Below are 179,666 nucleotides of genomic sequence, written 5' to 3' on the forward strand. Positions count from 1 at the left end.
CGTTTTACCTGAGGTAGCAGCCACCGGGCCGGAGCTCTGGCGGCCCTGTTCCTCCAGGGTTACGTTCAGGCCACTTACGTTGCCTGCTCCGCGCCGCAAATACACCGAGAACGTATAGTCTGCGCCCTGCTTTACACCCATGCCCCGGAATCCTTCATTGATCAGGCCGGCATCGGGGTTAGCGCGGGCGGCCGTCAGGCGGGCAAAGTGGTTGTTGGTGGCGCTGATGGGTTTGTCGCTGACGACGGTGTAGGCCTGTAGGCCCGCGGCGCCTTTGATGGCATTCCAGCCGATAAAATGCTGCCCCTGGATTTCAAAGGACTTGTTCTTCACCAGCTCGGGGTACAGTCCGCCGTCGGCAGCGAAGTTGATGTCCTCGAAGAACAGCCCGTACATAACGGGCGAAACAGGTGCCCCCGGCTTGTTTACCTGCACGGTGAGGGTAGTGGGAGCGGTTTGGGCTAGGGCCGGAGCCAGGCCTAGGGTGCCGCACAGGGCCAGACCAGTAGTGAGCTGCGCGAATCGGGTGGGAGAAGATGTGGGCATAGAGCAGTGAAATGAGCAGATATGAAGATGCGGGAAGGCAAGAAATCCGACAAAAACCGATGGTTACCAAAGCACAGATGAGGCTGATTGGGTCTTTATGTCGGCACAATCGATTGTGTAAAGTAATAAGAAAAACTCAACAAGTTGGTGCTAAGTTCTAAAATGTGTTTCTTCAAAGTAGAGAGAAGTTGACCATCTGTAATGGTTATTTCTTATTTGTTTACCCCCGAATATGGCCTATAGCCAACATATTCAACGGTGCCCGCCTGAAAGAGTATAAATCATCTATCTTTACACAAAGCATTGTGTAGCGCCTTTAATTATGGCCCCTCGAAAAAAACAAGCCCCGGACTTAAATACTACTACCCCCGTTTCCATGGCCGACCTAGCCCGGGAGCTGGGCGTGTCCATGACCACCATTTCGCGGGCCCTGAGTGACCACCACAGCATTGGGCCCGCCATGAAGCAAAAGGTGCTCAAGCTGGCCAAGAAATATAATTACCAACCTAACCGTCTGGCTTCGGCCCTGCGCAAAGGCAAAAGCCAACTGCTGGGCATTGTAGTGCCGTATATCGAGGGCCGTTTCTTTCCTTCGGTGGTGCATGGCATTGAAACAGCAGCCAGTAAGGCGGGCTACAACGTTATCATCTGCCAATCGAACGAGGATGTGGCCCAGGAACGTCGCAACCTTGATATTCTGTTAAGCGCTCAGGTAGCTGGCATCTTGGTGTCGTTGTCGCGCACCACTCACGATTTCCGGCACTTCGAGAAAGTGCGGAGCCGGGGCCTGCCGCTGGTATTTTTTGACCGTATTGTGGAGGGCGACAACGTGAATGCCGTAGTACTCGACGACCAGGAAGGGGGCTACGTATCTACCCGCCATTTGCTGCAGCAGGGCTGCCGCCGAATTGCGCACCTGGCCGGCCCGCAACACCTGAATATCTACAAAAACCGCCGGCAGGGCTACCTCGATGCCTTGCGCGAAGCCGGTTTGCCCGAAGATGAAAGCTTAATTCACTACTCCGACATGGCCCAGGGCCAGGCCGCTGAAGGGTTGCGTCAGATGCTGACTTCGGCCAACCCGCCTGATGGGGTATTCGCAGCTGGCGACTATGCCGCCCTGGGGGCTTTGCAGGAAGCCCACCGGCAGGGACTGCGTGTGCCCGAAGACATTGCCATTTCCGGCTTCAGCAACGAAACCTTTACTACCGTTACCCAGCCGCCCATTACCACCATTGACCAGCGATGCGAAGAAATGGGCCAGGCCGCCGTGCGCTTGCTCCTGGAACTGATTGATGCTGATGGCCGGCCATTTGCGCCCCGGCAGGTAGCTTTGCGCCCCGAGCTGCTGGTGCGCAACTCATCGGCCCGCACGGAAACTGCCCCAACCAGCCCCGTGCGCGACCCTGCCGCTAAGTTTATGGAAGCTTCCGCGCAGTAAGCGCGCGTTTGCCACCGGCTGCTTTTTCGCGGCGGGCGCTCCTGTTCTTCCACCCAAGGCCCCTTCATAGTGCCGGAGTACTTTCTTTTTCTGGACACGGAAACGACCGGCCTACCCCGGCGCTGGGACCGACCCTACTCCGAGGAGCAGCAGTGGCCCTGCATTGCCCAGCTGGGCTGGGCAGTGTACACCGCCGAGGGCGAGCTGGTAAAAACCGATCAGGCCTACCTCCAGGTTCCGGCCCAACGCATGTCGGCTACGGCCGTAGCTATTCATGGCCTTACGCCAGCGTTTCTGCAGGAGCAAGGGCAGGCGCCGGAAACGGTGCTGGGCCGCTTGCTGCAAGATCTGGAAAGCTACCAGCCACGGGTTATCGGGCATTTCTTGCGGCTCGATTTTCACGTATTGGGAGCGGCGTTCAGCCGGGCTGGCTTGGCAAATCCGTTGCCTGCGCTACCCCAGTTCTGTACCATGGCTGCCACCTGGCCACCGCTGCCCGGCTCGCATCACCGCCGCCACCTGCGCCTTAATGAACTGCACGAGCTACTGTTCGGCGAGCCTATGGTGCGGCTCCACGATGCCTATATTGATGCCCTGGCCACTGCTCGCTGCTTTTTCGAGCTGCGCCGGCGAGGGCTGATTTCTTCTGAAAAGCTTGTCGGCCAACCCCCGCTGGTGGTGCCTGAGGCCGGCCATTTCCCGAAAGTGTGGCCTTGGGTAGCCCTGGTAGTGGCGGGCCTGCTGTTGTATCTTCTATTCTGGCTTGTATATGGATAATCGTTTGGCTTTTCTGCGTACTGTTGCCCCGTTTGACCGCCTGCCTGAAGAAGTGCTGGAAGGGGTAGTAACCTTACTGCAGGAAGTAGAGCACCCCCGCGAAACGATGCTCTACCAGCAGGATACCTCCAAGGTGCGCAGCCTCGATATTATTGTGGAGGGCGCGTACGAAACGTTCTTCTTCGACAGCGAGCAGCACAAACGCCTCCCTGAGGTGTATGGGCCCGGCACCTGCTACGGAGGTATGTCTATTCTGCTCAATAAGAAACGCTCCTTGCGCACGGTAATGGTGCGCAAAGGCACCCGCGTTCTGCAGCTGCCCCGCCGCGACTTTCGGGCCTTGTGCCAAGCCTACGAGTCGTTTTTTCACTACTTCACGGCCCGCTATGGAGAGCGGATGCTCAACGAGGAGTTTGCGCACTTCGTGAAGCCCGTAAACCCACCGGAGCAGAACTTTCTGGTGGCCGATCAGCTGTTTTCGCGCCGCATTAGCACTCTGGAGGTGCGCGAGCTGGTAACCTGCCCCGCCAGCCTGCCCATTTTTGAAGCCGCCCGCCGCATGGCTGCCGCCAAAGTCAGCTGCCTTTTCGTGACGGATACAGCTACCCAAGCCATTGTGGGCTACTGCACCGATATTACCCTGCGCGACTCAGTGGTGGCGCAGTGCCGGGATGCCCGGCAGCCAGTAGGGGAGGTAGCGGCCACTCCGCTGGTGTCCATCTCCAGTGAGGCCTTTGTGTATGAGGCTATCTTGCTGATGTTCCAAACCAAAACGCGCTACCTGCTGGTGGAGCGGGAGGGGGAGTATGCGGGGTTTTTGAGTCGCAACAAGCTACTCAGCGACCTGGCCCAGTCGCCGTTTATGTTTATTCAGGCTGTGAAGCTGGCCCAGGGCAGCCGGGAGTTGAAGCGCCGCTGGGAAATGGTGCCCGATATCGTGAACCAGCTGCTCAGCCGCGGGGTAAAGGCCGACATCGTCAACCAGGTGATCAGCACCGTGGCCGATACCATTGCCCTGAAAGTTATTGAGAACGTGCTGGCTGAGTTGGGCCCGGCCCCGGCCAAGTTCGTGTTTATGGTGCTGGGCAGTGAGGGCCGCAAAGAGCAAACCCTGCTCACTGACCAGGACAACGCCATCATCTACGAAGACAAGGCCAATGAGCAACGCGAACTGGTGCGGGAATACTTTCTGCGCTTCGCCACGGCTGTGTCCGATCAGCTCAACCACATCGGGCTGCACTTCTGCACCGGCGGCTTCATGGCCAAAAACCCGAAGTGGACCCATTCCCTTTCGCACTGGAAGCGCAACTACCACCAGTGGATGAGCGAGTCGAACCCGGAAACGGTAATGCAGTTCGCTACCTTCTTCGACTGCCGTTACCTCTACGGCGAGGCCAGCCTGATGCACGAGCTGCAGGACTTCCTGAGCCAGGAGCTGGCCCAACCCCTGGACCGTTTCCTGTTCTTCATGGCCAAAAATGCCCTGCAGTATGAGGCCCCACTCACGTTCTTCCGCAATATCCGCACCTTCGCGCAGGGCGACCAGCAGGTATTCGACCTGAAAAAAACCATGGCGCCTATTGTGGATCTGGTGCGGGTGTTTGCTCTTAAAAACCAGATTTTCAAGACCAATACCGGCGAGCGGCTGGCCCAGCTGCGCGAGCGGGGCGTGTTCAAGGAAAAGGAATACCAGGAGCTGCTGCAGGCCTACTACTACCTCATGGGCATGCGCCTGCAAAAGCAGGCCCGCCAGCTCATTAACGACCGCACTACCCCCACCAACTACGTGGACCCTACCACCCTCACGCAGGTAGAGCAAGTTACGCTCAAGGAAATCTTCAAGGTAATCAGCGACTTCCAGCTGAAGATCAGGGTCAGCTTCACGAAGTCGTTGTAGCGCCCGAAGAAGACGAGCGGTTGCGTTGGCAGCCGTGAATCTTCTTGCACCGGGTTGTTGTTCGGAGGACTGCCATTAGGCTTCTTCCGTATCGTTTACTTATGAAACTGCTCTTATTCGATTCCCCTCTGTTTACCCTCTACCACAACCCCAGGCACGAATGGCTGCACATAGAATGGCGCGGCATTCATACGCAGCAATCGGTGGAGGAATATTGCGGCATGATGCTGGAAGCGGTACGCACCACAAAAAGCCGCAAGATGCTGAATGACGCCAGCGAGATTCTGGACGGGTGGGCCAACGTCAGCCAGTGGCTTGGGGAGAAGTTCCTACCCCAACTGGCTATGGCAGGTATTGAGTCGATGGCGCTGCTGAATGCTATGGATTGGCCCGCCCGCCTGTGCGTACAGACCATGATGCTACACGTAACCGAGCCTAATGTGCGCCTCTTTGAGTTCGATGAAGCCATAGCGGCCCGGCAATGGCTGGATGCCGCCTGATGTAGCCCCGCCACTCTGGGCCGGCCTACCCCATTCCGGTCGTCCTACCCCTCGTTGTCAGGATAAACACGTAGAAATATGTGCAGAAAGAAGATAAAAAATCCGGGTTTCGACGGAAAGGATTGACTTTGCAGATATTTATTTTTGCACTATTCTTCTGCAAATCAGCAGATGAGCATGATCCGGCAGTGCAAATGCAGAGCTTGTGTATTGAGGTGATAGGTCCGCCTGCGAATCAGGGAGTGCATGTACGGGGCGCGTGTAATACTATTGAGGAAGCGCATTATCTGCGGCAGGTGCTGGGAAAGGCTGTTGTTCATGGCAGCGATACTCTCTGGATTGATTGCCAACAGCTGACAGATATTTCGTATGCGGGCCAGCAGGCTATTTTTCACGTAGAGCAACAGGCCCGAGCCGCTCATTTGGTGACGTACTGGTGCGGGCTAACAGCGGAACTGCAGCAGCGGCTTGTAGCTACCGGCCTCGCGCTGCTACTGCGGAGCCTGCCGGCCACCAGCTACCAAGGACCAGGGTACCGGCCAACACCTTCCTGCCGCTAGCCCCAACAGGGTATGGTGCTTTTGGCGGCAGCTGTAAGCTCAACACTATCAGATAGTAAGATTCTTATACTGATGGTAGCTGGAAATCTGACCAGCGCCCGCCCAACGTAGGTAGTCGTGTACCATCTCTGATTGCCTATGCATTTTGAAGCACCTCCTGGTTCTATGTCGGTGCCCGATCAGCACGCTTGGGCCAAGCGACTGATTCAGGCCGAATACATTTCCGGCATTAGTCAGGAAGGCGTACCGTTGGTCACTGCTGCTACCATGCAGCTGTTGCAGCGCTACGTTATGGGCGAGCTTTCACTGCCTGAGTTTTTGGCGCTGCAGACCCAGCGCCTCCGAGGCTGGTAGGTTTTAGCTGCTCTGAGTTTGGCATTGGTGCCGGGGTAGGAGGTAGCTACGCTATCTGTTGAAGGCTTTTTGCGCGACTTATAATTTGAGGTAGGAGGCATAATAGGCCGGGCAACAAAACCCGCAGAGGCTGAGCAGCCTACCCTGCGGAGGCGCTTGAAGCTTGTGCTAAGGCGGGCGTACCCATCGGAAAAGCCTATACCTTTCGGTGCCCCTACCTCAGGGTATATCCTCGTTCGTAGCCTTAACACTGCTATGCCCTCAACTCACCTCACCATGCGTCGTTCTTATCCTTCGTACCCGGCTGCGCGCGGCAACGTGCTGCTGCTGAGCTGCATGGATTTGCGCCTCCTCGCCGACATCGTGCGCTTCATGGAGCACGACAACCTTACCAACCGCTACGACCAATTTATTTTGGCCGGGGCGGCACTGGGTGCCGTAGTAAATGAGCACTGGAACACCGCCTTTTTTGAGCACCTCGACGTGGCCTGCCAGCTGCACAACGTTCGTGACGTGTACATTCTGGAGCACCGCAACTGCGGGGCTTACCGGGTGTTTCTCGGCGATGAAGGCTCTTTCGACGACACGCATCAGCACCACGAAGACGAGATGCACCTGCACAACCACTACGCCCAGCAACTGGCCGAGCGCATCCGCAATTGGAGCCAAACCAGTGGCAATCCGCTGCGGGTGCAGTGTTTCCTTATGGATTTGCGCGGTAACGTAGAGTTGCTAACCGACATCCCGGCCCTGGATGACGGTAGCGCGGCCGTGTAGTCGGCTCACGTAAGCTTGCCTAACAAGGGCTCCATCTCAGGTCAGATGGAGCCTTTGTTTTATCCCGAGAGTTCAGGGCTCTGAGGCGGGTACAAGGGGTAGTAAATGACACGTATGCAGCCCCTCGTCGCCTACCCCTTCAATTCAGCCCAACCTTGCCTTGCATGGAGTCAAACAATTTAGGTGAGTCAAACCCTACCCCTTGCTTGAAGACAAGCTCCATGCGGCGCACCTGTTGAATATCCTTTTCCGGGTCGCCGTCAATCAAAACTAAATCGGCCTGCTTACCGGCCTCAATCGTGCCAATTTCCTTGTCGCGGCCTAGGTAGATGGCTCCGTTCAGAGTGCTGATCTTGATGGCCTGCACGGGCGTGAAGCCCGCTTCTACCAGAAGTTCTATTTGGCGGCGGTTGGCGTAGCCAGCAATGGTACGGCCCGCACCGGTGGGGTCAGTGCCGGCTACCAGCAGGCCACCGGCATCATAGAACTGCTTTTCCCAGGCCATTTCTTTCTTGAACAGACGCACGCTGGCCGAGTCTTTCTGCTGGTTCTGCTGCCAAGTAGCATTTTCACGCTCCTGAAGCTGCGGAATCAGGGCGCTCAGGCCGCCACCTAGTACCACCTCCCGGCCAGTATAGGGCTCGAACACGGGTAGGGTAGAGGTAAGGGCTACCTTCTTGCTGATCAGAAAGCGCATCAGGTCTTTCATTTCCGGGCTGTTGACCGGTAACTGCAGCAACGACCGACGCCCGGCGGGGTAGTCGGCTACGTCGGGTGCTTTGTTGGGCACAAAGTCGGAGCTGGCCATAAAGCCGTGCTCCAGGTTATCAATGCCAATTTCGGCCGCCTCACGGTAGGTAATGGAGCAGAGGTGGCCGGTTACTTTAAGCTGACGGGCGTGAGCTTCCCGCACCACGGCGGCCAAGTCGGCGCGGGTGGCGTGCATGTACATCTTAAAGGAAGTGCAGCCCTTGTTGGCCCAGAAGGTGGTAGTCGCGGCCGCATCCTCAGGGCCTTTGATGGTGTTCAGGGCCGGAATATCGAGGGCGGGCTCCTCCATGTAAGGAGCCGTTACATCCATTTCCGGACCAATGAGCTTGCCCTCCCGCACCATGCGCTGAATGGCCAAGTCCGTTTGGGGCTCGATGCTGCCAGCCGTGCGGATGGTGGTGGCCCCCCCGGCTAGGTACAGGCGTGGGAAGGAGTAGGGCATCTGGGCGATGTTGAAATAGCTGCCTGTGGGCATGGTATAGTACAGGTGCTCGTGCAGCATCACCAGGCCCGGAATCAGGGTTTTGCCGGCGCAGTTAATCACCTGCGCGTCGGAGGGTACCTTCACCTTCTTCATGGGGCCTACCTGCACAATGCGCCCCTGCCGGAGCACCACCGTCTGGTGCAGCTGGGCTGGCCGGCCCGTGCCGTCAATCACCTTGGCGTCGGTGAGGGCCACAGTAGGGCTATTCACCTTAATAAACTCCTGCACCTGTGGGGTGAACTTCTGCGCCTGAGCTGGCAGCACAGCCGTGAGCAGAAGAAAGGCGCCCGAAAGCAGCCGTCGGTGGGTAAAAGCAGTCATGGAGCAGGGAGAAGAAGGAAGTGAAGACCGTCCGGAAGATAAGCAGTTGGCTTCAGTTGTCTCCGGACTGTTTGCCCACCCAGAGGGGGTAGGCGCCCGGAGCACTTAGCTTATCCAGCCGCTCAAACCTCGCGGCTTATTTCTCTTCGGGCTCGATAATGTCCACCAGCCGGTAGCGTACTGCCGATTTCTTGGGCCGAATATCCATGCCCACAAAGTGCGCGTAGGCTTTGGTAAAGCAGGCCCCGAAATAGAAGATCATCGCCGAGTAGAACACGAATAGCAGCACCAGTACAATGCTGGAGGCGGGCCCATAAATGGGACCCAGATTGCGCGGTACCAGCAGGTAACCCAATAGGTTTTCACCCAAATCAATCAGGATGGCCGTTAGAATTGCCCCCCGCAGCACCGCCCGCGGCGGCACCTTGGCGCTGCTCAGGTTGCGGAACGTAATGGCAAACCACGCCACCAGAATCAGGAGGGAGGCTAGTTGATTCCCCAGTTGAAACAGTACGTAGCCGAATGTCGCGTCGAAGTCGCGGATGTAGGAAGCCACGAAGGCCAGGGCCGCATCGGAGAGAAACGCCAGCATCGAGAGTAGCCCTGTAGCCAGCAGCAGTCCCAGGGAGCGGGCCCGCTCCTTTAGTACTTTGTGAAAACGGTCGGTGTGACGGCTAGGCCGTATTTGCCAGAGCTGGTTGAGGGAGCTTTGGATAACGCCGAACAGGGTAGTAGCTATAAAGAGCAGGAAGCCAAAGCCCAGCCACGTTACCAGTCGGCTGCGCTCTATATTGCTCACGTTCTGCAGAATCTGCTCTACCAGGCCGGCGGCCGAGTACCCTAGCAGGTGCGAGAGTTTGGTGAGCAGCAGCGTCCGGACCTGGGAGGTAGAATACAGAGAGCCCAGCAGCTGAATCAGGATAATAAGGATGGGCGGTAGGGCAAACGTGGTGAAAAAGGCAGTGGCCGCGCCCAGGCGTAGGGGGTCATTCGCTCCGAATTCCCGGGCCGCCCGACGCAGTATGAGAAGGAAATCTGCCAGGAAGTTGCGCCGGGCTGGGCCGGGTGGGTGTACTTTTGTCATCTCAGATGCGTAGGTACCGGAAACAGATAGCCGGACCCGGTGCCGCACACGAAGGTAACGCCCCACCCGCGCATCACCCAGCCTCTGTGGCTTTAACTTCTCCGCTCGTGACCGAACGCCCCGAACCAACTCTGCCCGTTACACCGCCTGCTGTGCCACCCCAGGGCTGGGTGCGGCGGCGCATGGTGCAGCCGCTGCTCGGGCTGCTCAGCCAGGGCCTGACGCCGCATCAGTTGGCCCTCACGGTAGCGCTGGGCACCTCGTTCGGGCTGGTGCCCGTGCTGGGTATTACCACGCTGCTATCCACGGTTACGGCCATGCGCCTGCGCCTGAATGTGGCGGCTACCCTGCTCATTGCCCACCTCTGGAGTCCGGTGCAACTGCTGCTCATCATCCCTTTCATGAGCCAGGGAGCCAAACTGTGGGGCAGCCACGCCCCGGCCCTGACCCTGGAAAAGCTGAAATACTTGTTTGCCAACGACTGGGTAGGGGCCCTGCAACTGCTGTGGTATGCTTTACTCGGTGGGCTGGCCCTATGGGCAGGAGCTTGCCTGCTGTTGGGGCCACTAATCTATTTCATCTTGCGGCCTGTATTGCGCCGATTTGTGAAGGAGTAAAGCCACTCAGCATACCGCATAAAAAGAGCTTCCGCCAGGAAAACGAACGTTGTAACACGTCTGATTTCTTGGCGGAAGCTCTTGTATAAGGCTAACGGCTGGTGAGCAGTACGGCGCTTTTAAGCGCGCTGGTACACCGGAGGCGTCTGGAGCAGATACTGGATCAGAGGCTCTTCCGAAGTCGGGTCAATCAGCATGAGGTCTACAAACTGCGCCTCTCCAATTTTTCCCTGAATTACAGGGCCCAGATCCTGGAGGAAAGCGGGGTCCTGCTCCTCCGTGTCAATGGCCACCAGCAGGCGGGCTTCCTGCGGGTTGTGCTGCATGCGCATTTCGGCCAGATACACATTGCGGATGTGCGACTGGGTAGCGCTGTACTCGCGTAGCGACTCTTTCAGCTCCGTAGGCTCGGGCTCCGGCTGGTGCAACGATACCTGCATATCCTGCGGATTAGGCGCTTCGAAAAGCTGACCACTCAGCAGGGCCTGAATTTCATCAGCAGCCAGCAGCTTGCCTACGGCCGAGAAGGGGTTCAGGGCGCACTCGGCGCCTTGCACCATGGTAAAGAAATCATGGCCGCGCAGGCGCATATACGTCACGCTGCCTTCGGGTACGGCACCATTGTCGAAAATGCGCTCAACGGCCGTGAAAACGGCGATTTTGCCGTCGTGCAGAGCCTGTAGCTGCACTTCCATGCCTTCGGAAGGGGTAATCTCGCCGGGCTCTTGATCTTCGCGGGCAGCCAGCACTACTACCACCTCTTCGCCCAGCAAGGCCTGATAGAAAGGGCTGCGGAACTGAGGCTCCACGGCTGCTTGCATCAGCAACTGCTCCAGAATGTTGAGGGGCTGAAAATCGGGCACCTCGGGAGCTTCGCCGCCGAAGTTGCCAGGCATTGGAATGGGTGGCGCCGGCGGAATTTGCGGCATAACCGGAGCTGGTGGGGGCGCCGGCATCTGGTAGTTAGAGCCTTTGTAGCGCGGGCCAGCAGGCTTTGTTTCTTCGGAAGGGGTAGGCGCGGCAGCATTACCGGCGGCCGGAGCAGCAGGAGAAGGAGTAGGAGCAGACGCCGGAGCGTCTTCGGGTTTCTTTTTCAGGAAGTCAAACAGACCCATAACAAAACAGACAGATGAAGCTGCAAGCTAAGCAGGTTTACGAGAAGATGCACGACCTGAAACGGCCCCATCGGTGCCCCACCCGAAAATATTTTGGGTATTTAAATGGCCAGCTCTTCCCTGGAAAAGAGAAGCCAGATATCATGGCGCCCATCTATACCAGCTTCCAGCTCAGTGGACTGATGGCTTGCTAAGAATTTGATTAACAGGGTTGAGCCCGTAAAAAAGCAGCGGCTCCTTACCGTAGCACAGGAGCCGCTGCCGCGTTCAGGAAGGGTAGGGCCTACTGGCCGTCGGAGCCGTTGCAGCGTCCCAGCAGTTCGGAGGCTTCCCGGATGGTATAGGGCTGATTCTGGTTGCCCCAGTTGGTTTGCAGGAAGTTGAGCAGGTTGGTAATCTGGGAGTCCGTTAGGTCTTCGTGGCCGGGCATCACCTGATTGTACGTCACTCCGTTAACCGTCAGTGGGCCCTTCATGCCCTTGCGGATAATGCAGGGCAAATCGGCCCGGTGGCGGGCAATGTAGTCGGTGGCGGCTACGGGCGGAATCAGACGCTGCAGACCCTGGCCCTGGTCGCCGTGGCAGCTGGCGCAGTGCGCGGCGTACAGCTTGGCTCCTTCGTTCTGGCGCTCGGTAAAGCAGCCGCCCAGGCTCAGCAGCAGCACTACCCCGGCCGAAAGGGGTAGCAACGCTTTACCAGCTAGATGGAGCGCTTTCGGGGTCATTTGGCAGCGGTCTGCTTGTTTTCGGCTTCTTCCTTAAGCAGGAGGGGCAGGTCGTGAATCAGCTGATCAACCTGCTCTTTCACCATGCCATCGTACACCCCGCGCACGCGGCGCTGCGAGTCAACCAGGGCAAAGGCTCCATCGTGGGCGTAGCCGCCGGGCGTGCCCTTATCTACTTCTGCTCCCGTCATATAGGCCTTGGCCAGAGAGAAAATGGTGTCCTGGGGGGCGGTGGCAAAGTGCCAGCGCGAAGCATCCTTCACGCCCAGCCGCTCGGCGTAGTCCCGCAGCACCGGAATGGAGTCGTGAGCCGGATCAATGGTGTGGCTCAGGAACAGGACGTTGGGGTTACCATCGAATTGCTTGTACACCCGCAGCAGCTCGCTTTGCATTTTTGGGCAGATGCTGGGACAGGTAGCAAAGAAGAAATCCGTAACGTACACCTTGCCGGCAAACGTCTGATTGGTAATCGTTTTGCCTTCCTGGTTGGTGAGGCGGAAGGAGGGAACTGGGTCCGGTAAGGTGTCGGCTGGGGAGGTAGGGGCCGCGTGCTTAATGCCCAGGATGGGCAGACGTTCAGATTCAGCGGGTTTTTCGGTGCAGGCAAACGGCAGCAGGCTACCCCCCGCAAGCAGAGCAGTAATCAGGGCCGTGCGTATGGCAGACAAACGCATCATAGAAAAGGGAATCATTAGTGGGCCGAAGAAGCCCGGGTGAGTAGGAGCTGAGCCGAATCCTGACTGGCACGAAACAGACGGCCCACCGAATCCATGCGCTGCTGCTGAGCAGCGTAATAGGCAAGCCGGCGCTCTATGGCCACGGTGTCCTGAGGGCGGCGGTATTTGTGCATCCAGGCCATCATCCCGGCTTCGGCAGCCAGCAGGGCCCGGCGGTTCCGGCCCACAGCAGCCGTATCGGGCAGGGTGGCTTTCTGCAACTGCTGGCGCAGTTCATACAGATGACCCATTTGAGCCATCAACTCATCGTGGCGGGCCAACACAGCTTTTTCAGCAGCCTCGGCTTTCTGCTCATCACTTTGCAGCGAGAGACAAGCCGACAGGAGTAGCAGCAGGGGGGCAAATCGGAGCGTTTTCACCGGGCAAAGGTACAACCAGAATGGGAGTGTGCCGCGCCGCTACTGCCGGGGTGGGGCTTCGCGTCTGCATCTGGCTCACGGCCGTTGTAACAAGCCAATTCTACCGCAATAAGTTCGGGCTATTGGAGGCCCTACCCCCTGGAAAGCAGCAAGCCCCGAAGCTGCCAATGAGCGTCGGGGCTTTTCCTCAAGAGAATTGCAGGGGCATTGCTACCCAGGCCAGAATCAGGCCTGCTCGTGCTCCCGCAAATAGGCCAGCATGTGGCCCAACGTCATTTCTTGTTGGGCTACCATGTTCAGCAAACTGCGCTCATAGGCGGGCAGTGCCCGGCTTGTATCTTGAGTAAGAGCCAGTGCAGCCGCTACGACCTGCTGGTTACCTTCTTCCGTGTCAACCAGCGAAGGATTCTGGCTTAGCCATAAAAGAAATAGGAAGTGCATGCATAAAAGTCGCTGATTAGACTTGCATTACAAATACAACCAATTGGGGTTCAAGCTGAACGGAACCTGCCAGCCAGCGAATGGCTCCAAACCACCGATGAACGAAAGCAAGGAAAGCAGACAATAACCTTAGTTAGCTGCAACGGAGGCTGACCAGCGTGTGGCAACCCAGCTAGAAAGCTTGCTGGAAGTAATGGTACAGGGCCTCGGCCAGCTTCCAGGTGCCCCACACCAGCAAGCCCCCTATCACCAACAAGAGCAGCGCTACCCCCAGCACCAGGCCCGTACCGCGGCCCTGATACTTGCCCTCGGCGTAGTGGGCGCGCAGCAGGCGCACGTTCCGGTCGTTGGCTTTATAGGCGAAGTCGAAGATGTTGCCAAGCACCGGAATAGCCCCGATGAGGGTGTCGAGCAGCACGTTCAGGGCCATGCGCACTACCAAGTTTCCGCTGGCGCCGTGGCGGAGCATGGTCAGAATCAGGACGCCGGAAATGGCCAGGGAAGGCAGGCCGCCAACAACCGGAATCAGGCTCATCAACGGGTCGAGGCCGAAGCGCCAGGTAGTACCCGGAACCCGGAACTGGCTGTCGAGCAGATGGGAAATGCGCGCCACCCAGCGCAGACGTTCGTCCTGATCGAAGGGGGTAGGGGTAGCCATAAGTAGGGAGGAGAAGAAGAAAGGAGAGGAAATAAGTACAGCTAGTACGCAGAGGGCCAGGTTGGGGTAATAAAAAGGCTCAACATCGGGCAGCAATAAGGGGTAGGGCTACGTACACGCTGACTGGCCCGGCCGGGCCTTGTTCTGTTTATTGATGTTTTTCTTGCTATGAAAACCCGCACTCTGGGCCCTACTGGCCCGCAAGTTTCTATTCTGGGCCTGGGCTGCATGGGCATTTCTGATTTCTACGGACAGCCCAATGACACCGAAAGCCAACGCACCATTCATCGGGCGCTGGACCTGGGCATAACCTTCTTTGATACAGCCGATATGTACGGGCCCTTCACCAACGAAGAGCTGGTAGGCCGCGCCTTGCAGGGGCGGCGGGCCGGGGTGGTGCTGGCCACCAAATTCGGGATTCAGCGCGACCCGAACGACCCCAGCAAGCGGGGCATTAATGGCCGCCCCGAGTACGTGCGGGCCGCCTGCGAAGCCAGCCTGCGCCGCCTTGGCACCGACTACATTGACTTGTACTATCAGCACCGGGTAGACCCGAACGTGCCCATTGAGGAAACCGTAGGCGCTATGAGCCGGCTGGTGGAAGAAGGTAAAGTGCGCTTCCTGGGCCTTTCGGAGGCCGCTCCTGATACGCTGCGCCGGGCCCACGCCGTGCACCCTATCACGGCCCTGCAAACCGAGTATTCGTTGTGGAGCCGGGAGCCCGAGGATGAAATTCTGCCTACTTGCCGGGAGCTGGGCGTGGGCTTCGTGCCGTACTCGCCGCTGGGCCGGGGCTTTCTGACCGGGCAGATCCAGCGCTTCGAAGATTTGGCGGCCGATGACTACCGCCGCTTCACGCCGCGCTTTCAGGGCGAAAACTTCCAGAAAAACCTCGATCTGGTGGCCCGAATCAAGGAAATGGCAGCTGAAAAAGAGTGCACGCCCGGGCAGCTGGCCCTGGCTTGGGTGCTGGCCCAGGGCGAAAACATTGTGCCGATTCCGGGCACCAAGCGCATTTCCTACCTCGAAGAAAACGTGCAGGCCGCCGATATTCTGCTTTCGCTCGAAGACCTGGCCCGCATTGACCAACTTGCGCCCCCGCACGCCGCCGCTGGGCAACGCTACCCCGACCAGATGATGAAAACCGTGAATGGGTAGCCCCATACTAACGTCGGGCTTTTACCCTGTTCAGCTAACGCACGTATACGGCATATATACAGGCTCCGGGCCCTCTTGGGTTCGGGCCTTGTGCGTTTCTACCTGCCCAAAGTCTACGAAAACAACACAATGATTCGCATAGCGCTGGCAGATGATCATGCCATTATCCGGGACGGAATCCGGGCCCTGCTTCAGGGAGAAACCGATATAGAAGTGGTAGGCGAAGCTAGCAACGGTCAGCTACTGCTGGAGCTGCTGGCAACGCAGCCCGTGGACGTGGTATTACTAGATATCAACATGCCCGAAATGAACGGGCACCAAACCATTCAGCAGTTGCAGCTGCGGTATCCGGCAGTGCGGGTGCTCATCCTGTCCATGCTCAGTCATGAGGAGTACATCAACCAAATGCTGGAGGCCGGGGCCCTGGGCTATGTGTTGAAAAGCATAGGCAAGGCCGAAATTCTATTTGCTATTCGCTCGGTGGCGGCTGGTCGCCGGTTTCTGTGCACAGAGCTGGCCCTGGAGCTGTTGCACAAGCTGCGCGGGCGCGGCGAGAAGCCCAGCGCGGCCGACGACCGGAAGTCGCCGGTACTTTCGAGGCGGGAAACTGAGGTGCTCAAGCTTATCGGGGAAGGCTTCACGACTGGCGAAATAGCCGAAAAGCTGTTTACCAGCAAGCGCACCATCGAAACTCACCGCCAGAACATCATTGAGAAGACTCAGGTGCGCAACACCGCCGCCCTGATTCGGTACGCGGTTACGCAGGGCCTGCTGTAGGAGGGTTTAGCGGCGCATAGGGGGTAGCAAATCAATCCAGCCGTCTTCGCTAACCACAACCACCAGCACGGCGTAGCGGCTGCTTTCCACGTAGCGCAGGGCAGAGTTATAGCGCGAGCCCCGCGAAGAGTCGCCTTTTTCCGTGGCCAGCCCATCGAGAATAACGCCAATGGCGTAGCAGGTGCCGGCTGGGTCAATGAGCACAGCTCCATCAATGTTGGTCACGAGGCGCAGCACGGAGGGCGTCATCAGGCGCGGCGACACCCGGAAGCACTGCCGGGTAAGGCGGGCTGCTTCCTGAGCCGCTCCCTCTGAAATAACCAGTATAGTGCCGTTGGTTTTTGCGCTGGCTTTCAGGGTGAGCTCCCAGAGGTAGGCTACACCGGCCGCATCTACGCCCGGAAACACCCGCCGGATGGCGTCAGCAAAATTCAGCTCATCCACGGTGCCCTGGGGCAGACGGGGCGTGTTAGACACTACCTTCATCATCACCTGCCCGTTGTGGCTCAGCTCCCAGCTGTAGTGCTTGGTGAAGTGCACCGTGAACAGGGGCTCGTACTGCGGGTCGGTAGGCTCTACGAGGTAGCCGAGCCCGAATACATCCGTAGCGTCAGTGATTAGGGCGTTGCGGTCTTCGCTGAGTTCCAGAAGCTTGCGGATACGGCGGTAGTCGCGTAATGGAATCGGCGACTCCAGGGTCATGATGGGTACCACGGCCGGGTGGTTGCGCCGGGCAATGAGCATGGTGCCTACCCCCTCGTCGCCTTCGTGGCGGAGGGCAGCAACGCCGTTGCAGGCATCGTAGAGGCCGTGGGAGCCCGCAGCGGCGCGCAGCATAAACCGCCGACCAGCGGCACGGAGCACCTCATTATAGTCGCGGTCCAGCACGGGCCGGTCGTCATCAGTATCTGACTCCCGCAGGGCCCGCGAGGCATCCTGCAAAAACTCCTGCACGGTGGAGGCCAGCAAAGAAGCCGGACGGCTAGGGCCTGCCGGGCCGGGTATGGCGTAGTAGCTGTTGTATATCTCGGCCGAAAGCTGCAGCACCACTATCACGAGGTAGCCACCCACGCACACCGGCAGAGAGCAGAAATTCACGCGGTCCTCCTGGCGCAGCGTTACCAGGTCATTGAGGGAGTGCTCAGTGGCGCGGCGCAGCAACTCGTACCAGCGGTGCTTCTCAAACCGGTCGTGGTCTAGGGGGTGAAGATGGTATACAACCTCCCGGGGCCCGTCGGGCTCCAGCGAAGCAGCACGGGCCTTCACGTTGCGGAAGTCGTAGGGACGGTAGCGGTGAGAGGCGGGCTCCACCACAATAGCTTCGGGCTCAGAGGTTTCGCGCGCCGAGGCTACCCCCAGCAGGAACACTTCCGGTTTCAGGCTTCGGTCGAGAAGATTAAACGTGCCATCGGCCGAGAGTTGGGCCGAAACGCGGAACAGACTTTGATTTTCCCACATAGGGAGGATAAGGGGGTAGGCCTAAAGCTGAAAGTACGGGAAAACTGGCCGAAGGATAAGCAGCCCGAAGAAATACCCGGATTTTTCCGGAACATCCTGCCCTGGTTATGGTTACCTACTCGCTCATGTCGTTGGCCGGGCTTGTCTGCTACCGGAAAGCGAAGTATCTTCCTTAAAAGTCCCACGCCTTCGACCCCCGTTGTGCCATGTTTGTAGATTTACTGATAGGCGGCATCTTCGCCATGTCGCTGCTACCCATCACCACGGGGTATTGCGCCTACAGCTACGGACGCTCGTTCTGGCTCTGGTTTGCTTTGGGTATTTTCCTGCCCATCATCTCCTACTTTATCCTGTTCGCCCTGATTCTGCGCCAGCAGCTCGACCACGGCCAACGCCTCCTGGCTGAAGCCAAGGCCATTCTGGCCGAAGCCGAAGAAGCCGAGCGGGTACACCGAGATTAAGCGCCAAAATAGGGGGAGAATAGTTAGCTACCCCTGTGTAAACCAACAAGCCCTTGATTCCAATGTGGTTATCAAGGGCTTGCTGGCTTACACAGGAGTAGGGTTTTAGAAAGAATAGATAGTGGTTATTTTCCTATCCAAGGGGATAAGTCGAGAACGTCATAGCAAGCTGGTTAAGACTATTGGTATGCTGACGATAGGATTGCCGTCGTAACATCAGCACGCGAGGTTTCTGGCCTGATGTGCCACAGGCTCGGAATGATGCCCCAACAATTAGCGAGAGAACTACGAGACAATTACGCTTGCACCCGGCTTGGGCGAGCCTCTGACGCCCTGGCAATAAGCCAAAGAGTCACCTCACCTGTACTCAAGCACCAAATTGCTGCTACTTCAGCCAGTGTAGGATGCCCTGTGCGGCCCAGGCGCCGGTGCTGAAGCAGCCTTGCAGCAGGTAGCCGCCGGTAGGCGCTTCCCAGTCGAGCATTTCACCGGCCACGAAGGTGCCGGGCCGCCGATGCAGCATCAGGTTTTCAGATACTTCGGGCCAGGCAATGCCGCCAGCCGTGCTGATGGCCTCATCCAAGGGGCGCAAGCCCGTAACGGGTATAGGCAGGCGGGTGAGCAAGTGGGCTAAGTCATGGGCCGAAGCAGGCAACTGAGGTGGTCCCACCTCGCGCAGCAGGGTTGGGATGGGCGGCTTCAGGCGCAGGACTTCGCTCAAAAAGGAGGGTAGGGACTTGCCCGGCCGGCGGCGCTGCAGCTTATCCAGCAGTTGCGCTTCCGATAGGTCGGGTTTGAGGTTGAGCAGGAGGGTAGCCGGCTGACTGGTAGCCAGGGCCTCGCGCAGGGTCGGCGTCAGGGCATACACGGGCGTGCCTTCTACACCGTATTCCGTAAGCATCAATTCGCCGCGCACTACTTGAGAGCCACACTGCAGGGCTATGTTCTTGAGGGGCTGCCGCCCCACCTTCTCCCGAAAGAAATTCGACCACTCTACTTCCGCGCCGCAGTTGCTGGGCGCGAACGGCACGGTTGCCACGCCGATAGTCTGCAACGCCGACGTCCAGCTACCATCGGAGCCAGTTTTGGCCCAGCTGGCCCCGCCCAGCGCCAGCAGGGTAGCAGCCGGATACACGGTTGTTTCCTGCTGGGTGCTTTCTTCGTGGATTCGCAGACCAGATTTCCCCAGGAAGCCCAACCAGCGGTGGCGGTTTTTCAGCTCTACCCCCAAGCTGCGCAGGTGCTCCAACCAGGCCCGCAGCAATTGAGCGGGTTTGTACTCGTCGAGCGGAAATACGCGGCCGCTGGTGCCTACGTAGGTGTCAATGCCCAATTGCCGGGCCCAAGTGCGCAGCTCGGCCGGCGGAAAGTGCTGCAGGTACCGCTCGAACTCCGGCTGGCGGGCCGCATAGCGCGTGGCAAACGCATCGGTAGGCTCGCTGTTGGTAAGGTTGAAGCCGCCATGGCCCGCTACCAGAAACTTGCGCCCCATGGTAGCCTGAGCCTCGTACACTGTTACGCGGCAGCCGGCCTCGGCCAGGCGCTGGGCGGCCAGCAGTCCGGCGGGTCCGCCACCTACCACGGCTACCCAAGGTGCACCAGAATCAGGGGGTGTTTGCATGCCGCAAAGGTAGAGGACTGGCACCAGAGCAGGGGTAGGCAGCAGCCCGGCTAAGGGCAGTTTACGCTGAGCCTACCTATCTTCGGTATCCGAAAGCCCGGGCTGCTGCGTTGATTTAGGACGCCTAACAGGGTCAAATTTGGGCTTATAACTTCCGTATGGGTTCGTATTCCATTTTGATTGGCCTCAGTTTAGCGGTCATCCTTTCCTACCTCTTCGATCTGGCTGCACGGGCCACCAAAGTGCCTTCCGTGCTGATGCTGCTGCTCACCGGCATTGCCCTGCGCCAGGCCGCCGACTACACCGATTTTGTGCTGCAGATTCCGAAGGTGGTGCTGGAAATATTCGGCATCATCGGGTTGATTATGATTGTGCTGGAAGGGGCGCTCGACCTGAAAATCAGCCGCGACAAGGCCCCCCTGATTCGGCGGTCCTTTCTGGCGGCTGCCCTGATTCTGGTGGTGCAGGCGGTAGTCATTGCCCTGATTCTGCACTTCTGGCTGCGCGTGAACTTCCAGAGCTGCCTCGTGAATGCCATTCCGCTGGCCGTTATCAGCTCGGCCATTGCTATTCCGAGCGTGGCCGGTTTGTGGGGTGAAAAACAAGAGTTTATTATCTACGAAAGCACTTTCTCCGACATTCTGGGCATTATGTTCTTCAACTTTGCCCTGCAGGACAACTTTGCCCAGGGTATGTCCGTCGTCACCTTCGGGCGCGACGTAGTGGCGGTGGTTATCGTGGCTGTGCTGAGTACTATAGCCCTGGTTTTTCTGCTCGACCGGATTCGGCTGCACGTCAAGTTTTTCCTGATTCTAGCCTTCCTGATTCTGTTGTACAGCGTGGCGAAGAAGCTGCACCTTTCCTCCCTGGTGCTGGTGCTCGTGTTCGGGTTGGCCGTGAACAACGCTGAGCACTTCCTGAAAGGGCGTCTGCGCCGCTGGTTCCGGCCCGAGCGCCTGCAGGAAGAAGTGCACCAGTTGCGCAGCATCACCGCCGAATCGGCATTTCTGATCCGGACGTTCTTCTTTCTGCTGTTTGGTTTCAGCATCACCCTCAGCGGCCTACTCAGCGCCCAGTTAATGCTGCAGGGCGTGCTGATTGTGGCAGCGCTGACAGCCATCCGCTACTTCTATCTGCGCTACATTGCCCGCACCGACCTGATTCCGGAGCTGTTCATTGCGCCCAAAGGACTTATTACAGTGCTTCTGTTCTACAGCATCCCGGAGAAGCACCTGATTGGCGAGGTCAGCGAAAACATTCTCTTCGTGGTGATTCTGCTAACTGGTGTCTTGATGATGGTGGGCCTGTTGCTGGCCCGCCAAGAGCCGGAAATAGGAGAGTACTAGCTAGTGAGGAGACGTTAAAGTGAATAGTGACAGGTAACAAGGGATAAAAGATAAAGTAAACAGGCCGCCCTGTCGAGCTGGTCGAGACATGACGGCCTTGCTATTCACCCGTTACTTGTCACCTCTAACTTAAATCTCGCTTTCCTTAATCAGCTGGCGGCGGTAGTTGGCCAGGATGGTAGACTTAAGCAGGAAACCGAGGTAGCGGTCATCGAGGCTGAGGACGGGTAGGGCCCAGGCATCGAGCTGCTCCATGCAGCGCAAAGTGTCCAGCAGGGTATCGTCGGGGCGGACGATGGCGGGCGGTGGGCTCATCAGGTCCTGCACGCGGGTAGTGTTATAGTGCTCGTCGTCAAAGAGGGCGTCGCGCACCGTATCCAGGCTCACGATGCCATGTAGGTGTCCATCGGCATCCACCACCGGAAACAAATTGCGGGTGGCGTGGCGGAAGGTTTGCACCAACTCCCCCAGCGTATCATCGGGGCGGACGGGTAGGAAATCGGTTTGAGTAAGGGAGGCTACATCTAGCTGGGCCAGCAGGCCTCGGTCCCGGTCTTGGTTCACGTACACGCCTTTCTGCACCAGCTTGCGGGTATACACAGAGTACGGCTCGAAGTAGCGCGTGATGAGGTAGGAGCCCGACGTAACCACCATCAGAGGCACAAACAGGGCGTAGCCACCCGTAATTTCGGCGATAAGGAAGATGCCGGTCAGGGGCGCGTGCACGACGCCGGCCAGGGTGCCGGCCATGCCCAGCACGATGAAGTGGACTTCCGAAATAGGGTAGAGGCCGCTCATATTGATCAGGCGGGCAAACACGAAGCCACACAGCGCTCCGGCAAACAGCGAAGAGCCGAACATGCCCCCGTTGCCGCCCGAGCCGATGGTAATGGTAGTGGCTACCACTTTCAGCAGCATACTACCGGCTGCTACCAGCAGTACCAGCCACACACTCTGCTCCTGGAAGACATCGAACAAGGACCCGTTTACGAGCTGCTCGGCCCGGCCGCCCAGCAACAACTGCACAATGTTGTAGCCTTCGCCATAAAGCGGCGGAAACAAAAACACCAACCCACCCAGGGCCAAACCGCCCAGCAATACTTTCCGGAACGTGCCCGGCAACTGTTCGAAATACTTATCGGCCCAGAAATACACCCGAATCATGTATACCGACAGCAGGGCCGTGAATACGGCCAGCATCAGGTACAACGGAACGGCATCAACGGGCCAGGAGGTAGTAATCAGCACGAAAGGCTGGCCCGCGTACAGGGCTTTCGACACCACTGTGGCGGTAGCGGAGGAAATAAGCAGAGGCACGAAATAAGCCGCCGACAGCTCGGAGAGAATCACCTCCACGGCAAACAGCACCCCGGCAATGGGCGAGTTAAAGATGGCCGCTACCCCTGCCGCCGCCCCGCAACCCGTGAGCAGGCGCCGCTCGCGCCGGCCAATGCGCAGGACGCGGGACGTATTGGAGCCAATAGCCGAACCCGTGACGGAAATAGGTGCCTCCAGACCAGCGGACCCCCCAAACGTCACCGTCAGGAACGAGGAAACCAGCTGGGAATACAGCTTACTGCGCGGCACCACGCTGCCCTGGCGGGCAATGTTGTAAATAATTGGCCCAATGCCTCGGCCCAGGTTGCCATCGAGGAAATACCGGGTGAACAGCACCGTGAGGGCAATGCCAATGATGGGGTAGAAGGAGCTGGTAAACACCTGATACTGCCCGGGAACCCAGGCATTAAGCATCTTCTGAGTGTCGTGCACCAGGGTTTTAAGCAGCACCGCCGCCAGCCCAGCCAGCAGCCCTACCACCATACTCACCAGAATAAGGTACACCCGGTCGCTGATATGGCGAAGCCGCCACAGCAGCAAAGGGCGTAACAGCCGGTGAATGGTGTTTTGGGCCATAGGCAAAGATGGTAAAAATGTGAGATGGTGAGGTGGTGAAACAGTAAGTTTGATGTTCTGCTAGCTTGGTTGTGCAACCTAAACGGCAAACCCACTAGTTCATTACCTCATTGTTTCACCGTTACTGACCCAGCGCGGGTACACCCAGGCCCGCCCCAACCAACTCCTGCTTCACCTCCTGCATCACGCGGCTCTTGAGTTGCAGCACCCCGCGGCGGTAGTCATCGGAGTCGGCCCAGAAATACACCCGCAGGTCGGCGGTGGTGTCGCCAGCTTTCTCCAGGTTGATGTAGGGCTCGCGGGGTGTCTGCTGAATGTCAGGGATGGTGCGCAGGTAGTTGAGAATGATGTTGATAGCCTGATCGGGGGTAGCATCGGTGCCCAGCTCTACCGTCACCATGAACTCCTGGCGGAGGTTGCCGTCGCGGGTATAGTTGATGAGGGGCTCCTTAAGCACCAGAGAATTAGGTAGAAAGATGTGCTTGCCATCGAAAGTGCGCATGAGGGTAGTACGCAGGTTAAGAGCCTCAACGTGTCCGATCAGGCCCTTGATTTCAACCGTGTCATTGATATGAAAGGGGCGGTTGAAGGCCAGAATGACGCCAGCCAGAAAGTTCTCGGCAATATCCTTGAAGGCAAAGCCCACGATAAACGCCGAAACGCCCGCGGCACCTACTAAGCTGCCTACCACCCCTGAAAAGCCCAGCACGTTTAGGGCTATCATCAGGCCCATCAGCACCATGGCCCATTTACTGAGTCGGGCCAGGAAATCGGGAAGGAGGGGGTCGTGGGAGCGACGCCGGAGCCGTCCGCCCAGCAAAGCACTCACACGGTTCGCAATAAAAATGGCCACCACCAGCAAGATAATGGCAATCAAAAGTTTGGGCAACACATACAGAAACTGTTGCCAGTAAGAAGAAAGTACGCGGTTCAAATCCTGAAACATAGGCACGAAAAGCTAGGCCCAGCGGGCTAAAACAGAAGCCCCGCGACCAGGAGGCCTCGGGGCTATGTAGGCGTTATACGCGCGGAGTGGGGGGTAGGGTTAGCCTCAGGAAAGGGCGGGGCGGTTCATCCAGCGCCAAAACACCAGCCCACCCAAGGTGTAAGCTACCACGTCCAGCGGGTCGGCGGTCATGCGCGGGTTGAAGTGCGGCATAATCAGCTCAAACCACACCGCAATAACCACCCAACTGGCTACTACCCAAGAAGTGGGCAGCACAAAAGAGGGCTGCCGAAAGTAGAAGCGGCGCATCAGCCACAGTACCATCGTCAGCTGCAGCGGCAGGTCCACCAAATCGGCCAGGTGCGAGTTGATGAAAGTGGGTAGGCGCCAGATGGGCCAGTAGCGGTTGATACACGCAAAAATATAAAGCCCTACCCCTGCCACAAACAGCGGGTGCCGCAACTCGGCGGGCCACCTCATCCGGCCAGGGCCGTTACCAACCACACCATAAAGGCCATAAGAGCGGCAAAGGCCAACTGCCCACCCCGAATGATGTACTTAAAAAAGCGCACCACTGGCCCGTCATCGGGCTTAATTTCGATAAGCATAACAGACGACAAAGGCTGCTCCGACAGCCGCTGCCGGGCCTCGTCGCTGGCCACGCGGTAGGGCTCCAGCACCTGCCCGCAGTGCTGGCACAGGTCGGTGGGCTGCTGGTTCCACTCGGTCCAGCGGCCGCAGTGCGGACATTTTTTGGTGGCCGTCGTCATGGCGAGGGGCTACAGCTCCATGATGTCCTCGTTCCAGAGGGTAGGCTCGTCGCGAATAAAGTCTTCCATCATCTGCACGCATTCAGGCAGGTCCAGAATTACCACTTCCACGCCGTGCGACTCCAGAAACTCCTTGGACTCGCCGAAAGTGCGGGCCTCGCCTACTACCACCTTCGGAATCTTGAACTGCACGATGGTGCCGGCGCACATGTAGCAGGGCATCAGGGTAGTGTAGAGGACAGTGTCGCGGTAGGTGCGCTGGCGGCCGGCTTTGCGCAGGGCGTCCATTTCGCCGTGGGCAATGGGGTCCAACTCCTGCACGCGCTTGTTGTGGCCACGGCTCACAATTTCCTCGCCCCGGCGCAGCACCGAGCCAATCGGAATGCCGCCTTCTTTGCGTCCTTGAAGCGCCTCCTCAATGGCGGCCTGCATGAATTTGTCCATAGTCTGGGGTGGAAATAAGTAAGAAAAGAAGCAAAGGTATTTTTACCAATCTATAAAGCAGGCCAATTATGAAAAATCAGTTTGAGTTAAAACTGCTTGCCATCCAATGGTTGGAAAACGCAGACGAGAAAGAAGACCTCTGCGCGCATGGTAACGTGCTGGTACGCATAGGTTCTACTGTGCTGTCAGATGCTACCAGTGGACGCTGGACGGTAAGCGCCACCGCGTTGTTTTTGCTGCGTACCCTTACCCAAAATCACACGGTTGCTGCTCCTGTTGGTGACCAACTGCTGCCCTGCTGCGGCTTTACCATGTGGCCCCTTGCTAATTCGGACGACGTACTGGTGTTTGGCTGCCCTAACGGAATTGATTGGGCAGTAGAGCATGTACCGTAAGGCGTGCAGTTAACCGTCCCTGAGGGAGAGAGTGTAGTAGTATCTAATGTAGACTATCAGAAAGCTGTACTACAGTTTGCTGACGACGTGCAGGCCTTTTATCAACGCGGTGAACCTAAGCTAACACCCACAGATGCAGATGATGCAGCAGGCTACGCCTTATTCTGGCGAGAGTGGCAGCGACGGTACCAGCAATTCAGTTCATAGCTACCTAGCGCAGATACCCTTATAGGGGCAATACTGACATTTATCCTGGTCGTCGGTTTTGCGGATGGGCTCTTCGGGGTCGAGGATGCGGTTGACGAGCTGGCTCAGCAACTGCTCGCTGTGCTGCACGAAATCCTGGCCATCGGCAGTCAGGAAGCTCATATCGGCCGACATGGCGCCGGCGCTGAGGTTGCGCAGGGAAATAATGGCGGCGTCGGCGGCGGGGCGGCCCTGCTGGGCCAGCAGGAAGCGGTAGAGCCAAAGCTGACGCACCTTGTCGGCGGCGGGGGTAGCATCGGTGAGTAGGCGCTGCACAGCCTCGGCGGGGCCTTCGCCGCGCTTGAGCAGCTGCAGGTGGTACTTCTCCACCATACCGGTTTTATAGTCCACTACCCGCAGGCGGCCATCCGGGTACTGATCCACCCGGTCAGCTTTGCCTAGTAGGCGCACTGGCAGCTTTTCGCCGTTGGGCAACGGCACAAATACGGTGGCATGCAGTTCCTCTTCCAGCCCCTGTATCTGCAGCGGCAGAGTATCGGGCTGTTCCAGCAGGCTTTCCAGGTAGCGGCGCACCAGCTGCCCGGCCACTTGGCCCAGTACGTGGTTCAGGCCCTCGTCGGCGCGAGCGTGGCGGCCATCTTCCTCCTTGCGCAGGGCCTTGGCTATCATTACCGGAGCCAGCTTCACGAGCCCTGGGATGTCGGCGGCGGTGAGGGGCGGGGCCTGCGCATTCACCGTCTGGCGACGAATGGTTTGCGCGAAAGGCGTCAGCAGCTCCTCCAGAGCCTCGTGCACTACCGTCCCAAAACCATCGGGGCCGAGAGCTTCCTCTACCTCATCGTTTTCGCGGAAGCGTGCCACCCGCTGGAAGTAGAACTGCAGGTTGCAGTTCAGGTACTGGTTTAGGGCGGTGGGCGAGAGGCCTTTATCCAGCACTTCCCGAAGGGCCAGCAGCATGCCGGCATCCTTTTCCAATACCAGGTCAGTCGTCTCGTCGGAGGCTTCCAGGGCAGAGGCTCCGGCGTGCTGAGGGGGTAGGATTTCTTCCGCTTCGGGCGCCGTAACGGTTAGGTCATGCAGTACAAGGCCAGGATTCTGCACGGCCAGATCGTTTTCAATCTGGAGCAGAAAGCGGCTCCGTTCCCCGGTGCGGGTGCCCTCGGCGCCGGGCAAAATATGGAGCAGATCCACCTGGCGGGCGCGCTGCAGCAGGCGCCAGAACTGATGGGCCGTGGCGGCTTCGTGGTCGGCGTAGGTGGGAAGCTGAAACGTGGTGAGCACGTCGTAGGGAAACAGGGAGCTGTGGCGCTTGGGGGCCGGTAGCACGTTCTCGTTGCAGCTCAGAATGATGATGTGGTCAAAGTCGAGGGCGCGGGTTTCCAGCAAACCCATCACCTGCACATCAGCAATGGGCTCCCCGCTGAAGGGTAGGCGGGTAGCTTTCATCTGTTCATACAGGAACCGCCGGAACGAGCGCACCGACAGCCGCTGCTCCCGGCAGTCAAACACCGAATCAAGGCGCTTGACCAGAGTGAAAAACAGGTAGAGATACTCCGCCTCAATAGCCGAGTGCTGATCTTGGTAAGCCTGTTTGAGCAGGTTGATGAGCGTGTAGCACGCCGCAATAATGTCGTCGCAGTTATTCCAGGTGGCAAACAGGGCCTGCAGCAACTCGTGGCCGCGGCCCAGCTCTACTAGTTCCTCGGCGGGCAGCAGCACGGCGTGTCGCTTCACTATAGTGCGGCACACCTTGTCGAGCAAGCCGTGGTATTTGGCGTCCTCTTGCTTGTCGAGCCAGTGCTGGTAGCGGCGCAGAAATGGGTGCTGCAGGAGCTTGCTCACAGCCAAGTGGTGGTAGCGCGGAATGCCGTAGCCGGTTTCCGGCGAGCCTTCTCGCACTCCGGTCAGGTGCACCTCAAACAGCAGATCCACCAAGTTGAACAGGGGCGTACTCTGGAAGTTCAGGCCCATGGTGACGTTGTACTCCGGCACGGCGTCGAGGGGTAGGCCGTGGAGTACTGGCAGCAGCAGGGTTTCGTCGGGCAGCACCACGGCCACTTTGGCGTTGGGGTTCAACCTCCGCGACTCGGCCAGCAACTGCCCGGCCACTTTGCCCTGCATGGAGGCGTTGGCTACGCCCACAAACCGCACCTCGCGCGGCAGCCCGCGCAGCAGTTCAGCAGGCCCTCCGAAATTCTCCCAAGGCAAATCAAACAGATCCTGATACTCGCGCAGATGCTGACCGGCGCGGTTAGGCGAGCCGCGCTCCAGATAAAACGCGTCGGCATCGAAAAACACCTCCGCCCGGTGGGCCTTGCGCAGCAGCCGAATCAGCTTTTCCTCGGCCTTCGAGAGCAGGCCCAGCCCGATGAATACGTGCTGGGGCAGGGGCTCGTCTTTTTCCAGTTTGTCCTGCACCCGGTTTACGGCCAGCCGATAGGCCAAGCCGGGGTAGGCCAAGTGGTTTTGCTCCATGCGGCGGCGCAGGCGGCGGTACACCTTTTCCAGGTCGTCCCAGAAGCGGAAGTAGGCGGCCGTGGTGCTTTGGGGGGCAGGCTCGGCGCCCAGTTCCCACCGCTCCAGCGCCTTGGCCTGACTTAGGTATTCGAATATTTTCTTGGGCGAAGCCAAGTTCTGATCGAGGCTGGAAAAGTCCTGCACCAGTAGGCCCGACCACCCCACAAACTGGTCAAAATCCAGCTTGGGGTCGATGTCGCGCAGAATCTCAAACAGTAAGAGCTGCAGGGCAATGGGCTCCTCTACCTGTACGCCGGCCAGCTCCACCATGTAGTCTTCCATGGCCGCAATGCGCGGGCTCCAGAGGGCTACCCCCGCTTCGGCCGCCAAGCTCAACTCGTTCTGCAGATACACCACCGCCCGCCGGGTAGGCACCACCACCACCAAATCCGACAAGTCGCCGCTAGGCCCATACTTTGCCACCAGTTCCCGAGCCATGCGCGTCAGGAAAGGAGTAGTATCCGGCCGGTTGGTGAGCGGGGCGAGGGTAGGGGAAGCGGGGGCGGTAATCATATAGTGTAAAGATAACGCCGGTTACGCTGGAAAGCGTTTCCGGGTGTGGCAGAGGTTTCTACCTTCGTGGGATAAAGCCACTTATATAAGACGCAAAAGCGTGATGAGTTTCACTATCCGTCGGATGCACATTCCGCCCAAGCCGGAGCATTGGTATGGAAGAACTGTCAACTGGCTGCTCCTACTTATCCTTTTGCCGGTTGTTCTGATTGCCCTGCCAATTGCGTTACTTTTTGTGCTGGGGTACTGGCTGATGGATATGTTGAAGAAGAAACTTGAGGATAAGGAACCTCTAGTTGCAATCCTCCAAGAGCCGGAACTACCCAAGGAGTTATTTCAGAACGAGCAGCTACGCCTTACGACTATTGAAATAGACTGGGATGCAGACGTTGAACAGGCGTTTGATGAGTGGATTCATGAACTAGGATGGAGAGATGAGTACGAAGAATTGAGTCTTAAACGGCTGCTAACCCAGCCGGAAATAGCAGGGCTGCACCGGCAGCTGATAGGGCCTTTATGCAAGGAGTGGAACGGAGGACTTTTCTTGCAAGTATTTGAGCCAACTATGACCTCTGGAAAACCAGCCGGAACCTCTTGGCTGGTTTATCTGAATTATAGTACCCTGACGTGGGAACGGGTAGAAGAGGTAGGCCCAGCTTATTTAGAGGTGTCTTCCAATGACCCCGGTATGCTACAGGCAGATTGCAACGACGGCAGTCAGCTCTGGCTGCGGATTGACGCGCTGGTATAATTGCCAACCGCCTAAACTCACGATTCGGCTTATTACTACATGCATTCTTCCGTCAGAGGCCTACTCATCCTGGCCGTTAGCGTATTTGCCGCCTGCCAACCCGCCACACCCACCGAACAGGTTGCTACCCCACCCACCGCGCCAAACCCGGTAGAAACGGTGGCCGCACCGGTGTCGCCTGCCCCCAATACCACTGACTGGCTAAGCCGGGCCCTACCCGAAAAGGCCACTACCGACACCACTTTCCTCATCGACGGGAAGCCGTACCGCCTGCGCCTGAGCGCCACCGCCGACTCAGCGCATATGCTGCGCATTGCCACCGATGGCATTGTGGGGCCGGCCCTGGCCGCCGACAGCAATTTTGCCCGCAACCAACTGGTAACGGGTCCCGCGGGCTATTACCGCATTGCGCTGACCACAGCGGCGGGCCAGCCAGTAATGCGCAAGGAGTTCCGGAAACCGGATTTCTACCAGGTGGCCGGGGCCGATATTGTGGTGGTGAGCGAGCCGACGCCGCCCCGGTTTCTGGGCTACTATCCGGAGCTGGGCGGACTGGCGTTCTGGCAGGAAGTCGGGATTCCGGGCAGCGACGTAGGAAGCTATATTTTCTACCTGCTGAATCGACAAGGCAAGGTGCTGGAGATGTCCTCTGGCAACCAGTTCGCGGAGGGCCGGGCCGATTGCGACCCGTTGCCCGCTCCGCGCGGCGCCTTCATTACCTGCGGCAAGCTCTTGCGCCCTGGTCGCCCGCCGCTGCCCCTGCAAAAACCACACGCCGACCTTGTGCTGGCCCGTTTTCTCTCCGACAGTACGCTGCTGACTATCTATCAGTACGGCGAATATGTTGTGACGAATGACAGCCTTGGCAACCCGGAGAGCATGGAGTGGCAAGTGCCACCCGGAATGCAGAGCCAGCCCAATGCCTTTGTGCTGAACCTAGGGGGTAGGAAACTGGCGCAGTTCCGGTACCAGGGCTTTGCCAGCAACCTGGGATATTTCGTGCCGCGCGCCTACGTAGTTGCCACTAACACCTACTATCTGTTGGACCTGGAGCGTGGGTTGCGCCTGCTGCCCGGGCAGAATCCGGCGGCCACGCAGGAAGTAAAATTTCGGCAAATGACCCGGTTTCAGCCCCCGGCCCGCCCTTCGGAAATCCGGTTCTTTATGGAGGCCGAAGATGCTCGCTTTGAGTTCTATGCTGAAAAAGACCATCCAGAACGGTTGCGCTACCGTCGGGTAAAGGCTGCGGGGTAACCTCCCCGTGCCAAGCTCCACCTTAACCCTACCCCCTCAGAAGCACGTAACCCGGTAGCACCAATCACCTGCTATTCTTTTCTGATGGATCCTTCCCAACTCAGCCTGGAGCTCCGCCACGGCAAAAGCACTGACCTCAAACGTCGCCGCTGGATTATTGGCCTCTCCTTGGTGGGCGTCGCGGCCGGCCAGATTGTGAGCCTGTACCAAACCGGCATCATCAAGCACCTTCCCGACCCACCCCTGGACGTATTTGATTCCGATAAAGTGGATGCCTCAGACTACGCTTACAAGCGCCTGGACACGCCCGATGCCCTCCCCATGATTATGACTTACGGCCTCACGGCTACGCTGGCCGGAGCCGGCGGCATGAACCGCGTGGCTCAACAGCCCCTGTTGCCCGTAGCCATGGGCCTGAAAACCCTGTTCGATACGGTTACCACCGTGAAGCTAGGGAGGGAAGAATGGCAGGAAAACAAGGCATTGTGCTTCTATTGCCAGGTAGCAACAGTCGTTTCCATTGCCTCCGTCGCTCTGGCTATGCCCGAAGCCCTAAAGGGCCTGAAGAAGCTGCTGGGCAAGCGCTAAGCCTGGGTTAATTGATACAACAGAAAGGCCTGTGCTACTGTAGCACAGGCCTTTCTGTTGTGGATTGATTCTATTGGTAATTAATGCCCAGCACCTACCAGCGGCTCCGTCTCGGCAGCGTCCTGTGGGGAAGGAGCCACGTACGAAGCCAGGGACCGAACCAAGAGCAGCAAACTCACCAGAATGAGCACCGCGCCCAGAATAAAGGGCGCTCCGGGAAAGTAGAGGGGCGCTTTGGGGCTGGTGTAGTAGGAAAACAAATTGGTCATCAGAGGTGGGCCGACGATAGAGGTCAGGCTCATGAGGCTGGTTAAGGCGCCTTGTAGCTCGCCTTGCTCATTGGCCGGCACCTGCACCGAAATAATGCCTTGCAGGGCCGGGCCCGCAATGCCACCCAGGCAGTAGGGCACCAAGAAGGCAAACATCATCCAGCCCTCGGAAGCAAAAGCAAACAGCACAAAACCCACTGCATACAGCAGCATTCCCAGAAATACTGAGCGTTTTGGGCCGAGCATAGGGTTAATGCGCCGAATCAGCAGGCCCTGCACCACGGCAACCAGCAGGCCCAGAGCCCCCAGGGAATAGCCTACCCAGGTTTCGGTCCATTTAAACTTCTCGATGACGTAATACGACCACGTCGACTGAGTGGCATGAGCTGCCACGTAGAGCAGCAGCAAGGAGGCCACCAGACCGGTAATAACGGGGTAGCGCTTCAGCATCTTCAGGGAGCCAATGGGGTTAGCCCGCGCCCACTCAAACGGCCGCCGCTTGTCTTCCGGCAACGATTCAGGCAGCACAAAATAGCCGTATACTACGTTGAGCAGCGTGATGCCCGCGGCGGCCAGAAACGGCACCTGGTGCCCATATTTGCCTAGTATCCCGCCCAGTGCCGGCCCGATAATAAAGCCCAGGCCAAAGGCAGCTCCAATCATGCCAAAGTTCTGGGCCCTGGTTTCCGGGGTGCTGATGTCGGCAATGTAGGCCGAGGCGGTAGTAAAACTGGCCCCCATAATGCCCGCAATCAGCCTACCCGCAAATAGCCACCCGATGCTCGGTGCGAAGGCCACCAGCAGATAATCGAGCCCGAAACCGAGCAGGGACAGCAGCAGCACGGGGCGCCGCCCGAACCGGTCGGAGAGGTTGCCCATCACCGGCGAAAACACGAACTGCATTACGGCAAAGGCAAACACCAGCCAGCCACCAATCCGGGCCGCGTCGCTGATAGTGCCGCCCGTCAGGTTGCGGATAAGGGCTGGAATTACAGGTACAATAATACCGATGCCGGTCACATCCAGCAGCAGCGTCAGGAAGATGAAGCCAAGCGCGGCCTTGCGGGGTGCTGCCATAGAAGATAGGGTTGGGCGAGCGGCAAAGGTAATCCTTCCGGAAACCTGACGCTAAACTCTACCTAAAACTCCACGACTTCCTGCGTATCAAAATAGTACAGCACGCAGCGTACCTGCTCGTAGCCAAGTTGCCGGAACAATTGGGCGTAGCGTTGCAGCGGCTGGCGGTGGTGCGGCTCGGGTGGGGGCGCCTTGAAATCAAGCAGTGTGACCAGGCGGCCGGTGGTTTCGAACACGATGCGGTCGGGCTTGTAGTCCTGCTTGCGCGTGCCGCCCACCAGAATTTCCCGCTCGGCTTCGGCCTCCACCTGGGCGCTAAAGTAGTGGGCCATTCGGGGGTGCTCCGTCACCTCGTGCAAGCGGCGCAGCAGTTCCGGCCGCTCGCGGGTGCTCACCAAGCCCTCGGCTACTAATTGCGCCGCTACCCGATCAACCTCCGAGGCGCGCTTCACCCGGCGCAAGGCGTAGTGCAGCTTGCGGTTCCACTCGCGCTGGGCCTGCTGGTCGTTGAAGTCGAACACCGTGTTGGCGTGGCGTTTCAGCCGCAGGCGCTCCTCCCAGGGCGTGCTACTGAGGTTGTGGAGGGGTAGAGAATTATCGGTAGGTGGTGGCTGGTTTTTGAGTGTGGGCACGAAGCCTTGGGCATCGGCCAGCACGTAGGCCATTTGCTCATCATCCCATTGCACGGTGCTGAGGAGGTAGCGGTGCAGCAACTCCGCCACCGTTTTGGCGGGCTCTGTTGTTTCTGATGCTTCGCTGTCCTTGCTGGCTTTGGCTGGTTTGGGCTTGCGACTGATGGCGTATAGGCGGTGGCGTGGCCTTGTGAAGGCTACGTATAGCATGTTTAGGCCTTCCAGGAACGTCTTTTCTACCTCCTCGGTGTATTGCGTAGCCAGGGGCGTGCGCAGCAGGGCCTGGGTTTGGGGCAGCACGGCCACGGCGGGCATATCGGCCAGGGGCTTGTCGGCGGCATCCGCCAGGCGGCCCCAGAGCAGCGTGCCCATGTAGGGCCTGAGCGACCAATCGGCGAACGGCACAATCACCACCCCGTAGGCTAGGCCCTTGGCTTTGTGCACGGTAGTAATGGTAATGGCGTCGCGGCCGGCGGGGGCGTTGATGCTGAGGCTGCTTTTGCGCTGGTCCCAGTAGGTCAGGAAGTTATTGAGGTTGTTGCCGAAGCGCAGGCTGTATTCCAGGGTCAGATCCAGAAACCGGAACAAGTACTCCTGCTCCGCTACCCGGTGCAGCAGCCCAAACAGCCCAATCAGGCGCTCCGTTAGCTCATAAAGGCCCAGGTTGCCGGTTTCCTGCTCCTGCACGTCGTAGCCTAGGGCACGCAGCTCGTCAAAAAATGGCTTTACCGATTCGTGGTTGGCGAGCTCCGACCACTTGCGGGCCCGCTCGGGGGTAGGGTCTTGGCCGCGTACTACCCTATCAACGAGCAGCAAAGCCTCGGCCCGGGCCAGCGTATCGGCGGGCTGATTGAGTACCCGAAACAGGGCCACCAGCAGGTTTACTACCTCCGCAAACTCCAGGGAAAGCGAATCGGCAGAGATGATGTCGTAGCCGCGCTCCTTCAGGAATTTCGCTACCCGGCGGCTCTGGTCGCGCCGGCGGCAGAGCACAGCTACCTCCTGAAGGCGAAACCCATCGGCTACCGCTTTTTCTACCAGCTGCAGAGTAAGGTAGAGGGTGCTTTCGTTGTAATCCAGGGTCTGGCCGGTGGTATAGCCCGGCAGCAGCTCCGGCGTATACGTGCCAATGGCCGCATCGTAACGGCAGGCAGGGGCATCATCTTCCGTGAAGAGCAGCTCTACATGACCGGGCGCGCCGGCAGTTGATTCGGGCGCCTGCTGGGTGAAGTGGTCGTCGTAAATGCCCTGTACCAGCGGCAGCGCCGTGTGCGTGGCGCTGATCTGGCTGAAGAAACGGTTGTTGAACTCAATAATAGCGGGCGCCGAACGGAAGTTGGTGTTCAGGTTGGCCGCTTCCAGGCTCTGGTCGAGGGTTTGGTAGCGGGTAGCCAGCAGGTCGCGCAATTCCTCATCGGCAGCCTTATTATAGAGGTGTTCCGTTTGGTTTTGATGCAGGCGCAGAATCTGCTCCATTTCGCCGCCCCGCCACCGGTAAATTGCCTGTTTGGCGTCGCCTACGGCCAGGCTCAGGTTGCCCCCAGCCACGGCGTTTTCCACCAGCGGCAGCAGGTTGTTCCACTGCAGCACCGAGGTGTCCTGAAACTCATCAATCAGTAGGTGCAGGTACCGCTCGCCCATGCGCTCATACAGAAACGGTACTGGCTCGCGCAGCACAATCTGGGCAATGCGGCGGTTAAATTCGGCAATCAACACTACCCCCCGGTCGCGGCTCAACTGGTCCACCGACTTGCTTAATTCGCTGAGCAGACTTACCTGAAAGAGGTAGGGTAGCATGCCCGTCACCAGCAAGTAGTCGGGCAGGAGGGAGGCGCGGAGCTTCTCTACTAGCTCATAAGCCGATAGCAAAGCGGGTTTTACGGCATCCACGCGGGCTTTATCGGCGGCGGTTTTCACCTTGCCGCTGTACCATTTGTCCTGCTCCACGGTGGCTCGCACGTAGGAATTAGCTTCCTTATCGGCCTGTAGGCGTTCTTCCCACTTGGTGAGGTAGCCCAGCAGCCCACTCCGGCCTTGGTAAAGGTCCGAGTCGGCCACGCCGGCCGTGTCCACGGCTTCCTGGGCCACCTGGGCCACCTGGCGGAAAGCATCCTCGATTTCGGCTTTGCGCTGACGTAGGGCTTCGTGCAGGCGCCGATAATCCTGCATGCTGAGTTTCTGCAGCTGATCCACGGCCTCGTGCACCGGCTCGCTGAGCAGGAACTGCCCAAAGTCCACCAACTCCTCGGGCAGGTTGTTCCAGCTGCGGCCTTCTTCCGCTTTGTTAAGGGCGAAATCGGAAATGGTACGGGACAGCAGCTTGGCGTTCGGGTCGCGGTTCACGCGGTCCAGCAGCAGCGCCACTGCACTTTGCAGCACCGTGGCGCTGTCCAGCTCTACCTCAAAAGTGGCCGGCAAACCTAGCTCCCGGGTAAACGCCGTAACAATGCGCTGCACGAAAGAGTCGATGGTGCTGACTGCGAAATCGGCGTAATGATAAAGCACCAGCCGAAACGTGCGCCCGGCCCGCTCCCGTAGCACTTGCTGGCGCTCCTGGGGGGTAGGGAGGTAGGCCAACTGCCCTTCCGAGGCCAGTTCTTCTGCTATGTCTGTCAGCAGCGGGTCGGTTTCGCCCTCCGGCAACTGCGCAAACCGCCGCAGCGCCCCAATGATACGCTCCTTCATTTCGCCGGCCGCGTCGTTGGTGAACGTAATGGCCAGAATCCGCTTGAAGTACGAGGCGTCATCCGAGCCCAGCGCCAGCTTCAGGTATTCCTTGGTGAGCTGGTAGGTTTTGCCGGAGCCGGCGGAAGAGGAGTAAATGCGGAAGGTGGAGGGCATTGGGGTAAATTGATTGATAAAGGTCGAGGTAATCGTGCTATTTGCGGTATGGATTACAGCACAGATTTATCAGTTGTTGATTGGTTGCAGATTAATGAAGAAAGAATTTATGGTAACCGATTCCTGCAAGTGACGGACTTGTTACCGAATCTGTTTGCTACCTACACGGCGCTACTACCGTCGGTTGGGATTATCGAAGGATTTCCATTTGAACAGGTAAATCTGAAAAATCCCAGCATTGCGCAACTCAATAAAAATGCTGCTATATGGGCTGAATACGGGATATATAATGCCCAATATACCCCCACCTACACGCCTACTTGCTTTAGTGATTTAGCCACTCAATTCAACTTGCCTTACAACAACACATTGCTGGCTCGTCTGGAATGGCAGAAGCGCGGATTCGCAATCCAGTGGGAGCAAACAGCCAGTAACCTAATGAATTTACTAAAAGCTGTTGCGCCTGATAGTCAGCTTCTGCTCTATGTAGTGGACTATTATCGGTGGGCAGCCATAGATGAATTGCCGTCCGCCGACCAAGTGGTGTATTCCATCACTATTGCGGAGTATATTGAATTCATCACAGCCGCTTCTTTTGACGCTACCTGTTATCTGTTTCCGGAAGACACAAGCTGGTGCCTCGTGAATGTGGAGGATAGAAGCTTCCCTATTCTTGGGGCTGATTGGGCGTCCAGTGAGGCTATTTCTTCGCAATCGTACATAGAAAAGCTGCCTTTGTCGCCAGAAACTCAGGTATAGATTTCCCTACACCGGCCCCCACAGCCGCTCTACTACGTCTGGCTCTATCCGCACCGGGCGTTTCGTGGCGGGGTTCAGCAATACCCACTGAGTTTCGGCTTCGCAGAGCAGCTTGCCATCGTGGGCCCGCTCAATGCGCACGAAGCGCTGGCACTGGGCCCCGTGTACCTCCCCAATCCAAGTAGTGCAGCGCAACTCTTCGCCCAGTAGGGCGGGGTGGCGGTACTGCACCCGGTGCTCTCGCACCACCCAGATATACTGTTCCCGCTCGCCGGGAGGATAGGCCGTCAGCCAATGTGCCCCGGCCGTGTCCTGCACCCAGCGCACGTACTGTACGTTGTTGACGTGGTCCAGCTCATCAATATCCTCGGGCTGAACCGTAAGTAGACGGGAGAAGCGAAAGGCAGGCTGTGCGGGTGTTTCCATAGCGCTAAAGGTACTGGCCCCGGCAGAAAAACAGGGGCAGGGTATAAGGTTCTGGCAATTTTGGGGGCTGCCTCTTCTATGTGTAATCGGTTTTAACTTGCTGATATATAGATTTATAAATGATTTGAGGAGGCTGGGGTAGCTAATAAATGCTTCTTGCATATTCTAGCATCAGGTATTCCACATCTAAAATATCAGTGTATATTTGAGCAGAATAAGAAAACGCGGTTTCACCGTCCTGTTGAGTACTTCCGCGAGGGAGGGAAAGCAGAGTTGAGTGCGCTTTCCGAAAAAAACATCCATCATCACCAGTACCATGCAGACAGGAACTGTAAAATTCTTCAACGAAACCAAAGGTTTCGGCTTTATCAAAGTTGACGAAACCGGCGAAGACGTATTCGTGCACGTAACCGAGTGCATCGACGAAATCCGCGACAAAGACAAAGTGGAATTTGAAATTGCTCAAGGCCGCAAAGGCCCGAACGCCGTGAAAGTGAAACTGGCTTAGTCCATTATCCTTCTCGGATATTCTTGAAAAGCAGGCTCCCGATGAGCCTGCTTTTTTTATGTATATATCTATATAAGTCAACTTATTGGACCTGCCGTGCGTTGTATAGAATCGGCTTTTATTAGCCGTAGATAGCCTCTGATATAACAGCGGACTATGCAGATTTGAATATTTCTTCATATCTTTGCACCCGCATTTGAGAACGGCCACGTTCCGCGCAGCTTAAGAGCTGCCTTTAAGAAACCTGTTGGGCCGGCTTTATCTTCCGTCCGTTGCTTCCGTCACTTGTCGTTGTTGTTGAGTGGGAGAAGAGCGTCGCTGAATCCGCTGTTTTCAGAGCTATTGTCTCCAATCCATCAACATCGAAATGGAAAACGAAAAGGAAAAAATGAAATTCAGTGAGCTGACCCTCTCTGAAGAAATGCAGCGCGCTATTTCTGAAGTGGGCTACGAGGAAGCCTCGCCCATTCAGGCCGGCGCAATTCCCGTACTACTCTCCGGCCGCGACGTAATCGGTCAGGCCCAGACCGGCACCGGTAAAACCGCGGCCTTCTCTATCCCCGCAATTGAGCTGATTAATACCGACTCGCGTGAGGTGCAGGCCCTGGTGCTGTGCCCTACCCGTGAGTTGGCCGTGCAGGTTTCCGGCGAAATCCAGAAGCTGGGCAAATACAAGCGTGGTCTGTCGGTAGTGCCGATTTATGGCGGTAGCTCTTACGACCGTCAGTTCCGGGCCCTGGAGCGTGGGGTGCAGATCGTAATTGGTACCCCCGGCCGCGTAATGGACCACATTGAGCGGGGTACGCTAAATCTGGACAGCTGCAAGATGATCATCCTCGATGAGGCTGACGAAATGCTGGACATGGGCTTCCGCGACGACATCGAAACGGTGCTCAAGAAAATGCCTGAGGAGCGCCAGACGGTGTTCTTCTCCGCTACCATGAGCAAGCCCATCATGGACCTGACGAAGCGCTACCAGACGGAGCCGCAGATCGTGAAGGTAAACCATCAGGAAATGACGGTTACCAACATTGAGCAGAGCTACTTCGAGGTGCGTGGCCCGCAGAAGAAGGACGTCCTGACCCGCCTTATTGATATGTACAACATCAAGTCGGGCATCGTCTTCGCTAACACGAAGCGCATGGTGGACGAGATTGTGGGCGACCTGCAAGCGAAAGGTTACTTTGCTGAAGGTCTGCACGGCGACATGGGCCAGCAGCAGCGTCAGAACACGCTCGACAAATTCCGCAAAGGCACGCTGGAAATTCTTGTTGCTACCGACGTTGCCGCCCGCGGCATCGACGTGGACAACGTGGAAGTAGTAGTAAACTACGACCTGCCGGCCGACGAGGAATACTATGTACACCGCATCGGCCGTACCGGCCGCGCTGGCAAGCAGGGCAAAGCCTTCACCTTCGTGAGCGGCCGCGACATCTACAAGCTGCGCGACATTATGCGCTTCACCAAAGCCACCATCAAGCAGGAGCGGGTGCCGTCCTTCGAAGATGTGTCGGAGGTGAAAACCACGCTCATGCTGGGCTCCATTAAGGAAGTAATTGAAAAGGGTAACCTCGACAAATACATTGCCCGCGTGCAGCGCCTGATCGATCAGGACCAGGAGGATGGCATTACGTCGCTGGACGTAGCAGCTGCTCTGCTGAAAATGACGATGAAAGAAGACAAGCGTGCTCAGGAAAGCCTCGACGCCAGCCGCACCCAAGGTGCTGCCCGCGCCGGCTTCACGCGCCTGTTCGTAACCATGGGCAAAAAGGACCGTCTGCACCCCCGCGACATTGTGGACCTGATTGCTGAAAACACCAGCCTCACTGCTGGTAAAGTAGGGGACATTGCTCTCTACGACAAGTTCAGCTTCGTGGAAGTACCGAATGAGTTCGTGGAGGAAGTAATCAGCCAACTGGGCCGTAGCACCATCCAAGGACGTCCGGTAGCCTTCAATATTGCTACCCCCCGTCAGGAGGGTGATGCACAGCAGGAAGGTGGCAACCGCGGCGGCTTCGGTGGCGACCGTCCTCGTCGGGGCCCGGGTGGCTTCGGTGGCGGCGAGCGTCGCGAAGGTGGCTTCGGCGGCAACCGTGGCGGCGGCTCTTATGGTGGCAACCGCGGCGGCGGAAGCTACGGCGAGCGTCGTGAAGGTGGCTTCGGTGGTAACCGCGGTGGTGGTTCCTACGGTGGCAACCGCGGCGGAAGCTTCGGTGGCGACCGTCGTGAAGGCGGCTCCTACGGTGGTAACCGCGGTGGCGGAAGCTACGGTGGCGGCTACAAAGGCAAGCGCGACAACGGCGGTTTCGACGAGTAGAACCGCTGAGCAATTATGATTTCGCTGGAGCTGATGATTTTTCTATCAGCTTCATCAAACAAAAAGGCCACTCATTTGAGTGGCCTTTTTGTTTGATGGCTAAAGCAGGCTTTGCGCTTCTACTAGGGGTAGTACAATGCTGCTAAGCGCAGAGGTTAAACTTATTTAGCAGAAGCGTCGCGCAGGTCACGGATTTCATCGTGGCCTTGCTTAACGCCGGCAGCTTGCTTAGCAATGAGGGCCTGAAGTTCACTGGGAACCCCCTCAATCTTTTGGGCAGTTTCGTAAGCTTTTTTGGCGTAGTCTTCGCCACGCTCACACTCAGCCAGAATGCTGTGACGGTCCTTGCCAGTTACCAAGCCTTTCAGGTTGATGAAAGCGCGGTGCACAGTGCCCGTGATGGACGACTCTTCTTCCGGATGCAGGTTTAGCTTGTGCATCTGGTCTTCCAACTCCGTGATGTATTCAGAGCGCTGGGCGGCGTATTTCTTGAAAATCTGCTTCAGATCCGGATCTTCTACGTCGGTCATAGCTTCAGCATAGCCGCGCTGACCATCTTTCAGGGTTTCGAGAAGTTCGTTAAGTCCGGCTTGGAGGGTTTTGGCGTCCATGAGGAGAGTAAATTTGGGTGTTAAGGAAAGGTAGTTGTGTCTTTCTTTACTGATAAAACCCAAATCGAGTTGCAATAAGTACCAAATGGCTACAGCAATACTATCCTGTGGTGTGCGAGCAGTAAGGGTTTTTAATGTAAAGTAAGTCGTTATGACGACCTATTTTCTACTTGGTAATACATTCCTAGCTGACCAACCAGATTTCATCACCTACGATTTTCCAGCCATAGCCCGGCCAGCTAAGTAACCCGTTGTCCAGGCGGCTTGAAAGTTGAATCCACCAGTAATGCCGTCGATATCAAGTACTTCACCGGCAAAATGCAGCCCGGGCACTTGACGGCTCTCCATGGTTTGCATGTTGATTTCGCTTAGGTTGATACCGCCGCAGGTCACAAACTCATCCTTGTAGGTTGTTTTGCCGCGCACGGGTAGGGCCGTACGGAGTAAGCCTTCAATAAGACGGTTCTGGAGTTTAGCTGGTAGCTCATTCCAGCGCGTTTCTGGCCCAATACCGGCTTGCTCCACGAGGGTTCGCCAAAGGCGCTGGGGTAGGCCGAACAGCGGGTTGCTGGCTACCACTTTTTTGCCATGCAACTCCCGAAACTCCAGCAGATGCTGGCGAAGCGTGTCTTCCGTATAGTCGGGAATCCAGTTAATGAGGGTTGTGCTCTGGTACTGAAGCTCGTGAAGGCGACGGGCACCCCAAGACGAGAGCTTGAGCACAGCGGGCCCACTTACGCCCCAGTGCGTCACCAGCACAGGGCCTTCGTACTCCAGCTTCTCCCCGCTTACCCGTACGCGGGCCCGGGGCACGCTTACACCCGGCAACTCCCGCAGTGGCGAATCAGGTACATTGAAAGTGAACAGGCTGGGTACGGGCTCCTGAATGGTGTGGCCCAGCTGCCGCAGCCACTCGTATTGCTCCGATTTAGGCGCCCCGCCTGTGGCCACCAGCAGTCGGGCTACGGGCAGCATTTGGGCCTGAGCACCCGTGAGCGTTAGCTGAAAGCCACCCGTTGGAAGTACTTCGATGTGCTCCGCAGTGGTTTGCAGCAGTATCTCAACTCCGGCCAGCCGGGCCGCATCGAGCAGGCAGCGGGCAATAGTTTCCGACGAATCAGTGGTGGGAAACATGCGGCCATCGGGTTCCGTTTTGAGCCGGACGCCCCGCTGCTCAAACCACCGGACGGTATCTAAGGCCCCAAATTGCTTGAAGGGCTCTTTGAGTTGCCGGGCCCCACGGGGGTAGTGCTGCACCAACTGGGCGGCCGTGTCGGCGGCATGCGTCACGTTGCAGCGCCCGCCCCCAGAAATCCGGACTTTGCTCAGCAGCTTGGAGGTTTTCTCAATCAGTACTACCCGCAGGCTGGGGTTGGCTTCGGCACAGGCAATGGCTCCGAAAAAGCCGGCTGCTCCACCCCCCAACACAGCCACAGTATTCTTCGCTTCGTTCACAGGAGCAAAGGTACGGCTTGCGCAGGTGGCAGAGAAGCAGTTAGATCAGCAATACTCCAGGGCGGCTACTACATCTTCGTGCCGGAACTGATAGCCCGTCAGCTCCCGGATCAAGGAAGAATCAATTTGCTTGCCGCCGGTCGTTTCTTCCGAGAAAGTAGGCGGCTGTAGTCCGAGGCGGGTAGCAGCGGCGGTATAGAAGGTGCGGCGGCTCGGATGGGTGGCGGCGCTGGCATTGAAGGTATAGCCCCAGAGTTCCTGCTCAATAATGCAGCTCAGCAGGCTAATGCAATCCTGCAGATGAATCAGGTTGACGGGGGCCTCGCCGTGGGGTACGCCGGCCCGGCCCGCCAGGAACCGGCCGGGAGAGCGGCCCGGCCCCATCAGCCCGGCCAGGCGCACCACCGTGTGCTGCGGCGACTGAAACAGTGCTTCGGCCTGCAATAAGGGCGCGGTGGCGGTGGCTGCGGCCTGAGCATCGGCTTCGCGCATTACGCGGGGTTCATCGGCATACACGCCGGTAGAGCTAACCAGTAGCACATGTTGTATGCCAGCCAGGGCAGCAGCTTCCGCTACTGGCTCGAGTAAAGCAGGGTAGGCGGCAGCAGATCCGGCCGCACGGGTGGGCGGCACATTCAACACCAAAACATCAACTCCTTGCAATAAGGCTTGCAGGGTATCGGCATCGGTGGCGGTCAGTTCAGGCGCGAGGCGTAGCAGAAACGGCCGGATGCCGGCGTCGCGCAGGTTTAGTAGCTGGCCGGGGGTAGTGGTGGTGCCGTGCACCCGGTACCCAGCGTCAACCAGTGTGCGGGCCAGCGGCAGCCCGAGCCAGCCACAGCCTAAAACGGCTACTGTAGGCTTAGAAGTCGGGAAAGTAGCGTCTTCAGTCATGCGGGGTAAAGGTGGCAAAAAATCTTTCCTGCACAAGGAAAGCCTCTATTTTGCGAGCTGTACCTTCGGCGTACTACCCCTTTCCGTTATGTCAACCTCCCGCTTGTACCCTGGTGTACCCGATGATTTTGAGGCCCGTATCCGAATTCTGCCTCCTGAAGAAGGCGGCCGAAAGCAACCACCCTACAACGGCATTCGCTGGGATTTTCGGTATGCGCTTGACAAACCAGCCTGTGATTACATGTATTCGGATTTCTACGACCCCCTGACCGGTAATTCGTGGCGTGAGTTGCCTTTGTCATTAGATGAATGGCTGCACGCTCGCCTGAGTATTTTCTTTGAAGAAGCTCGGGCTTTTCATCAGAAAAAGCTACGCCCAGGTACTTCTTTCTATTGTGTAGAGGGGAGTCATATTGTAGCCGAAGGCACGGTTACCCGAATAACTGGTTTATTTGAGCCCCGGGCCTAACTGCATCACGTGCAGAGGTTCGTTTTTCCTACCCCTTACTTCCCACCAAACCCTATGTCCGCTTCGCATCCTTATGCCCAACCCATGCTCCGCGATAATGCTCTGCAGGGCAAAACCATCGTCGTGACGGGCGGTGGCACCGGCCTTGGCCGCGCCATGACGACCTATTTTCTGCAGCTGGGCGCCAATGTGGTTATCAGCTCCCGTAAACTGGAGGTGCTGGAGAAAACCGCCGAAGAACTGCGCCAGCAAACTGGTAACCAGGGCGTGCTGGCCGTGCAGTGCGATGTGCGCAAATACGATGAAGTAGAGGCCCTGCTGCGGAAAACCGTTGAAACATTTGGCCGGGTAGATGTGCTGCTGAACAACGCCGCCGGCAACTTCATCAGCCCTACGGAGCGACTGAGCCACAAAGCCTTCGATGTAATTGTGGACATTGTGCTGAAGGGTTCTTATAACTGCACGTTGGCGTTTGGCAAGCACTGGATTGCCGAAAAGCAGCCCGGCACTATTCTCAATATCGTTACGACGTATGCCTCCGTAGGCTCGGCGTTTGTGGTGCCATCAGCGGCGGCGAAAGCCGGCGTGTTGGCCCTTACCCGCTCCCTGGCCGTGGAGTGGGCCAAGTACGGCATCCGCTCCAACGCTATTGCCCCCGGTCCGTTCCCCACGGAAGGCGCCTGGAGCCGCCTGTTTCCCGAGCCCTTGGCCTCTAAGCTCGATCCGGCAGCTTCCGTGCCCTTGAAGCGGGTAGGCAACCACCAGGAGCTGGCCAACCTGGCCGCCTACTTGGTTTCCGACTTCTCGGCCTACATGAACGGTGAAGTAGTAACCCTTGATGGCGGCGAGTGGCTCAACGGCGCCGGTGAGTTCAACAAGCTAGAGCTGCTAACCCCCGATATGTGGGACCACATCGAAAAAACCATGCGCCGCTAAATCATGGTTTTGGACGTGTGATGTTCTGCCCAGCAGCAGTATAAGTGCTAAATCAAAAGAGCTTGCCAGATGGCAAGCTCTTTTGGTTTACAGCAAATTAGTAGGTAGACCTATCTGAGTCCGTGATTATAGCTTGTAGCCTTTGAAATCTTTGGTGAACTCCTGAGCGGGAATTGGCTGGTTGGCCACGATGTCGCTGAACTCGAATTTCTCGAACAGGCCTTTATCGTCGTTCACCTGAATAACGAGGGGTAGGGTCAATTTCTGATCCACAGCAATGATAACCCGCCGACCGTAGGCGTTGGGCACCTGCAGCGTGCGGCCGGCGGGTACCGTGGCGCCAGGCGCAAGGTCATTGCGCTCTAAAATCCGGTATTCGCCGCAGCCAAACCGGTCGGCAATGGATGATACGGTTTCGGCTTTGTTGGTTTTGTAGGCTACGTAGCGAAACTGGGGGTAGTCGGCGCGCAAGATGTGGGCGGGGCGGCCCTGCACGGTGGTGTCGCCGGCGTAGCGGAAGCTTTTTTCGAAGTTGCGGTCGAGGCGCTGGCCGGAGCCGCGCAATAGCTCGGCAATGGTGCCGTACCCGGCATCTAGTACGCTGTGGTGCTGGGTCTTACGCATGAGGGCTCCCAGTGGGTCGAGGCTGACCGTGACGTAGGGAAAACTGTTTGGGTACACCCAGGCGTCACCATCGTTCTGGCCCGTTACATACAGCACTTCAATGCCCTTTTGGTTGCGCAAATACACCTTATAGGGCTTAAACGCCATTTTCATGCTGGTGCGCGCCTGTTGGTAGCTACCGCCAATCCGCTCCTGGGCCCGCACGTTGCAGCGCAGGGTCTTGAGGTTTTCAATGGCTGCGGTAAGGCGGGCAATAAGTTGTTCAGTAGTGGGCTTAGAGTCGGGGGGGGCAGCGGCCAGGCTACCGAAAACCAGCGTTAGCAGGCTGAAAAGGCGGAAATAACGAATCATGTAGAGCGTAAAGGTGAACCTGGGTCGAAGGTGAAGCTGGGGGTAGCAGAAACCGGGCCGGAAGAAAGATAAGCTGGTTATATGGGGAGTTGGCTAGATGCTCAAGATAAGAGAACCTAAACTCATTAGTGCACTGCTTACTAACTCACCTAATTAAGACTGATACGAGGAAAACGACTAGCCACACTGTCAAAGACGAATAGCTCATCGACTTCAATGGACCGGAGAAACCGATACAGCGGAAATTGCTCTATCACTGCCCGCACCGTCGCCTCGTTGAGCCCATTAATAGTAACCCAGCCACGGGTGCGGTCGGCACTAATGGCGTAAGAATCGATGACATTTTCCTCGATCAGCTGATTGATAAAGGCACGATGACGCGGGATGAGGGCAATAAAATCCTCATCAAAAGCATCGGGCAGAAGAAGCGTGACGACAAATTTAGGCATGAGCGCAGGGGCAGACAGGGCCATAACGCCACTTGCCGGCCGAAGGTTGATGCCGAGCCAGCGGACGTAACTTTTTTAGGGCAGAACCAGAATAGAGACCATGCATTTCTCCGTGATTACTCCGACCCACAACCGCCGCCAGTTTCTGCCGGAGGCGGTAGCCAGCGTGCGGGCCACCGTTTCGGCTCCCCTGGATTTTTCCTTTGAGCACCTCATCTGTGAAAACGCCTCCACCGATGATACGGCCAGTTGGTTGCGCGAAGCAAGCGCCCAAGAGGGCATTCCGGTACGGGTACGCAGCCAGGCCACCAAGCTACTACCCGGCCCCGCCCGCAACCTGCTAATTCGGGAGGATGTCCCCGCCAATGGCTGGATTGTACCGCTCGACGACGACGATATTCTACTGCAGCGCACCTTATTCCACTACGCCCAGCAGATTCAGCAACACCAGGGCCGGCCCTGGCTGGTAGCCGATTTCCTGCGCGTGGATCAGGACCGGCGCTACCTGCCCAATGAGGACTATTACGCCTGGAAGTTCGATTCGCCAACGGACATGCTGCGGGCTATCTTCCGGGCCGAGCACTTTATTCAGGGCAACGTCTGCTACAGTCGTGCCCTGTTCGAGGAGGTAGGCGGCTACGATGAGCAGATTGAAATGGCCGAAGACCTGGACCTGTACGTGCGGTTTTTGCTGGCGGGTCATCAGCCTGTTATCTGCCCCCACATCAGCCATTTGCACCGCTTCCACACCAGCAACGTCAGCATAGGCGTAGACGCCGGCAAGCACGGCCAGGACTTGCAGGTGATATATGATAAGTACGCCGAGCAACTACAGAAGCTTGGCATTGAGCGGCCAGGATAGGAGCTCATTACGTGCCATGCCGAGTGGGAGCAAGGAAGATGGATTGACCGCCTGCGGTGTTTCCTCGCTCCCGCCCGGCATGACACGTTTTTTACTCTTTCGCTACTACCCCTCCTTTTACTACCAACCGCACCTGCCGCAACGCCTTGATGTCCTTGGTCGGGTCGCCGGCTACGGCTACCAGGTCAGCGAGGAGGCCGGGCTGAATGCGGCCGCGGTCGGGGAGCTGGAAGATGCGGGCATTGCCAGCGGTGAAGCCGCGTAGGGTTTGAAGGGTAGTAAAGCCATATTCCTGCACCAGCAGCTCGGCTTCGCGCAGGTTGTCGCCGTGCGCGAAAACGCCTACGTCGCCGCCATAGGCCAGATCCAAGCCGCTTTGTAAGGCCGCTTTCACCGTCTGCTTTTTCTGCTGAATACGCTCCGGCTCAGGTTCCTGGCCTTTGCGCCAGCCCCGGTATTGGGAAGTAGCGTCGCCGGCTGCTACGGTGGGGCAAAGGGCTACCCCGCGCTGCTTCATGAGCTTGAAGATTTCGGGCGTGCCCGCGTCGCCGTGCTCAATGGTTTGCACCCCCGCCAGGGTAGCGCGGCGCATACCCTCGGGCGTACTGGCGTGGGCCACCACGGGGCGGCCGGCACTGCGGGCCGTTTGCACAATCAGGTTTAGCTCGTCCTGCGTGAAGGTCGGGCGGCTGGGCTCATTGGGGCCCCAGCGGTAGTCGGCATATACCTTAATCACATCGGCTCCTTTGCCAATCTGCTCGCGCACGGCCCGGATGATACCATCTACGCCATCGGCCTCCTGGGCGCCTTGGGGCACGTCGAAGCCCGAAAGCAGCTTGGGGCCATAGGAGCCAGTAGCTACCAAAGCCCGGGTAGCCACTACCATACGCGGACCCGGAATCAGGCCCCGGTCAATGGCTTGTTTGAGGCCCACATCGGCGTAGCCGGCGCCCTCACTGCCCAGGTCCCGGACGGTTGTGAAACCGGCTTCCAGCGTCCGGCGGGCATGGGCCGTAGCACGGGCCACCCGCAGCGCCTCCGATTCCTGCAGCACCTGGTCGTTCCAGCTGGTTTCGTTGTAGGGGTGAAGCAGTAGGTGCGAGTGGCCTTCAATGAGACCCGGCAGCAAGGTCAGACCCGGCAGTTCCACGGTACGCGCTCCGGCCGGGGCTTGAAGCTGAGCAGCAGGCCCCACGGCTTTTATTTTGTCGCCTTCCGTGAGCACAGCCCAGCCCTGGTGTAGGGTTTCACCGTCGAATACAGCGGCCGGTCGGAGCAGGAGGGCGGGGGTAGGCGGCCCGGCAGGTGAAGTGGTCTGGGTAGTAGAGGCCAGGCTACCTAATAAAAGGCCGGCGAGGGGAAGAAAGCGCACAGAGAGCAAAGTAAGAAATGGGAGCAGGAGCGGAAAACAAGAATGCTGCGCTAAAACTACGTTGGCTCTTTGCGCGCACAGAGGTAAACTATTTTCCGCTTCGGTACATCTTGTCGAATTCCTTCTGGGTTAGAAAAGTCAGCTGCTGTTTCTCAAGGTCAAACACGGAAACGTACTCCCTACCCATAACAATGTGCTGGGGAGCAGGAAAAGAGTCTTTGTAAAGAAGCAGAGAACAAATATCCGTGGGTGTAATGTATGGGTGAGCCGGCAAATGGCTGTGCATACCTGCGCGAATGGTTTGAGAGCCTTCGGGCAAGCGCATGGCTAAGTAGCTGTTGTGCAGTCGCTCTACCTTTTGGAGGGTGCCCGCGGCCGTGAAGCGTAGCAGAAAATCGTTGCCAATGGGCAGGACGCCTCCTTCCTGGGGGCCTACTAGCACGTACGCACGCGTACTTGGTCCCTGGTCGAGCAAGATGATGTTAGGACGTGTGTTTTCCGGAAACTGATACGGAGCATGCGCTACCCGCCCTGACTCCAGTTCCTCCTCTACTGCTTCCCGCATGGCGTATAGCTTTTGTTCCCGTGCCGAGGCTTTCCGAGGTCCTTGCTGCCGCGCAGTGGCTGGTTCAATAGCTAAACGAGGAAAGCTGAAACTATAGGCTACCGTGAGAGGACCAGGGGTAGTATTTCTTCCCACGAAGACGGTTCGGAGCGAATCGCCATCGGCATAAGAGAAGTAGCCCCCTAGCGTGCTCATGTCCGGCTTCCGAGCGAGCAGCAGATCCGATGCTACCCACGAGGCGCGCTCCGACTCGTACAAGGCCAAGCCTTCGCGCATGATTTCTTGGCCTAGTGCTTGTTGTTTAGGTGTCTGCGCGGCCGCTTGCTGCCCCACGCAGATGCTTAGCAGAGCTACGGCTAAAAGGGAATATTTCATAAAGGTGTATAGTAGAAGCACTATCAAATAGCGACGCCCGCCGGAAGGTATGAATTCCGGCGGGCGTCGTTTGTATGGGCTAAGAAAAAGATACTACGCTTTCTCCTTAGCCGGCTTGCGCTTCACTTTGACCTTCTCCAGTTTCTTGCCATTCTCGGGGGTAGTAGCCTCACTACCGGGGCCGCCTACCAGCGTCATTTCCTTGACCAAGTGACCGGCGCCGGCGTACTTATCGACCACGAATAGCATGTAGCGCACATCCAGCGTGATGTTGCGTACCCGATCGGGGTCGAACATGATGTCGGACATGGTGCCTTCCCAATTGCGGTCGAAGTTGGTGCCGATCAGCTCCCCGCGGCCGTTAATGACGGGTGAGCCGGAGTTGCCGCCGGTGGTGTGGTTGGTGGCAATAAAGGCAACGGGCACGGTGCCTTTGTAGGCGTATGGGCCGAAATCCTTGTTTTTGTACAGCTCAGCGAGGCGAGCGGGTACTTCAAACTCGGGATTGGTGGGGTCAGCCTTCTCCATAATGCCGTCGAGGGTAGTATAGAAATCGTACTGGGTGCCGTCGGCGGGCTGGTAGCCGGCTACCTGGCCGTAAGCCACGCGCAGGGTGGAGTTGGCATCGGGGTAGAACTTGCGCTCCGGCTGTTGCAGACGCAGGCCGGCTACGTAAGTGCGCTGCAGCAGAGCAATGTTGTCGGTGGCGGCGCTGTAGGTAGGTAGCACCTGCTGGCGGTAGGTCGTTACGATGGCTTGGGCCAGCTGCATGGCGGGGTCGTTGCGCAGATTAGTCACGTTGCCTTTTGCTACCTCATCCAGCACCGTGTAAGCCGATTCCTGCGTCGTCAGCCGCGACTTGCTGTAGAGCTGGGCTGCGTAGGCAGACCAGCCCGTGGTAGCATACTGTTTCTGCAGGTTCTTGACGTAGGCAGGCAGCAGTGCGGCCGGGGTTCCGTTGGCGTAGAGGGGAAGGAGAGCGGCGGCTACTTTCTGGTCGGTGGGGGCGCTGTAGTTGCGGAAGAAGCCCACCGAGCCTTTCCGGGTTTTTTCGGCGGCAGCGGCCAACTCTTCCAGCGGAGCTTTTTTATCGGCCAGCTCCAGTAGGGGCAGCAGGCTGTTGGCGTAGGTCATCAGTTCCACACCCAGGGCGGCTTCCGTCACGTAGTCGCGGGCCAGGGTGTAGTCGCGGACGGTGGCGTAATTTTTCTGTAGCTCGGGCAGCAGACCGGCAAAGGCAGCGCGGCGGGCGTCGTCACCACTTTCGGCCCACTTCTGGAATTGGGCTTCCTGCTGCTGCTTTACGCGCACGGCGTCTAGCTTCTTCAGGCCTCGGGTTTCGCCGATCCACTTTTTCCAGTAGTTGGCAATGCTGGCGTACTTGGCCGCATATTGAATGCGCACCTTGTCGGAAGCCTTCATGTCGGCGTCCAGCACCTTCAGCCTAGCGTCGCGAACCTTGATTTTTGCGGGGTTTGACAGCGAATAAGTTTCATCAACACCCCACGAGGTCAGATACTCATTGGTGCGGCCAGGGAAGCCGAACACCAGCGTGAAGTCGCCGGGCTGCACTCCGCTGAGGGAAATGGGTAGGTGGTGACGGGGCTTAAAAGGTTTGTTGTCGGGGGAGTAGGGTGCGGGCTTGTTGTCAGGGCCGGCGTAGATGCGGAAGATGCTGAAGTCGCCGGTGTGGCGGGGCCAGGCCCAGTTATCAGTGTCGCCGCCGAACTTGCCGATGCTGCTTGGTGGAGCACCTACCAGGCGGATGTCCTGGAACACCTCCGTTACGAACATATAGTATTCGTTGCCATTGAACATAGGGCGCACAAAGGCTTGGTAGTGCGTGCCCTGCACGGCGGCCTGCGCTACGCGCTGGCTGTTCACTTGCACCAGTTTCTCGCGCTCGGCCTCCACAATGCCTTTGGTAGGCACGCCCGTCAGCACTTGGCTGGTCACGTCTTCCATGCGCACGATGAAAGTAGCCGTCAGGCCGGGATTGGGCAGTTCTTGCTCCTGGTTCATGGCCCAATATCCCTTCGTGAGGTAGTCTTTCTCAACGGAAGAGTGACTCTGAATCTGGCTGTAGCCGCAGTGATGGTTGGTGAGGAGCAGTCCCTGGTCAGAAATAATTTCGCCGGTGCAGCCGCCGCCGAACTGTACCACGGCATCCTTCAGGCTACCCTGGTTAATGGAATAAATCTGCTCGGCCGTGAGCTTGAGGCCTTTTTTCTGCATGTCGGCCTCGTTGAGCTGCTTTAGTAGCAGCGGCAGCCACATGCCTTCATCGGCGCGGGCCTGGGGCAGGTAGGAAAGAAGGGTAAGGGCCAGCAGAGCCAGCCGGGAGCGTACGCGCATAGAGTAAGGAGTTGTGCTGCTGGGTGGTCAGCAAAAAGATGACGTAAAAATAGCAAACCGGCTGCTTGCAAGGCTCAGCAAGGGCTTCCATAAACAGCTCCCCACGAAAAAGCCCTGCCTCAACGTTAGGGTTGAGGCAGGGCCAGAGGGGTAGGGTTGTAACTACCGAAGTGCTTACGAATGGCCCATTTCGGCCACGGCAGGAGCATTCTCGGCGTTGGTATTCGACGCCGCGTAAGCGGGCTTGGCAGCAGCGGCCGGAATGTCGTCGGTTTTTTCGGAGGCGTGGGTTTGCTCCCACTCCCGGAAGCGGGTGATTTCGCTCTGGAAGCTATCCACAAACCAGCTCAACAAGGCCAAATCATCCAGGAAACCTACTACCGGAATAAAGTCCGGCACTAAATCGACGGGGGAGAGGGTGTAGAGCAGCACGCCCAGCGCCGATACAATGGTACCGGTTTCAATCTGGCGGTAGTTGCCACTTACGTAGTTGCGCACCAGTCGTACCACCGTATAGGCTACGTCGAACAACTGCTTGAACTTGTTGTCTTTGCTTTCCTTGCTGGCAAGCTTGTTGGCCACTTCATTCAGGACCATTACGACCTTGAACGGACGACCCAGCAATTTGCCGGCACGGTTCAGAAAAACACTGAAGAGGGCGTTTTTGGAAATTGAAATACCTTTTTCTACAAGAGAGGCCATAAGAACGGGGGTGATAAGAAGTGTGCTTCCTCTACGCTTGCCGCCGGCCCCATGTTGCCCAGCTCTGACGCTAGCGCAGGAGGTAGGCATAGTAGGCTAAGAATTCCCGGATCAGGGCGTAGGCGTCGCGCCACTCGTAGTAGGTTGCGTGAGCCGCATGCACCTCCGGCACGCCCTGCTTCCGTAGGAGCAGCTTGGTGCGGCTCAGATGAAAGAACTGCGACACTACCAGGGCTGAGCGCAAATGCTGCTGCTGCGCTATGCGGGCGTAATTGCGGGCGGTGGCTTGCGTGTTATTTCCTTTGTTATCAATGAAAATGGCCTGAGCGGGCACGCCCTGCGCTACTAAATAGCGCTGCATAACAGTGCCTTCATAGTGGCCTTCTTTGCCCAAGCCTCCGCTCACCAGAATCAGCGGGCTGACTCCCTGGCGGTACAATTCCAGGGACTTATCAAGCCGTGCCTGCAGGCGAGCGGATAGACTGCCATCCGGATTTACGGTGTTGCCCAAGACTATCAAACAGTCAACCGGCTGAATGTCATCGGTAAGCCCATCGATTGTCACTGCCGCACTGTGCAGTATAAACCAGCTTATCAATACAATCAGGGCTGAAATAATAAGGCGTTTAGCTGTGGGCATATCTAAGTAGTGTAACCTGTACTAAGAACGTCATTCCGAACTGGTCGAGGAATCTCGCGTGCTGACGTTGGCTTACTGTGGCAGCGTAGGCCGCGCCAAATTCCTCGACCAGCTCGGAATAACCTTTCTTTACTCTCTACTTAGCCTAGAAAGTAAGGGGAAGGCTTTCCTTCTTAGGAAGGAGGCGTAAAACACCAGAAGTTACTATCAGCTACCACGAAAATTACCGCTTTCCTGTAGCTTCGCTCCATGAGCTACCTCACCACCCGCCCGGCTACTAGCGAGTACGCACCCTACTACGAAACCTACATCCGCCTGATTCCGGTGGGCCACGACCCGTTGCAGCTGCTGCGGGAGCAACCTGCTACCCTAAAGCAACTGCTCCAAGGCCTCACCGACGAGCAAGCGCGCCTGCGCTACGCGCCGGGCAAGTGGAGTATAAAGGAAAGTTTGGTGCATGTGCTGGATACAGAGCGCATCTTCGCTTACCGTGCCCTGCGCATCGGTCGCGGCGACCAGCAGCCCCTGCCCGGCTTCGACCAGAATGATTATGTGCCCAACTCCGGCGCCGATGAACGACCGCTGGAAGATATTCTGCATGAGTATGATACAGTGCGTGCCGCTACGCTCAGCCTGTTTGAGTCGTTGCGGCCGGAGGCCTACGAGCGGCTGGGCACGGCCAGCACGTTTCCGGTGAGTGTGCGCGCTTTGGCCTACATGACGGCTGGCCACGAAGCCCATCACCTTACCCTGTTACAAGAGCGCTACCTGCCACTGCTGAAGTAATTCGTACTTTCACCTGCGTACAACACCGGCCCGACCAGGCGCGTTAGAGTACCAGGATATCACGCCCAACAAATCCATATAGTCATGGCCAAAGCCCAGGAACCCCGCAAAGAGAAGAAGAAAGAGCCTGCTAAAACCACCAAGGAGAAAAAGGCCGCCAAAGAAGAGAAAAAAGCCCTGAAGGCTCGCCAGCAGGAGTAGACGTTTCGTCAAGCAGGAAAAGGCCGGAGGAATTGATTCCTCCGGCCTTTTCTTATAATCGGAGATAGGCCTCCGGGCTTTTCTTACAGTGTGTAATACACTTCCTTCTGTTTGTCGTGGTGCTTGATGTAGCCGTGTAGAGTCAGCTTGATAAGCGTCCGGTAGGCCCGGCGCTGCCCAATGTTGAGCAGCTTCATGTACTGGGCCAGCGTGATGCGCGGGTTTTTCTGAAGGTAGTCCAGCACGGCCAACTCTTCCTTGTTCAGCGGGATGCGCTCAAACCGAGGGGTAGGGTCGGCGCGCTCCAGCGCTTTTTCGGTGAGCTGGCTGGTTTGCACGCTTTCGTCGCGCACGCGCACGTAGGCCCGCCAATCGCCGTCGGCTACCTGGGCGCGGTGGGGTTTGTGAGAGCTTTCCGGCACCGTAACCACCAGTACTACCCGGTCGTCGTGCTCCACCTCCCGGAACCGCAGCTCCAGCGGCGGATCGATGTAGTGCTGGGCGGCTTCGCGCAGCTGAAATATTTCCTCTTCCGCGTCGCGCACGCCCACAATCCGGCCGTCGTCATCTACCCCCACCAACACGCGGCCACCGTGCGTATTGGCCAGCGAGGCCAGCGTGCGGGCTATGCGGGTAGGATGGGTAGTACGTTTCTTGAACTCCAGCCGCTCGCCTTCACCTTGCCGAATCAGTTCCTGCAAATCAGTCATGTTGTGGAGGTTTAAACCGGCGTAGAGGGGTAGGGTACCGGCATTCCTTTAACATTATCGCGCGCCGAAAGGTACCCGGCAGGCGGCCAGATTCTTACTCAATACCCGTCTCCTCCGCCGATATGCGCCAGAGCCGACTGGCTTCGGTGCGGTTCTGGGCCCGTGCTGAGGTGCGGGCCGGTCGGCTATCGGCGAAGTAGCGGCCGCTTACCCGCGCTACCTCCGGCGAGGTGGCTAAGTATAACGTTGTTTGTGCGCCGCGCTCAGGTGAAACCATCAGGGGGCGGGCCGTCCACCACAGGGCTTTCATGACAGGGGAAGTGCCGGGGCGCATCAGGCCGGTGTCCACCAGCCCCGGATGCAGGCAGTTGGCCGTAATGCCCGTCAGGTCGAGGCGGTGAGCCAGCTCGTTGGTAAACAGAATGTTGGCCAGTTTAGAATCGGCGTAGGCCGTGAGCCAGCTGTACTTGTCGGGCGAGTTCCGAACCTCACGATCGGGCTCAATCTCGCCTACCCAGTGCGCCACCGATGATACCGTAACTACCCGCGCCTGCCCGGCGGCATCAAGCAGGGGTAGGAGCAGGTTGGTTAGGGCGTAGGGGGCCAGATGGTTGGTTGCCCAGCTCAGCTCGTGGCCTTCCTCAGTAAGGGAAAAGCGGCCGGGCATAATACCGGCGTTATTGATCAGAATATCCAACTGACTGATTTCCTGCTGAAGCTCTTCGGCTAACGCGCGCACGTTCTGTAGTAGAGAGAGGTCATAGCACTTGACGTGCACTGGTGCCTCGGGCCCCGCTGCCAGCTGAATAGACGCCAGCGCCCGGGCGGCCTTGTCAGCATCGCGCCCTACCACTATCACGCGGGCTCCCTGCCGGGCCAGTTCCCGGGCCGTTACCAACCCAATGCCACTGGTGGCACCCGTGACGAGGGCCGTTTTTCCGGAAAGCGGTAAAGAAGCAGTCATACAAAGGAAAATCGGGCGCAACCAGCCGCATAGCCTGTCTGGCTGGTTTGGCCGAAAATGTCAATCTGCAAAGACGTACGGAAAAAGCCAGGAAATGGTGCCTGGCTGCAGTGCCAGATAGCCTCACAAAATTCCCGCCAGACCACAGCAAAAAGCCGCTCCCGATATTTCGGGAGCGGCTTTACGCACTTGGCCAGGGTAGGCGGGGTGCTTAGAAAGGCAGGTCGTTGTCGTCGTCCGAAGCAATGGGAGCGGCCGAAGCACGCAGATTCGGGTTCTGGTTTTGGGCTGGAGCAGCAGCGCGGGGAGCCGCCTGCTGGTAGTTGCCGCCCTGGGGAGCTGAAGCGCTACCACCAGCACCTGACTCAATGCGCCAAGCTTCTAGGTTGGTGAAGTACAGCATCTGGCCGTTTTTGTTGAACCCACGGCCCCGCAGGTTAAAGGAGATTTTAACCTCGTCGCCTACTTTATATGAATCGATGAGGGCAGTCTTGTCCTGTACCAGTTGGAACTTGATGTGCTCCGGGTATTGGCCGTCTACGACCTCGAGCACGAATTCGCGCTTGCGGAATTTTTCGCTCACCTGCTGTTCGTCGAAAATCTCGTGCAGGCGGCCGGTAGCTTCGTAAGCCATAAGAAGAATATGTTTGGGGAGTTGAAAACAGTAAACCAAACCTACGAAAAAAAACGCGGTTCGTTTGGGTGAATCCCGGCCGGTTGAGCTCAGATGCCTGCCTACCTTTGTCTTGCGTTTTTACTTACTCGCTAATTTTTTTCGCTTTATGACAAATTCCTTCGCCTTGGCTTTGCACGGCGGTGCCGGTACTATTTCGCCCCAATCAATGACGGTGGAGAAAGAGCAAGAGTACCGGGCCGCTCTCGGCGAGGCCCTGGCTGTTGGCTATGCCGTGCTGCAGCAAGGCGGCTCAGCCCTCGATGCCGTGGAGCTGGCCGTGCGTAGTCTCGAAGACTGCCCATTGTTTAATGCTGGGCGTGGGGCCGTGTTCACCCACGAGGGCCACCACGAGATGGACGCCGCCATCATGGATGGGCGCAGCCGCGCGGCCGGCGCCGTAACCGGAGTCCGGGCGGTGCAGAACCCCATTCGGGCGGCTCGCCTTGTGATGGAGAAAACCGAGCACGTACTGCTAGGCTACCCCGGCGCCGATGCCCTGGCCCGCCAGCATGGCCTGCCTACCCAGCCTGTGGAATACTTCTTCACCCAGCAGCGCTACGACCAGCTGCAGGAGGCCCTAGCCGAAGGCCGCATGCGCCTTGACCACAGCCAAGCCCTGGAAACGGAAGCGCCGCTGATGGAGCCCGCCGCGTTTCCCAACGAAGACCCGAAAAAGAAGATGGGCACCGTGGGCGCCGTAGCCCTCGACGTGCACGGCAACCTGGCCGCCGCTACCAGCACCGGCGGCATGACTAACAAGCAGTACTCCCGCATCGGCGACTCGCCAATTATTGGGGCGGGTACCTTCGCCGATAACCGGACCTGTGCCATCAGCTGCACCGGGCACGGCGAGTTTTTCCTGCGCGCCGTGGTGGCTCATGACATCAGCTGCCTGATGGAGTACCGGGGCCTGAGCCTGGCCGAAGCCTGCCGCATTGTGGTGCACGATAAGCTAGCACCCGTTGGGGGAGAGGGCGGCCTGGTGGCGGTGGATGCGGCCGGCAACGTGGCCCTACCCTTCAACTCCGAAGGCATGTACCGCGCCAGCCAAACATCGGCCGATGCCACGCCTTTCGTCGCTATTTACCGGTAGGAAACCGAGACGCTTTTTTGCGCCTATATATATAAGGAGTAGCCGCGTAACCGGTATTTGGTGAAAAACGCGTGTAAAAGTTTTGACATCAGGTAGTTGTGACGCGTAGTGCCTCCGTCCACCTATTTTCATGTTTTCCGCCTCGCTTGACTTTGAAAGTGGATGGACAAACAAAAAAGGCTTCCTAGATAGGAAGCCTTTTTTGCGTAAGAAAGCAGTTAATACTTATGCGCTGGCCGCTGGCTCATTGGCGCTGTGCCCGGCCGTAATCAGTGCCGACTCGGCTGCTTGTAAGCGCAGCTTCAGTTCGGGGTAGAAGGTGCGCTGCCCAATGTCGTACACGTTGCCTTTCACTAGCACGTGCAGCAGCATTTTCTCAATGGAAATAGCTTCGCCCTTCTTTGCCGCCGCCGCGTTGTTGTGCTCCAGTTGGTGGCCGTCCATAATGATGACCAGGTTGGAGCCGATGGTTTCAATTTGGTTGCCTTCGGTAATCAGCACTCCTGTGTCTTCGCCCAGCCCAATGCCGATGAGCTTGGGATGAAGGGCCACTGCCTCGATCAGCCGACCAAAGCGGCCACGCTTCACAAAGTGCGAGTCGATGACTACGTTGTTGATAAAGCCCAGGCCTGGGCCCATCTTCACGGCGCCCTTCATCAGGGCATCGGGTACGCTGCCACCTTTGATCATGGTCTTCGACATGGCCATGGCCCCGGCCGAAGTACCGGCGATGATGAAATTGGACTGGCTTTGATACCGTTCCTGCAGGGTAGCCAAAAACTCGGTGCCACCAAAAATATCCGTGAGACGCGACTGATTGCCGCCCGAGAACATAACCACGTCTGCCTGTTTCAGGCGCTCCAGGTACTCGGGTTGCAGCGCATCCTCCGGCACCCGAATATCCATAATGCCCACATTGTTGCAGTTGAGCATGGTGAACGAGGCCACGTACACGCGGCCTACCTCCTCCGGAATCATGGAAGCGGTAGTGACTACTTCAATGCGCGGATCTTCTTTGCCCGATTCCAGAACAACCCGTTTTAAAATTCCTAGCTCGAAAAAGTTGAGGTAGTATTTCTTTTTCGTGCGCGGATTGGGATAGGTCCCTTTGTCTTCATTGCCTCCAATGGCAATTAGCTTACCGAGCGGTTTGGAATTTTTCAAAGTAAAAAGTCAGCTTAATCAACACAACTAGAAAGGAACCGGCTTCTGCAAGCAAGGTTCAGGCCACGTCCTTGCGGGGTGGGACAGGGGTAGCAACAACCTATCAGGAAAGGCTTGTTCCGCTACTTTTATAATTCGGTCCTGCCAAATAACAGCGCCCGGCTGTGAGGGAGAGGAGCTTCTGGATAAAACGCGCCCTCTACTCGGCCGGCTTGCCCAGCAGCGCGTCGAAGGTGCTGGTAGCTACGGCGTGGTAGTTGCCGCGCGCCTGTGCGTAAATGCGGCGGGCTCGCTCTTGGCCATCTGGAGTGGCCAGCAGGGCACGGTAAAGAGGAACCAAAAATTTGCGGCGCCCTACATGGGTCAGGAATTGGTGCAAAGCAGCTTCGGCGGGCTCGTAGGCGGCCGCTATGGTGTGCGGGAACCATGCCGCCAGAATTTCGGAGTTGCCGGAATGAGTAAATCCAAATGTGTTATCCAGCTCGGTCAGTTGCGCCGTGCTCAGCCGCTCAGGCAAGCCCTGCAAAAAGTGCACCCACTCATGGCTGCTCCAGTGGGTAGTGTTGAGGGCCACAGCGGGGGTAGCATGTTGCCACTGCTGCAGAGCTTCTTCAACGGCTGCAAACCGTTCGGCCGCAACGGGTGGCGCTACGGCCGGAATGCCGGGACCGTATACCCAGGACTCCAGCTGCAACTGCTCTTCCAGACCGGGGTGCTGATCTAGCAGCTCCTGGCGGAGGTAGCTCAGAAAGGAAGCCGTATCCATGCTGCGGAAGCTATGCCGGGCGAAGTAGTCTTTAATAAAAGTATCCAGTGCCTCGCGGCCTACCAGGTGTTCCAGGGTCAGCAGCAGGTAGTCGCCTTTCTCGTAGGCAATTTCATTAAGGCCTTCATCGGGGTCACGGCCGGCCAGGTTCAGGTGCAGATGCGTGTCCGGGCTGTCGGGGCCCAGCTCAGCTAGGGTGTGCAGCAGGGCCGTGTGGCCGAGCACCTGCAGCATATCGGCGTAGGGGCGACCATACAGTTTCTCCATGATGCGCCGCTCAAAGTAAACCGTGAAGCCTTCGTTCAGCCAGAAGTCATTCCAGGTGACATTGGTGACCAGGTTGCCGCTCCAGGAGTGGGCTAGCTCGTGGGCCACCAAGCTGGTCAGGCTCCGGTCGCCGGCCAAAATGGTAGGAGTCACAAACGTGAGCCGTGGGTTTTCCATGCCCCCAAACGGAAACGATGGTGGCAGCACCAGCAAATCGTACCGGTCCCACCGATAAGGTCCGTACAGGTCTTCAGCAGCCGTAACCATATTTTCCAACTCCTGAAACTCCTCGGCCGCTCCGGGCAATGTCACGGGCTCAGCATATACTCCGGTGCGGGCGCTCAGCGGTTGAAACTCCAGGTCGCCGACGGCCAGGGCCATGAGGTAAGCCGGAATGGGCTGGACCATCCGGAAGGTGTAGTTGCCGGTTGGGTTGCGGGCCTGCGGGTTTTCGGCGCTCATGAGGGGTAGGAGGTGAGCCGGAACCTGCACCCGGGCCTCATAGGTAAAGCGCACCCCCGGCGAATCTTGGCACGGAATCCAGGTGCGGGCCAAAATAGCCTGCGACTGAGTAAAGAGAAATGGCTGGGTCCGGCTGGCAGTTTGTTCCGGTGACAGCCACTGCAACGCAGCAGCGCCGGGCGTGGTGCGGTAGCGGATGGAAACGGCAGTTGTTTCGGGCTGAATCGTAACTCGTAGCGCCTGCCCCAGCACGGCATCATCGGGGCCCAACTCAAACGCAGCCGGTGTGCCCTCGGTACCATCCAGCGTTACTGCTTCAATGGTTAATGCCCGCGCATCCAGTAGCAGTTCCGTAGCGCCTGCGTGGTTGCTGAGCTGCCAGGTGGCCGTGCCTGCCAAGGTACGGGCCGTGAAATCCACGGTCAGGTCAAGGTCGAGGTGGTGTACACTAACGGCTGCCGGATTAGCGTAGCTGTGCGGATCTGAGATGAGGAAAGAGGAAGGAGCCGTGTTGTGAGGCATAAGAGGGGGTAGGGTGAAATACCGGGCAAAAGTAAAAAGCAGCGCGGCGCGGGGCAGCGCACGTAGGTTCTACGTGCGCTGCTGCTAAGGAGTGGAATGAAATCTGCTAACTTGCAACAGCAGAAGAACGGAGGCCTTTACCGACAACTCAAGGGTAGGGAATCCAGTAAAACGACCAGCATCACCCGTGGCCTTATTTGGCCCGATACGTGCTGCTAGGTTATTTCTTTTTCTTTTGCTTACACACATGAACGAAGCACATCGTCCTTTTTTTTATACGCTTTGCTGCTGGCTGCTGGGCCTGCTGCTGCTCACGTCAACCGTGTCATGCAGCCAGGATCAGAAAGCCAAGCTCAAAGAAGCTTTGCCCGCCGGGCTAACCAAGGCCGGAGGAGCACAGCCAACTCTCGACAGCGTGTACATTGTTCGGTACATGAATGCCGAGCCGCAATTCAAAGATCAGATTGAGTGGGCCAAGAAGTTCTACCGGGAGCGAAACTTCCGTTTGGGCTGGTTCCGCAATCATGAGATAGTACCCCAGGCCAAAACGCTGCTGGCTGTCATCAACAAAGCCGCCGACGAAGGTCTGAACCCTAAAGACTACAAAACCAAGGACTTCGATAAGCTCTTTGCTAGCCTGGAAGCGGCGCAATCCGATTCCACTAAGCGCAATGCGCTGGAAAAGGAAATTGATGTAGCCCTTTCGGGTACGTATTTCAACTATGCATCTGATTTCTACCGTGGTACGGTAGATCCGCGTGCGGTTAAAGCCATTGACTGGAAGGTAAAACGCAACAAAATCAAGCTACACAAGGCCCTGATGACGATCCTTAAAGAAAGGGAAAGCATCTATGGCTACTACGATTTTGAGCCCTTACACAAGGAGTACGACCGTCTGAGAAAGGCCCTGGCCGACTACCGCGAGATTCAGCGCAATGGTGGCTGGCCTACCATTCCGGCAGGTACGCGCCTGAAGCCAGGAGCTTCGTCTCCTGCTGTGGCCGCCCTTAGCGCCCGTTTGCTGGGCCATCAGGCTGCTCCCGCTACGGCCGGCACACCGGCCATGACCGTGTCAAACAAACCCGAAAATGCTGCTCCGGCTACGACCCCAGCGGCGCCTCAATACACGCCGGAACTGGTAGCCGCGGTAAAAGAATTTCAGCAGCAGAATGGCCTGAAGCCCGACGGCATTGTGGCCGGCGAAACGCTGCGGTTGCTCAACATTCCGGTGTCCCAGCGCATCGACCAGATCATGCTCAACATGGAGCGGTGGCGCTGGATTCCGAAGAAGTTTGAGCCCAACTACCTTCTGGTAAATATTCCGGAGTACATGCTGCATGTAGTGGAGGAGGGCAAAGAAGCACTCTCGATGCCTGTTATCGTGGGCAAGGCCCTGAACGCGACACCCATCTTCAGCGACAAAATGGAGTTTGTGGTACTGGCTCCCTATTGGAACGTGCCGTATAGCATCATCGATAAGGAGCTGCGCTACAAGCTGGCCGCCGACCCCCACGGTACCCTCGACCGCCTTGATATGGAAGTAGTGAAAGGCTGGGGCGCTAAGGCTACCCCCGTTGATCCAGGCAGCATCGACTGGGGCAATCTGACCCAGAAAACCTGGAAGTACACGCTGCGTCGTCGACCCGGCCCCAAGAATGACCTCGGGGATGTGAAGTTTATCTTTCCCAACTCCCAGGATATCTACCTGCACGACACTCCCCACGATGAGTTGTTCAGCCAGACCAAGCGGGGCTTTAGCCACGGGTGCGTGCGTGTAGCCGAGCCCATCAAGCTAGCCGAGTACCTGCTGCGCAACAAACCCGGTTGGGATAGAACTGCTATTATGGATACCATTGCTGGTCGCCGTGAGAAGTATATTACTCTTCCTGAGAAGCTCCCGGTATACCTTGTCTATTTCACTACCTGGGTTGATGATGCCGGCAAGTTGCACTTCCGCGACGACATCTACGGTCATGACAAGGCCTTGGCCAGAGAGTACTTTGACTAAGTACCGCAAGCAGTAAAGCTGACCTACAGAATAGGGGCTATCTTTCCCGTTTCATTCGAAGCCTGTAGCACTACCTGAAAGTGGTGTTACAGGCTTCCGGCGTTTAAGGGGAGAAGGAGTACAATATGACAAGCTTATCCAGACAGTCCACTGAGTAGCGTATCAAACAGGCTGAGAGGTAGGGAAAAGCGCAAAGCGCCTCTATCTAGGGCTACTAATTCAGAGGCTTCGCTGTGTAACTCAAAATTGAAAGCATAGAAGCCGAAAGGCTAGAAGAAATTCTGAATCTAGAAGCGGACTACTAGATTACTTATGTTATTACATTTGTAACGCGATATGGATGCAAGTGGCAGTGTTTACTTATGTGACAATAATAAATAGTGCTTTGATACAAAAGTAAACCTCGATTCATATAGTTGAGGCAAGCTAATGCTTAAGTACATTTGTAAATAAGCATTGCTTCCCTATGATTGAGCAGCGAATTCGTGAGCTGTTGGCAGCTCGCAACCTCAGCCCAACCCAATTTGCCGATACCATCGGTATTTCCAGGCCTATCGTGAGCCACATCCTGAGTGGACGTAATAAGCCCAGCCTAGAAGTAGTACAGAAGGTAATTGCGGCCTTTCCTGATCTTTCTATTAGCTGGTTATTGAACGGCACAGGGACTATGCAGGCCGCAGAGCTTCCAAAGAGCCTGGAAATGGCTCCAAAACGGCCCACTCGGCCTCACAACAGTAACGGGCTACCTTCTGATACTAATTCGCCCGTAGAGGCGCCTGCTACGCTATCTGCCGCTCCTTCCCCTATCAGCGAAGCTGCGCGCCCTGCTGCAGAGCCTGTCTCACCGCCTCCTACGGTACCCTTACCTAATTTATTGACGCCAAGCCCGGCTGTTGGTAACACTATGGCACCCAAGCAGTCAGTTGCAAGTTCAGAGAAGCGTATCAAACGCATTATCATCTTCTACCACGACGGTACCTTCTCTGACTTCCAGCCGGAATCATAGGAAGAGTTTGTCCAGGTAGAACACAGGAAGTAACAGGTCCACTGCTGAATGCAATTTGGCAGTATGATAAATTACTGCATTAGTGCACTAGACATCCGTATGGGTTGGTCTTATAACTGCTGTCTAATTACAGAGCGGCTATTATAAGCTATAGATAAAGCCTAGCTCTGCTAAATCCATTGATAGTAGCGTATTTTATGTTGATTTATATATCTTATAATCAGATATTTATGTGCTATTTAATAAATGCTTGGTTAATATAAAATATATTAGCTTGGTATGTTGTTTAGCTCGGTATATTTATAATTATCCAAAGCATATATGAAGCCCTATTGAGGTGAGTATTTGAGGTAGTGATATGCTAAATTTATTATCGGGAATTGGGCAACGAAAATTGCAAACTGCAGCATAGGTAAGCACGCTAATAATGTTAGTTGACATCTGAGCAAAGAGCCTAATGGTGTCACTACTCCAATACAGTTGGCCACAGAGGATAGAACCGGGGAAAATTGTCAATAGTCACTCTGTTGAGCTGAGAAGAAAGGCTTTTAGTTGCTTTATATTTGTTATAACAATTGTAACTAGAGAGTAGGATTGCAAAGAGCGTTGAAATCATTACTGCTCTTGTTACGAATGTTACGTGAGGCTTGTTAGCCATCAAATACCCGGGCACATCATATTATACGAGTAGGCAAGAGGTACAGCTTGCCCGGTTTCAAGTAGGTGCTTACCTTTGAGACATGAAAAAATTCCGTCTGCCTTTCCTGTTTGCCGCCTGCGCCTCGCTGTTCCTCTCGTCCTGCTCGCAAGCTCCCGACGCGGAGAAAGATCCCAACGCGGATGCTGCCTATAAGCGCAGCCACCGCACTCAGGAGTATCGCGAAGCCCAGCGTAGCGACGTAAACTACTAGCGTAGCGCGGCTGCCTTCTCAGATCAGGTTTTGAGGGTAGCCGTTTAGCACCATACAATAAAGCCCCGCCGATCTGGTCAGCGGGGCTTTCTGCGTTGTTCTAGTAGCGGATGGCTTAGCGCATAGTGACTATCTGGGGCGCGGCCGCTAAAGTAGGAAGCTCAATGTCTGCGAGCAGTTCATTTTCCAGTAGCGCTGCCCAGGTCCTGAGGTAAAGCACTACGTCGTCGCGCTGGTTGTGGCGCATAGCATTGCGGCGCTCAAACGGAATAGCTCCTAGAATGGCAGGGTCAGAAAGGCGCTCTAGGTGAGTAAAGTCCTGGCGGCTAAAGCCTAGGGCCAGCATTTCGTCAATGGTCGCATCAATAGGCAGGCCACTGGTAGGGCAGTAATCAATTAGTTGCCTCTCCCAGTCGCCATAGCGCTGCATGGCGCGGGCGTGAATTTCACCTTTGGTTAGCTTTGTGATGGTTTGGGCCAGGTGGCCGCAGTTGCAGCTGCCCATGTGCCCCCACTGGTAAGGAGCCTGAGCAGCGAGCCGTTGCGCCGTATCGCGCAAGGCCTGAATGACGGAAAGAGTGCGAAGAGCCATAGCGAAACAAGTGAATTGCTCTGGTATAAGGAGTCAGCAACCGGATAAGTTGCTGGCACGCTGATTTGTTTCGTCTGTACTCCAAAACAAAATTCTCCACCCTACTACCCCTTATAAAGGGTAGTAGGGTGGAGATGAATGCAGGGCTGACGCTTGATGGCAGAGGCCTAGGTCAGAAAAAAACAGCCTAGACTAGCGGTTGCGGCCACTGTTGTTGCCCCGCGACCGTCGTTGCCCGTTGCGGCCCGCACCTTCAGCGCCGCCTTCTGGGCGGGAGCTTGCCTGCGCATGGCTGGGACGAGGAGCGTGTGAGCCGGACCGTTCAGCACCCCGGTTTGGCTGCCGATTCCCACCTTCCGGGCGAGCTTGGCCACCGGCCTGCGGGCCTCGGCCCGGACGAGGTGGCCGGCCAGCCGGGCCTTTCGGGCGTTTGATGGGCGCGCCGCCGGAAAGTGGAACGGGCGCTACTAGCGAAGAGGTGTAGGGGTGACCCTGCACCACCGGAATTTGCCGACGAATCAGTTTCTGAATGTCCTGGAGGTAGGCGCGCTCTTCCTCGTCGCAGAAGGACAGAGCCGTGCCATTGGCGCCGGCGCGGCCGGTGCGGCCAATACGGTGCACGTAGGTTTCCGGCTCGTTCGGGATTTCGTAGTTAATAACGTGGGTCAGTTCATCTACGTCGATACCCCGGGCGGCAATGTCGGTGGCTACCAGCACGCGGGTAGTCCCGGCTTTGAAATTGCTTAGGGCCCGCTGGCGGTGGTTCTGCGACTTGTTGCCGTGGATGGCCTCTGCCGAAATTTCAGCTTTGGCTAGGGTCCGCACTACTTTATCGGCACCGTGCTTAGTGCGCGTAAAGACCAGTACGCGGCGGATGTTCTGATCCTGCAGCACATGCTCCAGCAGGGCCGGCTTGTCGGTTTTTTCCACCATGTACACGGCCTGAGTTACCGTATCAGCCGTGCTCGATACAGGCGTAACCGTCACTTTCACCGGGTTGGGACGCAGAATACTGTTGGCCAACTCCTGAATCTGGCCCGGCATGGTGGCCGAGAAGAACAGGGTTTGCCGGCGGGCAGGCAGTTTGGGCAGAATCCGCTTGATGTCATGGATGAAACCCATGTCGAGCATGCGGTCAGCCTCATCAAGCACAAAAATATCAATGTTGCGCAGGTCAATGAAGCCCTGGTTCATCAGGTCAAGCAGACGGCCGGGGGTAGCAATCAGCACTTCTACGCCCCGCTTAAGAGCCTGCACCTGCGGATGCTGGCCCACTCCGCCAAAGATGACGGTAGAGCGAAGCTTGGGCAGATGGCGGCCGTAGGCGGCGAAGCTTTCCCCAATCTGGATGGCTAGCTCCCGGGTAGGAGTAAGCACAAGGCAGCGGATACGGCCGGGCGCGTGGCGCTCTACCTGGGCTGTCTGGTGCAGAATCTGTAGAATAGGAACCGTAAAGGCAGCTGTTTTACCGGTACCGGTTTGAGCAATGCCCAGCAGATCGTGGCCTTCCAGCACCTGCGGAATAGCCTGCTGCTGAATAGGAGTGGGGGTAGTGTACCCTTCCTCGCGCAGAGCGCTCAGGATGGGGTCAATCAGGTTTAGTTCGTCGAACGACATCAAGGGGAAAAAGCGGCTGCGCATTGGCAGCGAGAATGGCACGGGATATAATGAGCCCGCAAAGGTCGCAGATTTTATACGGATGCGCGCGCTCAGCGTGAAACTGGGGCGTAGTGTGCCTCAGATAGGGGCGCCAGGGCTCAGAAAGGCGCTATAATTTTTCTATAACACTAATGCCCGCTAAATCCGTTTACTTTTCAGCCCAACATCTGATATTTCTTTCTGCTTTATGCGCATCACCGACCAGAAACTTGCCTACGACGGCCATTATAAGCTTAGCATTCTGCAGGTACAGGATGGCGACACCCAGTTAGTCCGGGAACGGTTTGAGCCGGGTACGGCCGTAGCAGCCTTGGTATATAATACCCAAACGCGTCAATACATCTTCACCCGTCAGTACCGCATTGGCCCTGAAGGCGATTTGGTGGAAATTGCCGCGGGCATGGTAGATGGCAATGAGGAGCCAGAAGAAGCTATTCGGCGCGAAATTCAAGAAGAGCTTGGCTTCGACGTGGATTATCTAGAGCAGATTGCCCGCTTGTACCCCTCGCCCGGAACCAGCGCGGAAGTTATTACCGTGTTCTATGCCGAAGTAAGCCTACAGTCGGGCCAAGGTGGCGGCCTGGCCGAGGAAAATGAGAAAATTGAAGCAGTATTCTACCGGCCAGAAGAGCTTGGTCAGGTAAAGTTTATGGATGCTAAAACGTTGGTGGCCGTGCAATGGGCTCAGCTCCGGCGGAAATAGCCTAGCTTCTCTCTAGCAGTAAGGCCCGCTACTCCTGAAGTAGCGGGCCTTACTGCTAATAGAGGAAAATCAACAGCGGCTACTGAGCCTTGATGATGTACTCGAAGTTTTGTTTGGTTTTCGCATCATTGATCGTCAGGAAGATGTCCCGGGGAGCCTCTGACGTAGCAAATGGCACGGAACGCTTGCTCATGTACAGGTCGCGGTTCCAGAACCGGCCCTGGCCGGCGGGCAGCTCCTGCAGGTTCATTACTTCCTTGCCGTCTTTGGTTTTAGCTACCAAACTGAGGTAGGCCGGATCAGCGTTCTGGGCCCCGCGGCGATACATCGTTACGGTTAGCTGACCGCCAGCAGGCAACTGCTGAAACCGGCGCTGATACGTTGTGTCGGCCCAGTTATTCATGCGTTTGAGCTCGTTGATTTCAGTGAGCAGCTCAGAGTAGGGGCGGTACGCCACGCGCGTAACGCAGGCATCTACCTCGGCGTCCTCGTCAGTGTTCTTGGTTACGTTGAGTACGTAGGGGCTCTCTTCGTCCTTCTTCGGAATAGTATATTTCTTACGAGGCTTGCCCGGCATGTATTGAGCCGAAGCTGCCAGGGTGCCCAACAGGAGGGCAAAGAGGAGGAAAAATTTCTTCATAAGAGAAGTTAAAAGCGAAAAAGAAGAGAGGCCGTTTTTTAACGTTACAAAGATATGAAATCAGCCCAGGTAGGACGCTGAGATTTTAGGCCCTGAAAAATCATGGGGATGATTATATGCTTATTGATTTTCTCGCTAGGCTAAAAGGCTAGTCAGCTTTCTGTAGGATGGTTTTATTAAAACAAATGGTAAGTGCACATTGTATGGCTTAAACATTTGTTTTGTATATTGATAAGCAGTGTGTTAGTTGCAAATTATCGATAAAAAAACGAGTCGAATACAGTAAGATTTATCATACTCAAATGTATAAATACGGTTAAGCTTATAGATTTCACTATGTTGTTCAAATGAGTAAAGAATAGAATATTACATAAGAAGCTTTCTATAGTTGCCTGCAGATACAGTAGGATAGGTATGGCAAGAGGTATAGTAGTTTCCGTTGCTACCCTTACTATAGTGGTGAAACCCTAAACCCTGAAAAACCTGAAGTTTTAGCTTCTAGTTAGTTTCAATGCAGCACCTTATACTTCCGAAGCTACAGCGTCGTTGCCAGGTGAAAGAGAGTTAAATAGGATTATAGGTAGTTTCTATCAGTAGATAACCACTAAAATGGAGAATGAAAACAAAGGCTTTTCTACCTTTAAAATCCATTTACTTCGCTCACTATCTTGCCTATGAAGGTTTTGCTGACGCTGGCACTGGCGATATGCTGGCTGAAGCTTTACGCCCAGGAGCCTGCGGCTCTGCGGACGTTCACTGATACCACGGCGCATTACCAGCTTGCCTACCCCAGTACCTGGCACCAAACTCTTGGCAATGGCGGCTATCAGGTAGCTTTTTACGCCGGTGAAGCCACGGAACGAGCCGTAGTCACTATCACTAGCCGCTCCTTGCCTAACGAGCAAAAAAAACTATCGGGCCCGGCGGCTACCAGCTTGGTAGACTCCGTGTGGCAGGCTATCCGGCGGCGGCCGCAGGTGCAGGTGCTGCGTCTGGCCCAGCAGAACGCCGGGCGCTACGAGCAGGTAGAGTACCAGTATAGCTACGCGGCCGGGGCAGCCCTGGCGCTTCGCACCCAGGTAGTGGGCCGCCGCCTCTACTCCAATGGCACAGAGTTTCAGGTAGAGTATCAGGCTCCGGCCTTCCTCGATGCGCGCTACCTGGCGGAAGCAGAGCAGTTAGTTGCATCATTTCGCTTTATTGCACCTACCCCCAGCCGCCAAGTGCCGGCCGCGCCGCAGTGCGACAACAAAATTTATGGAATAGCGGCGCTGCGCTCTGACAATGACATTTGGGAAGACGACTGCCAGACCATACACGAGTTTTCAGCCGCTGACCTCACGGCGCGCCCCAAAATACACTGGCGGGTGCTGCCGTTTCAGTCCTATGCCCTGGCCAAGGGCTTCGATAACTGCCTGTATGCTGTAACTAAGGCACCCACGGATGCCCCTGAACGGGTGTACCGCTACAACCCGGCCACGGAGCAGGGCGAGTACACCACCTGGCGCCTACCCCCCCAGGGCTCCGAAAACGTCTGGATTTCGGCGGCCACCGATGAGCAGGGCCATCTATATTTCATGACTTCCGACGCGGGCAAGCTCGTGAAAATAAACCCGGCCGATGGCTCGGTAACCCTGCTCTGGACTGCCGACCCCATGCGCCAAGCACCTTTCTACCCGACCATTGGATTTCCGGGGGCGGGTTCGCACGGCAATTTCTGTCTCGGCGATGCGCGTACGCTCTACCAGGTGTACAGCACCGATGGCTCCGTGATGCAAGTCGACCTGAGCAACCGCCGTCCTGCAGCTACCCTTACTACTTTCTCGGGGCTACCCGAGCGTGGAGGGTACAGCGACCTGTTGCTGCAAACGGATGAAGCGGGCCGCCGATGGCTGTATATGGCCGGTCCCAAGGCACTATATCGGGTAGATATGAGTCGGGGAGAGGCGGAACTGGTACGCCGGGGAGTGTACACGGATTTGGCGGGTTGCACCGTATTGCCACGCGAGCCAGTAGCCGCGGCAGCCGCCCCCGTGCCAGCCCCGCCCCCCGTGCCGACTACTGGCTTGTGGCGGGGCCGCCTGCTCGATGCTGTTACGTTTCAGCCGCTGCCGCAGGCTAAGCTGCGCCTCGGCCCGGCCGGGGCCGAAACCACGGTGGCGCTTTCTCCGCAGGGAGAGTTTTCGTTTCTGGTAGAGCCGGGCCGGGCCGCCACGGCGCATGTTCAGTTGGCCGGTTACCTACCCCTCGATAGCGCTTATACTGCTCTGCCGGGGCCTTACGTGCAGGATATCTTAGTTCAGCCTCTTTCCGTTGGTACCACGCTGCGGCTCGACAAGGTACGGTTTGAGCAGGGCAGCGCCCGGCTGTTTACGTCATCTTACCCAGCTCTGCGGCGGCTCTTGAAACTGCTCACGGAAACCCCAACTCTGACCATTGAACTGCGCGGCCACACCGACAATGTGGGCTCTGCTGAGAAGAACGTGCAGCTCAGTGAGCGGCGGGTAGCTACTGTAAAGTCCTACCTCGTGCGCCACGGCATAGCCGAAAGCCGCATTACCGGGCTGGGCTTGGGTGGGGCCGAGCCGCGCGCCAGCAACGACCGGGAAGCTACCCGCCAGCTTAACCGCCGGGTTGAATTTCGGGTGACGGGAATATAGAAGGTAGGAAGCCTACCTTCCAGAGGGGTTTAGCGGGAACAGGGGGTAGGGCTTAATCTACTGGCTTCTCCTGACTGTGTTTCACCCATTTCAGCGGGGCCACTACCTTAGTTGTCACTACCACTGATGAGCACGTCAGGAGTTATGTTGGGGGAAGTATACCAAATGCTTCATAGCCGGGGGGCGCTGCGGTAAGCGCAGCAGTGCGTGCTTAAGTTGCTGAGTCTAGAAGGCGATGCTGTGGGCTCATGGTTGTAAGAGCTAGGTTTATGCTTACTTGATGTGCTAATTCAGCCCTTTCTATTCCTCTCGTCTATGAAACAGCTTCAGTTTTTGCTTTCTATAATTCTCCTTGCCTTCGGGATAGGTAGGGAGAAGGCTGCCGCTACTGCCCTGGCGGCGCGGCCCGCCTACCTGGAACTGAAGGTATACCACCTCAAAACCAGCCGGCAGGAGGCCGTGATTGATAGTTTCCTACAGCACCACTACATGCCGGTACTGCGCGCAGCCGGCATTACCACCATTGGCGTGTTCAAACCCCTTGGCAACGATACGGCCGCTGATAGAAGAATCTATGTGTTGACCCCGTACAAATCCTTGAAGCAGTGGGAGAAAATAAGCCAGGAAACCACCGCGAAACTGCTAGCCACCGGGGGCGCCTACGTGACTGCAGCCCACAATACTCCGGCGTATAGCCGGCTAGAAACGGTTTTTATGAAGCCTTTTGAGCAAATGACGAGCTTGGCAGCCCCGCAGCTCGACGCGCCCAAAAACCAGCGAGTGTATGAACTGCGCAGCTATGAGGGAGCCAGCGAAAAGATCTTCCGCAACAAAGTGCAGATGTTTAACGCCGGCGGAGAAATCAAGCTATTCTCACGGCTGGGCTTCAATGCTATTTTCTACGGGGAAGTGCTCTTAGGCTCCAAAATGCCGAACCTGATGTACATGACCTCTTTCGCCAGCATGCAAGCCCGGGAGGCCCACTGGAAAGCCTTCGGCAACGACCCCGAGTGGAAGACACTATCCGGCCTGCCCGAGTACCAGAACAACGTCTCGCACATTGACATTATGTTTCTGCGCCCAACCGAGTACTCAGGGCTCTAAACAGTGGGAAGAAACCTGGAGGTACGAGCAGTGCTTTACTCCTGCATACACCTTTGGAGGCAGTGCCCGTTGAATTCATTGGGGGCAATAAGCTGGCTGAAGAATGCGTGTTGTATCGAAGCGAATGGCTGACCTGTCTTTGAAGCTGAACATACCATTCTGCTCTTTTATATCGCCAAATCCTTGAAGAAAGCCCTTATCGGTGCGCAGAAAGGCAACTGGTGCGGCAATGGAACTAGGTTTGCCATTATATTCAAGCTGCCAGTCAGCTAGTAGGGTGTCCCCGTGCACTACACCGCTTATGGGGCCGCTTTCACGTTGTTCGGCGTTGAAGGTAATGCGCCCTGTTACAGACGGATGCAGCGTGATAATGTGCAGATAAATGGTGTCATCTTCTGAATCATAGGCATAGCATTGAGGAAAATCAGTCAATTTAACTGAACCTGTAGGCTCCTGCCTGCCGCAAGCAGCAAACAGGAGCAGAAAACCGATTAGGCAACAGACTTTTGGCACAGTGGCCGTTGGGTGAGTTAACAACGTAAGACCTCTCAGCTGTACGCTACTGCCCGCCCATACTCTTATCCCGCGCGCCTTTGAACTCGGAGCCGGCGCGCCACTGTGGGAAGCTGGTTTCGGCGGCCAGGCGTTGGCCCACGCGGAAGTAGAGTTGGGCGTCCTGGGCGATGCCCGAGAGGTCCCAGCTGGGGTCAAACTGGTCGGCGGGCTTGTGGTACATGTTGGTGGTGTAGTTCTGGCGCTGCTGGGCAATGTAGTCCTTGCCGCGGCTGCGGCTCTCGAAGCCGCCGCTGGCGTAGAGCGAGGGGACGCCTACATGGGCAAAGTTGAAGTGGTCGGAGCGGTAGAACATACCGGTTTCGGGCTGCTGATCGGGGAGGATGTAGCGGTCCTGCTCCCGAGCCGCGGCGCGGGCGTAGTCCTCCAGCTCCGATTGGCCATAGCCGATAACCGTGAGGTCCTTCATCTGTCCGTAGGGCCAGAGCATGTCCATGTTCAGGTCGGCTACGGTTTTGTTGAGGGGGTAGGGCGGGTGCTGGGCATAGTAGGCCGAGCCCAGCAGGCCCTGCTCCTCAGCCGTCACGGCCAGAAATACAATGCTGCGCTCCGGCTTTTGAGGAGCTTTCTGGAAGGCCTCGGCAATGCTGAGCAGGGCGGCCAGGCCAGTGCCGTCGTCCACGGCTCCGTTATAGATAGAGTCGCCGGCAATGGCTTTGCCAACCCCAAAATGGTCCCAGTGAGCCGAGTAAATGATGTATTCATTGGGGCGGGTGGTGCCGGGAAGCACGGCCAGCACGTTGCGCGAGGTCTGGCGGCGCAGCTTGTTCTGGATACTGCCCGAGAGGGTAAGCCCGCCCAAAGGTCGGGGCCGGAAGCCGCGGGTATTCGCAGCGGTGTAGAGCTGGTCGTAACTGAGGCCGGCCGCCTGGAACAGCTTCTTGGCCGCGTCCAGGGTCAGCCAGCCTTCCAGGGCGCACTTGTCGGCGCCTTTATTGGCAGTTTGAGCGCGCAGCTTGGGGCTGATGGCCCCGCTTAGCACCACTGACCAGGGGTAGGCCGCCGGCTTGGTATCGTGCACAATGAGCACACCGGCCGCGCCGTGGCGGGCAGCTTCTTCGTATTTGTAGGTCCAGCGGCCGTAGTAGGTCATGGCCTTGCCCTTGAACAGGGTAGTATCCTGGCCGGCGTTGCCGGGGTCATTCACCAGCACCACCACCGTTTTGCCTTTCACATCGAGGCCCCGATAGTCGTCCCAGCCGTACTCGGGGGCCACCACTCCGTAGCCGGCAAATACCAGCGGCGAGTTCGAAACGCTTACTTGCGGCTGCTCGCGCTGAGTGAAACTTACGAAGTCGGTTTTATACTGAAAGCTCAGGGGCTTACCTTTGCCCTTGATTTGAAGGGTAGGCGCGGGCGTGCCGGTAATTTCTACCAAGGGCACTGGCTGAAAGTACGAGCCCTCGGGGCCGGGCTGCAGACCCAGCCGTTTGAACTCATCGGCCAAGTACTGGGTGCTGCGCTCCTCGCCCACGGTAAACGGCTTGCGCCCCATCATCTCGTCTGCCGACACCGCCTGCAGGTAGCGGCCAATAGTAGCGGCGCTAATGGCGTCAGCGAGGGTAGGAGCCTGGGCTCCCGGAGTAATGTCGGTGGTGGCAGTTGGCGCGGCAGAGGTGGTAGTGGCCGTTTGTGACTGGCAGGCGGCTAGGGTTGTTAGGCCCAGCAGCAGGCTGGCGGGGAGCAGGCGGGAGAGAAGCATAGAAACAGACGGTTGAATCGGGCGGATAAGGTAGCAGAAGTTGCGGGGTAATTGAGCGTTTCACCCGAACAAAACAACCGTTATGTTGCGCTCCGCGAAGCATCTATCCCTTTTGCTAATGCTGAAGGCTTACCTCACGAAGCAGGTAAGAATGCCTTGCGAGGCTTAGCACCGTCTTTTTTAAGACAACCAATTTTTGGCTACTGCCTAATCCCCATCCTCACACTCTGACCGTATCTGGCTGAATAGCTGCTCATACTGCTGGCGCATGCGCGTGGTGGGCTCCGTCTGGGGTAGGGCCTGATTGACGCAGTTCCACCACCCCGTGTTCAGCAGATCTACTTGGGCGTAGTGGTACCAGTCGGGGCTGTTGAGCTGCTCGCGGAAGCGGGCCATTAGGCTTTCCGGCACACTGTTGCGCTTGGCTTCCCGCCGAAGCAACTGCTCCCAATCGCGGCGGATGAGGCTGTCGTTGTGAGCGGCCAAGCTACGCACGTATTGGGTGCATGCACCTGGGTAGGGGGCAGTAAGCAGCAGCTCTGGGGTAGTATAGGCCTGAATCAGGAGCTTCTTGGCTTTGTACTCGCTTTCCAACTCGCGCAACCGGGCTTGCTTGAGCTGCTGCCACACCGGCTGCGGCACCACTTGTAGCTGCTGGTAGCGCAGGTGCAGCTTGGTATAATCAGCCTCAAGCGAGTCGAGGCTTAACTGATCAATATCAGCCGGAGTAAAGGTGATGGCATGATAGTTCAGGGTGGCGCTGTGCTCCAGCACTTCCCAGGTACCCAGCAGTTGAGCCGCCGTATAGCGCTTAGGGTTGTAGCGGCCCGTGTGCAGGCAAATTTCGCTTTCCCAGGTGAGGGTAGCCAGGGTATCAGCGGCAAGTGCGGGGGGCGGGAGAGCTGCTTTAGGTGCGGTTTGGGCTGCGGCAGGTTGCTTAACGGGGTTTTCAGCAGGCGAGGAGCAACCCCCGACACCTAACGCAAGAAGCAGTAAAAGCAGGGTTTTATTCAAAAGTCAGAATGCAGAAAGAACACGGTGCGCTCTGCGAGCCGGCCAAATATACACGGATGGCTATTTTTCCGACAGCCGTACCCTAATGGTGCTACCTGGTGCCCGCCCGGTTTCCCGCCGTCATTCTGCTCAACGGCAGCTCAGTGCTGCACCTAATGATCATCTTTCTGCTCAGGGTTACTCAGACTACCCTTGTTCCTGCGCTGCCTGCTAACAGGGTAGCTTGGCGTGGTTTGCTGTTTGCCTTACTAGCCTGCCGTATGCCCATTTGTTTAGGCCTACGGCAGGCTTGGGGTTTGGCCCGAATTACCGGGTAGAGTGGTGACCTACTTTGTAAGTAGAACGGCTGCGCGACTTCTGCTTGAATAGGGAAAGCCGCTTCTTGCTCTTTTTATGGCCCTTATAGCGTTTATAGAAGGGGCGGTGGGTGTATACTTTGCCGCGCATCTTGGCTCGGGCGTAGCGGGTAGGGCGGGCAGCATCCACGGGTTCGGCTACGCCAATCATCAACAGCGCAACCAACAAAAGCACGATTCGGGTCATAGGCCAAGCAAGTTAAGTACGGAGGTATAACTCAACCCTACCTGAAAAATTGTACGCTGTCGGGGTTGCATGCCATTCGGATGCCGCAGAAGGCAAAAAAAACGGCCTTCCGTATGCGCTACACACGAAAGGCCGGGAATAGGTAATTCAAATCAAGACGAAGACTAGCTTCCCCCTATGGTCTGGTTGCGCGAAGGCTGTTTGGGCGCCGGAGTGGTTGTTCTCTTACGCTTCCGCCAGATCTGATACCACCGCTGCCGGTAGCGGGCCGTCCGCTTCTTGCGGGCTCTGCGGCCGCCGCCTCTGTAGGTGCGGTAGTTAGGGCGGTGCACGTAGGTTTTACCGCGCATTTTGGCCCGGGCTGCCGGGCCACCCTGGCCCAGAGCTGGGCTAACATCAACCAATGCCATCAGCATCAGCCAAAGAAGGAGAAAAAGTCTTGGCATATAAAAAGGAGAAAATTGCGATAGAGGGGAGGCAAAAGTAGATAGCGCATGGCAACTATTCGGCCAGAATACGGGGCTTACGCAAAAAAAGTCGGGCTTGGATTGTGGAATCAGTTGAGCCGTGGCATCTGGCTGGTAGAAATAATACTCTACCCGGCCTATGTTTCAATCCTTACGCTTGCTCTGTATCTTGTTCGGTATCATTGGAATACCGCTGTTTTCATCGGCTCAGCAGCGGCTGGCTAGTGCCCGGTCGCGCAGCTACCTTACCAAAATATTTCAGCTCACCGATGCCCAAACGCGGCGCATATATGAGCAGGGAATGGGGGCCGTTCGGCCAGATTTTTTTTCCCAGCCCCTTGATTCTTTTCCTACTGATGAGCCCCGGCGTGCCCGGCCTTTGCCCGTGGGTTACTACCTGCTAGCCCGCACCGAAGGTCCGCAGCTGGTGTACTGGCTGCAGGCCGTCACGGACCGCCAGCTTACCCTTCTGGATAACCAGGTAGATCTGACGGTACTCGTGCGCGACTCTCTGGGCCGGCTGCTGCCCGACGCCCGGGTAATGCTGCCGTCGGGCCGCGCGCTCCCCTTCGACGAGAAGCTGCAGGCCTACCGTTTGCCCGGAAAAGCCGCGCGGCCTGGGTTGCTGGCCGTGACTCAGGGTGGGCGCACCACATTTCATACCCTGGACCAGACGTTCCCGAGCCGCCGCGGGGGGCACCAGCGCTACCCCCTTGCCTGGCGCCGAGTGCTGCACCGGGTGGCGTTTGGCTTTCCGCTGGGGTACCTGGGCCGGCCTGTGCAAAGCCTTGTGCGGCAGCTGCGGTGCGCTTCGTGCTCGGCTACGGGGGTAGTGGGGCTGGTGCGGGCTGCTTTCAGCGAGGATGTGCGGGAGGAGCGCCGGCAGCAACGCGGCCAGAGATCGAGGCAGAAAACCTGGGTAGGCTACATGGTGCTGAGCAAACCACGCTACCGGCCTTCCGCCGACACCCTTCGGCTGAAGGCGCGTATCCTTCGCCCCCAATCGGGGCGGCCGTACCGCAAGCCGTTGGAGCTCCGTCTGGGGGTAGGGTACGGCTCAGAGGGAAAGAAAGTGGCGACACTGCAGCCGGTGCGCCCCGGTTCCTATGAGTACGCGCTACCCCTGACCGATACCCTCGGCCTGCGCCTCGACCAAACGGTGCGTGTATTGCTGACGGAGCCGGGCCGCCCCGGTGCCGTGGTCAGCGAGGCCAGTTTCCGGCTGGAAGATTACGAGCTCAGCAACACCCGCTACACCCTGCGCACGGCCGAAACCCAGCACCGGCGCGGCACCACGCAGGCCATGTTTTTGCGCGGCCAGGACGCCAACGAGCTGAACCTGCTGGATGCCCGCGTGCGCCTGAGCGTGACGCCCCAGAGCGTAGGCCGGTTTCCGGGTCGGCAGGTGTTTGTGCCCGATACCCTCTGGACCCGCGCTCAGCCCCTGGATGCTACCGGTGAAACCCGCCTGAACCTGCCTGCTACCGCCCTGCCCGCCACCGCCCTGACCTACAAGGTACACGCTACCTTCCTCAACGGCGACAACGAGCGGCATACTGAAACGGCGTTCGTCGGCTACGCCCTCGACCCAGGGCAGCTACAGCTGGAACTGCGGCAAGATTCCATAGTGGCTCGTTATGCGGGAGCGGCAGAGAAAAGCCAGCCACGGCGGGCCGTGCTGGAGGTGCAAGGCCCGGAGCGGCAGGGTAGCATGCGCATTCTGCGCCGCGACACCATAACACTACCCCTTGCCCAGCCGGTAAACCTGCGGGCTACGCGCTACCGCCTCACCGACGACGCCGGCCACGAAGCGACCCTTAACCTGAACGCAGACAACTCGGGCCTGCTCATCCGCTCCGAGCGCACCCCTGATTCCATCCGGATTATGGCGGAAAACCCGCGTCGGCTGGCGTTCTGGTTTTTCCTCTACCGGGGCAACGAGTTGGTGGAGCGTGGCTTTGGGCCCAACCTGCAGGTAGCCCGCCCCGCCGCCAGCCCGGAGCCCTGGTACGTATCGGTGCACTATTTCTGGGCCGGGGAACTACAGGTGGCTGAGTACAACGTGCCCCTGCCGCAGCACCAGTTGCTGATAGAAGCCGACCAGCCCGACGTGGTGTACCCCGGCCAGAAGGTGCCCCTGCGCTACACCGTGCGCGACGGCCAAGGCCGCCCCGTGCCCGGCGCCGACCTCACCGCCTACGCCTACACCAGCAAGTTTTCCGCTTCCAATGCTCCCACGGTTCCCAGCTTTGAGCCCCCGGTAATGGGGCGCGTATCGCGGCGGCGGTTTGCGCTAGGAGCGAGGTTTGAGGGCGACGCGCCCGAAGGACGTCAGCTTCTGCCCTGGGGCGCGTGGCGGCGACAGTTGGGCCTCGATTCCCTGCGTTTCTATCAGTTTCTCTACCCCGAATACGGCACCTTTCATGAATACCAGCCGGCGCCGGGCGGCCTCACTCAGCTTTCTCCCTTCGTGGTCGATTCGGGGAGGGTGCAGCCCACGGTGGCGGTATATCTGGATGGAGTACCCGTGTACGTAGCGGCGGTGAACCGCGAGGAGCCCTTTGCGCTGGTAGCTGACAGCGGCCGGCACACCGTAGCCATTCGTACTCCCACCCACCTGGTCACCCTCCGCGACGTGCAGTTGCGCCACCTCCACAAGCTTACCCTCAGCATCGACCCCCACCAGCCCTGCCACGAGCTGACGGTGGAAAAACGGGGAGCAGTAACTCGGCAGGAGCAAGAGCAACTGCAGCGCTTTCTGGTGTTGGTGGAGCGCAGCGCTTCCGGCGAGCAAGTGTTATTGCGCCAGGGCAACCGGTTGCAGCCCCTGGGCGAGGGGGTGCCCCACCGTCCGTACTCATCACGGCCCCGCTCCATGCACTACCGCGCCGATAATGACCTGCTGCACCTGGGTGGCCCTTTCCGACCCGATTCGGTGCTGCTGCGCCGCTCCGATGGGTTACGTCGGCGGTTTCTGCTGGAGCCCATGTACCGGTATACCTTCGCGCCGGGCTTGCTGAAGATGCGTAGCGTGGAAAGCTCGGCGTTTGGCAACCTGGCCGAGGCCCGCACCTTCCTACCCCTGGAGTTGCCCCTTAAGGATTTCGCGTACACCGAAGCCGACCTTCGGCCTCAGCCTGCCACTAACTACTACCGTGCCCCGCAGCGCGAGCCTCTGCTGTTCAGCCCTAGCACTACCCCCAAGGGCCAGGGTCGCTTAATCGTGCGCCTGCCCGCGCCACCAGCTCCGCCCCACCAGCCGCTGCCTCAGGTATTGTACACGCTTATCACTCAGCCTGCCAATATGAAGTTTGCGCGGCTGCTGCGCTACCTGCCTACCCCCCTGCATGCCCTCGCGCCCGGCCGCTACCGGGTAGCGCTGCTGCTGGCCGATAGCTCGGTGCTGGCTCCCAACGCCGATATTCAGGTGTGGCCCGATGGCACAACCTACGTGCAGTTGGAGCGCCCCGACCTTCTACCAGAGGGCCGGCTTAGCAAGCAGCTGCGCCGGCGGGTAAGACAACTAGTGACGGAAAATCTGCCCCACAATCCAGCCACCCCAGCCCAGGAGCTACGGGAGTCGCGGCGTGAAATAACGGTGGCGGTGCCCGTGGTGCCGCAGCCCGGCTGGCGGGTGCAGCGCGGCCGCATCGAAGACCGGCAAACCGGAGAGGGGCTGCCCGGCGTGACGGTGCTGCTGAAAGGCACTACCCACGGCATCAGCACCAACGCCGATGGCAGCTTCGAGCTGGCTGTGCCGCCCACGGGTGGTGTGCTGGTTCTGTCTTCAATTGGCTACATCAGCGTGGAGCGGCCAGTAGATGGTTCTGATATGGTTGTTGCCCTGAGCGCCGATTCCAGGCAGTTGAGCGAGGTAGTGGTAGTAGGCTACGGGGCGACGCGGAGCAGAAAAGAAGTGACTGGGGCCGTTACGAGCATCAGCACTGCCCTGCAGGGCAAGGTGGCCGGCGTGACCATTACAACAGATGCCGGGGGTAGTCCGCAAATTCGAATTCGGGGCGCCAGCACCGCTACTGGTAGTGGTGCTCCGTTGCTGATTGTTGATGGGCTGCCTTTCAGCGGAAAGCTGGAGGACCTGAGCCCGGATGACATTGCCAAGATGGACGTGTTGAAAGCGGCTTCGGCCATGGCCATGTACGGTTCGCGGGCCAGCAATGGGGTAGTCATTATCACCACGAAAAAGGGTATTCCGGGCCGGCCGGCCCCTGGCCTCAACGGCAGCCAGGAAGCCCTGGGCCCGGATGGCTTGCCTCTGGCCGGCCGCGACCCGCGCCTGGCCCTGCGCCGCCGCTTCTCCGATGTGGGCTGGTGGCGGCCTACCCTCGTAACCGACCGGCAAGGCCAGGCCCGTACCGAGGTAATCATCCCCGACGACATCACCGGCTGGGATACGTTCGTGCTGGCTTCCGACGACCACGCCCGCACCGGCTCCTTTACCCAATTGCTTCGCTCCTTTAAAGCTGTGATGGGGGAGCTGGCGGCCCCGCGCTTTCTGATTCAAGGCGACCGGCCTCAGGTAATCGGCAAAACCCTCAACTACCTCCCCGATACCGCTCAGGTGACTACCAGCTTCCGGGTGGGCGAGGGGCCGGCGCGCACCCAGCAGCGCCGTGTGGCTACCTCCGTGCTCGATACGCTTACGTTCACGGCCCCCACCACCGCCGATTCTGTAGCCGTCAGCTTTGGGTTGACGCAGCCCAACGGCTACCAGGACGGGGAGCTGCGCCAGATTCCGGTGTTGCCCGCCGGCACCCGCGAGCGGGTCGGCACTTTCGTTGTGCTCACGGCCGCTGATACTACCTTAGCCCTGCCGGTGCGGCCGGAGCTGGGCCCCGTAACCGTGCGCCTGGAAAGCGACCCGCTGCCAGCTTTGCTTGAGGAAATTCAGCGGGTGCAGCGCTACGCCTACCTCTGCAACGAGCAGGCCGCTTCCAAGCTGAAAACCCTGCTGCTGGAGCAGCGCATCCGGCAGGCGTTGCAGCAGCCATTCAAGGCCGGACGGGACGTGGAGCGCCTGATCCGGCACCTGCTGCGCGGCCGCCATCAGCCCCAGGGGCTGTGGGGTACTTGGCCTACCTCGCCGGTGAGCCCCTGGGCTACTCTGCACGTAGTAGAAGCGTTGCTGGCCGCTGAAGCGCAAGGTTATAAAGTAGCTCTCGACCGGGACGCCCTGCGGCGCTACCTGCTTCAGCAGCTGGATATTGCCTTTGCTGATGCGGCTGTACGCCGGGCGCTGGATGGCTCCGCTACCGGCCAGCGCCTCGATGCCCTGTACTTCCGCACCGATGACGACCGGATTCGGCTGCTGCAGGCCCTGCACCGCCTCGGCGCTACCCCCGATTTTTCGACCTACCTCCGCCGCCTGGAGCGCGAACAAAAAGGCCGCCAGCCCCTGGACCGCTACCTGGCCCTTACTACCCTGCGCCAGCAACTCAACCTGCCGTACCAGCTCGATACCCTCCGGCGCTTTCGCCTCCGCAGCGAACTAGGCGGAGCCTTCTACGCCGATACGCTTCGGGCCGGCTCCTACTACCGCTACCTGCTGCCCGAGCGCCTAGGCAGCACCCTGCTAGCCTACCGACTGCTGCGGACCCAGGGCGGCCACGAGGCAGAACTGGTGCGCATTCGAACGTATTTACTGAACCAGCGCCGCACGGCCAGCCACTGGAGCAGTACCTTTGAGGCAGCTCAGATTCTGGAAACCATTGTGCCCGATTTGCTGGTGCCTGCCAGTGGGGGGCTTATGGCCCGCGCCCAGCTACGCGGCGCCCTCAACCAGGAAGTCCGGGCGTTTCCCTTTGAAACCACGCTGCCCCCTACGGCCGGGCCCTTAATGCTGCATAAGGAAGGCGGCTTGCCGGTGTACGCTACTGCCTATCAGTCCTTCTGGAACCCTACCCCCGCCGCCCAGGCCAACCCCTTTGTGGTCAGTAGCCGGCTGGCCGGACAGGAGGGAGGCCGGGTGCGGTTGCGGGCCGGGCAGCCCGCCGAGCTGGAAGTAACCGTGGACGTGAAAGCCGAAGCGCGCTACGTGCTGCTGGAAGTGCCCATTCCGGCTGGCTGCTCCTACGGTGAGAAAACGGGAGGTAACTACTTCGAGGTGCACCGTGAGTATCTGCGCCATCAGGTGGGTATTTTTATGGATGTGTTACCAGTAGGGCGCCACACGTTTCGGGTGGCCCTGCAGCCCCGCTACCGCGGGCGCTACACTGTTAATCCCGCCAAAGCCGAGCTCATGTATTTCCCTACCCGCTTCGGCCGCTCGGCCAGCAAGCAGGCCGTAATAGAGTAGGGGTTGGAGGCATAAGCAAAACGCCTATCCTTCTGTGCGCGGCACCGGAGGCCAGGCGTTTTGCTTGAGGCAACCGCCGCGTCCCGTACTTTCGCGGCCTATGAGCTATTCCGTATTGCTGTTTGATTACGATGGTACCCTCTGCGACACCCGCGAAGCCATCGGCTATTCCCTACGCCGCACGTTTCAGGAATTGGGCGAGCTGGAACTACCCGAGCCGGTGCTGCGGGCCGTGATAGAGCAGGGGCGGCCCCTGTCCGAAACACTGCTCCGGCTGCACCCAAGGGCCACCGAACCCCTACCCCCCGTTTGGGTAGAAACCTACCGGGCTATCTATCAGGACGAGGCCGAGAAGCTGGTGGTGCCATTTCCGGGGGCGAAGGATGTGCTGGCCGCGGCGGTGGCGCAGGGCTGCACAGTTATCATTATCAGTAATAAAGGCTTGGCCGTGCTGGAAAACTCCCTGCGACGCTTGAGGCTGTGGGAGTATGCGTCCTTGGTACTCGGCGACGACCCCACGGCTACCCCCGCGCTACCCCTAAAGCCTAATCCTGCCCTGTTCACCCACCGAGTTCAGCCCCAGTTTCCGCAGGCTACTCCGGCGACCACCCTCATGATTGGCGACACGGTGACGGACCTACAGTTTGCCCGCAACTGTGGTATTGCCGCTTGCTGGGCAGCCTATGGGTTTGGTGATGATGCCGACTGTGCCGCCCTTCAGCCCGCTCACCGCATCAGTAGTTTAGCGGAGCTACTGCCTCTTTTCTCGCCTTCTCAAACGCTGTCCTAATGCCAGCTTCTTCTAATAAAGAGTCCCAGATCCGGGCGGCCCTGCTGGGGCTGGCCGTGGGTGATGCCCTTGGCGTGCCGGTGGAGTTCCAGAGCCGCGCCGCGCGCCACCTCGACCCCGTTGTGCACATGCGCGCCTATGGTACCCACCACCAGCCGGCCGGCACCTGGTCCGATGACGCCTCTTTGACCTTCTGCTTAGCGGAGGCTATTGCCGAGGGCTTCAGCGTAGGCAAGGTGGCCGAAAACTGCTGCCGCTGGTACTACCAGAATTTCTGGACACCGCACGGCTCGGTATTCGATATTGGCATCACGACCAGGGAGGCCATTCAGCGGTTGAAATCCGATAAGGACCTGATACTGGCCGGCCGAAAGGATGAATACAGCAACGGCAACGGCTCCCTGATGCGGATTCTGCCGCTGGCGTTCTACCGCGAGGAAGAGCCCGTAAAGGAGCGTTTCCAGCTTATTCATAGAGTGTCGGCCATCACGCACGGTCATATCCGCTCGGCAGTGGCTTGTTTTCTATACCTGGAAATGGCCTCCTGCCTCCGGGCGGGGCTCCAACCGGCCGCCGCTTATGCTAGACTTTGCGCGGACTTTCCGGCTAAGCTCTACGAGCTGAATATCCCGGCTCGTGAGGCAGATCATTTCGAGGTTATTCTCAGCGGCCGCCTGCCCGATCTGCCTCAGCAACTAATCAACAGTGGCGGCTACGTAATGCACACGCTGGAAGCGGCCCTGTGGTGCTTGCTGCGTTACGAAACCTACCCAGAAACCGTACTGGCCGCCGTCAACCTCGGCGACGATACTGATACCACCGGTGCTGTAGCGGGTGGGTTAGCAGGGCTCTATTATGGCAAAGCTGCAATTCCTGCCGACTGGCTACAGGTGCTGGCCCGCCGCCCCGATATTGAAAACTTAGCCCAACGATTGGCGGCGGTTCAATAGGTAGGTAGCAATTCTTCAGGAGCTACCAGCCAGGTACCTTGGCTACCCTGGTAAAACCGGCAGGGTAATCAGGAAGGTGGTACCCTCGCCTTCGCGGCTTCTCATCGAGAGGGTGCCTTGGTGTAACTCAACCAACATTTTGCAAAGCGAAAGGCCCACGCCCAGCGTGGGCTCACCGCGCAGGCCCGGCCGCCGTGCCCGCGTAAACCGCTCGAATATATAAGGTTGGAGCTCTTCCGGGATGCCAATGCCGTTGTCGCTGAAAGTCAAATGAGCTACTGCGCCCCGGAGCACCACCAATTGGATGGTCAGGTGGCCGCCATCAGGAGTGAACTTGAGGGCATTACTAAGCAGGTTCGTGACGACCTGCAAAAACTTATTGACGTCTATGGCTACGTAAATGGGGTAGGAAGGCAACTCCAGCTTCAGGGTATGAGCGGCCAGAGCCTCTGCGCGGGGGTAGTCCTGCACTGTGCGTCGCAGTCGTTCGCCCAGCTCCACCCGTTCCAGGTTCAGCACCACAGCGGCCGAAGCTTCAATTTCCTCGTCAACAAATTCCCGCACTAGGCGGGTACCTTCCTGGGTCCGGCTCTCAATTTGCTTCAAGCCCTCTACCAGCCGGGCCTGGATGTAGCCATTTACCTCATCCGCCGCCTCCCAGCGTAAGCCCTGCGAGAGAACCAGCGTATCAGATAAGTCCACGGAAAGAATTTCGAGGATGGTGTTCTTGCGCGCGTTGAAGCGGTCGGCGTGGGCTTTGTAGTGTTTGGCCACAGAAACATCGCGCACTACCCCGCCCACCCAGCCCGGGCCCGTTTTATCGGGGTAGTAGCTGGGAGTAAGCTGCAGCCACTGCTCGGGCTTATCCGGCAGTTGCAGCCGGAACGACACTTCTTCGTGCAACTGATCTTGCCCCCATCTTTCCCAGCAGGCTGCCAGGTAGCCCCGGTCGTCAGGATGAACCCGGTTCAATAGCGCGGGCAGTTCATTATTTACCTGCTCTTTCTGGCCACCCAACACCCATTCATACGCGGCATTAATAAACACCACTTGCCCGTGTTGCAGATCATAAATGAACTGGATATGCGGACTCGTGTGGGCCTGTTCCAGCAGGAAAGCGCCAAGATCTAACATTGTACAATCCCGGACGGGCCTTGAAATGACTTGTTTCTAAAGGCGTACGCACACCATGACAAGTAGTTAGTAGCGTCCGGGTTAGAGGATGAGAATCTGCCGGGTGGCTTATGGGTCGCGTAACTCAGGGCGAAACCAACCCGAGATAAAAAGCAAAAGCCTCAGCATCAAGTGATGCTGAGGCTTTTTGCGGTCCGGACGGGACTCGAACCCGCGACCTCCGCCGTGACAGGGCGGCATTCTAACCGACTGAACTACCGAACCAGTTTACTCTAACTGAGAAGCCGTGTGCTTTCCGTTATTGTGATGCAAATATAGAAGGCCGTTTTTGACTGTGCAAACAAAAAAGTTGCTTTACTAGGCCAGGAAGGGCGTTTTTGTGGGGTAATGTTCTGTTGATAAACAGGATAGGCGGCAAAAATATTTTTTCGCCGGACTGCAATTCAGGCCAAATGAAGGGGCAAAGCAGCGCAAGATGGGGGCAAGGAGGGTTCTTAGGGTTTGCCGCCGCGCAAGGGGTAGGGGGGCAACTGGTAGTACCTGGCTTCTTCAAGCAACTTGGAACGGTGCCAGCAATAAGTACCGCTGGCGCTCTGCACCCAGCCCACGCACGCTTCAAGCCGAAGGGCGAAAAAAGCAAAAGGCCCTCCAGATTTCTCTGAAGGGCCTTTGCGGTCCGGACGGGACTCGAACCCGCGACCTCCGCCGTGACAGGGCGGCATTCTAACCGACTGAACTACCGAACCAGGTTGTTCTACTTCGCTACCCGAGTGGCGTTGAAGTGGTGCAAAAGTAGATGGCTGGATTGGACTGCGCAACACCTGGGGCAAAAAAAGATGAAAAAACAGGCCTGCAGATTTGTTTTAGGCTGTTGCTCAAGGAGAAAAAGTTTTCAAAAAATCGGCAGGGGCGGGTCGTGGGCTGTGTCAGCCTCGTCACTTACCTTTGCTATCTTCTCATTCCCCCTCGCAACCTCCTTAACACGCACCCTGCCGTGGCAATGCTCCTCGATTTCGAACAACCAATTGCCGCTCTCGAAGGCAAGCTCCGTGAAATGCAACAACTGGCTCTCGACAGCCAGGTAGATGTATCGGAAGCGGTAACGGCCCTCGAAGCCAAAATTCAAGCCCTTAAGAAGGAAACCTACCAGAACCTGACCCGCTGGCAGCGGGTGCAGCTCTCGCGCCACCCCGACCGGCCCTACACCCTCGACTATATTGAGGGCATGACCGAGAAATTTATTGAACTCCACGGCGACCGGACCGTAGCCGATGATAAGGCTATGGTGGGCGGCTTCGCCGAGCTGGATGGCCGTTCGGTGATGTTTATTGGGCAACAGAAAGGCCGGAACACCAAGCAGCGCCAACTGCGCCGCTTTGGGATGCCCAACCCTGAGGGCTACCGCAAGGCCCTGCGCCTGATGAAGCTGGCCGAGAAGTTTGGCAAGCCCATCGTAACCCTGATTGACACGCCCGGCGCTTTTCCGGGCCTGGAGGCAGAAGAGCGCGGGCAGGGCGAGGCTATTGCCCGCAACCTCAAGGAAATGTTCCTGCTGAAGGTGCCGGTTATTTGCATCATTATCGGCGAAGGTGCTTCGGGCGGTGCCCTGGGCATCGGTATCGGCGACCGGGTGCTGATGCTGGAAAATACCTGGTACTCTGTTATTTCCCCCGAAAACTGCTCTACCATTCTGTGGCGCTCCTGGGATTATAAGGAACAGGCCGCCGAAGCCATGAAGCCTACCGCCACCGACATGCTCAAGGCCGGCCTCGTAGATGGCATTGTGAAAGAGCCGCTTGGGGGTGCCCACACCGATGTGCCTAGCATGGTCAACACCCTGAAACAGACCATCATTCAGACCCTGGATGAGCTGGAAGCCCTTTCGCACGAGGAGCGCATCAGCCAGCGCATCGATAAGTTCTCGAACATGGGCGTGGTAGTAGAGTAGAAAGCTCCGCTATTGCTTCCTGAAAAGCTCGTCATGCTCCGGCCTCGCTCAGCATGACGAGCTTTTTTTATTTTTCGCCCCTGATTTCCTACCCTTTTCAGTTCAATCAACCCCACCCCATGACCCTGCATACCCTCGATACCGGCTTGTTTAAGCTTGATGGCGGCGCCATGTTTGGCGTAGTGCCCAAAAGCATGTGGCAGAAGCTCAACCCCGCCGACGAAAACAACATGTGCACCTGGGCCATGCGCTGCCTGCTAATTGAGGACGGCGGACGCCTAGTGCTGGTTGACAATGGCATCGGCGACAAGCAGGACGAGAAATTTCGGGGGCATTTTTACCTGCACGGCGACGATACGCTGGAAAAGTCGCTGCGGCAGCGGGGCTTTACCTCGTCCGACATCACCGACGTATTTCTCACCCACCTGCACTTCGACCACTGCGGCGGCTCAGTAGTCCGCACCCCCGATGGCAAGCTGGAGCTGGCCTTCCCGAACGCTACCTACTGGAGCAACCAAAGCCACTGGGACTGGGCCGTGACCCCGAATCCGCGCGAAAAGGCCAGCTTTCTGAAGGAGAACATTCTGCCCATTCAAGAAAGCGGCCACCTGCGCTTTATAGATGCTGCTGCCGGCGCGGTGCCAGCGGAGCTTTCGTGCTTTCGGGAAATCATCTTCGCCGACGGGCACACTGAGAAAATGATGGTGCCCGTGCTGAACTACAAAGGCCGCACGCTAGCGTTTATGGCCGATTTGATGCCCAGCGCGGGCCATGTGCCGTTGCCTTACGTGATGAGCTACGATATGCGGCCCCTGGTAACGCTCGATGAGAAGGAGCAGGTGCTACGCCGGGCGGCTGATGAGAATTGGGTGCTGATTCTGGAGCACGACGCCAAAACTGAGTGCATCACGCTGCAGCACACCGACAAAGGCGTGCGCGTAGCCGACCGGCTAACGCTGGCCGAGCTGTAAGGGAACTTCGGAAGTGAGCCCCATGCCCTGATGTCCTCAACGCTTAGCGGGCTCGTCCCGTTAGAGTGTCGGTAGGTACATTATTTCCTCTCATCAGTAGTTCATGTTATGCTCGGATTAGCCCTTTCCGGCGGCGGCGCGCGGGGTATTGCCCACTTGGGAGTGCTAGCAGCCATCGACGAGCTGCAGCTCCCCATTGGTCAGCTGGCGGGCGTGTCGTCGGGGGCTATTGCGGGCACGTTTTACGCGGCAGGTGTGCCCCCACGCGAAATTCTGCGGCTGTTTCAGGAGGTAAGCCTGGGGCAGGTGGCCCGCATTGCCTTGAGCAGTCGCGGCTTGCTGCACATTGATGGGGTAGGGAAATTGTTTGAGCAGCACCTGGGCTCCGGCGCCACCTTTGAGCAGTTGCGCCTACCCCTCACGCTGGTCGCAACCGATATTCTGGATGGGGAATCGGTGCATTTTTCGGAGGGCCCCCTGATTCCGCCTTTGCTGGCTTCTTCGGCCGTGCCCGTGCTCTACCGGCCGGTGCAGTACCAGGGGCGCCACTTGGTTGATGGCGGCTTGCTCAACAACCTCCCGGTGGAGGCCCTGCTCGGCAAGCCGGGGCTACAGGTGGTGGGAGTGCACTGCAATCCGCCCCACCGCGAGTCGCGCATTACGACCCTGCGTGGCATTGTGGAGCGCACGCTGAATTTAGCAGTGGGAGCAAATACGCTCCCGAGCAAACAGCGGTGTGCCCTGCTGCTGGAGCCCCCAGAGCTGGGCGGATTTCGCATGACCCAGTATAAACGCGCCCCGGAGCTGTTCGATATCGGCTACCGCTACACCATGAGCTGCGCCTCGGAGCTGGAAGCACTGCTGCAGGATTAGTATGACCAGCACGCGAGGTGTGGCGCTTCCGTAGCATTTCTCTAGCTTTGACTTTTGGTAGCTTTTCTTTTCCCGCTACCTCCTTATTAACCGCATGGCTCGCAAGACCTCTACTTTCTGGTATCTGTTTTCAAAGTTCTGGTTCTGGATTACCGGTTGGCGCTTGGGCCCGCAGGTGCCCCCAAACATCAAGCAAAGCATGATGATTGCGGCCCCGCACACCAGCAACTGGGACTTCATGTTTGCCCGCGCTGCCTTCTTTCTGATGGACGTGGATGTCAAGCTCACCATCAAAAAAGAGTGGACCACCATTCCCGTACTAGGCGCGCTGGTGCGCAGCCTGGGGGGCCTGGCGGTGGACCGCAGCAAAAACAACAGCCTCGTAGATGGCATGGTGCAGCTCTTTAGGGAGCGTGAAGAATTGGTCATTCTTATCACCCCGGAAGGAACCCGTAAGTACCAGCCCAAATGGCGCAAAGGGTTTTACCACGCGGCCATGGGCGCGGGGGTACCTATTCTGCTGGGCTACCTCGATTACAAAAACAAGGAAGCCGGCGTTGGTCCGGCCTTTTGGCCCACCGGCGACTACGAAAAGGACCTGGAGGAAATTAAGGCCTTTTACCGCACCAAGCAGGCGCGCTTCCCCGATCAGGGGGTTCGATAGCCCAGCAGGGGTAGGGAAATTCCTGCGTTTACGGCGCTATTTCGTAGCTTGAACCAACCCGAATTATTTTCCTACCCCTGATTCTCTATGGAAAAGCTGCAAACCCTGGCCTGGATTCTGATTGGCCTGGCGGTATTCATCTGGCGGATGGTGCAGAAAGCCCGTGCCACTACGGCCCAGGAGCAACGGGAGCGAAAATTCAGCCGGCCCGATAGCAACGGCCGCCCGCGCCCAGTAGCGCCGGGGCTACCGGCTACCTCGTTCGAGGAACTGCTGCGCCAGATGCAAGCCCAGAACCGTACCGAGCAACCAACTGCAGAACCCGCCGAAAGCAAAGAGGTAACGCCCGCGGGCCGGTCTGTGCCCAGAGAAACAGCCCCAGCTGCCCGCAGCTTGGAAGAAACGAGCCGTCCGGCCCGCTCCCTGGAGCAAACGGCCACAGTTCGTTCGTTGGAAGCGCCTGTGCGTCGGGCGCGTCGGGCCGCCACCCTACCGCGTCCTACTGCGCAAATCCAACCCGAGTATCAGTCGCGCGAGCAAATCCGCCCAGAAACGTCTTCCTCCCTGGCCGACCGCCTGCGTAACCCGGCCGATGTACGAGCTGCTTTTGTGCTGGGCGAAATTCTGCAGCGTAAGTTTTAGTTAGTAATGAAACAAAGAGCGGGGCATTGGGCCGGCGCTAACTACGCCGGCCCAATGCCCCGCTCTTTGTTTCTCATGTACTCCTTTAGTCCTGCGTAAGGGCGTAGGTGACAAGGTTAGCCCCCATCTTCAAAGCCGCCTCGTGGGTAGCAGGCGTGTCTTCGGGGTAGGTGCCGAGGTCTTCCCAGCCATTGCCCAGGTCGCATTCGTAGCTGTAGAAGCATACCAAGCGGCCCTTATAAAGCAGGCCGAAGCCCTGGGGGCGCTTGCTGTCGTGCTCGTGCACTTTGGGCAGTCCGCGCGGAAACTGAAATTTCTGATGATACACCGGGTGAGAGAAGGGAAGCTCCACGAAGTCCAGCTCTGGAAAAACCTTCTTCATCTCGGGCCGGATAAACTTGTCGAGCCCGTAATTATCATCGATGTGCAGAAAGCCGCCCCCGGTGAGGTAGCGCCGCAGGTTCCGGGCCTCCGTATCGGTAAAGGATACGTTGCCGTGGCCCGTCATATGAATGAAGGGGTAGGTAAGCAGCTCCGGCGAATCGAGCTCCACGGTAGCTTCTTCGGGGTCGATGTTGGTTTTAAGAGCCTGGTTACAGAAGCGAATAAGGTTGGGCAGGCTGGTTTTATTGGCGTACCAGTCGCCGCCCCCGCCGTAGTGCAACTTGGCAATACGGAAGCTGGGCGCTACCGGCATGGCGGCCGTAAGCAGCAGCAAAACCAGCAGAGCCGATAGAAGTGACTTCATCATACCGTAAAGATGGGCGAAAAAGCGAAGAGGAACTGTTTGGTATAACGGATGAGCACCGGCAGGAGGTTCCGGCTTGGCGAAGGGGTAGGAGGTGCTATTGCGCAGATATTGTTGCGTGCAACAATGCCCTTACTAGCCTCATCACTCCAAGCATAATATCTTCTAACATATCAACCTTCGTGTTATAAATAACACCCAACGCAAGTACCTAGCAGAGGAAATCAGTACTCCACAAGGTGTCTTCTTATGTCAGTTCTCTGGCTACATGCACGGTATGTACAGCGGCCAGAGCGGCTGTTTCTGTGCGGAGGCGGGAGGTGCCCAGTGTTACGGGCCGGATACCGCACGCAAAAGCAGCCTCGATTTCCTGGGGAGTAAAGTCGCCCTCCGGTCCGATGAGGATGCAACAGCTTGCTCCCAGAGCCGCCACCTGTGAAAGCGGAGTTCGTTCACCGTCTTCTAAGTGCGCAATAAAGGTGGTTTCGGGCGTGATGGTAGGTAGGAAACGGGCAAAATCGGTGAGTTCCGTGAGTTGCGGCAGCCACGCCTGACCCGACTGCTTTAGGGCGCTGATGGCAATTTTCTCCAGGCGGTCTAGTTTCAGCTCGCGGCGCTCGGAGCGGGCGCAGCGCAGGAACGTCATGGTATCAACGCCAATTTCCACGGCCTTTTCCACTAGCCACTCCATGCGGTCAAGGTTTTTGGTGGGCGCAACGGCTACGTGTACCTGGTAGGGCCGGGGCGGCACCTGCTGCTCCTGCAGAATGCGCAAGCGGCAGCGCTTGGCATCTGGCGCCTCCACCACGGCCTGGTACACGCTGCCGCGTCCGTTCACCAGCACTACCTCGTCGTTGGCTCCCAATCGGAGTACCCGCACGGCGTGCTTGCTTTCGTCTTCGGGCAGGGTGTAGAGGGGCAAGGTCAGGTCGGGGGCGTAGAACGTGTGCGGCATAAGGCAAAGCTACTGCGAATCGGGGAGAGGCTGGGAATGCCCTGAGGCCGCGTGCGTGCGGCAGCCCAGTAAGTAGCTCCCGATAACTACGGGTTTCCGTCCTGATAAATACTGATTCTGGGGGTAGGTAAGGGGCGGCCTGTTTGGTTCTGGCGTAAAGAACGCGTCGCATAGGATTGATTGGCTACACTTTAGCTCAGATGGCCTATGGGCAAGTGGTTTGTAATCATTCAGTCAATTTTCTCATTCCTGCCCCATGAATCAGCCAATTTCCCGAACCCAGCACGGCTTCACCGATTATTCTTACATCCCGACCGTAGCGGCCGCGCCCGAGCTGGTTGGATTCACTGAAGAAAAAACCGCCACTACCCTTTGCCGGGTGCTGGCAGGCAATATTCTGCTGACGAGCCTGTTTACCCGGGCCGAGTGGGGCTTGGTGCGGGTAATTCCGTTTAAAGCTCATTTGGCGGCCGATGCTGTGGTCGGAGCCTTTGCGGCCAGCGCGCCGTGGCTGTTCGGGTTTGCCGAGAACAAGCGGGCCCGCAATACTTTTCTGGTGATTGGTGCTTTTGGATTGATGGCCGGGCTGCTTTCCCGCCCTGAGGAAATGCCGGAGGTAGGCGCAACCTCGGCGCCGGCAAAACAGTAACCTCTACGGTATCTGTGCTCTTTCCCGCGCATCAACCTCAACCACCCATGGCAGTTAAACTCAAGAAACTCAAGGACCAGACCATCGTTATTACCGGCGCCTCCTCAGGTATTGGGCTGGTAACGGCCCGCATGGCAGCCAAGGCCGGCGCCCGCCTGATTTTGGCCGCCCGCAGCGAAAACGCCCTGCGCCAGCTCACCGACGAAATCAACCAGGCCGGCGGCCGCGCTACCTATGTGGTGGCCGATGTCAGCAAGCCAGAGGATGTGCAGCGTCTGGCCCGCGAAGCCGCGCGCACTTACGGCGGCTTTGATACCTGGATCAACAACGCCGGCGTTTCCATCTACGGCAAAATAGAGGAAGTACCCGTGGAGGATATGCGCCAGTTGTTTGAAGTGAACTTCTGGGGGCTCGTAAACGGCTCACTGGAGGCAGCTAAGCACCTGAAGCAGAAGGGCGGGGCCATCATCAACGTGGGCAGCATTCTGTCCGATATTACGGCCATCCTGCAAACTATTTATAGCGCCAGCAAGCACGCCGTGAAAGGCTTTACCGATGGCCTGCGCATGGAACTGGAAATGGATGGGGCGCCCATCTCGGTAACCCTGATTCAGCCGGCGGCTATTGACACGCCGTATCCTATTCACTCCAAGAACTTTATGGAGCGCGAGGCAAAGCACGCGCCGCCCGCTTACGCCCCGGAAACGGTAGCCCGCGCTATTCTGCACTGTGCCGTTACCCCGGAGCGCTCAGTGGTAGTAGGCGGTGGCGGCAAGGCCATGATTGGCATGGAGCACTGGACGCCTGCCCTGCTGGATAAGTTTATGGAGAAATCCTTCTCCAAGCAGGAGAAAGCCGATTACGCCCCGCGCCCCCTGCAGCAAAATGCCCTCGACCGGCCCATGGGTTCCCTGGAGGAGCGCGGTAACTACCCCGGCCACACCCGCGAAACCAGCTTCTACACCGAAACCGTAACGGCTGGCAGCCCGGCCTTGCGCACGGCTTTGCTGGTAGGAGCGGGGGTAGCCCTGGCGGCCTGGCTTGGCGGCAAAAACCGGAACGGCGGCGGCAAGAGCAGCAGCAACGGCAAAAACGAAGAAATCAGCGCCCTGGCGTTCCACGACAACTAAGTCCCGGAGCCTCATGGTTGCGCAGATATAGGTATCTTCTTATCTAACTGACTACTTGATTGATAACGAAAGAGCCCTTTTACCAACTGGTAAAAGGGCTCTTTCGTTGCTAGGAACGGCTAAACTAGCCCAGCGTTTTATTGAGCAGCCCGGCCAGGCGCACACCAGCTTCCACAATACGTTGGCGCATCATGTCGGCGTGGGCGGGGTAGTATTTGTAGTCTACATCAGCACCCATCGGTGTTTCCTGGTAAAGCTTCTCCGACTGCTGGTACGATTCCCACAGCCACTGCTCGGGGGCAGCCGTCTGCATCTCGCGAATCTGACGTCCCCGTAGTTTCTGGTCGTACTGCTGAGCCATTTCGGTGTACGTCAGGCCCTGGTAATCAAGCAGGCCGCTGTCCCAGAGGCTGTGCAGATTAGTGTCGCGGCCGCGGTACTTCAGCTTAATGTCGTTGCCGCCCTTGTCTTCAGCGTGCCCCGTATGCATGGGTTGGTGAATATCACCTACTATATGCACCACAAACTTCAATGCAGCGGCGCGCTCTTCCTTGGTTTTGCTGGCATCGGCCAGAATGCGCATTTGAGCTTCCAGCGCATTGTAGGCGTTGGCCGTGGTCTGAGACTTAACTGCTTGCACGTATTGCTCGCGCGGCAGGCCCGAAGGTGTGTTCACGTAGTGCCAGGGAGCTGTGTCCTTAAACTCAGGGTAGTTGCGGATTTCATCGGGCCAGGTGCTCACCAGGGTCAGGGTTTCAGTGCCTAGCAGGCGCTGCACCTCGCGGCGGGCCTTGCGGCTGAGGTGGTTTTCGGCAATTTTGCCCACGGCCCGGTGGCCATCAACGCCCCAAGCCCACAGGGTCAGCGGCGACAACAGGCACAACAGCAGCGGAAGAAGACGCTTACGCATACAATAGAAAAAAAGGGTGTGTGGCCGCAAAAGTAGCGCGTTTGAAAAGGAATCTGGTACTATTCCGCGTAAACTTACTTCCAGCGGGGAAATCCTCTGCTGCCAGACTTCCTCAACTATGCATACCACAAAAACTGGCGCGGTCAGCCTAATTACCGCGTGTATGGTTAATGGTGGCATTATTTGCGGCAGTTCGGTCACTAAATAGAGGTAGTAACCCACGAAAAAGGCCCGGCCAACCTAAGTCAACCGGGCCTTCCTACAATTAAAATAGCTACCCGCTACACGCTGGCTACTACCTCCGCTTTGGGGGCGCCAGCCAGAATTTCATCTTTGGCGTAATCAGCGTACTTCTTGAAGTTGGCTATGAACTTGTGCGCTAAGTCAGTAGCCGTGCGTTCGTATTCCTCCTTATCGGCCCAGGTATCACGGGCATCGAGAATTTCGGAAGGCACACCGGGCACGGCGGCTGGAATTTCTACCCCGAAGATGGGATGCTTATGAAAGGTCACCTCGTCTAGTTCGCCGTTGAGAGCGGCGGTAATCATGGCGCGGGTGTAGCTGAGCTTCATGCGCGAGCCTACCCCGTAGGAGCCGCCCGTCCAGCCGGTGTTTACCAGCCACACATTCACCTCGTTCTCGTCCATTTTTTGCCCTAGCATCTCGGCGTATTTGGTTGGGTGCAGGGGTAGGAAAACGGCGCCGAAGCAGGCAGAGAAAGTGGTCTGCGGCTCGGTAATTCCCATTTCCGTGCCCGCTACCTTGGCCGTGTAGCCCGACATGAAGTGGTACATAGCATGGCTCTTATCGAGCTTGCTGATGGGAGGCAGCACCCCGAAGGCATCGGCCGTCAGGAAGAAAATATTCTTTGGCGCGTCGGCTACCGCAGGCTCAATGGCATTCGGGATGTAGTTGATAGGGTAGGCCGTACGGGTATTTTCCGTTACCGACTTGTTGGCATAATCTACAGTGTGCGTACCCGGCACAAACCGAGTATTCTCCACAATAGAGCCGAATTTGATAGCATTCCAGATTTCGGGCTCCTTTTCAGCCGAGAGGTCAATGACCTTGGCGTAGCAGCCGCCTTCAAAGTTGAAGATGCCTGCGTCGGGGGTCCAGCCATGCTCGTCGTCGCCGATGAGGCCACGGTTGGGGTCGGCGGAGAGGGTAGTCTTGCCCGTGCCGGAGAGGCCGAAGAAGATAGCCGTGTCGCCCTCCTTGCCCACATTGGCCGAGCAGTGCATGGGTAGGGTTTCACGCTCGTGAGGCAGCAGGTAGTTCAAGACCCCGAAAATGCCTTTTTTCATTTCGCCAGCGTAGCCTGTACCCCCAATCAGAATCATCTTCTTGGTGAAATTCAGGATAGCGAAATTTTTCTGGCGCGTGCCATCTACGGCCGGATCGGCTTCGAAGCCAGGGGCGCAAATGATGCTGAAATCGGGCGTCCAGCTGGTGTCGGCGCCCTCAGAAGGGCGCAGGAACATGTTGTAGCAGAACAAGTTGTGCCAGGCTAGCTCGTTCACTACCCGCAGCTTCAGCTCATAGGCAGGGTTAGCGCCGGCGTAGGCGTCGCGCACATAAATTTCCTTGTCTTCCAGGTACTGCACCATCTTCTGGTGCAATTGGTCAAACTTGTCAGTATCGAAAGGGATGTTGATGTCGCCCCACCATACGCTGTCCTGGGTATTGGCGTCTTTTACGACAAACCGGTCTTTGGGGGAGCGGCCGGTGAAGGCACCGGTATCAGCCATCAGAGCGCCAGTGTCGGTGAGAGTTCCTTCGCCCCGGCGCAGGGCTTCTTCTACCAGTTCGGCAGGGGTGAGGTTGAGGTGTACCCGGGCAGCGTGGGAAATGCCCAGAGGGGCGAGGCGGGCGTTGGCGGCGGAGTCCATCATAGGGCCGAAAACGGGGGTTGGGGTGGGTGGGAAATTGGGGGAATTGAAGAACAAAAGTAGACAAAAACCGGAGGTGGGCACGGTTTTCGACCGAAAAATAGCGAAAATTCGCTACTAGCAGAGTTGAGCTGGCTAGTGACGTTTGCCTAACGAGTGTTAGCACACCAGGGTTAAGAAACTTTTGTAGCTTTACCAACTAGCCTTACAGTTTCGCTGGGGCTTCCTTACTTATCACACCTCTTCCTTCACGTTCATGCAAACAACCTCCGCTGTTCAGGAGCAGCCGATTGCGAAACAGGGCCACCCGCCGGGGCTCTACCTCCTTTTCTTCACCGAAATGTGGGAGCGGTTCAGCTACTACGGTATGCGCGGCCTGCTGATGCTTTACCTGTCGAAAACGGCAATACAGGGCGGCCTGGGTATTGACGCGGCCAGCGCTTCGCTTATCTACGGCTACTTCACGGGCTTTGTGTATCTGACCCCCATCCTGGGCGGGTGGTTAGCCGATAAGTATATCGGTCAGCGCCGAGCTATTCTAATAGGTGGCCTGACCATGGCTGTTGGGCAGTTTTTCCTGTTCATGCAGCCGGCGTTGTCATCGGTTCCCTTCTTTTTCGGACTACCCTGGCCAACGGTTATTGGTCTGCTGCTCCTGATTTTGGGCAATGGCTTCTTTAAGCCGAACATCTCCACCATTGTAGGAAAGCTGTACGCGCAGGGCGACCCACGCCGGGATGCCGCCTTTACTATTTTCTACATGGGCATCAACACGGGCGCTTTTATTGCTCCGCTCGTGTGCGGCTACCTGGCCGAGGATATGTTCGCCACGAAAACAGTGGTTGATGGCGTAGAGCAAGTAGCCAGCTATGGCTTCCGCTACGGCTTCCTGGCTGCTGGTATTGGCATGCTGTTAGGCCAGTTGGCCTTTAACCTGTTGGGTAAGAAATACCTCGGCGACGTGGGTATGTACCCCGAAGGGCAGAACGAAGATAAAACCATTGCCAAAGCTCCTCTTACCAAAGAGGAAACCGACCGGATGGCCGTTATCTTCATTATTACGCTCTTTGTAGTGTTCTTCTGGGCCGGCTTTGAGCAAGCTGGATCCTCGCTCACCCTGTACACTGACAAGTATATCAACCGCGAGGTAGCAGGCTTCCTGATTCCTACCTCCTGGTTCCAGTCCGTAAACGCCGGCTTCATTGTACTGCTAGGCGCGCCCGTAGCAGCTTTGTGGGTGAACCTGAGCCGCAAGGGCAAGGACCTGAGCATCCCCGTAAAAATGGGTTTGGGTATGGTGCTGCTGGGCGTTGGGTTCCTGTTCATGGTAGGCGCAGTGCTGGAGCGCGGCGGCGACGTAGCCGATCAGACTATCAAAGCGAGTATCCTGTGGCTGCTAGCTACTTATTTTTTCCACACTATTGGTGAGCTGTGCCTCTCGCCGGTTGGCCTTTCCATGGTGTCCCGCCTTTCGCCGCCTACCCTCACTTCCATGCTGATGGGCGTGTGGTTCCTGGCACCCTTCGTGGCCCAGATTGCCGGTGGCTACATTGCTTCCTATGTGGAGGAGTTGGGCGCTTTAAAGGTGTTCGGCCTGATTGCCGGCTTTGTAATTCTGGCTGGCCTAATTCTGATTGCCATTGCCAAGAAGCTGTTCTATATGATGCACGGCCGCGGCTAGCTTACGGATTAAAACGGATTTTTCGAATTCTATAGATTTCGTCTTGTTAAACAAAAAGCCCTGCTGGCATTGCTAGCAGGGCTTTTCTTTATAGGTACTCCCTACAGCTCAGGCCATTCCCGGTCCGACGGTAGAGCCCTCCAACTTGTTGGCTTCGTGCTAGGTCTGCTAAGGGTTTAGTGCATGGGAGAGGGGTAGGCGGCGCGGGTGAATTAGGCAGAAGCCTCCAATGCCGGACCGAAATGTGCACTCTCTTCCCACTGTACTAGGCAATAAATAAAAAGCCCTGTTGGCATTGCCAACAGGGCTTTCTTTAGACAAAACGGAATCTGAGAAATCCGTCTTAATCCGTAATTACATCATGCCGCCCATGCCGCCCATGCCGGGCGATACGGCGCCAGCGCCAGACTTCTCATCTTCCGGCTCGTCCGAAATTACGCACTCGGTGGTCAGGAGCAGGCCAGCAATCGAAGCGGCATTTTCCAGAGCCAAGCGGGTAACTTTGGTCGGGTCGAGGATACCAGCGGCCATCAGGTTTTCGTAGCGGTCTTCGCGGGCGTTGTAGCCGTAGTCGGCCTGGCCTTCGCGTACTTTCTGTACTACTACCGAGCCTTCGCCACCGGCGTTAGCTACGATGGTGCGCAGAGGAGCTTCGATAGCCGTACGGATGATGTTTACACCGGTACGCTCGTCACCGTTCAGGGTGTCAACGCCTTCCAGAGCGTCCAGGGCGCGCACCAGGGCTACACCACCACCAGGAACTACGCCTTCTTCTACGGCAGCGCGGGTAGCGTGCAGGGCATCGTCAACGCGGTCCTTCTTCTCCTTCATTTCTACCTCAGTGCTAGCACCGATGTAGAGGATAGCCACACCGCCCGACAGCTTGGCCAGACGCTCCTGCAGCTTCTCTTTGTCGTAGTCAGAAGTGGTAGTACCGATCTGAGCTTTGATTTCGTTTACGCGGCTGGTGATACCATCTTTGTCGCCACGGCCATTCACGATGGTCGTGTTGTCTTTGTCGATGATAACTTTCTCAGCCTGACCCAGGTACTCCAGAGTAGCGCTGTCCAGCTTGTAACCGCGCTCTTCCGAAATTACAGTACCGCCGGTCAGCACAGCAATGTCTTCCAGCATCGCCTTACGACGGTCGCCGAAGCCAGGAGCTTTCACAGCAGCAATTTTCAGCGAGCCGCGCAGCTTGTTTACCACCAAGGTAGCCAGGGCTTCGCCGTCTACATCTTCCGAGATGATAACCAGGGGCTTACCAGTCTGAACAACCTGCTCCAGTACGGGCAGTAACTCCTTCATGGTACTCACCTTCTTATCGTAGATGAGGATGTAGGGGTTGTCGAACTCAGCCTCCATTTTCTCCGGGTTGGTCACGAAGTAAGGAGAGAGGTAGCCACGGTCGAACTGCATGCCTTCCACCGTTTTTACTTCGGTTTCAGTGCCACGCGCTTCTTCCACGGTGATAACGCCTTCTTTGCCTACTTTATCCATGGCGTCGGCAATCATTTTGCCGATTTCCATGTCGTTGTTGGCCGAAATAGCGCCTACCTGGGCAATTTCCGACGAGTTTTCAATCTTCTTGGACTGAGCTTTCAGGTTAGCAACAACGGCAATAACAGCCTTGTCGATGCCACGCTTCAGGTCCATGGGGTTAGCACCAGCAGCTACGTTCTTCGAGCCAGCAGCGTAAATAGCCTGAGCCAGTACGGTAGCAGTAGTAGTGCCATCACCAGCCTGGTCGGCGGTTTTGGAAGCAACTTCTTTCACCAGCTGAGCACCCATGTTTTCAATTGGGTCGGCCAGCTCAATCTCTTTGGCTACCGTCACACCGTCTTTGGTGATGCTCGGCGCGCCGAATTTCTTGTCGATAACCACGTTGCGGCCTTTGGGGCCCAGGGTTACCTTCACTGCGTTTGCTAGTTTGTCAACGCCGCGCTTCAGCTTGTCGCGGCCGTCAGTATCGAATTGGATGTTCTTAGCCATCTTGGGTTCGGGTGTTGGAAATCAGAGAAAGGGAAAAGCTTACAGTACGGCGAAGATATCCGACTCCTTCATGATGAGGTAGTCCTGACCATCGACGGTGATTTCAGTGCCGGCATACTTGCCATACAGCACTTGGTCACCAGCTTTTACCTGCGGCTTGATGGTAGTGCCGTTATCGGCCACTTTGCCTTCGCCTACGGCAACTACTTCGCCACGCTGGGGTTTCTCCTTAGCCGTGTCGGGGATAATGATACCCGATTTGGTTTTCTCCTCGGCAGCAGCCGGCGCAATGATTACGCGGTCAGCCAGCGGTTTGATGCTAAGCGACATATTGTACGTTTTGGTTGAAAGGTTTACTTGAAGTAAGACGGTGACAAGGGTGCTACACTTCCTGTGCCAGCCCCGCTAAACCTGACAGAATTGACACTTTTGCCCTAATTCTGCGTCAGGATTGCATTGCTGGCTGTCAGTCCTGGCAGAAAAAAGTTCCCGCTACGACTAGAGGTTGCGCGGCTGTACGCCCTTTTCGTCGAATAGTTGGCAGTGTGGCATTAGAAAATCAGGGCTTCTTCTTCGAAGGAGGGTAGCAGAACTATTGCGAAACAAAAAAGCCGGTAGCCCCGCGTGGAGCTACCGGCTTCAAGGCCGAAAAGCAATAAGTTATTGTGCTGGTGCCGGTGCCGGGGTCGGCTGAGCAGCCGGAGCCGTAGCAGGGGCCCCAGCCGGAGCGCCCGGAGCTGCCGTGCCCGGGCCAGCCGGTGCCGGCGTAGCGGGAATACGGGTTTCCAGAGCTTTCTGCTGGTTGATGCTGCGAGCTGGGCCCGCCTCGGAGGCGCCGCCTACCACGTGGGTACCAAGGCTAAGTACCATTAGGGCAATAGCGAAGCCCCAAGTTAGCTTTTCGAGCAGGTCGCCGGTGCGCTTCACGCCCATAAGCTGAGCAGCGCCACCTGCGCCAAATTGGCTGGAAATACCGCCACCTTTGGGGTTCTGAGCCAGAACTACCAGCGCCAGTAGCAGGCAGATGAGAAGAATCAGGGCAATAAGAGCGTAGTACATCTACTCCGGGGATTGTTGCAGTTGTTGAATTTGCTCGGCAAAGTACGCCTTTTTTTCTGGCTGTCGTTCCATTAGGCGCTCATATATTTCAATAGCCTTATCCAGTTTGCCCTGCCGTATCATGATTTTGGCGAGGCTTTCAGAGGCCAGGGCGGGCGGCGTGCTGGTGCTACGCACCGATAAGTCGGCCTGTTCTTCGGCCGGTAGCGGCACCCCAACTGGGGTTTTGATGCGCGGCTGGGTTTTGAGGAACTGATTAATCAGATCAAGCGAAGATGCCTGGGGCTTGGGCTTGTTATTCTTCAGATGGGCCAGCAGCAGAGCATCCGGCTCGAAGAAGGCATCCAGCGGCAAGTCAAGAGTGTAGCCGTCATGGGGCTGCAGATCATACCCCAGACGGCTGCCAGCTCCCAGCGCGTAACCTACCTCCTTATCGGCGCGGAAAGGCGCTGAAACCACTGGGAGTGGGTTGCCCGTGTTGCGCAGGGTAGGCAGTTCCTCGTCTTCATCGGTGTCATCCAGCCCGGGAAGGAGGTAGCCTGAAGGAACCGGCAAGGCAGGCTCACTTAACCCGAATTCGAAACGGGAAATACCGGCATCAGCCGGCGGCCGAATGGGCGGGGCCACCGCTGGCAGCAGTTCGGTCTCCGGCTCAGTTTCCTCATCGGAAACTAGTTCCGGCACATTTAGGCCTTCAGAGGGGGTAGGATTCTGATCTGGCTGCGGTACGTCTGCCTCCTGGAAAGGCGTCTGATGTGCTTCAGCTTCTTCTGTCTCCGGCTCCTCAGTAATGGTTTCTGAGGCTTCTGCGGAGGCAGGTGTGGTTGCCACAACTGTAGGCTCCAGCACAAGCGTGTCTTCAATTGAAGTTGCTTCGGTTTCTGGCAAAGGCTCTGCCGTCGGCTCCGTTGTCGGCTCCTCGTGGCTCTCACTAAGTGAGGTAGGTGCCTCAGGCTCTGCTGCGGTAGGTGTTTCAATTACCGCAACAGGCTCTACAACCTGAGGTGCGTCTGGAACAGGTTCAACTAAAGTCGGTTCGCTGCTGGGCTCTTCCGGCGACGTGGCACTGGGGCTGTCAGGCAGGAAGGTAGTGAAAACATCTACCTCAGGTTGGGATACTTGGCTGGCCGTAACTAGGTCGGGAGCCATTGCTACTGCCGTTTCCGTGGTGGCGGGCTGCTCTAGCAGCTGGCGCAGCAGGTTGCGGTCGGCGGCGTAGGTAGCAGCCCGGCGCAGGCGCTGACTGGCCAGCATGCTGCCCCGGTCGTGGGCGGCTTTAGCCAGGAGCACATGGGCCGTCTGACAGTAAGGGAATGCGGCCGCCAGCTGTTCCAGCTCCCGGACTTCGGTATTCGAAATTCCGTTTACATGGTCCAGGATATGCAAAAGCGACGCGCGGGTCATACGGGGAGGGTAAATGGGAAGGAAGATTGGGAGCGAAGGTACTACCCCAGCGCACGATTGCGGCAGAGGATGGGGTAGGAAGGAACCGGTAAGAAGCTTTTCCTGCTGAACCTTATAGTTTTATGTCTACCAGTTGGCTACCGATTTATTGAATGCATCACTGATAATGTTGCGAAACAGCTCACGCAGGGCGGCAGGGTCGTTGTTGATACTAGTGATGTCGCGGGTGGCAGGAAAGGGCCGGGTGGTTTGCAGGGTCTGCTCGAAGTCCTGCTTGGGGTCTTTGGTATTGGTAAACTTTATCCGGACCTGGATGGTCAGCTGGTTGGCGCCGGCCAAATCCTGCCCGTTTTGCTGCTGAATGGCCGCCGGGGCGAAATCGTAGGCAATAATCTGTCCTTCAAACTGCAGGTCGCCGTCGCGCGGGACTAGTTTCAGGGTTGTGTTGCGCTGAAAATAGTCCTTGAAATCCTCGGTGAACCGGGGGGCTAGGAAAGACGGGCCATTGTTGGCGTTGTTAGCAAACGTGGCAATGGAAATTGTTTTTACGGAAGGATCGATATTGGTCCCGGTGAAAGAGTACACCCCGCAACTGCTAAAGAGGGGTAGCAATAGTAGCAGAACCAGCCCGAAAGCCCAATTACGCTTGTTCCAGATCATATTGCTTGAGTTTGCGGTAAAGCGTACGCTCGGAAATGCCGAGGTCGTGGGCGGCGTATTTGCGCTTGTTGTTGTGCTTTTTGAGAGCCTTGATAATCATTTCCTTTTCCTTGGCCTCCAGGGAAAGAGTTTCCTCCTCTGTTTCGTGCGGAATGTCTTCCACCCGCTGCACTTCCTCTTCGTAGTCGGTGGTGTCGTCCATGGATAGGTCACGCGGACTCAGGATATACTCGGCGGGACCAGTTTCCGGGCTAGCGGGGCGTAGGGGCCGCGCCGCGGGGCCGTCGTAGGGAGCCACGCTCAGGTTGTTGAACAGGTGACTGTTCTGGCGCAGCAGCTCCTGAGTTTCCTGGGGGCGCTGCCCGGCCGCGAGGTCGAGGACCAGCTTTTTCAGGTCGGTCATGTCGCGGCGCATATCGAAGAGGACTTTATACAGCAGGTCACGCTCCGAGTAGGCGTTGCCGGCGCCATCGGTGGCGGAACCGGCGGCGCTTACCAGCATGGGCAGGCGGCTGCTCTGGTCGGCGGGCAGGTAGCTGCGCAGGCGGCGCGAATCGACCTCCCGCTCCGTTTCCAGCACCGACATCTGCTCGGCCACATTCTTGAGCTGGCGGATATTGCCGGGAAACCGAAAGCGCTGCAGTTCCTGCACCGCATCGGAGGTCAGGCTGATGGGCTTCACGCGGTAGCGGTCGGCAAAATCCGTAGCGAACTTTCTAAACAGTAGGTAGATATCGTCGCCTCGTTCACGCAACGGTGGAACTGAAATCGGGACGGTGTTGAGGCGGTAGTACAGGTCTTCGCGGAAGCGGCCTTCGCGCACGGCATCCAGCAGATTCACGTTGGTAGCCGCTACTACCCGCACATCGGTCTTCTGTACTTTCGAGGAGCCTACCCGGATAAACTCGCCGTTTTCCAGCACCCGGAGCAGCCGGGCCTGAGTGCCCAGCGGCATCTCCCCAATCTCATCGAGGAAGATGGTACCGCCATTGGTTACCTCAAAATAGCCCTTGCGGGCTTCTTGAGCACCGGTGAAGGAGCCCTTCTCGTGGCCAAATAGCTCGGAGTCAATGGTGCCTTCGGGAATAGCGCCGCAGTTGATGGCAATGAACTGCCCATGCTTGCGGGGCGAAAGAGCGTGGATAATTTTCGAGAATGATTCCTTACCCGAGCCGCTTTCCCCGGTAATGAGCACCGTCATATCCGTAGGAGCTACCTGCGCGGCCACCTGGATGGCGTAATTCAGCGAGGGGGCATTACCGATAATGCCGAACCGCTGTTTAATAGATTGTATTTCGGAAGGAGTCAAGGTCGAGAGTGGGTTTTCGTGGGATAGACGAAAAAGGGTGGTAATTTATTTTTTGATAGGTAGCTTAACCATTGAAATAATCGGCGGCTTCCTAGAAAGAATGTCGAGGCAGCCGTCGTAAGTCATAATACAGTAGTGAGTATAATCAGCAAATGAAACGGCTAAAGTTGCCTGATTGAATAAAGCTGCCCAAGGCGAGCCAACAACAGTATAAGTCCAATATGAACTTACACTGTTGTCTGGTCGATCATATTCATTGGTTTGATAAACAGCTAAATGCGCTTCATCAGCCACTTGGTAAGGTCCAGACTGTTCAAAGCAGAACTCATAAACGGCTTCTCTGTTTGTTACAAAAAAGCAAATCTGTTCCCCCGAATCGAGCAGCCGATGGAAGTAAAGTTCCGATGCTTCCGCGCAGGGAGTATCCCACTTGTGAAGGACCTGGCCTTGTTCATGGCTCATATCTATTCCGAAAAACGAACAACCAAAAACAAGTAACGAAGCCTACAGCGCTTCGCCGAGCAGCGTGTTGGTGGTAGACTCGTGCACGAGCACATCCACGTAGTCGCCTTTCTTGTAGTGCTTCTTGGGGAAAATGACTACCTGGTTCTGGCTGTTACGGCCGCTAAGGTGCTCCTTGCTACGCTTCGAGAAGTTCTCAACCAGCACGCGGTGCACTTTGCCTACCCCCCGCAGGTTGCGCTGACGGCTGTGCTGCTGCTGCAACTCAATTACTTCGGCCAAACGGCGCTTTTTCACTTCCAGCGGAATGTCGTCTTCCAGCTTACGGGCCGCTAGTGTGCCGGGGCGTTCCGAGTAGAAGAACATGTAGGCCATGTCGTACTTCACGTACTCCATCAGGCTCAGGGTGTCCTGGTGCTCTTCCTCCGTTTCCGAGCAGAAGCCGGAAATCATATCGGTGCTGATAGCACAATCTTCACCCAGAATGCGGCGAATAGCCTGCACACGCTCCTCGTACCAGGGCCGGTCGTAGGTGCGGTTCATGAGCTTGAGTACGCGCGAGTTACCACTTTGGGCAGGCAGGTGAATGTACTTGCAGATGTTCTCGTAGCGCGCCATAGTGTGCAGCACCTCGTCGGTGATATCCTTGGGGTGCGAGGTGGAGAAGCGCACGCGCAGCTCCGGGCTTACCAAGGCTACGCGCTCCAGCAACTGGGCGAAGTTGACCTGCTCAGCGCCATCTTCGGAAGCCCACTTGTAGGAGTCGACATTCTGGCCGAGCAGGGTAACCTCCTTATAGCCCTGGGCTACTAGGTCGCGAGCTTCCTGTACAATGCTGTGGGCGTCGCGGCTCCGCTCGCGGCCCCGGGTAAAGGGCACCACGCAGAAGGAGCACATGTTGTCGCAGCCCCGCATGATGCTGATGAAGGCCGTGATGCCGTTGGAGTTCAGGCGCACCGGCGTAATGTCGGCGTAGGTTTCTTCGCGGCTGAGCAGCACGTTTACCGCTTTCTGGCCGCCATCTACCTGCTGAATCAGTTGAGGTAGGTCGCGGTAGGCATCGGGGCCTACTACCAGGTCTACCAGCTTTTCTTCTTCCAGGAACTTGCTTTTCAGGCGCTCAGCCATACAGCCCAGCACGCCCACCAGCAGGCCGGGGTTGCGCTTTTTATGCCCATTAATTTGAGCCAGACGCATGCGCACGGTCTGCTCGGCCTTTTCCCGGATGGAGCAGGTGTTTAGGAGCACCAGGTCGGCGCCTTCCAGCTCCTCGGTAGTATCAAAGCCCTGCTCAAACAGAATGCTCGACACGATTTCGGAGTCGGAGAAGTTCATCTGGCAGCCGTAGCTCTCAATGTAGAGCTTGCGGCTTCGGCCCGTACGGGTAGCCGGGTTCACGCGCACTTCACCCGAGGGTTCGTGCTCGTGCGTTACCGCCTCGACGGTGGGCGTGGGCAAGGTGTTTTTATCGAGGAAGTCGAGGGTAATTAGCGGTTGGGACATGGAAAAGGCCGTAGCAGGCGTCAGCTTCACAATTCGGGGAACGGCAAAGGTAACGCTTTACTACCTAAAATGACAGAATGGCAGGGGTAGGAAGAAAGTGAAATTGTGAGACACTACAGTGGTGGGTTAGCCAGCCAAGCAGCGCCAGAAGGGATTTGTATTGCCAAGGGAGGGAGGAGTGCTGCGAATACATCACCCTTCCAACGCTACCCCTCAAAATCAGCCACACGTCAAATGCGTCATCTCACAATTTTGCTTTTAATACCTCCAGCAGCGCTTGGGCCTTTAACAGACACTCTTCATACTCGCGCTCCGGCACCGAGTCGTGGGTAATGGCCGAGCCGACCTGAAAGGAGAGGTAGCCTGTATCTTGGCGGTACTGCAGGCTGCGAATGACCACGTTGAAGTCGAAGTCGCCGGAGGGTAGTACGTAGCCGATGCTGCCGCTATAGAGGCCGCGGCGGTTGTGCTCGTAGTGCTCAATCAGCTCCATGGCTCTGATTTTCGGCGCGCCAGTCATCGAACCCATAGGGAAAGCCGCCCGCAAGACATCCTCCAACTCTACATCGGGGCGGGCCACGGCCTGCACGGTTGAAATCATCTGCCAGATGTGGCGGAAGGGATAAAGGCCGAACAATTCCGGCACTTGCACGGTACCGGTTTGGGCTATGCGGGCGAGGTCGTTGCGCACCAGATCCACAATCATCAGGTTTTCGGCGCGCTCCTTTTCATCATGAAGCAGGGTCAGGCGCTGTTGCTCGTCGGCAGCGGGGGTAGGCCCCCGGCGAATGGTGCCCTTGATGGGCTGGGAAAGGAGCGTATTGCCCTGCCGCCGCAGAAACCGCTCGGGCGAGGCGCAAAGCAAGTAATGCTCGTGGTGGCGGTAGAAGCCAGCAAAGGGGGTAGGCGATACCTGCTGCAGCTGCAGAAATACTTCCACTGGGCTCAGCTGCACATTTTCGGCGTAAAACTCCTGGCACAAGTTGAGCTCGTACACCTCGCCATCCAGAATATCGTTCTGCACGGCCCGCACGGCGGCCAGATACTCCGAGCGAGGCATGCGCGGGCGAAGTACCGGGGTTGGGGCCGGAGCGGGGGGGAGCACTTGCCACGCCAGAATCTGCTGATAAACGGCAGCCGGATCTGGCGCGTGGATTTTTACCGTGTCTTCCTGCCACTGCAGCCATATTTCAGGAGTGAAAAAGTGCAGGGTAGGCCAAGCCAGCCCAGAAGGGTTATTGCTGTAGAGAGCTTCTACTTCATTTTTAACATCATAAGTGATGAAGCCGCAACGGGGCACCTGTCCCGACTCGGCAGCCAGCCAGGCTCGTAGTTCCGGAAGAGTAGCGGGCGCAGTACTAGCCTCCGCTGCTACGGCTAATAACCGGCTAAACGGCCCACCTGGATAGGTTAGGTCGTTGGGTTCGAAGTAGGCACAATGCGGAAAGCTGGCGGCCCAGTGTAGTGCCCGGGCGCGAAAGTCAGCGGGAAGATCAGTGAGCGAAAGGGTGAGCACAAAGCAAAGGTAGTAGGAGGCGGGTGGCTCCGTCGGAAATCGGTAGCCTCTATAAAGGCAGCTGGTCAAGCGGGGACCTAAGGCAAGCAGGGCACCGTCTGCCCGGCGCCAGACTACAGTTTGCCTACCCCTGTGGGGCGGTTAAACGTGGTCCGATGGCTACTCTAACTCCTTGAGGGCCAGCTTGGCTTTGGTGTCGGTGCTGTTCTTATATTCGTGCTTGGGGTAGCTGAGGGCTTTCTGAAAATAAACCTTGGCCGTGTTTTTTTGCCCTTCCAGTTGGTAGAGGTACCCCAGCTGCAAAGCCGATTGTGGTGCGAAATAGTAGGGCGCGTTGCCGGCCAGCGCAATAGTGCGGGCATAGAACAGCCTGGCTGAATCGGGGCGGCCGAGCAGGTGCCAGGCTCTGGCCAGGCGGTAGGGCTCCTCTAGCCGGTCGCGCAGGGAGGTAGCAGAAGTAGCGCGGAAGCCGCTTAGTGTAGTCAGAGCCTCACGATAATAGCCGCCGTCAATCTGCAAACGGGCGCGCGTCAGGAGCTTATGCAGCGGCTGCTTGTCCTCAAAAAACCGTTGGGCGTAGGTGTCTTCTTCAAGTACAGTGCGGCCCCCGGCCCCGATGCGCCGCCGATACTGCTCGGCGTCAATTGCGTCGCCGCTCAGCCAAGCGGCCAGGTATAGTTTGAAATAGGCGTCTTTGCGGTAATGCTGGCCCTGATATTCAGCCAGAAAGGCTTGGTTAGCCCGGACAGAGGCGGCGTATTGCCCCTGGTAGAGCAGTAAATCGGCGGCCATGTGGTGCAGGTAGGGTAGCGGCAGATAAGCCGAGCCAGTAGGGCGGGTGCGGTAGGCCGTCAGGGCTGCTTCGGTGTGGTGCTGCTTTTTCTGCTGACTGATCAGCAGGTAGCTCAGCAGCAAATTGTCAGGCTGCTGGCGGTGCAGGGTTTCGATGAGGGTAAGAGCGGCTTCGGGCTGCTTATAGTAGGTTTCTTCCAGCAGGGCCAGAATCAGACGAGCCTCCAGCTGAAAATCATTGGGCTGGGTGGCGGCCAAGCGCAGGTTATGCAAACCAGCCTCCACGCTGCCTGGTAGCCCCAGCAGCTTCAGAAACCAGCGGTACGACTCTGGCAAGGATCCAATAAAAAACTGCATCATGCCCAAGGTTTTGCGGGCCGGCAGGTACTGTGGGTAGCGGCGTACTACCTGCTGCATCTGCTGGTAACTCTGGCGCAGGCTCCAAGCACCCTGCACCTCATGCCCAAATACAACCTGCGCGGCCGCTTGGTGCAGCCTGATTTCGGCCCGCGCATATTCGCGCAGGGCTCCTACCTCTGCTGATTTCTCCAAGATGGCCAGGCGGCGGTCCTGGGCCGCCACGGTGGCGGCGTAGCGGCTGGCATCTTGGCTGACTAATAGCTCAGTGATGTCTAGGCAGTCCTGGACCAGCAGGGTGCCAGTGGCAGTAGGGGCCGCGTCTTTGAGAAAATTGCGGGCCGCGGCCGGCCGCAATTTCAGCACCTCAGAGTAGGCGCGCGCCTGGACAGGCGCGAGAGAAGTAGTTGCTGCAGATGCTGCCTCTACTTGCGGCAACTTCTTCGCTACCGCCTGAAAAGCACATAATACTGCAAGACTACCCCAGAAGAGCCAAATGGCCCTTCGGCATAATAACAGCAGTGGCTTGGCAGCGGAGAGAACCATGGGCAAAAAAAAGGAACGGCCCGGGCCGTTCCTTTTAGCTTTCAGCGTATCAGCAGGGGTAGCAACTTAAGCGTTGCGGGCCTCCACATCGGCCAGTACGCGGCCGCAGTGCTCGCACACGATGATTTTCTTGTGGGCAATGATGTCGGCTTGGCGCTGGGGCGGAACAGTGTTGAAGCAGCCGCCGCAGGCGTCACGCTTTACCGTTACCACGGCCAGACCGTTGCGCACGTTACCGCGGATGCGGGTGTAAGCCATCAGCAGGCGCTCTTCCACCGGCTGAACGGCCGTAGAGCGCTCGTCCATCAGCTTTTGCTCATCAGCTTCGCTTTCGCTCACGATGGTTTCCAGCTCCGATTTCTTGTTGTCGAGGTCTTTTTTGCGCTCTTCCAGGCGCTGCTTGGTGCCGCTGATTTCGGTATTCTTCAGCTCAATCTGGTACTGAGCTTCTTTGATTTTCTTCTCCGAAATCTGGATTTCCAGCTTCTGTAGCTCGATTTCCTTGGCAATAGCCTCGTACTCACGGTTATTGCGTACGTTCTGCTGCTGATCTTCGTAGCGCTTGATCAGACCATCGGCGTCTTTGGCGTTCTGCTTGCGCTGCTTGATCTGGTCGTTGAGGGCGGCAATTTCCTCATCGAATTTGCCTACGCGCACCTCATACCCCGCAATTTCGTCCTCCAGGTCCCGAACTTCTTCGGGCAGGTCGCCGCGCACGCGCCGGATTTCGTCCAGTTGCGAGTCAATGCGCTGCAGGTTCAGAAGGGCTTCCAGCTTACTGGCAACGGGGGTTTCCGCGGAGGGATTAGAAATCATAACGGACGGGGTTGGTAAGGGTCTCAGCAATTAAGAGCGCAAAAGTACTTCCAAAGTTGTCGGCAAGCAAATCCCGGAAAATTTCCCCGGTAAACTGTTCGCTCTCAAAATGTCCTACGTCGCAGAGCAGCAAACGGCCTTCCGCCGCGAAGTATTCGTGGTATTTCAGGTCGCCGGTTACGTAAGCATCAGCTCCGGCCGCGCGGGCTTTGCTGATAAGAAAACTGCCGGCTCCGCCACACAGGGCCACTTTCCGGATGGGCTGCTCAAACTCCGTGTGCTTCACCACGGGTACGCCCAGGGCCTGCTTCAGGCGCTGCCGGAACTGCTGGGGGCTCAGCGGCTCAGGTAGCTCACCCACCATACCGGAGCCTACATCCTGGTTGGTATTTTCAAGCTTCACAATTTCGTAGGCCACTTCCTCGTAGGGATGGGCCTGGCGCAGGGCCCGCAGAGCGGTTTGCTGCAGGTGTAGGGGTAGCAGCACTTCCACGCGCTCCTCACGCACAACCTCCGCTTCCCCGCGTCGGCCGAGGAATGGATCAGTCCCGGCGCCGGGCGTGAAGGTACCGGTGCCCTCGGTGCGGAAGCTGCATTCGGAATAGTCACCGACCTGACCCGCGCCAGCTTGGTAGAGCGCCTGCAAAACCGCTTCGGTATGCGTGAGAGGAACGTAGGTAATCAGTTTGGCCAATAATCCGGGCTTAGGGTCGAGGATGCGCAGGTTGGTAAGGCCCAGCTTTTCGGCCAGCTTGCGGTTCACGCCGTGCCGCACGTTGTCGAGGTTGGTGTGGGCCGCGTACAGGGCCACGTCGTGCCGAATGGCTTTGAGTAGAGTTTGCTCCACCTCGTTAGCCCCAGTGAGGCGCTTGAGGGGTTTGAAAATGAGCGGATGATGCGCCACTACCACATTGCAGCCACGGCGCAGAGCCTCATCTACCACCGCTGGGGTGCAGTCTAGGGCAATCAGCACGCCGCGCACTTCCATCTGCGGGTCGCCGCACTGCAGGCCGGCGTTGTCGTAGGATTCTTGGTAGGCAAGAGGCGCGGCCCGCTCCAGCACACGGGCAAGGTCTTGGACGGTAGGCATGGGTAGGGAATAGAATTGTATGCGAAAAAGGAGGGAGCCCCTGTCAACTAGCGGTTATTACCTAAGAGGAGCTGAATTAAACCCGGTGCATATTTCCCACATTTCCGGCACTCTGCAAGGTTTCTACATAGAGCGCCACGTTTTCAGAGAGGTTACGGCGCTTGTACTGCATCAAATAGCGTGGGTGGTCGAGGATGTGTAGCTGCTCAAAAAGCTCAAGCTCCTCATTAAGTCGGGTGAAATATTGTCCGTTGCGGCGACCTAGACAAACGGCCGCGTGGCGGGCTAGGCCTACTTCTTCCACAAGTTGCTTCAGGCCTCGCTGAATGGTAGGCCACAGCGCCGCCGTGACGGCCGGCGAATCATAGAAATTATAGTTCAGCCCGTCGCGCAGCAAAACTAGAGGGTAAAGAGAGCCCAGAAAGAATTGCCCGTAGAAAGCTGCTGGACCGCCCATAGCCGTTACTACAGCCTGCATAAACTCGCTGGAGGGCTCACGGCGGCGCGGTAGGTCGTTCTCTATCCCCCAAGCAGCCAGTGCGATGGGGTCAGTGAAGGCTACGCCGGTGCGGCCATTGCCCAAGCGGCCGGGGTTGATGCCCAGCACCGCTATCCGGGGCTGGTTGCCGGTGTAATATTGCTGGGCAAACTGGGTGAACAGGCCAAGGGGCGTGGGCTCCTGGTAGGGGCTGAACGCCTGCACATTTTCGGGAAGAGATGGGGGTAGGGGAAACTCGGTCAGAAAGCGCGTCAGGCGGTCGGCAAAGGACATAGCGAGCGGTATGTGATGCTGCTTGTACGGTGCTGCGGCATCTGTGGCCCGACCAGCGGGCGAAGAAACGCCGCTACGGGAGCCGCACCCGGATAATAGCTACGTCGTCGGTGGGCACCAGGCCCGCGGCGTTTTGTAGCTGCCGGACCTTGATGTTGAGCATCTCGGCGCGCTCGGCTAGCTCTTCGTCGACCAGCAGCCGGTGAGCCACCGCTGCCGGCTCGGCCAGGGCGGGACCCGCTACGGGCCGGAAGCTGTCGATGCCATCCGTGGCCAGGCTGATATCCCGGCAGGCCAACATGTGTAGGCGCTGTTGCTGCCGGGCGTACCACGCGTCGAAGTCTTCGCCGAGGTGGTAGGCCAAATAATCAGGTCGGTTTTGCTGCTCGAAGCGGATAAGCTCGCCATTTACGGCCACGGTAGCGTCGCCGAGGGCCAGTAGCATGGCCTCGTGGCGGGCCGTGTCCAGTAGCAGGACTACCAGCGTGGTGAGCAGCTCGGGGGTATCGAGCAGAAGCAGGTTGCGCATTTCCCGGAAGCCCTGGAACACGCCGGCTACCAGTAGTTTAAGCTCTTCGGGCAAGGAGAGGGGGGCCGTGCGGGGCTGGTACAGCTCTTGATAGTAGTGCTCCTTGGCCGCCTTACGCAGCAGCTTGGCCCCGAGCGTAGCGGCAAAGTGACTATCCTGGCCCAGGGTGCACCCATCGAGCACGGCGCACACCAGCTTGTCTTCTCCCAGCGGCATCACTACCGTAAAGTCTTCGCAAAAATCAACGTGATACTCTCCGCGTTGCAGGAACTGGTAAATCGTCATTGGGGGCGGGACTTTCTGGCGTAGTCTGCTGCGGCAGCGGAGAGAAATGGGGCCGGAAAGAGGCCCAATATCCGGCGTTTACGGCAACTTCCGACAAAAACAGCCGCGTAGCCCCCCCATTATAGGCCGTGGGGCCTTCGCAACCTGTCCATAACCCGCTACTTTTGCGCCTCTCCCTACTGTTCACTCCATGTCGTCCTTGCTGACATTGTTGCTGCTACCCCTGAGTTGGCTGTATGCCGGCGTGATGGCCGTGCGCAATGTGCTTTACCGGATTGGCCTTAAGCCATCGGTGCGCTTCCCGGAGGTTACGGTAATCAACGTTGGTAACCTGCGGGTAGGTGGCACTGGCAAAACGCCTCACGTTGCCTGGGTGGTTAATTGGCTGCGCAGCCAGGCCCAGCACCCGGCTCTACTCAGCCGCGGCTATGGTCGCCGGACTCGTGGCTACCGGTGGGCTACCACTGAAGATACGGCGGCCACCATCGGCGATGAGTCACTCCAGCAGTTCCGCCACTTCGGCGGCGAGGTGCCGGTAGTGGTAAGCGAAGATCGGGTGGCCGGCATCCGGCAACTGCTGCACGACGAGCCCGCGACTACTGCTGTAGTGCTGGATGATGCCTACCAGCATCGGCGCGTAAGGCCCCAGGTGAATATCTTGCTTACAGAGCAGGAGCGGCCTTTCTATGATGACTTTGTGCTGCCCGCCGGCCGCCTGCGGGAAAGCCGCCGAGGCGCCGTCCGAGCCGATGTGGTTATTGTCACGAAATGTCCCCCTTTTCTATCGGCTACCATTCGGCAGGAAATCACCCGGCGCATCCAGCGTTACGCCCAGCCGGCGGTGCCCGTGCTTTTCTCGTGCTACCACTACGGGGTGGCAGTACCGCTCACGGCGAAAGCGCCCGCCGAGCTCGGCGGCGACATAGTCGTGCTTACGGGTATCGCGCGGCCCGAGCCGTTGCTGGAACACCTGCGCACGGCCGGCTACCGGGTGGTGCACCACGTCCGCTTCCCCGACCACCACGCGTTTACCCAGCCGGAGCTTGAGCAGCTGGCCGCGCAATTAGGACCGGGCCAGTGCGTTGTAACTACCCAGAAAGACGCGGCCCGCTTGCTGGAGCCAGCCCTGGCTCCGCTGGTAGCTGCTCTCCCTGTACTCTATATTCCAATTGAGGTCCGGTTTCTGGCCGATGGGGAAGCCCGTCTGGCTGAGCTGCTGGCCCCGTACTTTCAGCCCCACGCTGTTGTCTGATCCGCTGTTGTTTTCGTTGTTGAAGGCCCCCGCGCGCCCTGTTCGTGTTTCAGCGCCGGTAAGTTGCCGGGTGCGGCCTTTGTCTCAGGTAGGGCGGGTAGCGGCGCTGCTGGCCGGCGTAGGACTGCTGGCTGGCACTGCCCAGGCCCAGATTATTGACGACTCTACCAAAGTGCGCTACGGCGCGCATACCACCTTCATTCTGCGCGAAGCTGATGTGTTCCGGGGCGATACGCTGGGGCGAATGATTGACACGACCCTTACCCGCCTACCTCAGTCGCGCTACTGGACCTACGACAGCACCTACCAGCAAAACCTGGGCAACTTTGGCACTGCCTCGCGCCGCCTGCTCTGGACGCCGAACACGCAGCTGGGCGCCCGCCTGGGCCGCAACGTTTTCGACCAATATGTGCGCGACGCGGCTACTATTCCCTACTACGATACCCGCTCGCCCTATACCTTCTTCCGCTTTATTCAGGGCAACCCCTATGAGCAGGTATTTGAACTGTCGTACGCGCGCAGCATCAAGAAGGCGTTTAACGTGGGCTTTGCTTACGAGCGGTTTGGCTCCAATAAGCTAATGGGAAACGCTGGTAACACCCGAGCCGGTCTGGTAGAGCACTCAAACTTCCTGTTTTTCGTGCGTTATCAGTCTCCCGATGACCGGTACCATGCGCTGGCGAACTTCAGTACTGCCCGCCACCGGGCAGTAGAGCAAGGAGGAGTTCAGCCCCAAGCTACTGACACGCTAGAAGGAAACCCCAACCGGTATGATTTGTCGCAGCTCTTTGATTACGGGCGGGAACTGGTGCGCCTGAGCAACGCCGTAAACCGCGACGACCGGGACAGAGTACGGCTCGCGCATACTTACCGCTTGCTTGGCCGGGGCCTCACCGCGTTTCATATCTTCGATTGGAGCCGCCAACTCAACAAATTCACCGATGACCGCCTGAACCCAGTTCGGGGAGCCTCTGCTTTTTATCCGGCGCTGCTGCTGAGCCAAGCCGCCACCGATGACCGAGCTGAGTTCCGGCAACTGGAGAATACGGTGGGAGTGATGGGCAACAGCAACCAAGTGGAATATAGACTGTATGGTCGTCAGCGCACGTATTCACTGGTTACGCGGGCGGCCTATGGGCAACCCGCCGTACTGGGGGAAGCCCTACCCGAGCGTAATGGCACCCAGTTTTTTGCGGGTGGTGCAGCCGCTTTTCGCTACCGGCAGTTTGCTATTGAAACCAATGGCGAAGTAAAAGTAGAAACCGACATCAACGAAATAGAATACAAGCTTAATGGTATTGCCCGCTTAGGCCCGCTGAGCGGGGAATTGCTGCTAACTCAGTACGCGCCCACGCTTACGGAAATGGAGTTCTATGGAAACCACTACCGCTGGGGGGAAACCAAAGACCGCGAGCTTTTTAGCCGGCCCGCCGATACGCTGAACACAAGTCAGCAGTTAACTCTGCAAGACTTCAAGAACACTCAGGTGCAGCAGCTTCGGGTTCGGCTAGCGCAGCAGCTGGGTCGGCACTATCTAGAAGGGGTAGGGACTGTGGCTAACATCAGCAACCTGATCTACTACAACCAGCAAGCCATACCGGAGCAGCGTGACGTGGCCCAGCAACTAATCATGCTGATGGCGCGCTACCGGGTAAACTTTGGGCGCTTTGTGTGGGATACCCAAGGTACGTATACCCTTGGTGCTGAAGACAATGTTGAAGGAATTCGGGTGCCGAAAATAGTAGGCGATTCCCGCTTCTACTACCAAGGGTTCATCTTCAAAAAAGCGCTGCTGACGCAGGTAGGGGTGCAGGGCTACTTTCAGTCGCGGTGGAAGGCTTACGACTACAGTCCCAGCACCCAGCAGTTTTACCTGCAGGACCACTTCACTATCCGCAACACGCCGCTGGTGGATGTATTCCTAAGCGGGGACATCAAAACGGTGAGCATATTCCTGAAAATGGCTTACGTTAATCAATTTTTGCCCCAGTCAGGCTATTTCACTACACCCTACTATGTGGGAATGCCACGGCGTGTCCAGTTCGGTATTCGTTGGCAGTTCTTTAATTAATTCCTAAGTCATTGCAGTAAAGCCTAGCGAAGGAAGACCAGGCAGGCCCGGAACCACACTGCGGGTTTGGGCCGTTGCGAGGGGTAGCCGCCCCATCTATATCTACCTTCGGTTCGCTTTATTTTCTGCGTAAAAAGTCATGAAAGAGAAAACTATTCTGAAGCTAAAGCTGAACTCTGACCCACGGTGGGTGGATATTGCCAGCAAGAACATCGTGGATATTCTGGTTGACCATGCCTATTGTGAGCAGAAAGCTGCCAGCACTGGTATTTCGCTGATTGTAAAGTACCCGGAGAAAACCCGGCTGGTAGAAGAGCTAACAGCGTTGGTAGCCGAGGAGTGGGAGCACTTTACGCGCGTGTTGCAGGAGCTGCGCAAGCGTGGCCACGAGCTGGGCCGCCCCCGCCGCGACGAGTACGTGGTGCAGCTAATGACCCACGTCCGGAAGGGCGGCGCCCGTGAGCGGCAGCTGATGGACCAGCTATTGGTAAGCGCTCTGATAGAGGCCCGTAGCTGTGAGCGGTTCAAGCTTTTGTGGAAGCACATTCCGGACCCAGAGCTAAGCCAGTTTTACTACGAGTTGATGGCTTCTGAAGCCGGTCACTTTGTGAGTTACGTGGACCTGGCCAAGGAATATTGTGACCCTACGGAGGTAGACGCGCGGCTGCAGGAACTGCTGAAAATAGAAGGGGAAATTGTGACCAGCCTACCCGTTCGCGACGACCGAATGCACTAGCACAATAAGAATCTACATTCTGTAGCTTGGCTTCATTCCATTCGGCACAAGATGGTTATATATTAGCCGCCGTATTTCCAGGCTCAACCGAATGAAAAAACTACTACTACTTTTCTTTCTGTTTCTACCAGGCTGGCTGAAGGCACAGGATACTGCAAGCCCCGCAGCCGCCACCATTAACTTCTGTGGCCTCGATCTGAAGGTGCCTACTGGCTGTACGCCTGAGTCGAAATACTCGGTGCGTTGCCAAGATTACCAGATGACCTGGATGTATCTGGACTATAGCATGCTACGCACCTTCCCGGATCAATTTGTGCAACAGGTACAGAAGAAGCACAAGCATGTGGAGCGCCAGCCGCTGGAATGCTTTATCCTGGATGCACCTGCAAAAGGATACCGCCTGAGCTACCCCACCGAAACCGGTGGTATGGCTTACGAACTGATTGCTTACGGAACGGCCAAAGGCCAGCCTGTAATGGTTCAGTTAACGCTCTCGACAGATCCTGATAAGACGGCCGATTTGCCCGAGCTACCCCGCCAGATCATTCGTCTGACGAAGTAGCCCGAACTCGCCGCTTTATTTATCGGAAGAAGCGGCATCTTCAGCCGCCGACTTGGAGGCCAACAGGCCCGCCGGTACGGAAAGCTCGCCAGTATGGAAGTCAATTAGGCCGTTGCGTTCATCCTCGATGTTAGTGGCCTGGGTATACACGTCGCCGGCAATGGGGCGCTTACGCAACTCCTGCTTAAACTGACGGATACGCTCGGTGCGCTCATCAGAGCTTTGCGGTCCGCCGTAATCGGCAAAACCAAAGCCGCCCCACTCGCTCACAATCAGGGGCTTCTGACGGCCGTAGAAGAATGGGTCGCCGATAACCAAGGGAAGTACCGCCACGTTGTCAAGGTCGCCCTGTACCATGCGGTCCAGGAGTTCGGCCCAGCGCGGTAGCTCCGGCGTGTACACGTGCGCCGTCAGCAGGTCAGATTTCAGGCGTCCTTCCTGCGAAATATGCTGCCAGCCATCGTTGTCAACCACCAGAAATTGTGGGTGATTGATGTGCATGTAGTGGTACATATCCACGATGTAGCGCCGGGTTTTGGCATTGGTGGCAATGTCCTGGGCCCCCCAGTCCTCGTTGTATAGGCTCCAGATAACAATGGAGGGGTGCGACTCAATCAGGGCCAGCATCCGGAGTAGTTCCGCCTTGTGGTTTTCGCGACTCTTGGGGGTAGAGGAGTGAGGGCTGGGTACTTCTACCCAGAGCAGCAAGCCTAATTCATCGGCCAGATTATAAATGCGAGGGTCAACCCCAGCAATGTGTACCCGCACTAGGTTGCAGCCCAGCGCTTGCATGGCGTGCATGTGCCGCTGCATCTCCTCAAAAGTGGCCGTACCCGGCTGGTACAGAATGCCATCGAGATAGATGGGTTCGTTGTTGAGATACACATAGGTACCGCGCGACTCTATTTTGCGCAGACCAAAGTGGGTTTCTATTTCAGCTGAGTAGCCTTCACTATCTATCAGTTGAGCTACCAAGCGGTAGAGGTTGGGGGCCCCCGGCGCCCAAAGCTTGGCGCCGGCCAATTCCATTACCACCCGTTGCTGCCGCTGCCCAGCTTCCAAGCGCAGTGGAAAATCGGCGGTGGCCAAGGGCTGGGGGGTAGGCGCTACCTTATCAAATACCTGCAGGCGTAGCGTGTACAGCCCGGGGTCGTGGATGCGGGTAGTGAGGTTGAAGCGCACCATTTGGTCCTCGATAATGCTGTCCACACCCACGCGTGAGCGGAGGCGGTTGCGCTCTACCATTTCCAGCCACACGCTGCGCACAGCCCCTGTGTAGGTTTGGTACCAGATGCCGCCGCGCTTATATACGTGCGACTCCTGCTTACCCCGCGTCGTGTCGGCATCCATCGTATCGACGATGCGGACGGTGAGGCGGTTTACGGGCCGCAGATGCTCCTCGCGCAGCTCAAAAGAGAAAGAGGTGTATTCGCCGTAGTGTACCTGTTCGCCCTCAATAGTGCTGAGCAGGAAGCCATTAAGCCACACCCGCGTTTCGTAGCCGCAGGCCCCGAAAGTTAGCTGGAACAGGGAGTGGGTGCCATCGTCGCCGCGCTCGGGGAGAGGAAACTCCCGCTCATACCAAACCACTACCTTATCCTGCCATCGGGGGGCATCGGGCTGGCCCTGGGCCATGTGCTCTTCCACCGAGCCCGGCCAGTTGGCCGTTTGCTCATAGGCGTGCGTCAGGTACCAACCGTCGCGCAGGCCAGTGTCATCGGGGTCTACGGCAAAGCGCCATTCCCCGTCCAGTAGCAGATAATTATTAGAGCGCAGAACCGCGCGTGGCAACGGATTAGCCGTCCGGACGTCGTTCTGAGAGGTAGAGAAGCCGTAATTAGAGGCAGGAGAAGGCATAATGGCAACGTTGGTGTGAATGCTACAAACGAGTTTGGTGCCCAGCTGGATACCTGACCTAACAGATAAAATGCACAAACCCCAAAACAGACGTACTGCTTCGGGGTTCGTTTATGTTACAGTAGCACGCGTAACCTGTTGCCTATTAGGTTTTTTGCTTTTTCTTCTTGGCAGCCGGGAACAGAATGTTATTCAAAATAAGCCGGTAGCCAGGAGAGTTAGGATGCAGGGCTAAGTCGGTAGGTTCTTCTTCGACAAAGTGCTGGTAGTCCTCGGGGTCGTGGCCGCCGTAAAACGTCCAGGTGCCCTTGCCGAGCGTGCCGTGCATGTAGCGTACCTCACCCGAGGCCTTGTTGTCGCCCATCACCACCACGTCGGGCTTAATCAGGGACTTACGGAAGGCTGTGGTCTGGCCCATAAACCCTTTAACGGTACGCTCATGATTCTGAGTGAGCATGGTGGGCACGGGGTCGTATTTGGCCGAAAACGTAAAGAGCTGAAAGTAGTCGTTGTCTTCGTACACGCGTCGCTCCCGCGGATCCATATCAATGTCGGAGTACTCATACTCCATGGGGTCGCGCACCAGATGGAAGTTCTGGAAAGCCAGAGTGCGGTTAAAATTGAGCTTCTGCTGCGCCGCCGGATCGGCAGGGTCGCCGTCGTACATGCTTTCCACCATATCAATTCCTAGCCCCGCCAGCGCAATATCGTAGGAGTCGGTGGCGGAGCACATGGCAAACTGAAAGCCGCCGCCGGCAATAAATTCCTGCATCTTCACCACCACCGCGGCCTTCATCTGGCTGACCTTGCTGAACCCATTGCGCTTGGCAGTAGCTTCCGACTCGCGTTGCTGCTGCTGATACCAAGGGCGGCTGCTGTAGCTGCGATAGAACTTGCCGTACTGGCCCGTAAAGTCTTCGTGGTGGAGGTGAAGCCAATCGTACTTGGGCAGGTCGCCGCGCAGTACTTCGTCGTCGTAAATCTGGGTGTAGGGAATTTCGGCGTAGGTCAGCACCAGGGTTACGGCGTCGTCCCAGGGCTGCTTGCCCTTGGGCGTGTACACGGCAATCTTAGGCACCTTCTCCAGCTTCATCACGTCCATGTTGGCGTTGGGGTCAGCTATTTCAGAGAGGATGCTGGTGTATTGAGCCTCACTGATTACCTGGTAGGTCACGCCGCGTACGGCCAGCTCGTTTTCGGCACCGGGAGCCACCGCGCAGGCAAAGGACCCGCCCCGATAATTCAGCAGCCAGTCCACTTCCACCTGCTTGCCTAGCAGCCAGTAAGCGGCCCCATAAGCTTTCAGGTGTTCCTTCTGGGTGTTATCCATCGGGATGAAAATGTGGTTGGCCCAAGCTGCCAGGGGCCGAAGCGCCATGGCTGCCAGCAGCAGAAGCAGAGCAAACAGACGAGAAAGGATCATATTATACAGGCAAAAGGGGGAGTCTGCAGCAAGGCTTTACCGCTGACGGTGAGGTAGTAGATGAACACCGGCTATGGAAGCTGCATTGTCAGAAAAATCCGTTTCTATGCGTACTTCTAAAGGTAGCAAATGCCGGTGGGAGTTTACGTGAAACCGCTTACCTTGCACGACCGGTGGCGGTGACCTAGGGCCATTCGCCGGCCAGATAAAGCCGCCTACCATCTCCTGCCCGCGCTTACCCGCTGCCCTTCCTATGCATCTGCTGGAAAACATCAAAGAGGCTTTTCGTTCCATCAAAAGCAACCTGCTGCGCACCATCCTGACGGCCCTCATCGTGAGCATCGGCATTATGTCGCTGGTAGGCATCCTGACGGCCATTGATGTAATGAAATCCTCCCTGAATCAGACGTTTGCCAGTCTGGGGGCTAACTCCTTTGAGATGAAGGCCAAGGGGTATAATAACCGCTCCCGACGGGGTGGGGTGAAAGGCAAGCTATACCCACCCATTACGCTGCTGCAGGCCAAAAAGTATAAACAGGCTTTGGGCGACGAAGCGCAGGTAGGCGTGTCAGCTTTTATTTCGGGCGCTACCGAGGTAAAGGCCAACGGCAAAAAAACGAACCCCAATATTCAGGTCGTGGCCGGCGACGAAAATTACCTCCGCATCCAGAGCTATAATCTGGGTACGGGACGGACATTCTCACCACTAGAGCTGAACAACGGCACCAACGTAGCCATTATTGGATCCGAAGTGAAAGATAAGCTTTATGCCTCGGGCAACGCGCTGAACAAGTACGTGTACCTGATGGGCCGCCGGTTTCTAGTAGTGGGGGTGCTAGAGAAAAGCGGCAGTAGTGGCCAGGGTGGCGGCGCCGACCGGCTGGTGCTGATTCCCTTGGAAACGGGCAATCAGCTACCCCGTCAGCGTGAGCTAACCTTCGATGTGAAAACGGCCACGTCCAACCCCGGCGAGCTGAACTACCTCACCGGGCAGGCCACTGGCATTATGCGTGCCGTGCGCCACGATGCCTTGGGCCAGGAAGACAGCTTTGAGGTAGAGCGTTCCGACTCCTTGGCAGCTAAGCTGGATGAACTTTCCGGGGGGCTGAAGATAGGCGGGTTCCTGGTTGGTTTTATAACCCTGCTCGGTGCCAGCATCGCCCTTATGAATATCATGATGGTGTCGGTTACGGAGCGCACCCGCGAGATTGGGATTCGCAAGGCACTAGGCGCTACTTCCTTTCAGATCCGTCAGCAGTTCCTTATTGAGGCTATTGTAATTTGCGTGATGGGCGGTCTGTTAGGCATTGTGCTGGGGGTAGGCGGTGGCAACCTGCTCACCGTGTTTATGGAGCAGGGAGGTTTTATTGTGCCTTGGCTTTGGATGTCGCTTGGGTTGCTGATCTGCGTGACGGTAGGCCTTGCCTCAGGTTATTACCCGGCCAGCAAAGCCGCCGCCCTCGACCCTATTGAGTCGCTCCGCTTCGAGTAGAAACAGGGGTAGGAGGGAGCTCAGAAGTAACGCCACCGGATGGGTTTGCATCTGGGTGGGACGCGCCTTGCAGTGGGTTGGAGGCTCAGGTATGGGGTAGTATAGAGAGAAGCGGATCCACGTTATACATGTGCCATCCCAAAGCCCAGCGTTTAGGTTCTTTAAGTCCGCTCGCTCAACAATGGCAGCGGCTGGCGCGTCAGCTAACAGTCCATTATTAACTATAAGCTTGGTGTAGAAAAATCAATAGCCAGCCCCAGCGAATACCTTACAACGTGGTGCTACAGTACTCTTGTGAGCGAGGTAATGGCAGAGCACTGACAGTGGACGAACTGGTATTACTACAAAGTGCTCCTGAACAATAGCTGCCGGTCGTCTTCGCAACTTATACAGGCATGCCATGGCCTAAATGCGTCGGCAACCTGTCATTTAGAGTTCAACCCTCGCACAGCCTGTCACCTTACGTAGGGTAAGCCAACAACTGCAGGAAGCACTAGCTGATGTAGTAGCTGAGCACAGTAACAAAGCCGCTACTATCGCCTCATGCAACTGAACAATGCAGCCTGACGGGATGGAAGACTATTTTTAGAAATGGGTCGACTCTCGATATAGCAGCAGCTAGAATAAAAGTCTTTATCGCAGAAACTAATGCCCTGGCTTGATAGCGTACTCAGGATATGTAATGCGTTATGATTTCGAGTTTCTACAGATATATACCTAGTTTATATGATCAGTTAACCGGAACTAAAGCAGCGCGAGCTGTAGGTTTCAATGCAATCTATGTCAATCATCAGTTACGAATAAAAATGCGCGAGATTTTAAATGATAATTGTACATTTGTATATAATAAGCATTTGGTTATGGCAAGCACTGAAACAGTAGGACAACGATTTGTAGCCTTGATTTCTCATTTGGGGATATCAAAGAATGCATTTGCCACATCCCTGGATAAGACTGCTACCGTAATACAACATTTGGTAGAAGAAAGGAATAAGCCAGGTTTTGACCTTTTGTGTAAGGTATTTGAGGTTTATCCATATATATCAAAAGATTGGCTGTTGCAAGGTGTGGGACCTATGTTAAATACGGAAGGAGCACCAGCACCAGCACCAGCACCAGCAGTGTCTTCTACCATTCCATTGGCTGTTGAAGAAAGTGTGGCTCCTGTTTCAGTTTCACCTGAAGTTGCTGCTATACCAGTAGAAAATACGGCACCTGCGGCTCCCGTTACAGCTCCAACTGCTGTTCCGGTAAGCTCACCAGTTGCTCCTGCTCAGCCACAAGCTATAACGGAACCAACTCTGGGCGCCGCGGCCCCCACGCCAGCTACTACCCCCGATACCAGTTGGCAAACGGCGCTTTATACCCAGCAGATGGCTCACCAACTGGCCCTAGCTGAATTGCGCAACCAGCATTTGCAAGAGCAGCAGCGTCTGATGCAGCAAATGATGGATTTAATGCAGCGCCAGCTTACTCGATAGCCAAATATATCTGGCGATATAATGCAAAAGCACCCGACCACTTATGGTCGGGTGCTTTTGCATTTGGGTAAAATGGGTGATTTAGTGCTGAAAGACTTCAACGCCAACCTCTTCTGCTTCCATCAGATTCTGTGGGTTAACAGTCGTCAGGCGTAAGCGCTTCATTTCCCCAACTAAGATGGGGTCGTACTTGGCCGTAACGCGGATGTAGTTTGGCGTGAAGCCTTCCATCTGTCCGTTGGTTACGTCGTCTTCAAACAGCACCTGGGTTTCGGCGCCTACGTGCTGCTCGTAGAAGTAACGTTTTTTCTTTTCTGAGAGGCTGCGCAGTTGAGTGGTGCGCTCGTGGCGGTGGCGGTCCTGCACACGGCCAGGAAGGGTAGGGGCCAGTGTATTTTCACGCTCTGAGTACGGAAATACGTGCAGGTAGCTTACGTCTAGGTCGTTTAGGAACTGGTAGGTTTCCAAAAAGTCCGCTTCCGTTTCGCCGGGGAAGCCCACAATGACATCAACCCCAATGCAGGCGTGGGGCATTACCTCCTTGATAAGAGCGACGCGCTCCTGGTACAACTCACGACGGTAGCGGCGGCGCATCAGGCCCAAAATCTTGTTGGAGCCCGACTGCAGCGGAATATGGAAGTGGGGCATAAACCGCTTCGACTGCGCCACAAACCGAATAATCTCGTCGGAAAGCAGGTTTGGCTCACAGCTGCTAATGCGGAACCGCTCAATGCCTTCTACCTCATCGAGGGCGCGCACCAAGTCGGAGAAGTTCTCCTTCCGCTCGCGTTCCGGGCCCTGCAGGCCAAAGTCGCCAAGGTTTACACCAGTCAGCACAATTTCCTTTACCCCGGTTTCAGCCAGCTTTTCTACCCGCTCCACCACGCTTTGCACTGAGTTGGAGCGGCTCTTGCCTCGGGCCAGCGGAATAGTGCAGAACGAGCAGGAGTAGTCGCAGCCGTCCTGCACTTTCAGGAAGGTGCGGGTACGGTCGCCGTAGCTGTGAGCGGCATGAAATTCGGTAGCTTCGGAAATAGGCGAGGCAAATACCTGTCCTGGCTGTCCGGCCGCAGGTTTCTGAAAGCCCGCCAGCGTTTCTACCAGCTGAAACTTTTCGGCCGCGCCCAATACGGCGTGCACGCCCGGGATTTCAGCAATTTCCTGGGGTTTAAGCTGAGCGTAGCAGCCCACAATGGCCACAAACGCCTCGGGGTTGTGTTTCAGGGCTTCCTTCACCACCTTGCGGCACTTGCGGTCGGCGTGGTCCGTGACAGAGCAGGTATTGATGACGTAGATATCGGCTGCATCCTCAAAGGCCGCTTTCACGAAGCCATGCTCCTCAAACTGCCGGCCAATAGCCGAGGTTTCGGAGAAGTTGAGCTTGCAGCCCAACGTATAAAAGGCAACTTTTCTGGTTTCCATAAGCAAGACCACAAAGATACTACGCCGGGTTGGATAGCGCGCACCACACGCAGTGAAAGGCAGAACAGGCCAGCCGGGGTGAAACGTTTCGGGCTTTATTTACTACCCCCGATTTTTCCGGGAAGGCCTGATGCTATTCAGGCGGAAAGTCGCCATTTGATTCTGGAGTGGTATAGCCTGTACTTGATGACGTAGCCACACGGACGGGTTGAATAGATGATGAAAACCGCCCGCGGCTACGAAGCAAATAACATTTATTCCGTACTGCCCTCCTCAACCATGGGCAGCCGGCCTTTAATCATCAGGATCAGGCCCGGTAAATCGAGAGGCTTTAGTTCGCGAGCCGTCAGAAATACCTGCCACGCAGTTGCGTTGGTTTCGCGCCTGAATATGGCCGGTAAGGGTTCAGCAAGTAACGAGGGGTAGCGCTGGCGCAACTCATCGCGGTGCAGGAAAGTAGTGTTTACCGGCAAATCTCGCAGAAAGGTGCGCCACTCGGGCCGCATGCTGGTAGCCCCATACGTAACGGCACAAAGGGAACAGGCATACGTAGCCGGCGACAGGGTTTTGTGTAGCGTGTCCAAGGCGCTATTCAGAAGTCCTGAATCAGCGTTATAGACGAATAGGAGTTCAGCCATTGCGCAGCTTTCCAGAGGTAGAAAAATAACTCGGCTAGCGACCTTCTATTAATACTATACTATAAGGAGTCCACGTCTGTAATAAGCAGGGAGTACCAGCTACTTTTTAAGATAGTCCGCGAAAGACGTTTGCTCATACGCTTCGCCGAGTTCCAGTTGTGCCTTCGTGGGTTTGCCCGTGCGTTTTATTTCCCGCCGGGCTACGTTATCGAAGGTGACAGTACCGGCCGGAGTTGCTACCCCAAAACCATCGGTAAAGCAGTAAAAGGCAGCTCCACCAGGCCAGGCAGGTGGGGAAGGTGCCAGTAGGTCGCGGCTCCAGGAGAAGCCGGTAGCTGGCAGCTGCAGCTGGTTCAGTAGGGTAGCGGGCACATCAGTTTGGCTGCCGTAGGTAGCAATGCTACGCCCGCGTACCGCAGGTTTCAGAGCCCCACCAGTAAGCAAAAGTGGAATCCGGAACTTGGCGGGGGCGTGGTTGGGCGTATTGCCGGGCTGATGGTGGCCGTGGTCGGCAACCAGAACCACCAGCGTATTTGCCCACCACGGCTGTCGGCTGGCCTGCCGCAGAAATTGACCCAGCACGTGGTCAGTATAATACACAGAGTTGCGAAACTGGGCTGCTTCGCTCTCGCCCGGAAAGCGGGTGGGCATAGGTACATCGAAGGGCTCGTGACTGCTCAGGGTAAAGGCTGTCACGAAAAAAGGGGCACGTTGCCGGGGTAGTTCCCGCAGCATGCGGGTCAGCAGCACATGGTCGTGGGCGCCCCATTTGGAGTTCTGGTCACGCCGGGCAAAATCGGCGCGCTCCGTAAACCGCTCATAGCCGGCCGTCACGAGGTAGCTTTTCATGTTGGCGAAGGCCAGTTCCCCCCCGTGATAGTAGGCAGTGGAGTAGCCTTGTCCGCGCAGCACCCGAGCTAGGTGCGGGAGCTGCTCCGTTTTGCGCGGCGACTTGATAATGCTGGTCGTGGGCTGGTTGGGGTAGCCGGAGAGTAGGGCCACCAGACCTTTCTGGCTCCGGTCGCCAGCCGCATACAGGTTCCGGAACGAAACCCCTACCTGGCTTAGGCTGTCGAGGGTAGGAGTTACGCCCCGCTCACCACCCAGGTGGCCCACCAGCTTGCCCGTGAAGCTTTCCAGGATAATAAATAACACGTTGGGCCGCGTGGTTTGCAGCAGGGAAACCGTATCGGGCCCGGTGGGGGCATAGAGCTGTTGGGTGAGGCGGGTAGCGGTAGAATCGGGCAGGAATTGGTAGGGGTTAGGCCCTGCGTTCTGCATCCGTAGCGAGTTGACCACGTTCCAGGGAACATTCACGGCCGCGTGGTTAGCGTAAGGCCGATCCGAGAAATACACGTCGCTTTGGTTTACTGGAATTTGCTGCACACCCCCGCGCATAGGCACCACCAGCAAGGCCAAGTATAGCAAGCCGGCCAGCGTCGCTCGTCCCCGCCCAAAAGCGGGCGGCAATGCCGGCAACGGGCCTACTACTTTTTTATATAGAAACCAGCCTAGCCGTAATAGTAGCCCCAGGAGGGCCAGCAGCGTAACTACCGGCGCACTACCCGCTGATGCGGCCATTTCCTGCGGAGTGCTTAAATATTGGAGGGGGGTAGCATCGAGCCGGAAGCCCCAGGCACTATATAATTCCAGGTCAGCTATGGTAAGCATGCCCACAATTATACCCAGCGCCGTAGTAAAGAACCGAACTGCTTTTTCCAGCGGGAAACGTGGGCCCGCCAAGCTGCTTACTACAAAAAGGAAGAATGGTGCAGCACACATATAGGCCGTGGCTGCCGCGTCGAGGCGCAGGCCGTAGCCGAATATGCCTGCTACCGTTGTGCCTGGCAATGCCTGCGTTTGGTCCCAATGATAGGCAACGAAGAAGGCTTTGGCCAAAATAAAGTAAGCCAGCCAGAACAGGAAATAGCGTGGCTGGAACGCAAAGCGGTTTTTCACCCCGCAAAGGTAGGCGGCCAACTTTATTCATTTGCCTGAAGCACTGAGCTAGGCCTGTTATAGATTATATTGGCGCCTATAGGATATAGAGCTTCTAAAGGGGGTAGGTTTGTTAAAAAAAGTAATCTTTGAATAATATACCCTTGCTGAGAGGGTGTATGAATGAGTAAATCATCTATTTTTTCGTTTACAGCACTAAAAATCGAAGGGGGTAGTGAGAAAAAACGTTGCAACGTCATACCTTTGACCCAATAAAAACTCTGAATTTCTCTCACGCCTACTTTCAGCATGGCAATTCTTCGCTTTAAAGCTCTTGAGCTAGTTGACCAGCGCGAACCGCTGGCCGTCACTATTGCCGGTGAGCGTCGCTCCGAGACGTTTGGCAAAAATGTTTTTAACCTGGATGCCATGCGGGCTACCATGCCCGGCGAGTATTTCAAAAAGCTGCAGGCTGCTATCAAGCAAGGCTCTCCGGTAGAGCGGAGCGTGGCCGATGCAGTGGCTTCGGCTATGAAAACCTGGGCTATGGCCAAGGGAGCTACGCACTATACGCACTGGTTCCAGCCCCTGACCGGTGCTACCGCTGAAAAGCATGACTCCTTCTTCGACCTGAATTCGGATGGTCGGCCGATTGAGAATTTCAAAGGCTCGGCGCTGGTGCAGCAGGAGCCTGATGCTTCCTCGTTCCCGAACGGCGGCATCCGCAATACCTTTGAGGCCCGCGGCTACACCGCTTGGGACCCTACCTCGCCCGCTTTCATCATTGAAACTGCCGGCGCCAAGACCCTGTGCATTCCCACCATCTTCGTAGCCTACACCGGCGAAGCTCTCGACTACAAAGCTCCCTTGCTGAAGTCGTTGGCCGCGCTAGAAAAGGCTGCCGTGGATGTGTGTCAGTATTTCGATAAGGACGTGCAGCGTGTGCACACAACCCTGGGCATCGAGCAGGAATACTTCTTGGTGGACCGCGCCCTATACAACGCCCGTCCTGATCTGGTGATGACCGGCCGTACCCTGTTTGGGCACGCCCCGGCTAAAGGTCAGCAATTGGAAGACCACTATTTTGGCTCCATTCCGGCTCGTGTACACGCCTACATGCTGGAGTTTGAGGAGGAAGCCAACAAGTTGGGTATTCCGCTGCGCACCCGCCACAACGAGGTAGCCCCCCACCAGTTTGAGTGCGCCCCCACCTTCGAGGATGCCAACCTGGCTGTGGATCACAACCAGCTGCTCATGGACATCATGGAGCGCGTGGCCGACAAGCATAACTTTAAGGTGCTGCTGCACGAGAAGCCATTTGCCGGTGTGAATGGCTCGGGCAAGCATAACAACTGGGCCATGAGCACCGATACGGGTGTGAACCTCTTGGCTCCCGGCCGCCGTCCTAAGGAAAACCTACAGTTCCTGGCCTTCTTTATCACCACCATCAAGGCGGTGCACCGCTATGGTAATCTGTTGCGCGCCAGCATCGCCTCGGCCAGCAACGACCACCGCTTGGGAGCCAACGAGGCCCCGCCGGCAATCATGTCGGTGTTCGTAGGTTCCATGCTCGACTCGGTGCTGGATGAGTTGGAGCGCACTGCCAAAGTGCCCCTGGACAAAGGCGACAACATCTACCTGAAGCTTGGCATTGACAAGATTCCGGCTATTCTGCTTGACAATACCGACCGTAACCGCACTTCGCCTTTTGCCTTCACCGGCAACAAGTTTGAGTTCCGTGCGGTGGGCTCGTCTGCCAACTCTTCCTCAGCCATGACCACGCTCAACGCCATAGTGGCCGAGCAACTGATCGACTTCAAAAAGTCGGTAGATGCGCTGATTGAGCAGGGCAAGAAGAAAGAGGTGGCCATTGTGGACGTGCTGCGCGAGTACGTTATCAGCTCCAAAAACATTCGTTTTGAAGGCAATGGCTATTCTGATGAGTGGAAGCAGGAAGCTGCCGAGCGTGGCCTTTCTAACGTGCCTACCACGCCTCAGGCTCTGGATGCCATTGTAGAAGAAGATGCTGCTTCGCTGTTTGAGCGTCACCACATCTTCTCGCACGTAGAGTTGCACGCCCGCCACGAAATTCTGCTGGAGGACTACATCAAGAAAATCCAGATTGAAAGCCGCGTGATGGGCGACCTGGCCGTGAACCATATCATACCCACGGCGGTTGCCTACCAAACCAAACTGATAAACAACGTCCGCGGCCTGCGCGAATTGGGCCTCGACGATGAGAATTCAGAGGTAACGGTAAATACTATTAAAGCCATTTCCCGGCATATCTCAACCATCAAAACTCAGGTAGATGAGATGGTTAATGCCCGCAAAGTGGCCAATAAACTCGACGATACGCGCGAGCGGGCTGTGGCCTACTGCGACACCGTCAAGACGCATTTCGACACTATCCGGCGCTCAGTAGACAAGCTGGAGCTGATGGTGGCCGATGAGGACTGGCCTCTGGTAAAGTACCGCGAACTGTTGTTCCGGCACTAAGTCCAGGGTCAGAATCGGGCCGGAGTTGGGTGGGAATTTTCTCCGCGCCACGATTTCAGAAAAGCCGTTTCCGGGTGGGGACGGCTTTTTTTTTGTGCCTGCACCATGCTGCCTAATAAAACAGCCCCTGCGATACCGCGGGGGCTGTTCTGTTTTTGGATATCATTCAGCGTTAGTCAGCGTTAGTCGTTTCAGTGCCACACAAATTGCCACAGAGTTTGCCACATAAAACTAGGACACCTGCCGAGCTGTGCGCTCGTACATGGCAATCAACTCCTGCTCATCAACGCCCAGGTAGCGCATGAAGCTCTTCTCCGTTTGGTGGCCCGTGGCCAGCATGACCTGCGTCCGGGAAACGCCCTGATAAATCTTCAGCGTGGCAAATGTCTTACGGCCGATGCGGCTGGTTACTTGAATGCGGCCAATGCCGGCCAAGTGCGCAATCAGGGGCAGATAGTCATCGAGCAGGGGGACATCGGGTAGGCAGGTAGGCAGCCCCCAACTGGCGTACTTCTGCACCAGCGCCACGGGCTTAAAAACATCGTCGTCGAAAAAGGGAATCAGGCACTGGATACCTGTCTTGCCGGCATCAATCTTAAGCAGCTTGCCGTGGATGTGGTGTGGCGCCATCAAGTCTGCATCTGATATGCGCAGGCCCGTGTACACGCACTGCAAAAACTTGTCGCGGGCCAGCTCGATGCGCGCCAGGTGATCCTCCAGCGTGAGGGGATGACGGCCGCCCCGCTGGCCCGGCTTGCGTTGCTTGAGCTCGATGTTGGCAGCCAGGTACGCGCGGGCCTCGGCAGACTGCAGGTTTACTTTCTCCCAGGACAAGACCTCCGCCTGGGTGAGGGCCTCCACGCCGACGTACAGCTCCGGTACCTCTAACTTGCGAAACTTTGGGTTAACGGGGATATCGTGCTCCAAACACCAGTACAGGAAGTTTTTCAGGTACTTGACGGTGCAGCCGAAGGTATTGACGTCATGCGCCAGTTCCCTGAGGCAATAAGTCTGGAACTTGGCGTAGAAGGTAGCATCCATGCCTGCCATAGTCAGCTTGAACTTATGCTCCTGCTCAAAAGCCGCCAGTGTAGCGCGCAGATGGCGCAGGTGGTTGAGGTAGTTTTTGCTCAGGGGCTTACCGCTACGCAGGGAAATGTAGTCCTGCTTATACTCCAGCCACCGCTGCATGTACTCGAAGAAGGTGAGGGGCTTGCTTGCCAGTTGGCCGGCCAGCTACTGGCGTCACTGGCCGGCCGTTGGCTTCATCCAGTAGACGCTGGTAGCGCACCCGTATCTCTGCCTCCATACGCTCTTCATCCCACCGCTCACCGGCAGCGCGCGCGTCCGAGTGGGCGCTGGTACCAGCCCTTTCCCACCGCTCCAGCACGGCATTTACTTGCGCTGCATACGTGCCCGGCCGGTCTTTCACCTTTTCCAGCTTCTCGTTCCAGTCAGCAGGTCGGCAGCTTACTTTGCTTCCGAGCCGGATACGATTGGCGTCCCAGCAGAAGGTAATCTGTATAGGGGCCAAGCCTTTCTTGTTAATCGCCGTAGCGCGCAGCTGACACGTGACTTCCATAACAACATTCTTTTTTCGGCTGCTAAACGTAGACAGCGGCCAGCGAAAGCGCCGAAACACGCGCTTTCGGCGCGTGCAAACGTTACTATCTTTAACTACTAATTTTAGTAGTTATTAGACTAATCATTTTAGTAGGGCGTATACTTGCACCAAACACCTTTTCTAGTTGGCTATGTGTGAAGTACTTTTTGTGCCTGTTATCCGCCGGCCCCTGTGGCTTACTTTCTTTGATTCCCGAGTGTCGGCTGGCTTTCCCTCCCCAGCCGAAGACCACCGCGGCGAAAAGCTCGACCTCAACAAGCTCCTGCTGCCACACCCCGACTCGACTTACTTGGTGCGGGTGATGGGCGACTCCATGACGGGCGGGGAATCGGGTATTCGCGACGGGGCATTGCTGGCGGTGGACTGCCAGCTGCAGGCCCAGCCCGATGACGTAGTAATTGCCGTGGTGGAAGGCCAGTTCACCGTCAAGCGCCTAGTCAAGCGCAAGGGCGACGCCTGGTTCCTGGTGCCCGATAACCCAACGTATCCGGAGATTCCCATCAACGAGCCCGACTTGTTTGACGTGTGGGGAGTGGTAACGCACGTACTGACCGAGACCCGGCGCAGCCGTACATCAGCCCACGTGCGCGTGAGCTGATGTACGGCTTGGTTGACTGCAATAACTTTTACGTGAGCTGTGAGCGGGCCTTTCAGCCCCGGTTGCTGGGCCGGCCCGTGGTGGTCTTGTCCAACAACGACGGCTGCATTATCTCCCGCTCCCAGGAGGCCAAGGAGTTAGGTCTGAAAATGGGCGAGCCCTACTTTCAGGTCAAGCCCATACTCCTGCGCCACGGGGTGCAGGTGTACTCGAGTAACTACGCCCTCTACGGGGATATGTCGCGGCGCGTGATGCACTATTTGGCCTCGGTAGCGCCGGAGATTGAAATCTACTCCATCGACGAGTGCTTTCTGGACTTGCACGGGCTGGAGCCCTACTGCGGCAACCTGGTGGAGCTGGTGGCCGAGTGGCGCCGGCAGATTGGCAAGCGCACCCACATTCCCGTCTGCATCGGCATTGCCCCCACCAAGACGTTGGCCAAGCTCGCCAACCGCCTAGCTAAGAAGCTGCCCGCCTCGAATGGGGTGCTCTATCTCGACACGGAGGAGCGCCGTCAGTGGGCCCTGGCGCAGACGCCGGTGGAGGACGTGTGGGGTATCGGGGGCCTGTATGCCCAAAAGCTACGGGCCCAGAGCATCCAGACGGCCGCGGAGTTGGCAGCCCAAAGCGAAGGCTGGGCCCGCAGGCAGCTGGGTGGGGTAGTAGGGGCGCGCCTGCTGCGCGAGCTGCAGGGCACGCCCTGCCAGCAGCTCGCCCCTAGTGAGGACGGCAGCCTCGCCCGGAAGAGCATTGCCTGCACCCGCAGCTTTGCAGGGCCCCTCTCGGAGTTTTCGGATCTGATGGCCGCGGTGGCGCACTTTGCCTCTAAGGCTGCCGAGAAGCTGCGGCGGCAAGGCTCAGCCGCTAATGTATTGACCGTGTTTATCAGCAAGAGCCGTTATGGCACGGAGCCCCCGCCGCACACGCACTCGGCGGTGATTACCCTGCCTACGGCCACAAGTGACACGATCGAGCTGCTACGTTACGCCAGGACCGCGCTCAAGCGCATCTGGGAGCCGGGCGGGGGGTACAAAAAAGCAGGAGTCCTGCTCGACGGGCTGGAGCCCACTGGTCAGCAGCAACTCCTGCTCTTTGAGCCCAACGAGCAGGCCGAGCGTCGGGCCCAGCTCATGGCCGAGCTGGACAAGGTCAACCAGCGCTTTGGCGCTGGGGCCGTGCGCTTTGCTACGGCTATGCCGCGGGAGCGAGGTGTGGCTCCCTGGCAGGGGCAGCGCCAGTGGCAGACGCCAGCTTATACCACGCGCTGGGAGGATATGCTCTGTATTCGGGTGTAAGTTCAGCCTAGTGGGTTGGGCGGCGCAGCATGTAGTGGAAGAGGCTCAGACCTGGATTTAGAGTAGAGGCAAATACTTCACCTGCAATACATACACCAGTCATGAGACTGGAGCGCTAGCAAACTATCCGTTAGCGGGTATAGGTCTGATCCACCTCCACCGCCGTAGCCTGGGGGATGGGGGAAGAGCTAACCGGTACACGAATACCATTGCTATCCAGGATGAGACGTCCGTTTACTAGGTGCGTATTTAAATCCAGCGTTCTACCCCCGTCGAAATGAAGCACGTTGTCCTGCCCGCGCGTGTAGGTAGAGACCGGATTAAGGGGCGCATTGTCCACAAAGTACTGCATCGTGTTCTCCGTGACGATCATGTACTGCGATTTCAGGTCAAGGGACGTGCTGTCTGTAGCTAGCAGTTGCCCTGAGGCCGAGTAGAAGCGCACGGCGTAGCGATGGAGGTTCCAGCGGCCCGTGATATCGGGCGTGGGCTTCGCTTCATCTTTCTTACAGGCAGGCGTGAGCAGCGTCAGGCTTAGCAGGAGCAGGGGTAGGAGTCAATTCATAAGGGAGATAAAGAAGGGGCAAACGTGCCTTCTACCCACACCAGCGGCAGCTGCTGCTCGAAGCTAAGCAGGCGAAAGGTGGCTTGAGAGGTGGGCATGGGGCAAGCCGCGCGGAAGGTATTTCTATTTCCTTGTGAAGCGAGAGATCGTAACGGAATAGCCCTGCTGTTGAACCACTACTTTGTAGTGCAGGGTCAACTCCGTTTTCGTCAATTGGGCAATCGTCAACTTATAAGGATCGGGTGAGGGTTGGTCAGTAGCCAGGAGGTTCAGGTCATCCCCTTGCCGAGTGTAAGTGAAGTCACGCGTAGTGCCATCTTGCTTGACAGTGAGGGTAGAGCCGCTAAAGGAGTAGAGAGCAGGAGCTGCCAGCGTTAGCGGGCCGGATTCACTGCGCACGATACCATCGGTATTGTAGCGGATAACTTCTTGGTAAGCCTGCTCTTGCCAGCTGCCTTCCAGCCCTGGTGTCGGCTCCGGCTGGGCGTTTTCTTTCTTACAGGCGGTAGTGAGCAGCGTCAGGCTCAACAGCGGGAGGAGAAGGCGAGTCATAATAAGATGGAATAGAAGAGAGGTTACTGGGTCGGCCCGTTGTCCACTTTGGCCTCTAACGTCGCCTGCACCGAGGTTGGTACGCCCGAGAGCAAATCCAGGCCCGTGGCCGCCTCGATGGCATCGACACTCACGCGGTACTGGCCCCAGGAGGAGCTTACGCTGTTCTCATTCGGCGTGTCCACGGCAATGACGCGGGTGGAGCTGCTCACGCGGCGGGCATCGTCGTTGCCTACGGGCAGCACCACCACAACTTTCCAGATGCGGGCGGGCACCGTGATGCGGCCATTATCCAGGGTAGAAGCGGGCCCGTTCGAGCCAACGCCGCCCTTACCGTAAGAGCCCATGATGACGTAGACTTCCTGCGTGGCCGAGACGAGCGTGCGGGTGTAGGCTTCCATATTATTCCAGGTGCGCTGGTTGTTGTTCGGGGCCTGGGGAATCATGTTGCTCATCAGGAAGGTGGCCGAGTTGTCGGCCTCCGTGGCCGTGCGGGCGGCCGAGGGGCAGTTGTGGCCCCGGTCAAAGCCTGAGCCCGAGTAGCTGCTGCTCTGCACCTGGTACCAGCCGGAGGGCAGCGACGCATCGGCTCGGAAATCATCCTGGCGGTCGGCCGGGCCCAGGTCGGCTTGCTCCAGGTGCCAGCTCACCCAGTTGGGCGTGCCCCGGTCGCGGTGGTAGGAGAGGGTATACTGGTTTTTGAGCAGCAGGTAGTTGGTGGGCTTACTCGGGTCCACCGTCGCTCCGCTGGGATTGCCCAGGGCTAGGTGCTGGCTCTCGGCGAGTACGGGGCCGGGAGTAGGGTCGTCGGTAGAGTCAGAGCCGCAGCTGGTGGCCAGGCTTAGCAGAGCAAGGGCCGCGAGCCGGCGAAAGGGGAAGCGGGAAAAAGGCATGGTGAAAGGTAACACCTTACTGCCGCTCCAAGTGAATGGTGTGGTCAGTGCGCATGTCCGGAATGCCGTCAAGCCCATACTCTCCTATCAGATAGAGGTCCAGCTTGGTGGCGGTCAGCTTGCGGATCGTGTAGGACATAGCCGGCGGCTGGCACGTGAGCTGGTCGCCCGTTCGAACATAAGGCGTAGACCATACCATACAATTGATAGGACAAGCTTTTGAATTATAGTAGTGGATATCCGTGGTCGTAATCGTGTAGGACGTGTAACCCATGGTTTCGAGGGGCTTGTAGGTGCCTACCAGCTTGCCCTGTCGGTCATAAAGCACCGTCTCGACGCTGAGCGTCTTCCAGTTGCCTTCCAGGGGGCCGGCAGCTTCTTGCGGCGACTCTGGTGCTGGGTCATTCTTCTCTTTCTTACAGGCTGCCGTGAGCAGCGTCAAGCTTAGCAGCAGGGGTAGTAGTCGATACATGAAACAGATAAAAGCTGTCCGACAGCGTTGCTTAAGTTGGATCTTCTTCCGTGACGCGCTGGACGGCGCGCAGCCACATGCGCGCTTCGGCAATATTATCGAACAGGTGCATGGCCAACTGGCCTTCAAAGCCCAGCAGCATGGACTGTGCTGATTGTGCGGCCAGCGACTCGGGACTCACGACCTGGGCAAAGTGGGTTAAGCCCTGAGCCACGGCACGCGGAGCCCAGTTAGAGACAACCCACTCCACGGTATGGTCCCAAGGGCCAATAACCTGGCGGTTGTCGTTGAGTAGGTAGGCGCACTTATTTTCCTGCAGGGGGTGCAGGCAGGCATCAGCCCCGATAATGATGCCCGTGTAGGTCTGGTAGCCGATCCAGTTATTATAGACCCAATTGTTAGTAGCGTCGTATTCGGTGGTGAAATAGACCTTGCCGAAGCCGTTGATGAGTTGATGAGGCATTAGGTAAGCGGAACGGGGGACTAGGGAAATGAGAGAGGTAGGAGACAGTAGAGACATAGTTAACCGTAGCAAAAGGGTACGGCCATGTACGAGAAGAAAACCCACATACTGCTGCTGGCGCCAATTCAAAGATGCTCAAAGTAGGCGCTAAGCTCAATTATGCCTGTTTTAAATTTTCCTTATTTACCTGCCCAAGGTGCCTTGGGGCCACAGGCCCAGGTACGCGCAGACTGCACATCGGCAAAGTGCCGGAATTCGATGTTTAGGAGTCGGAGAGGCGTGGTGTAGGCCTCATCCACCAGCATGCGGTTAAGCCGATCTTCGGACTCGATCACTGCGAGCCGGCGCAGCCCACTAGTGGCTAAAGCGGGTATTATCTCGGCTCTAACCCAGTCCAGATCCTCTGTATTCAGCGGCCCGAGCCGACGATCATCCGCTATCCAACTGTCGATCTGATGCTGTCGGACCAGGGACAGCCCTAGTAAGATGGCTATGCGGAAGTAGCCACTATCCACATGGTCACTCCAGACGGCTTCCAGCGTTCGGCATCCAATGTTGTGAAAATAGAAGCTTACGTGAGGATTTGCAGAAAGCAGGATCATTGGATAAAGTAACAGTAGTAAGTTAATTCAGCTTCGCCGTCCTGTCACCTCCGCCTCTGCGGCGGCTGGATGGCGTAGTAAAATAAGTTGTGGGGCTTGACAGATCAGTTCATCGCCTGGGCCACTAGATAGGCGGGCTTGCCCTCCCGCAAGGGCGTTGTATCCAGATAGTACTTGAACGACACCTTCTGCTCTTGATTGGTGAAGAACATCGGGCCGTAATTCTTCTTGACTTCCGCCGCGATAAAGTCTGAAGCCTGCTGTAACTGTTGCTCTGGTACTTGCAGCAACACGGTGGAGCATTCGCCCTGCTCCAAAAGGTAGCCGATTATTCGGCCTTCTGGGGTCTTGAACAAGGTAATGTCCTGGTCCATCCCGTAGTAAGTTTGCTTGTGGCTAGCGACCGACTTTTTGACGTAGTCTGTGGGTTTATTCAAACAGTCTAGTTGCTGCTGCGTGATGATAGGAACTGGGTTAGGGGCAGTGGTGCAGCCCATTATTGCGCTGATCAGGATAGTAGCAAGTGCTTTCATTGGTTAGAAATATAGCCTTGACTTTTTAAAAGTAGTGATGAGGTAGGTGGCCTCTCCGGTTGTTTGTGAGGCCTGAACTGCTCTAGAGAAGAACAAAGGTCGTTGCACCAACGGCTCCGGATTTGGGCATGTAGTAGGTAGCCGTGTCGGAGGAGAAGTTGACGAGATTTCGCGTGCCTCGCACGACTTTAATCCAGCCTGGGTATTCTCCCCGCCGGAGGATTACAGCGTCACCGGGCTGTAGGCGTTGGGTTGGGCGACCCGACAGGGTATCTTGGAGCCGACGGTACAGTACCGTTTTAGTGGCAAGCCGTAAGCCGCGAGGGTTCATCGTACCACGCAGAATTTGTCCCGTGTCAATTGGTTGCGGTGGAGCCTGTGGGCTGTGCTGAGCCCAAACGGTTGCTGGTGCGAGTAAGGCGGTAAACAGGAACAGTTGCTTCATTAATTCAGTCTAATGTTACTACCCCGCCGCCTCTCCAACTGCTGGCCGACGTAGTAGGTCGTGAATGATGAGAATGGCTACCCCCGTATTGATTAGATTAGTAACCAGCCCCAACAGACCACCCAGTAGATTATTTGAGTAGGATAGCCCATCTGCGTAGTTCAAAATGGCGAAGGCAAAAGACAGTAGAAATACCGTTCTGGCCAGCCAGTAGCCGTTGCGAATGCCGATGCTGATCAGCACAACAGCTATAAGAAGCATGCCGGCGAGCATGGACCGTGCCTGTATACCTGCTCCAAGTACTGGTCTGTTATATAGAAAAGCACCAATAAAGCCCAATAAGCTGCTCAGAAAGTACAGGTTCGATGCCTTGACGTTGTTCTTGCGAGCTTTGAGGCGATAATGGCATCCTTTGCCTCGACAAGGGCGTCCCAGCTAGCTATCAGAGTCCATAGCATGTCAACTTCCTTGCGGAACACTGAAAGAAGGACTGGAGTGGCCATTAAAAAAGGGCATAGATACGCGTTTCAAATCTACCCTTTTTCCCGTGCTGCCATGATGCAAAAGCAGAAATACTACGCTCTGCAGGCCTTAGTCTGCGAAGAGTTGCCCTTTCTTGTGGATACTACCTTTCCCGCCGGCTACGGCCAGTAGTATGCCTCAACCTCCACACGTCTGGCGTACGTCAAACAGGGCAAAGCTGCCTTCCCACCGGTGCTTTCGATTTCGTTGCACCTACACCTGTCCTCCTAAGCCTTTTCCTACCTCTTCTCTTTCCCAATTCTCTCCTGTCTTATGAAACGCGTATACTGCTGGCCCATGAGTATACTCGATGCGATGGGTAGCGAACGACTTCGCATTGGAGAATAGGTACGTCATTTATGAGTGGATGCGGGCTGACTCGCAGATGGTAAAGGTCGAGCAGTGGCTGAAGCAGAAGCGTCAGCGCGGTTTTTGGGAGGGTGGCCCAAGGTCGGAAGCGTCGGGTGCGCCAGCGGCCGTGGATTCAGTGGCCGGCAGTGGGGAGGTGCAGCAGCAGATGCTCCAGGTGCTGGGTAGCTTGGACTGGAGCAAACCAGGGAAGAACGGGAGTCCATTCGCAAAGCTGCTCAGATACGATAAATAGGTGTTCAGGTCCTAATCTGAACGTTTGGTGTTATTCAGCAGTATATAGAGTTAACTGTATTAACTTAAGTTATTCACTGCTATGGTTTTACTAGAAGATAGTTTGCGCAGTGAGTTTGATGTGGTCATGAACCCGCTCCGCACCATGGGGTGGTGGATAGAGCTAGATTATCGAGAGCAAGGCACCGTGAAGATCTTTGCTAATTTTAACGGGATGAACAATCTGGTGTATTCCGCCCTTCCAGCCCCAACTGGTTTTCCTTATACCCTAGCCGACTACAGACGCTGGTTTAGTAGTTGCGCTACCCTTCTGGCAAAGGCACAACGAGAAGCTTTCCCTTCCACGGTAGGTAGGTTTACTATCCAGTCGTAGCTGCATGATTACCTGTCCAGAAAAGTGTGTTAAAAACAGCCCCATAAGCGCAGGTTTTCGGGGCTATTTTGCGAGGGGCAAAACTGTTCGGAAACAGGTTTCTTGCTAGTCGGTGGAGGTGTTTAGATTATCTATTTAAGTGAGAGTACCATCAAACCCTACAAGTGGTTGGTGATGGCATAATGCAGCGGCGGAAGGCAACGTAAGTTTCAAGCTAGATGATTGCGCCCGTCCTTGTAAGCGCGCCCACCACGGTCGGCGAGTACGAGTTGGGGTAGCTGCGGCAAATGGTAAGGCGGCTGGTCTGCCTGATCAGAAGCGCACTGGTAGAAGGGAAAGGCAGCGTTCTGCAGCCAGTCGTAAGCGCCGGCCAGATGATCGAACACGACCACACTAGGTTGTGGGGTAGTCCGAAGCACAGTCAAGAGCTCGTCCTTGGTCGCCCAATCCGCCGCATTCACCCAGGCAATGGCGCAGATGCCCTGTTGGGCCAGCGAGGGCAAGTAGCTTTGGCTGACCCAGTGGCCAATGCCATCCCAGCCATCCAGGGCCTGGCTGCTGTCGCAGAGCAGCTTTTGCACGCGGAAGATGCGGACAAAGCGCAGCAGCAGCGAGAAGCTAGCCAGCGAGGAAACGACGTCTTGCTTGTCGCGCCATTCCACGTAGAGCCACCGATTCTCAGAATCGTAGCTGACGGCAAAGGGAGGCGTATCTAAGAGTACACGAGCAGGTTGCATATTCTTCCGTACGCCCTTGCCTGTGCGGTGTTATACGGAAAAGTAAGTGCGGGCTTATAGAATGACATCCGTGTTTTCCCCAGAGCGGAAAATGTACTCAAGAGAGCATCCTAATGCCAGTAGGTAGCCGCAGACAAGTAGTATGATTTGCCACTCAAAAAGAAAAGCTCCTTAGCAGTGCGCCAAGGGGCTTTTCTTTGGTCTTGTAGGAAGTTGAATTCTCAGCAGCTCTACTGTTTGTTTCTGCTTTTAAGGTCATGCAGAACCTAGTTTTAGACAAAGACGTCCGCCACCAGATCGGCTACCACTTAAATCAAGAATCCACTTTAACGACTATTAACGAGGATTTTTCTTGTAAAAGCTGCTTCCGGGTGAGGACGGCTCTTTCATCCTAGCTATCTGATTTCCTACTTTAAAAACAGAGGCGGCTGTTCCGATACTAGAACAGCCGCCTCTGTTTTTAAAGTAGGAAGCCTGCTTGCGCGCTACATGACGTAGAAAGGGCTATCGGCCAGCACAATTTCTTTAGGCATCTGTTTGTCGTTGATCATTTGCCTGAGGTTTTTCTCGATGGTGCGAGCAATGGCCGTAACGGGGGTATCGGTTGGCCTACCCTCAAAGGGGTCTTCCAAGTGAATGGCCATCTTCTCGATTAGGAAGAAGGTGGATGAAATGGCTACTACCATCAATATTTCCAGCATGCCAAAAACCTCAAGCAGAGCGAAGGGGAGGAGCAAGACAAAGAAGAACAGGGAGAAGTGAATGTACAGCGTGTAGGTAGCCGGAAACACTGTGTTTTTGATTCGCTCGCACCGGCCCATGGAATCCGTAAGTCGGGTAAGCGTCGATTCTATTTCTACCTGCTGGTAGCGGTTAATCCAGCCTTCCTGCAAGGCATACCGCATATCCTGAGCGTGCAGCTGCAACAGGGCATTGGGCACGTTGTCATGCTTGGCTAGAAACGCTACCTCGTTTTGGGGTATGAACCGTTGGATTTTATCCAGCTCCATGTTGTTTCTCAGCGACATGCCCACGCTGTAAGCCCAGGCAATCTGCCGGTGGGTAATGCGCTCCACCAGCAGGCGGGCCTCCTCTAGGTTGTAGGGCGCTTCCGTGAAGCAGAGCACCTGCCGAACCAGGGTGCGAGAGTCATTAACGATAGCTCCCCAGGCAATCCGGGCTTCCCACCACCGGTCGTAGGCCTGGTTCGATTTAAAGGCTAGTAACAGAGACAGCACGGTGCCCAGTATCATCGGTACGCTGAGGGGTAGCGAAATGGTCATGACGTGCAGGAAACGATCCTCCAGAGCAATCAGTGACGCATAGATAAAAACAAACAGGATTTCCGTTTTTATCTTGCCAAATACATACGAGAGCGGGATTCTGGTCTTTAGCAACATAGGTAATAACGTTAAGAAGAGAGGGGGCAGGCAGCCGGATGAAGGCCTGGGCTATACTACCGATAGGCAGGGGACTTTGCTGGTAATGGCCCGGTTGGGGAGGTGACTGCGCTGGCCAAAACGGAGGTAGCTGAGGCGACTTTTCTTTTTGCAGGTAACTACCAGGTCCACTTCGAACTCCTCTATGAAGGAGATGACGCCTTTGGTGATGTCGTGCTGATGAATCAGGTGCACTGAGTAGGGCACCTCTTCCAGCGCGGCTGAGGAATACAGGGCATCAAGGGCAGGCTTAAGCTTATCGGCGCTGGTGCCGGGCTTAAAAACGAGCAGGAAAGTGATGCGGGAATCTGCCCGGCGCAGCAAGTTGAGCAGGGCTTTATCTGGCAGTGCGCTTGCTTTGGCTTCTGCATCGAGGACGAAGGCTACTTTTCGAAAACGGGATGCCTCAAAAAACTCGGGGATGTAGAGAACAGGGAATGCCGCATCCTGCACTAACTGGTTGAAGTAGCGCATCTCCTCCGATACCTGAGTGAGCGGCACCGTGTTCAGTACTAAGTCAATCTTATTTTCTTCCAGGAAAGAATTGAGCCGCTGGGAGCCGTCGCAGTAGAGGTAGGTAATGGCAATTTCCTCTATTTCCAGGGCGTATACCTTTTGCAGGCGCTCCAATGCATGAAGAAACTCCGGATCAATTGGTTGGCTTTCTACCCGGGGCATCGTCAGCAAATCGGTGATGGAGTCAGATACGGGCGTGAGCCGCAATAGAGTAATATGGCAGATTTCTCCTTGCAGCAGGTTAAGGGCACACCGGATAAGGTGTAAAGAATACAGGGTGAAATCTGTCGGAATTACTACTCGTTTCATTGGTCGGGCTCCTCGATTTGTGCAACGCCTGCTTTCTATCAGGCTTACAAAGGAGAGACTCGACCATTAATACCGCATTAACTTCGAATTATAATCCTATTAATACCAAATTTATGTACGCTGCCTCGGTAATGAACCTAACACAGCTTTAAGCCAAAGCTTGCCCAAGCTTACTGAGCTATGCGGGCTTCTTTCCCTTTGGCGCACCAACCTCTGGCTATCTATGTATTGAAGCCGCTGCCGTACACTAACGAGAGCCTCAGGCTGAATACTTTGCGCCGTTTGAGGGGGTAGCAACCCAAAGAAACCAGCACAAGGATAAGGCGTGGCCTACCTCCCACTGCGGTGTTGCGCTTCTGCGGCTACCACCTTATCCACCACCAATATCATTTGTGAAACCAGCAGTTGCCAATCGGGGAGGGAGGTAAGCTGAAGGCGACCTTGCTGCAGCTGTTGGTGCAGGGTATCGAGGTAGGCGAACTGTTGTCGGAGCGAGGGGCCATCGAGGTGCAGAAAACGGCCGTAAGGAAGAGAGAAAATTTCGTCGATAAAGAATTGAACGGCGTGCTGCAACTGTACTTGGTCGGCGGGATTATCTTGCTGCAAAGTAGGCAGTTGGTTACGCAGCTCCCGGAGCCTGGATAAGGGCAAAGAATGATTCATGTAGAAAATAGAGCAGGAAGTGGTAGCACACGTGCTAATATGTTATAAAATATATACGAATAATTATGAATTATAAGCACCTCAACAGTAATTTCCTTGGTTTACTCAGAAAAATGCCCGCCGGTAAGGCCGCAATTATTCTGCTTGGTTTAAGTCAGAAGCTGGGTTTGAGCGGCATCATCGGGTAGCAGCTCCGCGCCAGTGCCGTGGTCGGGAGCAAGGCGCTTCCAGGTAGCGCGTTTAAGTTCCTCTAGGCGTAATAGCATGTCCTGCACCGTTGTATGCTCCCGCACTTTGTCGAATAAGCCTGATTTCTGCCCGGCTTTCACCAACTGCTCCAGTACCACGGGCAGAATCCAGCCCACCACGTTCGAGGCCAGCGCGCCACGCAGGCCCAGGCGCACCAGCAAACGGGCCGTCATGCGCTCCAGCAATAGGGTGCGGGCAGCGGGCAGGGCCTTGCTGGTGAGAAAGTCGCGCACCAGTTGCACGTTTCCTTTCTGCACTTCGGCCCGCAACACTTCCTGCACTGAGTCCAGGGCTGATTGAGCGGCTTTGCGGAACAACCGCCCGGTTTGCCAGGCAGCCAGCCCAGTGAGTTGGCCGGCCGTGCGCAGAAAGTGCGGAAACAGGGAAATCTTTTTCATGCTCTAAGAAACGCAAAAAGCGGAGGGAAGGGTAGGCCCACAACAGACTACCTGCCCAGGCCGCCAAACTTCCGGCGCGGCGGCTCGTTACTTTCCTGTCCTTCTCTTTTCCTGCCCCCATGAATGCCATCGTTATAGCTCAGCCCGGCGGCCCCGAAGTACTAGAGCTGCGCCAACTGCCGCGGCCCGCACCTGCGCCGCACGAAGTGCTGGTTAGGGTAGCAGCAGCCGGCGTAAACCGCCCGGATGTGCTGCTGCGCCAAGGCAAGTACCGCGGCAGCGGCGACGTGAGCGGCTTGGTGCCGGGTTTAGAGGTAGCGGGCGTGATTGAATCGTGCGGCGCGGCCGTCACCCGCTGGCAGCCTGGCGACGCGGTGTGTGCTCTGCTGGCCCAGGGCGGCTACGCCGAGTATGCCGCCGTAGATGCCCGCCACTGCCTACCCCTGCCCAACGGCTGGACCCTGGCCGAAGTCGCCAGTCTGCCCGAAACCGTGTTTACGGTGTGGCATAATGTGTTTCAGCGAGGGCAGCTCCAGCCTGGCGAAACGCTGCTGGTGCATGGCGGAAGCAGCGGCATAGGCGTAACGGCCGTGCAACTGGCCCACGCCCTGGGCAGCCAGGTGGCCGCCACGGCGGGCTCGGTGGAAAAATGCACCGCTGTACGGAGCTTAGGAGCCGACTGGGCCATTAATTACAAAGAGGAGGATTTCGAGCAAGTATTGACGGAAGCCGGTGGGGTAGACGTCATTCTGGATATGATTGGCGGCGACTATACAGCTAAAAACCTGCGGCTGCTCCGCGACGACGGGCGGCTGGTGTTCATCAACGCCATGCAGGGTAGCCAGGCCAGTTTCAATGCCCTAGAGGTAATGGCGCGGCGGCTTACCATCACGGGCAGCACCCTGCGGCCACGCTCCGCCGAGTTTAAGGCTGCCCTGGCAGCGGAGGTGGAGCGCCATGTATGGCCGCTGCTGGCGGCCGGCAGTGTGCGGCCGGTTATTCATGCCACCCTGCCGCTGGCCCAGGCCGCCGACGCCCACCGCCTGCTGGAAAGCAGCGCCCATATCGGCAAAATCGTGCTGACGGTGGATGGCTAGGCCGGCAGGCGTGCTGTCCGTATCGCTACTACATATGACCCAGCGGCGACGTAAGCATTGAGCTTCTGCAACAGACACTTTTCACTTCGCACACCTACTCTTTTCCTCTTTCTATGCGCACTGCTCTTCTTATTGGCGCCACCGGGTTGGTTGGCGACCATCTGCTCCGGCAATTGCTGCTTGATGAGCGGTTTGACCGTCTGAAAGTGTTCGTCCGCCGCCCTACGGGCTATCAGAGCCCTAAACTGGAAGAGCACGTAGTGGATTTCGACCAGCCCCAGGCTTGGAGCGAGGCCCTGACTGGCGACGTGCTGTTTTCCACGCTGGGCACTACCCTGCGCCAGGCCGGCAGCCAAGAAGCCCAGTACAAGGTCGATTACACGTATCAGTATCGCACGGCCCAGGCAGCGGCCTCCCACGGAGTGCCCGTCCTGGTGCTGGTTTCCTCGGCTGGCGCTGATGCCGATTCCTTTGTGTTTTACAATCGGATGAAGGGTGAGCTGGAGCGCGATATCAAGCGCCTGCCTTTCCAACGTATCCGGATTCTGCAGCCTGGGGTATTGGCCGGCGGCCGCGCCCAGGTGCGGCTGGGCGAGAAGGTAGGGTTGGTGCTGGCCTCGGTGGTAGGCGCGGTGCCGCCGCTGCGAGGCTACCGCCCCGTTCATGCTCGCATAGTAGCCCAAGCCATGATTAATGCGGCCCTGGACGAAACGCCCGGCGTCAGCACCGACACGTTGGAGGGCGTCTTTACCCGGGCCGGACAAGCAGCATAATTAGCTATGACTACCCACAAAAAAGCCCGCTAGGTAGCGGGCTTTTTTGTGGGTAGTAACTGCAAAACAAGGCTAGGCCCGCTTCCATTTGATGGTGCAGCCAATGGCTTTGGTAGAGTTTACCGAGGCCGGTTTACCAGCAATGATGTCGGTCATGGCGTTTTCCAGGTACTTGGTCTTTACCAGTTTGGCGTCCTCGGAGTTGTCGTCAATGGCTCCGATGTAGCTCACCACGAAGTCGTTGCCTTGGCGGGTGAGTACGTAGAGGTGGGGCGTGCGGGTAGCGCCGTACTGCCGGGCTACCTGCTGGGTTTCGTCCTGGAGGTAGGGGAAGGCGTATTTCTTGTCCTTGGCCCGCTTCTGCATGTCGGCGAAGGAGTCGCCGGGCGCTACGGCCGGGTCGTTGGGGTTAATGGCCACCACGGGGTAGCCTTGGGCGGCATACTTGGTGTTCAGATTGATGATGCGCTGCTCGTAGGCCTTGGCGTAGGGGCAGGTGTTGCAGGTAAACACCACAATGTAGCCCTTGGCGGCCTTGTTATCAGCCAACGATACCATCTTGCCGTCCACGTTCCGGAGCTTGAAGTCGGCGGCTTTGTCGCCCACTTGGTACCCCGCATCCGCCGGCCGAAGCACGATAAAGCTGCTCAAGGCCAGCACCAAGCAAGCCGCCAGAAAAGGAAGAAGCTTTTTCATAAGATGACTGGAAAAAGGTGAAGGAGGAAGATTTCAGGTGTCATTCCGCGCTGAGCAAGGAATCTGGGTTTATCATTCGAACAGTCTACCCCTAGGTTCCTCACTTAGCGCGGAATGAGAGTTATTTCACGAAAGCTTGCAGCTGTTTCTGCAATTCCTCGGCCGATAGTTCCTGCTCAAACGTGGCACGCTTGTGCTTGGCGTTGTTCAGGATAATGGTAAACGGCAGGGCTCCGGTCCACTTGGTATCTACCTTGTCAAGATAGGTATTCGGGTCGGTTTCATTGAGCAGCACCACTTCCGATTTCAAGGCGCGCTTCTGCACGAAGGGCTTCACTTTCTTGTCGAGCTGAGAGGCGTAGTCCATGCTTACCAGCAGCACTTTCACTTTCTGCTTGGCGTAGGTGGTCGTGAGCTGGTCGAAGTGGGGCAGTTCCTTCACGCAGGGCGCGCACCAGGTAGCCCAGAAGTTGACCACATACGTGGTATCGGTGGGCCGGCTCAGGCGCTTCTGCAGCTCTGGCAGCTTAATAACGTCCACTTTCTGGGCCTGTCCGGGCAACGCTAGGAGGAGGAAGGCAGCGGCCAGCACAAGAAATTTCAGTTGGTTCATGATAAAAGGGTAGGAGTTATAGTAAAGACAGTTGAGCCGGCCAGAAGTTGCGGCGACCTAAACGAGTATAAAGACTCTTCACCTCTTGGCGTTGAGTGACCCGCGTCATTTCCTACCCCTATGTTGAGCACAATCCTTGCTTACCTTTGTTATTCCTCTGAAAAAGCCTCCCCATCGGGTTATGAATAAGATCTATTGCCCCAGCCTCACCGAATATAAGCGCCGTTTGTCCCGCGAAGTCCAGCTCGGCGACCTGCCCATGGGCGGGCTCAACCCCATTCGGGTGCAGAGCATGACCACCGTGGACACTATGGATACGCTGGGCTCGGTGGAGCAAACCTTGCGCATGGTGGAGGCCGGCTGCGAGTACGTGCGCATTACGGCCCCCAGCGTAAAGGAGGCCCAGAACCTGCTGGAAATCAAGAAGGAGCTGCGCAAGCGTGGCTGCAACGTGCCCCTTATTGCCGACATCCACTTCACGCCCAACGCTGCGGAGCTGGCCGCCCGCATCGTGGAGAAGGTGCGCGTGAACCCTGGCAACTACGCCGACAAAAAGAAGTTCGACGTCATTGAGTACACCGATGCTACCTACGCCGCCGAGGTGGAGCGCATCCGGGAGCGGTTCCGGCCCTTGGTGCAAATCTGCAAGCAGTACGGCACGGCCATGCGCATCGGCACCAACCACGGCTCCCTCTCGGACCGCATCCTGAGCCGCTACGGCGATACGCCGTTGGGTATGGTGGAATCGGCCCTGGAGTTTCTGCGTCTCTGCGAGGAGGAAAACTACTACAACGTGGTCTTGAGCATGAAGGCCAGCAACACCCAGGTGATGGTGCAGGCCTACCGCCTGCTGGTGCAAAAGCTTGATGAAGAAGGCCTGCAGCCTTACCCCCTGCACCTGGGCGTAACCGAAGCCGGCGAGGCCGAGGACGGCCGCATCAAGAGCGCCGTGGGCATTGGCACGCTGCTGGAAGATGGCCTCGGCGACACCGTGCGCGTGTCGCTCACCGAAGCACCGGAAGCCGAAGCGCCCGTGGCCCGCGCCCTGATTGACCGCTACACTACCCGCGCCCAGCAGGCCAAGCCTATTGCCCCGCTGACCGACGATTTTACGGCGGGGGCTACGGCCGGAGCGCACGAGTTTAAGCCGGAGCTAATCAGCAACGACGCTGCTCTATCGCCGATTGACCCCTTCCAGTACCATCGCCGCGTTACGCGCGAGGTGCTGAACCTGGGCGGGCAGAACGTGCCCCGGGTGATGGCCGACCTCTCGCGCCTGCCGGGCCTGGAGTACGCCGACCTGCGCGCTGCCGGCCACCTCTACTCGGCCTTCCTCGACAAGTTCCAGATGAACGACCTCGGGGCCGACTACGTGTACTCGGGCCAGCGGCCCATTCCGTTTATGCTGCCCAACGGCCTGAAGGAGGTAGTGGATTACACGGCCTGGCTGGATGGCGGCCAGCGCTCCGAGCACTACCCCGTGCTCACGCCGGCTGAGTACGCCGCGGCCGGCGCCCGGCACCCGGAGCTGAACTTCGTGTTCCAGAACCTGGCTTCGCTGACGCCCGCCGCCCTGGAACAGCTGCGCCAGGATACCACGGCCGTCCTCATTCTGCACACGGATAACGCCCACGCCATGCCGGAAATCCGGCGGGCCTTCTTCCGGCTGCTGCACAGCGGCGTTACGAACCCCGTACTCATCAACCGCCAGTACCCGGCTCTCACGCCCGAGCAAACCCAGCTCTACGCCGCCACCGACGTAGGCGGTTTGCTCCTCGATGGCCTCGGCGACGGGGTAGTGCTAAGCACCGAGTTGCTGCCCGAGCGCCCGAAAACCGAGTGGCTTCAGACTATCGACCAGCTCAATCAGCTCTCCTTCGGCATCCTGCAGGCGGCGCGCACCCGCATGAGCAAGACGGAGTACATCAGCTGCCCCAGCTGCGGCCGCACCTTGTTCGATTTGCAGGAAACCACCGCCATGATCCGCAAGCGCACTGACCACCTGAAGGGCGTGAAAATCGGCATCATGGGCTGCATCGTGAACGGCCCCGGCGAAATGGCCGATGCCGACTACGGCTACGTGGGCGTGGGCAAAGGCAAAATTGCCCTCTACCGCGGCCAGGAAGTCATCAAGAAATCCGTGCCCGAAGAGCAAGCCGTGGACCAACTCATCGACCTTATGCGTGAGGATGGCAAGTGGATTGAGCCGGTACGATTGGAGGAGCCGGTAGTGGGGTAATTCAAAAACAAACAAGGCCGACTGATATTAGTCGGCCTTGTTTGTTTTTGCTAGGCAGTGCACAATTAGATCTAATAAAAAATTTATGAGCCTTTTTACTGTGATTATGGAATTTGAAGGCGGAACATACGCTTCACAGGTAACTGCTGAGCATGAAGCATCTGTCTTGAAAAATTGGATTTCTAAATTAGAAACGAAAGCAATACCGAGGATTGGTGAGAAAATTAAGAAGCGTATGCTTCAAGATATTTATTCAGATGAGGAAAGATACCAGCCAGTCTTATTGAAAGACTGCTACAATGTCTGGTGTGTTACTTTTTTGATTTTGGGTCGTTTTATGCTCCTCACTATTATAAAAACAGAACAAGATGGCTGAATCCGTTAATCCGTCATTGCATGATGCAGTTGTTAGTCAATTTGCATTTGACTTTGTGCGGGGCCGACTTGAAGCAGTTATCTGGAGAAAGGAGGAAGATAATAGTATAGTGTGGTGGCAGCTCATGATATCTGGTGTCAGTAATAAAAACGATGTACAGCTAGCTTACATTACTATAAACAATATTTTGGCGAAAGAAAAGCGTGCTGAATTAGGGTTTAGGATAAATGAATTTAGCTGTAAAAAACAACCGGATTCTGGGAGACAGTCTGTTTACCTTGTTGAGTTATTCATTGATTATTTAGAGCCGATGAGAATAGAATGTGCAAAGTGTACCTTGCGCACCCTAGAAAGTAAACTATTTGCGGCTAATCCTTAAAACATCTGCACTCCTCATCCGTCTGCTACCCCATGAAACTACGTGTGATAGTAACCGGAACTACCGGTATGGTGGGAGAGGGTGTGCTGCTGGAATGTTTGAACAGCCCCGAGGTAGAGCAGGTATTGTCCGTAAGCCGCAAGCCTAGCGGCCGACAGCACCCCAAGCTGCGGGAAATTCTGCACGCGAACTTCCAGGACCTGACGCCGATTCAGGACCAGTTGACGGGCTACAACGCCTGCTTTTTCTGTTTGGGCGTGTCGTCGGTGGGGATGAAGGAGCCGGAGTACCGCCGCCTCACCTACGACCTGACCCTGCACTTCGCCCAAACGCTGCTACCCCGCAACCCCGGCCTAACCTTCTGCTACGTGTCGGGCGCCGGCACCGATGGCACGCTGAAAAGCCGCCAGATGTGGGCCCGCGTGAAGGGCGAAACCGAAAACGCCCTGCAGCAGCTTGGTTTCCAGGATGCCTACATGTTCCGGCCGGGCTTTATGAAAGCCACGCCGGGCCAGCAGCATGTGTTGTCGTACTATAAGTATATTGACTGGCTGTACCCGGTGCTACGGGTGATAACGCCCAAGTATGTTTCTACGCTGGCGGAAGTCGGGCAAGCCATGATGCGGGTAGCGCAACGTGGCTACCTCAGGAAAGTGCTGGAAGTGCCGGATATCGTGGCACTGGCCAACCTGCAACAGCGGCAGGCTTCGCCGATATTGGAGGGGTAGTACCCAGGCCGAAAACTACCCGTATACTTCCTGGGCCTGGATTTCTGCGAAAGAGCAACCGAAGCAGGCCCGGAAAGCATGAACCAGCGCCCTCTACACCTGCCGGAACTTGGCCTGCTGATCTATCTGCTACGGGATGCCCCGGAGGCGGAGCATCTGCTGGCGGCCCTGCATACGGTGCGGGTGACGGAGGTAGCGGTCGGCGCAACCGGCAGCCTCCGCTTCCTCAGCGCTACCCCTCATCGGCGCCTAGGTCAGCAGATAGCTACCACCCAATTCCTGGACGAAGACGGCGTGCCGGTGCTCGTGTCGCTGTACCTGGACCAGGTAGGGGAACTCTACGAGCTGGATTGCTGGAAAGTAGATGACACGCCCGTAAAGCGCATTCCGGCCTTCTGAATATGGAATATGCTTGTCATTCCGAGCTTAAGCGAGGAATCTGGGGTAATCGTTATATGGTGAATCCATATTCTTCACTTAGAGCGTGTTTGGGAATTCAAAGCCCAGTCATGCTGAGCCTGTTGAAGCAGTGTGAACAAACGGCCTTATCGCAAATTTCAAATGCTTTAAAGCGTTTGAAATGGCTGTAGAATCTTCTGCTCCCACTTGGTCGCTTCCTCCTGGGTCAGCGGGCCACTGAAACCGGGGTCCAGCTCCTGCCTATTGGTATAGCGCAGTCGATCAATCAGAAAGTACACGTCGCCGCTAGCAGGCAGCACTTTGCCGCGATACTCGTTTCTCCCGACGTAGTAACTGCACTGCCCCTTGGCCAGAATATACTGCTCGTTCCACTTGACGGCGTCGCAGCCCCCTGGAATGACAGGCACGGTACCGCTTATATACAAACCTGTGCCGCCGGGAACGTGCCGCAGGGTGAATTCCGAGTCTATAGAAATGTGCGGTTCGCAACTGACTAAGCTCAGAGTCAACAGTATGGCTAATGGAATCTTACACATAGTGGTGAGGGATTTTCAACTCGCAGCAGCTAAGCGGAACCGTGCTGTTTCAGGAATAGGCCAGCAGGTAGATACAGACGAGCCAGTAAGTTGCAAAGGGAGTTCCTAGGCTCCGGTTTGCATTATGGTTGAGTGCTATCAACCCCTTACTGACTCGCAATGGCAAGGTATCACGCCGTGGCTGCCGCTGCAACGCAAGCGGCGGCTGAGTTTGCGCGCGGTGGTGGACGCGCTGCGCTACATGTGCCGCTCGGGCTGCCAATGGCGATGCTTGCCGGCGGCGTTTCCGCCCTGGTCGGCGGTGTATTACTACTTCCGCCGCTGGTAGCAGGACGGTACGTTGCAGCGGCTGACCCGGGCCCTAAACGAGGCGGATTGGCAAGCGCAGGGGCAGCCGGCCACGCCGTCCGTGCTGTGCCTGGACAGCCAAAGCATCAAGTTGGCCCCGCGCATCGCCGAGCACCGCGGCACGGACGGGGGCAAGTGCGTCAACGGGCGCAAGCGCCAACTGCTGGTGGACTAGCAGGGCCGCGTCTGGGCCTGCTGCGCGCACGCGGCCAACCTGCACGACAGTGGTCAGGCGCGGTGCCGCTCTTGTTGCAGCACCACCAATGGGGCCCGCGCCTGACCACTGTCGTGCAGGTTGGCCGCGCCTACCGCGGCTATTTCACCGAAGGGCTGCTCGCCCGCGGCTTACGCAACGAGGCCAGCAGCCGCCCGCCTTCGACCCGCGGCTTCGTGCCGGTGGGCTGCCGCTGGGCGGTGGAACGCACCTTCGCCTGGCTCAACTTATTTCGGCGCCTAGTGATGGACTACGAGTACACACCCGAGAGCCATGCCGCCTAGATTCTCTGGGCAAACGTCACGCTATGCCTCAACCGACTAATTTGAATTCCCAAACACGGTCTTAAGCTCGGAATGACAACCGTAGGCGCTCCTTGTGGCGGTTGACTACTTGCACTTTTCCTTGCGGCGCGTATCGATGACGTGGGCAATGCGCCAGCCCTCGGCTAGCTTCACTAGCTGAAACGAGTTGTAGCCGCAGTGGCTGAAGGTGCTACCCACGTAGAACTCGTACGGCGTCCAGACGCTGGCTAGGTTGGCGTCAATCAGTACTTTATCAAAGGTGATGCGCTCATCATAGGCATCCTTGTGCGGAGTGCCCACCATCTTCACGAACCCCGCCGGATTCTCGGGCCGCAACTGCGTCTGACCGCCCTTGGTGCTGATGGTATGAAACACGGCGCCGGGCGCCAAGGTGGCCCGCACCATTGTGCTGTCACCCTTGCGCATGCCCTCAAAAAAGGTCTGGATGGTACGCTTCACCGCCTCGGTTTCGTTGGCCGTTTTTTGGGCCAGGGCAGGTGTAGTTGCCAGGAGCAGGCAGGGGAGTAGCAGGTGCTTCATGGGGTAGGAAAGTTGAGTGTAAGCAAGGACGTAGTTTGAATGCACACGTTGCGGTTGAGATAGAGGAGTAACTGGTGTTAAGTAGGGCAGAAATCTAGTAGGGCACCAATCGTTGTCATCCTGAGCAGTGCGAAGGACCTCTACCGGGGGTAACACCTTTTAATTAGCCAGAGGTAGAGGTCCTTCGCACTGCTCAGGATGACAGGGGTAAATGGTAGTGACAAGTGTAAGTGACAGATAATGCAACAATACATTACTATCAGCTCTTGCTCCCATCAACCAACGCTACCGTAAAATTATGGGCTATCCCCTCGTAGCGGCTCAAACAGGCTATTTTTGCAGGAGCAAGGAATCCAACTGTAGCCCTTGTTCGTTTGCCTTTGCATGGAAATCCGCCGCACCTTCGACCTGCTTACCCACCTTATTGCTACCTCACCCCAGGCCGATTGTCTGGTAGAAAAGAAAGCCGGCACCTGGCAGCCGCTCAGCACTACCCGCGTGCAGGAGCTGAGCAACCAGGTTAGCCTGGGTTTGCGCCAGCTCGGCATCGGGCGCGGCGACAAAGTAGCCATCATTTCGGCTAACCGGCCCGAGTGGGTCATTGCTGATTTTGGTATTGCTCAGTTGGGGGCCGTGAGCGTGCCCATGTACCCCACTATTACGGTGGAGGACTACCGGCATATTTTCCAGGACGCCGGGGTGCGCGTGGTGCTGGTGCAGGACAAAAAGCTGCTGGCCCGGGTGCAGCAGGCCGTGGCCGGCTTGGCCCACGGTCCCGAGCATATCTTCACCTTCGACAAAGTGGAGGGGGTAGGGCATTTTGGCGAACTGCTCGCGCTGGGTCAGGGCGAAAACCCCGCGGAGCTGGAGGCGCTGAAAGCCGCCGTGCAGCCCGACGACCTGCTGACCCTGATTTATACATCCGGCACCACCGGGCGGCCCAAGGGCGTGATGCTCAGCCACCGCAACATTCTGTATAACTGCGAGAACCTGACCGGCTACCTACCCATGCCGGCAGGCCAGAAGGCGCTCAGCTTTCTGCCGCTCAGCCACATTTTCGAGCGCACTGCTACTTACCTCTACCTGCTGTTGGGCTTTAGCGTGTGGTACGCCGAAAGCGTAGAGCGCATTGCTGATAACCTGCGCGAGGTGCAGCCCCAGGTGTTTACCACCGTGCCCCGCCTGCTCGAAAAAATCTACGACAAGATTGTAGCCCAGGGCCAGAAGCTGACCGGTGCTAAGAAAAAACTGTTCTTCTGGGCCCTGGACCTGGGCCTCCGCTACGATACGCAGAAGGACCAGGGCTTTTGGTATAACACCCAGCTAGCGCTAGCCAATAAGCTCATATTCAGTAAATGGCGCGAAGCCTTGGGCGGACAAGTGCGCTACATCGTGAGTGGGGGCGGAGCCCTGCAGCCGCGCCTGGCACGGGTGTTCTGGGCCGCCGGCATCCCCGTGATGGAAGGCTACGGCATGACGGAAACCGCGCCCGTAATTGCCGCCTCCCAGCCCGTAGCCGAAGGTAACTTTATTGGGGCGGTAGGCCCCGTGATTCCCGGCGTGGAAGTAAAACTGGCCCCCGACGGCGAAATCCTGACCCGCTCGCCCTCCGTGATGCAGGGCTACTACAACCGTCCCGACCTCACGGCCGAGGTGATTGACGCCGAAGGCTGGATGCATACCGGCGACATCGGCGAGTTTGTGCAGGGCAAATTTCTCAAAATTACGGACCGCAAGAAGGAGATGTTCAAGACCTCCAACGGCAAGTACGTGGCCCCGCAACCCCTGGAGTCCAAGATTTCGGAGTCGCCGCTGGTGGAGCAGGTGATGGTAGTGGGCGAGGGGGAAAAGTACGCGGCGGCCCTGCTGGTACCGGCCTTCGCCGAGCTGCGGGCCTGGGCCAAAAGTCATAACCTGCCCACCGACCTCTCCGACGCCGCCCTGGCCGCCCACGCGCAGGTGCAGCAGCTCTACGAGCAGCTAGTGCAGCAGGCCAACGCGGCCTTCGCCCAGTGGGAGCAAATCAAGAAAGTGGCCCTGCTGCCCACCCTCTGGAGCGTAGAGTCGGGCGAGCTGACGCCCACCATGAAAGTGAAGCGCAAAATCGTGAGCCAGAACAACCAACAGCGGATTGAGTCGCTGTTCCGGTAAGAGCCATCATGTTGAAGAGCAACCTTACTACTTGTCATCCTGAGCGGGAGCGAAGGACCTCTACCAAGGGTAACTACTTGCCATTATAACGGAGCGGAAGAGGTCCTTCGCTCCCGCTCAGGATGACAAATGGGTTATCCAAGAGAGCCGAAAAGCAACGAAGCAGGTTCCCTTCCCGCCCCGGATATAGACGAATGAATATCTTGCGAATTGTAAATCTTTCCGCCCCGGCGGATGTTATCAAAGCGTACCAGACAGCACTTCAATCATGCGCAAAGACCTGTTTAACTTCGGTCCGGCTCTCGGTTACTTTTTCCGCAAGCCCGACCCTACCCGCCACACCAACTTCAACCTGCGCACCATGCACTTCATCAATAAGCTGAGCATGGCCATGTTCCTGGTGGGGTTTATCATTCTGCTCTACCGCTGGTTTCTCCGCTAGTTTCCAGCCTTTCTTATAGAAGACCGCCCGGCTCCTCTCTCTAGCCCGGCGGTCTTTTTGCGTTTATCGGTTTACTTAGCGGCCATGAACATTGAAGACTTCCGCGACTACTGCCTGCTGAAAGCCGGCGTCACCGAAGAAACGCCCTTCGGTCCTGATACACTGGTATTTAAAGTGGCAGGCAAGGTATTCGCTCTTACCGACATCAACACCTTCGCTAGCATTAACCTGAAGTGTGACCCGGAGCGGGCCCAGGAACTGCGTGAGCAGTACGAGTACGTGCTACCTGGCTTCCACATGAACAAGAAGCACTGGAACACCGTGCTCATGGGCACGGGCATCCCTAATCGGCAGCTCCAGGAACTCATCGACCATTCTTACGACCTAGTCCGCGCTTCCCTACCCCGGAAACAGCGGGAAGAATTGGCCGCCGCTGAGCAGGAGGGGGAGTAGCTGGTCCGGGAGTGTGAATAGTGCTTATGCACAATTCCAGGCCGTCATTCCGAACGCAGTCGAGGAATCTCGCGTGCTGATGTGGGGATGGTATTCCAACGATTCGAGCGAGATTCCTCGACTGCGCTCGGAATGACAGGCATGTGTATTGATAGACTACTAATGCAGGGAACAGAAATTCTCTTAAAACCTTAGTGTAACTATTGTGGTTACAGTCGTATATTTGCCTCGCCGCGTGATAGTAGTTGCTAGCGCGAAGGCGTCGCTTACCCCTGATCATGCAGATTAGCAGCCGTTTCTCCGTCGCCGTCCACGTTCTTTCCTTGCTGGCTATGCAGCAGGAGGATGATGTATTGTTGACGTCGGAGCGGATGGCGGGGAGCGTAAACACTAATCCCGTCGTGATACGGCGGCTGCTGGGGCAGCTCAAAAAGGCTGGGCTGGTGGAAGTGCGCCCCGCTTCGGGCGGTACCTTCCTGACGCGCCAACCGGCCGCCATTTCCCTGCTCGATGTGTACCGGGCCGTGGAGGTGGTAGAGGAAGGACAGTTGTTCAGCGTCCACGACAAGCCCCTACCGGCTTGCTTGGTGGGCCGCAACATCCAGGCCGCGCTTGATACTACCTTACGGCGGGCACAAACTGCCATGGAGCAGGTGCTGGCCGGCGTAACCCTGCAGCAAGTCACCACCGAAATCCTGACGCAGGAAAACCTGAAGAACTAAATTTTTTTGCTCTGGATTGTAACTACGATAGTTACAGCCAGTTTCTATTTCTCACTTCACTTACCTACCTCATGAAAATTGCCCTCATTGGTGCTACCGGCTTTGTTGGCCCGAAACTGCTGCACGAAGCCCTCAACCGCGGCCACCAGGTAACCGCCATTGTGCGCGACCCCGCCAAACTCACGGAGCAACACGAAAACCTGACGGTAGTAACCGGCGACGTAAACCGGGTAGACGAGCTGGCCCAGCAATTGGCCGGTCACGATGTGGTGTTGAATTCCTTTAACGCCGGCTGGACCAACCCCAACCTGTATGAGGATTTCCTGCAGGGCTCCCGCAACATTCAAGCGGCCACGGAAAAATCGGGCGTGAAGCGCCTGATAGCCATTGGCGGGGCCGGCAGCCTCTATATCAACGGCCAGCAACTGGTTGATGGCCCTGAGTTCCCGGCCAACATTAAGCCCGGCGCCACCGCCGCCCGCGACTACCTCACGGAGCTAAAGCAGAACGATACTCTGGACTGGACGTTCTTCAGCCCCGCCATTGAGATGCACCAGGGCATCACCACAGGTCGTACCGGCCACTACCGCCTCGGCACCGAAAGCCCCGTCTTCAACGAAGAAGGCCGCAGCATTCTCTCCGCCGAAGACCTAGCCATTGCCATCCTCGACGAGGTAGAGAACCCCAAGCACATCCGCCAGCGCTTCACGGCAGCGTACTAGAAACCAGTTCCCCTCCTCATCTGAGGAGGGGAACTAGCTTTCTAGCTCTAGCTTTAAACGCAAAGGCCCACCGGATTTCTCCGGTGGGCCTTTGCTTTAACAATGGGGGTAGGAGTTAGACTACCACGTTTACCATGCGGCCGGGCACCACAATTACCTTTTTGGCTTCTTTGCCTTCGGCGTAGCGGGCCAGGATATCGGTAGCGCGCACAGCGGCCTCGATTTCGGCGGCGGTGGCGGTGGCCGGGAACTGCAGCTGCTCGCGCACCTTGCCGTTGATGGCTACCGGGTAGTTCACCGTGTCTTCTACAAGGTATTCCTCCTTGAACTCGGGGTAGGACGCCAAGCTGATGGAGCCAGCCTCGTGACCGAGTTTCTGCCACAACTCCTCGGCTAAGTGCGGGGCGTAGGGCGAGATGAGCACCACGAGCGGCTCCAGAATGGCGCGGTTGTGCGTGTTCAGGGCCGTGAGTTCGTTCACGGTAATCATCAGGGCGCTGACGGTGGTGTTAAACGAGAACTTCTCGATGTCCTCTTCCACCTTCTTGATGGCCTTGTGCAGGGCTTTCAACTCAGCAGGCTTGGGGGCCTCGTCGGTTACGGCGAAGTCGCCGTCCTGGGGGTGGTAGAGGCGCCAGAGCTTCTTGAGGAAGCCCGCTACCCCACTCATGCCATTGGTGTTCCAGGGCTTGAACTGCTCCAGCGGCCCGAGGAACATCTCGTACAAGCGCAACGCATCCGCCCCAAACTTCTCAATAAGCGTATCGGGGTTCACAACGTTGTACTTCGACTTCGACATCTTCTCGACTTCAACACCGCACACGTAGGTGCCATTGTCTTCAAGAATAAACTCCGCGTTGGTATACTCCTCGCGCCAGTTTTTGAAGGCGTCAATGTCGAGTATGTCATTCTCCACGATGTTAACGTCAACGTGCAACGCCGTTGTCTGATGCTGATCCTTCTTGCCCGCTGTAACGAATGTGTTCGTGCCATTAACGCGGTACACGAAGTTCGAGCGGCCGAGAATCATGCCCTGGTTGATGAGCTTTTGGAAGGGCTCATTCGCCGTAACGAGGCCGAGGTCCTTGAGGAAGAGATGCCAGAAGCGGGAGTAGAGCAAGTGGCCCGTAGCGTGCTCTGCACCACCCAGATATAAATCTACCTGCTGCCAGTATTGCTCGGCCTCCTGGCCCACGAAACGCTCCTGGTTTTCGGGATCCATGTAGCGCAGGAAATACCACGAGGAGCCAGCCCAGCCGGGCATAGTGCTTAGCTCGTAGTCGTACTGGCCCTTGTATTTCCAGTCCTTGGCGCGGGCCAGGGGTGGCTCGCCGGTTTCGGTGGGCTTGTACTCGTCGATTTCCGGGAGTACCAGGGGTAGGTCGGCTTCAGCCACGCCGTAGGCCACGCCGTCCTTATAGTAAATTGGGATGGGCTCGCCCCAGTAGCGCTGGCGGCCGAAGATGGCGTCGCGGATGCGGAAGTTCACCTTGCCTTTGCCAATGCCGCGCTCTTCAAGCTGCTGAATCAGGGTTTGGGTGGCTTCCTTGTAGCCCATGCCCTGGATGAGGCCGTGCAGGTAGGTACCTTCCTTGGTCGGGTCGGCCTGCTCCTCAATCTGCTGCTGATCTACTACCTGCACGATGGGCAGGTTGAAGTGCTTGGCAAACACGTAGTCGCGCTGGTCGCCGCTGGGTACGGCCATCACGGCGCCGGTGCCGTAACCGGCCAGCACATAGTCGGCAATCCAGATCTGGATGGGCTCGTTCGTGAAGGGGTTCAGGGCATAAGCACCGGTAAAAGCACCCGATACCGTTTTGGTATCAGCCATCCGGTCGCGCTCCGAGCGGCGCTTGGTGGCGTCGATATATTCCTGGATGGCCTGCTGTTGCTCAGGGGTGGTGAGTTGCTGCACCAGCTCGTGCTCAGGAGCCAGCACCAGGAACGTAGCGCCGTAAATGGTATCTACGCGGGTGGTGTACACCTTAATCTGCGCCTGCTCGTGGCCCTGCACCGCAAACGTCACCTCGGCCCCAATGCTCTTGCCAATCCAGTTGCGCTGCATCTCCTTCACGGCTTCGGGCCAGTCGATGGTATCGAGTCCCTGGAGCAGACGGTCGGCGTAGGCCGTGATACGAAGGTTCCACTGCGGCATCAACCGACGTTCCACGGGGAACCCTCCGCGCTCTGAGAGGCCATCTTTCACCTCGTCATTGGAGAGCACCGTGCCCAGGCCAGCGCACCAGTTCACGTAGGTGTCTGACTGGTAGGCGAGTCGGTAGGGGTGCACGGCCTGAAGCTTCTGCTTCTCGCTCCACATCTGCCACTGGCCGGCCGTGAAATCGTGGCGCTCTTCCTCGTCGCCGGCGGCGCGCACGCCCTGGCTGCCGTTCTCGGCAAACTTGTCGAGCAGGGTTTTCAGCGGCTCGGCGCGGTCGGTGTCGAGATTGTACCAGCTATTGAACAGCTTGAGGAAAATCCACTGCGTCCATTTGTAGTAGCTGGGGTCAGAGGTGCGTACTTCCCGGCTCCAGTCGTAGCTGAACCCCAGGGAGTTGAGCTGCCGGATGTAGGTATCGATGTTCTGCTCGGTGGTAATAGCCGGGTGCTGACCGGTCTGGATGGCGTACTGCTCGGCGGGCAGGCCAAACGAATCGAAACCCATGGGGTGCAGCACGTTGAAGCCCTGCAGGCGCTTGTAGCGCGATACAATATCGGAGGCAATGTAACCCAGTGGGTGGCCTACGTGCAGCCCAGCCCCGGAGGGGTAGGGAAACATATCCAGTACGTAGTATTTAGGCTTATCAGGCTGGTTGTCAGCCTTGAAAGTGTTGTGCTCTTTCCAGTGGGCTTGCCACTTCTTCTCGATATCCTGGGGATGGTAACCGGGCATGATGTACAGCTTCGTTGTAGCCGGCGAAAATACGGGCAATTGGCGGGAATGGCTAATGCGCGCGGCTTCGGCTGCTGCTACATACCAAGCTGGCTACCATAATGGCACTTTGGGGCCTCTGGTGTCCAGGGTGTAAAACGTGTCGCCAACTACCCAAACGGCCTGCATATAGCCTTTGGCCGTGTTTTCTTGGTGTGGCAGGTCAATGGCAAGCACCTGCCGGTTATAAAGGGCCGTGATGCGCTCCACCGGCGTGTGGCCCACTACCATGCGCGCAACTCCGTATTGCCGCAGCATCTGGCCGACTGCCGCAGCGGGTGTTTTTTCCTGTACCAGGCCACGGTACCAATCGGGGCTGAGCTGGCTATGCGTAACCAGTGCTTCCAGGCTTCCTTTACTAGGTGCCGTATTCCAAGGCCGGTCAAGGCCCCGACGGGCCAGGTTGTTGATTTCTGTAAGGGTGAGTTGTTTACTGGCTACTTCGGGGCTGAGGCCACCGTGCAGGAAAAGGGTAGACCCAATCTTTTCGACAACGTTTTTGGAGCGCAGCCAGCGGCCCAGCTCAGTGGTTGGGGTATACCACTTCTCATAGGGTAGGCCCAGCGAATCAGCATTCACGCGGTACTTGCGGCGCAGGTATTGGAGCTTTCCGGTGAGGTTCATTATCTCATGGTTGCCCAGGATGAAATGTACTTTGCCGCCGGCCTGCTCAGCCTCCTGCTCCAGCTTGTAAATCAGCCATAGGCATTCCGTCACGTTCAGGCCCCGGTCGAAAAAGTCGCCGACGAGCACCAGATGCCCCCGCCCAAAACGCCAGGTATGCGCTTGGTCCATCACGCCCGCCTTGGTTAGCAGTTGCCGGAATCCCTTGAAATTTCCTTCGATGTCCGACACTATCAGCATTTTTTCAGGGGTAGGGTACTGATCGGGCTGGGGGGTAGGGGCCGCCAGCCGAAGCGCAACCTGAAAGGACGAAGTACTGTCGGGGTAGCAGGTGATGGTAGCCGCCCCCGCTGGCAACGTATCGGTTGCTACCCGTACTCCATTGGTGGAGGGTATAATCTGCCGGCTGATGCGCTGGGTGCCGCGCAGCAGTACAATGGGTCCATCGGGCGCAAAGCCGGAGCGGTCTTGCTTGTATTTGATGGCGTAGTAGGGGAAGAAATAAAACTTCTCAATTTTCCCTAACTGAATAGCCGCAATGCCCGCAGCTATGTATAGCACATACACAGCAGCTAGTATCAGTATAAACTTCTTCATATAATCAGCAGGTTAGATGAGTTCGAATAGCTATGGTAATTATAATGCATAGTACCTTGTATTGCAAACTATAGAGGGTGTGATTTTATAGTCATGAGGATGTAACGATTTATATTTCAGGGGTTAAGTGAGAACAGGTGGGGTAGGCAGCTCTTTGCAAAGCATATATCCGCCTACCCCAACAAAGTCAGGCAACCTTACTTATTGTTGCTGCAGCTACAAACCGGCAGTAGTGTAGCCGAGTACGGCTGTATCACCGGTATCTGATAACACAAAGGATTCGCTGCTGGGGGCCATTTCGTAGCGCATGACCACATCCGTTTCAAAGGCAATAAAGTACCGACACAGCAACTCCAGCGCCCGCGACTGCCAGGAGGTAGTATCCAGGTACACTTCCAGCTCGGGGGTAGAAAGATGAAGCAAGCGGATTTCCAGCGCGGGCAACGTTTCCTGGTAGCCTCCGCTCAGCACAAAGTCGCGGCCCAACTCGCCAAAGCCGAGGGTAGCGCCCTGGGCCGTTGAGCCAGCTGGTAGGGTTTCGGGAGAGAAATGCAGGGGGGCTATCGGGCGCAGGCGCACGGCCACGCCTAGGATGCTTTCAAAGACTTGTTGGGTGCGGGGCAGGTCGCCCACAATCCGGTGAGCCAGGGGGAGCAGGTAGAGCAGGGTAGCAATATGCTGGGCGGGCAGTTGGCGGTCCAGTTCCCAGAAGCGCGCCAGTACCTCGTTGTACCACTGCCCCGATATACTGGTCATGTAATGCCGCTCTTCTTCTTCCAACAGCACCCGGAAGCGGTAGAACTCCTGCTCGAAAGGCGCGAAAAAGCGGCGCGTGGACTTTTCCCGGCGACGTTGGGCCTGAATGTCCTCTATCATACTCCGCACACCCTGCTGGTTGGGATTACCGGGCTGGTGGAATAGCTGCTGAGGTAAGGCATCGTAGAGGCCTTCGCGGTGCACCTCCACTACGGTTTTGGGATCTTGCCACCGCTCGGCCTGCTCCTCGCTTACCGTACCAATATCGGCGCGGTAGCGGCGGGCAAACAGGCTCACCGGCCGGATAACAAACTCATCGAACCGGTAGCCATGCGCCAGTAAGTCAGCCAGTACTACCTCCAGGCGCAAGTCGAACCCTTGCCGGCGCACCTGCTGCAGCAGGGCTGTAGGAGGAGTAGTGGGGAGCGGAGCAGGGAGGCTGGCGGCGCGAATCAATCGGGTATCAAAATGAAATACATCCGCGCTAGGGTTTGGCATACTATCTTTTTTCTGACAACTTACAATCGATTGGCTAGTACTTAAAAACCGGGACCAAGGCCTCAATTCTTTCAAATTAAGTAGAGTGAGTACGTTGGCTGGGCTCTTAAGTCGTCAATATTATACAATTGGCCATAAGTTAAGGCGGCTTTCTTTCCGCTTCGCCTTCGGCCCACAGTTTTCTTATTGATTAGTCGTAGTCAGCGCATATGTTGAATCTTAATCCCGAAACGCAGGCCCGCAGCGCAGCGGGTAATATGCTGTCGAATGCACGGGCGGGCCTGCAGCGGAATCCCACCTTTGTCAGTGTTTTTCTGTATTTGCTTAGCAGCCTGCTGTTGTTCGCCTTGCTTGGCGCGGGTGCCGTGTACAGCCCTTTTTCTTACAAAATCACCTTTTTACTGGTGCAGGCAGCTTCTTTGCTGCTAGGGGTTCTTCATTTGTTTGCTCAGCGGCGCTGGCTTTCCTGGTTTGATGAAGACAACTGGGCGCACGGCACCGTAATGACTGTGCTGGCCTGGATGGCCGGGGCTCTAGGCGTGGCCCTGCTGGTGTGGGTGCCCAACCTGGAAGACCGCACCCCGCCCACGGCCTTTGTCATGGCCACGCTGGCTGCTGTCATTCCGTACTTCTTCCATGAGGCGTACCGGGCCTGGAACCGGATTCCGATGAAGTACTACAAGCTCTGGCACTACCAGGCCAATGCGCAGGGCCCCGATTTGGCGCGCATGGACCTGAGCAACTTTATGGTGCTGCACTTTTGGATGTCGCGCCGCTTCGGGGAGTCGCTCTACCATGATTTTTCATCGAAGGCGCCGTATGAAATGCACCTGGGCGACCTGTTTCACATCTTCCTGACCGATTACAACGCCCTCAAGCCCGATCAGTCTTTGCAATATCTGGATGATCAAGGGCAGCCGTTCGGGTGGGTTTTCTACGCCAAGCAAGCCTGGTGGAAGCCTCGCCGCTACCTTGACCCCGACTATAGCTTCCGCGACAACTTCCTGAAGCAGGGCGACATTATTGTGGCCCGGCGTGTGCCTCGCTAGCCTCGGCTTGGTTCCGCAGCCGCTTGCCTAACTTGCGCCGCTCTCTATCCCATCCTTTCTGTTTTTACTATGCTACCCGAAATCAAGCACTACCCCGTGAACTGGGTTGATGGGATGAAAATATCCCGCCGTCATTTCACCGAGCTTGAACAGTTTACTACCGAGCACCTCCGCGACGCCACCGCCGTTGGCCTAAGTGCCCACCGCTACGGCCTGCTCCCGACCGATGGACACGGGCTTCCTTCTCTGGAGCTGCTGCTGAATGTAAACCAGCAGCAGGAAATACAGGCCCGGTTGCTATACTGCCGGGCCGTTACGGCCGGCGGAGCCCGCATTGAAATTACCAGTGCCAACGAGCCGCTAACCTTACACACCAGCCTGGCTCAGCTGCTACAGGAGTTTAACCTGACCGCCACGGAACAGCTGCGTTTCAGTGTAGTAGTATCGGTAAACCCCTATGTGCGCGTGCCTATGGGGCAGCCGGCAGTAGAGGAAGTTCCGCCCCGCCACCCTTACACCCGCCCGGAGTACCAGCTCAGCATTGTGCCTACCCAGCAGGTAAACACGTCGGCGGTCAGCTCTTTTCATCTGGTGGTGGGAGAGCTGCTCTACGCCGAAGGAGCGTTGCGCGTGGTGACGGGCTACATTCCGCCCAGCACGGCACTAGCCAGCCACCCCGATTTGCTGAAGTGGCTGCACCAATTGGAGCACGTGCTGCAGGAGGTAGAAACCGACGCCTTCAAAGTCATTCATAAGGTAAAGCTGCGCGCTGACAAGAAAAGCGCCCTCAGCGAGCATGTTCATTTCCTGGCTGAGCGCACCGTGTTTGCTTTGGCCCAGCACCTGACCAGCTTCCACCTTAGTGCTGCCGAGCAGCCGCCCATTTACTTGCTGGATGCCCTGATGCGCATGGGCAAACAAGTAAAAACAACCCTAGAGTGCCTGACGGAAGCCGAGCGGGAGGAGTTGCTGAAATACATAGAGCAGTGGTCGGAAACGGTGCCAGCCATCCTGCTGAACGCCTTGCAGGGGGTAGTAACTATGCGCTACGACCACCACCGCGTGCACGAGCACTTGGCCCAGCACCTGTCGCTCTGGCAGCTGCTGGCCACTATTTTCCGCCAGCTCACCCAGCTGGAGTACATCGGTAAGAACAAGGAAGGCTGGAAAACCTTCATCAACGAAAACCCCGTGGCCCCAGCCGTTGCGCCGGAGAAGCCCGTTTCGCGGTGGAATCCTTTCTAAGCTCTCTGGCCCGTTATCCTGCCCCCTCGCATGAAACCCCTGAACCACGCCGAACGAAATACCCGCCTCTGGAAATTCGCGCTGTTTTACGTGCTGGCCCTGGCCTTGCCCCTGATAGCCTCCTACTACCTGTTCTCCGACGGCTCTATTGCCGAAGAAAATCAAAAGCTGAAGCGGGAATTGGAGCGCACCCGCGACGAGCAGCACAAGCTGCTGGTGCAGCTGGATACGCTGACTTCCCATTTGCAGCGCATTGAATTGACCGACCGCCAACTGCGCACGGAAAGCAACGACCTGGTAGTCGGCGACCTGAACAAGCGCACCCAGGACTACCTCAACGCCATTGCTGTAACCCTGAGTGAGCTGCGCCGCGACTCCACCCAGATGCAGTTCCTGACCAACAAGCGCTTGGCTCACAACATCCTGCGCGACTTCGACCTGTTCCGCAGCAACCGCAGCACCGTTGATTTCCTGCGCCAGTCCCTGGATAAAAAGGGCATTGATGTATCGGGCAAGGAGGAAATGGCCGCCGAACTTGCGCAAACCAAGCAGCTCCTGGCTACCTACCAAGCCGCTGCTGCCAACCGGCCCGCGCCTGCTATGATGAGCAGTGGGGGCGGGGGAGGAGGCTCCGGCGGTGGCGGTGGGGGTAGTGCCCGCGCGGCCGATCTGCAACGCCGCCTGCAGGAAAGCATCACTCAAGTAGCTTTGCTCTCAGACCAGGTAAACTTTGCCAATGCCGACTGCCTGCGCCTGCGGTCAGCGGGCATGAGCAAAGAGCAGCGCAAGGAAATGCTGGAACAGTCGCGGAAGGGGTTTGTCGCCATTCTGCAGAACCCCAGCTCCGAGGACATGAAGGCCAGCGTGGAGAAAATGATTGACTCCATTGACAAAGAGCTGGGCCGCAAGCGAGGCATTTTTGGTTATAAATAGCCGGCCCGATCCTACCTGCTGCTACCCCCAGAACTACCGCGCATGAGCAACGAGTATTACCGCCTGCCGCTGAATTTCGAAGAGCTGCTGCAGCGGCAGCCCCTGGCGCGCTGCTCAGTGCAAGAGTCTATTGCCCAGCACCTGTACCTGATGCTGACTACCCACTTCGGCGAGTCGAGGTTTGACCCGGCCTTTGGCTGCGTGGTGTGGCAGCAGGATTTCGAAGCCATGACCAACATGCGCTGGAAAGACAATGTGCAGCGCTCTGTGGAGCAAATGGTGGCCGCCCGCGAGCCGCGCCTGGAGCAAGTAAAGGTGCTCGTGGGTATTGAAGATTTTGAGATGAAAGGCGTCAACCAGCGCATCCGGAAAAGGCTGGAGGTAACCGTGCGCGCCATATTGCGCCGTACCAACGAGCCGTTTGCCTTCCGGGCCAGCCTGTTTGTGGCGCCGCTTTCCGTTGTATAGAAAAAGCGCTGCTTTTAGTTTGCTACCTGCTAGTTATGCACCCATCCGAGGATTTTACCAAAGCCGGAATTAAAAGTCGCCTGACCCAGAAAGCGGCCGAAATGTGGGGCTACAGCGAGGCAGATCTGGATGGCTTTGACCCCCTGGTGCAACTGCTGCTGGAAGCCTGCGCCGTGGAGCTGGAAAAAATTGGGCAGGAAATCAACAATACGCAGTACCGGCTGGTAGAGCGCCTGGCAGGCCTGCTGAACCCCGACGTGATAGATGCGCCCCGGCCTGCCCATGCCATTGCTCAGGCCTACCCCCGGGAACCCCTGCTGCAACTTCCCGCCGACGCACAATTTGCTTTTCAGCGGCCCGTGCTGGGGCGCTCGGCCAGTGGTACGGCCACCTTCTTTTCGCCTTTGCAGAATACCCGCTTAGTGGATGGAGCCGTGCGCTACCTCGCTACCGACGACCAGGTGTGGCGCGTGGAGCAGGTGGGCCAGAAGCGGCCCCTGGCGGCGGCCCGCCCCGAGCCCGCCGAGTACCGCCGGCTGTGGATAGGGTTGGAGCTGAACCCCGAGGTAGCATCCCTAGCCGACCTGATCTTTTACTTCGACTGGTTGAATGAGCCCCGTCGTGAAGCCTACTTAAGCTACCTGCCCGGCGAAACGTGGCTGCTAGGTGGACTCCCTCTCAACGTAGCCCAGGGCCTGCGGGCGGCCGCCCCCGATGCGGAGCCGTTGCTTCACCAAGAGTATGATTTTCTGCAGCGGGTAGAAGAACAGGTTCGGCAGCTGTATGCTCCAGGCTTTGTGCGGGTGCAGTCGGGCCCGGGCACCGAGTTGCAGTTTTATCTGCGCGAGGCTTTTCCGGCGGCTCTGGCCGCTCGCTTCGCACCGGAAGTGCTGGAAACGCTGGCACAGCCGCTGATATGGCTAGAGGTGCGCTTCTCGCACGCCCTACCCCCCGAGGCGCTGGCAACCGTTACCTGCGGGCTCAACTGCTTTCCGGTGCTGAACCGCCGACTCAATAAGCAGTTGTTTCGTTTGCAACCCGCTCTGAATATCTTCCCGTTGGCCTCAGAAGAAGCATTTCTGGCTATTAAGGATATTTACAGCCTGCGCAACGTAGTCTTCCGCTCCACTACCCTCACCACCCTCGACGAGCACGATACGGATACCTATACCCTGCGGTACGGGGCGGGTCGGTTTGATGCGCGCTCGGGGAAGGAGGCGCTGCTGGAGCTGCTGGAACTGCTCCGCGACGAAAGCCGCGCCTTCACAGCCACGGGCACCGATTTCGTGGCCAACACCCTGCGCGAGCTCAACCAAAGCCTAGCCCGACTGGAAGAACGCATGGGCCAAGCCGACATCGAGCAAACTGGTGACCCGGCCCCTTACGTCATGCTCCGCCCGCGCGACGCCAATGATAGTGTGTACTTGGAGTACTGGTCGAGCGACGGGGAGGCTGGCAACCGCATTCCCAGTGGCAGCCTTCTGCAGGTGTTTGATGGGCACTACATTGATGCCGTACAGTTGGTGACTACCACTACCGGGGGGCGGGAACGGCCGCGGCCCGAGGAGCGGGTTTTCGCCTTGCGCAGAAACCTGCTCAGCCGTAACCGCATCGTAACGCTGGAAGACATTAGGGCGGCTTGCTGGGCCGAGTTGGGCAACCAGCTCAGCCAGGTGCATATCGAGAAAGGCTTCCGCACAGGCGGTTCACCCACGGCGGGTTTTGTGCGCTGCATCCGGGTGCAGCTGACTCCCGCGGCCACCAGCCGAATGTCGGGGCCAGAGTGGCAGCGCGCCGCCCATGAGCTGCAGGTGCTACTAGCCAGCCAATCGGCCATGAACCTGCCCTACGAGGTGAGTTTACTACCTGTAAAGGGGTAGCAAACTCAGCCACCGCAACAAGTAAAAAGCAGCGGGAACCGCCTAGCCAGGTGGCTCCCGCTGCTTTTTACTTGTTGCCTTTTGGAGAAGGCATGATGAGCGGCGGCTCCGGAATCCCCTGCTGCTTCATCCAGGCTTTCATGGCGGTGCGGGCGGCGTCTTCCTGCTCAACCCAGGGCTTGCCTACTACCTCAGGCTGGGCGCCTAAAGCGTCTAACTTTTCCCGCCAGGCCCGGCCTTCGGGCGTTTGCTCCCACCGCTCCCGGATGGTGGCGTAGCGTCGGGCCCCGGGCGAAGGCACCGGAAACTTCACGCCCTGCCGAATAAGTAGCTGCTTAACTTTCTTTTGCCATTGGATAGCCTCGGCATTACCCGTGTCATTTTCCTGGGTCCAGAGAGCCACCTCCCCATCGGTTTTGCGCCAATCGGCTCCGCGTTCCAGAAGGTAGTGCACCAACTCGAAGTAGTTGAGGCGGGCCAGTACCACCGCCGGGGTAGCCCCTGCACTATTCGTAATGTTAATATCGGCGCCCCGGTCGAGCAGCAGCTTCATCCGCTGGTATTGGTGGGCATACAGCGCGTTGTGCAGGGCTGGCTCCTTGCGCTCGTCCCGGGCGTTGGGGTCGGCTCCCAGGTCCAGCAGGGCAACCAGTAGCTCATCTTTCGGACCCTCGGCCGCAATATTGATCAGGTGGGTAGCATCAACGCCGCCTTTGGCATTGGGCAGATTCAGCTGGCGGTTCACGTCAGCCTTATGGGCTGCCAGGGCCCGCATGGCCTTTACGTGGTGATGGGCATACGCCCAGAACAGAAACGTTACGCCTTGTTTGCCTTCCAGATTGGGGTCGAGGTCAGGATGCTCAACGAACAGGCGGTTGAGCGTCGCTACGTCGTCGCGCCGGATGGCTTTGGCTACGTCCAAAGCAGGTGAGGCAGGAAAGTACTCCTCCGGAGCGTGTTTGTAAATAGGATTACCTGCCGGTTCCATAGAAGTGCATTGCGTAAAAAGTGTCAGAAAGTACAGCCCTTTGGCCCAGAACTGGACCCAGCCGCGCCAGGAAGTAAGCAGAAACGCTAATAGCACCATCATGATGCTATATAGCCACTCAGAATGGAAACGTCTTCGAGCTTTTCTGCTTCAATATGATCTTCCATTTGTGGGGCAATGCCGTGGCCATCCAGCAGCATGTTTTTAGAAGCAGTCAGGGGGTTGCTGGTTACCAGCTCCCGCCATTTATGCACCCACTTAGCGGCCGGAGCAACCGGCCGCGATATGCCCAAGGCCTTGGGTGCCAGGTAACCGCCCGGGAAGTTGAAGCCATTCTGGAAGTTGTTGAGCGGATCAGCTGTCGAGCGGAACGCATCAATAAGAGCCGCTTTCTCCTGCATAACCTGCCGGGATATGCTGTAGGGAGCTCGGCGCACCGTATTGATATGCAGCCCCGCCGCGTTGAACGTGTAGCTCTTAGTACCCGTCACGACGCTACCCGCTGAGGCTAGGCCCCCGCCCAGAGAGTGGCCGGTGGTTTCTACGGCGTCTTTCCCGAGGTTTTTTACCACGGCTTTGGCCAGGTCGATGGCCTGGTCATACTGCTTTTCGCGTAGCCCGATGCCCTGACGCAGATCGGCCAGTATATCGGGTTTGTCTTCAGTGCCGGCGTAGGCAATAACCAGTTTCGGTGGCTCTTCAAAGCTAGACTGGTAAACCGCCGCCTTAAAGCCTGATTTCGGGTCCAGAAGCATTTCTGGGCTGGCACCTATCTGGCCTAGTTCTTCCGGATTCAGCATGTGCCAGCCTTCCGGCTCCGGTACGGGGGTAGGGCTAGTGCTGTGGTAAACGTGTCCGCTCAGGCGAGCCCGTTCCACGGCCACATTGTTGCGCTCCAGCCGCGTGAGGGAGTTTTGCACCGTGGTTTCTCGCTCGCCCATCAGGGCTGGCGGCACCTGCCCCACTTTGGTGCTGGCCTTTTGCATTAGCTGGCGCCGGGCAGTGTAGCGTTGCTTTTTCGTTAGCTCCGGCGCAGCAGTTGCTGCAGTTTGTTGGGCCGCAGCCAGCGCCGCCGAAGGGGTAGGGGGCGTGGCTGCTCTCGGGGGCTTCGTAGCAGCCCGCGTTTTGGTCAGCCTGTTCCAGCGCTGTTCCAGCACCTGCCCATCCAGCTCTATTTGTTGGGCCGACAGCACGAGCAAGCATTGGTAAGCAGCTGCCCCTTTGCCCGGCACCAACTGCACCCGCTGCTGCACGCAGCGCGCATCAGAGAAAGCAAGTGTGCGCCGGGGCTGGGTTGGGTCGTCGGGGTAGAAAACAACTTCGCCGCTTCGTAAGCTGCCCGGCGAGGTGGCCCATTCCGCCAGTTCCGGGCCTTCGTCCCCATCCAGCAACAACTCCAGGGGTAGGCCCACTACTTTAGAGTTAGGCCGGCCCCGCGCATCTGTGTACTGGCGAAAACCAAAAGAGCAAGCGGCCAACGGGTAGGTCTGCCCCGCCAGGCGTAGCTCCGCATTGATATACGTCATAGAATAACCACTAGCACTACATGGAAAGGCAAGTAGATAAGACCGACAACCCGCGGCTCGGTTAGCCGATTGGCGCGGCTACGTCTGGTTGCTCAGCTGGTTCTTCGGTAGCTTCTATTTGCCAGGTCAGGTCCTCTGCATCCGGTAGCTTATCAAGCGAAATGATGGACCCTTTGCCTACCTCGCCGGCAATAATCATCCGGGAAATAGGGCGGCGGAGCTGCTGCCGAATAACGCCTTTGATGGGCCGGGCCCCGTAGCGCGGCGTAAAGCCCAGCAGTGCCAGGTAGCTTCGGGCTTCCGGCGTAAGTTCCAGCGTAATGCCCTGGCGCTTGAGCTGCTCCTGCAGGGGGCGCAGGTGAATGTCGAAGATCTGGACTACGTTTTCCTCCGAAATAGGCGCGAAGGGCACAATTTCCGTGAGGCGGGCCAGAAACTCGGGGCGGAAGTAGCGGCTCATCGTTTCCATGAGCGTGCTGGTAGCCGGTATTTGGCCCGCGCCAAACGACTGAATAATCTGCTCACTGCCAATGTTGGAGGTGAACAGGATAACGGCATTCGAAAAGTCGCCTTCCCGCCCCAGCCGGTCGTGCAGCCGGCCTTCATCCAGAATCTGCAGGAAGATGTCGAACACCGAGCTGTGCGCCTTCTCAATTTCATCGAAGAGCACCACGGAGTAGGGCTTCTCCCGAATTTTATTGACCAGCAGGCCGCCTTCCTCGTAGCCCACATAACCGGGAGGCGCTCCGTAGAGCAGGGCCGCCGAGTGCTCCTCCTTGAATTCCGACATATCAAAGCGAATCAGGAAAGATTCGTCGTTGAACAGGAAGTCGGCCAAGGACTTGGCCAGCTCCGTTTTGCCCGTGCCGGTAGGGCCCAGCAGGAAAAAGGACCCAATAGGCTGCCCGGCCTTCGTGAGGCCAGAGCGCGACTCCAGAATGGCCTCACACAATGCTTTCACGGCGTGGTTCTGGCCCACTACGCGCTGCTGCAGGGTTTGGTCCATATTCAGCAGCTTGTCCCGCTCGTTGCTTTGCAGCTTGCCCAGCGGAATACCCGTTTTGCCCGATACAACGGCGGCAATATCGGTCCGCTCCACCCGGTCCTTCTTGGTTGCCGAGAGGTTCACTACGGCTTCCAGCAGTTCCCGCACGTAGGCTTCCAAGGCTTCGGCAGTTTCCAGGGCCTCGGGCTGCTGTTCCTGATCGAGCTGGTTGAGCCATAGGTGGCTAACCTGGTTCTGCACCTGGTACAGAAACCACCGCAGCTCTTTCAGGTAGTCGGCCGCTGTCAACTCCGCCTGCCGCCCAACCAGCCTTTCAAAATCCTGCTGGAGCTGTAGTAGCTCGGCGCTGGCGTGCTCATCCAGCATCCGGATGGCGGCCATGGTGCGGTCCACCAGGTCAATAGCCGAATCGGGTAGCTGGCGGTCTTTGAGGTAGCGTTTGGCCAGGCGCACAGCCTCGGCCACGGTGCCTTCGCCTACCTGCAAGCCGTGGTGCGCGGCGTAGTAGGGCAGCACACTCTCCACCATCCGTTCGGCTACCACTATGCTCGGCTCCTCTACCCGCAGCACATCGAAGCGGCGGTTAAAGGCCTCATCCGCCTCAATGTACTGGCGGTACTCGTCGTTGGTAGTGGCCCCAATTACAGTGATTTCGCCGCGGGCTAGCTCCGGTTTCAGTAGCTGGGCAATACCCGCGCCCGCCGAGCCTTTGGGGTCAAGCAGTACATGGATTTCGTCAATGAAGAGGATGGCCCGGTGGTACTGTTTGATTTCGCTGAGCACGCTTTTAATGCGGTCCTCTACCTCGCCTTTATACGAAGCTCCCGCAACCAGCGTGCCTAGGTCCAGCTCAAACAGCGCTACCTGCTGCAGGTGGCCCGGTACTTTCTTCTGCACAATCTGCTGGGCAAACCCTTCCACCAGCGCCGATTTTCCTACCCCCGGCTCGCCTACCAACAGTACATTGGGCTTGGTGCGCCGCCCCAGAATTTCGGCCATTTGCCGCGTTTCCCGGTCGCGCCCCACAATGGGGTCCAGCTTACCGCTTTCGGCCTGGGCCGTTTTATTGACGCAGTACGTAGCCAGGGCGCCGGCTTTCCCGGCGGGGGTACGGTCGGAGAGGGGGGTAGTAGTCTGCCCATCAGTGCCTACTGCTACGGGTTGCAGCGCGGCGGGCTCGGCCGCTTCTATCACTTCGCGCTGGGTGAGGGGTAGGGATTTTAGCTGCTCTGGTGTGTATACCAGGCCCGGCCGCAGTACAGCGGCCAGGGCACACAGTGGGTCAGTTTCTTCTTTGGAGAGCTGCAGCGCTACTAAGTCCGCTACTTCCAGAATCGCCTTAATTTCCTTGTCGGCGCCGGGTAGCTCTGGAGGGCGCACCGCTTTCGGCAGGCTCTCCAGCCGCACTTCGGCCCATTCGCGTAGGTAGTGAATATCCTTGCCCAGCTCCACCGCCAGCCACGAAGCCAAGCCTATTTCATTGTGGAGCAGCGCCGTAAATAGGTGAGAGGCTGCGTAGTATTCATGCCGATATTCGTGGGCTACTGCTTGGGCGATGTGCAGCGCCCGCTTTAACTCATCTGTGTAAGACATTACTAGAAAGCAGGATAAAAGGGAAGATAGTTAGGCCTCAAAGCAAGCAAAGCCAGTGGCCGGCATATAACCGGCGCGGTAAGGTAGAAGAATATCCTTATCGGTGGATAATTGCATGTAAATACATGGTTTTTCTTTTACGGAATAGCATCTTGCCAATAGGCTAGCATATAGGATTTTGCATATTATTTAATCGAGATTTGTGTGTTTTCTTTTAGGTTGTTTTTCAAATTCCTGTACCTTACGGCCGGAAAAGCACGTAAAGCTTTCTGCCAATACCCTGATACAGGTTGGTTTAGCTTAAATAATACAACGTATGTTTAATTACGGAATAGGAGGGCAGGAGCGGAAGCAGGATGGTGCCCAAGAGTCCATTTCAGATATTCCACTGAACCGCACCCTGCTGGTGCAAAAGCTCACCTCCGATCCGCCTTTGCGTGCCCAAATTGTAGAAGGACTGCGTACCCCCGAAGCTGTGTTTGCCCATTTCAAACCCTCCGTAGAGGTAGAGTTTGACCGGGAAGATGGCTCTACCGTGACGGAGAACTTGCAGTTTGAGTCGCTGGGCGACTTCGGCAAGAAAGGCATCATTAACCAGAGCAACTTTCTGCAGGACCTGAGCACGCAAACCGATGATCTGCAGAAGCTACTGCGGCAGCTGAAGTCCAACAAAATCCTGAAATCGGCGCTGGAAACACCTGAAACCAAGGCAGCCTTCCTGGCGGCCATTCAGGCCATGATCAGCGAGCTGGACTAGCTGGCCCGGGTTTTCGTATCCGCTCGCCCTATCCGCTCATCATCCGATAGAAATTCCCCTCTATGGCAACTGAACAAAACGCCTCTTCCGCTACCCCCTCACGGGAACGGGAGCTTGCCCCTCGTCTTGAAGAAAACGCCCAGGCTCTGGCCAAATTTGGTGGTTTCGATTTGTTGGAAACCACCATTGATGGCGCTTCCAACCTGAACCCCGAGAAGAAGGCCCGCAAAAAGATTTTCCTGACGGAAGACAGCAAAAAGGCCGACCGCCAGCAGCTGAAAAAGCGCCTGGCCCTCTGGCATGAGATGCTGAGCAAAGCCGATTCTGTAGCCGATGCCGTGCAGCAATGCGAGGCGCAGGTAGAGTCATCTACCAACCAGCTGACGGATAACCTGCGCAAAGCCATTGAGGCCACGCACGATATGGAGCAGTCGTACCGCTCAGTGGCGCTTTTCTACCGCAATACCGACCAGGATGAGGTAAAAAATATTTCCATCCTGAATGCGGACAAGGAGCAGCTGCAGGACCTTGACAATACCACCTTCATTGATGCCGTGTCCAATGAGCTGGAGCAGAACTACGACCGCCTCGACCTGCGCGACAACTACTCGCTGCTGGTAGTGCCGGGCTACCTGGGCTCCAACAAGGTGATTGATAAGTGGGCCAAGATTGCGCACAAAAACAAGGTGATGATGGTCACTGATTTTGAGCACTATGATACCCCCGACGACGTAATTGAGCTGTTTGAGGAAGCTAACCTCACGGGGGGCGAGGCGCACAAGTCCAACATCATCATGGCCTGCAACTGGTTGGTAGGCCGTGGCAAGCTGGAGGAGGTAGGCGAGGAGGAAGACCTGTTTGTACCCCCGTCATCGGCGTTGGCTGGCCGCATCTATAGCACACTGGCCTCGCAGGTAACGGCCGGGCGCAAGCACGGCACCCTGAACGAGGTAGACGGCGTGCGCTTCCCGCTTCGCAAAAGCGAAATTGCCAACCTGGAAAAGCTTGGGCTGGTGCCGATGGTAAATGAGTACGGCCGGGTAATGGCCTTCTCCGCCAAAACCCTGTTCAACGGCGACAACATCGGTCTGCAGACCTATTCCGTAGTTCGGGTATTCGACTACGTGACCAAGGTGCTGATTGATTTCTTGAACCGTCGCGCCTTCGAAAACTGGGACCACAACATGCGCATGGACATCCAGAGCCAGGTAGTGCGCTTCCTGGATGGTATTGCTGGCCCCGGTAAGCTGATTGAGAAGTTCTCCATCAAGAAGTTTGAGCGTGACCCTAACCAGAAGGACCGGATTCTGCTCGACATCCATATGGTACCCTACTTTCCGGCCAAAACCTTCCTGGTGTCGCTGGACGGCACCAAAGGTGACGACCCCAATGACCCCGGCCGCGACTGGAATGCGGAGTACAAGCAGCAATAGCCTGTAGTGCGGCTGAGTAGTACCTGCTTAAGCTAGATAGCAGTAAAAGAGTACAGTATTTTCATTCCCTTCCTTTCATTTTTAACCCCTTACACATTTTATTATGGCCTCATTCAGTGCATTCTTTAACGCCGCTGGCAGCGGTGACTGCGAAGTAGTAAGCTGCAGCTACTCCTTCGATCAAGCCATCGATGACAAAGGACGTCCTTCGTCAAAGGTGCAGGGCGGGACTATTAAAGTGACAATCGTTTCAACCGACAGCGCTTCGCTGACGAGCTGGATGCTAGACCCCTACAAGCGCGAAAGCGGTAAAATCACCTTCAAGCGCATTGACCAGGACTCAACCCTGAAGGAAATTTCTTTCGAGGAAGCCTACTGCGTAAGCTACGCCGAGCACTTTGATGCCCGTGGCGCTGACACCAACACCTCCATGACCCTGAGCCTAACCATTTCGGCCAACAAAATCAACGCCAACGGCGCCGTGCTGGACAATAAGTGGGTGTAACCACTTTCCAGTAAGTCAAAAAGCCCCCGTGACACAGGTCGCGTGGGCTTTCTGCTTATAGTGGCTTTCCTACTTAAAAGGTAGTACAGAGCTTGAAGAAGCAAGAGTAGAGCTTTTTTCTCCCAAAAGCCGCGTGGTCAGGTTCTACATCGCTCTGCTGCCAAAACCCGCTTCACTCATGCAGAGGTTTGTCCTCATACCAGACCCAGCGCGTGACCTTACCGCGGAAGCGCTTGCTTAGGCGTAGGCTTAGCGCATCGTAGGTGAAGGTCACTGTATAACCATCGGGCAGTATAATCGAGCTTAATTTTTAATCAGAAGTTGCGTAGTTGTGCAACTATGGCGTTTGCCACCAGCCTTAATGATCTAGAGGCAACGGCTCAAATGTCAAAGGCAGTTTGGTGTAGCCAGGCCCTAACATTGTTTTAACCGCCTCATCATTCTCACACCTTTCCACAAAGTCATACAAATTTGGAGCTCCGTAGCGGATTCCTCCCATACGTGCTGCGAGCACATAGATGGGCAGTTCGTCATCGGAGCTGCGGTGAGCTAAGTCCCAGGCCAGGTATTCACCATTCTCACTCATAGCAAAAGGCAGCAGCGACTTTTCCAGGCCTGGATAGCCGTCGGGCTCTAACAAGAATAATTCGTCATATTCCATTTCTGCGTAGAACTCATCCATTGCCTGTTTGATCCAAGGGCTACGAACGGTCCACGAATCGCGATGTTGACCCAGAGGAACATAGATCAGAAACAGGCCGCAGAGCCTTCCCCAGCTCAAGTGGGTAGCAAAGTCGATATAGGAGGGCGGAAAGCCTTTGCCATCGGTGAACCGGTGCGCTGTTAGATAGGCGCTATCCGGTTGAATTACCGAATGCTTTCTAAGCTGGTCGAAAATTGACACGAAAGTATTATTAAGGAGTTAGCACCCAGAACCACGGCAAGAAGTATTCTGGCGCAGTCCATTTAAAATAGTACGATCAGCCAAGACATTCCCATGCTCATCAATAGCAAACATACTTACTCTATCGGGGTAGTAAGATCATTGCCATTGATGAGCTCTGACCTCAAGAAGAACTGTAGAAGTCGGATTCCTCCGGATATGCCTTCTAATGCTACCTTCCACCGAACTCATGCCTGGGTGGTTGGATCCATCCGTTAGAGTAACCAGGGCACCATAGGATACGAGCAACCCAAATAGATCAACAAAATAGAGAGGGTTTTTTACATAGCTGTAAAACTTGCCCCCCGGCTAATCCTATTGGGTTCTGACTGATGTAGCTGCCAGCATGCGGATAATAATATCGAAATCTGTAATAGTAGAGTCCGGTTTCGGTATCCTCGTACTGGCCTTGGTAACGGAAAGGACAGTCCTGCGGCTTGCCCTGGCCTTGTCGCACCTGGCCGTAGCTATCGAGCTCAACTTGCCACGTCTTCGTGCCGGCTTGGTCGTAGAGCTCCAGCGGCGTGCCCAGGTGGTCGGTCAGGATGCTGTAGCGGGCCTGGGCCGTGAGCTTGGCCATCGGCGCAAACGAGTCGTCTTCAAAGAGCCAGGTGATGACGTCGCTGGCGCTGCCTGCTTCCGGTCCTACCTCCAACTCGTGCCACTCGTGCAGGGGCTTGTTGCCATCCCAGACCCAGCGTACTATCTCTTCATGTTCCCTATATGCACAGGTCATAGAACTACCAGGGGTTGAAAGCAACAGCTTTCAACCCCTGGTAGTTCTTACTTAAGTATTACTTATCCTATCTAATATCTGCTGCTTCCATTCCACACTAGGGCAGAGCTCGATAATTGAAAGAATGGGCCAATCAGGTGTTGACTCTATTATATGCAACAAAGTCCATTCAAGGCCAAAACAAGCAGTGGCTGGAAAGAGCTTAATCAATTGTTCCGCTTCATCACGGGTAATCGGGGGCTGGATCCGGTGTAGCAACTCCTCATAATGTTCTAGCACACCATCTGCTATATCTTGGTCCTCATTCGGTAGCGGACCTAGCTGGCTTAACTCAAGCACTTCTTTTCTCATGGGCATATGTCTTTCAGTTTTAGTGAGCCTTGGGGAAGCATTCCTTTGTTTTCATAATATTCAATAAGTTTTTCTATACCTGAATCATACTTGTCTCCAACTATGTTGCGTACATCTCTTATATCGTCTACCAATACATCCCTGAATGGTCTACCTGTATCAGCAATTTTAGTCGCCCTTCCTCTAGCGCCATAAGTTCTTGTTTGAACATGTTCATCATGGGGCATAACTAGAGCACCACCTTCGTTTCGAGGTAAGTGCCCTGACGCATCCTGAGGCATATGGTGAGGAGTGAGGCCATCTCCTGGAACTCCTTTCAAATCACCGAAAGCTCCAGCATCCCCAGGGTTTGTAGCTGCTAGCCCCAAAACGTCTATCCATCCATTCGGATCATGTACATAGGCGTAAAAGTTTAATATTCCTCCACGCAAACGGATAGGGTCCTGGGAGACATACTGTCCGGCTTCGGGGTCGAAGTAGCGGAAGCGGTTGTAGTAAAGTCCGGTTTCGGTATCCTCGTACTGACCCTGGTAGCGGAAAGGGCAATCCTGTGGCTTGCCTTT

General features: G+C 57.1%; 168 protein-coding genes, 2 tRNA genes and 2 pseudogenes (1 of these 172 only partly in view). 73 read left to right on the forward strand and 99 right to left on the reverse strand.

Features of this window, described 5'->3' with window-relative positions; all coding sequences use genetic code 11:
* A protein-coding gene (locus DNI29_RS20680; protein WP_110980050.1) for an alpha-L-arabinofuranosidase family protein crosses the window boundary here: on the reverse strand, positions 1–546 show its start. The gene continues 1,557 nt to the left of window position 1, outside the view; the window shows 546 of its 2,103 coding nt (coding positions 1–546); it begins with the start codon at positions 544–546; its stop codon lies beyond the left edge, outside the window.
* 322 nt (positions 547–868) lie between these two features.
* On the opposite strand from DNI29_RS20680, the gene DNI29_RS20685 reads away from it, so the two are divergent.
* The 7 genes from DNI29_RS20685 (at position 869) to DNI29_RS20715 (ending at position 6,852) form a co-directional block, all read left to right on the forward strand.
* Positions 869–1,987 carry a LacI family DNA-binding transcriptional regulator gene (locus DNI29_RS20685; protein ID WP_110980051.1) on the forward strand — a complete coding sequence of 373 codons (1,119 nt, stop codon included), beginning with the start codon at positions 869–871 and terminating at the stop codon, positions 1,985–1,987.
* A 69-nt stretch (positions 1,988–2,056) separates the two neighbouring features.
* Entirely contained in the window at positions 2,057–2,764 is a 708-nt protein-coding gene (locus tag DNI29_RS20690) for a 3'-5' exonuclease (RefSeq protein WP_162303687.1), read from the forward strand.
* Positions 2,757–4,661 (forward strand): DUF294 nucleotidyltransferase-like domain-containing protein, encoded by a 1,905-nt coding sequence (locus DNI29_RS20695; RefSeq protein WP_110980053.1) that lies wholly within the window; start codon positions 2,757–2,759, stop codon positions 4,659–4,661. The genes DNI29_RS20690 and DNI29_RS20695 overlap by 8 nt, the downstream gene beginning before the upstream one ends.
* 101 nt (positions 4,662–4,762) lie before the next feature.
* Positions 4,763–5,161, forward strand: a complete 399-nt coding sequence (locus DNI29_RS20700) for a SpoIIAA family protein (protein ID WP_110980054.1) — start codon at positions 4,763–4,765, stop codon at positions 5,159–5,161.
* An 80-nt stretch (positions 5,162–5,241) separates the two neighbouring features.
* A complete protein-coding gene (locus DNI29_RS24275) occupies positions 5,242–5,721 on the forward strand; it encodes an STAS domain-containing protein (protein WP_123823350.1) in 480 nt (159 codons plus the stop codon).
* A gap of 138 nt (positions 5,722–5,859) precedes the next feature.
* On the forward strand, positions 5,860–6,075 hold the full coding sequence (locus DNI29_RS20710; RefSeq protein WP_123823351.1) for a hypothetical protein: 216 nt from the start codon (positions 5,860–5,862) through the stop codon (positions 6,073–6,075).
* 276 nt (positions 6,076–6,351) lie between these two features.
* Complete coding sequence (locus tag DNI29_RS20715) at positions 6,352–6,852, forward strand: hypothetical protein (RefSeq protein ID WP_110980057.1); 501 nt, start codon at positions 6,352–6,354, stop codon at positions 6,850–6,852.
* Between the two features lie 139 nt (positions 6,853–6,991).
* On the opposite strand, the gene DNI29_RS20720 is transcribed toward DNI29_RS20715, so the two are convergent.
* Positions 6,992–8,428, reverse strand: a complete 1,437-nt coding sequence (locus tag DNI29_RS20720) for an amidohydrolase family protein (protein WP_110980058.1) — start codon at positions 8,426–8,428, stop codon at positions 6,992–6,994.
* A 136-nt stretch (positions 8,429–8,564) separates the two neighbouring features.
* The gene (locus tag DNI29_RS20725) at positions 8,565–9,512 is read right to left on the reverse strand and encodes a YihY/virulence factor BrkB family protein (RefSeq protein ID WP_110980059.1); all 948 of its coding nucleotides are present in this window, start codon (positions 9,510–9,512) and stop codon (positions 8,565–8,567) included.
* A 107-nt stretch (positions 9,513–9,619) separates the two neighbouring features.
* Between DNI29_RS20725 and DNI29_RS20730 the strand changes: the two genes are divergently transcribed.
* Complete coding sequence (locus DNI29_RS20730) at positions 9,620–10,129, forward strand: DUF2062 domain-containing protein (RefSeq protein WP_162303688.1); 510 nt, start codon at positions 9,620–9,622, stop codon at positions 10,127–10,129.
* Between the two features lie 119 nt (positions 10,130–10,248).
* Here DNI29_RS20730 and DNI29_RS20735 read toward each other — a convergent pair whose 3' ends face one another.
* The 6 genes from DNI29_RS20735 to DNI29_RS20765 all read right to left on the reverse strand — a co-directional run bounded on the left by DNI29_RS20735 (position 10,249) and on the right by DNI29_RS20765 (position 14,163).
* Positions 10,249–11,244, reverse strand: a complete 996-nt coding sequence (locus DNI29_RS20735; protein WP_110980061.1) for an enhanced serine sensitivity protein SseB — start codon at positions 11,242–11,244, stop codon at positions 10,249–10,251.
* A 283-nt stretch (positions 11,245–11,527) separates the two neighbouring features.
* On the reverse strand, positions 11,528–11,968 hold the full coding sequence (locus DNI29_RS20745; RefSeq protein ID WP_110980063.1) for a c-type cytochrome: 441 nt from the start codon (positions 11,966–11,968) through the stop codon (positions 11,528–11,530).
* On the reverse strand, positions 11,965–12,645 hold the full coding sequence (locus tag DNI29_RS20750) for an SCO family protein (RefSeq protein ID WP_238388169.1): 681 nt from the start codon (positions 12,643–12,645) through the stop codon (positions 11,965–11,967). The genes DNI29_RS20745 and DNI29_RS20750 overlap by 4 nt, the downstream gene beginning before the upstream one ends.
* Positions 12,646–12,659: 14 nt before the next feature.
* The gene (locus DNI29_RS20755; RefSeq protein WP_110980064.1) at positions 12,660–13,064 is read right to left on the reverse strand and encodes a hypothetical protein; all 405 of its coding nucleotides are present in this window, start codon (positions 13,062–13,064) and stop codon (positions 12,660–12,662) included.
* Positions 13,065–13,289: 225 nt separating this feature from the next.
* On the reverse strand, positions 13,290–13,505 hold the full coding sequence (locus tag DNI29_RS20760) for a hypothetical protein (protein WP_110980065.1): 216 nt from the start codon (positions 13,503–13,505) through the stop codon (positions 13,290–13,292).
* Between the two features lie 172 nt (positions 13,506–13,677).
* The gene (locus DNI29_RS20765) at positions 13,678–14,163 is read right to left on the reverse strand and encodes a DUF4112 domain-containing protein (RefSeq protein WP_110980211.1); all 486 of its coding nucleotides are present in this window, start codon (positions 14,161–14,163) and stop codon (positions 13,678–13,680) included.
* Positions 14,164–14,331: 168 nt separating this feature from the next.
* Here DNI29_RS20765 and DNI29_RS20770 point away from each other — a divergent pair, with 168 nt between their 5' ends.
* Positions 14,332–15,321: an aldo/keto reductase gene (locus DNI29_RS20770; protein WP_110980066.1), complete on the forward strand. Its 990-nt coding sequence runs from the start codon at positions 14,332–14,334 to the stop codon at positions 15,319–15,321.
* A 129-nt stretch (positions 15,322–15,450) separates the two neighbouring features.
* Entirely contained in the window at positions 15,451–16,098 is a 648-nt protein-coding gene (locus tag DNI29_RS20775) for a response regulator (protein WP_110980067.1), read from the forward strand.
* 6 nt (positions 16,099–16,104) lie between these two features.
* On the opposite strand, the gene DNI29_RS20780 is transcribed toward DNI29_RS20775, so the two are convergent.
* A complete protein-coding gene (locus tag DNI29_RS20780) occupies positions 16,105–17,556 on the reverse strand; it encodes a diadenylate cyclase (protein WP_110980068.1) in 1,452 nt (483 codons plus the stop codon).
* A 206-nt stretch (positions 17,557–17,762) separates the two neighbouring features.
* On the opposite strand from DNI29_RS20780, the gene DNI29_RS20785 reads away from it, so the two are divergent.
* Positions 17,763–18,017 carry a hypothetical protein gene (locus tag DNI29_RS20785; RefSeq protein WP_110980069.1) on the forward strand — a complete coding sequence of 85 codons (255 nt, stop codon included), beginning with the start codon at positions 17,763–17,765 and terminating at the stop codon, positions 18,015–18,017.
* 385 nt (positions 18,018–18,402) lie between these two features.
* Here the strand turns inward: DNI29_RS20785 and DNI29_RS20790 are convergent, their stop codons facing one another.
* Complete coding sequence (locus DNI29_RS20790) at positions 18,403–19,638, reverse strand: BaiN/RdsA family NAD(P)/FAD-dependent oxidoreductase (protein ID WP_110980070.1); 1,236 nt, start codon at positions 19,636–19,638, stop codon at positions 18,403–18,405.
* 158 nt (positions 19,639–19,796) lie between these two features.
* Here DNI29_RS20790 and DNI29_RS20795 point away from each other — a divergent pair, with 158 nt between their 5' ends.
* The gene (locus DNI29_RS20795) at positions 19,797–20,984 is read left to right on the forward strand and encodes a cation:proton antiporter (RefSeq protein WP_110980071.1); all 1,188 of its coding nucleotides are present in this window, start codon (positions 19,797–19,799) and stop codon (positions 20,982–20,984) included.
* Positions 20,985–21,113: 129 nt separating this feature from the next.
* On the opposite strand, the gene DNI29_RS20800 is transcribed toward DNI29_RS20795, so the two are convergent.
* From DNI29_RS20800 to DNI29_RS20820, 5 genes are all read right to left on the reverse strand, one after another.
* Positions 21,114–22,898 (reverse strand): chloride channel protein, encoded by a 1,785-nt coding sequence (locus DNI29_RS20800; RefSeq protein WP_110980072.1) that lies wholly within the window; start codon positions 22,896–22,898, stop codon positions 21,114–21,116.
* A 121-nt stretch (positions 22,899–23,019) separates the two neighbouring features.
* Positions 23,020–23,844, reverse strand: a complete 825-nt coding sequence (locus DNI29_RS20805; RefSeq protein ID WP_110980073.1) for a mechanosensitive ion channel family protein — start codon at positions 23,842–23,844, stop codon at positions 23,020–23,022.
* A 105-nt stretch (positions 23,845–23,949) separates the two neighbouring features.
* Positions 23,950–24,324, reverse strand: coding sequence for a hypothetical protein (locus tag DNI29_RS20810; protein WP_110980074.1), 375 nt, complete (start codon positions 24,322–24,324; stop codon positions 23,950–23,952).
* Positions 24,321–24,614, reverse strand: a complete 294-nt coding sequence (locus DNI29_RS20815; protein ID WP_110980075.1) for a hypothetical protein — start codon at positions 24,612–24,614, stop codon at positions 24,321–24,323. Before DNI29_RS20815 ends, DNI29_RS20810 begins: the two co-directional genes overlap by 4 nt.
* Before the next feature lie 9 nt (positions 24,615–24,623).
* Positions 24,624–25,058, reverse strand: coding sequence for a nucleoside deaminase (locus tag DNI29_RS20820; protein WP_110980076.1), 435 nt, complete (start codon positions 25,056–25,058; stop codon positions 24,624–24,626).
* A 68-nt stretch (positions 25,059–25,126) separates the two neighbouring features.
* Between DNI29_RS20820 and DNI29_RS20825 the strand changes: the two genes are divergently transcribed.
* Positions 25,127–25,453: a hypothetical protein gene (locus DNI29_RS20825; protein ID WP_110980077.1), complete on the forward strand. Its 327-nt coding sequence runs from the start codon at positions 25,127–25,129 to the stop codon at positions 25,451–25,453.
* Between the two features lie 207 nt (positions 25,454–25,660).
* Here DNI29_RS20825 and DNI29_RS20830 read toward each other — a convergent pair whose 3' ends face one another.
* A complete protein-coding gene (locus DNI29_RS20830; RefSeq protein WP_238388170.1) occupies positions 25,661–28,690 on the reverse strand; it encodes a PD-(D/E)XK nuclease family protein in 3,030 nt (1,009 codons plus the stop codon).
* A 124-nt stretch (positions 28,691–28,814) separates the two neighbouring features.
* On the opposite strand from DNI29_RS20830, the gene DNI29_RS20835 reads away from it, so the two are divergent.
* From DNI29_RS20835 to DNI29_RS20845, 3 genes are all read left to right on the forward strand, one after another.
* Complete coding sequence (locus DNI29_RS20835) at positions 28,815–29,441, forward strand: hypothetical protein (RefSeq protein WP_110980078.1); 627 nt, start codon at positions 28,815–28,817, stop codon at positions 29,439–29,441.
* A 39-nt stretch (positions 29,442–29,480) separates the two neighbouring features.
* Entirely contained in the window at positions 29,481–30,695 is a 1,215-nt protein-coding gene (locus DNI29_RS20840; RefSeq protein ID WP_110980079.1) for a hypothetical protein, read from the forward strand.
* 84 nt (positions 30,696–30,779) lie between these two features.
* Complete coding sequence (locus tag DNI29_RS20845; protein ID WP_110980080.1) at positions 30,780–31,283, forward strand: vitamin K epoxide reductase family protein; 504 nt, start codon at positions 30,780–30,782, stop codon at positions 31,281–31,283.
* A gap of 80 nt (positions 31,284–31,363) precedes the next feature.
* Here DNI29_RS20845 and DNI29_RS20850 read toward each other — a convergent pair whose 3' ends face one another.
* Together DNI29_RS20850 and DNI29_RS20855 are read right to left on the reverse strand one after the other, a co-directional pair.
* Positions 31,364–32,629 carry a TCR/Tet family MFS transporter gene (locus DNI29_RS20850; protein WP_110980081.1) on the reverse strand — a complete coding sequence of 422 codons (1,266 nt, stop codon included), beginning with the start codon at positions 32,627–32,629 and terminating at the stop codon, positions 31,364–31,366.
* A 62-nt stretch (positions 32,630–32,691) separates the two neighbouring features.
* The gene (locus DNI29_RS20855) at positions 32,692–36,102 is read right to left on the reverse strand and encodes a UvrD-helicase domain-containing protein (protein WP_110980082.1); all 3,411 of its coding nucleotides are present in this window, start codon (positions 36,100–36,102) and stop codon (positions 32,692–32,694) included.
* Positions 36,103–36,150: 48 nt separating this feature from the next.
* On the opposite strand from DNI29_RS20855, the gene DNI29_RS20860 reads away from it, so the two are divergent.
* Positions 36,151–36,861: a hypothetical protein gene (locus DNI29_RS20860; RefSeq protein ID WP_110980083.1), complete on the forward strand. Its 711-nt coding sequence runs from the start codon at positions 36,151–36,153 to the stop codon at positions 36,859–36,861.
* Positions 36,862–36,867: 6 nt separating this feature from the next.
* Here DNI29_RS20860 and DNI29_RS20865 read toward each other — a convergent pair whose 3' ends face one another.
* Positions 36,868–37,287 (reverse strand): acyl-CoA thioesterase, encoded by a 420-nt coding sequence (locus tag DNI29_RS20865; RefSeq protein WP_162303689.1) that lies wholly within the window; start codon positions 37,285–37,287, stop codon positions 36,868–36,870.
* Between the two features lie 316 nt (positions 37,288–37,603).
* On the opposite strand from DNI29_RS20865, the gene DNI29_RS20870 reads away from it, so the two are divergent.
* A complete protein-coding gene (locus DNI29_RS20870; RefSeq protein WP_110980085.1) occupies positions 37,604–37,795 on the forward strand; it encodes a cold-shock protein in 192 nt (63 codons plus the stop codon).
* Between the two features lie 367 nt (positions 37,796–38,162).
* On the forward strand, positions 38,163–40,112 hold the full coding sequence (locus tag DNI29_RS20875; RefSeq protein WP_110980086.1) for a DEAD/DEAH box helicase: 1,950 nt from the start codon (positions 38,163–38,165) through the stop codon (positions 40,110–40,112).
* Between the two features lie 161 nt (positions 40,113–40,273).
* On the opposite strand, the gene DNI29_RS20880 is transcribed toward DNI29_RS20875, so the two are convergent.
* From DNI29_RS20880 to DNI29_RS20890, 3 genes are all read right to left on the reverse strand, one after another.
* Positions 40,274–40,723 (reverse strand): PA2169 family four-helix-bundle protein, encoded by a 450-nt coding sequence (locus DNI29_RS20880; protein WP_110980087.1) that lies wholly within the window; start codon positions 40,721–40,723, stop codon positions 40,274–40,276.
* Positions 40,724–40,933: 210 nt separating this feature from the next.
* Entirely contained in the window at positions 40,934–42,178 is a 1,245-nt protein-coding gene (locus tag DNI29_RS20885) for a BaiN/RdsA family NAD(P)/FAD-dependent oxidoreductase (protein ID WP_238388171.1), read from the reverse strand.
* A 45-nt stretch (positions 42,179–42,223) separates the two neighbouring features.
* Entirely contained in the window at positions 42,224–43,072 is an 849-nt protein-coding gene (locus DNI29_RS20890) for an NAD(P)H-binding protein (protein ID WP_110980088.1), read from the reverse strand.
* An 88-nt stretch (positions 43,073–43,160) separates the two neighbouring features.
* On the opposite strand from DNI29_RS20890, the gene DNI29_RS20895 reads away from it, so the two are divergent.
* On the forward strand, positions 43,161–43,541 hold the full coding sequence (locus tag DNI29_RS20895; protein WP_110980214.1) for a hypothetical protein: 381 nt from the start codon (positions 43,161–43,163) through the stop codon (positions 43,539–43,541).
* Between the two features lie 54 nt (positions 43,542–43,595).
* Complete coding sequence (locus DNI29_RS20900) at positions 43,596–44,477, forward strand: SDR family oxidoreductase (protein WP_110980089.1); 882 nt, start codon at positions 43,596–43,598, stop codon at positions 44,475–44,477.
* A 126-nt stretch (positions 44,478–44,603) separates the two neighbouring features.
* On the opposite strand, the gene DNI29_RS20905 is transcribed toward DNI29_RS20900, so the two are convergent.
* Together DNI29_RS20905 and DNI29_RS20910 are read right to left on the reverse strand one after the other, a co-directional pair.
* Positions 44,604–45,452 carry a LysM peptidoglycan-binding domain-containing protein gene (locus DNI29_RS20905; RefSeq protein WP_110980090.1) on the reverse strand — a complete coding sequence of 283 codons (849 nt, stop codon included), beginning with the start codon at positions 45,450–45,452 and terminating at the stop codon, positions 44,604–44,606.
* Positions 45,453–45,601: 149 nt separating this feature from the next.
* A complete protein-coding gene (locus tag DNI29_RS20910) occupies positions 45,602–45,901 on the reverse strand; it encodes a hypothetical protein (RefSeq protein WP_123823352.1) in 300 nt (99 codons plus the stop codon).
* A 112-nt stretch (positions 45,902–46,013) separates the two neighbouring features.
* Between DNI29_RS20910 and DNI29_RS20915 the strand changes: the two genes are divergently transcribed.
* The gene (locus DNI29_RS20915; RefSeq protein WP_162303690.1) at positions 46,014–46,763 is read left to right on the forward strand and encodes a glycosyltransferase family 2 protein; all 750 of its coding nucleotides are present in this window, start codon (positions 46,014–46,016) and stop codon (positions 46,761–46,763) included.
* Positions 46,764–46,854: 91 nt separating this feature from the next.
* On the opposite strand, the gene DNI29_RS20920 is transcribed toward DNI29_RS20915, so the two are convergent.
* From DNI29_RS20920 to DNI29_RS20940, 5 genes and pseudogenes are all read right to left on the reverse strand, one after another.
* Positions 46,855–48,096 carry a metal-dependent hydrolase family protein gene (locus DNI29_RS20920; protein WP_238388173.1) on the reverse strand — a complete coding sequence of 414 codons (1,242 nt, stop codon included), beginning with the start codon at positions 48,094–48,096 and terminating at the stop codon, positions 46,855–46,857.
* Between the two features lie 127 nt (positions 48,097–48,223).
* A complete protein-coding gene (locus tag DNI29_RS20925) occupies positions 48,224–49,075 on the reverse strand; it encodes a hypothetical protein (protein ID WP_110980094.1) in 852 nt (283 codons plus the stop codon).
* Between the two features lie 93 nt (positions 49,076–49,168).
* Positions 49,169–51,430 (reverse strand): S46 family peptidase, encoded by a 2,262-nt coding sequence (locus tag DNI29_RS20930; RefSeq protein WP_110980095.1) that lies wholly within the window; start codon positions 51,428–51,430, stop codon positions 49,169–49,171.
* 348 nt (positions 51,431–51,778) lie between these two features.
* Positions 51,779–51,877, reverse strand: a pseudogene (locus DNI29_RS25450) (YkvA family protein); the annotation flags it as partial.
* Between the two features lie 325 nt (positions 51,878–52,202).
* Positions 52,203–52,772, reverse strand: coding sequence for a YdcF family protein (locus tag DNI29_RS20940; protein ID WP_110980097.1), 570 nt, complete (start codon positions 52,770–52,772; stop codon positions 52,203–52,205).
* Positions 52,773–53,021: 249 nt separating this feature from the next.
* On the opposite strand from DNI29_RS20940, the gene DNI29_RS20945 reads away from it, so the two are divergent.
* Complete coding sequence (locus DNI29_RS20945) at positions 53,022–53,558, forward strand: DinB family protein (RefSeq protein ID WP_110980098.1); 537 nt, start codon at positions 53,022–53,024, stop codon at positions 53,556–53,558.
* Between the two features lie 284 nt (positions 53,559–53,842).
* On the opposite strand, the gene DNI29_RS20950 is transcribed toward DNI29_RS20945, so the two are convergent.
* From DNI29_RS20950 to DNI29_RS20960, 3 genes are all read right to left on the reverse strand, one after another.
* On the reverse strand, positions 53,843–54,469 hold the full coding sequence (locus tag DNI29_RS20950; RefSeq protein ID WP_110980099.1) for an AlbA family DNA-binding domain-containing protein: 627 nt from the start codon (positions 54,467–54,469) through the stop codon (positions 53,843–53,845).
* 94 nt (positions 54,470–54,563) lie between these two features.
* Positions 54,564–55,433, reverse strand: a complete 870-nt coding sequence (locus DNI29_RS20955; RefSeq protein WP_110980100.1) for an SDR family oxidoreductase — start codon at positions 55,431–55,433, stop codon at positions 54,564–54,566.
* A 211-nt stretch (positions 55,434–55,644) separates the two neighbouring features.
* Positions 55,645–56,067: a DUF3127 domain-containing protein gene (locus tag DNI29_RS20960; protein ID WP_110980101.1), complete on the reverse strand. Its 423-nt coding sequence runs from the start codon at positions 56,065–56,067 to the stop codon at positions 55,645–55,647.
* 148 nt (positions 56,068–56,215) lie between these two features.
* Between DNI29_RS20960 and DNI29_RS20965 the strand changes: the two genes are divergently transcribed.
* Positions 56,216–57,202, forward strand: a complete 987-nt coding sequence (locus DNI29_RS20965) for an isoaspartyl peptidase/L-asparaginase family protein (protein WP_110980102.1) — start codon at positions 56,216–56,218, stop codon at positions 57,200–57,202.
* Between the two features lie 225 nt (positions 57,203–57,427).
* On the opposite strand, the gene DNI29_RS20970 is transcribed toward DNI29_RS20965, so the two are convergent.
* Both DNI29_RS20970 and DNI29_RS20975 read right to left on the reverse strand, forming a co-directional pair.
* A complete protein-coding gene (locus DNI29_RS20970; RefSeq protein WP_110980103.1) occupies positions 57,428–58,366 on the reverse strand; it encodes a cyanophycinase in 939 nt (312 codons plus the stop codon).
* 199 nt (positions 58,367–58,565) lie between these two features.
* Positions 58,566–60,383, reverse strand: a complete 1,818-nt coding sequence (locus DNI29_RS20975; protein ID WP_110980104.1) for a M1 family metallopeptidase — start codon at positions 60,381–60,383, stop codon at positions 58,566–58,568.
* Between the two features lie 247 nt (positions 60,384–60,630).
* Between DNI29_RS20975 and DNI29_RS20980 the strand changes: the two genes are divergently transcribed.
* The 3 genes from DNI29_RS20980 (at position 60,631) to DNI29_RS24605 (ending at position 64,308) form a co-directional block, all read left to right on the forward strand.
* Positions 60,631–62,391, forward strand: coding sequence for a L,D-transpeptidase family protein (locus tag DNI29_RS20980; protein WP_110980105.1), 1,761 nt, complete (start codon positions 60,631–60,633; stop codon positions 62,389–62,391).
* Positions 62,392–62,857: 466 nt separating this feature from the next.
* The gene (locus tag DNI29_RS20985) at positions 62,858–63,397 is read left to right on the forward strand and encodes a helix-turn-helix domain-containing protein (RefSeq protein ID WP_110980106.1); all 540 of its coding nucleotides are present in this window, start codon (positions 62,858–62,860) and stop codon (positions 63,395–63,397) included.
* A 740-nt stretch (positions 63,398–64,137) separates the two neighbouring features.
* On the forward strand, positions 64,138–64,308 hold the full coding sequence (locus DNI29_RS24605; RefSeq protein WP_162303692.1) for a hypothetical protein: 171 nt from the start codon (positions 64,138–64,140) through the stop codon (positions 64,306–64,308).
* A 115-nt stretch (positions 64,309–64,423) separates the two neighbouring features.
* Here DNI29_RS24605 and DNI29_RS20990 read toward each other — a convergent pair whose 3' ends face one another.
* Together DNI29_RS20990 and DNI29_RS20995 are read right to left on the reverse strand one after the other, a co-directional pair.
* Positions 64,424–64,900 carry a hypothetical protein gene (locus tag DNI29_RS20990; protein ID WP_110980107.1) on the reverse strand — a complete coding sequence of 159 codons (477 nt, stop codon included), beginning with the start codon at positions 64,898–64,900 and terminating at the stop codon, positions 64,424–64,426.
* 192 nt (positions 64,901–65,092) lie between these two features.
* A complete protein-coding gene (locus DNI29_RS20995; protein ID WP_110980215.1) occupies positions 65,093–66,517 on the reverse strand; it encodes a DEAD/DEAH box helicase in 1,425 nt (474 codons plus the stop codon).
* 229 nt (positions 66,518–66,746) lie between these two features.
* On the opposite strand from DNI29_RS20995, the gene DNI29_RS21000 reads away from it, so the two are divergent.
* A complete protein-coding gene (locus tag DNI29_RS21000; RefSeq protein ID WP_110980108.1) occupies positions 66,747–67,262 on the forward strand; it encodes an NUDIX domain-containing protein in 516 nt (171 codons plus the stop codon).
* A 79-nt stretch (positions 67,263–67,341) separates the two neighbouring features.
* On the opposite strand, the gene DNI29_RS21005 is transcribed toward DNI29_RS21000, so the two are convergent.
* Positions 67,342–67,902 (reverse strand): hypothetical protein, encoded by a 561-nt coding sequence (locus DNI29_RS21005; RefSeq protein ID WP_110980109.1) that lies wholly within the window; start codon positions 67,900–67,902, stop codon positions 67,342–67,344.
* Positions 67,903–68,576: 674 nt separating this feature from the next.
* Between DNI29_RS21005 and DNI29_RS21010 the strand changes: the two genes are divergently transcribed.
* Both DNI29_RS21010 and DNI29_RS21015 read left to right on the forward strand, forming a co-directional pair.
* Positions 68,577–70,562: an OmpA family protein gene (locus DNI29_RS21010; RefSeq protein ID WP_110980110.1), complete on the forward strand. Its 1,986-nt coding sequence runs from the start codon at positions 68,577–68,579 to the stop codon at positions 70,560–70,562.
* A 315-nt stretch (positions 70,563–70,877) separates the two neighbouring features.
* Positions 70,878–71,666 carry an NIPSNAP family protein gene (locus DNI29_RS21015; RefSeq protein WP_110980111.1) on the forward strand — a complete coding sequence of 263 codons (789 nt, stop codon included), beginning with the start codon at positions 70,878–70,880 and terminating at the stop codon, positions 71,664–71,666.
* Positions 71,667–71,741: 75 nt separating this feature from the next.
* Here DNI29_RS21015 and DNI29_RS21020 read toward each other — a convergent pair whose 3' ends face one another.
* The 5 genes from DNI29_RS21020 to DNI29_RS21040 form a co-directional block, all read right to left on the reverse strand.
* Positions 71,742–72,179, reverse strand: a complete 438-nt coding sequence (locus tag DNI29_RS21020) for a hypothetical protein (protein WP_123823353.1) — start codon at positions 72,177–72,179, stop codon at positions 71,742–71,744.
* A 46-nt stretch (positions 72,180–72,225) separates the two neighbouring features.
* Positions 72,226–73,941 carry a M28 family metallopeptidase gene (locus DNI29_RS21025; protein ID WP_110980113.1) on the reverse strand — a complete coding sequence of 572 codons (1,716 nt, stop codon included), beginning with the start codon at positions 73,939–73,941 and terminating at the stop codon, positions 72,226–72,228.
* A gap of 207 nt (positions 73,942–74,148) precedes the next feature.
* Complete coding sequence (locus DNI29_RS21030; protein ID WP_110980114.1) at positions 74,149–74,955, reverse strand: hypothetical protein; 807 nt, start codon at positions 74,953–74,955, stop codon at positions 74,149–74,151.
* 306 nt (positions 74,956–75,261) lie between these two features.
* Positions 75,262–75,498 (reverse strand): hypothetical protein, encoded by a 237-nt coding sequence (locus DNI29_RS21035; protein ID WP_110980115.1) that lies wholly within the window; start codon positions 75,496–75,498, stop codon positions 75,262–75,264.
* 164 nt (positions 75,499–75,662) lie between these two features.
* Entirely contained in the window at positions 75,663–75,944 is a 282-nt protein-coding gene (locus DNI29_RS21040) for a hypothetical protein (protein WP_123823354.1), read from the reverse strand.
* Positions 75,945–76,104: 160 nt separating this feature from the next.
* Here DNI29_RS21040 and DNI29_RS21045 point away from each other — a divergent pair, with 160 nt between their 5' ends.
* The 3 genes from DNI29_RS21045 to DNI29_RS21055 all read left to right on the forward strand — a co-directional run bounded on the left by DNI29_RS21045 (position 76,105) and on the right by DNI29_RS21055 (position 84,018).
* A complete protein-coding gene (locus DNI29_RS21045; protein ID WP_110980117.1) occupies positions 76,105–82,278 on the forward strand; it encodes a TonB-dependent receptor plug domain-containing protein in 6,174 nt (2,057 codons plus the stop codon).
* Positions 82,279–82,378: 100 nt separating this feature from the next.
* On the forward strand, positions 82,379–83,068 hold the full coding sequence (locus tag DNI29_RS21050) for an HAD family hydrolase (RefSeq protein ID WP_110980118.1): 690 nt from the start codon (positions 82,379–82,381) through the stop codon (positions 83,066–83,068).
* Positions 83,068–84,018 carry an ADP-ribosylglycohydrolase family protein gene (locus DNI29_RS21055; RefSeq protein ID WP_110980119.1) on the forward strand — a complete coding sequence of 317 codons (951 nt, stop codon included), beginning with the start codon at positions 83,068–83,070 and terminating at the stop codon, positions 84,016–84,018. The genes DNI29_RS21050 and DNI29_RS21055 overlap by 1 nt, the downstream gene beginning before the upstream one ends.
* Before the next feature lie 42 nt (positions 84,019–84,060).
* Here DNI29_RS21055 and DNI29_RS21060 read toward each other — a convergent pair whose 3' ends face one another.
* From DNI29_RS21060 to DNI29_RS21070, 3 genes are all read right to left on the reverse strand, one after another.
* On the reverse strand, positions 84,061–85,152 hold the full coding sequence (locus tag DNI29_RS21060; protein ID WP_110980120.1) for a PAS domain-containing sensor histidine kinase: 1,092 nt from the start codon (positions 85,150–85,152) through the stop codon (positions 84,061–84,063).
* A gap of 190 nt (positions 85,153–85,342) precedes the next feature.
* Positions 85,343–85,416: transfer RNA gene (locus DNI29_RS21065), tRNA-Asp, on the reverse strand.
* Between the two features lie 408 nt (positions 85,417–85,824).
* A tRNA-Asp gene (locus DNI29_RS21070) sits at positions 85,825–85,898 on the reverse strand.
* 254 nt (positions 85,899–86,152) lie between these two features.
* Between DNI29_RS21070 and DNI29_RS21075 the strand changes: the two genes are divergently transcribed.
* The 5 genes from DNI29_RS21075 to DNI29_RS21095 all read left to right on the forward strand — a co-directional run bounded on the left by DNI29_RS21075 (position 86,153) and on the right by DNI29_RS21095 (position 90,250).
* Positions 86,153–87,100, forward strand: a complete 948-nt coding sequence (locus DNI29_RS21075) for an acetyl-CoA carboxylase carboxyltransferase subunit alpha (RefSeq protein WP_110980121.1) — start codon at positions 86,153–86,155, stop codon at positions 87,098–87,100.
* A gap of 119 nt (positions 87,101–87,219) precedes the next feature.
* Positions 87,220–88,071: an MBL fold metallo-hydrolase gene (locus tag DNI29_RS21080; protein ID WP_110980216.1), complete on the forward strand. Its 852-nt coding sequence runs from the start codon at positions 87,220–87,222 to the stop codon at positions 88,069–88,071.
* Positions 88,072–88,179: 108 nt separating this feature from the next.
* On the forward strand, positions 88,180–88,944 hold the full coding sequence (locus DNI29_RS21085; protein ID WP_110980122.1) for a patatin-like phospholipase family protein: 765 nt from the start codon (positions 88,180–88,182) through the stop codon (positions 88,942–88,944).
* Positions 88,945–89,038: 94 nt separating this feature from the next.
* Positions 89,039–89,608, forward strand: a complete 570-nt coding sequence (locus DNI29_RS21090) for a 1-acyl-sn-glycerol-3-phosphate acyltransferase (RefSeq protein ID WP_110980123.1) — start codon at positions 89,039–89,041, stop codon at positions 89,606–89,608.
* Between the two features lie 87 nt (positions 89,609–89,695).
* On the forward strand, positions 89,696–90,250 hold the full coding sequence (locus DNI29_RS21095; RefSeq protein WP_110980124.1) for a hypothetical protein: 555 nt from the start codon (positions 89,696–89,698) through the stop codon (positions 90,248–90,250).
* Positions 90,251–90,335: 85 nt separating this feature from the next.
* On the opposite strand, the gene DNI29_RS21100 is transcribed toward DNI29_RS21095, so the two are convergent.
* Both DNI29_RS21100 and DNI29_RS21105 read right to left on the reverse strand, forming a co-directional pair.
* Positions 90,336–90,998 carry a DUF4159 domain-containing protein gene (locus DNI29_RS21100; protein WP_438834634.1) on the reverse strand — a complete coding sequence of 221 codons (663 nt, stop codon included), beginning with the start codon at positions 90,996–90,998 and terminating at the stop codon, positions 90,336–90,338.
* A gap of 247 nt (positions 90,999–91,245) precedes the next feature.
* A complete protein-coding gene (locus tag DNI29_RS21105) occupies positions 91,246–91,953 on the reverse strand; it encodes a 16S rRNA (uracil(1498)-N(3))-methyltransferase (RefSeq protein ID WP_110980126.1) in 708 nt (235 codons plus the stop codon).
* Positions 91,954–92,209: 256 nt separating this feature from the next.
* Here DNI29_RS21105 and DNI29_RS21110 point away from each other — a divergent pair, with 256 nt between their 5' ends.
* Positions 92,210–92,602 carry an SPW repeat domain-containing protein gene (locus DNI29_RS21110; protein ID WP_110980127.1) on the forward strand — a complete coding sequence of 131 codons (393 nt, stop codon included), beginning with the start codon at positions 92,210–92,212 and terminating at the stop codon, positions 92,600–92,602.
* A 47-nt stretch (positions 92,603–92,649) separates the two neighbouring features.
* Positions 92,650–93,732: an SDR family oxidoreductase gene (locus DNI29_RS21115; protein ID WP_110980128.1), complete on the forward strand. Its 1,083-nt coding sequence runs from the start codon at positions 92,650–92,652 to the stop codon at positions 93,730–93,732.
* Positions 93,733–93,856: 124 nt separating this feature from the next.
* Here DNI29_RS21115 and DNI29_RS21120 read toward each other — a convergent pair whose 3' ends face one another.
* Positions 93,857–94,642, reverse strand: a complete 786-nt coding sequence (locus tag DNI29_RS21120) for a S1/P1 nuclease (RefSeq protein ID WP_162303693.1) — start codon at positions 94,640–94,642, stop codon at positions 93,857–93,859.
* Positions 94,643–94,923: 281 nt separating this feature from the next.
* Positions 94,924–96,537 (reverse strand): phosphoenolpyruvate carboxykinase (ATP), encoded by a 1,614-nt coding sequence (pckA, locus tag DNI29_RS21125; protein ID WP_110980130.1) that lies wholly within the window; start codon positions 96,535–96,537, stop codon positions 94,924–94,926.
* A gap of 253 nt (positions 96,538–96,790) precedes the next feature.
* On the opposite strand from pckA, the gene DNI29_RS21130 reads away from it, so the two are divergent.
* On the forward strand, positions 96,791–98,215 hold the full coding sequence (locus DNI29_RS21130) for a peptide MFS transporter (protein WP_110980131.1): 1,425 nt from the start codon (positions 96,791–96,793) through the stop codon (positions 98,213–98,215).
* Positions 98,216–98,569: 354 nt separating this feature from the next.
* Here DNI29_RS21130 and groL read toward each other — a convergent pair whose 3' ends face one another.
* The 14 genes from groL to DNI29_RS21200 all read right to left on the reverse strand — a co-directional run bounded on the left by groL (position 98,570) and on the right by DNI29_RS21200 (position 113,307).
* Complete coding sequence (gene groL, locus DNI29_RS21135; protein WP_110980132.1) at positions 98,570–100,207, reverse strand: chaperonin GroEL; 1,638 nt, start codon at positions 100,205–100,207, stop codon at positions 98,570–98,572.
* A gap of 39 nt (positions 100,208–100,246) precedes the next feature.
* Positions 100,247–100,537 carry a co-chaperone GroES gene (gene groES, locus DNI29_RS21140; RefSeq protein WP_045687497.1) on the reverse strand — a complete coding sequence of 97 codons (291 nt, stop codon included), beginning with the start codon at positions 100,535–100,537 and terminating at the stop codon, positions 100,247–100,249.
* Positions 100,538–100,867: 330 nt separating this feature from the next.
* Entirely contained in the window at positions 100,868–101,266 is a 399-nt protein-coding gene (gene secG, locus DNI29_RS21145) for a preprotein translocase subunit SecG (protein ID WP_110980133.1), read from the reverse strand.
* Entirely contained in the window at positions 101,267–102,670 is a 1,404-nt protein-coding gene (locus tag DNI29_RS21150) for a DUF8458 domain-containing protein (RefSeq protein ID WP_110980134.1), read from the reverse strand.
* A gap of 126 nt (positions 102,671–102,796) precedes the next feature.
* A complete protein-coding gene (lptE, locus tag DNI29_RS21155) occupies positions 102,797–103,330 on the reverse strand; it encodes an LPS assembly lipoprotein LptE (RefSeq protein WP_110980135.1) in 534 nt (177 codons plus the stop codon).
* Positions 103,311–104,639, reverse strand: coding sequence for a sigma-54 interaction domain-containing protein (locus DNI29_RS21160; RefSeq protein ID WP_110980136.1), 1,329 nt, complete (start codon positions 104,637–104,639; stop codon positions 103,311–103,313). Before DNI29_RS21160 ends, lptE begins: the two co-directional genes overlap by 20 nt.
* A 45-nt stretch (positions 104,640–104,684) precedes the next feature.
* Positions 104,685–105,101, reverse strand: a complete 417-nt coding sequence (locus DNI29_RS24280) for a hypothetical protein (RefSeq protein WP_123823355.1) — start codon at positions 105,099–105,101, stop codon at positions 104,685–104,687.
* A 42-nt stretch (positions 105,102–105,143) separates the two neighbouring features.
* Entirely contained in the window at positions 105,144–106,604 is a 1,461-nt protein-coding gene (miaB, locus tag DNI29_RS21170) for a tRNA (N6-isopentenyl adenosine(37)-C2)-methylthiotransferase MiaB (protein WP_110980217.1), read from the reverse strand.
* 244 nt (positions 106,605–106,848) lie between these two features.
* The gene (locus DNI29_RS21175) at positions 106,849–108,120 is read right to left on the reverse strand and encodes an anthranilate synthase component I family protein (protein ID WP_110980138.1); all 1,272 of its coding nucleotides are present in this window, start codon (positions 108,118–108,120) and stop codon (positions 106,849–106,851) included.
* 159 nt (positions 108,121–108,279) lie between these two features.
* Complete coding sequence (locus DNI29_RS21180; RefSeq protein ID WP_110980139.1) at positions 108,280–109,635, reverse strand: tetratricopeptide repeat protein; 1,356 nt, start codon at positions 109,633–109,635, stop codon at positions 108,280–108,282.
* A 246-nt stretch (positions 109,636–109,881) separates the two neighbouring features.
* On the reverse strand, positions 109,882–110,631 hold the full coding sequence (locus DNI29_RS21185; RefSeq protein ID WP_110980140.1) for a zinc ribbon domain-containing protein: 750 nt from the start codon (positions 110,629–110,631) through the stop codon (positions 109,882–109,884).
* Positions 110,621–111,721: a Nif3-like dinuclear metal center hexameric protein gene (locus tag DNI29_RS21190; protein WP_110980141.1), complete on the reverse strand. Its 1,101-nt coding sequence runs from the start codon at positions 111,719–111,721 to the stop codon at positions 110,621–110,623. Before DNI29_RS21190 ends, DNI29_RS21185 begins: the two co-directional genes overlap by 11 nt.
* A gap of 76 nt (positions 111,722–111,797) precedes the next feature.
* Positions 111,798–112,493, reverse strand: a complete 696-nt coding sequence (locus DNI29_RS21195; protein ID WP_110980142.1) for a uracil-DNA glycosylase family protein — start codon at positions 112,491–112,493, stop codon at positions 111,798–111,800.
* Between the two features lie 73 nt (positions 112,494–112,566).
* A complete protein-coding gene (locus DNI29_RS21200) occupies positions 112,567–113,307 on the reverse strand; it encodes a protein phosphatase 2C domain-containing protein (protein WP_110980143.1) in 741 nt (246 codons plus the stop codon).
* Positions 113,308–113,497: 190 nt separating this feature from the next.
* Here DNI29_RS21200 and lpxK point away from each other — a divergent pair, with 190 nt between their 5' ends.
* The 4 genes from lpxK to DNI29_RS21220 all read left to right on the forward strand — a co-directional run bounded on the left by lpxK (position 113,498) and on the right by DNI29_RS21220 (position 117,928).
* Positions 113,498–114,559, forward strand: a complete 1,062-nt coding sequence (gene lpxK, locus DNI29_RS21205) for a tetraacyldisaccharide 4'-kinase (protein WP_110980144.1) — start codon at positions 113,498–113,500, stop codon at positions 114,557–114,559.
* Positions 114,552–116,630: a putative porin gene (locus tag DNI29_RS21210; protein WP_162303694.1), complete on the forward strand. Its 2,079-nt coding sequence runs from the start codon at positions 114,552–114,554 to the stop codon at positions 116,628–116,630. The genes lpxK and DNI29_RS21210 overlap by 8 nt, the downstream gene beginning before the upstream one ends.
* Before the next feature lie 139 nt (positions 116,631–116,769).
* On the forward strand, positions 116,770–117,366 hold the full coding sequence (locus tag DNI29_RS21215) for a MiaE family protein (protein WP_110980146.1): 597 nt from the start codon (positions 116,770–116,772) through the stop codon (positions 117,364–117,366).
* Between the two features lie 91 nt (positions 117,367–117,457).
* Positions 117,458–117,928: a hypothetical protein gene (locus tag DNI29_RS21220; protein WP_110980147.1), complete on the forward strand. Its 471-nt coding sequence runs from the start codon at positions 117,458–117,460 to the stop codon at positions 117,926–117,928.
* 15 nt (positions 117,929–117,943) lie between these two features.
* On the opposite strand, the gene DNI29_RS21225 is transcribed toward DNI29_RS21220, so the two are convergent.
* Positions 117,944–119,785, reverse strand: coding sequence for a glycoside hydrolase family 2 protein (locus tag DNI29_RS21225; RefSeq protein WP_110980148.1), 1,842 nt, complete (start codon positions 119,783–119,785; stop codon positions 117,944–117,946).
* A 145-nt stretch (positions 119,786–119,930) separates the two neighbouring features.
* Positions 119,931–121,208 (reverse strand): asparagine synthetase B, encoded by a 1,278-nt coding sequence (locus DNI29_RS21230; protein ID WP_110980149.1) that lies wholly within the window; start codon positions 121,206–121,208, stop codon positions 119,931–119,933.
* Positions 121,209–121,461: 253 nt separating this feature from the next.
* Between DNI29_RS21230 and DNI29_RS21235 the strand changes: the two genes are divergently transcribed.
* Entirely contained in the window at positions 121,462–122,700 is a 1,239-nt protein-coding gene (locus DNI29_RS21235) for an ABC transporter permease (protein ID WP_110980150.1), read from the forward strand.
* A 689-nt stretch (positions 122,701–123,389) separates the two neighbouring features.
* On the forward strand, positions 123,390–124,181 hold the full coding sequence (locus DNI29_RS24285; protein WP_123823356.1) for a hypothetical protein: 792 nt from the start codon (positions 123,390–123,392) through the stop codon (positions 124,179–124,181).
* A gap of 81 nt (positions 124,182–124,262) precedes the next feature.
* On the opposite strand, the gene mtaB is transcribed toward DNI29_RS24285, so the two are convergent.
* The 3 genes from mtaB to DNI29_RS21250 form a co-directional block, all read right to left on the reverse strand.
* On the reverse strand, positions 124,263–125,603 hold the full coding sequence (mtaB, locus tag DNI29_RS21240) for a tRNA (N(6)-L-threonylcarbamoyladenosine(37)-C(2))-methylthiotransferase MtaB (RefSeq protein WP_202910556.1): 1,341 nt from the start codon (positions 125,601–125,603) through the stop codon (positions 124,263–124,265).
* A gap of 254 nt (positions 125,604–125,857) precedes the next feature.
* Positions 125,858–126,241 (reverse strand): hypothetical protein, encoded by a 384-nt coding sequence (locus DNI29_RS21245; RefSeq protein ID WP_110980152.1) that lies wholly within the window; start codon positions 126,239–126,241, stop codon positions 125,858–125,860.
* Between the two features lie 99 nt (positions 126,242–126,340).
* On the reverse strand, positions 126,341–128,200 hold the full coding sequence (locus DNI29_RS21250) for an LTA synthase family protein (RefSeq protein ID WP_123823357.1): 1,860 nt from the start codon (positions 128,198–128,200) through the stop codon (positions 126,341–126,343).
* A 288-nt stretch (positions 128,201–128,488) separates the two neighbouring features.
* Between DNI29_RS21250 and DNI29_RS21255 the strand changes: the two genes are divergently transcribed.
* Positions 128,489–130,678 (forward strand): glutamine synthetase III family protein, encoded by a 2,190-nt coding sequence (locus DNI29_RS21255; protein WP_110980154.1) that lies wholly within the window; start codon positions 128,489–128,491, stop codon positions 130,676–130,678.
* Positions 130,679–130,909: 231 nt separating this feature from the next.
* On the opposite strand, the gene DNI29_RS21260 is transcribed toward DNI29_RS21255, so the two are convergent.
* Together DNI29_RS21260 and DNI29_RS21265 are read right to left on the reverse strand one after the other, a co-directional pair.
* Positions 130,910–131,869: a site-specific integrase gene (locus tag DNI29_RS21260; RefSeq protein ID WP_110980155.1), complete on the reverse strand. Its 960-nt coding sequence runs from the start codon at positions 131,867–131,869 to the stop codon at positions 130,910–130,912.
* Positions 131,847–132,260 carry an Arm DNA-binding domain-containing protein gene (locus DNI29_RS21265; RefSeq protein ID WP_110980156.1) on the reverse strand — a complete coding sequence of 138 codons (414 nt, stop codon included), beginning with the start codon at positions 132,258–132,260 and terminating at the stop codon, positions 131,847–131,849. Before DNI29_RS21265 ends, DNI29_RS21260 begins: the two co-directional genes overlap by 23 nt.
* 172 nt (positions 132,261–132,432) lie before the next feature.
* Here DNI29_RS21265 and DNI29_RS21270 point away from each other — a divergent pair, with 172 nt between their 5' ends.
* Entirely contained in the window at positions 132,433–132,900 is a 468-nt protein-coding gene (locus DNI29_RS21270) for a LexA family protein (RefSeq protein WP_110980157.1), read from the forward strand.
* Positions 132,900–134,195: a Y-family DNA polymerase gene (locus DNI29_RS21275; protein WP_110980158.1), complete on the forward strand. Its 1,296-nt coding sequence runs from the start codon at positions 132,900–132,902 to the stop codon at positions 134,193–134,195. The genes DNI29_RS21270 and DNI29_RS21275 overlap by 1 nt, the downstream gene beginning before the upstream one ends.
* A gap of 130 nt (positions 134,196–134,325) precedes the next feature.
* On the opposite strand, the gene DNI29_RS21280 is transcribed toward DNI29_RS21275, so the two are convergent.
* The 9 genes from DNI29_RS21280 to DNI29_RS25165 form a co-directional block, all read right to left on the reverse strand.
* The gene (locus tag DNI29_RS21280) at positions 134,326–134,640 is read right to left on the reverse strand and encodes a hypothetical protein (RefSeq protein WP_110980159.1); all 315 of its coding nucleotides are present in this window, start codon (positions 134,638–134,640) and stop codon (positions 134,326–134,328) included.
* 243 nt (positions 134,641–134,883) lie between these two features.
* Positions 134,884–135,312 (reverse strand): hypothetical protein, encoded by a 429-nt coding sequence (locus DNI29_RS21285; protein WP_110980160.1) that lies wholly within the window; start codon positions 135,310–135,312, stop codon positions 134,884–134,886.
* A gap of 23 nt (positions 135,313–135,335) precedes the next feature.
* Entirely contained in the window at positions 135,336–136,205 is an 870-nt protein-coding gene (locus tag DNI29_RS21290) for a DNA/RNA non-specific endonuclease (RefSeq protein ID WP_110980161.1), read from the reverse strand.
* 16 nt (positions 136,206–136,221) lie between these two features.
* A complete protein-coding gene (locus tag DNI29_RS21295) occupies positions 136,222–136,677 on the reverse strand; it encodes a hypothetical protein (protein ID WP_110980162.1) in 456 nt (151 codons plus the stop codon).
* A gap of 31 nt (positions 136,678–136,708) precedes the next feature.
* Positions 136,709–137,140: an STAS/SEC14 domain-containing protein gene (locus DNI29_RS21300; RefSeq protein WP_110980163.1), complete on the reverse strand. Its 432-nt coding sequence runs from the start codon at positions 137,138–137,140 to the stop codon at positions 136,709–136,711.
* A 179-nt stretch (positions 137,141–137,319) separates the two neighbouring features.
* Positions 137,320–137,742: a hypothetical protein gene (locus DNI29_RS21305; protein WP_110980164.1), complete on the reverse strand. Its 423-nt coding sequence runs from the start codon at positions 137,740–137,742 to the stop codon at positions 137,320–137,322.
* 104 nt (positions 137,743–137,846) lie between these two features.
* Positions 137,847–138,275: a hypothetical protein gene (locus DNI29_RS21310; RefSeq protein WP_110980165.1), complete on the reverse strand. Its 429-nt coding sequence runs from the start codon at positions 138,273–138,275 to the stop codon at positions 137,847–137,849.
* 463 nt (positions 138,276–138,738) lie between these two features.
* Positions 138,739–138,981 carry a hypothetical protein gene (locus tag DNI29_RS21315; protein ID WP_123823358.1) on the reverse strand — a complete coding sequence of 81 codons (243 nt, stop codon included), beginning with the start codon at positions 138,979–138,981 and terminating at the stop codon, positions 138,739–138,741.
* A 681-nt stretch (positions 138,982–139,662) separates the two neighbouring features.
* Positions 139,663–139,794, reverse strand: a complete 132-nt coding sequence (locus tag DNI29_RS25165; protein WP_262510235.1) for a hypothetical protein — start codon at positions 139,792–139,794, stop codon at positions 139,663–139,665.
* 133 nt (positions 139,795–139,927) lie between these two features.
* On the opposite strand from DNI29_RS25165, the gene DNI29_RS21325 reads away from it, so the two are divergent.
* Positions 139,928–140,218, forward strand: a complete 291-nt coding sequence (locus tag DNI29_RS21325; protein WP_110980168.1) for a hypothetical protein — start codon at positions 139,928–139,930, stop codon at positions 140,216–140,218.
* Positions 140,219–140,427: 209 nt separating this feature from the next.
* Here DNI29_RS21325 and DNI29_RS21330 read toward each other — a convergent pair whose 3' ends face one another.
* The 5 genes from DNI29_RS21330 to DNI29_RS21350 form a co-directional block, all read right to left on the reverse strand.
* Positions 140,428–140,955, reverse strand: a complete 528-nt coding sequence (locus DNI29_RS21330) for a hypothetical protein (protein ID WP_123823359.1) — start codon at positions 140,953–140,955, stop codon at positions 140,428–140,430.
* Between the two features lie 485 nt (positions 140,956–141,440).
* Positions 141,441–142,355 carry a bestrophin family protein gene (locus DNI29_RS21335; RefSeq protein ID WP_110980170.1) on the reverse strand — a complete coding sequence of 305 codons (915 nt, stop codon included), beginning with the start codon at positions 142,353–142,355 and terminating at the stop codon, positions 141,441–141,443.
* Between the two features lie 51 nt (positions 142,356–142,406).
* Complete coding sequence (locus DNI29_RS25455; RefSeq protein ID WP_123823360.1) at positions 142,407–143,219, reverse strand: hypothetical protein; 813 nt, start codon at positions 143,217–143,219, stop codon at positions 142,407–142,409.
* Between the two features lie 330 nt (positions 143,220–143,549).
* Positions 143,550–143,882: a hypothetical protein gene (locus DNI29_RS24290; protein ID WP_123823361.1), complete on the reverse strand. Its 333-nt coding sequence runs from the start codon at positions 143,880–143,882 to the stop codon at positions 143,550–143,552.
* A 149-nt stretch (positions 143,883–144,031) separates the two neighbouring features.
* On the reverse strand, positions 144,032–144,529 hold the full coding sequence (locus tag DNI29_RS21350) for a hypothetical protein (protein ID WP_110980173.1): 498 nt from the start codon (positions 144,527–144,529) through the stop codon (positions 144,032–144,034).
* Positions 144,530–144,648: 119 nt separating this feature from the next.
* Here DNI29_RS21350 and DNI29_RS21355 point away from each other — a divergent pair, with 119 nt between their 5' ends.
* A complete protein-coding gene (locus tag DNI29_RS21355) occupies positions 144,649–145,626 on the forward strand; it encodes an NAD(P)H-quinone oxidoreductase (RefSeq protein WP_110980174.1) in 978 nt (325 codons plus the stop codon).
* A gap of 113 nt (positions 145,627–145,739) precedes the next feature.
* Complete coding sequence (locus DNI29_RS21360; RefSeq protein ID WP_110980175.1) at positions 145,740–146,399, forward strand: NAD(P)H-binding protein; 660 nt, start codon at positions 145,740–145,742, stop codon at positions 146,397–146,399.
* 72 nt (positions 146,400–146,471) lie between these two features.
* Here DNI29_RS21360 and DNI29_RS21365 read toward each other — a convergent pair whose 3' ends face one another.
* Together DNI29_RS21365 and DNI29_RS21370 are read right to left on the reverse strand one after the other, a co-directional pair.
* Complete coding sequence (locus tag DNI29_RS21365; protein ID WP_110980176.1) at positions 146,472–147,095, reverse strand: thioredoxin family protein; 624 nt, start codon at positions 147,093–147,095, stop codon at positions 146,472–146,474.
* A 121-nt stretch (positions 147,096–147,216) separates the two neighbouring features.
* Complete coding sequence (locus DNI29_RS21370; protein WP_110980177.1) at positions 147,217–147,708, reverse strand: TlpA disulfide reductase family protein; 492 nt, start codon at positions 147,706–147,708, stop codon at positions 147,217–147,219.
* Between the two features lie 181 nt (positions 147,709–147,889).
* Here DNI29_RS21370 and ispG point away from each other — a divergent pair, with 181 nt between their 5' ends.
* From ispG to DNI29_RS21395, 5 genes are all read left to right on the forward strand, one after another.
* Positions 147,890–149,947 (forward strand): (E)-4-hydroxy-3-methylbut-2-enyl-diphosphate synthase, encoded by a 2,058-nt coding sequence (ispG, locus tag DNI29_RS21375; RefSeq protein WP_110980178.1) that lies wholly within the window; start codon positions 147,890–147,892, stop codon positions 149,945–149,947.
* 85 nt (positions 149,948–150,032) lie between these two features.
* Entirely contained in the window at positions 150,033–150,323 is a 291-nt protein-coding gene (locus DNI29_RS21380) for a hypothetical protein (protein ID WP_110980179.1), read from the forward strand.
* The gene (locus DNI29_RS21385) at positions 150,316–150,702 is read left to right on the forward strand and encodes a hypothetical protein (RefSeq protein ID WP_110980180.1); all 387 of its coding nucleotides are present in this window, start codon (positions 150,316–150,318) and stop codon (positions 150,700–150,702) included. Before DNI29_RS21380 ends, DNI29_RS21385 begins: the two co-directional genes overlap by 8 nt.
* Positions 150,703–150,734: 32 nt before the next feature.
* Positions 150,735–151,430, forward strand: a complete 696-nt coding sequence (locus tag DNI29_RS21390; protein WP_110980181.1) for a Rossmann-fold NAD(P)-binding domain-containing protein — start codon at positions 150,735–150,737, stop codon at positions 151,428–151,430.
* A 78-nt stretch (positions 151,431–151,508) separates the two neighbouring features.
* A complete protein-coding gene (locus tag DNI29_RS21395) occupies positions 151,509–151,829 on the forward strand; it encodes a DUF6984 family protein (protein ID WP_110980182.1) in 321 nt (106 codons plus the stop codon).
* Between the two features lie 167 nt (positions 151,830–151,996).
* Here the strand turns inward: DNI29_RS21395 and DNI29_RS21400 are convergent, their stop codons facing one another.
* Entirely contained in the window at positions 151,997–152,257 is a 261-nt protein-coding gene (locus DNI29_RS21400; protein ID WP_123823362.1) for a hypothetical protein, read from the reverse strand.
* Positions 152,258–152,510: 253 nt separating this feature from the next.
* Here DNI29_RS21400 and DNI29_RS21405 point away from each other — a divergent pair, with 253 nt between their 5' ends.
* Together DNI29_RS21405 and DNI29_RS24990 are read left to right on the forward strand one after the other, a co-directional pair.
* A complete protein-coding gene (locus tag DNI29_RS21405; RefSeq protein WP_110980184.1) occupies positions 152,511–152,714 on the forward strand; it encodes a transposase in 204 nt (67 codons plus the stop codon).
* Positions 152,715–153,100: 386 nt separating this feature from the next.
* Positions 153,101–153,205, forward strand: a pseudogene (locus DNI29_RS24990) (IS5 family transposase); the annotation flags it as partial.
* A gap of 132 nt (positions 153,206–153,337) precedes the next feature.
* Here DNI29_RS24990 and DNI29_RS21415 read toward each other — a convergent pair.
* Positions 153,338–153,793: a nuclear transport factor 2 family protein gene (locus tag DNI29_RS21415; protein ID WP_110980186.1), complete on the reverse strand. Its 456-nt coding sequence runs from the start codon at positions 153,791–153,793 to the stop codon at positions 153,338–153,340.
* A gap of 384 nt (positions 153,794–154,177) precedes the next feature.
* On the opposite strand from DNI29_RS21415, the gene DNI29_RS21420 reads away from it, so the two are divergent.
* The 5 genes from DNI29_RS21420 to DNI29_RS21435 all read left to right on the forward strand — a co-directional run bounded on the left by DNI29_RS21420 (position 154,178) and on the right by DNI29_RS21435 (position 158,283).
* Positions 154,178–155,944: an AMP-dependent synthetase/ligase gene (locus DNI29_RS21420; protein ID WP_110980187.1), complete on the forward strand. Its 1,767-nt coding sequence runs from the start codon at positions 154,178–154,180 to the stop codon at positions 155,942–155,944.
* A 268-nt stretch (positions 155,945–156,212) separates the two neighbouring features.
* Positions 156,213–156,386 (forward strand): DUF6728 family protein, encoded by a 174-nt coding sequence (locus DNI29_RS24755; RefSeq protein WP_180754489.1) that lies wholly within the window; start codon positions 156,213–156,215, stop codon positions 156,384–156,386.
* An 84-nt stretch (positions 156,387–156,470) separates the two neighbouring features.
* Positions 156,471–156,839: an MmcQ/YjbR family DNA-binding protein gene (locus DNI29_RS21425; protein WP_110980188.1), complete on the forward strand. Its 369-nt coding sequence runs from the start codon at positions 156,471–156,473 to the stop codon at positions 156,837–156,839.
* A gap of 278 nt (positions 156,840–157,117) precedes the next feature.
* Complete coding sequence (locus DNI29_RS21430) at positions 157,118–157,561, forward strand: Rrf2 family transcriptional regulator (RefSeq protein WP_110980189.1); 444 nt, start codon at positions 157,118–157,120, stop codon at positions 157,559–157,561.
* Between the two features lie 71 nt (positions 157,562–157,632).
* Positions 157,633–158,283, forward strand: a complete 651-nt coding sequence (locus DNI29_RS21435) for an NAD(P)-dependent oxidoreductase (RefSeq protein ID WP_110980190.1) — start codon at positions 157,633–157,635, stop codon at positions 158,281–158,283.
* Between the two features lie 115 nt (positions 158,284–158,398).
* Here the strand turns inward: DNI29_RS21435 and leuS are convergent, their stop codons facing one another.
* The 3 genes from leuS to DNI29_RS21450 all read right to left on the reverse strand — a co-directional run bounded on the left by leuS (position 158,399) and on the right by DNI29_RS21450 (position 163,648).
* The gene (gene leuS, locus DNI29_RS21440; protein ID WP_110980218.1) at positions 158,399–161,176 is read right to left on the reverse strand and encodes a leucine--tRNA ligase; all 2,778 of its coding nucleotides are present in this window, start codon (positions 161,174–161,176) and stop codon (positions 158,399–158,401) included.
* A 93-nt stretch (positions 161,177–161,269) separates the two neighbouring features.
* Complete coding sequence (locus DNI29_RS21445; protein ID WP_110980191.1) at positions 161,270–162,436, reverse strand: metallophosphoesterase; 1,167 nt, start codon at positions 162,434–162,436, stop codon at positions 161,270–161,272.
* A gap of 216 nt (positions 162,437–162,652) precedes the next feature.
* Positions 162,653–163,648 (reverse strand): hypothetical protein, encoded by a 996-nt coding sequence (locus DNI29_RS21450; protein ID WP_162303696.1) that lies wholly within the window; start codon positions 163,646–163,648, stop codon positions 162,653–162,655.
* A gap of 251 nt (positions 163,649–163,899) precedes the next feature.
* Here DNI29_RS21450 and DNI29_RS21455 point away from each other — a divergent pair, with 251 nt between their 5' ends.
* From DNI29_RS21455 to DNI29_RS21475, 5 genes are all read left to right on the forward strand, one after another.
* Positions 163,900–164,739, forward strand: coding sequence for a TssN family type VI secretion system protein (locus DNI29_RS21455; protein ID WP_110980193.1), 840 nt, complete (start codon positions 163,900–163,902; stop codon positions 164,737–164,739).
* 69 nt (positions 164,740–164,808) lie between these two features.
* Positions 164,809–165,984 (forward strand): hypothetical protein, encoded by a 1,176-nt coding sequence (locus tag DNI29_RS21460; protein WP_110980194.1) that lies wholly within the window; start codon positions 164,809–164,811, stop codon positions 165,982–165,984.
* 30 nt (positions 165,985–166,014) lie between these two features.
* Entirely contained in the window at positions 166,015–166,917 is a 903-nt protein-coding gene (locus DNI29_RS21465) for a hypothetical protein (RefSeq protein WP_110980195.1), read from the forward strand.
* 42 nt (positions 166,918–166,959) lie between these two features.
* Positions 166,960–167,385, forward strand: coding sequence for a GPW/gp25 family protein (locus tag DNI29_RS21470; protein WP_110980196.1), 426 nt, complete (start codon positions 166,960–166,962; stop codon positions 167,383–167,385).
* A 35-nt stretch (positions 167,386–167,420) separates the two neighbouring features.
* Entirely contained in the window at positions 167,421–169,265 is a 1,845-nt protein-coding gene (locus DNI29_RS21475; protein ID WP_110980197.1) for a type VI secretion system baseplate subunit TssF, read from the forward strand.
* Positions 169,266–169,332: 67 nt separating this feature from the next.
* Here the strand turns inward: DNI29_RS21475 and DNI29_RS21480 are convergent, their stop codons facing one another.
* The 3 genes from DNI29_RS21480 to DNI29_RS21490 all read right to left on the reverse strand — a co-directional run bounded on the left by DNI29_RS21480 (position 169,333) and on the right by DNI29_RS21490 (position 174,378).
* The gene (locus DNI29_RS21480) at positions 169,333–170,187 is read right to left on the reverse strand and encodes an ankyrin repeat domain-containing protein (RefSeq protein ID WP_162303697.1); all 855 of its coding nucleotides are present in this window, start codon (positions 170,185–170,187) and stop codon (positions 169,333–169,335) included.
* Positions 170,188–170,351: 164 nt separating this feature from the next.
* Positions 170,352–171,779, reverse strand: a complete 1,428-nt coding sequence (tssD, locus tag DNI29_RS21485) for a type VI secretion system tube protein TssD (protein ID WP_110980199.1) — start codon at positions 171,777–171,779, stop codon at positions 170,352–170,354.
* Between the two features lie 61 nt (positions 171,780–171,840).
* A complete protein-coding gene (locus DNI29_RS21490) occupies positions 171,841–174,378 on the reverse strand; it encodes an ATP-dependent Clp protease ATP-binding subunit (RefSeq protein WP_110980200.1) in 2,538 nt (845 codons plus the stop codon).
* A gap of 316 nt (positions 174,379–174,694) precedes the next feature.
* Here DNI29_RS21490 and DNI29_RS21495 point away from each other — a divergent pair, with 316 nt between their 5' ends.
* From DNI29_RS21495 to tssD (DNI29_RS21505), 3 genes are all read left to right on the forward strand, one after another.
* Positions 174,695–175,135, forward strand: a complete 441-nt coding sequence (locus DNI29_RS21495; protein ID WP_110980201.1) for a type VI secretion system contractile sheath small subunit — start codon at positions 174,695–174,697, stop codon at positions 175,133–175,135.
* 62 nt (positions 175,136–175,197) lie between these two features.
* Positions 175,198–176,568 (forward strand): DUF5458 family protein, encoded by a 1,371-nt coding sequence (locus DNI29_RS21500; protein ID WP_110980202.1) that lies wholly within the window; start codon positions 175,198–175,200, stop codon positions 176,566–176,568.
* A 103-nt stretch (positions 176,569–176,671) separates the two neighbouring features.
* A complete protein-coding gene (gene tssD / locus DNI29_RS21505; protein WP_073287881.1) occupies positions 176,672–177,073 on the forward strand; it encodes a type VI secretion system tube protein TssD in 402 nt (133 codons plus the stop codon).
* A gap of 358 nt (positions 177,074–177,431) precedes the next feature.
* Here tssD (DNI29_RS21505) and DNI29_RS21515 read toward each other — a convergent pair whose 3' ends face one another.
* From DNI29_RS21515 to DNI29_RS25170, 4 genes are all read right to left on the reverse strand, one after another.
* Entirely contained in the window at positions 177,432–177,977 is a 546-nt protein-coding gene (locus tag DNI29_RS21515; protein ID WP_110980204.1) for an SMI1/KNR4 family protein, read from the reverse strand.
* A gap of 298 nt (positions 177,978–178,275) precedes the next feature.
* The gene (locus tag DNI29_RS25275) at positions 178,276–178,752 is read right to left on the reverse strand and encodes an RHS repeat domain-containing protein (protein ID WP_202910557.1); all 477 of its coding nucleotides are present in this window, start codon (positions 178,750–178,752) and stop codon (positions 178,276–178,278) included.
* 51 nt (positions 178,753–178,803) lie between these two features.
* Positions 178,804–179,103 carry a hypothetical protein gene (locus DNI29_RS21525; protein ID WP_110980205.1) on the reverse strand — a complete coding sequence of 100 codons (300 nt, stop codon included), beginning with the start codon at positions 179,101–179,103 and terminating at the stop codon, positions 178,804–178,806.
* The coding region (locus DNI29_RS25170) for an RHS repeat-associated core domain-containing protein (protein WP_133255750.1) at positions 179,100–179,666 on the reverse strand (567 nt) is incomplete at its 5' end. The genes DNI29_RS25170 and DNI29_RS21525, both read right to left, overlap by 4 nt.

Origin of the sequence: Hymenobacter sediminis (assembly GCF_003231285.1) — a bacterium.
Taxonomy (GTDB): Bacteria; Bacteroidota; Bacteroidia; order Cytophagales; family Hymenobacteraceae; genus Hymenobacter; species Hymenobacter sediminis.

Excerpts from the sequence above, each read along its gene's own strand:
- DNI29_RS20860 (WP_110980083.1), top strand. The coding sequence starts at position 36,151 with ATGGATTACAGCACAGATTTATCAGTTGTTGATTGGTTGCAGATTAAT.
- DNI29_RS21380 (WP_110980179.1), top strand. The coding sequence starts at position 150,033 with ATGAGCCTTTTTACTGTGATTATGGAATTTGAAGGCGGAACATACGCT.
- DNI29_RS21235 (WP_110980150.1), top strand. The coding sequence starts at position 121,462 with ATGCATCTGCTGGAAAACATCAAAGAGGCTTTTCGTTCCATCAAAAGC.
- DNI29_RS21370 (WP_110980177.1), bottom strand. The coding sequence starts at position 147,708 with ATGAACCAACTGAAATTTCTTGTGCTGGCCGCTGCCTTCCTCCTCCTA.
- DNI29_RS21290 (WP_110980161.1), bottom strand. The coding sequence starts at position 136,205 with ATGCCTTTTTCCCGCTTCCCCTTTCGCCGGCTCGCGGCCCTTGCTCTG.
- DNI29_RS20900 (WP_110980089.1), top strand. The coding sequence starts at position 43,596 with ATGTCCGCTTCGCATCCTTATGCCCAACCCATGCTCCGCGATAATGCT.
- DNI29_RS21525 (WP_110980205.1), bottom strand. The coding sequence starts at position 179,103 with ATGAGAAAAGAAGTGCTTGAGTTAAGCCAGCTAGGTCCGCTACCGAAT.
- DNI29_RS21195 (WP_110980142.1), bottom strand. The coding sequence starts at position 112,493 with ATGTCCTTTGCCGACCGCCTGACGCGCTTTCTGACCGAGTTTCCCCTA.
- DNI29_RS21230 (WP_110980149.1), bottom strand. The coding sequence starts at position 121,208 with ATGATCCTTTCTCGTCTGTTTGCTCTGCTTCTGCTGCTGGCAGCCATG.
- DNI29_RS20830 (WP_238388170.1), bottom strand. The coding sequence starts at position 28,690 with ATGATTACCGCCCCCGCTTCCCCTACCCTCGCCCCGCTCACCAACCGG.
- DNI29_RS21470 (WP_110980196.1), top strand. The coding sequence starts at position 166,960 with ATGAGCAACGAGTATTACCGCCTGCCGCTGAATTTCGAAGAGCTGCTG.
- DNI29_RS21055 (WP_110980119.1), top strand. The coding sequence starts at position 83,068 with ATGCCAGCTTCTTCTAATAAAGAGTCCCAGATCCGGGCGGCCCTGCTG.
- DNI29_RS21050 (WP_110980118.1), top strand. The coding sequence starts at position 82,379 with ATGAGCTATTCCGTATTGCTGTTTGATTACGATGGTACCCTCTGCGAC.
- DNI29_RS20985 (WP_110980106.1), top strand. The coding sequence starts at position 62,858 with ATGATTGAGCAGCGAATTCGTGAGCTGTTGGCAGCTCGCAACCTCAGC.
- DNI29_RS20795 (WP_110980071.1), top strand. The coding sequence starts at position 19,797 with ATGGGTTCGTATTCCATTTTGATTGGCCTCAGTTTAGCGGTCATCCTT.
- DNI29_RS25275 (WP_202910557.1), bottom strand. The coding sequence starts at position 178,752 with ATGACCTGTGCATATAGGGAACATGAAGAGATAGTACGCTGGGTCTGG.
- DNI29_RS21185 (WP_110980140.1), bottom strand. The coding sequence starts at position 110,631 with ATGATTTCTAATCCCTCCGCGGAAACCCCCGTTGCCAGTAAGCTGGAA.
- DNI29_RS20875 (WP_110980086.1), top strand. The coding sequence starts at position 38,163 with ATGGAAAACGAAAAGGAAAAAATGAAATTCAGTGAGCTGACCCTCTCT.
- miaB (WP_110980217.1), bottom strand. The coding sequence starts at position 106,604 with ATGTCCCAACCGCTAATTACCCTCGACTTCCTCGATAAAAACACCTTG.
- DNI29_RS20890 (WP_110980088.1), bottom strand. The coding sequence starts at position 43,072 with ATGACTGAAGACGCTACTTTCCCGACTTCTAAGCCTACAGTAGCCGTT.
- DNI29_RS21115 (WP_110980128.1), top strand. The coding sequence starts at position 92,650 with ATGGCAGTTAAACTCAAGAAACTCAAGGACCAGACCATCGTTATTACC.
- DNI29_RS21490 (WP_110980200.1), bottom strand. The coding sequence starts at position 174,378 with ATGTCTTACACAGATGAGTTAAAGCGGGCGCTGCACATCGCCCAAGCA.
- DNI29_RS21430 (WP_110980189.1), top strand. The coding sequence starts at position 157,118 with ATGCAGATTAGCAGCCGTTTCTCCGTCGCCGTCCACGTTCTTTCCTTG.
- DNI29_RS21460 (WP_110980194.1), top strand. The coding sequence starts at position 164,809 with ATGCTACCCGAAATCAAGCACTACCCCGTGAACTGGGTTGATGGGATG.
- DNI29_RS21330 (WP_123823359.1), bottom strand. The coding sequence starts at position 140,955 with ATGCAACCTGCTCGTGTACTCTTAGATACGCCTCCCTTTGCCGTCAGC.
- DNI29_RS20750 (WP_238388169.1), bottom strand. The coding sequence starts at position 12,645 with ATGATGCGTTTGTCTGCCATACGCACGGCCCTGATTACTGCTCTGCTT.
- DNI29_RS20850 (WP_110980081.1), bottom strand. The coding sequence starts at position 32,629 with ATGGCAGCACCCCGCAAGGCCGCGCTTGGCTTCATCTTCCTGACGCTG.
- DNI29_RS20895 (WP_110980214.1), top strand. The coding sequence starts at position 43,161 with ATGTCAACCTCCCGCTTGTACCCTGGTGTACCCGATGATTTTGAGGCC.
- DNI29_RS24280 (WP_123823355.1), bottom strand. The coding sequence starts at position 105,101 with ATGAGCCATGAACAAGGCCAGGTCCTTCACAAGTGGGATACTCCCTGC.
- DNI29_RS20790 (WP_110980070.1), bottom strand. The coding sequence starts at position 19,638 with ATGCAAACACCCCCTGATTCTGGTGCACCTTGGGTAGCCGTGGTAGGT.
- tssD (WP_110980199.1), bottom strand. The coding sequence starts at position 171,779 with ATGACGTATATCAATGCGGAGCTACGCCTGGCGGGGCAGACCTACCCG.
- DNI29_RS24755 (WP_180754489.1), top strand. The coding sequence starts at position 156,213 with ATGCGCAAAGACCTGTTTAACTTCGGTCCGGCTCTCGGTTACTTTTTC.
- DNI29_RS20960 (WP_110980101.1), bottom strand. The coding sequence starts at position 56,067 with ATGGCTTACGAAGCTACCGGCCGCCTGCACGAGATTTTCGACGAACAG.
- DNI29_RS20720 (WP_110980058.1), bottom strand. The coding sequence starts at position 8,428 with ATGACTGCTTTTACCCACCGACGGCTGCTTTCGGGCGCCTTTCTTCTG.
- DNI29_RS21315 (WP_123823358.1), bottom strand. The coding sequence starts at position 138,981 with ATGCTTCTTATAGCTGTTGTGCTGATCAGCATCGGCATTCGCAACGGC.
- DNI29_RS21060 (WP_110980120.1), bottom strand. The coding sequence starts at position 85,152 with ATGTTAGATCTTGGCGCTTTCCTGCTGGAACAGGCCCACACGAGTCCG.
- DNI29_RS21300 (WP_110980163.1), bottom strand. The coding sequence starts at position 137,140 with ATGCCTCATCAACTCATCAACGGCTTCGGCAAGGTCTATTTCACCACC.
- DNI29_RS20735 (WP_110980061.1), bottom strand. The coding sequence starts at position 11,244 with ATGGGTCTGTTTGACTTCCTGAAAAAGAAACCCGAAGACGCTCCGGCG.
- DNI29_RS21015 (WP_110980111.1), top strand. The coding sequence starts at position 70,878 with ATGAAACAGCTTCAGTTTTTGCTTTCTATAATTCTCCTTGCCTTCGGG.
- DNI29_RS21215 (WP_110980146.1), top strand. The coding sequence starts at position 116,770 with ATGAAAGAGAAAACTATTCTGAAGCTAAAGCTGAACTCTGACCCACGG.
- DNI29_RS21295 (WP_110980162.1), bottom strand. The coding sequence starts at position 136,677 with ATGTATCGACTACTACCCCTGCTGCTAAGCTTGACGCTGCTCACGGCA.
- DNI29_RS20910 (WP_123823352.1), bottom strand. The coding sequence starts at position 45,901 with ATGCCTAAATTTGTCGTCACGCTTCTTCTGCCCGATGCTTTTGATGAG.
- DNI29_RS20835 (WP_110980078.1), top strand. The coding sequence starts at position 28,815 with ATGCACATTCCGCCCAAGCCGGAGCATTGGTATGGAAGAACTGTCAAC.
- DNI29_RS21075 (WP_110980121.1), top strand. The coding sequence starts at position 86,153 with ATGCTCCTCGATTTCGAACAACCAATTGCCGCTCTCGAAGGCAAGCTC.
- DNI29_RS20770 (WP_110980066.1), top strand. The coding sequence starts at position 14,332 with ATGAAAACCCGCACTCTGGGCCCTACTGGCCCGCAAGTTTCTATTCTG.
- DNI29_RS20765 (WP_110980211.1), bottom strand. The coding sequence starts at position 14,163 with ATGGCTACCCCTACCCCCTTCGATCAGGACGAACGTCTGCGCTGGGTG.
- DNI29_RS21005 (WP_110980109.1), bottom strand. The coding sequence starts at position 67,902 with ATGAAGAAATTTTTCCTCCTCTTTGCCCTCCTGTTGGGCACCCTGGCA.
- DNI29_RS21035 (WP_110980115.1), bottom strand. The coding sequence starts at position 75,498 with ATGACCCGAATCGTGCTTTTGTTGGTTGCGCTGTTGATGATTGGCGTA.
- DNI29_RS21465 (WP_110980195.1), top strand. The coding sequence starts at position 166,015 with ATGAAACCCCTGAACCACGCCGAACGAAATACCCGCCTCTGGAAATTC.
- pckA (WP_110980130.1), bottom strand. The coding sequence starts at position 96,537 with ATGATGGACTCCGCCGCCAACGCCCGCCTCGCCCCTCTGGGCATTTCC.
- DNI29_RS20925 (WP_110980094.1), bottom strand. The coding sequence starts at position 49,075 with ATGAAATATTCCCTTTTAGCCGTAGCTCTGCTAAGCATCTGCGTGGGG.
- lptE (WP_110980135.1), bottom strand. The coding sequence starts at position 103,330 with ATGATCTGGAACAAGCGTAATTGGGCTTTCGGGCTGGTTCTGCTACTA.
- DNI29_RS24605 (WP_162303692.1), top strand. The coding sequence starts at position 64,138 with ATGAAAAAATTCCGTCTGCCTTTCCTGTTTGCCGCCTGCGCCTCGCTG.
- DNI29_RS21100 (WP_438834634.1), bottom strand. The coding sequence starts at position 90,998 with ATGAAGTCACTTCTATCGGCTCTGCTGGTTTTGCTGCTGCTTACGGCC.
- DNI29_RS21045 (WP_110980117.1), top strand. The coding sequence starts at position 76,105 with ATGTTTCAATCCTTACGCTTGCTCTGTATCTTGTTCGGTATCATTGGA.
- DNI29_RS20785 (WP_110980069.1), top strand. The coding sequence starts at position 17,763 with ATGTTTGTAGATTTACTGATAGGCGGCATCTTCGCCATGTCGCTGCTA.
- DNI29_RS21350 (WP_110980173.1), bottom strand. The coding sequence starts at position 144,529 with ATGAAAAAGATTTCCCTGTTTCCGCACTTTCTGCGCACGGCCGGCCAA.
- DNI29_RS21360 (WP_110980175.1), top strand. The coding sequence starts at position 145,740 with ATGCGCACTGCTCTTCTTATTGGCGCCACCGGGTTGGTTGGCGACCAT.
- DNI29_RS21200 (WP_110980143.1), bottom strand. The coding sequence starts at position 113,307 with ATGACGATTTACCAGTTCCTGCAACGCGGAGAGTATCACGTTGATTTT.
- DNI29_RS24285 (WP_123823356.1), top strand. The coding sequence starts at position 123,390 with ATGATTTCGAGTTTCTACAGATATATACCTAGTTTATATGATCAGTTA.
- DNI29_RS20820 (WP_110980076.1), bottom strand. The coding sequence starts at position 25,058 with ATGGACAAATTCATGCAGGCCGCCATTGAGGAGGCGCTTCAAGGACGC.
- DNI29_RS21110 (WP_110980127.1), top strand. The coding sequence starts at position 92,210 with ATGAATCAGCCAATTTCCCGAACCCAGCACGGCTTCACCGATTATTCT.
- DNI29_RS20805 (WP_110980073.1), bottom strand. The coding sequence starts at position 23,844 with ATGTTTCAGGATTTGAACCGCGTACTTTCTTCTTACTGGCAACAGTTT.
- DNI29_RS21190 (WP_110980141.1), bottom strand. The coding sequence starts at position 111,721 with ATGCCTACCGTCCAAGACCTTGCCCGTGTGCTGGAGCGGGCCGCGCCT.
- DNI29_RS20760 (WP_110980065.1), bottom strand. The coding sequence starts at position 13,505 with ATGCACTTCCTATTTCTTTTATGGCTAAGCCAGAATCCTTCGCTGGTT.
- DNI29_RS20685 (WP_110980051.1), top strand. The coding sequence starts at position 869 with ATGGCCCCTCGAAAAAAACAAGCCCCGGACTTAAATACTACTACCCCC.
- DNI29_RS20870 (WP_110980085.1), top strand. The coding sequence starts at position 37,604 with ATGCAGACAGGAACTGTAAAATTCTTCAACGAAACCAAAGGTTTCGGC.
- DNI29_RS21105 (WP_110980126.1), bottom strand. The coding sequence starts at position 91,953 with ATGCCGCACACGTTCTACGCCCCCGACCTGACCTTGCCCCTCTACACC.
- DNI29_RS21095 (WP_110980124.1), top strand. The coding sequence starts at position 89,696 with ATGGAAAAGCTGCAAACCCTGGCCTGGATTCTGATTGGCCTGGCGGTA.
- DNI29_RS21120 (WP_162303693.1), bottom strand. The coding sequence starts at position 94,642 with ATGCGTAAGCGTCTTCTTCCGCTGCTGTTGTGCCTGTTGTCGCCGCTG.
- DNI29_RS21010 (WP_110980110.1), top strand. The coding sequence starts at position 68,577 with ATGAAGGTTTTGCTGACGCTGGCACTGGCGATATGCTGGCTGAAGCTT.
- DNI29_RS20845 (WP_110980080.1), top strand. The coding sequence starts at position 30,780 with ATGGATCCTTCCCAACTCAGCCTGGAGCTCCGCCACGGCAAAAGCACT.
- DNI29_RS25455 (WP_123823360.1), bottom strand. The coding sequence starts at position 143,219 with ATGAAACGAGTAGTAATTCCGACAGATTTCACCCTGTATTCTTTACAC.
- DNI29_RS20825 (WP_110980077.1), top strand. The coding sequence starts at position 25,127 with ATGAAAAATCAGTTTGAGTTAAAACTGCTTGCCATCCAATGGTTGGAA.
- DNI29_RS20710 (WP_123823351.1), top strand. The coding sequence starts at position 5,860 with ATGCATTTTGAAGCACCTCCTGGTTCTATGTCGGTGCCCGATCAGCAC.
- DNI29_RS20940 (WP_110980097.1), bottom strand. The coding sequence starts at position 52,772 with ATGCCCACAGCTAAACGCCTTATTATTTCAGCCCTGATTGTATTGATA.
- DNI29_RS20700 (WP_110980054.1), top strand. The coding sequence starts at position 4,763 with ATGAAACTGCTCTTATTCGATTCCCCTCTGTTTACCCTCTACCACAAC.
- DNI29_RS20800 (WP_110980072.1), bottom strand. The coding sequence starts at position 22,898 with ATGGCCCAAAACACCATTCACCGGCTGTTACGCCCTTTGCTGCTGTGG.
- DNI29_RS21275 (WP_110980158.1), top strand. The coding sequence starts at position 132,900 with ATGTACGGCTTGGTTGACTGCAATAACTTTTACGTGAGCTGTGAGCGG.
- DNI29_RS21130 (WP_110980131.1), top strand. The coding sequence starts at position 96,791 with ATGCAAACAACCTCCGCTGTTCAGGAGCAGCCGATTGCGAAACAGGGC.
- DNI29_RS21445 (WP_110980191.1), bottom strand. The coding sequence starts at position 162,436 with ATGAAGAAGTTTATACTGATACTAGCTGCTGTGTATGTGCTATACATA.
- DNI29_RS21260 (WP_110980155.1), bottom strand. The coding sequence starts at position 131,869 with ATGCAGCGGTGGCTGGAGTATAAGCAGGACTACATTTCCCTGCGTAGC.
- DNI29_RS21220 (WP_110980147.1), top strand. The coding sequence starts at position 117,458 with ATGAAAAAACTACTACTACTTTTCTTTCTGTTTCTACCAGGCTGGCTG.
- DNI29_RS21495 (WP_110980201.1), top strand. The coding sequence starts at position 174,695 with ATGTTTAATTACGGAATAGGAGGGCAGGAGCGGAAGCAGGATGGTGCC.
- DNI29_RS20990 (WP_110980107.1), bottom strand. The coding sequence starts at position 64,900 with ATGGCTCTTCGCACTCTTTCCGTCATTCAGGCCTTGCGCGATACGGCG.
- DNI29_RS21425 (WP_110980188.1), top strand. The coding sequence starts at position 156,471 with ATGAACATTGAAGACTTCCGCGACTACTGCCTGCTGAAAGCCGGCGTC.
- DNI29_RS21305 (WP_110980164.1), bottom strand. The coding sequence starts at position 137,742 with ATGATCCTGCTTTCTGCAAATCCTCACGTAAGCTTCTATTTTCACAAC.
- DNI29_RS21080 (WP_110980216.1), top strand. The coding sequence starts at position 87,220 with ATGACCCTGCATACCCTCGATACCGGCTTGTTTAAGCTTGATGGCGGC.
- DNI29_RS24290 (WP_123823361.1), bottom strand. The coding sequence starts at position 143,882 with ATGAATCATTCTTTGCCCTTATCCAGGCTCCGGGAGCTGCGTAACCAA.
- DNI29_RS21090 (WP_110980123.1), top strand. The coding sequence starts at position 89,039 with ATGGCTCGCAAGACCTCTACTTTCTGGTATCTGTTTTCAAAGTTCTGG.
- DNI29_RS21500 (WP_110980202.1), top strand. The coding sequence starts at position 175,198 with ATGGCAACTGAACAAAACGCCTCTTCCGCTACCCCCTCACGGGAACGG.
- mtaB (WP_202910556.1), bottom strand. The coding sequence starts at position 125,603 with ATGGAAACCAGAAAAGTTGCCTTTTATACGTTGGGCTGCAAGCTCAAC.
- DNI29_RS20965 (WP_110980102.1), top strand. The coding sequence starts at position 56,216 with ATGACAAATTCCTTCGCCTTGGCTTTGCACGGCGGTGCCGGTACTATT.
- DNI29_RS20945 (WP_110980098.1), top strand. The coding sequence starts at position 53,022 with ATGAGCTACCTCACCACCCGCCCGGCTACTAGCGAGTACGCACCCTAC.
- DNI29_RS21420 (WP_110980187.1), top strand. The coding sequence starts at position 154,178 with ATGGAAATCCGCCGCACCTTCGACCTGCTTACCCACCTTATTGCTACC.
- DNI29_RS21385 (WP_110980180.1), top strand. The coding sequence starts at position 150,316 with ATGGCTGAATCCGTTAATCCGTCATTGCATGATGCAGTTGTTAGTCAA.
- DNI29_RS20905 (WP_110980090.1), bottom strand. The coding sequence starts at position 45,452 with ATGATTCGTTATTTCCGCCTTTTCAGCCTGCTAACGCTGGTTTTCGGT.
- DNI29_RS21325 (WP_110980168.1), top strand. The coding sequence starts at position 139,928 with ATGGTTTTACTAGAAGATAGTTTGCGCAGTGAGTTTGATGTGGTCATG.
- DNI29_RS20810 (WP_110980074.1), bottom strand. The coding sequence starts at position 24,324 with ATGAGGTGGCCCGCCGAGTTGCGGCACCCGCTGTTTGTGGCAGGGGTA.
- DNI29_RS21335 (WP_110980170.1), bottom strand. The coding sequence starts at position 142,355 with ATGTTGCTAAAGACCAGAATCCCGCTCTCGTATGTATTTGGCAAGATA.
- DNI29_RS21225 (WP_110980148.1), bottom strand. The coding sequence starts at position 119,785 with ATGCCTTCTCCTGCCTCTAATTACGGCTTCTCTACCTCTCAGAACGAC.
- DNI29_RS21365 (WP_110980176.1), bottom strand. The coding sequence starts at position 147,095 with ATGAAAAAGCTTCTTCCTTTTCTGGCGGCTTGCTTGGTGCTGGCCTTG.
- DNI29_RS21475 (WP_110980197.1), top strand. The coding sequence starts at position 167,421 with ATGCACCCATCCGAGGATTTTACCAAAGCCGGAATTAAAAGTCGCCTG.
- DNI29_RS20695 (WP_110980053.1), top strand. The coding sequence starts at position 2,757 with ATGGATAATCGTTTGGCTTTTCTGCGTACTGTTGCCCCGTTTGACCGC.
- DNI29_RS21085 (WP_110980122.1), top strand. The coding sequence starts at position 88,180 with ATGCTCGGATTAGCCCTTTCCGGCGGCGGCGCGCGGGGTATTGCCCAC.
- groL (WP_110980132.1), bottom strand. The coding sequence starts at position 100,207 with ATGGCTAAGAACATCCAATTCGATACTGACGGCCGCGACAAGCTGAAG.
- DNI29_RS21310 (WP_110980165.1), bottom strand. The coding sequence starts at position 138,275 with ATGAAAGCACTTGCTACTATCCTGATCAGCGCAATAATGGGCTGCACC.
- DNI29_RS20865 (WP_162303689.1), bottom strand. The coding sequence starts at position 37,287 with ATGGAAACACCCGCACAGCCTGCCTTTCGCTTCTCCCGTCTACTTACG.
- DNI29_RS20995 (WP_110980215.1), bottom strand. The coding sequence starts at position 66,517 with ATGTCGTTCGACGAACTAAACCTGATTGACCCCATCCTGAGCGCTCTG.
- DNI29_RS20855 (WP_110980082.1), bottom strand. The coding sequence starts at position 36,102 with ATGCCCTCCACCTTCCGCATTTACTCCTCTTCCGCCGGCTCCGGCAAA.
- DNI29_RS20745 (WP_110980063.1), bottom strand. The coding sequence starts at position 11,968 with ATGACCCCGAAAGCGCTCCATCTAGCTGGTAAAGCGTTGCTACCCCTT.
- DNI29_RS21040 (WP_123823354.1), bottom strand. The coding sequence starts at position 75,944 with ATGCCAAGACTTTTTCTCCTTCTTTGGCTGATGCTGATGGCATTGGTT.
- DNI29_RS20975 (WP_110980104.1), bottom strand. The coding sequence starts at position 60,383 with ATGCCTCACAACACGGCTCCTTCCTCTTTCCTCATCTCAGATCCGCAC.
- DNI29_RS20930 (WP_110980095.1), bottom strand. The coding sequence starts at position 51,430 with ATGCGCGTACGCTCCCGGCTGGCTCTGCTGGCCCTTACCCTTCTTTCC.
- DNI29_RS21285 (WP_110980160.1), bottom strand. The coding sequence starts at position 135,312 with ATGACTCGCCTTCTCCTCCCGCTGTTGAGCCTGACGCTGCTCACTACC.
- DNI29_RS21000 (WP_110980108.1), top strand. The coding sequence starts at position 66,747 with ATGCGCATCACCGACCAGAAACTTGCCTACGACGGCCATTATAAGCTT.
- DNI29_RS21390 (WP_110980181.1), top strand. The coding sequence starts at position 150,735 with ATGAAACTACGTGTGATAGTAACCGGAACTACCGGTATGGTGGGAGAG.
- DNI29_RS20715 (WP_110980057.1), top strand. The coding sequence starts at position 6,352 with ATGCGTCGTTCTTATCCTTCGTACCCGGCTGCGCGCGGCAACGTGCTG.
- DNI29_RS20775 (WP_110980067.1), top strand. The coding sequence starts at position 15,451 with ATGATTCGCATAGCGCTGGCAGATGATCATGCCATTATCCGGGACGGA.
- DNI29_RS21405 (WP_110980184.1), top strand. The coding sequence starts at position 152,511 with ATGGTTGAGTGCTATCAACCCCTTACTGACTCGCAATGGCAAGGTATC.
- lpxK (WP_110980144.1), top strand. The coding sequence starts at position 113,498 with ATGTCGTCCTTGCTGACATTGTTGCTGCTACCCCTGAGTTGGCTGTAT.
- DNI29_RS21245 (WP_110980152.1), bottom strand. The coding sequence starts at position 126,241 with ATGGCTGAACTCCTATTCGTCTATAACGCTGATTCAGGACTTCTGAAT.
- DNI29_RS20780 (WP_110980068.1), bottom strand. The coding sequence starts at position 17,556 with ATGTGGGAAAATCAAAGTCTGTTCCGCGTTTCGGCCCAACTCTCGGCC.
- DNI29_RS20980 (WP_110980105.1), top strand. The coding sequence starts at position 60,631 with ATGAACGAAGCACATCGTCCTTTTTTTTATACGCTTTGCTGCTGGCTG.
- groES (WP_045687497.1), bottom strand. The coding sequence starts at position 100,537 with ATGTCGCTTAGCATCAAACCGCTGGCTGACCGCGTAATCATTGCGCCG.
- ispG (WP_110980178.1), top strand. The coding sequence starts at position 147,890 with ATGAATAAGATCTATTGCCCCAGCCTCACCGAATATAAGCGCCGTTTG.
- DNI29_RS21395 (WP_110980182.1), top strand. The coding sequence starts at position 151,509 with ATGAACCAGCGCCCTCTACACCTGCCGGAACTTGGCCTGCTGATCTAT.
- DNI29_RS20840 (WP_110980079.1), top strand. The coding sequence starts at position 29,481 with ATGCATTCTTCCGTCAGAGGCCTACTCATCCTGGCCGTTAGCGTATTT.
- DNI29_RS20725 (WP_110980059.1), bottom strand. The coding sequence starts at position 9,512 with ATGACAAAAGTACACCCACCCGGCCCAGCCCGGCGCAACTTCCTGGCA.
- DNI29_RS20955 (WP_110980100.1), bottom strand. The coding sequence starts at position 55,433 with ATGACTGCTTCTTTACCGCTTTCCGGAAAAACGGCCCTCGTCACGGGT.
- DNI29_RS21265 (WP_110980156.1), bottom strand. The coding sequence starts at position 132,260 with ATGGAAGTCACGTGTCAGCTGCGCGCTACGGCGATTAACAAGAAAGGC.
- DNI29_RS21415 (WP_110980186.1), bottom strand. The coding sequence starts at position 153,793 with ATGAAGCACCTGCTACTCCCCTGCCTGCTCCTGGCAACTACACCTGCC.
- leuS (WP_110980218.1), bottom strand. The coding sequence starts at position 161,176 with ATGCCCGGTTACCATCCCCAGGATATCGAGAAGAAGTGGCAAGCCCAC.
- tssD (WP_073287881.1), top strand. The coding sequence starts at position 176,672 with ATGGCCTCATTCAGTGCATTCTTTAACGCCGCTGGCAGCGGTGACTGC.
- DNI29_RS21255 (WP_110980154.1), top strand. The coding sequence starts at position 128,489 with ATGGCAATTCTTCGCTTTAAAGCTCTTGAGCTAGTTGACCAGCGCGAA.
- DNI29_RS21270 (WP_110980157.1), top strand. The coding sequence starts at position 132,433 with ATGTGTGAAGTACTTTTTGTGCCTGTTATCCGCCGGCCCCTGTGGCTT.
- DNI29_RS21025 (WP_110980113.1), bottom strand. The coding sequence starts at position 73,941 with ATGCTTCTCTCCCGCCTGCTCCCCGCCAGCCTGCTGCTGGGCCTAACA.
- DNI29_RS21435 (WP_110980190.1), top strand. The coding sequence starts at position 157,633 with ATGAAAATTGCCCTCATTGGTGCTACCGGCTTTGTTGGCCCGAAACTG.
- DNI29_RS20950 (WP_110980099.1), bottom strand. The coding sequence starts at position 54,469 with ATGACTGATTTGCAGGAACTGATTCGGCAAGGTGAAGGCGAGCGGCTG.
- DNI29_RS21150 (WP_110980134.1), bottom strand. The coding sequence starts at position 102,670 with ATGACCCGCGCGTCGCTTTTGCATATCCTGGACCATGTAAACGGAATT.
- DNI29_RS21455 (WP_110980193.1), top strand. The coding sequence starts at position 163,900 with ATGTTGAATCTTAATCCCGAAACGCAGGCCCGCAGCGCAGCGGGTAAT.
- secG (WP_110980133.1), bottom strand. The coding sequence starts at position 101,266 with ATGTACTACGCTCTTATTGCCCTGATTCTTCTCATCTGCCTGCTACTG.
- DNI29_RS21355 (WP_110980174.1), top strand. The coding sequence starts at position 144,649 with ATGAATGCCATCGTTATAGCTCAGCCCGGCGGCCCCGAAGTACTAGAG.
- DNI29_RS20815 (WP_110980075.1), bottom strand. The coding sequence starts at position 24,614 with ATGACGACGGCCACCAAAAAATGTCCGCACTGCGGCCGCTGGACCGAG.
- DNI29_RS20880 (WP_110980087.1), bottom strand. The coding sequence starts at position 40,723 with ATGGACGCCAAAACCCTCCAAGCCGGACTTAACGAACTTCTCGAAACC.